The sequence below is a fragment of the Vibrio sp. T13N genome (genome assembly GCF_032970445.1).
GTDB classification, from domain to species: Bacteria; Pseudomonadota; Gammaproteobacteria; order Enterobacterales; family Vibrionaceae; genus Vibrio; species Vibrio diabolicus.
Genome location: NZ_JAWJYE010000008.1, coordinates 1 through 230,686, shown reverse-complemented (window position 1 = coordinate 230,686; position 230,686 = coordinate 1). Strand labels below are relative to the sequence as shown.

The 230,686-nt window shown below is 45.3% G+C and carries 202 protein-coding genes, 18 tRNA genes, 1 other RNA gene and 3 pseudogenes (1 of these 224 cut by a window edge); 94 read left to right on the top strand and 130 right to left on the bottom strand.

The features are described from left to right. The 11 genes from flgJ to R2S67_RS15305 form a co-directional block, all read right to left on the bottom strand. Nucleotides 1-641, bottom strand: partial view of a flagellar assembly peptidoglycan hydrolase FlgJ gene (flgJ, locus tag R2S67_RS15355; RefSeq protein WP_046874278.1) — the 5' portion only. It extends 286 nt beyond the left edge of the window; the window shows 641 of its 927 coding nt (coding positions 1-641); it begins with the start codon at nucleotides 639-641; its stop codon lies off the left edge, out of view. Between the two features lie 16 nt (nucleotides 642-657). Then, nucleotides 658-1,749: a flagellar basal body P-ring protein FlgI gene (locus R2S67_RS15350; RefSeq protein ID WP_145532375.1), complete on the bottom strand. Its 1,092-nt coding sequence runs from the start codon at nucleotides 1,747-1,749 to the stop codon at nucleotides 658-660. Between the two features lie 43 nt (nucleotides 1,750-1,792). Next, nucleotides 1,793-2,572 carry a flagellar basal body L-ring protein FlgH gene (flgH, locus tag R2S67_RS15345; RefSeq protein WP_006743029.1) on the bottom strand — a complete coding sequence of 260 codons (780 nt, stop codon included), beginning with the start codon at nucleotides 2,570-2,572 and terminating at the stop codon, nucleotides 1,793-1,795. Nucleotides 2,573-2,602: 30 nt separating this feature from the next. Beyond that, a complete protein-coding gene (flgG, locus tag R2S67_RS15340; RefSeq protein ID WP_005382032.1) occupies nucleotides 2,603-3,391 on the bottom strand; it encodes a flagellar basal-body rod protein FlgG in 789 nt (262 codons plus the stop codon). 18 nt (nucleotides 3,392-3,409) lie between these two features. Then, on the bottom strand, nucleotides 3,410-4,159 hold the full coding sequence (gene flgF, locus R2S67_RS15335; RefSeq protein ID WP_005382031.1) for a flagellar basal-body rod protein FlgF: 750 nt from the start codon (nucleotides 4,157-4,159) through the stop codon (nucleotides 3,410-3,412). 289 nt (nucleotides 4,160-4,448) lie between these two features. Next, complete coding sequence (gene flgE, locus R2S67_RS15330; RefSeq protein WP_005393123.1) at nucleotides 4,449-5,762, bottom strand: flagellar hook protein FlgE; 1,314 nt, start codon at nucleotides 5,760-5,762, stop codon at nucleotides 4,449-4,451. A 30-nt stretch (nucleotides 5,763-5,792) separates the two neighbouring features. After that, the gene (flgD, locus tag R2S67_RS15325; protein WP_005393125.1) at nucleotides 5,793-6,503 is read right to left on the bottom strand and encodes a flagellar hook assembly protein FlgD; all 711 of its coding nucleotides are present in this window, start codon (nucleotides 6,501-6,503) and stop codon (nucleotides 5,793-5,795) included. Between the two features lie 17 nt (nucleotides 6,504-6,520). Beyond that, the gene (gene flgC / locus R2S67_RS15320) at nucleotides 6,521-6,934 is read right to left on the bottom strand and encodes a flagellar basal body rod protein FlgC (RefSeq protein WP_005393132.1); all 414 of its coding nucleotides are present in this window, start codon (nucleotides 6,932-6,934) and stop codon (nucleotides 6,521-6,523) included. A gap of 5 nt (nucleotides 6,935-6,939) precedes the next feature. After that, a complete protein-coding gene (flgB, locus tag R2S67_RS15315) occupies nucleotides 6,940-7,335 on the bottom strand; it encodes a flagellar basal body rod protein FlgB (RefSeq protein ID WP_005382026.1) in 396 nt (131 codons plus the stop codon). 307 nt (nucleotides 7,336-7,642) lie between these two features. After that, nucleotides 7,643-8,470 (bottom strand): protein-glutamate O-methyltransferase, encoded by an 828-nt coding sequence (locus tag R2S67_RS15310; protein ID WP_005393137.1) that lies wholly within the window; start codon nucleotides 8,468-8,470, stop codon nucleotides 7,643-7,645. Nucleotides 8,471-8,481: 11 nt separating this feature from the next. Next, entirely contained in the window at nucleotides 8,482-9,408 is a 927-nt protein-coding gene (locus R2S67_RS15305) for a chemotaxis protein CheV (RefSeq protein WP_005382022.1), read from the bottom strand. A gap of 76 nt (nucleotides 9,409-9,484) precedes the next feature. Between R2S67_RS15305 and flgA the strand changes: the two genes are divergently transcribed. The 3 genes from flgA to R2S67_RS15290 all read left to right on the top strand — a co-directional run bounded on the left by flgA (nucleotide 9,485) and on the right by R2S67_RS15290 (nucleotide 11,115). Beyond that, complete coding sequence (flgA, locus tag R2S67_RS15300) at nucleotides 9,485-10,231, top strand: flagellar basal body P-ring formation chaperone FlgA (protein WP_005393139.1); 747 nt, start codon at nucleotides 9,485-9,487, stop codon at nucleotides 10,229-10,231. A gap of 116 nt (nucleotides 10,232-10,347) precedes the next feature. Then, nucleotides 10,348-10,662: a flagellar biosynthesis anti-sigma factor FlgM gene (gene flgM, locus R2S67_RS15295; protein WP_005382018.1), complete on the top strand. Its 315-nt coding sequence runs from the start codon at nucleotides 10,348-10,350 to the stop codon at nucleotides 10,660-10,662. Nucleotides 10,663-10,689: 27 nt separating this feature from the next. After that, entirely contained in the window at nucleotides 10,690-11,115 is a 426-nt protein-coding gene (locus tag R2S67_RS15290; protein ID WP_046874280.1) for a flagella synthesis protein FlgN, read from the top strand. A gap of 114 nt (nucleotides 11,116-11,229) precedes the next feature. Here the strand turns inward: R2S67_RS15290 and flgP are convergent, their stop codons facing one another. Further along, a complete protein-coding gene (gene flgP / locus R2S67_RS15285) occupies nucleotides 11,230-11,661 on the bottom strand; it encodes a flagellar assembly lipoprotein FlgP (RefSeq protein ID WP_047009552.1) in 432 nt (143 codons plus the stop codon). Nucleotides 11,662-11,670: 9 nt separating this feature from the next. Continuing rightward, the gene (locus tag R2S67_RS15280; protein WP_005382013.1) at nucleotides 11,671-12,309 is read right to left on the bottom strand and encodes a FlgO family outer membrane protein; all 639 of its coding nucleotides are present in this window, start codon (nucleotides 12,307-12,309) and stop codon (nucleotides 11,671-11,673) included. A 169-nt stretch (nucleotides 12,310-12,478) separates the two neighbouring features. Between R2S67_RS15280 and R2S67_RS15275 the strand changes: the two genes are divergently transcribed. From R2S67_RS15275 to R2S67_RS15265, 3 genes are all read left to right on the top strand, one after another. Continuing rightward, nucleotides 12,479-13,612, top strand: coding sequence for a flagellar assembly protein FlgT (locus tag R2S67_RS15275; RefSeq protein ID WP_124008603.1), 1,134 nt, complete (start codon nucleotides 12,479-12,481; stop codon nucleotides 13,610-13,612). 177 nt (nucleotides 13,613-13,789) lie between these two features. Further along, a tRNA-Arg gene (locus R2S67_RS15270) sits at nucleotides 13,790-13,866 on the top strand. 277 nt (nucleotides 13,867-14,143) lie between these two features. Continuing rightward, a complete protein-coding gene (locus tag R2S67_RS15265; RefSeq protein WP_031780328.1) occupies nucleotides 14,144-14,650 on the top strand; it encodes a hypothetical protein in 507 nt (168 codons plus the stop codon). A gap of 113 nt (nucleotides 14,651-14,763) precedes the next feature. Here R2S67_RS15265 and R2S67_RS15260 read toward each other — a convergent pair whose 3' ends face one another. From R2S67_RS15260 to chiP, 4 genes are all read right to left on the bottom strand, one after another. Next, on the bottom strand, nucleotides 14,764-15,726 hold the full coding sequence (locus tag R2S67_RS15260; RefSeq protein ID WP_006743033.1) for an OmpA family protein: 963 nt from the start codon (nucleotides 15,724-15,726) through the stop codon (nucleotides 14,764-14,766). Between the two features lie 640 nt (nucleotides 15,727-16,366). Next, nucleotides 16,367-17,794 (bottom strand): glutamate--tRNA ligase, encoded by a 1,428-nt coding sequence (gltX, locus tag R2S67_RS15255; RefSeq protein ID WP_317345450.1) that lies wholly within the window; start codon nucleotides 17,792-17,794, stop codon nucleotides 16,367-16,369. A 178-nt stretch (nucleotides 17,795-17,972) separates the two neighbouring features. Further along, nucleotides 17,973-18,566, bottom strand: coding sequence for a DUF2057 domain-containing protein (locus R2S67_RS15250; protein WP_317345448.1), 594 nt, complete (start codon nucleotides 18,564-18,566; stop codon nucleotides 17,973-17,975). Nucleotides 18,567-18,691: 125 nt separating this feature from the next. Then, nucleotides 18,692-19,813 carry a chitoporin gene (gene chiP, locus R2S67_RS15245; protein ID WP_006743034.1) on the bottom strand — a complete coding sequence of 374 codons (1,122 nt, stop codon included), beginning with the start codon at nucleotides 19,811-19,813 and terminating at the stop codon, nucleotides 18,692-18,694. Between the two features lie 479 nt (nucleotides 19,814-20,292). Here chiP and R2S67_RS15240 point away from each other — a divergent pair, with 479 nt between their 5' ends. Then, a complete protein-coding gene (locus tag R2S67_RS15240) occupies nucleotides 20,293-23,022 on the top strand; it encodes a heavy metal translocating P-type ATPase (RefSeq protein ID WP_258651638.1) in 2,730 nt (909 codons plus the stop codon). Between the two features lie 21 nt (nucleotides 23,023-23,043). Further along, nucleotides 23,044-23,493, top strand: coding sequence for a DUF411 domain-containing protein (locus R2S67_RS15235; RefSeq protein ID WP_012842060.1), 450 nt, complete (start codon nucleotides 23,044-23,046; stop codon nucleotides 23,491-23,493). 55 nt (nucleotides 23,494-23,548) lie between these two features. Here R2S67_RS15235 and R2S67_RS15230 read toward each other — a convergent pair whose 3' ends face one another. After that, entirely contained in the window at nucleotides 23,549-24,241 is a 693-nt protein-coding gene (locus R2S67_RS15230) for an oligogalacturonate-specific porin KdgM family protein (RefSeq protein WP_005382004.1), read from the bottom strand. A gap of 438 nt (nucleotides 24,242-24,679) precedes the next feature. Beyond that, the gene (locus R2S67_RS15225; RefSeq protein WP_317345444.1) at nucleotides 24,680-27,331 is read right to left on the bottom strand and encodes a beta-N-acetylhexosaminidase; all 2,652 of its coding nucleotides are present in this window, start codon (nucleotides 27,329-27,331) and stop codon (nucleotides 24,680-24,682) included. Between the two features lie 495 nt (nucleotides 27,332-27,826). On the opposite strand from R2S67_RS15225, the gene R2S67_RS15220 reads away from it, so the two are divergent. Both R2S67_RS15220 and R2S67_RS15215 read left to right on the top strand, forming a co-directional pair. Continuing rightward, the gene (locus tag R2S67_RS15220) at nucleotides 27,827-28,699 is read left to right on the top strand and encodes a TraB/GumN family protein (RefSeq protein ID WP_301640442.1); all 873 of its coding nucleotides are present in this window, start codon (nucleotides 27,827-27,829) and stop codon (nucleotides 28,697-28,699) included. A gap of 128 nt (nucleotides 28,700-28,827) precedes the next feature. After that, nucleotides 28,828-29,250 (top strand): hypothetical protein, encoded by a 423-nt coding sequence (locus R2S67_RS15215; protein WP_046874287.1) that lies wholly within the window; start codon nucleotides 28,828-28,830, stop codon nucleotides 29,248-29,250. Nucleotides 29,251-29,552: 302 nt separating this feature from the next. On the opposite strand, the gene R2S67_RS15210 is transcribed toward R2S67_RS15215, so the two are convergent. Further along, a tRNA-Pro gene (locus R2S67_RS15210) sits at nucleotides 29,553-29,629 on the bottom strand. A gap of 260 nt (nucleotides 29,630-29,889) precedes the next feature. On the opposite strand from R2S67_RS15210, the gene R2S67_RS15205 reads away from it, so the two are divergent. The 3 genes from R2S67_RS15205 to rluF all read left to right on the top strand — a co-directional run bounded on the left by R2S67_RS15205 (nucleotide 29,890) and on the right by rluF (nucleotide 31,997). After that, nucleotides 29,890-30,030: a DUF3149 domain-containing protein gene (locus tag R2S67_RS15205; protein WP_005382236.1), complete on the top strand. Its 141-nt coding sequence runs from the start codon at nucleotides 29,890-29,892 to the stop codon at nucleotides 30,028-30,030. Between the two features lie 132 nt (nucleotides 30,031-30,162). Next, entirely contained in the window at nucleotides 30,163-30,744 is a 582-nt protein-coding gene (gene smrA, locus R2S67_RS15200) for a DNA endonuclease SmrA (protein WP_005393162.1), read from the top strand. 95 nt (nucleotides 30,745-30,839) lie between these two features. Then, nucleotides 30,840-31,997: a 23S rRNA pseudouridine(2604) synthase RluF gene (rluF, locus tag R2S67_RS15195; protein WP_317345440.1), complete on the top strand. Its 1,158-nt coding sequence runs from the start codon at nucleotides 30,840-30,842 to the stop codon at nucleotides 31,995-31,997. Nucleotides 31,998-32,060: 63 nt separating this feature from the next. Here the strand turns inward: rluF and ybaK are convergent, their stop codons facing one another. The 8 genes from ybaK to hemA form a co-directional block, all read right to left on the bottom strand. Then, on the bottom strand, nucleotides 32,061-32,534 hold the full coding sequence (gene ybaK, locus R2S67_RS15190; protein WP_154204786.1) for a Cys-tRNA(Pro) deacylase: 474 nt from the start codon (nucleotides 32,532-32,534) through the stop codon (nucleotides 32,061-32,063). Between the two features lie 102 nt (nucleotides 32,535-32,636). Beyond that, entirely contained in the window at nucleotides 32,637-34,319 is a 1,683-nt protein-coding gene (gene ushA, locus R2S67_RS15185; protein WP_317345439.1) for a bifunctional UDP-sugar hydrolase/5'-nucleotidase UshA, read from the bottom strand. A 150-nt stretch (nucleotides 34,320-34,469) separates the two neighbouring features. Further along, on the bottom strand, nucleotides 34,470-35,321 hold the full coding sequence (gene kdsA / locus R2S67_RS15180) for a 3-deoxy-8-phosphooctulonate synthase (RefSeq protein ID WP_005384095.1): 852 nt from the start codon (nucleotides 35,319-35,321) through the stop codon (nucleotides 34,470-34,472). 53 nt (nucleotides 35,322-35,374) lie between these two features. Beyond that, complete coding sequence (locus R2S67_RS15175) at nucleotides 35,375-36,184, bottom strand: SirB1 family protein (protein WP_005384098.1); 810 nt, start codon at nucleotides 36,182-36,184, stop codon at nucleotides 35,375-35,377. Between the two features lie 6 nt (nucleotides 36,185-36,190). Beyond that, entirely contained in the window at nucleotides 36,191-36,574 is a 384-nt protein-coding gene (locus R2S67_RS15170) for a SirB2 family protein (protein ID WP_005382225.1), read from the bottom strand. Nucleotides 36,575-36,614: 40 nt separating this feature from the next. Then, on the bottom strand, nucleotides 36,615-37,469 hold the full coding sequence (gene prmC, locus R2S67_RS15165) for a peptide chain release factor N(5)-glutamine methyltransferase (RefSeq protein ID WP_104971368.1): 855 nt from the start codon (nucleotides 37,467-37,469) through the stop codon (nucleotides 36,615-36,617). 3 nt (nucleotides 37,470-37,472) lie between these two features. Then, nucleotides 37,473-38,561, bottom strand: coding sequence for a peptide chain release factor 1 (gene prfA / locus R2S67_RS15160; RefSeq protein WP_006743330.1), 1,089 nt, complete (start codon nucleotides 38,559-38,561; stop codon nucleotides 37,473-37,475). Nucleotides 38,562-38,590: 29 nt separating this feature from the next. Beyond that, complete coding sequence (gene hemA, locus R2S67_RS15155) at nucleotides 38,591-39,847, bottom strand: glutamyl-tRNA reductase (RefSeq protein WP_005384104.1); 1,257 nt, start codon at nucleotides 39,845-39,847, stop codon at nucleotides 38,591-38,593. A 161-nt stretch (nucleotides 39,848-40,008) separates the two neighbouring features. Here hemA and lolB point away from each other — a divergent pair, with 161 nt between their 5' ends. From lolB to R2S67_RS15060, 19 genes are all read left to right on the top strand, one after another. Beyond that, entirely contained in the window at nucleotides 40,009-40,620 is a 612-nt protein-coding gene (lolB, locus tag R2S67_RS15150; protein WP_005393172.1) for a lipoprotein insertase outer membrane protein LolB, read from the top strand. Then, nucleotides 40,617-41,489 carry a 4-(cytidine 5'-diphospho)-2-C-methyl-D-erythritol kinase gene (gene ispE, locus R2S67_RS15145; protein ID WP_046874292.1) on the top strand — a complete coding sequence of 291 codons (873 nt, stop codon included), beginning with the start codon at nucleotides 40,617-40,619 and terminating at the stop codon, nucleotides 41,487-41,489. The genes lolB and ispE overlap by 4 nt, the downstream gene beginning before the upstream one ends. 27 nt (nucleotides 41,490-41,516) lie before the next feature. Continuing rightward, nucleotides 41,517-42,461, top strand: coding sequence for a ribose-phosphate pyrophosphokinase (locus R2S67_RS15140; protein WP_005393176.1), 945 nt, complete (start codon nucleotides 41,517-41,519; stop codon nucleotides 42,459-42,461). Between the two features lie 150 nt (nucleotides 42,462-42,611). Continuing rightward, entirely contained in the window at nucleotides 42,612-43,202 is a 591-nt protein-coding gene (gene pth, locus R2S67_RS15135; protein ID WP_005384112.1) for an aminoacyl-tRNA hydrolase, read from the top strand. A gap of 10 nt (nucleotides 43,203-43,212) precedes the next feature. Beyond that, nucleotides 43,213-44,304, top strand: coding sequence for a redox-regulated ATPase YchF (gene ychF / locus R2S67_RS15130; RefSeq protein WP_005393178.1), 1,092 nt, complete (start codon nucleotides 43,213-43,215; stop codon nucleotides 44,302-44,304). A gap of 283 nt (nucleotides 44,305-44,587) precedes the next feature. Further along, nucleotides 44,588-44,664 (top strand) — tRNA-Met (locus R2S67_RS15125). A gap of 40 nt (nucleotides 44,665-44,704) precedes the next feature. Further along, nucleotides 44,705-44,789, top strand: a tRNA-Leu gene (locus R2S67_RS15120). 32 nt (nucleotides 44,790-44,821) lie between these two features. Continuing rightward, nucleotides 44,822-44,896: transfer RNA gene (locus R2S67_RS15115), tRNA-Gln, on the top strand. Nucleotides 44,897-44,973: 77 nt separating this feature from the next. Beyond that, nucleotides 44,974-45,050 (top strand) — tRNA-Met (locus R2S67_RS15110). A 54-nt stretch (nucleotides 45,051-45,104) separates the two neighbouring features. Continuing rightward, a tRNA-Leu gene (locus tag R2S67_RS15105) sits at nucleotides 45,105-45,189 on the top strand. A gap of 30 nt (nucleotides 45,190-45,219) precedes the next feature. Further along, nucleotides 45,220-45,294: transfer RNA gene (locus tag R2S67_RS15100), tRNA-Gln, on the top strand. Nucleotides 45,295-45,347: 53 nt separating this feature from the next. Continuing rightward, nucleotides 45,348-45,432: transfer RNA gene (locus tag R2S67_RS15095), tRNA-Leu, on the top strand. A 30-nt stretch (nucleotides 45,433-45,462) separates the two neighbouring features. Continuing rightward, a tRNA-Gln gene (locus R2S67_RS15090) sits at nucleotides 45,463-45,537 on the top strand. A 53-nt stretch (nucleotides 45,538-45,590) separates the two neighbouring features. Continuing rightward, a tRNA-Leu gene (locus R2S67_RS15085) sits at nucleotides 45,591-45,675 on the top strand. Nucleotides 45,676-45,697: 22 nt separating this feature from the next. Continuing rightward, nucleotides 45,698-45,774: transfer RNA gene (locus R2S67_RS15080), tRNA-Met, on the top strand. Between the two features lie 46 nt (nucleotides 45,775-45,820). Continuing rightward, nucleotides 45,821-45,905, top strand: a tRNA-Leu gene (locus R2S67_RS15075). A 29-nt stretch (nucleotides 45,906-45,934) separates the two neighbouring features. Then, nucleotides 45,935-46,019, top strand: a tRNA-Leu gene (locus tag R2S67_RS15070). A 30-nt stretch (nucleotides 46,020-46,049) separates the two neighbouring features. After that, nucleotides 46,050-46,124, top strand: a tRNA-Gln gene (locus tag R2S67_RS15065). Between the two features lie 53 nt (nucleotides 46,125-46,177). Next, nucleotides 46,178-46,262, top strand: a tRNA-Leu gene (locus tag R2S67_RS15060). Between the two features lie 135 nt (nucleotides 46,263-46,397). On the opposite strand, the gene R2S67_RS15055 is transcribed toward R2S67_RS15060, so the two are convergent. Continuing rightward, nucleotides 46,398-47,576, bottom strand: coding sequence for a 2-octaprenyl-3-methyl-6-methoxy-1,4-benzoquinol hydroxylase (locus R2S67_RS15055; protein ID WP_258508421.1), 1,179 nt, complete (start codon nucleotides 47,574-47,576; stop codon nucleotides 46,398-46,400). Between the two features lie 257 nt (nucleotides 47,577-47,833). Here R2S67_RS15055 and miaB point away from each other — a divergent pair, with 257 nt between their 5' ends. The 5 genes from miaB to lnt all read left to right on the top strand — a co-directional run bounded on the left by miaB (nucleotide 47,834) and on the right by lnt (nucleotide 53,452). Next, the gene (miaB, locus tag R2S67_RS15050; RefSeq protein WP_005391310.1) at nucleotides 47,834-49,258 is read left to right on the top strand and encodes a tRNA (N6-isopentenyl adenosine(37)-C2)-methylthiotransferase MiaB; all 1,425 of its coding nucleotides are present in this window, start codon (nucleotides 47,834-47,836) and stop codon (nucleotides 49,256-49,258) included. Between the two features lie 73 nt (nucleotides 49,259-49,331). Beyond that, nucleotides 49,332-50,429: a PhoH family protein gene (locus tag R2S67_RS15045; RefSeq protein ID WP_317345429.1), complete on the top strand. Its 1,098-nt coding sequence runs from the start codon at nucleotides 49,332-49,334 to the stop codon at nucleotides 50,427-50,429. A gap of 2 nt (nucleotides 50,430-50,431) precedes the next feature. Further along, on the top strand, nucleotides 50,432-50,896 hold the full coding sequence (ybeY, locus tag R2S67_RS15040) for an rRNA maturation RNase YbeY (RefSeq protein ID WP_182036856.1): 465 nt from the start codon (nucleotides 50,432-50,434) through the stop codon (nucleotides 50,894-50,896). Between the two features lie 105 nt (nucleotides 50,897-51,001). Next, nucleotides 51,002-51,901 carry a CNNM family magnesium/cobalt transport protein CorC gene (corC, locus tag R2S67_RS15035; RefSeq protein ID WP_005384118.1) on the top strand — a complete coding sequence of 300 codons (900 nt, stop codon included), beginning with the start codon at nucleotides 51,002-51,004 and terminating at the stop codon, nucleotides 51,899-51,901. 33 nt (nucleotides 51,902-51,934) lie between these two features. Then, nucleotides 51,935-53,452, top strand: a complete 1,518-nt coding sequence (lnt, locus tag R2S67_RS15030) for an apolipoprotein N-acyltransferase (RefSeq protein ID WP_317345428.1) — start codon at nucleotides 51,935-51,937, stop codon at nucleotides 53,450-53,452. Nucleotides 53,453-53,536: 84 nt separating this feature from the next. On the opposite strand, the gene R2S67_RS15025 is transcribed toward lnt, so the two are convergent. Beyond that, nucleotides 53,537-54,007, bottom strand: a complete 471-nt coding sequence (locus R2S67_RS15025) for a zinc ribbon-containing protein (RefSeq protein WP_005373024.1) — start codon at nucleotides 54,005-54,007, stop codon at nucleotides 53,537-53,539. Nucleotides 54,008-54,160: 153 nt separating this feature from the next. On the opposite strand from R2S67_RS15025, the gene leuS reads away from it, so the two are divergent. The 12 genes from leuS (at nucleotide 54,161) to lipA (ending at nucleotide 66,693) form a co-directional block, all read left to right on the top strand. Then, entirely contained in the window at nucleotides 54,161-56,734 is a 2,574-nt protein-coding gene (leuS, locus tag R2S67_RS15020) for a leucine--tRNA ligase (protein ID WP_317345426.1), read from the top strand. Nucleotides 56,735-56,886: 152 nt separating this feature from the next. Continuing rightward, nucleotides 56,887-57,426, top strand: a complete 540-nt coding sequence (lptE, locus tag R2S67_RS15015) for an LPS assembly lipoprotein LptE (protein WP_005373019.1) — start codon at nucleotides 56,887-56,889, stop codon at nucleotides 57,424-57,426. A 5-nt stretch (nucleotides 57,427-57,431) separates the two neighbouring features. Further along, nucleotides 57,432-58,451, top strand: a complete 1,020-nt coding sequence (holA, locus tag R2S67_RS15010; RefSeq protein WP_124008591.1) for a DNA polymerase III subunit delta — start codon at nucleotides 57,432-57,434, stop codon at nucleotides 58,449-58,451. 88 nt (nucleotides 58,452-58,539) lie between these two features. Further along, on the top strand, nucleotides 58,540-58,857 hold the full coding sequence (gene rsfS / locus R2S67_RS15005; RefSeq protein WP_005373015.1) for a ribosome silencing factor: 318 nt from the start codon (nucleotides 58,540-58,542) through the stop codon (nucleotides 58,855-58,857). 4 nt (nucleotides 58,858-58,861) lie between these two features. Then, nucleotides 58,862-59,332 (top strand): 23S rRNA (pseudouridine(1915)-N(3))-methyltransferase RlmH, encoded by a 471-nt coding sequence (gene rlmH, locus R2S67_RS15000; protein ID WP_017821762.1) that lies wholly within the window; start codon nucleotides 58,862-58,864, stop codon nucleotides 59,330-59,332. Between the two features lie 29 nt (nucleotides 59,333-59,361). Beyond that, entirely contained in the window at nucleotides 59,362-61,278 is a 1,917-nt protein-coding gene (gene mrdA / locus R2S67_RS14995; RefSeq protein WP_012842067.1) for a penicillin-binding protein 2, read from the top strand. Then, nucleotides 61,278-62,399, top strand: coding sequence for a rod shape-determining protein RodA (gene rodA / locus R2S67_RS14990; RefSeq protein WP_005391317.1), 1,122 nt, complete (start codon nucleotides 61,278-61,280; stop codon nucleotides 62,397-62,399). Before mrdA ends, rodA begins: the two co-directional genes overlap by 1 nt. A gap of 2 nt (nucleotides 62,400-62,401) precedes the next feature. After that, a complete protein-coding gene (locus R2S67_RS14985; RefSeq protein WP_046874297.1) occupies nucleotides 62,402-63,205 on the top strand; it encodes a septal ring lytic transglycosylase RlpA family protein in 804 nt (267 codons plus the stop codon). A gap of 90 nt (nucleotides 63,206-63,295) precedes the next feature. After that, on the top strand, nucleotides 63,296-64,474 hold the full coding sequence (locus R2S67_RS14980; RefSeq protein WP_012842069.1) for a serine hydrolase: 1,179 nt from the start codon (nucleotides 63,296-63,298) through the stop codon (nucleotides 64,472-64,474). Nucleotides 64,475-64,613: 139 nt separating this feature from the next. Next, nucleotides 64,614-64,892 (top strand): DUF493 family protein YbeD, encoded by a 279-nt coding sequence (gene ybeD / locus R2S67_RS14975; protein WP_005384135.1) that lies wholly within the window; start codon nucleotides 64,614-64,616, stop codon nucleotides 64,890-64,892. A gap of 176 nt (nucleotides 64,893-65,068) precedes the next feature. Beyond that, nucleotides 65,069-65,731, top strand: coding sequence for a lipoyl(octanoyl) transferase LipB (gene lipB / locus R2S67_RS14970; protein WP_005391320.1), 663 nt, complete (start codon nucleotides 65,069-65,071; stop codon nucleotides 65,729-65,731). Beyond that, nucleotides 65,728-66,693 (top strand): lipoyl synthase, encoded by a 966-nt coding sequence (gene lipA / locus R2S67_RS14965; protein WP_005391329.1) that lies wholly within the window; start codon nucleotides 65,728-65,730, stop codon nucleotides 66,691-66,693. The genes lipB and lipA overlap by 4 nt, the downstream gene beginning before the upstream one ends. Before the next feature lie 447 nt (nucleotides 66,694-67,140). On the opposite strand, the gene glyA is transcribed toward lipA, so the two are convergent. Continuing rightward, the gene (gene glyA, locus R2S67_RS14960; RefSeq protein WP_317345412.1) at nucleotides 67,141-68,391 is read right to left on the bottom strand and encodes a serine hydroxymethyltransferase; all 1,251 of its coding nucleotides are present in this window, start codon (nucleotides 68,389-68,391) and stop codon (nucleotides 67,141-67,143) included. A gap of 347 nt (nucleotides 68,392-68,738) precedes the next feature. Between glyA and R2S67_RS14955 the strand changes: the two genes are divergently transcribed. The 3 genes from R2S67_RS14955 (at nucleotide 68,739) to R2S67_RS14945 (ending at nucleotide 71,983) form a co-directional block, all read left to right on the top strand. Further along, complete coding sequence (locus tag R2S67_RS14955; RefSeq protein ID WP_029803292.1) at nucleotides 68,739-69,341, top strand: YitT family protein; 603 nt, start codon at nucleotides 68,739-68,741, stop codon at nucleotides 69,339-69,341. Between the two features lie 90 nt (nucleotides 69,342-69,431). Further along, nucleotides 69,432-70,952, top strand: coding sequence for a transcriptional regulator (locus tag R2S67_RS14950; protein WP_256965266.1), 1,521 nt, complete (start codon nucleotides 69,432-69,434; stop codon nucleotides 70,950-70,952). Nucleotides 70,953-71,083: 131 nt separating this feature from the next. After that, a complete protein-coding gene (locus R2S67_RS14945; RefSeq protein ID WP_317345406.1) occupies nucleotides 71,084-71,983 on the top strand; it encodes a hypothetical protein in 900 nt (299 codons plus the stop codon). A gap of 102 nt (nucleotides 71,984-72,085) precedes the next feature. On the opposite strand, the gene treC is transcribed toward R2S67_RS14945, so the two are convergent. The 4 genes from treC to gmhB form a co-directional block, all read right to left on the bottom strand. Further along, nucleotides 72,086-73,771 (bottom strand): alpha,alpha-phosphotrehalase, encoded by a 1,686-nt coding sequence (gene treC, locus R2S67_RS14940; protein ID WP_317345404.1) that lies wholly within the window; start codon nucleotides 73,769-73,771, stop codon nucleotides 72,086-72,088. A gap of 87 nt (nucleotides 73,772-73,858) precedes the next feature. Further along, nucleotides 73,859-75,283: a PTS trehalose transporter subunit IIBC gene (gene treB, locus R2S67_RS14935; RefSeq protein WP_114323811.1), complete on the bottom strand. Its 1,425-nt coding sequence runs from the start codon at nucleotides 75,281-75,283 to the stop codon at nucleotides 73,859-73,861. 177 nt (nucleotides 75,284-75,460) lie between these two features. After that, entirely contained in the window at nucleotides 75,461-76,408 is a 948-nt protein-coding gene (treR, locus tag R2S67_RS14930) for a trehalose operon repressor TreR (RefSeq protein ID WP_237312587.1), read from the bottom strand. A gap of 103 nt (nucleotides 76,409-76,511) precedes the next feature. After that, the gene (gmhB, locus tag R2S67_RS14925) at nucleotides 76,512-77,063 is read right to left on the bottom strand and encodes a D-glycero-beta-D-manno-heptose 1,7-bisphosphate 7-phosphatase (protein ID WP_048626100.1); all 552 of its coding nucleotides are present in this window, start codon (nucleotides 77,061-77,063) and stop codon (nucleotides 76,512-76,514) included. Between the two features lie 341 nt (nucleotides 77,064-77,404). Between gmhB and metN the strand changes: the two genes are divergently transcribed. Genes metN through R2S67_RS14910 form a run of 3 tightly spaced genes read left to right on the top strand, consistent with a single transcriptional unit; the run spans nucleotide 77,405 to nucleotide 79,948 of the window. Then, nucleotides 77,405-78,439 (top strand): methionine ABC transporter ATP-binding protein MetN, encoded by a 1,035-nt coding sequence (gene metN, locus R2S67_RS14920; RefSeq protein ID WP_047010146.1) that lies wholly within the window; start codon nucleotides 77,405-77,407, stop codon nucleotides 78,437-78,439. Beyond that, a complete protein-coding gene (locus R2S67_RS14915; RefSeq protein WP_005391355.1) occupies nucleotides 78,429-79,106 on the top strand; it encodes a methionine ABC transporter permease in 678 nt (225 codons plus the stop codon). The genes metN and R2S67_RS14915 overlap by 11 nt, the downstream gene beginning before the upstream one ends. Nucleotides 79,107-79,138: 32 nt before the next feature. Continuing rightward, nucleotides 79,139-79,948 (top strand): MetQ/NlpA family lipoprotein, encoded by an 810-nt coding sequence (locus R2S67_RS14910; RefSeq protein ID WP_005391357.1) that lies wholly within the window; start codon nucleotides 79,139-79,141, stop codon nucleotides 79,946-79,948. Nucleotides 79,949-80,060: 112 nt separating this feature from the next. Here R2S67_RS14910 and R2S67_RS14905 read toward each other — a convergent pair whose 3' ends face one another. Continuing rightward, nucleotides 80,061-80,837 carry a Zn-ribbon-containing protein gene (locus tag R2S67_RS14905; RefSeq protein WP_006743209.1) on the bottom strand — a complete coding sequence of 259 codons (777 nt, stop codon included), beginning with the start codon at nucleotides 80,835-80,837 and terminating at the stop codon, nucleotides 80,061-80,063. A gap of 2 nt (nucleotides 80,838-80,839) precedes the next feature. Beyond that, nucleotides 80,840-81,385, bottom strand: coding sequence for a SecY-interacting protein (gene syd, locus R2S67_RS14900; RefSeq protein WP_152812637.1), 546 nt, complete (start codon nucleotides 81,383-81,385; stop codon nucleotides 80,840-80,842). Nucleotides 81,386-81,493: 108 nt separating this feature from the next. On the opposite strand from syd, the gene queF reads away from it, so the two are divergent. From queF to xni, 5 genes are all read left to right on the top strand, one after another. Next, the gene (gene queF, locus R2S67_RS14895; RefSeq protein ID WP_317345401.1) at nucleotides 81,494-82,339 is read left to right on the top strand and encodes an NADPH-dependent 7-cyano-7-deazaguanine reductase QueF; all 846 of its coding nucleotides are present in this window, start codon (nucleotides 81,494-81,496) and stop codon (nucleotides 82,337-82,339) included. A gap of 165 nt (nucleotides 82,340-82,504) precedes the next feature. Continuing rightward, on the top strand, nucleotides 82,505-84,787 hold the full coding sequence (locus R2S67_RS14890; protein WP_317345399.1) for a tetratricopeptide repeat protein: 2,283 nt from the start codon (nucleotides 82,505-82,507) through the stop codon (nucleotides 84,785-84,787). Between the two features lie 98 nt (nucleotides 84,788-84,885). Next, complete coding sequence (locus R2S67_RS14885) at nucleotides 84,886-86,451, top strand: sensor domain-containing diguanylate cyclase (protein WP_006743207.1); 1,566 nt, start codon at nucleotides 84,886-84,888, stop codon at nucleotides 86,449-86,451. 290 nt (nucleotides 86,452-86,741) lie between these two features. Continuing rightward, nucleotides 86,742-88,118: a nucleotide 5'-monophosphate nucleosidase PpnN gene (gene ppnN, locus R2S67_RS14880; protein WP_005391372.1), complete on the top strand. Its 1,377-nt coding sequence runs from the start codon at nucleotides 86,742-86,744 to the stop codon at nucleotides 88,116-88,118. Between the two features lie 57 nt (nucleotides 88,119-88,175). After that, nucleotides 88,176-88,958 (top strand): flap endonuclease Xni, encoded by a 783-nt coding sequence (gene xni / locus R2S67_RS14875; protein WP_317345398.1) that lies wholly within the window; start codon nucleotides 88,176-88,178, stop codon nucleotides 88,956-88,958. A 107-nt stretch (nucleotides 88,959-89,065) separates the two neighbouring features. Here the strand turns inward: xni and rlmM are convergent, their stop codons facing one another. The 7 genes from rlmM to pomA all read right to left on the bottom strand — a co-directional run bounded on the left by rlmM (nucleotide 89,066) and on the right by pomA (nucleotide 95,961). Beyond that, nucleotides 89,066-90,157 (bottom strand): 23S rRNA (cytidine(2498)-2'-O)-methyltransferase RlmM, encoded by a 1,092-nt coding sequence (gene rlmM / locus R2S67_RS14870; RefSeq protein WP_005391375.1) that lies wholly within the window; start codon nucleotides 90,155-90,157, stop codon nucleotides 89,066-89,068. After that, on the bottom strand, nucleotides 90,154-90,552 hold the full coding sequence (locus R2S67_RS14865) for a DUF423 domain-containing protein (RefSeq protein ID WP_005391376.1): 399 nt from the start codon (nucleotides 90,550-90,552) through the stop codon (nucleotides 90,154-90,156). Before R2S67_RS14865 ends, rlmM begins: the two co-directional genes overlap by 4 nt. Then, nucleotides 90,542-91,165 (bottom strand): alpha/beta fold hydrolase, encoded by a 624-nt coding sequence (locus tag R2S67_RS14860; protein ID WP_317345396.1) that lies wholly within the window; start codon nucleotides 91,163-91,165, stop codon nucleotides 90,542-90,544. The genes R2S67_RS14865 and R2S67_RS14860 overlap by 11 nt, the downstream gene beginning before the upstream one ends. Next, the gene (locus tag R2S67_RS14855) at nucleotides 91,146-92,066 is read right to left on the bottom strand and encodes a transcriptional regulator GcvA (protein WP_005391378.1); all 921 of its coding nucleotides are present in this window, start codon (nucleotides 92,064-92,066) and stop codon (nucleotides 91,146-91,148) included. Before R2S67_RS14855 ends, R2S67_RS14860 begins: the two co-directional genes overlap by 20 nt. 511 nt (nucleotides 92,067-92,577) lie before the next feature. After that, nucleotides 92,578-94,026, bottom strand: a complete 1,449-nt coding sequence (gene thiI, locus R2S67_RS14850) for a tRNA uracil 4-sulfurtransferase ThiI (protein ID WP_031780206.1) — start codon at nucleotides 94,024-94,026, stop codon at nucleotides 92,578-92,580. Nucleotides 94,027-94,237: 211 nt separating this feature from the next. Further along, nucleotides 94,238-95,185, bottom strand: a complete 948-nt coding sequence (locus R2S67_RS14845; RefSeq protein WP_006741833.1) for a flagellar motor protein MotB — start codon at nucleotides 95,183-95,185, stop codon at nucleotides 94,238-94,240. 14 nt (nucleotides 95,186-95,199) lie between these two features. Then, nucleotides 95,200-95,961, bottom strand: coding sequence for a flagellar motor protein PomA (pomA, locus tag R2S67_RS14840; protein ID WP_005381564.1), 762 nt, complete (start codon nucleotides 95,959-95,961; stop codon nucleotides 95,200-95,202). A 263-nt stretch (nucleotides 95,962-96,224) separates the two neighbouring features. Here pomA and xseB point away from each other — a divergent pair, with 263 nt between their 5' ends. The 3 genes from xseB to dxs are packed head-to-tail and all read left to right on the top strand — an operon-like array spanning nucleotide 96,225 to nucleotide 99,259. Further along, on the top strand, nucleotides 96,225-96,467 hold the full coding sequence (gene xseB, locus R2S67_RS14835) for an exodeoxyribonuclease VII small subunit (protein WP_005381566.1): 243 nt from the start codon (nucleotides 96,225-96,227) through the stop codon (nucleotides 96,465-96,467). A 21-nt stretch (nucleotides 96,468-96,488) separates the two neighbouring features. Further along, complete coding sequence (gene ispA / locus R2S67_RS14830; RefSeq protein WP_005391389.1) at nucleotides 96,489-97,373, top strand: (2E,6E)-farnesyl diphosphate synthase; 885 nt, start codon at nucleotides 96,489-96,491, stop codon at nucleotides 97,371-97,373. 20 nt (nucleotides 97,374-97,393) lie between these two features. Next, the gene (gene dxs / locus R2S67_RS14825; protein WP_046874309.1) at nucleotides 97,394-99,259 is read left to right on the top strand and encodes a 1-deoxy-D-xylulose-5-phosphate synthase; all 1,866 of its coding nucleotides are present in this window, start codon (nucleotides 97,394-97,396) and stop codon (nucleotides 99,257-99,259) included. A 46-nt stretch (nucleotides 99,260-99,305) separates the two neighbouring features. Here dxs and pgpA read toward each other — a convergent pair whose 3' ends face one another. From pgpA to R2S67_RS14755, 14 genes are all read right to left on the bottom strand, one after another. Next, nucleotides 99,306-99,812 carry a phosphatidylglycerophosphatase A gene (pgpA, locus tag R2S67_RS14820; protein ID WP_317345363.1) on the bottom strand — a complete coding sequence of 169 codons (507 nt, stop codon included), beginning with the start codon at nucleotides 99,810-99,812 and terminating at the stop codon, nucleotides 99,306-99,308. A 91-nt stretch (nucleotides 99,813-99,903) separates the two neighbouring features. Continuing rightward, nucleotides 99,904-100,869: a thiamine-phosphate kinase gene (gene thiL, locus R2S67_RS14815; protein WP_317345361.1), complete on the bottom strand. Its 966-nt coding sequence runs from the start codon at nucleotides 100,867-100,869 to the stop codon at nucleotides 99,904-99,906. Nucleotides 100,870-100,947: 78 nt separating this feature from the next. Next, on the bottom strand, nucleotides 100,948-101,415 hold the full coding sequence (nusB, locus tag R2S67_RS14810; RefSeq protein WP_005381571.1) for a transcription antitermination factor NusB: 468 nt from the start codon (nucleotides 101,413-101,415) through the stop codon (nucleotides 100,948-100,950). Next, nucleotides 101,415-101,885: a 6,7-dimethyl-8-ribityllumazine synthase gene (gene ribE / locus R2S67_RS14805; protein ID WP_005381572.1), complete on the bottom strand. Its 471-nt coding sequence runs from the start codon at nucleotides 101,883-101,885 to the stop codon at nucleotides 101,415-101,417. Before ribE ends, nusB begins: the two co-directional genes overlap by 1 nt. Before the next feature lie 169 nt (nucleotides 101,886-102,054). After that, a complete protein-coding gene (gene ribBA, locus R2S67_RS14800; protein WP_317345358.1) occupies nucleotides 102,055-103,164 on the bottom strand; it encodes a bifunctional 3,4-dihydroxy-2-butanone-4-phosphate synthase/GTP cyclohydrolase II in 1,110 nt (369 codons plus the stop codon). A gap of 173 nt (nucleotides 103,165-103,337) precedes the next feature. Further along, nucleotides 103,338-103,991 carry a riboflavin synthase gene (locus R2S67_RS14795; protein WP_053811835.1) on the bottom strand — a complete coding sequence of 218 codons (654 nt, stop codon included), beginning with the start codon at nucleotides 103,989-103,991 and terminating at the stop codon, nucleotides 103,338-103,340. An 8-nt stretch (nucleotides 103,992-103,999) separates the two neighbouring features. Next, complete coding sequence (gene ribD, locus R2S67_RS14790; RefSeq protein WP_074190969.1) at nucleotides 104,000-105,127, bottom strand: bifunctional diaminohydroxyphosphoribosylaminopyrimidine deaminase/5-amino-6-(5-phosphoribosylamino)uracil reductase RibD; 1,128 nt, start codon at nucleotides 105,125-105,127, stop codon at nucleotides 104,000-104,002. A 7-nt stretch (nucleotides 105,128-105,134) separates the two neighbouring features. Beyond that, on the bottom strand, nucleotides 105,135-105,584 hold the full coding sequence (nrdR, locus tag R2S67_RS14785) for a transcriptional regulator NrdR (protein WP_005381578.1): 450 nt from the start codon (nucleotides 105,582-105,584) through the stop codon (nucleotides 105,135-105,137). Nucleotides 105,585-105,790: 206 nt separating this feature from the next. Next, on the bottom strand, nucleotides 105,791-107,041 hold the full coding sequence (locus R2S67_RS14780; protein WP_317345356.1) for a glutamate-5-semialdehyde dehydrogenase: 1,251 nt from the start codon (nucleotides 107,039-107,041) through the stop codon (nucleotides 105,791-105,793). 17 nt (nucleotides 107,042-107,058) lie between these two features. Next, nucleotides 107,059-108,198 (bottom strand): glutamate 5-kinase, encoded by a 1,140-nt coding sequence (gene proB, locus R2S67_RS14775; RefSeq protein ID WP_005391413.1) that lies wholly within the window; start codon nucleotides 108,196-108,198, stop codon nucleotides 107,059-107,061. A 121-nt stretch (nucleotides 108,199-108,319) separates the two neighbouring features. Further along, a complete protein-coding gene (gene crl, locus R2S67_RS14770) occupies nucleotides 108,320-108,709 on the bottom strand; it encodes a sigma factor-binding protein Crl (RefSeq protein ID WP_005391414.1) in 390 nt (129 codons plus the stop codon). A gap of 115 nt (nucleotides 108,710-108,824) precedes the next feature. Then, entirely contained in the window at nucleotides 108,825-110,072 is a 1,248-nt protein-coding gene (gene frsA, locus R2S67_RS14765; protein WP_005391416.1) for an esterase FrsA, read from the bottom strand. Between the two features lie 91 nt (nucleotides 110,073-110,163). Then, nucleotides 110,164-110,628 carry an oxytetracycline resistance phosphoribosyltransferase domain-containing protein Tet(34) gene (gene tet(34), locus R2S67_RS14760; RefSeq protein ID WP_005391418.1) on the bottom strand — a complete coding sequence of 155 codons (465 nt, stop codon included), beginning with the start codon at nucleotides 110,626-110,628 and terminating at the stop codon, nucleotides 110,164-110,166. A 265-nt stretch (nucleotides 110,629-110,893) separates the two neighbouring features. Continuing rightward, a complete protein-coding gene (locus R2S67_RS14755; RefSeq protein WP_150916378.1) occupies nucleotides 110,894-112,183 on the bottom strand; it encodes an NCS2 family permease in 1,290 nt (429 codons plus the stop codon). A 1,025-nt stretch (nucleotides 112,184-113,208) separates the two neighbouring features. On the opposite strand from R2S67_RS14755, the gene R2S67_RS14750 reads away from it, so the two are divergent. Further along, complete coding sequence (locus R2S67_RS14750) at nucleotides 113,209-114,681, top strand: aminoacyl-histidine dipeptidase (RefSeq protein ID WP_317345352.1); 1,473 nt, start codon at nucleotides 113,209-113,211, stop codon at nucleotides 114,679-114,681. A gap of 62 nt (nucleotides 114,682-114,743) precedes the next feature. Here R2S67_RS14750 and R2S67_RS14745 read toward each other — a convergent pair whose 3' ends face one another. Beyond that, nucleotides 114,744-115,283 carry a DUF3332 domain-containing protein gene (locus R2S67_RS14745; RefSeq protein WP_047010162.1) on the bottom strand — a complete coding sequence of 180 codons (540 nt, stop codon included), beginning with the start codon at nucleotides 115,281-115,283 and terminating at the stop codon, nucleotides 114,744-114,746. 329 nt (nucleotides 115,284-115,612) lie between these two features. Here R2S67_RS14745 and R2S67_RS14740 point away from each other — a divergent pair, with 329 nt between their 5' ends. The 3 genes from R2S67_RS14740 (at nucleotide 115,613) to R2S67_RS14730 (ending at nucleotide 119,693) form a co-directional block, all read left to right on the top strand. Further along, the gene (locus R2S67_RS14740) at nucleotides 115,613-116,680 is read left to right on the top strand and encodes a succinylglutamate desuccinylase/aspartoacylase family protein (RefSeq protein ID WP_005391426.1); all 1,068 of its coding nucleotides are present in this window, start codon (nucleotides 115,613-115,615) and stop codon (nucleotides 116,678-116,680) included. Between the two features lie 264 nt (nucleotides 116,681-116,944). Beyond that, on the top strand, nucleotides 116,945-119,131 hold the full coding sequence (locus R2S67_RS14735) for a TonB-dependent receptor domain-containing protein (RefSeq protein WP_257897211.1): 2,187 nt from the start codon (nucleotides 116,945-116,947) through the stop codon (nucleotides 119,129-119,131). Nucleotides 119,132-119,249: 118 nt separating this feature from the next. After that, on the top strand, nucleotides 119,250-119,693 hold the full coding sequence (locus tag R2S67_RS14730; RefSeq protein ID WP_317345349.1) for a DNA-directed RNA polymerase subunit beta: 444 nt from the start codon (nucleotides 119,250-119,252) through the stop codon (nucleotides 119,691-119,693). 90 nt (nucleotides 119,694-119,783) lie between these two features. Here R2S67_RS14730 and R2S67_RS14725 read toward each other — a convergent pair whose 3' ends face one another. After that, complete coding sequence (locus R2S67_RS14725; protein ID WP_317345347.1) at nucleotides 119,784-120,092, bottom strand: DUF3622 domain-containing protein; 309 nt, start codon at nucleotides 120,090-120,092, stop codon at nucleotides 119,784-119,786. 295 nt (nucleotides 120,093-120,387) lie between these two features. Beyond that, the gene (gene purL / locus R2S67_RS14720; RefSeq protein WP_317345345.1) at nucleotides 120,388-124,281 is read right to left on the bottom strand and encodes a phosphoribosylformylglycinamidine synthase; all 3,894 of its coding nucleotides are present in this window, start codon (nucleotides 124,279-124,281) and stop codon (nucleotides 120,388-120,390) included. 299 nt (nucleotides 124,282-124,580) lie between these two features. Between purL and mltF the strand changes: the two genes are divergently transcribed. Beyond that, complete coding sequence (gene mltF / locus R2S67_RS14715; RefSeq protein WP_182033352.1) at nucleotides 124,581-126,158, top strand: membrane-bound lytic murein transglycosylase MltF; 1,578 nt, start codon at nucleotides 124,581-124,583, stop codon at nucleotides 126,156-126,158. A gap of 586 nt (nucleotides 126,159-126,744) precedes the next feature. Here mltF and tadA read toward each other — a convergent pair. From tadA to R2S67_RS14685, 6 genes are all read right to left on the bottom strand, one after another. Further along, complete coding sequence (tadA, locus tag R2S67_RS14710; protein ID WP_411057606.1) at nucleotides 126,745-127,254, bottom strand: tRNA adenosine(34) deaminase TadA; 510 nt, start codon at nucleotides 127,252-127,254, stop codon at nucleotides 126,745-126,747. Between the two features lie 252 nt (nucleotides 127,255-127,506). Continuing rightward, nucleotides 127,507-129,066: an AbgT family transporter gene (locus tag R2S67_RS14705; protein WP_017635695.1), complete on the bottom strand. Its 1,560-nt coding sequence runs from the start codon at nucleotides 129,064-129,066 to the stop codon at nucleotides 127,507-127,509. Between the two features lie 288 nt (nucleotides 129,067-129,354). Further along, nucleotides 129,355-129,765 carry a prepilin-type N-terminal cleavage/methylation domain-containing protein gene (locus R2S67_RS14700; protein ID WP_005381606.1) on the bottom strand — a complete coding sequence of 137 codons (411 nt, stop codon included), beginning with the start codon at nucleotides 129,763-129,765 and terminating at the stop codon, nucleotides 129,355-129,357. After that, nucleotides 129,755-131,008: a hypothetical protein gene (locus R2S67_RS14695; protein WP_047010167.1), complete on the bottom strand. Its 1,254-nt coding sequence runs from the start codon at nucleotides 131,006-131,008 to the stop codon at nucleotides 129,755-129,757. The genes R2S67_RS14700 and R2S67_RS14695 overlap by 11 nt, the downstream gene beginning before the upstream one ends. Further along, nucleotides 131,005-131,622 carry a PilW family protein gene (locus R2S67_RS14690; RefSeq protein WP_104974426.1) on the bottom strand — a complete coding sequence of 206 codons (618 nt, stop codon included), beginning with the start codon at nucleotides 131,620-131,622 and terminating at the stop codon, nucleotides 131,005-131,007. The genes R2S67_RS14695 and R2S67_RS14690 overlap by 4 nt, the downstream gene beginning before the upstream one ends. Continuing rightward, nucleotides 131,603-132,112 carry a GspH/FimT family pseudopilin gene (locus R2S67_RS14685; protein ID WP_047010169.1) on the bottom strand — a complete coding sequence of 170 codons (510 nt, stop codon included), beginning with the start codon at nucleotides 132,110-132,112 and terminating at the stop codon, nucleotides 131,603-131,605. The genes R2S67_RS14690 and R2S67_RS14685 overlap by 20 nt, the downstream gene beginning before the upstream one ends. A gap of 103 nt (nucleotides 132,113-132,215) precedes the next feature. Between R2S67_RS14685 and R2S67_RS14680 the strand changes: the two genes are divergently transcribed. After that, nucleotides 132,216-132,647: a type IV pilin protein gene (locus R2S67_RS14680; RefSeq protein WP_054867884.1), complete on the top strand. Its 432-nt coding sequence runs from the start codon at nucleotides 132,216-132,218 to the stop codon at nucleotides 132,645-132,647. Nucleotides 132,648-132,716: 69 nt separating this feature from the next. On the opposite strand, the gene dnaJ is transcribed toward R2S67_RS14680, so the two are convergent. The 4 genes from dnaJ to grpE form a co-directional block, all read right to left on the bottom strand. Then, nucleotides 132,717-133,865, bottom strand: a complete 1,149-nt coding sequence (gene dnaJ / locus R2S67_RS14675; RefSeq protein WP_005391453.1) for a molecular chaperone DnaJ — start codon at nucleotides 133,863-133,865, stop codon at nucleotides 132,717-132,719. Between the two features lie 204 nt (nucleotides 133,866-134,069). Further along, nucleotides 134,070-135,983, bottom strand: a complete 1,914-nt coding sequence (gene dnaK, locus R2S67_RS14670; RefSeq protein WP_005391455.1) for a molecular chaperone DnaK — start codon at nucleotides 135,981-135,983, stop codon at nucleotides 134,070-134,072. Between the two features lie 347 nt (nucleotides 135,984-136,330). Next, nucleotides 136,331-137,605 carry a dicarboxylate/amino acid:cation symporter gene (locus tag R2S67_RS14665; protein ID WP_012842090.1) on the bottom strand — a complete coding sequence of 425 codons (1,275 nt, stop codon included), beginning with the start codon at nucleotides 137,603-137,605 and terminating at the stop codon, nucleotides 136,331-136,333. 417 nt (nucleotides 137,606-138,022) lie between these two features. Next, nucleotides 138,023-138,619 carry a nucleotide exchange factor GrpE gene (gene grpE, locus R2S67_RS14660; protein ID WP_012842091.1) on the bottom strand — a complete coding sequence of 199 codons (597 nt, stop codon included), beginning with the start codon at nucleotides 138,617-138,619 and terminating at the stop codon, nucleotides 138,023-138,025. 146 nt (nucleotides 138,620-138,765) lie between these two features. Here grpE and nadK point away from each other — a divergent pair, with 146 nt between their 5' ends. The 4 genes from nadK to bamE all read left to right on the top strand — a co-directional run bounded on the left by nadK (nucleotide 138,766) and on the right by bamE (nucleotide 143,627). Next, nucleotides 138,766-139,650 (top strand): NAD(+) kinase, encoded by an 885-nt coding sequence (gene nadK / locus R2S67_RS14655; RefSeq protein WP_005391462.1) that lies wholly within the window; start codon nucleotides 138,766-138,768, stop codon nucleotides 139,648-139,650. 265 nt (nucleotides 139,651-139,915) lie between these two features. After that, complete coding sequence (locus R2S67_RS14650) at nucleotides 139,916-141,106, top strand: DUF3103 domain-containing protein (RefSeq protein ID WP_317345338.1); 1,191 nt, start codon at nucleotides 139,916-139,918, stop codon at nucleotides 141,104-141,106. 167 nt (nucleotides 141,107-141,273) lie between these two features. Next, on the top strand, nucleotides 141,274-142,938 hold the full coding sequence (gene recN, locus R2S67_RS14645) for a DNA repair protein RecN (RefSeq protein WP_048626075.1): 1,665 nt from the start codon (nucleotides 141,274-141,276) through the stop codon (nucleotides 142,936-142,938). Between the two features lie 329 nt (nucleotides 142,939-143,267). After that, nucleotides 143,268-143,627, top strand: coding sequence for an outer membrane protein assembly factor BamE (bamE, locus tag R2S67_RS14640; RefSeq protein WP_005391468.1), 360 nt, complete (start codon nucleotides 143,268-143,270; stop codon nucleotides 143,625-143,627). A 104-nt stretch (nucleotides 143,628-143,731) separates the two neighbouring features. Here the strand turns inward: bamE and R2S67_RS14635 are convergent, their stop codons facing one another. Both R2S67_RS14635 and R2S67_RS14630 read right to left on the bottom strand, forming a co-directional pair. Next, entirely contained in the window at nucleotides 143,732-144,085 is a 354-nt protein-coding gene (locus R2S67_RS14635; protein ID WP_005391471.1) for an RnfH family protein, read from the bottom strand. Beyond that, nucleotides 144,075-144,518, bottom strand: a complete 444-nt coding sequence (locus R2S67_RS14630) for an SRPBCC family protein (protein ID WP_005391473.1) — start codon at nucleotides 144,516-144,518, stop codon at nucleotides 144,075-144,077. Before R2S67_RS14630 ends, R2S67_RS14635 begins: the two co-directional genes overlap by 11 nt. A 118-nt stretch (nucleotides 144,519-144,636) precedes the next feature. Here R2S67_RS14630 and smpB point away from each other — a divergent pair, with 118 nt between their 5' ends. From smpB to R2S67_RS14615, 3 genes are all read left to right on the top strand, one after another. Continuing rightward, nucleotides 144,637-145,122 (top strand): SsrA-binding protein SmpB, encoded by a 486-nt coding sequence (smpB, locus tag R2S67_RS14625; protein WP_005391476.1) that lies wholly within the window; start codon nucleotides 144,637-144,639, stop codon nucleotides 145,120-145,122. 66 nt (nucleotides 145,123-145,188) lie between these two features. Then, nucleotides 145,189-145,556: a transfer-messenger RNA gene (gene ssrA, locus R2S67_RS14620) on the top strand. A 111-nt stretch (nucleotides 145,557-145,667) separates the two neighbouring features. Further along, nucleotides 145,668-147,401, top strand: coding sequence for a site-specific integrase (locus R2S67_RS14615; RefSeq protein WP_228841877.1), 1,734 nt, complete (start codon nucleotides 145,668-145,670; stop codon nucleotides 147,399-147,401). Nucleotides 147,402-147,451: 50 nt separating this feature from the next. On the opposite strand, the pseudogene R2S67_RS14610 reads toward R2S67_RS14615, so the two are convergent. The 6 genes and pseudogenes from R2S67_RS14610 to R2S67_RS14585 all read right to left on the bottom strand — a co-directional run bounded on the left by R2S67_RS14610 (nucleotide 147,452) and on the right by R2S67_RS14585 (nucleotide 153,228). Continuing rightward, nucleotides 147,452-147,950, bottom strand: a pseudogene (locus R2S67_RS14610) (RNase H family protein). A 168-nt stretch (nucleotides 147,951-148,118) separates the two neighbouring features. Next, nucleotides 148,119-148,733, bottom strand: a complete 615-nt coding sequence (locus tag R2S67_RS14605; protein ID WP_213964408.1) for a hypothetical protein — start codon at nucleotides 148,731-148,733, stop codon at nucleotides 148,119-148,121. Between the two features lie 674 nt (nucleotides 148,734-149,407). Next, on the bottom strand, nucleotides 149,408-149,608 hold the full coding sequence (locus R2S67_RS14600; protein WP_005479249.1) for a hypothetical protein: 201 nt from the start codon (nucleotides 149,606-149,608) through the stop codon (nucleotides 149,408-149,410). 147 nt (nucleotides 149,609-149,755) lie between these two features. Continuing rightward, entirely contained in the window at nucleotides 149,756-150,400 is a 645-nt protein-coding gene (locus R2S67_RS14595) for a recombinase family protein (protein WP_005482959.1), read from the bottom strand. Between the two features lie 326 nt (nucleotides 150,401-150,726). After that, complete coding sequence (locus tag R2S67_RS14590) at nucleotides 150,727-151,653, bottom strand: STM4504/CBY_0614 family protein (protein ID WP_025562107.1); 927 nt, start codon at nucleotides 151,651-151,653, stop codon at nucleotides 150,727-150,729. Nucleotides 151,654-152,664: 1,011 nt separating this feature from the next. Beyond that, entirely contained in the window at nucleotides 152,665-153,228 is a 564-nt protein-coding gene (locus R2S67_RS14585) for a porin family protein (RefSeq protein ID WP_005391484.1), read from the bottom strand. 424 nt (nucleotides 153,229-153,652) lie between these two features. Between R2S67_RS14585 and R2S67_RS14580 the strand changes: the two genes are divergently transcribed. The 4 genes from R2S67_RS14580 (at nucleotide 153,653) to R2S67_RS14565 (ending at nucleotide 158,530) form a co-directional block, all read left to right on the top strand. After that, a complete protein-coding gene (locus tag R2S67_RS14580; protein WP_317345325.1) occupies nucleotides 153,653-154,534 on the top strand; it encodes a LysR family transcriptional regulator in 882 nt (293 codons plus the stop codon). Nucleotides 154,535-154,654: 120 nt separating this feature from the next. Beyond that, complete coding sequence (locus R2S67_RS14575) at nucleotides 154,655-156,190, top strand: bifunctional GNAT family N-acetyltransferase/carbon-nitrogen hydrolase family protein (protein ID WP_046874325.1); 1,536 nt, start codon at nucleotides 154,655-154,657, stop codon at nucleotides 156,188-156,190. A gap of 204 nt (nucleotides 156,191-156,394) precedes the next feature. Next, on the top strand, nucleotides 156,395-156,982 hold the full coding sequence (locus R2S67_RS14570; protein ID WP_005391489.1) for a DedA family protein: 588 nt from the start codon (nucleotides 156,395-156,397) through the stop codon (nucleotides 156,980-156,982). A 180-nt stretch (nucleotides 156,983-157,162) separates the two neighbouring features. Beyond that, nucleotides 157,163-158,530 (top strand): Na+/H+ antiporter NhaC family protein, encoded by a 1,368-nt coding sequence (locus R2S67_RS14565; protein WP_317345322.1) that lies wholly within the window; start codon nucleotides 157,163-157,165, stop codon nucleotides 158,528-158,530. 70 nt (nucleotides 158,531-158,600) lie between these two features. Here R2S67_RS14565 and R2S67_RS14560 read toward each other — a convergent pair whose 3' ends face one another. The 3 genes from R2S67_RS14560 to R2S67_RS14550 all read right to left on the bottom strand — a co-directional run bounded on the left by R2S67_RS14560 (nucleotide 158,601) and on the right by R2S67_RS14550 (nucleotide 162,238). Beyond that, nucleotides 158,601-159,440, bottom strand: coding sequence for a 3-keto-5-aminohexanoate cleavage protein (locus R2S67_RS14560; protein ID WP_317345320.1), 840 nt, complete (start codon nucleotides 159,438-159,440; stop codon nucleotides 158,601-158,603). Further along, nucleotides 159,431-160,762, bottom strand: a complete 1,332-nt coding sequence (locus R2S67_RS14555) for an aspartate aminotransferase family protein (protein WP_317345319.1) — start codon at nucleotides 160,760-160,762, stop codon at nucleotides 159,431-159,433. Before R2S67_RS14555 ends, R2S67_RS14560 begins: the two co-directional genes overlap by 10 nt. A gap of 207 nt (nucleotides 160,763-160,969) precedes the next feature. Further along, the gene (locus R2S67_RS14550; protein WP_025635612.1) at nucleotides 160,970-162,238 is read right to left on the bottom strand and encodes an O-acetylhomoserine aminocarboxypropyltransferase/cysteine synthase family protein; all 1,269 of its coding nucleotides are present in this window, start codon (nucleotides 162,236-162,238) and stop codon (nucleotides 160,970-160,972) included. Between the two features lie 289 nt (nucleotides 162,239-162,527). Here R2S67_RS14550 and R2S67_RS14545 point away from each other — a divergent pair, with 289 nt between their 5' ends. Continuing rightward, the gene (locus R2S67_RS14545; protein ID WP_317345317.1) at nucleotides 162,528-164,273 is read left to right on the top strand and encodes an amidohydrolase; all 1,746 of its coding nucleotides are present in this window, start codon (nucleotides 162,528-162,530) and stop codon (nucleotides 164,271-164,273) included. 63 nt (nucleotides 164,274-164,336) lie between these two features. Here the strand turns inward: R2S67_RS14545 and R2S67_RS14540 are convergent, their stop codons facing one another. After that, a complete protein-coding gene (locus R2S67_RS14540; protein WP_317345316.1) occupies nucleotides 164,337-165,254 on the bottom strand; it encodes a LysR substrate-binding domain-containing protein in 918 nt (305 codons plus the stop codon). Between the two features lie 106 nt (nucleotides 165,255-165,360). On the opposite strand from R2S67_RS14540, the gene R2S67_RS14535 reads away from it, so the two are divergent. Both R2S67_RS14535 and R2S67_RS14530 read left to right on the top strand, forming a co-directional pair. After that, nucleotides 165,361-166,617 (top strand): D-amino acid dehydrogenase, encoded by a 1,257-nt coding sequence (locus R2S67_RS14535; protein WP_134647850.1) that lies wholly within the window; start codon nucleotides 165,361-165,363, stop codon nucleotides 166,615-166,617. A gap of 307 nt (nucleotides 166,618-166,924) precedes the next feature. Next, complete coding sequence (locus R2S67_RS14530) at nucleotides 166,925-168,472, top strand: alanine/glycine:cation symporter family protein (RefSeq protein WP_012842106.1); 1,548 nt, start codon at nucleotides 166,925-166,927, stop codon at nucleotides 168,470-168,472. 99 nt (nucleotides 168,473-168,571) lie between these two features. Here R2S67_RS14530 and R2S67_RS14525 read toward each other — a convergent pair whose 3' ends face one another. The 5 genes from R2S67_RS14525 to guaB all read right to left on the bottom strand — a co-directional run bounded on the left by R2S67_RS14525 (nucleotide 168,572) and on the right by guaB (nucleotide 176,069). Beyond that, entirely contained in the window at nucleotides 168,572-169,162 is a 591-nt protein-coding gene (locus R2S67_RS14525) for an acetate uptake transporter (protein ID WP_005391518.1), read from the bottom strand. A gap of 182 nt (nucleotides 169,163-169,344) precedes the next feature. Then, nucleotides 169,345-171,048: a chitinase gene (locus tag R2S67_RS14520; RefSeq protein ID WP_164666626.1), complete on the bottom strand. Its 1,704-nt coding sequence runs from the start codon at nucleotides 171,046-171,048 to the stop codon at nucleotides 169,345-169,347. A gap of 212 nt (nucleotides 171,049-171,260) precedes the next feature. Next, nucleotides 171,261-172,784 (bottom strand): Na+/H+ antiporter NhaC family protein, encoded by a 1,524-nt coding sequence (locus R2S67_RS14515; RefSeq protein WP_317345312.1) that lies wholly within the window; start codon nucleotides 172,782-172,784, stop codon nucleotides 171,261-171,263. 165 nt (nucleotides 172,785-172,949) lie between these two features. Continuing rightward, a complete protein-coding gene (gene guaA / locus R2S67_RS14510) occupies nucleotides 172,950-174,503 on the bottom strand; it encodes a glutamine-hydrolyzing GMP synthase (RefSeq protein ID WP_005391523.1) in 1,554 nt (517 codons plus the stop codon). Between the two features lie 99 nt (nucleotides 174,504-174,602). Continuing rightward, nucleotides 174,603-176,069 (bottom strand): IMP dehydrogenase, encoded by a 1,467-nt coding sequence (gene guaB / locus R2S67_RS14505; protein ID WP_005391524.1) that lies wholly within the window; start codon nucleotides 176,067-176,069, stop codon nucleotides 174,603-174,605. Between the two features lie 231 nt (nucleotides 176,070-176,300). On the opposite strand from guaB, the gene xseA reads away from it, so the two are divergent. Beyond that, nucleotides 176,301-177,632, top strand: coding sequence for an exodeoxyribonuclease VII large subunit (gene xseA, locus R2S67_RS14500; RefSeq protein ID WP_203346623.1), 1,332 nt, complete (start codon nucleotides 176,301-176,303; stop codon nucleotides 177,630-177,632). 13 nt (nucleotides 177,633-177,645) lie between these two features. Here xseA and R2S67_RS14495 read toward each other — a convergent pair whose 3' ends face one another. The 20 genes from R2S67_RS14495 to trmJ form a co-directional block, all read right to left on the bottom strand. Continuing rightward, nucleotides 177,646-177,870: a zinc ribbon domain-containing protein gene (locus tag R2S67_RS14495; RefSeq protein WP_012842112.1), complete on the bottom strand. Its 225-nt coding sequence runs from the start codon at nucleotides 177,868-177,870 to the stop codon at nucleotides 177,646-177,648. A 291-nt stretch (nucleotides 177,871-178,161) separates the two neighbouring features. Further along, nucleotides 178,162-179,055 (bottom strand): alanyl-tRNA editing protein, encoded by an 894-nt coding sequence (locus tag R2S67_RS14490; protein ID WP_317345308.1) that lies wholly within the window; start codon nucleotides 179,053-179,055, stop codon nucleotides 178,162-178,164. Nucleotides 179,056-179,114: 59 nt separating this feature from the next. Beyond that, nucleotides 179,115-180,611 (bottom strand): ribosome biogenesis GTPase Der, encoded by a 1,497-nt coding sequence (gene der / locus R2S67_RS14485; protein WP_046874335.1) that lies wholly within the window; start codon nucleotides 180,609-180,611, stop codon nucleotides 179,115-179,117. Nucleotides 180,612-180,778: 167 nt separating this feature from the next. Then, nucleotides 180,779-181,939: an outer membrane protein assembly factor BamB gene (gene bamB / locus R2S67_RS14480; protein WP_301644592.1), complete on the bottom strand. Its 1,161-nt coding sequence runs from the start codon at nucleotides 181,937-181,939 to the stop codon at nucleotides 180,779-180,781. A gap of 12 nt (nucleotides 181,940-181,951) precedes the next feature. After that, nucleotides 181,952-182,566 carry a YfgM family protein gene (locus R2S67_RS14475; protein WP_317345306.1) on the bottom strand — a complete coding sequence of 205 codons (615 nt, stop codon included), beginning with the start codon at nucleotides 182,564-182,566 and terminating at the stop codon, nucleotides 181,952-181,954. A 126-nt stretch (nucleotides 182,567-182,692) separates the two neighbouring features. Then, a complete protein-coding gene (gene hisS, locus R2S67_RS14470) occupies nucleotides 182,693-183,961 on the bottom strand; it encodes a histidine--tRNA ligase (RefSeq protein WP_005391530.1) in 1,269 nt (422 codons plus the stop codon). A gap of 26 nt (nucleotides 183,962-183,987) precedes the next feature. Next, complete coding sequence (ispG, locus tag R2S67_RS14465; protein WP_005391537.1) at nucleotides 183,988-185,106, bottom strand: flavodoxin-dependent (E)-4-hydroxy-3-methylbut-2-enyl-diphosphate synthase; 1,119 nt, start codon at nucleotides 185,104-185,106, stop codon at nucleotides 183,988-183,990. A gap of 6 nt (nucleotides 185,107-185,112) precedes the next feature. Next, the gene (rodZ, locus tag R2S67_RS14460) at nucleotides 185,113-186,063 is read right to left on the bottom strand and encodes a cytoskeleton protein RodZ (protein WP_145474397.1); all 951 of its coding nucleotides are present in this window, start codon (nucleotides 186,061-186,063) and stop codon (nucleotides 185,113-185,115) included. 435 nt (nucleotides 186,064-186,498) lie between these two features. Beyond that, nucleotides 186,499-187,626, bottom strand: a complete 1,128-nt coding sequence (locus R2S67_RS14455; protein ID WP_005391540.1) for a bifunctional tRNA (adenosine(37)-C2)-methyltransferase TrmG/ribosomal RNA large subunit methyltransferase RlmN — start codon at nucleotides 187,624-187,626, stop codon at nucleotides 186,499-186,501. A gap of 376 nt (nucleotides 187,627-188,002) precedes the next feature. Next, nucleotides 188,003-188,428, bottom strand: a complete 426-nt coding sequence (gene ndk, locus R2S67_RS14450; RefSeq protein ID WP_005391542.1) for a nucleoside-diphosphate kinase — start codon at nucleotides 188,426-188,428, stop codon at nucleotides 188,003-188,005. A 94-nt stretch (nucleotides 188,429-188,522) separates the two neighbouring features. After that, nucleotides 188,523-189,821, bottom strand: a complete 1,299-nt coding sequence (pepB, locus tag R2S67_RS14445) for an aminopeptidase PepB (protein WP_317345301.1) — start codon at nucleotides 189,819-189,821, stop codon at nucleotides 188,523-188,525. Between the two features lie 161 nt (nucleotides 189,822-189,982). Further along, nucleotides 189,983-190,177 carry a Fe-S cluster assembly protein IscX gene (gene iscX / locus R2S67_RS14440; protein WP_005391546.1) on the bottom strand — a complete coding sequence of 65 codons (195 nt, stop codon included), beginning with the start codon at nucleotides 190,175-190,177 and terminating at the stop codon, nucleotides 189,983-189,985. Between the two features lie 43 nt (nucleotides 190,178-190,220). Further along, a complete protein-coding gene (gene fdx / locus R2S67_RS14435; RefSeq protein ID WP_005391548.1) occupies nucleotides 190,221-190,559 on the bottom strand; it encodes an ISC system 2Fe-2S type ferredoxin in 339 nt (112 codons plus the stop codon). A 13-nt stretch (nucleotides 190,560-190,572) separates the two neighbouring features. After that, nucleotides 190,573-192,426, bottom strand: coding sequence for a Fe-S protein assembly chaperone HscA (gene hscA, locus R2S67_RS14430; RefSeq protein ID WP_104971307.1), 1,854 nt, complete (start codon nucleotides 192,424-192,426; stop codon nucleotides 190,573-190,575). A 21-nt stretch (nucleotides 192,427-192,447) separates the two neighbouring features. Next, a complete protein-coding gene (gene hscB / locus R2S67_RS14425) occupies nucleotides 192,448-192,963 on the bottom strand; it encodes a co-chaperone HscB (protein ID WP_012842113.1) in 516 nt (171 codons plus the stop codon). 55 nt (nucleotides 192,964-193,018) lie between these two features. Continuing rightward, entirely contained in the window at nucleotides 193,019-193,342 is a 324-nt protein-coding gene (gene iscA, locus R2S67_RS14420) for an iron-sulfur cluster assembly protein IscA (protein ID WP_005391554.1), read from the bottom strand. A gap of 70 nt (nucleotides 193,343-193,412) precedes the next feature. Next, nucleotides 193,413-193,796, bottom strand: coding sequence for a Fe-S cluster assembly scaffold IscU (gene iscU, locus R2S67_RS14415; RefSeq protein WP_005381718.1), 384 nt, complete (start codon nucleotides 193,794-193,796; stop codon nucleotides 193,413-193,415). Between the two features lie 38 nt (nucleotides 193,797-193,834). Beyond that, the gene (locus R2S67_RS14410; protein WP_005391556.1) at nucleotides 193,835-195,049 is read right to left on the bottom strand and encodes an IscS subfamily cysteine desulfurase; all 1,215 of its coding nucleotides are present in this window, start codon (nucleotides 195,047-195,049) and stop codon (nucleotides 193,835-193,837) included. Between the two features lie 28 nt (nucleotides 195,050-195,077). Further along, complete coding sequence (gene iscR / locus R2S67_RS14405) at nucleotides 195,078-195,584, bottom strand: Fe-S cluster assembly transcriptional regulator IscR (protein WP_005381720.1); 507 nt, start codon at nucleotides 195,582-195,584, stop codon at nucleotides 195,078-195,080. Between the two features lie 125 nt (nucleotides 195,585-195,709). Continuing rightward, a complete protein-coding gene (trmJ, locus tag R2S67_RS14400) occupies nucleotides 195,710-196,429 on the bottom strand; it encodes a tRNA (cytosine(32)/uridine(32)-2'-O)-methyltransferase TrmJ (RefSeq protein WP_006741887.1) in 720 nt (239 codons plus the stop codon). Between the two features lie 231 nt (nucleotides 196,430-196,660). Between trmJ and suhB the strand changes: the two genes are divergently transcribed. Next, a complete protein-coding gene (gene suhB / locus R2S67_RS14395; protein WP_012842115.1) occupies nucleotides 196,661-197,464 on the top strand; it encodes an inositol-1-monophosphatase in 804 nt (267 codons plus the stop codon). 197 nt (nucleotides 197,465-197,661) lie between these two features. Here the strand turns inward: suhB and secF are convergent, their stop codons facing one another. From secF to R2S67_RS14365, 6 genes are all read right to left on the bottom strand, one after another. Beyond that, nucleotides 197,662-198,609, bottom strand: coding sequence for a protein translocase subunit SecF (gene secF / locus R2S67_RS14390; protein ID WP_005391572.1), 948 nt, complete (start codon nucleotides 198,607-198,609; stop codon nucleotides 197,662-197,664). A gap of 14 nt (nucleotides 198,610-198,623) precedes the next feature. Continuing rightward, the gene (gene secD / locus R2S67_RS14385; RefSeq protein WP_006741889.1) at nucleotides 198,624-200,480 is read right to left on the bottom strand and encodes a protein translocase subunit SecD; all 1,857 of its coding nucleotides are present in this window, start codon (nucleotides 200,478-200,480) and stop codon (nucleotides 198,624-198,626) included. A 21-nt stretch (nucleotides 200,481-200,501) separates the two neighbouring features. After that, the gene (yajC, locus tag R2S67_RS14380) at nucleotides 200,502-200,831 is read right to left on the bottom strand and encodes a preprotein translocase subunit YajC (protein ID WP_005381725.1); all 330 of its coding nucleotides are present in this window, start codon (nucleotides 200,829-200,831) and stop codon (nucleotides 200,502-200,504) included. Between the two features lie 178 nt (nucleotides 200,832-201,009). Continuing rightward, nucleotides 201,010-202,146 (bottom strand): tRNA guanosine(34) transglycosylase Tgt, encoded by a 1,137-nt coding sequence (gene tgt / locus R2S67_RS14375; protein ID WP_005381727.1) that lies wholly within the window; start codon nucleotides 202,144-202,146, stop codon nucleotides 201,010-201,012. Between the two features lie 150 nt (nucleotides 202,147-202,296). Beyond that, complete coding sequence (gene queA / locus R2S67_RS14370) at nucleotides 202,297-203,349, bottom strand: tRNA preQ1(34) S-adenosylmethionine ribosyltransferase-isomerase QueA (protein ID WP_046874341.1); 1,053 nt, start codon at nucleotides 203,347-203,349, stop codon at nucleotides 202,297-202,299. A 270-nt stretch (nucleotides 203,350-203,619) separates the two neighbouring features. Further along, entirely contained in the window at nucleotides 203,620-204,786 is a 1,167-nt protein-coding gene (locus tag R2S67_RS14365; RefSeq protein WP_046874342.1) for a S1 family peptidase, read from the bottom strand. Nucleotides 204,787-205,109: 323 nt separating this feature from the next. Between R2S67_RS14365 and R2S67_RS14360 the strand changes: the two genes are divergently transcribed. Next, entirely contained in the window at nucleotides 205,110-205,559 is a 450-nt protein-coding gene (locus R2S67_RS14360) for a CBS domain-containing protein (protein WP_005391583.1), read from the top strand. Nucleotides 205,560-205,683: 124 nt separating this feature from the next. Here the strand turns inward: R2S67_RS14360 and aceA are convergent, their stop codons facing one another. The 3 genes from aceA to R2S67_RS14345 form a co-directional block, all read right to left on the bottom strand. After that, nucleotides 205,684-206,997, bottom strand: coding sequence for an isocitrate lyase (gene aceA / locus R2S67_RS14355; protein ID WP_005391585.1), 1,314 nt, complete (start codon nucleotides 206,995-206,997; stop codon nucleotides 205,684-205,686). A 120-nt stretch (nucleotides 206,998-207,117) separates the two neighbouring features. Further along, nucleotides 207,118-208,746: a malate synthase A gene (gene aceB, locus R2S67_RS14350; RefSeq protein WP_054868178.1), complete on the bottom strand. Its 1,629-nt coding sequence runs from the start codon at nucleotides 208,744-208,746 to the stop codon at nucleotides 207,118-207,120. Nucleotides 208,747-209,352: 606 nt separating this feature from the next. Continuing rightward, complete coding sequence (locus tag R2S67_RS14345) at nucleotides 209,353-210,258, bottom strand: hydrogen peroxide-inducible genes activator (protein WP_005383681.1); 906 nt, start codon at nucleotides 210,256-210,258, stop codon at nucleotides 209,353-209,355. 199 nt (nucleotides 210,259-210,457) lie between these two features. Here R2S67_RS14345 and R2S67_RS14340 point away from each other — a divergent pair, with 199 nt between their 5' ends. The 3 genes from R2S67_RS14340 (at nucleotide 210,458) to ppk2 (ending at nucleotide 212,943) form a co-directional block, all read left to right on the top strand. Continuing rightward, nucleotides 210,458-211,069, top strand: a complete 612-nt coding sequence (locus R2S67_RS14340; protein ID WP_005381738.1) for a peroxiredoxin C — start codon at nucleotides 210,458-210,460, stop codon at nucleotides 211,067-211,069. Nucleotides 211,070-211,352: 283 nt separating this feature from the next. Continuing rightward, nucleotides 211,353-212,096 carry a copper homeostasis protein CutC gene (locus R2S67_RS14335; protein ID WP_411057604.1) on the top strand — a complete coding sequence of 248 codons (744 nt, stop codon included), beginning with the start codon at nucleotides 211,353-211,355 and terminating at the stop codon, nucleotides 212,094-212,096. A 70-nt stretch (nucleotides 212,097-212,166) separates the two neighbouring features. Then, the gene (gene ppk2 / locus R2S67_RS14330; RefSeq protein ID WP_005381743.1) at nucleotides 212,167-212,943 is read left to right on the top strand and encodes a polyphosphate kinase 2; all 777 of its coding nucleotides are present in this window, start codon (nucleotides 212,167-212,169) and stop codon (nucleotides 212,941-212,943) included. Between the two features lie 66 nt (nucleotides 212,944-213,009). Here ppk2 and phoU read toward each other — a convergent pair whose 3' ends face one another. The 5 genes and pseudogenes from phoU to R2S67_RS14310 all read right to left on the bottom strand — a co-directional run bounded on the left by phoU (nucleotide 213,010) and on the right by R2S67_RS14310 (nucleotide 218,468). After that, nucleotides 213,010-213,708, bottom strand: a complete 699-nt coding sequence (gene phoU / locus R2S67_RS14325) for a phosphate signaling complex protein PhoU (protein WP_005381744.1) — start codon at nucleotides 213,706-213,708, stop codon at nucleotides 213,010-213,012. A 30-nt stretch (nucleotides 213,709-213,738) separates the two neighbouring features. Continuing rightward, nucleotides 213,739-214,557, bottom strand: coding sequence for a phosphate ABC transporter ATP-binding protein PstB (gene pstB, locus R2S67_RS14320; RefSeq protein WP_005381745.1), 819 nt, complete (start codon nucleotides 214,555-214,557; stop codon nucleotides 213,739-213,741). Between the two features lie 2 nt (nucleotides 214,558-214,559). Beyond that, a pseudogene (gene pstA, locus R2S67_RS14315) lies at nucleotides 214,560-215,936 on the bottom strand (phosphate ABC transporter permease PstA); the annotation flags it as partial. 65 nt (nucleotides 215,937-216,001) lie between these two features. Continuing rightward, nucleotides 216,002-216,233 (bottom strand): annotated as a pseudogene (locus R2S67_RS22890) (phosphate ABC transporter, permease protein PstA); the annotation flags it as partial. Between the two features lie 30 nt (nucleotides 216,234-216,263). Continuing rightward, a complete protein-coding gene (locus R2S67_RS14310; protein WP_317345225.1) occupies nucleotides 216,264-218,468 on the bottom strand; it encodes an ABC transporter permease subunit in 2,205 nt (734 codons plus the stop codon). Between the two features lie 207 nt (nucleotides 218,469-218,675). Between R2S67_RS14310 and ppk1 the strand changes: the two genes are divergently transcribed. Both ppk1 and ppx read left to right on the top strand, forming a co-directional pair. Then, nucleotides 218,676-220,766: a polyphosphate kinase 1 gene (gene ppk1 / locus R2S67_RS14305; RefSeq protein ID WP_005391598.1), complete on the top strand. Its 2,091-nt coding sequence runs from the start codon at nucleotides 218,676-218,678 to the stop codon at nucleotides 220,764-220,766. Next, the gene (ppx, locus tag R2S67_RS14300; RefSeq protein WP_047010200.1) at nucleotides 220,750-222,255 is read left to right on the top strand and encodes an exopolyphosphatase; all 1,506 of its coding nucleotides are present in this window, start codon (nucleotides 220,750-220,752) and stop codon (nucleotides 222,253-222,255) included. The genes ppk1 and ppx overlap by 17 nt, the downstream gene beginning before the upstream one ends. 34 nt (nucleotides 222,256-222,289) lie before the next feature. On the opposite strand, the gene R2S67_RS14295 is transcribed toward ppx, so the two are convergent. Genes R2S67_RS14295 through phoB form a run of 3 tightly spaced genes read right to left on the bottom strand, consistent with a single transcriptional unit; the run spans nucleotide 222,290 to nucleotide 225,277 of the window. Further along, nucleotides 222,290-223,249 (bottom strand): PstS family phosphate ABC transporter substrate-binding protein, encoded by a 960-nt coding sequence (locus R2S67_RS14295; RefSeq protein ID WP_258634365.1) that lies wholly within the window; start codon nucleotides 223,247-223,249, stop codon nucleotides 222,290-222,292. Then, nucleotides 223,249-224,547, bottom strand: coding sequence for a phosphate regulon sensor histidine kinase PhoR (gene phoR / locus R2S67_RS14290; protein WP_005383667.1), 1,299 nt, complete (start codon nucleotides 224,545-224,547; stop codon nucleotides 223,249-223,251). The genes R2S67_RS14295 and phoR overlap by 1 nt, the downstream gene beginning before the upstream one ends. Before the next feature lie 40 nt (nucleotides 224,548-224,587). Further along, a complete protein-coding gene (gene phoB, locus R2S67_RS14285) occupies nucleotides 224,588-225,277 on the bottom strand; it encodes a phosphate regulon transcriptional regulator PhoB (protein ID WP_005381752.1) in 690 nt (229 codons plus the stop codon). A gap of 224 nt (nucleotides 225,278-225,501) precedes the next feature. On the opposite strand from phoB, the gene rdgC reads away from it, so the two are divergent. From rdgC to R2S67_RS14270, 3 genes are all read left to right on the top strand, one after another. Continuing rightward, nucleotides 225,502-226,416, top strand: coding sequence for a recombination-associated protein RdgC (gene rdgC, locus R2S67_RS14280; protein WP_005391604.1), 915 nt, complete (start codon nucleotides 225,502-225,504; stop codon nucleotides 226,414-226,416). Nucleotides 226,417-226,581: 165 nt separating this feature from the next. Continuing rightward, nucleotides 226,582-227,982 (top strand): tRNA 5-hydroxyuridine modification protein YegQ, encoded by a 1,401-nt coding sequence (gene yegQ, locus R2S67_RS14275; RefSeq protein WP_006741904.1) that lies wholly within the window; start codon nucleotides 226,582-226,584, stop codon nucleotides 227,980-227,982. A 2-nt stretch (nucleotides 227,983-227,984) separates the two neighbouring features. Beyond that, nucleotides 227,985-228,239 (top strand): YfhL family 4Fe-4S dicluster ferredoxin, encoded by a 255-nt coding sequence (locus R2S67_RS14270; protein ID WP_065646335.1) that lies wholly within the window; start codon nucleotides 227,985-227,987, stop codon nucleotides 228,237-228,239. A gap of 42 nt (nucleotides 228,240-228,281) precedes the next feature. On the opposite strand, the gene R2S67_RS14265 is transcribed toward R2S67_RS14270, so the two are convergent. The 5 genes from R2S67_RS14265 to R2S67_RS14245 form a co-directional block, all read right to left on the bottom strand. Further along, nucleotides 228,282-228,590, bottom strand: coding sequence for a hypothetical protein (locus R2S67_RS14265; protein WP_005391608.1), 309 nt, complete (start codon nucleotides 228,588-228,590; stop codon nucleotides 228,282-228,284). 322 nt (nucleotides 228,591-228,912) lie between these two features. Further along, nucleotides 228,913-229,749 (bottom strand): penicillin-insensitive murein endopeptidase, encoded by an 837-nt coding sequence (mepA, locus tag R2S67_RS14260; protein ID WP_145532438.1) that lies wholly within the window; start codon nucleotides 229,747-229,749, stop codon nucleotides 228,913-228,915. A 12-nt stretch (nucleotides 229,750-229,761) separates the two neighbouring features. Continuing rightward, nucleotides 229,762-230,094, bottom strand: a complete 333-nt coding sequence (locus tag R2S67_RS14255; protein WP_005391613.1) for a DUF1904 domain-containing protein — start codon at nucleotides 230,092-230,094, stop codon at nucleotides 229,762-229,764. Between the two features lie 335 nt (nucleotides 230,095-230,429). Then, a tRNA-Trp gene (locus tag R2S67_RS14250) sits at nucleotides 230,430-230,506 on the bottom strand. Nucleotides 230,507-230,541: 35 nt separating this feature from the next. After that, nucleotides 230,542-230,618: transfer RNA gene (locus R2S67_RS14245), tRNA-Asp, on the bottom strand. Nucleotides 230,619-230,686: the final 68 nt, after the last annotated feature.

Sequence of the window (230,686 nt, the reverse complement as noted above, 5' to 3'; positions counted from 1 at the left end):
TTGATGTTAAATAAGTTGTTGCTGCTGCCACGCGCGTTCTTCACGACCTTTTGTCCCCACCCCGTTTCCAAAGCGGCTTGAGCAAGTAGCAGAGATGGCTCGACACCTAGGGCTTTAGCGGCTTTCTCCGCGTATGGCTTCATCGAGTTAACAAAAGATTCTGGCGAATCGAATCGAGTTGGTTCATTGCTTGGTCGAGATAGCTGACCAGATTCAATCAAGCGCTGTTCAATCTCACGCGCTTTTTTCGGGTCAACACGACGATATTCCACGGCATTATTTGCCGCATCACGCATTGCCGTTTCACTCTTGTCGTTACCTTGCCCAGCCGTTAATTGCTTAACAATCATATCGGCCAAGCCCATTGAACCAGACGAACTGAGCTCGCTCGCCATCTGCTCATCCAGCATTTGTCGGTAGAACTTCTCGTTCTGGCTGTTCATCATGTTGGACTCAAAGCCCTCATTGGCTTCTCGCATTGATTTCAACATCATGGAGGTGAAAATAGATTCGAACTGACGAGCCGCTGCACGCAGTGCTTCTTGCTCGCCATCTTTACCTTCCTTCACTGCTTTTTGACGCAGGGTATCCAGCGAACTGATGTCATGAATAAAACCAATGTCGTTAGGATTGTTCATTATACCTACCTCCTAACCATTAAATGATGATCAACTGGCCTTCAATGGCACCAGCTTGTTTCAATGCTTGCAAGATAGCCATCAAATCCGACGGCGCTGCGCCGACTTGGTTAACGGCACGGACCAAATCATCCAACGTTAAGCCTGGCTCGAACTTAAACATCTTGCCCTGCTCTTCGCTGACTTCGATATCTGAGTCTGGCACGACAACGGTTTGCCCACCAGAAAAGCCGTTCGGTTGGCTAACATTCAGGTTTTCTTTGATCGCAACCGTCATGCCACCATGCGTTACCGCAGCAGGTTTGAGACGAACATGTTTACCAACTACGATGGTACCCGTGCGAGAGTTAACGATGATTTTGGCTGCGCCATCTGCTGGGTCGAACTCTAGGTTTTCAATTGCCGATAAGAACGCCACACGCTGGCTGACATCACGAGGGGCACGTACACGTACCGACGTCGCGTCTACTGCACTCGCCATTTGTGGGCCAAGGAAGTTGTTTACCGCATCCGCCATACGTTGAGCCGTTGTGAAGTCTGACTCAAGCAAGTTGAACGTGATGTAATCACCACGACCAAATGGGTTTGGAATTTCTCGCTCTACTGTCGCACCACTAGAGATAAGACCAACGGTTGGATTGTTACCTACGATTTTTGAACCGTCAGCGCCTTCAGCACTGAAGCCGCTCACTACTAAGTTACCTTGAGCAACCGCGTAAACTTGACCATCGAGACCTTTGAGGAACGTTTGCAGTAGCGTACCACCACGCAAACTTTTGGCACTTCCGATGGAAGAGACTGTCACGTCTACTTGCTGACCCGGTTTAGAGAAAGGCGGCAACTCTGCCGTTACCATGACTGCAGCAACGTTTTTAATTTTTGGCTTTGTGCCCGGCGGCATCTGAATGCCGAAGTTTTGCAGCATAGCGGCGAAACTTTGCTCCGTAAAAGGGTTCGCTTCGCCTGTGCCAGGTAAGCCTGAAACCAAACCATAACCCACGAGTTGGTTGCTTCGTACACCTGCCACTTGCGCGACGTCTTTGATACGTGCAGCTTGGGCAGCGGTAGCAAACAGAGCAACGCTCATCAGTATTAAAAGGAGTTTTTTCATGCTTACTTATCTCTTGCAGTCAAATTGCCGTCAGCACGGCGTGTTATAGCGCTACATTAAAGAATCGTGCCAAGAAACCCGGCTCTTGCATATCTTGTTGTACACCGGTGCCAGAGTACTGAATTCTTGCGTTAGAAACGCGGTTTGATGCAATAGTATTATCGAAACTAATGTCATCCGGACGAATAGTGCCGCTTAAACGTATGTACTCATCACCCGTATTAAGCGTCATCCATTTTTCTCCACGGATAACGAGGTTGCCATTTGCCAGAACTTCAATCACCTCAACAGTAATGTAACCACTGATGCTGTTGCTCTGCTTTGCAGAAGAGTCACCTGCAAATGAGTTGGAGTTGTTTAAGTCATAAGAGAAATTATATTTTCCGCCAATTTGCAGCTCTTCTCCGCCCACTTGAAGCGGGTCCATTTGTGCTTCATTGGTTTTCGATAAATCGGCATTGGCGCTTTTCGTCGCACTGGTTGTCTCATCCAGAGTTACGGTAATAATGTCGCCAATACCACGTGGCTTGGAATCGTCGTAAAGATCGGTAATGTGCTCGGCGCTAAACAGTGAACCTGTTGCAGCAGCATAATGCTCAGGTTTCTTTTTCGGATGAATAGGAGCCCATGCAGGATCACCCGCAACCGGATCGCTTCTGCCACGCAGTGTATCCACGATACCGCTGCTCTCTTCTTTCGATTTATCGCCTTCTACCGCGTCAACCACCGTCGTTGCTTGTGTCACTTCATCCGTTTCAATCGGCTCTAACATGGCACAACCCGACATTGTGGCAATCAAAGCAAGTAGACAAATACGTTTCATCGTGAGCTCCTCAATTCTTGCTCTTAACCGTTATAACTGCTGGTTAACGAAGCTCATCATCTTATCGACTGACGAGATCACTTTTGAGTTCATTTCGTAAACGCGCTGGGCTTCGATCATGTTGACCAACTCTTCCGTTACATTCACGTTAGACGCTTCCAGCATGGATTGACGGATTTCACCCAAACCGTCCAAACCAGGAACACCTTCTTGTGGATCGCCACTGGCACCCGTTGGTAAGTAAAGGTTCTGACCAATTGGCTCTAGGCCTCCCGGGTTAACAAAGTCTGTAATGGTTAACTGACCAACGACTTGGTTGTCTTGCTGACCTCGGACGCGAACCGACACTTCACCATCCGTACCGACAGTAATAGAAATCGCATCTTCTGGAATCACAATTTCAGGTTCTACAGGGTAGCCAGAACCCGACGTGACTAACGTGCCTTCACCATTTAACGTGAACTGACCGTTACGGGTGTAACCGATGTTGCCATCCGGCAACGTCACTTGGAAGAAGCCGTCGCCTTCAACCATCATGTCCAGTGCGTTGGTCGTTGTCTGCGCATTACCATGCGTGTGCACTTTTTGCGTCGCAACCACTTTAGAACCCGCACCTAGCATCAAGCCACTCGGAAGCTCTGTGTTCTGAGATGATTGGCCGCCAGGCTGGTTGATGTTCTGATAGAACAAATCTTCGAATACCGCACGGCTCTTTTTGTAGCCGACAGTAGAGGCATTCGCCAAGTTGTTCGAAATCGTGGCAATGTTGGTTTGTTGGGCGTCTAGACCTGTTTTACTTACCCATAGTGCTGGATGCATAGTGAACCTCTAACTCTGTTAACTCATACGAAGCAGTGAATCTGAAGATTTATCCATTTCTTCAGCTGTGCTCATCATCTTGACTTGCATTTCAAACTGACGTTGTAAGTCAATCAATGCGGTCATTTCACCTACGGCATTCACGTTACTGCCTTCAATCGCTCCTGTCTGGAGGCTAACAGTCGCGTCTGCTTCGTAAGGTTGGTTTGGAGTTTTATGGCGAAATAAGCCATTGGTGTCTTTAAATAAGCTTTGATCATTAGGCTTAACAAGCTTGATGCGATCAACCGCTTGGAATTCTTCCGCCGGGGCACCTTGAGGAAGCACAGAGATGGTGCCATCCCGACCGATTTCAATTTTAGAGAGAGGGATAGGCAAAGTAATCGGCGCATCGTTTTCACCCAGCACCAAATGGCCACTTGCGTTAGTAAGCATGCCATTTTGATCGACTTTTAGGTTACCGTTACGGGTCAACCCTTCTTTACCCGTGTGATCGAGTACCGATATCCAGCCGCTGCCTTCAATCGTCACATCCAGATCACGCCCTGTTGTAATCACGCTACCTTGAGCAAAGTTATGCCCTGGACGCTCTGTCATGCTGAAAACACGTGAAGGATGGCCTTCACCATAAGCCTGCATTGAGCGAGCCTGCGCTAAATCCGCACGAAACCCTGTCGTGCTTACGTTAGCCAAGTTATTAGCACGCAATTGTAGTGCCTGCATATTTTGCTTGGCCCCACTCATTGCGAGAAACAGTGCGCGATCCATAAATTACTCCAAAAACTTCTCTGTACACGGAGTAAAAGCAATAGTTATGCCAACATAAAATGAGCTTATTTATCAAATATTTAAATAAGAAACAAAAGATTAAGAGGGGTTTCAGTGGCAGAAAACTGCAACAAGGGGCAAGGTTTTGATCCACATGGCGGCAACGGCGGCAAATCAGAGATCAAAGCATGCTTAACCTGAACTGAGGTATTTTCAGGCTAAGCAACAGATGAATGTCATGATGTTATCAAGCCAAGCGGCGAAAGCTCGCCTAACTTGATGATGCAGATTATCGGATCTGCAGGATATTTTGTTGTAGCTGGTTGTGCACTTCTAGCGAACGTGAGTTTGCTTGGAAGTTACGCTGAGCAGAAATCAGGTCCACCAGCTCCTGCGTCATATCAATGTTTGACTGTTCCAGCATACCGTTGTTGATGGTGCCAAAAGAGCCTTTGTTAGATTCACCCCAAATCTTGTCACCAGAGAACTGAGTTGAATCCCATTGCGTACCGCCCTTCTTATCCAGACCTTGCTCGTTTGGAACACGTACTAGCGCGACACGACCCAATGTAACGTTTTCACCGTTTGAGTAAGTCCCCATTACGCTGCCGTTTTCATCGAAGTCAACTTTGGTTAGGAAACCCGTTGTTGCACCGTCTTCATCGAACTTGGTCAATTCGAACGGAGCGGCAAACTGTGTTGCCGAGCCTAAACCAAAGTTAAGCGTCTGCGCAGGATCGGCACCATTCATATCGACTGGTGTCGTGTTCGTCGCCGGATCGCCTAATGCCACAGACGTAATTGGCTGACCATTGTTCAAGCTCGCCAACGTACCATCGTTGTTGAACTTCATGGTATGACCCACATGGCCTGTTGGCGTTTGTGCATCACCTGCCGCAACATTTAAAGGCTTTTCACCTTCTTTGTCTGTCACGGTGTAGTAAGTGTTCCACGTGTTTGGCTGAGTCTGATCTTTCAAGTAGTACGTCGTTAGCTTGTAAGACTGACCCATCGAGTCATAAATAGTCGAAGAGGTTGAACGGTTGTATGTATCTGGGTCTGAAAAATCAAACTGAGTCGGATCTTTCAAATCGCCGTTAGCTGGCAAGTTCACGCCCACTTCAATGTTTGCTGTTTGCTTTGGCTTACCAAATTCAGCAGGAATATTGATAGGTTGTGGCTCGTATGAAGAAACCTCACCAGAGCTTGGATCCACTTGGTAACCTAATAAGAACTCATCGTTCGCGGTCACCATGTAGTTTTCTTTATTTAAATGGAATGCACCATTACGTGTCAGTTCATTCTGTTGTGGAGTCAGACGCTCCTTCGCCACGGCGAAGAAACCTGTACCCGAAACACGCAGATCCATTGGGTTGTTGGTGTAAATGCTTGAGCCTTCATGGAACTGCTGCGCCACTTGGCTTGCTTGCGCACCACCACCCGGCGTGGTTTTTGCGTTAGTAAATAAAGAGTTAGAGTAAACATCAGCAAACTCAGCACGGGACTCTTTAAAGCCGTACGTGTTGGCGTTCGCAATGTTGTTACTGGTGGTGTTCAAATCCAGTTGGGCGGCGGACAAACCGCTTAAAGATACATATGACATTCCAAAATCTCCTAATCTAGCGAGCTATGACTACGCTTTGCCGACTTCCAAAACTTCTGCAAGTCGAACTGGCGATTCAAAACCAGCCAGATTGAGTAATACGTTTCCGTCACCTTTGCCGAGCAATACGCTGTTTACGTTGGCGTATGTCGATACTGGGAACTCTTGCGACTCCCCTTCAACTAAGCCAGACGCTTTCACTTTGTATTTGCCAGCAGGCAGTGGATTTCCGCTTTCATCTTTACCGTCCCAAAGCACACGCGTGTCGCCGGCTGGTTTCGCTCCTACCTCAAAAGTACGAACCAGTTGGCCAGCTTCATCCTCTACACGAACAAACAGATTATCGATAGATTGTGAAAGCTTAACCATTGCCGCCATTGGCGCGTCGTCCTGCTTCACACCTGCCGCTCCTGGGACCAATACGTCACGTCCTACCAAAGAGGAAGCTTGTAACGCTTGGTTTGATGTCATTGACGAGTTCAAACTCTCAAACTGAGTGTTCATCTTGCCAATGCCATCAACGGTCGCAAATGAAGCCATTTGCGCAATCATCTGGTCATTACTTACCGGCTTAAAAGGGTCCTGTTGAGACAATTGCTTCGTGAGCAATGATAAGAAGTCTTCCTGTTTTAGGTCCTGCTTACCCGTGCTCTCTTCCGTCTTCTTGTTACTCTCTTGTAGACTTTTAAGCTGGTCGATATAGGACAAGCCGCTTTGACCAACGTTGTTAATTCCGGCCATACGCTACCTCCTTATCCTTATTGACCCATCTGCAGCGTACGCAGCAGCATTTGTTTACTAGAATCTGCTACTTGCACATTGGTTTGGTATGCGCGAGAAGCTGAAATCATGTTCGCCATTTCTTCCATTACATTGACGTTCGGCTTGTAGATGTAGCCTTCTTCGTTTGCAAGGGGATGGTCTGGGTTGTACTCCGCACTCAGCGGTTTATCGCTTTCTACAATGCCCATCACTTTCACTGGCACCGTATCACCGCCACGCATGGCGTTACTTAACTCAGCACCAAACACAGCATGGCGCGCTTTATAAGTGTCTTTCGCAGAGCTGCTGACACTGTCGGCGTTCGCCAAGTTGCTTGAGGTAGTGTTCAGACGAACGGATTCAGCGCTCATTGCGGAACCTGTCACATTGAAAACGTTAAATAAGCTCATCTAAATTATTCCCCTTTGATTGCTTTGGTTAAGTTCTTGAATTTGCTGCCTAGAAAGTCGAGTGATGCTTGGTGTCTGATTTGGTTTTGCATAAACAAGTTACGCTCTAAATCCAAATCAACCGTATTGCCATCACCCGTATCAGGTTGCGTAGGAAGACGATATAGCTTGTCCCCAACCAACGTTGTAGTGGCAGGAATATGCCGACCATCCGTACGACTAAGACCAATGCTTGCCCCAGATGTTGCCGCTTGCAATTCCTTCGCAAAGTCTAAACCTCTTGCTTTGTAACCAGGCGTGTTGGCTTGTGCAATGTTGGTGGAAATCACCTCAGCATTGCGCTCACGTACGCCCACCGTGTGCTGGTGGATGCCTAGTGCATTGTCAAAAGATATAGCCATGTTTGCCTCTACAATTAAGAACTGACCGTGATTGATAACCAAAAAGCAATTAGCATGCCAAAAACATAAAGCGCTCTATCTACTTAATAGCTATCACCCATTGGAATAGCAATAAGTGAGCCAAAGTGACTGGAATGTCATGTCGTTTCACCTTGTTCACTTAATAAAGATACACCGTGATGAGGGAACAAAGCAAAATCGCGCTTCAATTTAGCAAGTGAAAACGTGGAAACACTCGAAGGCAGGAAACCAGCAAACAAAAAAAGCCTGACACTAGGTCAGGCTTTTTATCAATGAAGAGATACCGCTATTTAAGCTTGTAAATGATACCCGGATTACAGCGCACCATTTCAAATTTATCAGTCAGACCAGTTAGCGACTCTGATGCCCCTAACAGCAGATAACCACCTGGGTTTAAGCTGCTCGCCATTTGGTTAAGCACTTTTGATTTCATTTCCGGTGAGAAGTAAATCAGCACGTTGCGACAAAAAATAATGTCGAACTTACCCATCAGTGCATAACTGTCCATCAAGTTTTGTGGACGAAAGTTCACCAAACGTTTGACGTTGTCTTTGACTTTCATACGGCCACCGTCCGCATCCTCAAAGAAAGTGCGGCGACGTTCTGGTGAAAGTCCGCGCCCTAAAGCCAAATTGTCATACACACCTGCACGACACATCTCGAGCATACTTGCTGAAATGTCTGTTGCTGTAATAGACACGTTTGGTAACAAACCCGGCTTACGCTGTTGCGTTTCCAGAATCGTCATTGCAATAGAATACGGCTCTTGGCCCGATGAACTGGCTGCAGACCAGATCTTGATTGGGCGCTTGCTTGCCGCTACTTCTGGCAATAATTTGTCAGCTAAAACTGTGAACGGATAAGTATCTCGAAACCACAAGGTTTCGTTAGTCGTCATCGCGTCCACAGCGGCCACTCGTAATTCACGATTGCGCCCTGTAACAACATCACGTAGCAAATCTGATAACGATGCGAGCTTAAACTTCGTCACTAAAGGACTCAGTCGGCTACGCACAAGGTATTGCTTGCTATCACCTAACACGATGCCACATTGCGATTCTAGAAAACGGCTAAAGTCACGATACTCTTGATCACTGATTGTAATAGCAGTCATTAATGTCTCTTTTATTGTGTTAATGCAGATTTAACCGCGTTACCCAATTCATCTGGGTTAAATTTCGCAATGAAGGTATTGGCACCTACACGCTCAACCATAGCCTGGTTGAATACACCACTTAATGAAGAATGGAGGATAACATAAAGGTCTTTCAAATCGGCATGTCTGCGAATTTCAGCCGTTAAGGTATAGCCGTCCATTTCTGGCATTTCAATATCGGAAATAACCAACGAAATTTGATCGTAGATATTGCCTTCTTGAGCCATTTCAATCAACTTATTGTACGCTTCTTTGCCATCTTTGACAGATACGACCTCGAAACCGATTGATGTAATCGCACGCTCTACCTGTTTACGCGCGACAGTCGAGTCATCGGCAATCAATATACGGCGTACAATAGGCTTTTCTTGTTCTGCTTGCGCGATTTCTTCACCGATAGCGGAATCCATCGTTTCATCAACCGGCGCAATCTCCGCCAGGATTTTTTCAACGTCAAGGATTTCAACCAGCTCGTTGTCGATGTTCGTCACTGCGGTCAAGTAGTGCGCTTTACCCGCGCCGTCTGGCGGTGGCAAAATCGCTTCCCAATGCATATTGATAATACGCTCAACCGATGATACCAAAAATGCTTGTATCGTACGGTTAAATTCTGCGATAACAACAAAACACTTATCCAGATCAGTGGTTGGGCGGCCACCAATTGCCAGGCTCAAATCAATAACGGACACGGTATGGCCGCGGATATGAGCGATACCTTTTACCAGCGGGTGTAGATTTGGCATTGAAGTCAGCTTAGGGCACTGCAGTACTTCTTTCACTTTGAATACGTTAATGCCGTAGCGCTGTCGGCCCATCAGTCGAAAGGTCAATAATTCCAATCGGTTCTGACCGACGAGTTGCGTACGCTGATTCACCGAGTCAAGAATCCCCGTCATATGCTCATCTCCATCTCAAACTTTTTGTTTTTAAATGATACTCTACCACTGGCAAGCACGATACCAGGGAGACAGTATGGCGTATTTCACTTTCACTTCGACACCATTGACTATGACAATATGTAGAGCGCTAATTACAAAGTACGCTAAGTCTATCGGCATTTTGCTCAGTATGTTTAGCTTTTTTGTTCATTCAGCTTCAGATAATCAGATCGAGCAAATAAAAACGGCAGCAGAACAACATATTCTTGCTACAGTTGATCAGCCTGATGGTGGCGAGCTATCTGTTAATGCGGCAGATATCGACTCGAGAATAAAAGCAACGGATTGCCCAGTGCCCCTAGATACGTCAGCTTCTTCCACCAGCAGTACTCGAAGCAACATCAATGTTCTAGTGGAATGCCCACCGGATGACTGGAAAGTCTATGTCCCTGTGAGGATCTCAGTATCGGTGCCAATGATCGTCGCAACACGAACACTAGGGAGAGGAGAAATCGTCAGCGCGTCGGATGTCACCACTTCCATGATCGAGCTTCAGCGCTTTCGCAAAGATGGCTTTTCTAACTACGATCAAGTGGTTGGCGCAAAGCTAAAACGCAACGTTCGCCTAGGTGATGTTGTTGAACGTAATGATGTCTGTGTCGTTTGCCGGAATGAAAAGGTCACAATTAAAGCGGTGAATTCTGGCATGACGATCACCACGCAAGGCACAGCATTGCAAGATGGTGCGGCTGGCGATCAAGTAAGAGTGAAAAATGATAAGTCACAGCGTATAATAGAAGGCATAGTGACTGGCATTGCGGAAATCACTGTTAATTTTTAATACCCACTGGTAGCGTGTTTAAACTGATCAATAAAAATGCAAAAAATGACTAAAGTTATTTTTGCACTGGTCGATAGTCTGGATACCAGTATTACGATACAAGGCAAAGGTTAAACATGGCAGGTATAGATAATATACGTTCAGGGCAAATGATGACGACGACAAGTCGTGCACCTGCGCGTAACGATTCCAATGCTACCAGCACGACTGAATCGAAAAAAGCACCCGCACAACAAGACGCTGTATCACTCAGCCAACAAAGCAAAGCCGTTAGCAAACTCCAAAAAGATATGGCAGCTTCTCCGGCCTATGACAGCGCCAAAGTCGCGGCAATCAAAGAAGCAATCACAAACGGTTCATACAAAGTCGATCCTGAAAAATTGGCTGACAACATGATTAAGTTTGAAAACGAATTGCAAGGCAAAAGCTAACTGACTTAGGCCGAAGGTAAGTATTTTATGGCAGCATTAGTCGATCTCGTCAATTTCCAACTAGAAAATGCTAAGGCACTTTCTGCTGTTTTGCGTCAAGAAACACAAGCGATAACTGCGCGTGTCTCTACCGAGATTGAGAGTATTGCCAAACAGAAGATGACACTCATTGATCAGCTTAGAACAACTGATCAGCGAATCGCCTCTCACCCGCACGTCAATCAACTTACTGAAGATGAGCACCTAAGTCAGGTTGTTGCTCAAATCCAATCGATCGTCCTCGACTGTCAACAAGTCAACAAAGTAAATGGTGAATCGCTTAGTCGCGCACAGCTGAGTTTCAATAAACTCAATAACATGCTTCAGCGAACTCATGGCAAAGTGGGCATGACATACAATGCTGGTGGCAAAACCCACACAATTTCGACACTTGGCACCAATATAAAAGCCTAAACGTCACTCCTACCCCACACCATCTCTAGAATGTAGATATAAAAAAGCGACTCATTGTTGCCAATCAGCCGCTGGAAAGATTATCTGGTCTTCTGAAGTAATGCGCTTAGTGCATTAGAACAAGGTTTGTTGACGCTTCTCAGGCACCTGTTGAACTTCTCCGTAATCACGTAGCTTATCCATTTTACGAATATCAAGACGCAACTCTGTCACGTAACTGTCCTCAACAAGATAACTACGCACAACTTCTGCACCGCGAATCACACCATCAACCGCACCTGTAGTGCTCTCAATACCTAAACGCTGGTCTTGCAGTTCTGCACGTCCACTAACACGCATACCATACACTTGTTCTGCCAGTTCACGGTATGCATCAATTTTTGATGCGCGCATTGCTCGTACGCGCTTTTCTTCTACTGTGCGGCCTGTTTGCTCACTGACACTCGCATAACCCACTGCCACTAAGATTTCATCTTGACGCATCTGTTGTAGTGGCTGACACCCCACCAATACCAGTGTGGCAATAATAAATAATAACTTCTTCATGCTTCTATCCTATGGACGCAGAATCACAGTGTACGGCTGACGAATGGTTGGGTCTGAGCGAATCAACACGCCATCTTGCGTACGGATACTGTTTAACGTATCTAAGTCACGACCAATACGGTCAGCCGGAAGGAAACCCTGCGCCGTTGCTACAACCACACGGCTCTGCATACCGACCACACGTGCATTGACCAGCACCCCGCCCTCTTGGCGCAGCATCGTGCCGGTCAGTACATACTGAATTTGTTGCTCTTGCGCCAGATCTTGCCAATCACGGCTTAAAGCAAAATCGCCCTGCTGCGTCACTTGGATAGAGCCCGTAGTTTTGAAATCAACCACTTTGAACCCTCGGCGCTGGAACTGATGGATAAAACCTTCCGAGACCGAGTTACCTAACCAGTTTGTTGCATCCATATTTTGTAGATCAACAAACGAGGTAATCGCAATCGGTGTCCGCGCAGATACCGCCACATTAGAAACCATCAGGTCTTCGGTCATGCTTTCAATGAAAAAGTCCATCGTATGACGTGGACTATCCATAAGCATGAACTGGCTTCCCGAGTACGGTTCTTTACCATTGTAAATCGGTGAGTACGCGCACGATGTCAGAAGCGTCATCATCGATGCGGCGACAAGCCACTTTTTCATGGTTTGATTCTCCAGATAATCTGAGGTGATACCGTTCTTGATTAATTCCTTTCTAAGAAAGTGAATATTGGAACAGTCTTTGCTTTTCTTTGTTTGCCTAACGAAGAAAAATCCACCAAACTTCACTGAAATTGTTAAAGCAATATTTATACCCGAACGGTTGTAATCAATGAAAAAAATATTAAACAGTCTGTTTTCAATCACTTTAGTGATGCTTGTTCCTTTTAAAGTAATGGCATCTTGGTATGAAGTAACAGGCGTTGCCACTATCGTTTCTTCAGAAGAGACGGCAAGGCTCCATGCGTTGGAAGACGCGCTGTTCAAAGCCGTCAATTTTTCGGGCGCAGATATTGGCAGTATCAGCAATTTGATGCCGCTACTAGAAGAAAGCCGTAACGAGTACCAGTTTACCAACCATGAAGTCCGTTACATTTTGGTCGAGTCTGAGCGTAAACGTCGAGGTAAAGTCGAGGTAAAAATTCGCGTCGATATTTATCCATCGGCAACGGGTTGCCACACCGACCAATACAAAAAGACGATCCTTGTCGGCAATATTGAGGTTGCCTCACCACAACAAGCGGTGATGGGACAGATTTACCAAGTGGGTGACGATTTTAGCCGCGTGGTGAATCGCCAGCTGGATCAAACCTCTCGCAGCTTTGTGTCTGTGGGTACAACGGACTATTCAATTAGCAGTAACTATCCCGCTCGTACTCAAATGATCGCGCAAGATAACGGCGCACAATACATCATTGGGGGAGTCATTACCGATCTCACTGCGACGGTCGAATCTCAACTACTGCAAGATGACATCATCAATCGTCAGTTTGCGTTAGAGATGAAAGTATTTGATGGTAAAACTGGTCATGAAGTCTTCAACAAAGCCTACCGTGAAGTGGCGCGTTGGCCATTTGCCAAAACGAGCCAAGTAGATACTCGCAGTGCGCGCTTTTGGGCGTCGACCTATGGCGAGATGATGCTACGCGTTAGTCGCAATATAATGCTGGATCTAGAGTCAGAGCTGTCTTGCAAAATTACGCTGCCAGAGGTCGTTGCTGTCTTCGGCAATACCGTAACGATAGATCTCGGCCGTATGCATGGCGTAAAAGAGGGAGACAAATTGCAGCTTTGGCACACCGCATCATTTATCGACCAAAACGGATTACCAAGAAATAAAGTATCGCAAAGTGAAATTACATTGACGGTATCTCGTATATACGAACACGAAGCCGAGCTGACGATTGATCAGCCAAATTTAGCGTCTAGTGTTCAAATTGGCGACGTAATGAACAAGATCCTATAAAAGCAAACATTAAGTCTTGAGATATGCTCACTTTTGAATATCATAGGCAGCGCATCTTATTTGATTATACCAATGACCGTAGTGAGTCGTTCAAAGTGATACTGATAAAGACCTAAACAAAGTTGCTAGGTTTGCATTCAGTAAAACGGTTCAATGAACTGCAACTATTGGTATTACGCCCCCATGGCACAGCTGGATAGCGCAGTCCCCTCCTAAGGGACAGGTCGTAGGTTCGAATCCTACTGGGGGCGCCATATCATAGCCTTAGCTCCCACTTGAGCTAAGGCTTTTTTGTATCCACTATTTCGAGCTTCACAGAGCGTTTCCAAGTAACGTGTGAAACAATTTCTTCAGTAATCAATATGATCGTCTCACTCCTTTACTCGACGAGATAAAACCTTTTACTGTTCCGACCTCTTCCCCTTGAAATCATTTCAACAAGCCCTATTTACAGTTTTGTATTTTATTACTTTAATTATCTATGAGTTTTGCTTACCCTTTTAGCTATTAATAAAATTATTAGTTAGCACTATGTCTAAGAGCAATTTAATAACTAACACTGGACACCGCTTTATTTCTAAAGGCAAGACTGCCTTTAAGATTCATATCCATACCCCCGAGGACACGGTACTGCACCGCTCGGTTGGGTTTGTTCGTATTGGAGAAAAGAAAGGCTTACAAAAAGCCATTAAGCTGAGAAACGAATTAGGCCGGCAAATGTGGGGCAAATTTTGGCGACGTCTTTTGAAGGATCCTTATCTCATGACCAGACTCCCACACAGCGTTGAGCCAAAAATTGTTCACAAGCCTAACCCCACTCTTGAAAACCCAGATAACCGAGATACGTGTTACATCGCTAAGTGGCGAGAGTTCAATGATGACGGTGACTACAAATACAAAACGGTGGTTCGCTCTATTAGTAAATACGGCAAGCTTGCCGCCTACATGCAAACCAAAAAAGCGTTGTTAGAAGCACATAAAGACAACTTGGAAATCCTAACATTCATGGGGCGCTTAAACAGCATTGACCTCAAATGATGTTTACCGTTTTTAGCTTTTCAGTCCGTTTCAAATAGAAATGAAAAAGCCCCAAAGAGCGAACTCTTTGGGGCTTTCAGCTTCAGTCTTCTATACTACGGTCGGATAGGAGCTTATTGCTGAACTTGGTATTCAAACTCTGGAACAACGATTTCTACGCGACGGTTTTGCTGACGACCTTCACGAGTGTCGTTTGAAGCGATTGGGTTGTTTTCACCTTCGCCACGCGCTTGAATACGTGATGAATCAATGCCTTTTTCAACGAGTGCGTTAGCTACAGATTCCGCGCGTTTCTCAGAAACTTTTAGGTTGTAAGCTGCTGGGCCAGAAGTATCTGTGTAACCTACAACTTCAACGTTCGCTTGTGGGTGCTCGTTTAGGAAAGCAACTAGGTTATCAAGTTTTGCAGCGCTCTCTGGTTTTAGAGTTGTGCTGTTTAGATCGAAGCTACCAGTGCCGATTGTTTGAGTTTCGAATGTTTTCGTTACAACTACTGGCTCTTCTACGACTTCTTCTACAACCACTTCTTCAACAACAACTGGCTCTTCTACGATTACTGGCTCATCGTTGCCACCGAATTTGAAAGAAACACCCAGTGTTGCTGTGTTACCTGTCGCACGAGTTACATCGTTGCTGATATCAGTCAGAGTTTGGTATTCCGCACGAGCAGTTACGTTTTGGCTTAGGTTGAACTCAAGGCCAGCTGCGCCTAGGTAAGAGTAATCATCTTTGCCATCAAACATTACGTAAGCGCCACCCACTTTACCGTAAAGTGCGATGTCTTCAGTGATTGGTAGGCTGAATTTAGGTGCAAGAGTGATTGCTTCTACATGGCCACCGAAAGAAGTTTGGTTAAAATCACCGATGTTGTCGAAACCTGCTTCTACTGCGAAGTATTTATTCATTTCGTAACCAACAAAAGCGCCAAGAGTAGAGTCGTCTTTGTCACAAGCCTGGCCCGCTACACACGCGTCTTCCATCCATGACTTACCCATCTTACCACCAACGTATACTTCTGCTTGTGCTGCTGAAGCCATAAGTAGAGACGCTGAAATTACCGCTGCTAATTTTTTCATTATTGATTCCTCTAAAGAAGTTCTTTTGTTAGATGCCGAAATGCGCCGTCTGACTGACGTTGTATTTCAATTCTTTTTATTCATTCCTTGAGTGAGATACTTAGTCAGCTTCTTTTTATGCACATGCATTTTTTTTATGGAAGCTACTTACGTACATTTCCTGTTCAGTGATACATATCGCCATCTCGGTATCACTGACGGGGTGAACTATAACGCTAAGAAATCGCGAGAAAAATCCCAATTCTGTCAATTTATTGTCATCAAAAATCTCAACAACATGTGATCTTAAGCAAAAAAATCCCCACACAACCACGACGCAAACGTTTGCCTCGTTTTCTGGAACACTACAACTTAAGCAAAGTTTTTTCTTAAAAATGAGACAACAAAAATGGAACTTTAAGGAGCATGGATAAAAATCAGACATATATTTGATATATAACCGTTCGTTTTTTATTCATGCCAACGATATTTGGATTAAAAAATCTTATCCATACCTAGGTGAATTACGGTCCTAAATCCCACATCCTTCACCGACATATGAGAAGGTTTCTCATTATCTAAGGTTCAGATACAAAAAAGCCGCGGGTGTTTACCGCGGCTTTATGACTATTTATTCAAAAGAACGTTTAGTTCAAAGCAATTATGCGTTTGCTTCACGCTCAGCAATGAACTCAAGCGCCATCTTAATACGAGCAACACAACGCTCTTTGCCAACCAGTTCCATTACTGCATCTACAGAAGGAGACTGACCGCCGCCTGTTACAGCAACACGTAATGGCATACCGATTTTGCCCATGCCGATTTCTAGCTCTTCACAGACTGCAGCGATAACGCCATCTTTGATGTTTGCTGTCGTCCATTCAGTTAGTGCTTCCACTTTCGCTAATGCAAGTTCTAGAGGCTCTTTAGCCACGCCACGCAAGTGTTTCTTCGCTGCGCCCGCTTCAAACTCAGAGAAATCTTCGTAGAAGTAACGGATTTGCTCAGCTAGCTCAACCAGCGTGTTGCAACGCTCACCCACTAGCTTGATCACGTCAGTGATAGCAGGACCATTCGCTACGTCTAGTTTTTGTTGATCTAGGTGCCATTGTAGGTGCTCTGCAACGTACGCAGGATCTGAATTTTTGATGTAATGGTTGTTCAACCATTGCAGTTTGTCCGTGTTGAAGGCAGACGCTGACTTAGATACTGCGTTTAGGCTGAATAGGTTGATCATCTCTTCTTGAGAGAAGATTTCTTGGTCGCCATGAGACCAACCTAGACGCACTAGGTAGTTGTTTAGTGCTGCAGGCAAGTAACCCATATCGCGGTATTGCATGACCGATACAGCGCCGTGACGTTTCGACAGTTTCGCACCGTCATCACCTAAGATCATTGCACAGTGCGCAAACGTTGGTACTGGTGCACCTAGTGCTTCGTAGATGTTGATTTGACGAGGCGTATTGTTGATGTGGTCTTCACCACGAACAACGTGAGTGATACCCATGTCCCAGTCATCCACTACTACACAGAAGTTGTAAGTAGGTGAACCGTCAGTACGACGAATGATTAGGTCATCCATTTGATCGTTGCGGATTTCGATACGGCCACGGATTTGATCATCAAATACTACGCTGCCTTCTTTCGGGTTACGGAAACGGATAACACATGGATCGCCATCTTTTGCCGCTTCGTTTGCTGCTTTGATTTTTGGATGGTTAGCATCGTAGCGAGGCATTTCTTTATTTGCTTCTTGCTCTGCACGGATTTCATCTAGCAGCTCTTTAGACGCGTAACATTTGTAAGCTTTGTCTTCAGCAAGAAGCTTATCAACCATTTCGTTGTAACGGTCAAAACGTTGAGTTTGGTAGTAAGGACCTTCATCCCACTCCAAGCCTAGCCATTCCATGCCTTCAAGAATTGCATCAACCGCTTCCTGAGAGTTACGCTCAAGGTCTGTATCTTCGATACGTAGAACGAATTCACCACCTTGGTTTTTAGCGTATAGCCAAGAGTAAAGTGCAGTACGCGCACCACCAACGTGTAGATAGCCAGTTGGGCTAGGAGCAAAACGAGTTTTAACCGTCATTTGAGTTCCTTAGGGGTAATGAGCAACGAGAGATCTCTCGTTGTAATGTCAAGGATAAAAGTGGCGACATTTTACCACCGTAAGTCAATTCTACAATCGGTTTGACACCAGAAATACAAACAGGGCAGCACCAATAAAGGTACTGCCCTCCTATTTACTGTTAAAGTGCAGAACGAAATTACTTCAGGTTACGCATCGCCCATTGCATAAATTCTTGCTGCTCTTCACGGCTTAACTCATTAAACGATGCTTTGAGTGTTTTGGTTTCCGCCGGAGAAGACGCAATGCTTGCCTTGGTCGATTCTTTGTTCATTGCATTGTTATAGTCAGCCACTTCTCGCTCGTAATCACGAAAACCTTGCAAGCCACCTTTACGAAGTTGAACCATAGAGAATGCCACTTCTTTTCCGTGTTTGTCTTTCAATACCACTTTGGGATCGAGTTCGAAAGCTTTCGCTTCTTCGATGGTACGGAACGCTTTGTAAGTCAGCGATAGTTCGGCGTCTTTTTCTGCTTCAAACTCTAATACCAGTGGCTGCGAATCGAACTTACGGCGCTTGCCATCTTCAAAGACAATTTGTCCAACCGTCACCGCCAACTGATTTTCCCCGTCCTTCAGCTCGATGCTGTTATTTTTGGAAATCCACTCAGGGTACACGAACTCACCGTTGAGAACGCGAGGAACCAGTTCAGCTTGCAGAGTCAGTTGAGCAGCAAAAGCAGGCGCAGAAAGCATTGCGCAAAGTCCGAGAAGTGTCGTTGTTTTTTTCATCGTGGTTTCTCACTTTATACCAATTTAGATAAGCCTCTGAAACTTACAGGCCAGTCATTCCAAAGGCTTATTTGAATCAGTATCAAGACAAAAAGGGCGTTTCCGCCCTTTTAGCTGCTTCTTTATTAGAAGTAGTATTCAACACCCACAGAGAACTCATCGTAGTCCGCAGATTTCCAACGCGCTTCTGTTGGTTTATCCAGTTGATATGCACCGTCGCCAAAGTCTAGAGTACGAGCACGTACGTAAAGCACTGCCGATGGGTCTACGAAGTACATAACTTGTGCAGATAGTACATCGTCTGCTGTATCGTTAATTGTCTTACCATCACGCTCTAGATCGAAGTTCGCTGCGTAAGCCAGTTTGTATTGCCAATCACCTGTGGTGTACATGATAGCGGCAGACATTGCGTCTTGCTTCTCACTCACGCCGTTGCTTGCGTCAGCTTCCATGTATTTGTATTGCGCGAAGAAAGAAATACCGTTATCAAACCAGCCTTGAGCACCCACCAAGTATGTGTTGTTTTCCCACGTTTGGCCTTCCATCTTAATGTTACGGTTACCCTCATATGCGGCATCTAACTGAATTGGACCAATTTTGTAGTGCGCTGCGATACCACCCCAGTAGTCATCACCTTCACCCAAACCCGCTTTGTCACCTGCACCAGCCGCAATATCTAGAGAGAATTTGTCCGCATACATTGGCGAGTCCCAACGAATGGTGTTTGATTGACGGTCTTGATACTTAGCACCACCGATTGCACCACCCCAGTCGTAAACATCACCGAGACCTGGGTTAGATGCAGGCCAGTCAACCAATTCGTACATCGGTGTTAATACTCGACCTAAACGAACTTGACCCCAAGATGCACTTTCAAAACCGACGAATGTGTCACGTTCACCAAGACCTGCTCCCTCGCCGCCAAAGCTAGGGTCAACGTAACCACCTTCGATTTGCCAAATAAAAGTAGGACCGAAGTTAGCAAATTGTTTTTTACCGCGGAAACCGATGCGAGATTCGTTGTTTAGCTGCATGCCACCTAGATCATCGTCCGTTGCTTTGTTTCCAGAATCGTAATCGCGGTACGCGGCCTGCATCGCGATGATCCCGTAAACTTCATAAGAGAATGAATCTTTGGTTAGGAACTCTTTTGCTGCGTCACTGTTTGCACCATCAGCAAATGCAGCACCACTGAACATCATGCCTGTGATTGCCGTAGCAAGTAGGCTTTTCTTTAGGTAAGACATTTTTAACCCCTATATTTTTTAGTTTTTTCCATTTTCAAATTCGCTAACTAGGACATGGCAGGAACTTGAAACAATGTTTGGACGGGGCAAATATGACAAACTTTTTTCGCACTAAAAAACTTTCCCTACAGCAATCTGAGCGACTTCAAAATGAGAAGATCAAAAATAATATAATCAATTAAAAATCAAAAACTTAAATTTAAATATAAAAAATCAAAAACGTTAAAAGCACTTTTTGACACTGAACTGACATTGAGAGCATCTCAAAAGCGTGAGCGACTTCATTCATCTTTTAGGTGTTTTAACGGAACTTTATATTCAGAGAGAAAAAACCTTGAGATCACTCGCAAGTAAAATGGCAGTGAACTTTTGTGATTCAAGCGATTTTGACGAAATTGTTGAGAGCAAAAAATGGGTATTGACCTTACCCTTGCAGGAAGGTTTAAGCTCAATGTATCACTATTATTGAGGTGCAGATTATGTATCAGTTTGTTATACCTTTATCAGGGCTCAACTGCATGGGCTGTGCGAGAAAAGTTGAGAAGGCTTTACATGCGAATCACGATGTAGAGATCCTCACTTTGTCCCCAACGCAAGTCGAGGTCAAAACCGAGTCCTCTCTCAAAGAGCTTGTCTCATCAATTGAATCTCTTGGTTACCAAGCAGGAAATCAGTACGAGTTAAACCTTTCAGGCTTAAGCTGTGGCGGCTGCGTGAAAAAACTCTCGTCTTTATTAGACTCTCATCAAGACGTTATTTCTTTCGAGGCTTCAACAACGCACTTAGAGATTCGTACCCTACTCTCCGAGCAACAAGTCATTGAGCTAGTTGCCAGCTTGGGCTATACGGCCAACAATAGCGCTGTTACTGATAACTCAGTTGCTGAAGAGCACAAGGCAATCACTCCCGATCAACGCCAAAGCCAGACATATCAAAGCGAAAAAGGCGACCAAGCAGCGCCTGACGAGCAACCAGCAGGCACGGCTCAACTACAGATGTTGATTCAAGGTATGACCTGTGCAAGCTGTGTCGCATCAGTAGAAAAAGCCCTGACTAATGTACAAGGGGTTGAAAAAGCTCAGGTAAACCTCGCAGAACAAAGCGCACTGGTGTTTGTGACTGAAGACTCAGATTCGTTACATCAATCTATTTTGCAATCTGTCAAACAAGCGGGTTACCAAGGCGAGGTTTTACAAGACGCCGCGACACAGCAAGAAAAGCAAGCGCAGCAACAACGTCAACAGCAAAAACGCTTTAAGTTGGATGCAATTGCCGGCCTTGTTGTGGGTGCCCCTTTGATGATTTGGGGTGTTGCTGGTGGCAACATGATGATTCGCAACACCAATGACCAATTGGTTTGGGGCGCGATCGGTATTGTGTGTTTGCTGCTGCTTGCCACTGCCGGAAAACTGTTCTTTAGTAACGCTTGGTTAGCGGCCACTCACAAGCGCGCCACGATGGATACCTTAGTTGCGCTCGGTACTGGCGCAGCGTGGTTCTATTCTATGCTTGTGGTAATTTTCCCAGATTGGTTCCCAATGGCATCTCGTCATGTTTACTTCGAAGCCAGCGCGATGATCATTGGTTTGATTTCACTTGGCCACTATATAGAAGCCAAAGCGAAAGCAAACACAACGCGCTCGCTTCAGGCTTTGGTGAACTTACAGCCTCAACAAGCGACCGTCATCACTGAGCAAGGTGATAAACAAATCGCGGTAGAAGAAATCACTTTAGGAATGAAGTTACGTATCAAGCCGGGAGAGAAAGTGCCCGTCGACGGTACGGTAATCAATGGTGAATCGTATATCGATGAGTCCATGCTAACAGGTGAGCCCGTTCCTGTATTAAAAGCACAAGAGGCACATGTATCCGCAGGGACATTGAATACCGACGGCTCTCTCACTATAGAGGCTACCGGAATCGGCGCAAATACGATGCTCGCACGTATTATTCGTATGGTGCGCAGCGCTCAGAGCAGCAAGCCCGCCATCGCTAAATTGGCAGATCAGATTTCATCGGTGTTTGTCCCTGTCGTTGTAGGCATAGCAATACTGGCCGCGCTTGTTTGGTTTGCCGTTGGCCCAGAGCCAAAAGCGAGCTATATGCTGGTGGTCACCACAACCGTACTTATCATCGCCTGCCCTTGTGCTCTAGGCTTAGCAACCCCACTTTCTGTTACGGTGGGAGTGGGTAAAGCCGCAGAACTCGGCATTTTGATCAAAGATGCTGATGCCCTGCAGCTAGCGAGTAAAATAGATACGGTTGTGTTCGATAAAACAGGCACGCTTACCCAAGGTAAACCAAGTGTGCAGCAAGTGTTTACTCACACCACCAGCCAAGAAGAGCTGTTGGGGTTAGCGTACGCCGCCGAGCGTCAGTCAGAGCACCCACTAGCAAAAGCGGTATGCGACTTTGCTAATCAGCACGACACACAAGAAGTGACTCTCGATAAATTTGAAAACGTTCGCGGACGCGGCATTTTGGCAACGTATCAAGGTAAACCGCTGCTTATTGGCTCGCTTCAATTTATGCAAGCGGAAAACGTTGCAACAGAGGCTCTTCAGGATGCAATTGACGAATGCGCTCAGAATGCATGGACTCCGGTTGCCGTTGCGCTCGATGGTGAGTTAGTCGGCCTGATCGCCATTGCTGACCCAATCAAATCGGATGCAAAACACGCTCTCTCTGCATTAAAATCGCAAGGCATCAAAACGGTAATGCTGACGGGTGACAACCAACACGTAGCCAACGCTATCGGTCAAGAACTTGGTATTGATGAAGTAATCGCTCAAGTAATGCCAGATGAGAAAGCTCAGCACATTGAGCAGCTTCAATCCCAAGGCCATGTTGTGGCAATGGTGGGGGATGGCATTAACGACGCCCCTGCTCTCGCGTTAGCCAACCTTGGTATTGCAATGGGTAGCGGCAGTGATGTCGCCATTGAAAGTTCGCAAATGACCATCCTTAACACGTCACCAATGGCGGTGGTACATGCGATTGAACTGTCGCGCGCTACACTTAAAAACATGAAGCAAAACCTATTTGGAGCCTTCGTTTATAACTCACTGGGGATCCCTGTTGCCGCAGGCGTACTTTATCCTGCATTTGGATTTTTGCTCAGCCCAGTTGTCGCAGGTGCGGCAATGGCGCTGTCATCTATTACTGTCGTTAGTAATGCAAATCGACTACGACTTTTTTCAGTAAAATAACCACTTATATTTGAGGCTATTATGAAGTTGAAATTATTGACCTTTGCAATGCTTGCGACCGCATCCGCCAACGTATTGGCAGCTGATGTCATTAACCACAAATCGCCATACTGCGGCTGCTGTGGTGAATGGACAAAACACATGGAAGAGAACGGATTTACGGTCGAAGAGAAATTGCACGATGACATGAACGCCATAAAACGCGATCTAGGCATCAAGAACGAACAGCTTTACTCTTGCCACACAGCAGAAATCAACGGTTATGTGTTCGAAGGTCACATTCCAGCCGAAGACATTAAAGCATTCTTAGAAAATCCACCACGTAACGCAAAAGGGCTCTCGGTACCGGGCATGCCAATGGGTTCCCCTGGTATGGAGTATGGCGATAAAAAAGACAGCTACACTGTTTACGCCTTTAACGAAAAAGGCCAAGTGTTCGAATATAGCCACCACGAAGGCAACGACAAATAACAAGAAAGCCCAGCAAATCAATTGCTGGGCTTTTTCTTAATGGACAAATATAAGATTAGAAGCCGTAAGAGGCACCAAATACAAACGCATTGTTAACTAGGCTATCACCACTTGCGTTTTCTGCACCGTGTGCTTGGCTACGGAACTCAAAGTAAGGCTGAACACCTTTACGTGTCCACGTTGCGCGAAGCTCGTGGTCCATCGTTTCCGCTTCAATCATGTAGACGTTGTTGTAGCTTAGCGTCACATCTTCATTCATCACGTAACCAATACGGTTATCCATACGGTAATCTGTATCCGCATCTGCGTCTGTCGCATCAATATGCGCACGAGTACGGTTACTTAGCGAGATACCGTTATCGAAGTTGTAACCGATCTTAACCAATGGACGGTACTGTACGTTCTCGCCAGCAGAGAACAAGTGTTGGTAACCCGCTGCAACCCATAAATGATCGGTAATGTTAAATGACTGCTCACCACCCACAGTGATTGCTGGTGTTGTGTTACCCGCGCCACCGTTTTCTGTTTCCAGTTTACCCAGCTGAATACCATCAAACTCGGTGTAAACCGTAAAGCCGCCGAATTGGTTATCAAAAGTATGACCAGCTTCCAGTGTAGACGTAACGTCCGAACCATGGATTCGACCATCATCGTGGAATTGAACGTTACCTGTTACGTAAGAAGAACCAGCAAAAGCGCTAGAAGCGAAAGCGAGAGAAAGAGCACTCAGTGCAAAAATGTTTTTCATAATTACTGCCTTTATTTATTCACGTTATGCGACGGTTTTAAAGGGCTTCTCTTCCCTTTTATCGCAAACTTTGGAATGTGCCTCCTTGGCGATCGCAATATTGTTCCAATTAATTCGCGATGGAAAATAAAACATTTTAAAAAGTGATCTTGTTCAAACCGACGCTCAACAACCCTGATAAAAGCATGGCAAATACAGGCACTTACCGTATTTTTCTATAATGATTCAAAAAATAGAAGTGTGATCATAAACAGGTAATTTATTGACATTTAGCAAATTAAGTCGATCCAGTTCACAATAACCCTGACCATTACAAGCTAAAACTTATTTATCAATGAAAAATAATCAGACATTGGTCACACTTAATTTCCCATAAAAATAAAGAAACCCTCAACATGACATTGAGGGTTTGCTTAAATTTAGCTGAGAAGATTAAGGTTATTTCACGCTAGTTACGCGGCTTGCTCTTTCCCCTGTCGCCGATACAGAGCGGATAAACACTTCTCCTTTCACACTTGGACGAGCATTGTCTGAGTAAGTCAGCCAGTTTTGACCGTCTAATGAGTATTGCAGTTCAACGCCAGGGAACTGAACGTTCATAGCTAGCTTGCCGTTTTCTACTTTCGCACCAGGAATTGGAAGGCGGTAGTCGATACCAGATTTTTCTAGCTTAGCCAGTTCACGTTGGCCAAGCACGTTCGCAAAGCGGTTGTAGTCTTGGTTTAGCGATGCTTTATCAACTAGGTTAGAGTTTTGCGAGTACTCAACACCGACTTTGTAGTCATTCTCCCAATCTGCACGGTGCCATGCACGCTCAGCCGCCGCGAGTACGCGAGGGAATACCATGTACTCGTATTGCTCATCGTTACGTACTGTCTCAGACCAAAGCTGCGCTGATAGACCGTAGAAAGGTTTCGCTTCGATTTCACCTTTACCAGTAAAACCGTTGCCATCGCGATCTACAGAAGTTTCTGCGTTCTGCGGCATGTTCTCTGGAGCAAAACCAAACATCTTACGAGTGTCTGTTGCACGCGTTGCCCAGTAGTAACCACGCTCTTTCGGGTCCACTTCGTAAGGCATGTCCATGTACACGTAGTCTGGGTTAGAAACGATCACGTCGTAACCTTTCTTAGACCACTCGTACACAGATGATGTGCCACCCCAGTAAAGAACGTCCCAGAAGTTAACTCGTGTGTTTTCTGTTGCGAACGCTTTTTCGCCGTCGCTGTATTTCAAGCCATCTTGCCAAGCTTGGAAGTTTGGAATGCCTTTCTCAGCAACTAATTTTGATACTTCTTGTGCAAAATGACTCGGTAGGTGAGCAAAATCGCTCACTGTGCCTTCTGCGATTAACGCTTGACACTGTGGAGATTGCGCGAATGGCTTGTCTTGTTTCGACAGATCAATCGTGCCCTTCCAGCTAACTTTGTCTTGCGCGTTCACGTCTTGGAAACCAGCGCCAAGCTTGATGTTCTTCGCTTCATCGCCACCAAAGTGCCATGTCGTTAGCGGTGCCCCAGCTTCAGCGTGCATTGCTGCCACTTCTGAAATCACTTTATCTACGAAGCGAGTGGAAGATTCCATACATGGGTTGATAAAGCTTTGCTTATCGTAGAACTGAACCGTAGTGACATTAGAAGTATCTTGAGGATCCATCAGGCGGTATTCGTTCGCTTCAGCTTCCTTACCTTCTTCCATCAGGCGGTCGTAACGTGCTTCCATTGATACTACCGCTGCACGCGCGTGTGCTGGCATATCGATTTCGGGAATGACTTCAATGTTACGCGCTTTCGCGTATTTCAAGATTTCCACGTAGTCTGTTTTACTGAAGTAGCCAGAGCCAAAGTTGTCTGTCGTTGGACCGGAACCAAGCTGAGGTAGTACGCAGCTTTTCTCTTGTGTATCGAAACAACGATTAGCGCCAACCTCTGTCAACTCAGGTAAGCCTGGGATTTCTAAACGCCAGCCTTCATCATCGGTTAGGTGAAGGTGAAGTTTATTCATCTTGTACGCTGCCATTTGGTCTAGCGTTGCAAGAATTGCGTCTTTAGAGTGGAAGTTACGAGCTACATCCACCATCACACCACGGTAATCAAAGCGAGGTGCATCTTGAATAGACAGTTGTGGTAGAGAATCAGCATTTTGGCTATCTACCAGGCCAAAGATAGATTGTACTGCGTAGAAAGCACCTGCTTGGTCAAACGCTTTAATCGCAATACCATCGCCTTTGATGCTCATCTCGTAAGCACCAGATTTTGCCAATTCACCGGTGAAGTCTGCAGGAACAACAGTGATGCTTACAGGAAGATCACCACGAACGTCCACACCTACCACTTCTGCACGATCTTGAATTGCTGCGAATTGAGTCGCATCGAATGCGTCTTTAGGCAGCGCAATACCTGCCGCGATATCTACTGTACCTTTGCCTGCTTCAACAGACATTGGCGTTGGTAGTAACGTGGTTGATACATCTTGTTTTACTAGGTCTTCGTTCTTCTCGAAGCGAGACACAGCGTTTGCAAATACGTTGTTGTCATCTGGCGTACGTTTTAGGTTGTTACCCTCAAGGCCAGTCACGAAAGACGCAACGTCTTCTGTGTTAAGAGAAGCGATCATCTTAGGTTCTGCGTTTGGTGCAGCCACGAAAGCGCCTGGCATAAAGTCAGTTTCAAATAACTGCCAGTATTCGCCAATTAGTGGAAGTACCACTTCTTCGCCCGCCGCAAAGCCATCAAACTTATCTGTTGGTTCCAGTTTGTGTAGGTCGCCCGTTACACGAGATATTTTGAACTGATCATTATCTACATCCAAAATCAGACGAATGCTGTGGAAGTAGATAGCCCAATCTTTTGAGTTAACCGCTTCACCTTGGTTAACTAGCGTCATGTTCACCTTGTTACAAGAAGCCCACTCAGCCCCTAAATCCTGACAAGCAAGACCTTCGTTTGCACCGTGGTTAGTCAACACTTGGTATTGAATATCAAGGTTATTAGCCAGTGAATTTACAGCTTGTTGCTCAGAGCTTTGCAGAGCAGAGCAACCTGCTAATGTGGTGATAACAGAAACAGCAATCAGACTAGGTTTAAACATCTTACTTCCCCAAAAAAGTCAGTGGTTCAAAACGACAATGATAAAAATCGCGGCTCCTCAAATGCGAGGGGCCTAACAGTTGCATTCAACATACAACCAGTTATTTCTAAGCGTAAAATAAATAGAAATAGGAAGTGATCTAGTTCAAAAAATGATACTCAGCAAAAACCATAAAAACTTAACTTTCATGAAGTTACAAGCTACGTCAAAATCGAACAACTTGTTTTGACGAGTTTGCTGCGATCTAGGTCACTCATATTCATGAGTTACGACTGATTTTGTAAGATTTGGATCACGCCTAATTATTTTGTGAACCATTAGTAAGCGAATGACCTATTTATCTTTCGTGAAGTGACTCTCATTTATTCGTCGTCAAAACTCGTCAATATTTTTAGAAATGACGATTTTGTCGAATATCCCCACTAGAGAAATTGCACTTAACCTCAAGCATTTTTGCGTATAAAGTTTAAAGGTATCTTACCTGAGGACCATTCTATGTTTCGTCTCTTGACACTCATATCATCCCTACTTGTTGCCTTTGCTCCCTTTTCCTCTTATGCAGAACCGCAACATTGGTTAGCAAAAAAAGGGGAAACCGAGCTGATGATCATTGGCTCTGTGCATGTGGGCGATAAAACAATGTACCCACTCCCTAAAACTATTACTCAGCACTTAAGCCAAAGCGCTGGGTTGATTATCGAAGCAGATGTCAGAAACTCTGAAGGCTTGGTTTACCCACAAACAACCATCCTTTCTAAAGATGTTTTAGATAAGGCTCAACGTCGCCACTTAGTCGAGATAGCACAAGATTTAGGGTTGCCTGAAACTCAACTTTTAAATTCTCCACCATGGACGGCTGCATTAACCATCCAACTCGCTTTAGTCAACAAACTGGGGTATGTCTCTGATAAAGGGGTCGACATGCACTTAATAGGACTCGCTGATAAAAAACAAATCCCGGTCATTCCACTGGAGTCCGTGCAATTCCAAATTGATTTAATAGCAGGTCAATCAGAAGGTGGTAAAGAGATGCTCCTCTCGTCAATTGAAGAATATGACGGTGGGGAAGAATTGGTTCAGTGTTTGATAGAAAGTTGGAAGAGCGGTGATGGTAGCATGTTGGTTGAGGCATCATTAACCGATCAAGCAACAGAAGATTTTAATCAGGCTTTCTTATATGAGCGCAATCGAGATTGGGCAAAAAAGCTTGATACTGGCAGTGTCCTACCTCAACGTTCGGGTCGCTATACTGTTGTTGTCGGCAGTTTGCATTTAGTTGGTAAAGATAATCTGATTGAGCTGCTTAAAAAAAGGGGCTTTGACATAAAACCACTCGGTAAAACCCGCCAAGCTAGGTGCAATATTTAGAAACTTATCTGAAGACAGCCGGCCTCATCAATGATGAATAGCCAGGCATCACGCTAACACGATCACTGACAATGATTTACTCTCTCTGCTAAAACGACTTTAACCTATGTGGATACATAATAACTCATATGAAATTTAAAGCTTTATTCCTATGCGTGAGCAGTATGATGCTCACGTCATCGCTTGCTTATGCTAAACCGTCATGTAACGTAGAAAATTTTCAAGCTATTGATATAACCCCGGAAGCAAAAGGCGGGCTATTAGATAAAGAGAGTGGCCAGTTTCTTATTACCGAAAAACCAATGATGCGTTGTGCGAACATCACTTTTTCCACTAACCATACCCGAAATCGCGTCGCACATATGATGAATCAAGGCTTTGAAGCTGTTTACTTTGATGGAAGCTCGAGCAAATCTCACTCTGTCACGTTTGATGAAGACGAACTAAAAGCAGGTTACATCAAAGTTGGTCCAAACCATCCAAAGACCGCTTATGTTTGCTTCACAACTTCTGAAACTCCTATCAGCACTATCTCGTGTGACATCAAGTAATAAATTTACTCGCTCTAAAAAATGAAAAGGCCCTACATTTGCTGTAGAGCCTTTTCTTAAAGATGCCGATGAAGCGCCATATTCCAACTTCAAACGAACCCTATTTGGTTCAATACTATTGAAGTCTAAAATTACTAGCGCTAAAAACGACGAAAGCCTGCTCAWTGAGCAGGCTTTCTAAAAGTGGTCGTGAAGTAGGGATTCGATTGGACTGGCATTCCAGACCCCGACCCTCTGGCTCCAAATAAATATCACCAAATACGAAAAAGGCTCTACATTTCTGTAGAGCCTTTTTCTCAATATGGTCGGTGAAGAGGGATTCGAACCCCCGACCCTCTGGTCCCAAACCAGATGCGCTACCAAACTGCGCTATTCACCGAGATGTTTAACTGAGGACTTGTCCCCGTCAACGAATGCGTATATTACGGATTCTGAACTGTGACGCAAGTGCTTTTTACAAAAAAACCTTAGGTCTTAATTCGTTTGATGAATAACTGAACACTAGCACGTAAAATGTGACTGATAACTCACAACAAAATACAGTTTATTAACCTTAGCAACATAATTGATCCAGATCAGTGTGCAACAAGGCACTGCCATTTAGTTTTATGCCTGTCGGGAACATCTTGGAGGAAACGTATGGACTTTTGGCTTGATCTCCTATTTGGTAATGCAGTGGGTCTATCGTCAATGATAGTAATCTTTGGGGCAATTGGTCTGATGTTATTTTACGGCGGTTTCTTCATATACAAGATCATGAACGACAAATCTCCTCACTAGATCTCGCTTAGCTCTAGAAACGCTTTGCACCGGAGTCGGTTACTTGCCTACTCCGGTTTTTTATTTGATCTCAATGCACCACTCATTGATATAATCCTATTATTCCTCCCTGTTCTTAATGAGATTACTACTATGTCTCACGATGACGATTTTGATCTGTTCCAACAGATGATGGGCGATGTAAAGCCGATCACTCAAGACACCGCCGAACACAAAAAAGTACACCAAGTAACCGAAGCGCAGCTCGCCAAGAGAGAAGCGGCAATCTGGCTAACAGAAGATGACCCAGAATACCTGTCACTTGATCACGCAGAAATGCTGAAACCAGAGGACTTTGTTGAGTTTAAACGTGATGGCGTACAAGACGGGGTTTACCGCAAGCTTCGTCTTGGCAAATATCCAATCCAAGCACGCCTAGATCTGCATCGTAAAACATTGAAAGAAGCTCGTGATGAAGTCGTAAAGTTTTTAAAACAGTGCCTATCAATGGACATACGAACGGTCGTTATTGTCCACGGCCGAGGAGAACGCTCAAATCCACCAGCACTAATGAAAAGCTTTGTTAGCAGCTGGCTACAACAAATCAGGGAAGTTCAGTGCGTGCATAGTGCGCAACGCTTTCACGGTGGAACCGGAGCCGTTTACGTTCTACTGAGAAAAAGTGCGGAAAAGAAATTAGAAACTCGCGAACGTCACCAAAAACGGTTGGGCTAAATTTCACCCTAATGCTAGAATGCCCGCCCTTATTCTTCCTTCTCTTTCACGGGAAGGAAACTTCATTCGCCGTTGTGAAACGTTAGGAGACAAAAATGTCACAAGACAACGCTAAACGATTAAATAAATTCATCAGTGAAACTGGCTTTTGTTCACGCCGTGAGGCAGACAGACTAATTGAACAAGGTCGTGTCACCATTAATGGAAACAAGCCTGAAATGGGTACAAAAGTGCTACCTGGTGATGATGTTTGTGTGGATGGTAAGCCAGTTGCAGCAAAAGAGAAGCCGATTTATATCGCTCTCAATAAACCAACAGGCATCACCTGTACAACAGAACGAGATGTACCTGGAAACATCGTTGATTTTATCGGTCACAAAAAACGTATCTTTCCGATCGGCCGCTTGGATAAACCCTCTGATGGTCTGATTTTTTTGACCAACGATGGCGACATCGTTAACAAAATCCTCCGTGCTGGCAACAGCCACGAAAAAGAGTACGTTGTGCGCGTGGACAAACCGATTACAGGTGAGTTTCTCAAACAGATGTCGAGCGGCGTTAAGATTCTCGATACCGTCACTCTACCTTGTAAGATAACGAAAGAGACTAAGTTCTCTTTCCGTATTGTGCTCACTCAAGGACTTAACCGCCAAATCCGTCGTATGTGTGAAGCACTAGGTTACGAAGTCTTTAAGCTTCGTCGTGTTCGAATCATGAATATCTCTCTTGACGGTATTCCGAACGGAAAATGGCGTTACTTAACTGACGATGAAGTCGCTGAGATTCTTGCTATGTGCGATGGTTCGGTGGGTACAGAAGAGGCATCAAAAACAGACTCTAGAGGTCGTAATATTCGTAAAGCGACCGACGCAAAGCTGTTTGATAGCCGTGAAGAAAACCAAGATTCTACTGCTCGTCGTAACCAGAAGACACGAACTTTCCGTGGTAACAATGCTGATGAATTCCGTCACGCACCAAACTCGAAAAAAGGCCAACAAAAGCGTCGTCAGCGTGATGATGAAGGCGGACGTCCAGCTAAAGAACATTACAAAGCGAAACCACAAGGTGAACGTAGCAGACCGCAAGGCGAGCATGGAAAATCGCACCGTAAACCAGATGCATCGAGCAATACGCACTCAGCAAACAAGCCTCAATCACCGAGTAAGCCTAAGCAGCATTACATGAACCCAAATGCCGCGAAGCCAAGCAAACCAGCTAAACGCACCGGAGGTACATTGACTCTGAAGAAGTAACGCTTCACTGACAGGCAAGATCAAAAAAGGACGCTCATGAGCGTCCTTTTTATTTGTCTGAGTTTACAAACAAAGAGGTGCAAACTGACCACGAGTTAAGCTCAGCAAATCTCTCGGGGCTAACTCGATTTCTAAACCACGTTTACCAGCACTCACACAGATTGTGTCTTGCTCTACTGCGCTTTCGTGCAAAAAAGTAGGTAAGGCTTTCTTCTGCCCCAATGGGCTAATCCCACCAACAACGTAACCAGTGGTCTTTTGCGCGATTTCCGGATCAGCCATATCGGCCTTTTTGCCCTTCGCTGCTTTCGCTGCCAGTTTTAGGTTCAGCTTTTGATCAACAGGGATAATCGCAACCGCAAGGTTCTTTGGCTCGCCGTTCAAGCAGAACAGCAAGGTTTTAAATACTGTTTTCGGATCCTGCCCCAGTACTTCAGCAGCCTCCAAGCCATAACTATCGGCTCTAGGGTCGTGCTCATACTGATGAATCGTGTGTGGAATTTTTTTCTTTTTCGCAAGATTAATGGCCGGAGTCATCAAGATTCTCCTCATAAAAACAAAAAGCGCAGATTGAATCGGATCTGCGCTTTTAGTTAATGATATCAGCGAGTTTGAGTCAATCGCTTTTTCTCTGTTGGGTTACTGATCAATCGCCGTATCAACTAAATACGTGATTTCACCTGAAGGGGCATACTCATTAACATCAATAGGGCTGTGTGTTTCTAAATAATCCTTCAAAACCTCAGCATCGGTAAAACCTGTATTTACATACCCTAGATGATCGTCGATTTTAGGGTAACCATCACCACCAGCAGCATTATAGCTTGGTACGGTAAAGCGGTAATTACCATCTAAGCGAAGTTGCTTATTACCAATGAACACATTGGTTACCTCACCATTATTGATACTCATCGCAATACCCGCAAACTGCGCGTAAGCTCCAGAGTCAACAGGCTTAGTTGCAACGACATTTAGGTAATCCAATACTTCTTTACCCGTCATATCAACGTAAGAGACCATATTGCCAAATGGCTGAACAGTCAGCACATCTTTGTAGGTAATGTCACCTGCTGCAATCGAATCGCGAACGCCGCCAGAATTCATTACGGCGAAATCTGCTTTTGCACGTTCCATGTGAGCCGTTGCAATTAATCGACCTAAGTTTGTTTGCTGGTAACGAACCACACTGCGGTCACCCTCAAGCTTACCGTTAGATTCTGCAATCTTCACGTTTAGCTTGCCCTGACCTTTTTCTTGATAAGGACGAAGAAACTCAAGCATCGCTTCGTCTTGTTCAATCTCTTCTTGGATCAAAACTCGTTGCGACTGACCATCAACTTTAATTTTCTTTTTCAAGTTTACTGGGATCAGATCGTAGCTCACCATCGAGAGTTCACCATTACGAAACTCGTAATCGGCGCGTCCCACATATTTCCCCCACTCATGTGCCTGAACAATATAAGCACCATTTTGTTGATCAGGCTGACATTCATCACCCGGTTTAAAACTCTTTTTGATGACGTTTGGACCTTCCATGCAAACCGGCTCTTGTGAGTGACCACCGACAATCATATCCAGATCACCTTCATTCAAATAACGAGCTAACGCTACATCACCAGGTGCATTGATGCCTCTATTGCCATTCTCATAGTGTCCCATATGTGTGACAGCAAAAATAAGGTCTGGGTACTCCGTGTCTTTCAGCTCAGCAATTAGGTTCTTGGCTTCTTCTTTTGGGTCACGGAAGTCAATTTGTTCAATGAATTCAGGGTTGCCAAGTTTCGCTGTATCTTCGGTTGTAAGACCAATTACTGCAATCTTAATACCCTGTTTTTTAAACATCGCGTACGGTTGGAATAGGCGCTTGCCAGTATTTTTATCGTAAATATTGGCAGACAACATCGGAAAACTTGCCCACTCTTGCTGCTTGAAAAGCACATCCAATGGATTATCAAACTCGTGATTACCTAGCGCCATCGCATCGTAACCAATTTTGCTCATGCCTTTAAAATCTGGCTCCGCATCTTGTAAATCAGACTCAGGTACTCCAGTGTTGATGTCACCACCAGAAAGCAGTAACACACTGCCCCCCTCTGCTTGTATTTCTTCACGCAAATCATCTATTAACGTTTTACGTGCTGCCATACCGTACTCGCCGTATCGATTTTGCCAAAAACGACCGTGATGATCGTTAGTGTGTAGCACGGTCAATTTATAGGTTGTATCGGCATTCCATTCTGGTGCAGGTTGCGTAGCACACCCAGCTAACGAGGCCAAAATAGCGGCACTCAACGCAGTTTTAATAATCAGACGCTGCTTCATTTATTTACCTTTTTCTTATTGGGAGTCACTGATGCACATTCCCAGCGGCCTAGAGCCTTTACAGCAAGAAACTGAGAATGATGCGCCATCTGATAAAAAAATAGCCAACACGAGGTTGGCTATTGCATTTGATCACCAGTCATCTGGCGTTTACTTGATATCGATATCTGCAAAGCTCTTGATCAGATCATCAAGAGATTTCATTTGCGCTAGGAACGGTTCTAACTTGTCTAGCGGCAGTGCAGATGGGCCATCACAGCGTGCTTGGTCTGGGTTTGGATGCGCCTCGATAAATAGACCTGCAATGCCTGTTGCTAGACCCGCTTTCGCAAGTTCAACTGTCTGCTCACGACGACCGCCAGATGCCGCACCTGACGGGTCACGCATCTGTAGTGAGTGCGTCACGTCAAAGATGATTGGGCTGCCTTTCGACGCATTTTTCATCACACCAAAGCCAAGCATGTCTACGACTAGGTTATCGTAACCGTGGCAAGAGCCGCGCTCACATAGGATGATCTTGTCGTTACCGCATTCCGCGAACTTCTCAACGATGTTACCCACTTGACCTGGGCTCATAAATTGAGGTTTCTTCACGTTGATAACCGCACCTGTTTTGGCCATTGCTTCAACAAGGTCAGTTTGACGAGCTAGGAATGCAGGAAGCTGAATAACGTCTACCACGTCAGCGACAGGTTGAGCTTGCGCTTCAGTGTGAACGTCAGTGATGATCTTCACACCAAATGTGTCTTTTAGCTCTTGGAAGATTTTCATACCTTCTTCAAGGCCTGGACCACGGTATGAATGAACAGAACTGCGGTTTGCTTTGTCAAACGACGCCTTAAATACGTAAGGAATGCCAAGTTTTTCCGTTACTTTTACGTAGTGCTCACAGATCTGCATCGCAAGATCACGAGACTCAAGAACGTTCATACCTGCAAATAGGGTGAATGGCTTGTCGTTAGCAACCTGAATGTCGCCGATATTAACGATTTTCTGTTCCATTTTGATTCTCTTTTTCTGTCCACGATACGCCACAGTTCGGCACATCGATAAAATTAGTGAAGTGTGACGTGCGTTTCACTCATCACATTAACTTGTGATTTTAGTAGCTCAGAAGCCGGATCGTCAGGGCATTGGTCAATAAAGTACTGAAAATCTGACACCGCCACTTGAGGGCACTCTAGCTGTTGGAAAATAAAACCACGGTCACGAATCTCGTATGGGTCATCTGGCACAAAGGTTAACGCAAGGTTCGTACAACGCAACGCCAGCGTGTAGTGCTCTTCACGTAACATCGCGCTTTTGATCAACGCTAACCAGCGACCAATAATGGTTGGATTGTCAGCTTCTTCAAAGTGTTCTGGCTTTAACTGAGCCAACGGTCCTTCTTGCCCAATAAGCCAAGCTTGGAGAATTCTTTCCCCCACATACTCACCATTAAATGGGTTAATGTAGTCTGGCTTTTTATGCATCCAATCGACTTTTAGCAGGAACTGAGTAGGAAAAGTGACTCCCTTCAACGGGAAACCCAGCTTTTTACCTAGATATAATAAAATCGAACCTAAACTAACCGGGATACCTTTTCGGCGCTCCAACACTTTATCGATAAAGCTGTTGTCCGAAATAAAGTATTCCTGCTCGTCGCCTTTGAATCCCCACTCATGGAAAAACAGTCGTAGGAATGCATCAAATCGTTGCTCTTCATCGGTTTCATGAACAAGCGTGGCTTCTGCATCTTTGTAAAGACGCTCTAACTCTTGTTTCGCCCAATGTACTTTGGTTTCTGGGTTAATCGCTTTGTTTAGCTCAAGCGCACCTTCCACCAATGGTATATTGTCAAAATCTTCGTCAAAAAACTCTAACATGACGTCTTATCCAAATAACGTAGGGCTCTTAGACACAGCAATATTCGCAGCCATGACCAACCAACCTAATGCGCCGAAAAAGCCAAATATCTTCAGTAGGTTGTTTTTCGCAAGCTTCAACGAGAAGAAACCGAGTGCAATGTACGCTAGTACGCAGGTGATTTTGTTTGTTAGCCACGGTGCGGCATCAGTAAACGGGATGAAACCAGTAATGAAAATAAGCGCGATACCTGACACTAGCAATGCAGTATCAACGATGTGGGGAAACACTTTCAAAAAGCGATTATTTCGCTTCGGTGAGTTCATCATCATTAACACGAATCGGATCGATAATAGTGTCGCGCTGAGCGCAATCGTCACTAAGTGTATGTGTTTTAGAGCTACGTACATTTTTCTTCTCTTTTTAGTTAGTGTTTGCTGACTTCCGTGATTAACAGGCAAAACAACCGAGCGTTACTCGATCGTTACCGCCGTAATCTTTTTCCGTGGCAACTTGTTGGTAACCAAAACCACGCATTATCTCACGTACGGCATCACCCTGATCATAACCATGTTCGAATGCCAGCCAACCGCCCACTTCAAGATACTGACGAGCAAGATCCGAGATATGGCGGATATCGGCTAAACCATTCTCCTTAGCAACTAATGCAGATTTTGGCTCAAAGCGCACATCACCTTGGGATAAATGTGGATCTTTTTCATCAATATACGGCGGATTGGAGACAATTAAAGCAAACTTCGTACCCTCTGCAATAGGCTCGAACCAACTGCCTTGAGCAAAGGTCACATTTTTGATGTTTAGCTGCTCAGCATTGTACTCTGCAAGTGCTTTCGCTTCTTGCTTGAGATCTACGCCCATCACTTGACGTTTTGGCATTTCAGATGCGAGTGCGATAGCAATTGCCCCCGTCCCCGTTCCAAGATCTAAAATAGGTCCTGTTTGCTCATAGGTCTTATCGAGTGCAACTTCGACCAAACGTTCTGTATCCGGTCTTGGGATCAAGGTGGAGGGAGAAACTTTGAACGGTAGAGACCAAAACTCTCGTTCACCAATAATATAAGCGACGGGTTCACCAGTTAAACGTCGTTCAAGTAGAGCGTCGAATTTTGCTTGTTGCTCTGCTTCTAATGCTTTTTCTGGCCAGGTCAGTAGATAAGTTCGTGGTTTGCCAAGGACATGGCAGAGGAGTACAGCTGCATCGAGAGAAGGCGACTCTTTGCCGCCTTCTGCCAGTTTCGCCGTCGCACTTTTCAGTGCTTGCTCAATTGATTGAACTTGGCTCATCGATTAGCCGTTCTCTGCGAGCGCCGCAAGTTGGTCTGCTTGGTGCTCTTGAATCACAGGATCAATCAAGCTCTGCAGGTCACCTTCCATCACTTCGTTCAAACGATAGATGGTTAGGTTGATACGATGATCAGACACACGACCTTGTGGGTAGTTGTAGGTACGAATACGGTCACTGCGGTCACCAGAACCTAGAAGGTTACGACGTGTATCAGACACTTCTGCGGCACGACGTTCTTCTTCCGCTTGAACGATACGAGCAGCAAGAACTGCCATCGCTTTCGCTTTGTTCTTGTGCTGTGAACGCTCGTCCTGACACTCTACTACCGTACCCGTTGGTAAGTGGGTAATACGGATTGCAGAATCCGTGGTGTTAACGTGCTGACCACCCGCGCCAGACGCACGGAACGTATCGATTTTCAGGTCTGCTGCTTTGATTTCTGGCAGATCCGCCTCTGGGATTTCCGCCATCACCGCTACGGTACATGCAGAAGTATGCACACGGCCTTGGGATTCAGTTGCAGGAACACGTTGCACACGGTGACCACCAGACTCAAACTTCAGTACGCCGTACGCACCGTCGCCGCTCACTTTTGCGATCATCTCTTTGTAGCCACCGTGTTCAGCTTCGTTTGAAGACATCACCTCGATGCGCCAGCCACGCTTTTCTGCGTACTTGCTGTACATACGGAATAAGTCACCCGCGAAAATACCCGCTTCGTCGCCACCCGCACCAGCGCGAATTTCTAGGAAACAGTTACGATCATCGTTCGGATCTTTTGGCAGAAGAAGAATCTGTAGCTCATCAGTAAGACGCTCAATAGTCGCTTTCGCTTCTTTGATTTCTTCTTGCGCCATTTCACGCATTTCTTCGTCGTCTTCGTTTGCCATCTCTTCAGCGGCGACAAGATCTTCTTGCGCTTGTTGATAAGCTTGGAAGCACTTGGTTACTTCTTCTAGCTGAGAGTACTCTCTTGATAGAGCACGGAATTTGTCCTGATCTCCAATAACATCAGGATCACCAAGAAGATGTTGAACTTCTTCGTAACGTTCTACTAGCGTTTCTAGCTTAGTCAGAATAGAGGCTTTCATAGTGTCGTTTTCTTAATAAAAAGCGTGAGTTATAGATCATCCAAGCCGAGTGTCTGGCGGATAATCGTTAATTTTGCTGGTTCGCCTTGCTCTGCCGCACTTTGCAGTGCGCGAGTTGGGGCGTGAATCAGTTTGTTGGTGAGTTTATTACTCAGCTCGCGCAGCACTTTCTCCGGATCTGCGCCCGCCGCTAAAGATTGCAAACTTTTGCTCAGTAACTCTTCACGAATTTCGTTGGCTGATTTGCGATAGTCGCGAATACTATCGACGGCTTGCAGTGAACGCAACCATGTCATAAACGCAGCGCTTTCTTCACTAACAATCGCTTCAGCTTGAATCGCTTCGACTTTACGCTGCTCAATGTTGCTGTCGATGATAGATTGCAAGTCATCAACAGAATACAGATATGCGTCGTTCAGTTCACCGACTTCCGACTCTACATCTCGCGGCACCGCAATATCGACTAACAAGATAGGTTGATGTCGGCGCTGCTTCAGAGCCGTTTCGACCATACCTTTGCCAATAATAGGCAATGGGCTCGCCGTTGAGCTAATCACGATATCCGCTTTCGCCAAATGTTCAGGAATTTCGTTCAAACTGATCACTTCTGCGCCAAATTGATCCGCTAAGCCTTGCGCACGCTCTTTAGTGCGGTTCGCGACAATCATTTTTGTGCAGCCGTTGGATGCTAAATGCTTTGCGACCAGTTCAATCGTCTCTCCCGCACCAACCAAAAGCACGGTTGAATCAGATAACGACTCAAAAATATGTTTTGCCAATGTACATGCGGCATAAGCCACGGACACAGCATTACCGCCGATATCTGTTTCTGTTCTCACACGCTTGGCGACTGAGAACGTCTTTTGAAACAGTTTATCAATTGAAGCATCGACGGCTTGATGATCTCGCGAGTCAGAAAATGCTTGCTTTACCTGCCCCAAAATTTGAGGCTCACCCAACACCAGAGAATCTAGCCCGCATGATACGCGCATCAAATGCTTAATTGCGGCTTGTTCTTCATGCACATACAAACTCGGCATTAAATCTTCGCGGCTCACTTGATGAAACTGAGCAAGCCAATCGATCAACTTGTTTCGCGCTCCTTGCTTAACATCGCAGTACAACTCAGTTCGGTTACAGGTTGAAACAATCACACTGCCGTTAACCGCTTCGTGCTCTCTAAGTTGCTCGAGTGCAGGGCCGAGTTTATCCGGACCAAACGCCACCTTCTCTCGCAAGTCGACAGACGCTGTATTGTGATTGATTCCAATAGCAAGCAAGGACATCTAACGTGGTATCTCTGGGATAGGTTATAAAATAGGTCCAGAATTTTACTGTAAGCACGCATTTATTGAAAGGGTAAGCCGGATTTGTTTTCCTAACTGCGACTTTTCAATGCTATAGTTGTGAGCGATTCCCGACGAAACTGATTAATAAGCCATCAAACATGACGTTACGCTCCTTTATTCTTTTTTTCTTGTCGAGCTTACTGCTCGCTGGTTGTTCCTCCGTTCCTGAAAGTGTTACCAGCGTTGAATGGCAAGCTCATGAGCAACGACTCGAGACCATCCAAGATTTTCAAGCAACGGGAAAACTTGGTTATATTGGCCCAGACCAAAGACAAAATTTAAATTTCTACTGGAAACATTCTTCAGCACTAAGCCAGTTGCGTTTAACTACGATTCTCGGACAAACGGCATTAAAGCTCACCATCACCCCACAAGGTGCCACAGTAGAAACTTACGACGATCAGGTCCTTTCCTCTCGCAGTGCAAACCAGCTAATTTACCGTCTTACGGGGTTAATGATGCCCGTTGAACACATGCCTGACTGGCTATTAGGCCTACCGACCGATGCCGACAAATTCCAATTGTCCCCAACCAATACACTGCAAGCGTTAAACAAACAAATTGGTTTAAATGATTGGCGTATTGCTTATCAACGGTATGGCGATGTTCAATGGCATGAGCAGTCTCTACCACTGCCAAATAAGCTGAAACTCACCACTGCTGACGTCAAAATAAATCTAGTGATCACAAAATGGAACATCACCCAATGATCGAACTTTCAACCCGCTGGCCATCACCAGCGAAATTGAATCTCTTTCTATACATCAACGGTCGCACAGAAAATGGCTACCACGAGTTACAAACCTTATTCCAATTCGTCGATCACGGCGATGAGCTCACCATTCAAGCAAACCATTCTGGTGATATTACGATTTCTCCAGATATAGAAGGTGTGCCTCTTCAAGACAATTTAATTTGGAAAGCAGCAACCGCACTTCAAGCATACTCAGAGTGCCCTTTTGGCGCACATATTGAGCTACAGAAAGTGCTACCTATGGGTGGGGGCATTGGTGGGGGCTCATCGAACGCGGCTACAGCATTAGTGGCACTGAACTACTTATGGCAACTGAATCTAACTGACGATGAACTGGCTGAAATTGGTTTAAAACTGGGCGCAGACGTGCCCGTGTTTGTGCGCGGATTTGCAGCTTTTGCTGAAGGTGTTGGCGAGAAACTCTCCCCCGCTTATCCCGAAGAAAAGTGGTATTTAGTCGTCAGACCGAATGTTTCTATCGCAACCGTCGACGTTTTTTGTCATCCAGATCTAACGCGAAACACCCCAAAACGAGATCTAGAAACACTTTTAAATACACCAAGCGTAAACGATTGCGAAAAAATTGTACGAATGCTCTACCCAGAGGTTGATAAGCAACTTTCTTGGCTGCTACAATACGCGCCGTCAAGATTGACGGGGACAGGATCTTGCGTTTTTGCTGAATTTTCGAGCAAATCTGAAGCAGAAACTATCCTTGCACAACTCTCTGATAAAGTCTCGGCATTTGTCGCTCAAGGGCGCAATATTTCGCCATTAAAAGAGACTTTGGCTGAATACCAATCAGCCTCACACCGACCTATTTAAACTGGACGCAAACCCGAGGTTTCCACCGTGCCTGATATGAAGCTATTTGCTGGTAACGCAACACCTGAACTAGCCCAACGTATTGCTGATCGTCTTTACATCTCTCTTGGTGATGCATCTGTTTCTCGCTTTTCTGATGGCGAAGTTGCAGTTCAAATCAATGAGAATGTTCGTGGTAGCGATGTTTTCATCATTCAATCCACTTGTGCACCGACTAACGACAACCTAATGGAATTGGTTGTTATGATTGATGCAATGCGCCGTGCTTCAGCAGGCCGTATCACTGCAGTTATCCCTTACTTCGGCTACGCTCGCCAAGACCGTCGTGTACGTTCTGCGCGTGTGCCAATTACTGCAAAAGTTGTTGCTGATTTTCTATCTAACGTTGGTGTTGACCGCGTTCTAACTATCGACCTACACGCAGAGCAAATTCAAGGCTTCTTCGATGTACCTGTAGACAACATCTTCGGCACGCCAGTGCTACTTGAAGATATGCAGGCTCGCGGTCTAGATAACCCTGTTGTGGTATCTCCTGACCTAGGTGGCGTTGTTCGTGCTCGCGCAACAGCAAAAGCACTAGGCGACATCGACATCGCAATCGTAGATAAGCGTCGTCCACGTGCAAACGTTTCTGAAGTAATGAACCTAATCGGTGATGTTGAAGGTCGTGACTGTGTGATCGTTGATGACATGATCGACACAGGTGGCACACTATGTAAAGCAGCTGAAGCACTAAAAGAGCGCGGCGCTAAGCGTGTATTCGCTTACGCTACTCACGCTGTATTCTCAGGCAACGCTGCGGACAACATCAAGAACTCAGTTCTTGACCAAGTTATCGTAACTGACTCTATCTCTCTATCTAAAGAGATGGCTGCAACAGGCAAAGTGACAACACTAAGCCTATCTCGCATGCTGGCTGAAGCGATTCGTCGTATCAGCAACGAAGAGTCAATCTCTGCAATGTTCAACTAATCCGAACATTTCAGTTACACTGATTTCAAAAGCACCCCTCTTTGGGGTGTTTTTTATTTGTACTGATAACCAGAAAATCCCTTGGTCGCCCACTGTGAGAATTCTGTGCTATCATACTGCGCTTTTTGAGATTCCAGAGAGATCCTAACCTTGAGTCAACAAATCAAACTTCTTGTTGGTCTTGCTAATCCAGGACCAGAATACGCCAGAACTCGTCACAATGCGGGCGCTTGGGTTGTAGAAGAATTAGCACGCGTTCACAACGTTACACTGAAGAACGAACCAAAGTTTTTTGGTCTAACAGGACGCATTATGGTCAATGGCCAGGATCTCCGTTTGCTTATCCCAACCACCTTCATGAATCTATCAGGTAAATCGATCGCAGCGCTTGCGAAATTTTATCAAATTAAACCTGAAGAGATCATGGTTGCTCATGACGAGCTAGACTTACCGCCAGGTGTCGCTAAGTTTAAAAAAGGTGGGGGTCACGGTGGACACAACGGTCTGCGTGACACCATTAGCAAACTGGGCAATAACAAAGATTTTTATCGTCTTCGCATTGGCATTGGTCATCCGGGACACAAAGATAAAGTGGCGGGTTTTGTATTAGGTAAAGCGCCAGCTAAAGAGCAAGAGCTTTTAGATGCAGCAGCTGATGAGGCTGTTCGTTGTCTAGATATCCTGATTAAGGATGGCCTATCTAAAGCACAAAATCGCCTCCACACGTTCAAAGCTGAATAAGGTTACTATCATGGGTTTTAAATGTGGCATCGTTGGTCTACCTAACGTAGGTAAATCAACTCTGTTCAACGCACTAACTAAAGCGGGTATCGAAGCAGCAAACTTCCCGTTCTGTACCATTGAACCAAACACTGGTGTGGTTCCTGTGCCAGATCTACGTCTAGACGCACTAGCTAAGATCGTTAACCCACAGAGAGTTCTTCCAACGACGATGGAGTTCGTGGACATCGCTGGTCTTGTTGCTGGTGCATCACGTGGTGAAGGTTTAGGTAACAAATTCCTAGCTAACATCCGTGAAACAGACGCGATTGGCCACGTTGTACGTTGTTTTGAAAACGAAAACATTGTTCATGTTTCAGGTAAAGTTTCACCTATCGAAGATATCGAAGTGATCAACCTTGAACTTGCAATGGCTGACCTTGATTCTTGTGAGCGAGCGATTCAACGTAACGCGAAGAAGGCAAAAGGCGGCGATAAAGACGCAAAATTTGAACTAACCGTACTAGAAAAACTATTACCAGTACTAACTGAAGGCGGCATGGCACGCACAGTTGAGCTATCTAAAGAAGAGTTAGCAGCAATCGGCTACCTAAACTTCCTTACACTGAAGCCAACTATGTACATTGCAAACGTAAACGAAGATGGTTTCGAAAATAACCCATATCTAGATGCGGTTCGCGAGTTCGCAGAAAAAGAAAACAACGTCGTTGTACCTGTATGTGCAGCTATCGAATCTGAACTATCTGAACTAGAAGATGAAGATCGCGAAGAATTCCTAGCAGATATGGGGATCGAAGAACCGGGACTGAACCGTGTAATTCGCTCTGGTTACGAGCTACTAACTCTACACACTTACTTCACGGCAGGTGTTAAAGAAGTACGTGCGTGGACAATCCCTGTTGGTGCAACTGCGCCTCAGGCGGCAGGTAAGATCCACACTGACTTCGAGAAAGGCTTTATTCGTGCAGAAGTAGTCGGTTACGATGATTTCATCCAATTCAATGGTGAAAATGGCGCAAAAGACGCAGGTAAATGGCGTCTAGAAGGTAAAGACTACATCGTAAAAGATGGTGATGTTGTACACTTCCGCTTCAATGTTTAATTAAATGAATGAATTTTAAACACTTCATTCACACTAAAAGCCAGCTGCTAAGCTGGCTTTTTTAATACCTTAAGTAAATGAGCAAAAATAAATTACCTAACTGCAAGCTAATTTATTTCCAGTTTTAGATCATAAACACGCCTCTTTGTTTAAAAAGGAAGCGAACGAGGTTTTTTCCGAAATTTATTAAAAAAAACTGTTGACGGATCTCACTCAACTTCGCATAATGCGCGCCGTTCCCAACGACAAGGCAACAAAGCGTTGAGAGCAAAAATATGGTTTTGGCTACGTAGCTCAGCTGGTTAGAGCACATCACTCATAATGATGGGGTCACAGGTTCGAATCCCGTCGTAGCCACCATTCCTAAGTGTTCTTTTTATCAGAGCAATTAGGAATAGATGCGGAAGTGGCGGAATTGGTAGACGCACCAGATTTAGGTTCTGGCGCCGCAAGGTGTGAGAGTTCAAGTCTCTCCTTCCGCACCATATTTCAAATAGTCATTGTGACTATTGCCTGCAGGTCTATCGCCAAGCGGTAAGGCAGCGGCTTTTGATGCCGCCATTCCCTGGTTCGAATCCAGGTAGACCTGCCATTATTCAAGTGAGATTCCTTTATAAAAGGGGTTGTCACTGAGAGCGTGAAGGTTTATATTGTCTCGCTCCAAAAGATGGCTACGTAGCTCAGCTGGTTAGAGCACATCACTCATAATGATGGGGTCACAGGTTCGAATCCCGTCGTAGCCACCATAAACAACGTTATTTAGGTTTTTACCAATTACCTTGATAACTACAGAATAAGTTGCGGAAGTGGCGGAATTGGTAGACGCACCAGATTTAGGTTCTGGCGCCGCAAGGTGTGAGAGTTCAAGTCTCTCCTTCCGCACCATTATTAAAGTCTCTTGTATTAGAGCAATGTAGGGCTATCGCCAAGCGGTAAGGCAGCGGCTTTTGATGCCGCCATTCCCTGGTTCGAATCCAGGTAGCCCTGCCACATACAATGATATTAAGATTTTACCAATTATCTTGATATCTACAGAWYAAGTTGCGGAAGTGGCGGAATTGGTAGACGCACCAGATTTAGGTTCTGGCGCCGCAAGGTGTGAGAGTTCAAGTCTCTCCTTCCGCACCATTATTTAAGTCTCTTTTATTAGAGCAAAGTAGGGCTATCGCCAAGCGGTAAGGCAGCGGCTTTTGATGCCGCCATTCCCTGGTTCGAATCCAGGTAGCCCTGCCAYATACAATGATATTGAGATTTTACCAATTATCTTGATATCTGCAGATCAAGTTGCGGAAGTGGCGGAATTGGTAGACGCACCAGATTTAGGTTCTGGCGCCGCAAGGTGTGAGAGTTCAAGTCTCTCCTTCCGCACCATTCTTGATCAAARKTTTAAAATGGCTACGTAGCTCAGCTGGTTAGAGCACATCACTCATAATGATGGGGTCACAGGTTCGAATCCCGTCGTAGCCACCATTGATTGGATTGCTAGCATAAGCTATCAGTCACGTAGATTTAAGATGCGGAAGTGGCGGAATTGGTAGACGCACCAGATTTAGGTTCTGGCGCCGCAAGGTGTGAGAGTTCAAGTCTCTCCTTCCGCACCATCTTAAATTAATCTACACTATCAGAATACGCGGAAGTGGCGGAATTGGTAGACGCACCAGATTTAGGTTCTGGCGCCGCAAGGTGTGAGAGTTCAAGTCTCTCCTTCCGCACCATTCTTGAAGTCTCTTTTATTAGAGCAAAGTAGGGCTATCGCCAAGCGGTAAGGCAGCGGCTTTTGATGCCGCCATTCCCTGGTTCGAATCCAGGTAGCCCTGCCATATACAACGATATTGAGATTTTACCAATTATCTTGATATCTATAGATTAAGTTGCGGAAGTGGCGGAATTGGTAGACGCACCAGATTTAGGTTCTGGCGCCGCAAGGTGTGAGAGTTCAAGTCTCTCCTTCCGCACCATTATCGGAAAACCCAGCATTACTTTGCTGGGTTTTTTCTTTTTTTGGTTCTGGACTCGGGAAATCATTAGATTTGCCGAATTAAAAAAGCGAGCTCATGGCTCGCTTTTTTTCTATCTGTGGATTGAGTAACTTACTACATACCTAAAGCGTATTTCAGTACTTGAGCCTTGATCGGTCCTGAGTTTTCAGCAAACTTCAATGCAGCATTACGTACAAACTTCAATGGCCCAAGGTCGTTGCTAAAACCTTTATAGAAAAAGTCCATGCCAGTCTGCATGAGTAAGTTGTCAGGTCGACGTGCACGTTCGTATTTCGCGAGTAAGGCATCTTCCAGCTGTTCTTTGTGTTCTGTTACCGAAAGGAGAACGTCTACATCTTTGAAGCCTAAGTTTACCCCTTGCCCTGCAAGCGGGTTAATCGTATGGGCAGAGTCACCCACTAACACGCAATTTTTGCTTGAGTAGCTTTGCGCATGACGACGAGTGAGTGGGAATGAGCCAAACTGTAAAACTTCAATATCGCCCAATTCAGCAGGGAAATGACGTAAGATTTCTTCCCTTAGTTGAGGTTTACCCATCGCACACAGTTGTTTAATGCGTTTTGGCGAGTCATACCAAACCAACGAACCTTGGCCTACTTCTTGACCGTCTTCATTAGTCAAAGAGCACAAAGGTAAAAATGAACGCGGGCCTGAAGGAGTAAATTGTTGCCAAGTGATATCTTGCTGTGGCAATTCTGTTTTCACGTTAATCAACATGCAGTGTTGTCGGTAATCCCACGCAGTCACACCAATTCCAGCCAATTGACGAACTTTAGAGTTTGCACCATCAGCACCAATTACCCAGTTAGCTTCAAACTGCACCCCACTTTCTAGTGTCACAAGGTTTACATCTGCAAACTCAATGTCTTTTAATCGCTCGGGACACATCACGGTTAGATTGTCATACTGAGAGAAGACTTGCCAAAGACCTAATTGGATTAGGCGGTTTTCAACGATATAACCTAGCTGCTCCAATGACAGTTCATCAGAGTGAAAACGAGTACGGCACTCCGGGTGCTCCCAAGTTTCTAAACGCCGATAAGGGCAAACTCGCATACTTTTAATTTCTGACCATGCGCCGAGTGAATCAAGTAACTCCACCGACTGGTGCGAAATCGCAGATACGCGAATATCCATCGCCTGAGCGGCATCAAAAGCTTTGGGTTTTGCACCTTCAACCAAGACAACGCTTCTGCCCTGCTTGGCAAATCCAACAGCGACGGCTGCCCCAACCATACCGCCACCGATCACGGCGATGTCATACTTGTTCATTTTTTACTCTTCATCGTGCTGATTAATTGGCGTTTTTTATTGTACTTTCCATGGCTATTTTTACAAAATTGTTTAACAAAAAACCTTGTTCTGCATAGGGCGAAAAACTAGATTTCATCAGGCTTTGCAGAGAATTAGCCAGATCACTAGTCAGGTGCTTTTTAAAGCAGTACAATACGCCGCTTACCGCCGTGATGGCGGCTATAATTTGAGCAATAGCTCTCCAATTTAAGTACAACTGAACGAGCGAAAGTGAGATGAGTAAGAAACTGCTAATTAAAACCTGGGGCTGCCAGATGAACGAATACGATTCATCAAAAATGGCCGACCTGCTTAATGCTGCAAACGGCTACGAGCTGACGGAAGAGCCAGAGGAAGCAGACGTACTTCTACTTAACACCTGTTCGATCCGTGAAAAAGCGCAAGAGAAAGTTTTCCACCAGCTTGGCCGCTGGAAAACACTAAAAGATAAAAAACCTGGCGTAGTTATCGGTGTAGGTGGTTGTGTAGCAACGCAAGAAGGTGACCATATTCGTGAACGTGCACCATACGTCGACGTTATTTTTGGCCCACAAACTCTGCACCGCCTACCTGAGATGATCAAACAATCTCAGTCGGATGACGCACCAGTTATGGACATTTCGTTCCCAGAGATCGAAAAGTTCGACCGCCTACCAGAGCCTCGCGCTGAAGGTGCGACAGCATTCGTTTCTATTATGGAAGGCTGCTCGAAGTACTGTACTTACTGTGTCGTACCGTACACTCGTGGTGAAGAAGTAAGCCGTCCAATGGATGACGTGCTGTTCGAAATCGCACAGCTTGCTGAACAAGGCGTACGTGAAGTAAACCTACTGGGTCAAAACGTAAACGCGTACCGCGGTCCAACACACGACGGTGAAATCTGTTCATTTGCAGAACTGCTTCGTTTGGTTGCGTCTATCGATGGTATCGACCGTATTCGTTTCACAACGAGCCACCCGCTAGAATTCACTGACGACATCATCGCGGTTTACGAAGATACGCCAGAGCTTGTGAGCTTCCTGCACTTACCTGTGCAAAGTGGTAGTGACCGTATCCTAACTATGATGAAACGCCCTCACACCGCTATCGAGTACAAGTCGATCATCCGTAAACTGCGTAAAGCTCGTCCTGATATTCAAATCAGTTCAGACTTTATTGTTGGTTTCCCTGGTGAGACAGACAAAGACTTCCAAGACACCATGAAGCTAATCAAAGATGTAGACTTTGACATGAGCTTCAGCTTCATCTTCTCTCCACGTCCAGGTACGCCAGCAGCGGATTACCCTTGTGATGTATCAGAACAAGTGAAGAAAGAGCGCCTTTACGAACTACAGCAAACTATCAATGCTCAAGCGATGCGTTACTCTCGCTTAATGCTTGGCACAGAACAACGTGTTCTAGTTGAAGGTCCTTCGAAGAAAAACCTAATGGAACTGCGCGCTCGTACAGAAAACAACCGTGTAGTAAACTTTGAAGGTAGTGCAGACCTAATTGGTCAGTTCGTTGATGTGAAGATCGTAGACGTATTTGCGAACTCACTGCGTGGTGAGCTAGTACGTACTGAAAAAGACATGGATCTTCGTAGTGTGATTTCCCCAACGCAGATGATGGCGAAAACACGTCGCGAAGATGAGCTGGGTGTAGCTACTTTTACGCCATAAGCTCGTATAAATAGCCATGGAGAGCCTGGTCGTTATCAGGCTCTCATTAAGTGGCAAAAAATGAGAGGCAACATTGAGTAATAAAATCGTAACTCTAGAAATTAACCTAGAACCTTCCGACAACCGCCGACTTGCTAGCCTGTGCGGTCCATTCGATGACAACATCAAGCATTTAGAACGTCGTCTAGGCGTTGAAATTAACCACCGTAGTGACCATTTTACAATTGTCGGTAAACCTCATACCGCATCAGCTGCGCTGGATATCCTGAAAACTCTGTATGTTGATACCGCGCCTGTACGAGGTGAGATCCCAGACATTGAGCCTGAACAGATCCATCTAGCAATTAAAGAGTCTGGTGTTCTTGAGCAGAATACTGAGTCTAATATCGAGCATGGTAAAGAAGTCTTCGTCAAAACCAAGAAAGGTGTGCTCAAACCACGTACGCCAAACCAAGCACAGTACTTGGTTAATATGGTCACGCATGATATTTCTTTTGGTATTGGCCCAGCTGGTACAGGTAAAACTTATCTTGCTGTTGCAGCAGCAGTTGATGCACTAGAGCGCCAAGAGATCCGTCGTATTCTATTGACGCGCCCTGCGGTTGAAGCCGGTGAGAAACTGGGCTTCCTACCTGGTGACTTAAGCCAGAAAGTCGACCCATACCTACGTCCACTATACGATGCCCTATTTGAAATGTTGGGCTTTGAGCGCGTAGAGAAGCTGATTGAACGTAACGTGATTGAGGTAGCCCCTCTTGCTTACATGCGTGGTCGTACTCTAAACGACGCTTTCATCATTCTTGATGAGAGTCAGAACACCACGGTTGAGCAGATGAAGATGTTCCTAACGCGTATTGGTTTTAACTCTCGCGCAGTTATCACTGGTGACGTCACGCAAATCGACTTACCTCGTGGTGCAAAATCAGGTCTTCGTCATGCTATTGAAGTATTAAGCGAAGTCGACGACATCAGCTTTAACTTCTTCTTAGCAGACGATGTTGTACGTCACCCAGTGGTTGCTCGTATCGTTAACGCGTATGAGAAGTGGGAAGCACAAGACCAGAAAGAGCGTAAAGAGTTCGAGAAGCGTCGTCGTGAAGAACGCGATGCGAAGTTACTAGAAGCAGCAAAAGCTGAACTGAATGCACAAGTTGCTTCCACTAAGGAATAATCATGGCGATTGAACTTGATCTGCAACTGGCAGTCGAAAATGAAGAAGGGCTGCCTTCGCAGCAAGATTTCCAATTGTGGCTAGATAAGACGATTCCTCTCTTCCAGCCACAAGCCGAAGTGACCATTCGCATTGTTGATGAACAAGAAAGTCACACGCTTAACCATGAGTATCGTGGTAAAGATAAACCGACTAATGTGCTGTCTTTTCCATTTGAAGCTCCTCCGGGTATGGAAATAGATTTACTTGGCGACTTAATTATTTGCCGCCAAGTCGTTGAAAAAGAGGCAATTGAACAGAACAAGCCTCTGTTAGCACATTGGGCGCATATGGTTGTACATGGCAGCTTGCATCTGCTAGGTTATGATCATATCGAGGATGACGAAGCCGAAGAGATGGAGTCCCTCGAAACCGAAATCATGCAAGGTATGGGCTATGAAGACCCTTACCTTGCTGAAAAAGAGTAGCCATTGGCTATTCAGCAGGGAAAGGCGAACCACCTAAATGATTCTCGTGTTCGCCTCTCTATGTGTGCTATCACACTTCTGATAGCGTTACTTAATTGAGAAACAATGAACGAAGATAATTCTCCCTCTTCTAACGAAGATAAGAAAGAAAAGGCAGAAGGTCCGAGTAGAAAGTCCTTCTTTGAGCGTCTAGGTCAATTATTTCAGGGCGAACCAAAAGATCGCCAAGAGCTTGTGGATGTTATCCGTGACTCTGAAGTCAATGACCTGATTGACCATGACACCCGCGATATGCTTGAAGGTGTTATGGAAATCTCCGAAATGCGCGTGCGTGACATTATGATCCCGCGTTCGCAAATGGTTACGGTTGAGCGTACTCACGACCTTGATACCTTGGTTGCCTTGATTACCGATGCTCAACACTCTCGCTACCCTGTGATCAGCGAAGATAAAGACCATGTGGAAGGCATTCTTCTTGCGAAGGACTTACTTAAATACTTAGGCTCAGGCAGTAATCCATTTGATATCGAAGAAGTTATTCGACCAGCCGTTGTGGTACCGGAAAGTAAACGCGTTGATCGACTGCTGAAAGAGTTCCGTGAAGAACGTTATCATATGGCCATTGTTGTCGATGAATTCGGTGGTGTTTCTGGTCTTGTGACCATTGAAGATATCCTTGAAGAAATCGTCGGGGATATCGAAGATGAATTCGATGAAAGCGAAGAGACAGACATTCGTAAGCTTAGCAAGCATACGTTTGCTGTCAGAGCGCTGACAACCATCGAAGAGTTTAATGAGACATTTGGAACTAACTTCAGCGATGAGGAAGTAGATACCGTTGGTGGCATGGTCATGACTGCCTTTGGTCACTTACCTTCTCGTGGTGAACTGGTTGAAATTGAAGGTTACAACTTCAAAGTCACCGCTGCCGATAACCGTCGTGTCATTCAACTCCAAGTGACGATCCCAGACGAAGAAACCCTGGTTGAAGCCACTCAAGAGTAACGCGATACCCATTGGGAATCTCAGAAAATTATAATGATGAATGAACTCTTTCATCGCCTCAAGCGGCCCTTAGTGGCCGCTTTTGTTGGCGCCTCTACTACGCTCGCTTTTGCACCTTACCAGTTGTGGCCTATTGCCATTCTTAGCCCAGCTATTCTACTGATTCTTCTTGCTAACCAAACACCGAAACGCGCACTGTGGATTGGCTATGCTTGGGGGTTAGGTCAATTTGCAACTGGCGTTAGCTGGGTGTACGTCAGTATCTCCGGCTTTGGTGGCATGCCACTGATTGCTAATTTATTTTTAATGGGCTTGCTTGTCGCCTACTTGGCTGTTTATTCAGGCTTATTTGCCTGGCTAAACAACAAACTCTTTCCTCAATTTACGCTCACAAAAGCGCTTCTCGCTGCGCCCGCTTTATGGCTAATCAGTGATTGGTTGCGTGGTTGGGTGATGACCGGCTTCCCGTGGCTATGGCTAGGCTACAGCCAGATTGATGCTCCACTAGCAAGCTTTGCGCCTATCGGTGGCGTGGAACTGCTCACTCTGTTTATCCTTATTAGTGCGGGGGCATTAGCCTATGCTTGGGTTCATAAACAGTGGCTGATGGTGATTATTCCTGCGGTATTACTCAGCACAGGCTTTGGGATTCGAAACTACGATTGGGTAACACCTCGACCAGAAGACACGACTAAGCTCGCGCTGATTCAAGGTAACGTTGACCAAAACCTTAAGTGGCTGCCAAGCCAACGTTGGCCAACCATCATGAAATACGCCGATCTCACTCGTGAAAACTGGGACGCTGATATTATCGTCTGGCCAGAAGCTGCAATTCCTGCTTTTGAAATTGAAGTGCCTTCATTTTTGAGCAATATCGACAGCGCAGCAAAAATGAATAACAGCGCAATCATCACTGGTGTCGTCAACCAAGCTGAAGATCGACAGTTCTACAACAGTATCCTATCCCTTGGCATCACACCATACGGTGACTACAGTTTCGACTTGAGCGAACGCTACCATAAGCATCACTTGTTACCGTTTGGTGAGTTTGTTCCATTTGAAGATATTTTGCGCCCATTAGCGCCATTCTTTAACTTGCCGATGTCGTCGTTTAGCCGGGGAGCTTTTGTGCAGCCCAACATCGTTGCGAATGGCATGCACATGGCACCAGCGCTTTGCTATGAGATCATCTTTAATGAACAAGTGCGTCAAAATGTGACTGACGAAACGGACTTCATTCTAACGTTATCAAACGACGCATGGTTTGGTCACTCTATCGGCCCTCTTCAGCATATGGAGATCGCCCGTATGCGTGCCTTAGAATTAGGTAAACCGCTCATCCGCTCGACTAACAACGGATTAACAGCGGTAACCGATCACAAGGGAAAAATCGTTGAGCAAGTACCGCAGTTTGAAACTGCAGTGCTACGCGCAGAGCTCACCCCAACCAATGGGAAAACGCCATATCGAATCGTAGGTACTTGGCCATTGTATATTTGGGTGGGATTAAGTTTAGCGCTGGCTTTCGGTTTAAGAAGAAAACAGAGCTGATAACAGCTTAAAAGTAGAAAAGACAAAAAAGAGGCGACCAAGCCTCTTTTTTATTCATTGCATTATACAGTCGTTACGCGCCATTTATGGCTTTAATGACTGGCGAGTAAAGCCTTTGTGACCACATTTAATACACGGAATGATTACAGTTGGGTGGTTATACGTTGTCTTGTGACCACACTCATCACAGACCAAGGTACCTAAGCCTATCACCTCTCCTGCTTCATATAGCCCTTGATGCTCTAAGTCATCGAACAACTCAACCCACTCAACTTTAGTTCGGTCTGTAATCTCTAACAGCCCTTGCCATATCGAATCCGCAATCGTTAAGTAAAACGGACCACTTTTACTGTCCTCGTAACTCTCTGAAAACTCTTTTAAGTCTGCTTTAAGGTACGCTTTGATTAAAGCCAATTCATCTTTGGTCAAGTCATTAGCAGCATCCACCACTTTGCCCGACGTCTCAATCGCTTTGTTAACTTCTTCCGGACTGTGCTTCAAGGTTTCAATCACATCCTCGAGCATTTCCTCATAACCTGTTTTACGTTTAGGCATAACTGACCTCCATCTTTCTCCTACCTGCGTCACTTAAGGGCGCATGGGTACAGATTGGCTATTGTTGTGATCCCTAGCTTTAGGTATTCTATGACGATCTATTTAAGTCTGTTCTAACCGAACTCACAAATTCCAAGATAACGGATACCATCGATGCAAGAACAATACAACCCACAAGATATTGAACAAAAAGTTCAAAAGCACTGGGATGACAACAAAACCTTTGTTGTAAGCGAAGACCCAAATAAAGAAAAATTCTACTGTCTATCCATGTTCCCATACCCAAGTGGTCGACTGCACATGGGTCACGTGCGCAACTACACTATCGGTGATGTAGTATCTCGTTTCCAACGCCTACAAGGTAAAAACGTGATGCAACCAATCGGTTGGGACGCATTCGGTCTACCTGCAGAAAACGCAGCAGTAAAAAACAAAACTGCACCAGCACCTTGGACTTACGAAAACATCGAATACATGAAGAACCAACTTAAGCTTCTAGGCTTTGGTTACGATTGGAACCGTGAATTCGCAACATGTACGCCTGAGTACTACCGCTGGGAACAAGAGTTCTTCACTAAACTTTACGAGAAAGGTTTAGTTTACAAAAAGACGTCTTCTGTTAACTGGTGTCCTAACGACCAAACTGTTCTTGCAAACGAGCAGGTTGAAGACGGTTGTTGCTGGCGTTGTGATACGCCTGTAGAGCAAAAAGAAATCCCTCAATGGTTCATCAAAATCACTGAATATGCTCAAGAGCTACTAGACGACCTAGACAAGCTTGAAGGTTGGCCTGAAATGGTGAAAACCATGCAGCGCAACTGGATTGGCCGCTCTGAAGGCGTTGAGCTGAAGTTTGAAGTTAAGGGTCAACAAGACCTAGAAGTTTACACAACACGTCCAGATACGCTAATGGGTGTGACTTACGTGGGCATCGCAGCCGGCCACCCTCTTGCAGCCCTTGCCGCAGAGAACAACCCAGAGCTTGCAGCGTTTATCGACGAGTGCAAGAACAACAAGGTTGCAGAAGCTGAGCTAGCGACAATGGAGAAGAAAGGTATGGCAACTGGCCTTACTGCTATTCATCCATTGAACGGCCGCGAAGTACCAGTTTACGTAGCAAACTTCGTACTGATGGACTACGGTACAGGCGCGGTAATGGCAGTACCTGCACACGACCAACGTGACTACGAGTTCGCAACGAAGTACGGTCTAGACATCGTGCCAGTTATCAAGCCTGCTGATGGCAGCGAGCTAGACATCTCTGAAGCGGCATACACAGAGAAAGGTGTACTGTTCGATTCAGGTGAATTCGACGGCCTAGAATTCCAAGCGGCGTTCGATGCAATTGCAGCGAAGCTAGAAGCAGAAGGCAAAGGCACTAAGACTGTAAACTTCCGTCTGCGCGACTGGGGTGTATCTCGTCAACGTTACTGGGGCGCACCAATCCCAATGGTAACGACTGAAGACGGTGAAGTTCACCCAGTACCTGCTGACCAACTACCAGTGATTCTTCCAGAAGACGTGGTAATGGACGGCGTAACCAGCCCAATCAAAGCAGATAAAGAATGGGCGAAGACCACATTCAACGGCGAACCTGCTCTACGTGAGACAGATACGTTCGATACGTTCATGGAATCTTCTTGGTACTACGCGCGTTACTGTTCACCGCAAGCAGACGACATCCTAGATCCAGAAAAAGCAAACTACTGGCTACCAGTAGACCAGTACATCGGCGGTATCGAGCACGCTTGTATGCACCTACTGTACTCACGCTTCTTCCACAAGTTGCTACGTGACGCGGGCTACGTAACGTCTGACGAACCGTTCAAGCAACTACTGTGTCAAGGCATGGTACTGGCAGACGCGTTCTACTTCGAGAACGAGAAAGGCGGTAAAGAGTGGGTCGCTCCAACAGACGTAGCCGTTGAACGTGATGGTAAAGGCCGCATTACTTCTGCTAAAGACACTGAAGGTCGCGATGTAAAGCACTCAGGCATGATCAAGATGTCTAAGTCTAAGAACAACGGTATCGACCCTCAAGAAATGGTAGACAAGTACGGCGCTGACACAGTACGTCTATTCATGATGTTCGCGTCTCCAGCAGACATGACGCTTGAATGGCAAGAGTCTGGCGTAGAAGGTGCGAATCGCTTCCTGAAACGTGTTTGGAAACTAGTGAAAGAGCACACAGCGAAAGGCGCAGCAGAAGCAGTAGATACCGCAGCGCTTTCTGGTGATCAAAAAGCACTTCGCCGTGACGTTCACAAAACTATCGCGAAAGTGACGGATGATATCGCTCGTCGTCAAACATTCAACACCGCGATCGCAGCGATCATGGAGCTGATGAACAAACTAGCGAAAGCGCCTCAAGAATCTGCGCAAGATCGTGCAATCCTTGACGAAGCACTGAAAGCTATCGTTGTCATGCTTTACCCTATCACTCCGCATATCTCATACGAGCTATGGGCAGCACTAGGTGAAACAGACATTGATAACGCGGCATGGCCGACGTTTGACGAAAAAGCGCTAGTTGAAGACGAAAAAACTATCGTTGTTCAAGTTAACGGTAAGCTACGTGCGAAGCTAACAGTTCCAGCAGATATCTCTAAAGACGATATCGAACAGCTTGGTCTAAACGACGAAAACGTGGTTAAGTTCACTGATGGCCTGACTATTCGTAAAGTCATTTACGTTCCAGGTAAACTGCTGAACATCGTTGCAAACTAATCACAGCTTGCAATTTGTCTCTGTTTAGCGAACTTATTTGTTAACCAAGAGTCATTAAACAGGGTAGTTCGCTACCCTGTTTATTTACCTCAAACCATTCACATGAGTGGTTTAAGGTAAATAACCCCTTCAATTTAGGATGAATACAATCAATGCGCTTTTTCTCTTTGATTAAACTACCAGTGGTATTGGTATTAGCGGGGCTTCTTTCTGCCTGTGGTTTTCACCTTCGCGGCGAGTATTCCGTACCGGAAGAGCTGCACACTATGTCTTTCTCCAGCTACGATGAATACAGTGAATTAACTCGCTATGTTCGCTCTCAACTCGAACTGAACAAAGTTGAACTTGTTCAACCATCATCGACTGTACCCAACCTTCATTTGACGGAAGCGACTATCGATGAGCGTACACTGTCTCTGTATCAAAATAGCCGTGCAGCAGAAAAAGAGCTGACATACGTAGTAAAATACCGTGTGACGATTCCTGGCTATGGCTCTAAAAACTTTACGACAACAGTAAACCGCAACTACCTAGACAACCCGTTGACGGCACTTGCAAAATCTGTTGAACGTGACGTAATTGAAGACGAGATGCGCTTGCAAGCTGCAAAACAGATGATGCGCCAGTTGGGTCGTATTCGCGCCGAATATGAAGCAGGACAAATCTCTGAGCCAGCGAATACAAACTCTTAATCACTATGCGAATTTATGCCGATAAATTAACGGATCATTTAACTAAACACGTTAAACAAGTTTACCTAATCTTTGGGAATGAGCCGTTACTGATTCAAGAGAGCCGCCAAGCAATTCAAAAGGCAGCGTTTCAACAAGGTTTTGAGGAAAAACACCGTTTTGCGGTAGACGCAAGCATCGACTGGAATCAAGTTTACGATTGCTTCCAAGCGATGAGCCTGTTCTCAAACCGTCAATTGATCGAGCTTGAAATCCCAGAAAGTGGCGTGACAACAGCCGTCAGCAAAGAGCTGCAAACACTGTGTGATATGCTGCATGATGACATCATGCTCGTCATTGTTGGTAGCAAACTGACCAAAGCCCAAGAAAATGCGAAATGGTTCAAAGCATTAAGCTCAAAAGGCGACTGGGTAAGCTGTTTGTCGCCAGATCTACAACGCTTACCTATGTTCATTCAGGCACGTTGCCGCGCGTTGGGCCTAAAACCCGATCAACAATCACTGCAAATGTTGGCCCAATGGCATGAAGGTAACCTGTTTGCATTGTCACAAAGCTTAGAGAAATTGGCCCTACTCTACCCGGATGGTGAGCTGACCATCATACGTTTAGAGGAAGCCCTAAGTCGCCATAATCACTTCACTACGTTTAACTGGATCGACGCCTTACTGGCAGGTAAAGCAAACCGTGCACAACGTATTCTTCGCCAACTTGAGGCGGAAGGGGTCGAGACCGTGATCTTGATTCGAAGTGTACAAAAAGAGTTGAGCCAACTTTTAAATATGCATCAAGACTTAACTCAAATGGGAATGAACCAGGTATTTGAGAAATATCGAGTTTGGCAAAACAAGCGTCCACTCTATAACGCAGCACTGACCCGCTTATCGGCGAGTCGTATTTGTGCATTGCTCTCCTTGTTGGCTCAAGCAGAGATAAAAGCCAAAACTCAATATGACGAGTCTGTATGGCCAACTATTCATCAGTTGAGCTTAGAAACCTGCTCTCCTGATATTAAGCTGGCAATTTAAAAATCAAAGCGTGATATAGTGCGCGACCTGTTTTGCAAGCAAGAATGTAAAACACTGTAGAGATAAGAGACAAACCGAGGAAAACCGAGTGCTTCGCGAAGAACTGAAAGACTTTTTAGCTGATAAAGCCGACGACATGAAAGCGGAAGACATTATCGTCCTAAACGTGGAAGATAAATCAAGCGTTACAGATTACATGATCATCTGTACTGGCACATCCAAACGCCACGTTTCATCCATCGCTGACCACGTTGCAACAGAAGTGAAAAAAGCCGGTCTTGAGCCACTAGGAATGGAAGGTGAAAACGAAGGTGAATGGGTAGTCCTAGATATGGGCGACGCCATGCTTCACGTGATGCAAGAAGAGCACCGCGAACTCTACCAGCTAGAAAAACTCTGGGGTTAATCTTTTGAAAATTCAACTAATTGCTGTTGGCACAAAAATGCCAAAATGGGTTGAGGAAGGCTTTCAAGAATATCGTCGCCGTTTCCCACATGATATGCCATTGGAGTTGATTGAAATCTCTGCTGGCAAACGTGGAAAAAATGCCGATATCGCTCGCATCCTGCAAAAAGAAGGTGAAGCGATGCTCGCTGCGGTACCAAAAGGCAACCGTATCGTCACGTTAGATATCCCAGGTAAAAAATGGGACACTCCTCAACTCGCTGAGCAGTTAGAAGCTTGGAAATTAGATGGCCGTGATGTATCAATCTTAATCGGCGGTCCTGAAGGACTCGCTCCTGCATGCAAAGCTGCAGCAGACCAAAGCTGGTCATTGTCTGCCTTAACGCTACCCCACCCTTTAGTGCGTATCGTAATGGCAGAAAGCTTGTACCGAGCGTGGAGCATCACCGCGAACCATCCTTACCACCGCGAATAATCGTTGTTTAACTTTAGAGCCAAGCGTTAATGATTCGTAAGCGCCGCAGTCAAATCCGAGATTATCAAGCCGAAGCGCGTCTGTTTGCCAGCCGCGCTATTGTCGCTTTTATCGGCATTGTTCTCTTGATGGGAGCTCTGGTCGCCAATATGTACAACATTCAGGTGAACCAGTTTCAAGATTATCAAACCCGCTCGAACGATAACCGTATCAAAGTGGTTCCTATCGCGCCTAACCGAGGTCTGATTTATGACCGAAATGGTGTTTTACTGGCAGAGAACCGTCCCGTCTTTAACTTAGAACTGACTCCAGAAAAAATTAAAGACATTGATGCAACCATCCAAGAACTACAAACCATTCTGGAAATTACCCCAGATCAGATTGAACGTTTCCACCAAGAGCGTAAACGGACTCGTCGATTTAAGTCGGTCCCACTGCTTACCCAACTGAACGAAAAACAAGTAGCGGTATTCTCCGTCAATCAGTACCGCTTTCCTGGTGTAGAAATAAGTGCGACCTTAAAGCGCTATTACCCTTTCAGCGAAGTCTTAACCCACGTGATTGGTTACGTTTCTCGAATCAATGATCGCGACATGCAGCGCCTGATCCGTGAAGAAAAAGACGCAAACTATCAAGCCACTCGCGACATTGGTAAGCTGGGTATCGAAAAATACTACGAAGACCTCTTACACGGTACGGCCGGATATCAAGAAGTCGAGGTAAACAGCCGCGGCCGAGTAATTCGTACGTTAAAGTACGTTCCACCTGTACCCGGAAAAGACATCGTTTTAAACCTTGATATCAACTTGCAGCTGTACGTACACCAATTATTGGATGGCCGCCGAGGCAGTGCTGTAGTGATCGATCCTAGAGACAACGGCGTACTGGCTATGGTTTCAAGCCCTAGCTACGACCCTAACTCGTTCGTGCACGGAATCTCGGGTAAAGACTACCGCGCCCTTTTGAACGATAAAAACCGTCCTTTGGTCAACCGTACTACACTTGGCATTTATCCACCCGCGTCTACCATCAAACCATTTATGGCGGTAGCCGCGCTACAAGAAGGTGTCGTCACACCGAACACTACGCGAAATGATCCAGGTTATTGGCGCATACCAAATTCCAACACACGCCCATTCCGTGACTGGTTGCGTTGGGGACACGGACGCGTCGATATCATTAAGTCGATCGAAGAGTCTGTTGATACCTTCTACTATCAAATCGCTTATGACATGGGCATTGACCGTATTTCAAATTGGATGATGATGTTCGGTTTTGGTGATTACACTGGCATCGATATCTACGAAGAAAGTAAGGCGAATATGCCGACTCGTGACTGGAAAATGTCTCGCCATAAAACCCCGTGGTACAAAGGCGATACGATCCCTGTGGGTATCGGCCAAGGTTATTGGACAGCAACACCAATGCAAATCGCCAAAGCGACCTCCGTATTAGTAAATGAGGGAGAAGTTATCGCACCTCACTTGCTCAAAGCGACGATAGAGAACGGCAACGACTTCGAAGAACAACAAACAACAGAATACGTGACTTACCCGCCAATCAAGAATGTACCGAAAAAGTACTGGGATATGGCGAAAGAAGGCATGCGTCGGGTAAACCATGGCACGCGCGGAACAGCTCGCCGCTCATTCTACAAAATGAGTTATCAAACAGCGGGTAAATCAGGTACTGCACAGGTCTTCGGTCTGGGTGAAAACGAAGAGTACAACGCCGATGAGATCGCCGAGCACTTACGTGACCATGCGTTATTTACTGGCTTTGCACCATTTGATGATCCTAAAGTGGTCGTCACTGTAGTGCTAGAAAACGCCGGCGGTGGTTCTAGCAACGGAGCCCCAGTAGTGAGAAAGATCTTTGATAGAGTCGTACTTGGCCCAGAAGAAATTGAGCCTGATAACAATGCGAAGAAAGAGGTAAAACAGTAATGAAGATGGATCCCTCTACAGGTAAAAATCGCGCCCTGTTTGAACGCTTCCATATCGACTTACCACTCCTACTTGGCATACTGGCCCTGATGGGGTTTGGCCTGGTGATCATGTACAGCGCTAGTGGCCAAAGTTTACTAATGATGGATCGCCAAGCTATGCGAATGGTGCTTTCACTCGTTGTGATGATCGTTCTTGCGCAGCTTTCTCCACGAACCTACGAGAGCTTGGCACCTTTGATGTTCGTCGGCGGCGTCATACTGCTCTTTGGCGTGCTGTTTTTCGGTGAAGCATCTAAAGGCGCACAGCGTTGGCTTAACCTCGGTTTTGTGCGCTTTCAACCTTCCGAGTTATTGAAGCTCGCGGTGCCATTAATGGTGGCACGCTATGTAGGTCGACAACCCCTTCCGCCAACGCTAAAAACACTCATCGTTGCACTGATTATGGTCTGCTTGCCAACCATCCTCATTGCAAAACAGCCTGACTTAGGGACCTCTATCCTAATCGCAGCTTCCGGTATTTTTGTTATCTTCCTCGCGGGCATTAGTTGGAAAATCATCGCTGGTGCTGCGATTGCACTGGGTGGTTTCATTCCGATTTTGTGGTTCTTCTTGATGCGCGAATACCAAAAAGTTCGCGTACGTACTCTGTTTAACCCAGAGTCTGACCCGCTTGGTGCGGGCTACCACATTATTCAGAGTAAAATCGCGATTGGCTCTGGTGGTATTTCAGGCAAAGGTTGGTTGCAAGGCACTCAATCACAACTGGAATTTCTTCCTGAACGACACACTGACTTTATCTTTGCAGTAATTGCTGAAGAATGGGGTATGATTGGCTTCCTTTGCCTTTTAGCCATCTATCTATTTATTATTGGACGAGGTTTATACCTCGCCAGCCAAGCGCAAACTGCATTTGGACGAATGATGGCAGGCAGTATTGTACTCAGCTTCTTCGTGTATATTTTTGTAAATATTGGCATGGTAAGTGGCATCCTACCTGTAGTAGGTGTACCGTTGCCACTCATTAGTTATGGCGGCACATCAATGGTAACCTTGATGGCTGGCTTTGGTATTCTGATGTCAATTCATACGCACCGAAAAGCATTCTCTAAGGCGACCTAGACATGCAAAAACGCGCTTTATATTCCTTGGTTTTCTCTGCTCTTATTTTGGCAGGCTGTTCATCAACTAGCCAAAAAGAACAAGAAGGCCGTTACGAACTCGAATCCGATGTTGCACCTGATACACCGCTTTCAGTCGAACACATCGAGGATGCGCACCCTAAATATGAACCGTACAGCCTAGGTGGGAACAAAGATTACCACTTGCGCGGAAAAGACTACAAGATAGTTCGCGATGCCAAAGGCTTTAAAGAAAAAGGCCGCGCATCTTGGTATGGGAAGAAGTTCCAAGGTCATTTGACTTCTAATGGCGAAATCTATGACATGTACTCAATGACGGCTGCGCATAAAACGCTACCGTTACCAAGTTACGTAAAAGTTACCAATACTGACAACGGCAAAACCACCGTAGTACGAGTTAATGACCGAGGTCCTTTTCACGATGGCCGTATTATCGATTTAAGCTATGCCGCCGCACATAAGTTAGATGTCATAAAAACAGGCACCGCGAACGTGGAAATTGAAGTGATCAGTATCAATCAGCCCACGGACAAAAAGTCATTAGAAGCGCACCCTAAGTACGTTATTCAGGTGGCATCATCAAAAAATGAAGAGCGCGCGCGAACTTTAGGCACCGAGCTTGGTCAAAAATTGGATACAGAAACTTTCCTAGAAAATGCGAAAGAGTCTTATCGCTTGTTGTTAGGGCCATTTACTGACTATTCCCTGACGCAAGCCACTCTAGATAAAGTAAAGTTGCTCGGCTATTCGTCTGCATTTATTAAAAAACACAACACTGCCAAATGACCTAGTGTCATGAATTTCTCCTCGATCCCCTCTTACATAGCTGGGGATTCTGATAAGATGTCCGCAGTTAACCCAAAAATTTGAATTACCATGAATAAAAATAAGTTTGTGAAATCTATTCTCGTTTCTTCGGTTGCCCTTTCTGCAACTTTCGCTCAATCTGCTCTTGCATCACCTATCGTTGTTCCAGATGCCCCTCAAATCGCTGCGAAGGGCTACGTTCTGATGGATTACCATTCAGGTAAAGTACTGGCAGAGAAAGAGATGAACACAAAGTTGTCTCCAGCCAGTCTGACTAAGATGATGACCAGCTACGTAATCGGCCAAGAACTAGCGCGTGGTAATATCTCAGAAGATGATGATGTCACCATCAGTAAAAATGCATGGGCGAAAAACTTCCCTGAATCATCAAAAATGTTCATTGAAGTGGGCACAACTGTAAAAGTACGTGACCTAAACCGCGGTATCATCGTCCAGTCTGGTAACGATGCCTGTGTAGCAATGGCTGAACACATTGCAGGCTCAGAAGATGCGTTTGTTGACCTAATGAACGCTTGGGCCAACACACTAGGTATGACGAACTCGCACTTTGCCAACGTTCATGGTCTAGATAACGCCGAGCTGTACTCGACACCATACGACATGGCATTGCTAGGTAAAGCCCTGATCCGTGACGTACCAAATGAGTACCGCGTGTACTCAGAGAAGAAATTTACTTACAACGGCATCACCCAATACAACCGTAACGGTCTACTTTGGGATAAGAGCATGAACGTTGATGGCATCAAAACGGGTCACACAAGCAATGCGGGTTACAGCCTAGTAAGTTCAGCAACTGAAGGCCAAATGCGTTTGGTTGCGGTCGTTATGGGCACGAAAGATGCCAATGCTCGTAAGTCAGAAAGCAAAAAGCTACTAAGCTACGGCTTCCGTTTCTTCGAAACAGTAGCACCGCACAAAGCAGGTGAAACGTTCGTTGAAGAAAAAGTGTGGATGGGCAACAAAGACACTGTAGCGTTGGGCCTTGACCAAGACACTTACGTAACACTACCACGTGGTGAAGCGAAAAACCTAAAAGCCAGCTTCGTCCTTGAAAAAGAGCTAGAAGCCCCAATTAATAAAGGTGATGTAGTTGGTAAGCTATACTATCAGATCGATGGTGAAGATATTGCCGAATACCCACTAATGGCACTAGAAACCGTAGAGCAAGGTAGTCTATTTAGCCGCATGTGGGATTACATCGTATTGTTATTCAAGAGCTTCTTCTAAGAAGAACGTTAGAGTAGCAAACTTATTCGCAAAGCCGCCTGAAAGGGCGGCTTTTTAAGTTTGAGATCCTCGTCTTGAGTTCCCCCTAATTTGACTGTACTATTTCGCACCGCAACGAATATCTACTGGAGTTATCGATATGCTAACCATCAACTCTGATGCAAAATTAAAAGACCTGCTTGAGTTCCCTTGTTCATTTACTTACAAGGTAATGGGTCATGCAAAGCCTGAACTTCCAGAGCTTGTTCTTGAAGTTATTCAGCGCCATGCTCCAGGTGACTACAGCCCGACCGTTAAACCAAGTGCTAAGGGCAACTACCACTCTGTATCAATCAACATCACTGCAACGTCTATCGAGCAAGTTGAGACGCTATACAAAGAGTTAGGTGAAATTGACATCGTGCGCATGGTTCTATAATTTTTTGATAGATTAAATTTTTTTTGAAAGCAGCTTCGGCTGCTTTCTTTTTATTTATCAACCAGATAACAAAACTTTACATCGCTTTCAGTTAAAAATCTGTTACTCAGCGGTAGAGCATCAGGGTTATCCGGTTTATAATCCAAAAACTTTATATATTAGCAACAGGAATTCCCATGCAACACCAACTTGTTGTAAAACGACTTGGCCGCCAAGACTATGAGCCTGTATGGAAGGCGATGCATGAGTTCACCGACCAGCGCACAGAAGAAACCCCTGATGAAGTCTGGTTGGTAGAACATAACCCAGTATTTACGCAAGGTCAGGCAGGTAAAGCTGAGCACCTTATTAACACTGGTGACATTCCTGTTGTACAAAGTGATCGCGGAGGCCAGGTTACGTATCATGGCCCTGGTCAGTTGGTCGCCTATTTCTTGATCAACTTACGCCGCAAAAAATTAGGTGTACGAGATCTCGTTACCACTATCGAGAACCTCGTGATCAACACGCTAAAAGCATACAATATCGATTCGGCCGCGCGACCTGACGCACCAGGCGTTTACGTTGACGGTAAAAAAATATGCTCTCTCGGTTTACGCATTCGTAAAGGATGCTCGTTTCATGGCTTAGCCTTGAACGTAAATATGGATTTAACACCGTTTCTGCGTATTAACCCTTGTGGTTATGAAGGTATGGAAATGGTTCAGGTCAGCCAATTTGGCGGCCCAGACAATGTAGAAGCCGTAGAAAAACAATTAATAGAAGAACTCGTTACTTTGCTCGACTATGAGCAAGTAGAATTCAGCACAGAAGCACCTTCTCAAGGTAATAAAGCATGAGCAAACCAATCCAGATGGAAAAAGGCGTTAAATATCGTGACGCCGATAAAATGGCATTGATTCCCGTAAAGAACATGCCTACAGAGCAGAAAGAAGTGCTACGTAAGCCTGATTGGATGAAGATCAAGCTACCAGCCGACAGCCAACGAATTCAAGACATCAAGGCGGCGATGCGCAAGAATAAACTTCACTCCGTATGTGAAGAAGCATCTTGCCCTAACCTAGCGGAATGTTTTAACCACGGTACAGCTACCTTCATGATCTTAGGTGCTATTTGTACTCGTCGTTGTCCTTTCTGTGACGTTGCTCATGGCCGCCCATTACCACCGGAAGCAGAAGAGCCTCAAAAACTGGCGAAAACCATCGCCGATATGAAGCTGAAATACGTAGTAATCACTTCTGTTGACCGTGACGATCTGCGTGATGGTGGTGCACAGCACTTTGCCGACTGTAACCGCGAGATCCGTGCATTAAACCCGCATATTAAGATTGAAACTCTGGTTCCTGACTTCCGTGGTCGTATGGACGTAGCGCTTGATCTAATGAAAGATAACCCGCCAGATGTCTTCAACCACAACCTAGAAACAGCGCCACGTCTTTACCGTAAAGCTCGCCCAGGTGCAAACTACAAGTGGTCGCTGGAGCTTCTTAAGAAGTTCAAAGAGCAGCATCCAGATGTACCGACCAAATCTGGTTTGATGATGGGTCTTGGTGAAACCAAAGAAGAAATCATCGAAGTACTGAAAGATCTACGCGCACACGGCGTAACGATGCTGACTCTAGGTCAGTACTTAGCGCCAAGCCGTCACCACTTGCCAGTAGAGCGTTACGTTCCGCCATCAGAGTTTGACGAGCTAAAAGAAGTTGCACTAGAGCTTGGCTTCACGCACGCAGCGTGTGGTCCATTTGTTCGCTCTTCTTACCATGCCGATATGCAGGCTCAAGGCATCGAGATTAAATAAGCTCTCGCTTGTTTTGAAAAGAAAGGTTGGCTCAGTGCCAACCTTTTTTGTATCAGTCAAATAGTGATAAAAAGCCATTCTACCTCCGTCATTCTGAACAGCGAGGAACGAGCGTGATTCAGAATCAGTTTCCAACGTACTGATGATTTTTTGGGAAACGCTGAGTAAAAGAGTGTGCCTCAACAAGATTCCTGATCTCGCCTAGGCTCGTCGGAATGACGCGGTTTGGATATATTGAAAGGGACAAGTGTTGGTAGCCATCTCCTTATCACACACTCTTCGCTATATCTCATTCCAAACGCCAGACAAACAAAAAGGCCCTCAATTGAGGACCTTTAGTATATCAATGTTCAAAATAGATGAGTCTAGTTCTAGGAGAAGACACGGAGTTTGCGCGAGCAAGTGAGTATGTTCGACACCGAAATTGACTCATTCTATGAAGAATAGTTAGGCGTAAACCGGTAGACGCTTACAAATTTCGAGCACTTTCTGTTTAGTCGCTTCGATAACTTCTTCGTTGCCGATGTTATCTAGAACGTCACACATCCAGTTTGCTAGCTCTTTTGCGTCTTCTTCAGTGAAGGCACGACGAGTGATCGCTGGCGTACCTACACGAATACCAGACGTTACGAATGGGCTGCGTGGGTCATTTGGTACTGAGTTTTTATTCACTGTGATGTTTGCTGCACCTAGTGCCGCGTCTGCGTCTTTACCAGTGATGTCTTTGTCGATCAGGTCCACAAGGAACAAGTGGTTTTCTGTGCCGTTAGATACGATTTTGTAGCCACGCTCTTGGAATTGACCAACCATTGCTTTTGCGTTTTTCACTACGCGAGCTTGGTAAGCTTTGAACTCTGGCTCCATCGCTTCTTTGAACGCTACTGCTTTACCAGCGATAACGTGCATTAGAGGGCCACCTTGACCACCAGGGAACACTGCTGAGTTCAATTTCTTGTACATATCTTCGCCAGCATTTGACAAGATAAGACCACCGCGAGGACCTGCTAGTGTTTTGTGCGTCGTTGTTGTTACCACGTGAGCGTGTGGAACAGGTGTTGGGTATTCTCCTGCTGCGATAAGACCCGCTACGTGCGCCATATCAACGAAAAGGTAAGCATCTACTTTGTCAGCGATTTCACGCATGCGCTTCCAATCAACGATTTGCGAGTAAGCAGAGAAACCACCGATGATCATCTTAGGCTTGTGCTCAAGCGCTAGCTGTTCCATCTCGTCGTAGTTAATTTGACCCGCTTCATCGATACCGTAAGGGATAACGTTGTAGTGCTTACCAGAGAAGTTAACTGGAGAACCGTGAGTCAGGTGACCACCGTGCGCTAGGCTCATGCCTAGAACTGTATCGCCTGGGTTAAGAAGCGCCATGTAAACTGCGCTGTTTGCTTGAGAACCTGAGTGAGGCTGTACGTTCGCGTATTCACAACCGAACAGTTTGCATGCACGGTCGATAGCAAGTTGTTCCGCTTTATCTACGTACTCACAACCGCCGTAGTAACGCTTGCCTGGGTAGCCTTCAGCGTATTTGTTCGTTAGCTGAGAACCTTGCGCTTCCATTACACGTGGGCTTGTGTAGTTTTCAGAAGCGATAAGTTCAATGTGTTCTTCCTGGCGAAGAGTTTCTTCCTGGATAGCTGCGAACAGTTCCGCATCGTAATCTGCGATGTTCATATCACGCTTAAGCATCTGTATCTCCTGACTCAGATTAGTACTGAAAGTTGCAAAAAAACTGTTGAATGACCCTACGCAAACGTTTTCGTCACCCTAATGGCGCGCATTCTACATAATTTGATCTGGGTCATAAAGAGAAATTTACAATTTTTCTCATGCAGTTTTTTCATGATGGCAAGCAATCTGTATCACGCCCGCATTGCAATTGCATAACGACGATCTATTGCCTGTCAATTTTGTGCTTTACACCCTGTAAAACAGCAATTACATAGGTTTACCGTAAATTTTACCCTCTAGCTACCGAAAAGATCATCTTTTTACTACTATGCACGCCTTATTTATCACTAATGACTGCAACATTGATGGAAAAACACTCATTAAAAGAAGACTGGATAGCGATTTTCACGGGTACCTTTTTGGTAGCTCAAGGCGTTTTCTTTCTCCAATCCGCAAACCTCCTAACAGGGGGGACGACAGGATTGGCTCTGCTTATTAGCCAATTTACACCTTTTACGTTTGGTGTGCTGTACTTTTTAGCAAACAGTCCCTTTTACTTGCTAGCATGGAAACGCTTCGGCCGTCATTTCGCCATTAATAGTGCCATTTCTGGCGCTTTGGTTTCTATCTTTGCCGATCATCTTTATTTGCTAATCTCGCTCGAATCGGTAAATGAAGTTTATTGTGCCGTCGCAGGTGGGCTTTTAATGGGACTCGGTATGCTGATCTTGTTCCGACATCGCTCCAGCTTAGGTGGCTTTAACGTGCTGTGTTTATTTATTCAGGACAAATTTGGCATTTCAGTTGGCAAAAGCCAAATGGCAATCGATGCGTGCATCCTGTTTGCGTCATTCTTCTTTGTCACTCCAGAAGTAATTGGTCTTTCGATTTTGGGCGCGTTTGCACTGAATGTCGTGTTAGCGATGAACCACAAGCCTCATCGCTACTCCGTGACCTACGGCTCATAAACTTTTGATGATAATTGGAGCGCAATTTATAAGATTTCGCGCTCCAATCGCTATATAATATTTCGCCATTTCCAAATAACGCGGTGCGGTATGCGCGATTTTTTGCAACAAGCCAAACAAACTCACAGTTGTATTACGATTGGCGAGTTGGTCTATAATCCGAAGACACAAACTCTTCATCAAGACACTGTCGCGATTGATCTCGAACCTCGTACCATTGAGTTATTAGAGCTGCTGCTAACCAGCGTGGGACATCCGCTTTCTGCCGATACCATTATCGAAACTATTTGGCAGAGCAAATTCATCTCTAAGAATGTACTCACTAACCGCATTAGCACCTTACGTGCGCTGCTACAACAGCATCTCCCCGAGTACGATGCGACTAAGCTCTTGGTCACTTATCCTCGCAAAGGTTACTTTCTAAACCCAGCGAATATCCGTTTAGTGCCACCAGCGAAAAACCATCGACGCGTTATCACAGCTCAAGTTACGAACCGTAAGAACATCAAGCTGATTTTTGCTTATAGCTTATGTGCCGTACTTACGGTTTGTAGCGTGACGCTCGCAAGCTTGTTATGGCAACGCCAAGAGATTTCAACGCAACAAACACGTCATCAGTTACTTATCCCCAAAGTCGAACTGCTGCTCAACCGTGTCGATGCGATTGGCTCCCAAGCAAGAAAGTATCGCATACTGGTCAAAGCCATCTTGCTGCAACAACAGGTCGAATATCCATACACCGACATCGCCAACCAAGACGCTCCCAGTTACTTTCTTGATCCTATCGGTCATACGCCGTATTTCCCTGGCGCGCGAAACATGCAGACCAGTGATTACGAACTCAACATAGAGTTAAAAGACGGCGCAGAGCAAGGCACCTTGAAAGCTCAGATGAACCTTATTTATCCTGCGACAGGGAAACTGGCGTTTCGCAACGAATACACACTGCACTTATCCGACCTACAATCGGATATCTTCCAAATTCACTCAGATGTCGCGCAATACTTCAACTTGCCTGCACCTTCGGCAAGCACATGGCAGCTGTCAGACGTTCACCAAAAAATGCTGTTTGAGAATGTCTTTTCTAACCAACCTCTCCAACAAGCTGATGAGTTTGCAGCGATCACAACCGCAAGGCATCTCGCTTTGTACGAGCAAGAACCTCAAAAGCTGGAAGCGTATTTGACGCAAGTGCAGTCGTCGTTCGATGTTTTGCCAGATGAGCTAAGCCTCTGGTTGGGCGTATTGCATTTCAAACTAGGTAACCTAGACCGAGCAAAAGTTCTGCTGACCACTCCAGATGGCGACTCACGTATTCAAAACGCGCTGATTTATACGTTTGTGTCTCACATCGCTTATAAACAAAACAAACTCGAACAGTTCCGTCTCAACTACATGGAATCACTGGTGGCACTGCTGCGCGTTTTACCTTCCGAGACATTGTTTGAACGTCTTTCTCAATCTGAATCGAAAGAAACTTGCCTTCAACCATGGAAAACGTTGCATGTCAGTTTGACCGATCAAGAAATTATCAGCCGATGGAAAGCGCTCATCAACGAGTATTGCACCAACGTAGCTAACGAAATAAGCCCAAATAAAACAAAGACCTAAATATAAAGTTAAGCTTTCGTTAAGCCCTATTAGCTTTTGTTTTTTGCCCTTTTTAGCTCACTAAACTTAGCATGCTCGCATTCAAGCAACGGCCCAACATGAAACGGCCTAATCAATCAGGAATGTAAACCATGCTAAACAAAATGACGCTTATCGCAGCAGCAACTCTGGCTCTTTACGGCTGTGGCGGCGGTTCATCTTCTGGCAGTGCTAATCCAAACAAAGTGCCTCAAGAAAGTTTCGACATCGCGATTCAAAACTCAATCTTCGCTCCCACGCCAAGCACACAACTAAACTACGCGTTTAGCCTGGATGGCCAACCTGAAGGCGAGATGAAACTGAGTTTCCAAGCGATGGATAACGAGCAATTGTTGGCAGCATTGGCACAAATCCCAAACAGCGAAGCAATGGTCCAGTTGGTTAATGACTTGGTGAACTACGGCGCCAAACAGTTCTACTATTCTGACGAACAGTACAACGACGATGAAGAGGGCAATACGCTTTATTTTGCAGGCTCTGATGGCGCACTTCATGAAGTCACCGACGCTTATTCCATTAACCAGCAGTTTGTTGCCATGCTGATGCACAGCAGCCCTATTTTCCGTCTCAACGGTGACGACGTAAAAGAGAAAAGCCCGAACATTGATATCGGTGAAGAGACCATATCTCTGCAAACCACTCTAACAGGCTACGCAGTTCACAACCTACTAGACAGTTTTGAAGATCATGAGTGGGTGCAAAACCTGCCAATGACAGCATCTTGCCAAGTGGTTTGGCAGCAGCAAATCCGAGAGACTGGCGTACGTAAAACGTTCTCGATTTCGGGCAAGACAATTGAAGCGGCGTACCTGACGGAAGAGAATACTTACAACCTAAACTGCGATGATATGGACTCAATGGAGTTCGCCACTTCAGCAGAACGTTGGTTTAACCCGAGCTTAGGTCTGATTGAGCAAATCGAACTACTAAAAGTACAACAAGTACAAATCAACGAAGAGAAAGTGCAGCTAACAGCGATTGAAACAAAATAAGCTCGCATCTTTTAGAAATACGGCATCTCAATAAAAGAAGGCTTTGGGGAGCACACCAAAGCCTTCATCTCGAACATCAATCTTAGGGGGTGACACCCGAGTTTATTCTTCTATCAATAAAATACGAGTTTCGTAAGGTCGTAATACTTGATGGTTTGACGCGACTGCACTCGCTGAGTTTTGATAGTTGGATAGCAAGTTTTTCGCTTTATTCATATCAAAACGCTCTGGCAGAACGCATTCCACCTCTTCAGCGTAGTAGTTGTTGATACACAGCAGCGTTTGTTTGTCGTTCTGGCGAGCGTAAGCAAAAATGCGTTTATGCTCTGGCAATAAATCTTCATAACGGCCATCGGTGATCACCGAAACCTGTTTACGTAGCTCAATCAAACGTTTGTAGAAGTAGAACACCGAGTTCAAATCAGCAACCGCTGCTTCTGCGTTGATTTCAGAGTAATTCTGCGCCACTTCAAGCCACGGTGTGCCTTCGGTAAAACCAGCGTGCTTTTGGCTATTCCATTGCATTGGCGTACGTGAGTTATCACGCGACTTCTGCGCCAAAATCGCCATCATCTCCTCGTGTGATACGCCATCGCGGTTGACCATGATGTCGTACATGTTTGTACTTTCTACGTCGCGGTACTGGCTGATCTCCGTGTAACCTGGGTTGGTCATGCCAATCTCTTCCCCTTGGTAAACATAAGGTGTGCCTTGCATCATGTGTACAGACGCCGCCAGCATCTTGGCAGATTCAACGCGGTATTGTTTATCATCGCCTAAGCGGCTTACCACACGAGGTTGATCGTGGTTACACCAGAACAGCGCGCCCCACCCTTTGCCATTTAAGCCCGTTTGCCAATGGTTGAAGATCTGCTTTAACTGAATGAAATCAAATGGCGCTTTGGTCCATTTTTCACCATTCGGATAATCGACTTTCAGATGATGAAAGTTGAACACCATGGATAGCTCTTTGCCGTCTAGCGAAGAATATTGCTGGCAGTGATCTAGCGTGGTCGAAGACATTTCTCCCACCGTCACGCTGCCGTACTTTTGAAACACGGCTTCGCTGATTTCTTGCAGATATTCGTGCACGCGAGGACCATCAGTATAGAAACGACGGCCATCGCCAATATCATCGCTTGGGAAATCTTGTTGTTTAGAAATCAGGTTGATGACATCAAGACGGAAACCATCCACGCCTTTGTCTGCCCAGAAGCTGATGACTTCTTTGACTTCTTCACGCACCACTGGGTTTTCCCAGTTTAAGTCCGCCTGCTCTTTAGCAAAAAGGTGCAAGTAGTACTGCCCTGTCGCTTCATCCAATTCCCAAGCATTGCCTCCAAACTTCGATTGCCAGTTGTTGGGCTCTGCGCCATCAACCGGATCTTTCCAGATGTAGTAATCACGGTAAGGACTGTTTTTATCACCTAACGCCGATTGGAACCACTTGTGTTCTGTCGAAGTATGGTTGACCACGATGTCCATGATGATTCGAATGCCCAACTGATGAGCCTCTGCCAACAGGGTATCGAAATCTTCCATAGTGCCGAACTCGGGGTTGATCGAGTAGTAATCGGAGATGTCATAACCGTTGTCGATCATTGGCGATTGGTAAACCGGCGTCAGCCAAATCGCATCCACACCGAGGTGTTTTAGATAATCCAGTTTAGAAATGATCCCTTTAATGTCGCCCGTGCCTTTACTGCCGCTGTCACAAAAGCTTTTTGGGTAAATTTGATAGATGGTTGCGGTTTTCCACCAGCTCTCATCATGCTTGGTCATAGCCATTTCTAACACTCACTTACCAGTAATCGGAAACTTAAAATTTGAAAAGAAAAATAGGAGGAGGCAGCCAAGTCACTGCCTCAAATTGAATTACGCGTTTGCCGCCTCAAGCTCACCTTTCGCTTGTGCACGCTTATAAAGAAGTAACGTTAATGCAGCGGGTACCACCATCGCGACCAACATCGCCAGAGCAAAGATGCCCCAGAACTGCGGCTGGATAGATAAGATGCCCGGCAAGCCGCCCACACCGATACCGTTCGCCATGACGCCCGCACTACCACAGATAGCAGCAGCACATGCACTACCGATCATCGCACTCAACATTGGGAACTTGTATTTCAAGTTGATGCCGTACATCGCCGGCTCTGTTACGCCAAGGTAGGCAGAAATCGCTGCTGGCACTGAGATTTCACGCTCATCCTGCTTTTTACTGATGATAATGATGCCAACCACTGCCGATGCTTGAGCAATGTTCGATAGTGCAATCAAAGGCCAAATCGGCGTGCCACCCAATTCTTGCATCAACTGCAAGTCAACGGCGTTGGTTGTGTGGTGGATACCTGTGATCACAAGTGGCGCGTATAAGAAGCCGAAGATGGTTGAACCAATCATCGCAAAGTCACCCGTCATGGCTGCTTTTGCTGCGAATGCTACGCCGTCACCCAACATACGACCGAATGGGCCAATGATAGAGTGCGCAAGAATCACAGACACAATGATAGAAACAAACGGTACTACTACTAGGTAAAGGTAAGACGGAATGATGCGTTTTAAGCGTGTTTCGATAAACGCCAGTGCGATACCTGCTAACATCGCGGGAATCACCTGCGCTTGGTAACCGACTTTCTCAATCGCAAACAACCCAAAGTCCCACACTTCAGGTACTTGCTTACCAATCAGGTAGGCGTTCATTAACTGCGGCGAAACCAAAGTTACACCAAGCGTGATACCCAGAATCGGTGTACCACCGAGCTTTTTCACGGTCGACCAACACACACCAACGGGTAGGAAGAAGAAAATTGCTTCACCAATTAACCATAGGAATGAATGAACAGTCGCCCAAAACTGACTGATTTCCGTTAGGGTTTGACCATCAAACATTTTGATGTCGCCAATCACATTACGGAAACCAAGAATCAAACCACCAGTAATGATCGCAGGCAACAGTGGTACAAAGATTTCTGCAAGGTGGGAAATACCACGCTCAATGATATTCATGTTTTGGCGAGCAGCATTCTTGGATTCGTCTTTGCTCGCTTCACTTTTACCGCTTAGCTCGATCAGTACTTTGTAAACCTCATCAACTTCAGTGCCGATGACGACTTGGAATTGACCTGCGTTGGTAAAGCAGCCCTTCACCATCGGTAATGCTTCTAACTGTTTTGTGTCAGCTTTGTCCGTATCGTTTAGAACAAAACGCAAGCGAGTTAAACAGTGGCTTACACTGGCAATATTGTCCGGCCCCCCGACCAGCTCAATAAGACGCTCCACGTCTTTACGCGCAATCTTACTCATAACTTTGTCCACCCTGTATTGGATACATTCGATTCATCATTTTATTTTTTATAAATGGGAACATTCCCATTTCTTGATTTTAATATTGCCACTCAAAGACAAAAAACAAAATGGGAACAGTCCCATTAATTGAGAATGATCACAGTATAATTTTAGAGCAAATCGCTGTAGTGTGGATTAGCGGCAAATAGGTTGTTGAGTGAAGTGAGCGACTTCTTCATCGCCATTTAATTGATTAATCAGCATCTTAGCGGACTTTTCACCCGCAAGGGTATAACCAGGATCGACACTAAATACTTTAGGGAAAAGGAAAGAAAGCAACTCGTTACCACCCACGCCTGTCACGACCACGTCTTCACGACCTAACTCTTGAAGACGCTTGATTACGCCCAATGCAATGGTATCGCTGGCACACACAATGGCTTGCGTGTCTGCATTGAGAACGTGGTCCACCAGCTGATAAGCACTTTCATGGCTAAGCTTACCGGTTTGGAAACAAGGCGTAAGTTGCTTGCGTTGACACCACGATTTATAAGCATTTAGACGAGCTAAGCCAGTGGTTTTGTCTTCAGGATCAACACCAATATAAGCAATGCGAGATAAAGATTGCTGCTCAAGGTGAGACAAAGCCATGTCTATCACGCCTTGGTTATCATAATTGATGGAAGAGACGTTATCGGTATCCATCGCAATCACCACAATGCGATTGCCCCACTCAGCTAAGGCTTGCTCATCGCATCCTGTAAACCCAAATACAATCACGCCATCCACATTGCGACGCTTAAGCACACTCAAGTGCTCATTGGTTTTGTCTCGGTCAAACTGACTCTCCATGATCACCGCATCATAACCAGCGGAATACAATGCATTGAGCATTGTACCAACAGCACGATTTTCGGATGGTGAGTCCAGACGGGAGATGATAACACCAATGACTTTTTGGCTACCGCCACGCATTGATTGCGCAGATTTGGACGGTACATAACCAGATTCACGAATGATTTGCTCTACTTTCTCTCGCGTTTGAGGTTTCACTTTTGGATCGTTGGTAAGCACACGGCTTACTGTTGATTTGCCAACGCCTGCCAATTTCGCGATATCAAGAATGGTGAGTTTTTTGCTCATAAGTGATCAAACTAGAATGGATGAATGCTTAGGTGACTGAACTTTAACAGTAATAAGAGAAAAGGGAAGCAAACGCTTCCCTTAAATATGCGAATTGTGCAGATTATTTCTTTAAATATGCAGGCACGTCAGCAACACTATCAAGCACAACCGTTGCTAATGCTTCACCTTGCTCAGTAACAGGCTTACCTGTGCGCACCAAAATCTTGGTGCCAACGCCCGCGGCTTCTGCTGCCATCATGTCTTCGGCTTTATCACCAATCATCACAGATTTTTCCATGTCGATTTTCAAGAAGTCGCGAGCAGAGATAAACATACCAGGTTTAGGCTTGCGGCAATCACAATCCTGCTTGTAATCGCCAATGCCATGTTCAGGGTGATGTGGACAGTAGTAGATACCATCAAACTCAACACCATGATCAACAAAGTTCCAGTCCATCCATTGAGTCAGAGACAAGAAACGGTCTTCACTGAATTTACCACGTGCGATGCCCGATTGATTCGTCACTAGCACTAAGAGGTAACCTTGATCTTTCAGCGCTTTCGTCGCTTCAAACACACCATCAATGTACTCAAAATCATGTTCGTCATGAACGTAGCCGTGGTCAACGTTTATCACGCCATCACGATCGATAAAAACAGCAGGTTTTGCCAAAACGTATTTCTCTATTAACTCGGTTTAATCAGATTATTACATACCTTATAAACTTCAACACTATCTAATTCATTCTAGGCCTCGACAAAACAGTTGATTTGTTAGGCAAGAATCGGTAATTCTGAGGGGGCTCTCCACTTATCTTCTCATCGTAACTTACTCCTCATTCTCTTCAAAACAGAACATCCATACATTTAGACGTCTAGACGTAAAAATATCTATTGACTTCATTCTGGTTAACCCATAGCATCAACTGAGAAGTGAGATAAAGCTCAACATTAAGTTCTGTCAAAGGCCGTTTTTGACAGCGAAGTTCCCCATATCTTTGGGCAGGTTGAAACATGATAGAAATAAAAAACGTCAATAAAGTGTTCTACCAAGGCAGTAAGGAAATCCTTGCCCTGAAAGACATTAACCTACACATCGCCAAGGGCACCATCTTCGGTGTTATCGGTTCATCTGGTGCTGGTAAAAGTACGCTGATCCGCTGCGTAAACATGTTAGAAGCACCAACATCTGGCTCCATCATCGTTGATGGCATTGATTTAACAAAACTCAGCAAAAAGCAGTTGGTCGAAACGCGCCGTAACATCGGCATGATCTTTCAGCATTTTAATCTGCTCTCGTCTCGTACTGTGTTTGATAACGTGGCGCTACCACTGGAACTGGCAGGCAAAGACAAATCGCAAATCACAACAAAAGTCACTGAGTTACTAAAACTTGTTGGCTTAGCCGACAAACACGAAAGCTATCCGTCCAACCTAAGTGGCGGTCAAAAACAACGTGTGGCGATTGCTCGCGCATTGGCATCCGATCCAAGCGTACTACTGTGTGACGAAGCCACTAGCGCACTGGATCCTGCAACGACTCAATCTATCCTTGAGCTATTGAAAGAGATCAACCGCAAACTCAACATCACGATTCTACTGATTACCCACGAAATGGAAGTGGTAAAAAGCATCTGTCACGAAGTGGCGATCATCGGTGGTGGTGAGTTGGTGGAGAAAGGCACCGTTGGCGATATTTTCGCGCACCCTAAAACGGAGCTGGCGCACCAATTCATTCGCTCAACGCTGGATCTATCCATTCCTGAAGATTACCAAGCACGTCTGCAAGCAGAGCGTGTTGAAGGCAGCTACCCATTAGTTCGCTTAGAGTTTACTGGCGCAACCGTCGATGCTCCGCTAATGTCGCAAATCTCTCGTAAATACAATATTGATGTGAGTATTTTAAGCTCCGATCTCGATTACGCTGGCGGCGTGAAATTCGGCATGATGGTCGCAGAGCTATTTGGTAATGAAGAAGATGACAACGCAGCACTGGAATACCTGCGTAAGCACAACGTAAAAGTAGAGGTACTTGGTTATGTCCTTTAATACGATTTCTGAATGGCTGAGTTTAAACAGCAAACTACTTTTAGGTGCAACGTGGGAAACGCTTTACATGGTTGCGGTTGCCGGATTAGTCGGCTTTGCCGTGGGTATTCCATTAGGCGTAATCCTCCACATTACTAAGAAAGGCGGCCTACTTGAAAACACCAAACTAAATAGCAGCTTAGGCGCTGTCGTTAACATTGGTCGTTCTGTGCCATTCCTCGTCCTGATGGTTGCGATTATTCCAGTGACAAAAATGCTAGTTGGAACCTTTATCGGTACAACCGCAGCAATCGTCCCACTTACTATTGGTGCCATTCCGTTTGTTGCCCGTCTTATTGAAGGTGCTTTGTTAGAGGTACCAACAGGCTTGGTGGAAGCGGCACAATCAATGGGGGCGACACCAACACAGATCATCACAAAAGTTCTACTACCTGAAGCAATGCCGACTATTGTTAACTCAGTAACGATCACCTTAGTCACTCTCGTTAGCTACTCGGCCATGGCGGGTACGGTAGGCGGCGGCGGACTCGGCGACGTAGCCATCCGTTACGGTTTCCACCGCTACGATGTAACTATCATGGCTGTGACTGTCGTGATGCTGATTGTTCTAGTACAGATTATTCAGTCTATCGGTGACGCAGTGGTGCGCCGTGTAGACCACAGATAAGCATTGAAAATACAAATTATAAGGAGATAAAGATGAAATTTAGCCTTAAAGGTCTTTTGACTGTAGCAACAGCCGCTTCTGCTCTTGTTCTAGCGGGTTGTGGCGACAAAGAAGTAGACGTAAATAAAGTAAAAGTTGGCGTTATTGCTGGTGCTGAAGCACAAGTTGCCGAAGTGGCAGCTAAAGTAGCAAAAGAAAAGTACAACCTAGACGTTGAGTTAGTAACATTTACCGATTACGTAACGCCAAATGCCGCTCTGGATGATGGTTCAGTAGACGCGAATGCGTTCCAACATAAACCATACCTAGATCAACAAGTGAAAGACCGCGGCTACAAACTGGCTATCGCGGGTAACTCATTCGTTTACCCTATTGCTGGTTACTCTAAGCAAGTGAAGTCAATCGATGAAATCCAAGATGGCGCACGCATCGCAGTACCAAACGATCCAACGAACCTAGGTCGCTCACTACTGCTTCTTGAGCAACAAGGTTTGATTACGCTACGTGATGGCGTTGGTCTACTCGCTACAGTACGTGACATCGTAGGCAACCCTAAAAATATCGAAATCATTGAGTTAGAAGCGCCACAACTTCCACGTTCATTGGATGACGTAACGCTATCTATCATCAACACCACTTACGCAAGCTCTATCGACCTATCGCCAGAGCGTGACGGCGTGTTCGTTGAAGATAAAGACTCACCATACGTAAACCTAATTGTTGCTCGCGAAGAAAATGTTAATGCGCAAAACGTACAAAACTTCGTAAAAGCTTACCAAACGGAAGAAGTTTACGAAGCGGCAAAAGAGCTGTTCAAAGGCGGCGTAGTGAAAGGTTGGTAATCCCACTTTTCTAAACCGTACTGAAAATAATAGTCTGAACATAAAAAGGGCTGATGTGAAAACATCAGCCCTTTTTATTTCTCTATCTAACCATTTACGTAACCTCAATTAGTTACTTAAGGTGGTCCCAAGAGATGTTCGACACGATTCGGCACTCATCGCATTTAAAGTAAAATATGTCATGTAATGGCTCATCGAGTAGCCACTCTCCACCGCATTTGGGACACTTGCGCGCTTTCTCGCTCTCCAGCGACTGACCGCCCACGCGATACTGGTAATAGTAAGTTGGAACCTTGGTGATGTATTCGATACGACCTCGCAAATCCCAACCGCGGCGGAACAACACACTGTCCACATCGCAAATCTCGTGCAGCGCCGCATGCTCTGCACGGCACCCGCCCGCCATTTGGATTTCATCGCACGCTTGCCATTCTGTCTGCCATTTGATGACGGCTTTATGGTCACCATTTAGCGTCGGCTCATTGCGATACAAAGGAATCGGCAACAGGGTTTCACCACTTCGCAAAGGCGAACACGTATGAACATAAGTCGTGTACAACACTTGCCAGCTAGGTGTCTCTTCTTCGGCTGCTTGTTCTGAATTCAAATCACGCCCCAGCATACGCATTTTCGGAGCAAGCAAAGACGCATCCGACAAACGGTTCATGCACACTTTGACGAAATCTGAGTGATAACGTGGATGCAAGCTGTCTTGTTCTGGGCAAACAACACGAACGAAAAATTCACCTTCTCCCATCACTATCGGGAATTCTCGGCCTAGTACTTGGCCGTTATAACGCAACGCATCCATCAAGCCATTAATGGCTTTGTCTACCGCGCTGACGGTGGTGTTATCAAAACACTCAAACTGCAACTCAACAACGTACATATTTAGACAGCGGCCTCTAACTTGCTCAAGAACTCAGCCAATGAATCCGCCAGCACATCGCGTTTAGACGTACCTAAACGCTCTAAAATCACATTACCAGTGAGGTTACAAATCGAGATCACATCCATTTCCTCATCTGTCGCTGCAATAAATACTGTTGGTTTAAGTTTCAAGCGGCGCTGCGTCACCAAATGACCAAGAATATTTTCTTGTAGGCGCACGAAATCGTCATCGCTCCACACTTGCAGCAGCGCCAACGAATTACCTTGCCAAGTTGCCTCCATATCGGCGCAGTATTGAGAACCATAAAAGGCTTTTACATCATCTTGCAGTGACAACTCAATCGCATTTTCCACATTAGTGAAATCGGCCATCTCATTACGCGCGACCGCTTTCCAAAGCACCTTTCCATCACGCTTCTCTTCGACACAAGGAGAAACAAGATCTGCAAGCTCTTCACTGCTTGGCAACTCATTATATTTAGCTTGCCAAGCTTGTTGGTAGCGCAGGCTGAACTCTTGTAGCGCCTGAGTAACGTTTTGGGTCATGAAGGTCTCCTCATTCCTTATTTATCAGATAGCCGTGTTTGCCGGATGGCAATTGACCAGCGGATTCAGTAAAATTCTCGCCATTCTAATCGAAAACGACCACAAAGTATGAGCAAATATTCTGACGCTAAAGAGCTTGCTGGCCTAACACTAGGTAAAAAGACCGAGTATGCGAACCAATACGACCCAAGCTTGCTGCAACCAGTTCCTCGTAGCCTAAACCGAGATGACCTTCAGTTAGGCGACAGCCTTCCTTTTATGGGCCACGACATTTGGACGCTGTACGAGCTCTCTTGGTTAAATAGTAAAGGCTTACCACAAGTGGCCGTTGGCGAAGTATACATTCCAGCCACCAGTGCAAACTTGATTGAGTCGAAGTCGTTCAAACTGTACTTAAACAGCTACAACCAAACCCGTTTTTCAAGCTGGGAAGAAGTTGAAGAGCGTTTAACGCAAGACCTATCTGAATGTGCCGGTGAAAAGGTGTTGGTCGAGGTGAACCCGGTTACTCACTACACCAATCAACCTATTGTGACAATGGAAGGCGAATGTATTGATGACCAAGACATTGACATCACCAGTTACGATTTTGATGCCGATTTGCTTGAAGGCGCAGCAGGTGAAGAGCAAGTGGAAGAAATCCTACATAGCCACCTATTGAAGTCAAACTGTTTGATCACCAATCAACCCGACTGGGGCAGTGTAGAAATTCGCTACCAAGGTGCGAAAATAGATCGCGAGAAACTGCTGCGTTACTTGGTATCTTTCCGCGAGCACAACGAATTTCACGAACAATGTGTTGAGCGTATTTTTACGGATCTAATGAAATACTGCCAACCAAGCAAACTGACCGTATTCGCCCGCTACACGCGCCGTGGTGGCTTGGACATCAACCCGTACCGCTCAACGGAGCAAGACAAGCCAGATCGCAACCACCGCATGGCTCGTCAGTAATCGCGTTAGTGACAGAAATAAGTTCGGTAATCTAAAGGGTTACCGGACGTTTTTATTGTCCAAGCATGTTACTATATCAAATGGCTTCAACCTGCATTTAAGGGGCTTGTTGAGGTCTTTTACCGTTATCCGCCATATCTAAAAACAGTTCGAGGGAACGAAAGGATGTTTTGGGACAGTTCGCGTCTATTCAAGTTGATTGGCTTTCTTTGCTTGCTGTTTGTACAGCCGCTTCATGCGACCATTTTATCGTCCGCGTTACTCAACGAAGCACAACAATTGGCGGAAATAGAGCCATCACAAGCAAAACAAGCGGCAACCAACTACTTGTCACAACGTGAGCTAACGGAACGCAAAGAGAGTGACAGCCCTTCGGCTATGTCTCGTGACGAGACCGATCGTAGCGTTCGTACACCAAGCAGCACCATCGAAGCACACAAGATTATCGCTCAGGCAGACTACGCCATGGGTAACGTTCGTTCGGCTATCGAACACCTAAACAAAGCCGAGCGCTTAGCGCAAGAATATCAATTACCGTACATGGATTTAGATCTCCAGCTGATGCGCAACCAAATGATTTGGATGTACGACAAAAACTACTCAAAAGCGGAAGACACGCTTAACCTAATTGAGCAGCAACTCGATGAAGCCGATGCGGTATTGCAACGTACCGACAGCGTTCGCTATCGATTAGTGATGCAAAGAGCGCTCCTCGCTTCACATAGTGGCGATCTGATTAAAGCGGAAAGTTTGTATTCTCAAGCCAAAACTATGCTTGAAGACAGCCGATCTGACTTAGCCTTGATCGACTATTACACAGCCGTCGGCGAGTTTTATCTGAATAGCAAGAAATACAATTTGGCTTTGTCGGAACTGCTTTACGGTTATTGGCAATCTATTGAGAGTGACAGTGGCGCAAGGTTAGCAAAAGTTAATCGCCTGTTGGCGAGACTCTTCCAAGAGCGTCGAGTTTACGACAAAGCGATCGAATACTTATCTCAAGCCGCAGACTTCTATGACTCCTACCCTAGCTCTCCCATCCTAGCGGATGTCCTTGAGCAAATGGGTGACATTTATTTTTACCAAGGCAAGTTTAACCTTGCCTTAGTGCACTACTTCAACGTGCTGGACCATGAAAGCACCAGTAAGAACATTAATCGGATCATTAAGATTCGCTTAAGCTTAGCGGCTACCTATCTGCAACTCTACAACTACGCGCTAGCTGAACAATACCTAGACCGTTCTAAAGAGCTTTTAGAATACACTGACATTCCTAAGCTTGAAGCAAAGGCAGCGTTGCTTCAGTCAGGCCTGGCTTATCATCAAAACGACAGTAAAAACGTCATTACCAATGCAAAGCTGGCGTTAGCACTTGCTGAAAAGTCACCTGAAAATAACAACTTCATTAAGCAGCAGTCTTACCGCTTACTCGGGCTTGGTTACGAGCAGGCAGGCGAATACCAACTTTCTCTGCAGGCTTATAAGAAATACACCAACCTTGTGCGTTTAGAGCAAAAGCAGCTCAACCAAATCAGTGAGGATGCATTCCGCCAACAAAAAGAGTTTGCTGAACAAACCATCCACTATATCGGCCAATCGGAACGCCTTGAACAAGTGGAAAGGGAACACCGCAAATTCCAGAAAATCTCATTCGCATTGTTTATTACTGTGTTGGTGATGTTTTTGTTCATTATGCGCCGCGGCGTGATCATGCAACGCCAAGCAAGTGAAATCGAAAAACTGCGTAATGATCTCTTCACTCACTCTCGTTCCCGTTTGCGTAACTTGCGTATGCTGAACGTGAAGCTGTCTCGCTCATTGAAAAAGTCGAGCGAAACTTTCGAGCAATGGCAAATGGGCGAATTGATCCACGAGCCACTTAACGACCGCCTGCGCTTTGTCATGATCGACTTGCCATTCCTACGAAGCATGTACGTCCACAACGGTTATAAAGCAGGCCTGGAGCTGGAGCGCGCATTTGGTGACTTCCTAGCGGAAAAGATAGAAAAACCGTCGCGTCTTTACCATTTCTCAGATGCAAACCTACTCTACATAGAACCGAATGCTGACCGTGATGCTTCTGCCGAAGTCATGTTCGAGAAATTCCAGACTTGGGTGGATGAGTTCGCTCAACAACACAACGTCAACCGTATTATTCGCATGGGTATCAGCGATTATCCGTTCTTACCCCGAGCCTACACTGCAATTAACGACGAGGAATTACTCGATCTGTTGCTGCTTGCGACTCACATTGCGCGAGAAGTCAGCTTGAAGGATAAGCAAAGCCACTGGGTTTTCTTGAAAGCCATCGATAACGCACCCGCCGCGAGCTTTGCAACGGGTAACATAAGAACCGCCTGTCAGCATGCCATTAGCCAAGGCCTGATTAAGATCCATTCGTCCTACAAGAATGAGGACGACATCAAGAAAATATTAAAAAATGGATAATTAAACGCCTGTTAGACATAATAACTAATGACGCTATAACGTTTTTTGTTATTATCGGATAATTGTCAGTAGTACATGGACTTAACCGTAGTCACTTCATGGGAATCTTGGAATCCGATATTCAGTCGCAGCTTCATCAGCTGAGTTGTCAACTTGACCAACTCAGACTGACACATCGTGATACTTCACTCAAATTCAAACGTGAACAACAAGTTCTTAAACGCGTTGTGGCATCATTGTCTTCAGCTTGCCAGGGTTCGAATACCCAGGTATCCAATTACCTGTTTGAAATCCAACAAGAGCTGCAACATCAAAAAGATATCAGTACTCTTATCCCACGTTTAGCGGTATTAGAGAGAATGCTCAAACAGCAGTCGAAGACGATGGACAAACAGAACGGCTACCTAGACGAACAAATCAAACACAGTGGTGAAACACTCCAACGTGTCACAGGTTTACCTGCGCAGTTAAAACGTGAACTACGGAACTTAATGAGTTTCTCAGAAGCTCATGCCAGCAATAAAGCCGATCAAGCCACTAAGCTACTGAGCATTTACGAACGCGCTCTGAAAATCATCACTTCCAACTCGCGTTTGCATCTCAGTGAGTTTGAGAATAATCCTGATAAGTCTCAACTTGAGTGCTTAGCCAGCGATCTACAACATACCATCACCGAGCTGGATTTTGAGGGAGAAACGGGAGATCGATTGCTCGATATTCGGGCTAAGCTGCTTCTTGGCGTGAGTGCAGAGTCTCTCATTGAGCTTACGCTCTCAACGCTGAAATTGGTTGTCGAAGCAACCAAGTTTGAGCGCGAAGCGTCTAGCCAATTCCTTGATCAGCTGAACACTTCTCTCGCAAGTAACCTAAAAACCGTTCATCAGAACGTCGACCAACATCATACCTACTTTGAGCACCGCCAAGAGCTCAACACAGAAATGAACAGTCTGGTTGAATTGAGTCAACTATCCCTCGACCAAGCTCAAGATCTAGCGGATGTAAAAAAAGAAGTCGCCCCGTTACTTGCGAAAATGGCGTCGCTGACAGAGCGACTTAAAATGACGGAAGAACGAGAACAAGCGCTGCAAGAGCGTTTGAATTACAGTAAGAACCAGCTCGAAGCCGTGTTTGAAACCACCCAAGATCATCGTCGACGCTTAGATGACCAAGCTCAGCGCATGTTGCTAGACCCTCTGACTAAAGTCTATAACCGCACCGCATTTAATGATCGACTAGAGCTAGAGTATCGCCGTTGGATTCGCTCTCAACAGAACCTGCGTGTAGTGTTGTTTGACGTTGATAACTTCAAAGCGGTGAATGACAGCTATGGCTATACGGCTGGTGATAAAGCGTTGAAGATCATCGCTCGCACCATTAACAAACGCGTATCAGAAACTGAAACGGTAGCTCGCTTTGGTGGCGAAGAGTTTATTTTACTCGTTCCAGAACAATCTGAAGAATACACACTGGATCTCATTAAACATATCCAGCGTGATATTAGCCAATTGCCATTTAAGTTCCGTGAGCAAAATATCATGATCACTCTAGCGGCTGTGTCGACCTCTTTTAAAGAGTCCGATACGCCAGAGTATGTACTCGATCGACTCGGCAAGATGCTTGCGGACGCTAAAAAACGTGGAACAAATCAACTTAACTGGAGCTAGATTTCGTACAAAAAGCGAACAAACAAACCAGAATTGGCGCAATTTACGCTTTATAACCACCCATTTTCAACGAGTTATCACATTTCTTCCCTTTCAGTCTGCTAAGCTGTAAAAACCCAAGTCACTTCAAGATGATGCATTTACAGAACGCGAATGTACCATCTTGAGGTTGCTTGGGAGTCAATAACCATAAAACCAAATCGGCCAACTGCCTTTCATCAAACCATACGTATAACCCAAAAAGGTGAGTTGGTACTTTCCCTCAAAATAATGCAACACAAGGAGGCGTTATGATTACCCATATAAGCCCCGCTGGTAGCATGGACTTGCTATCTCAATTAGAAGTAGAGCGCTTAAAGAACACGGCCTCGAGTGAACTTTATCAACTGTACCGCAACTGCACGTTAGCGGTGTTGAACTCCGGCAGTCATACCGATAACTCGAAAGAGCTACTCGATAAACACCAGTCGTTTGATGTCAACGTAGTGCGCCGCGAGCGTGGTATTAAGCTTGAGCTGACTAACCCACCTGAGCACGCCTTTGTCGATGGCGAGATAATTAAAGGTATCCAAGAGCATCTGTTCTCCGTGTTACGCGATATCGTTTATGTCAATATGCATTTAGCAGACGCACAACGACTCAACCTGACGAACCCAATTCACATCACTAACCTCGTGTTCGGTATTCTGCGTAATGCCAGAGCGCTCACACCAGGTATCGAGCCAAACCTCGTCGTATGTTGGGGCGGTCACTCTATCAATGGCGTGGAATATCAATACACACGTGAAGTCGGTAACGAGCTTGGCTTGCGTGAACTTAATATCTGCACGGGTTGTGGCCCTGGTGCGATGGAAGGGCCAATGAAAGGTGCCGCTATCGGACATGCGAAGCAGCGTTATACTCAGCAACGTTATCTTGGTTTAACCGAACCTTCGATTATTGCAGCCGAGCCACCAAACCCAATCGTGAATGAGCTGGTTATCATGCCAGACATCGAAAAGCGTTTGGAAGCCTTTGTACGTATGGCGCATGGCATTGTGATTTTCCCTGGTGGTCCGGGTACTGCAGAAGAGTTGCTGTATATTCTTGGCATTATGATGCATCCAGACAACGCCGATCAGCCAATGCCTATCGTGTTAACTGGACCAAAAGAGAGTGAAGAGTACTTCCGCTCTATCGACGAGTTTGTTCGCGATACACTTGGCGAAGAAGGTCAAAAGCATTACGAGATCGTCATTGACGATCCGGCAGAAGTGGCACGTATCATGAAGCGCTCCATGGACTCTGTACGCCTTCACCGAAAAGAAAAAGGCGATGCTTATAGCTTTAACTGGTCATTAAAAATCGAGCCTAACTTCCAGTTACCATTCGATCCAACTCATGAGTCGATGGAGCAATTGGATTTAAGCTTAGATCAAGAACCTCAAGTCTTAGCGGCCAACCTGCGTCAAGCCTTCTCAGGTATCGTGGCTGGTAACGTCAAAGCCGAAGGCATTCGAGAAATCGAACGTCGAGGCCCTTTCACCATTCACGGTGATCCTGTGCTAATGAAAAAGCTCGATAAGTTACTACAAGACTTTGTCGAACAACACCGAATGAAATTACCTGGCGGTTCAGACTACGAACCGTGTTATCGCATCGCTCACCCAGAAATTGGTGGTCGATAGTCAGGCTAGCATTCGTTACACTAGGGGCATTACGCCCCTTTTTATTGCTAAGTCATTATGTCTATTCATCTTGTTATTATTGATGCCCTAAACCTGATCCGCCGTGTGCACTCTGCACAACCGGATCCAACCGACATAGCAAGAACCATCACCACGACACAAAGAACCCTCACTCGCATTCTGTCAGAAGCCAACCCGACACACATCATCGCGGTTTTCGATCACCATGAACAAGACAGAGGATGGCGAGCTAAGATTCTCCCGGACTATAAGCAAAATCGAAAACCAATGCCGGAACCACTGATGCAAGGTCTAGATGCGATTCAGCAAGCATGGTGGGAACAAGGTATTGATTCATTGCTTTCTGAAGGCGATGAAGCGGACGACTTGGTTGCTACTCTCGCGACGAAAGTGGCCAGTCATGGTGAAAAGGTCACCATCGTTTCTACGGATAAAGGCTACTGTCAGCTGCTTTCTCCTACCCTACAGATCCGTGATTACTTCCAACATCGTTGGTTAGATGAACCGTTTATCGAAAAAGAGTTCGGCGTAAAACCGAGCCAACTGGCCGATTATTGGGGGTTAACGGGGATCAGCTCTAGCCAAGTGCCGGGGGTTCCGGGCATTGGACCAAAAGCGGCGAAAGAGATTCTTACTCAGTTTGAGAATATTGAAGCAGCCTACGCCAGTGAAGACCTCGCACCGAAATACCGTAAAAAATTAGACGAGCACATTGAGTCTGCACGCTTATGTAAACGCGTCGCGGCTTTAAAGTGCGACATTGAACTCGGCTTTAACTTACAGGACATTCGCTTTACAGGACCAAATAAGGCGGAATAGTGTCTGATGATGGTTTCAAACCATAGAGCTATCAGACAATAAAAAAGCGCCATTTGAAGGCGCTTTTTCTATTCTCGGGACTATCCCCAAATGACTCGGAGATAGAATTAGTACGGCGAAATGTTCGATAGACACTGGATATGAATCGTGATCTCTTCACGATCATGATACAAATGCTTAGCTTGTAGTCTGAACTTTACCTTATTATCAATCAGGAACTGCTTCAGGTTTTCAAGGTCTTGCAGCACCTCGTCATAGCGGCCTTTCATTGGCAGCTTAAGGTTAAAGATTGCCTCTTTCGCCCAACCTTTTAACAGCCACTGGCCCATAAGGTGAGCAACACGAGCTGGCTTTTCTACCATGTCACAAACAATCCATGTTACGTTCTTACGATCTGGTTCGAATTTAAAACCATCCACCATATGATGCTTGATCTGGCCGGTTTCCATCAAGCTGTCTGCCATCATGCCGTTATCGACACAGTGAACGAACATCGAGCGCTTCACCAATTGGTACGTCCAACCGCCTGGACATGCCCCTAAATCGACCCCCCACATTCCTGGAGCTAAACGCTCATCCCACTCTTCACGTGGAATAAAGACGTGAAATGCTTCTTCCAGTTTAAGCGTTGAACGACTTGGGGCGTCTGCTGGGAACTTAAGGCGAGGAATACCCATGAAGAACTGAGAGTTATTGTCTGTGTAAGAATAACCGACATAACAGTGGCCGGGCTCCACAAAACAAATGTGCAGTACTGGCTTCTTCGCGTTGTCTTTGTTCAACATTAAACCTTTACCGCGCAACGCTTGACGCATTGGGACAGTAAATTTACGGCAGAATTTCAGTAGCTCTTTCGCTTCATTCGTATCCGGAGTTTCAATTCTCAAATCCCCACAGCGAGGAAACGCTTCAATGTCTGCTAGCTCATTCAAAATTGGGCTAATGCGGTCATCACTTGGCAGCGATTGAAACTCAGCCGCTACCGCAAACATTTGGCGAGCGAAGATTAACGACTTGAAGTCCAAACCTCTCGCAAGTTTGTCCGCATCTCCATCTTGGTAACACTCGAAGACAACATAACCTGAGTTTCTCTTCACACGAGGGAAGCCATACACTTCCAACTGTGTCGCTTTGTCCTGAATTTCACCAGCACACTCTTTCTCAAAGCCAGAACGGCAATAGAGCATTAGTTGTTTCACTTGGAGACCTCTTTGATATTGAACGCAGCAAAAAAGAACAGACACCAACCAATCATGAACAGCAATCCTCCCATTGGAGTAATCGGCCCAAACCACTTAATGCCTGTCAGCGCCAGCGCGTAAAGACTGCCGCTAAAACAAAAGATGCCGATGATAAAGCAAATCGCTGCAATGAAAAAATATTTTTGTGCTTTTTGTCCCAAATTCAATAGCAATAAAACCGCACAAAACACAATCGCCAGCGTGTGAATAAATTGGTACAACACTCCAGTCTCAAATACGCCAAGTAAATACGGAGCCAACTGAGCTTTTAGCCCATGTGCAGCAAAGGCACCTAGAGCGACAGAAACCAGCCCAGACAGACCAGAAAATGAGAGTAACCACTTACTTTTCATGGTACACCTCTTTGATAAACGCCGCTAACTGCTCTACCGCGAGCTCGATGTTACCCGCCTCGGTATGGCCTGAGCTCTTGCGCGGTTTAAAGCTGTGGTCACCATCGGGTAAAAAACTCACCTTAACTTGCGATGAAAGGACAAAGTCATCGAACTCCTCACGATTACCAAAGGTGTCTCGCTCCCCTTGTAGAATCAGCGTAGGTTTCTCAATAGTTGCTAAGTGCTCGCCTTTGTATTTCTCTGGCTTTCCCGGTGGGTGAAATGGAAACCCTAAACAGGCAATGCCCGCCACCAGCTCATTTTCAGCCAGTAAACTAGATATGCGACCACCCATTGACTTGCCACCAATGACAATAGGTTGAGAGGTAAAGTGAGCAATCACTTCTTCATAGGCTTCCAGCAGTTTTGGCGCACGATCTGGTGGGCGCTTTTTCCCATCTTCCGCTCGCTTAATCATATACGGGAAGTTAAATCGCACTACGCGAATTCCTTGCTCAACTAATCCTTTGGCAACGGCGGTCATGAAATCATGTTCCATCCCCGCTCCAGCGCCATGGGCAAAGATAAATAGAGGACCGCTTTCAGGTCCCTCAACTATCCATTGGCTCATCTAGTACTTCCTCTTGCTCTTTTCTCGCGGTCGCTAACATCCAGTCTCTAAACGTTGCGATTCGGCCCATATCTGCCTGCTGTTCATGACACACCACGTAGAATGCATTCTTGGAGATCAACACCTCGTCGAATGGCGCGATGAGTCGTCCAGCTTCCATTTCTGGCTTGGCGAGTACGTTGTTACCAAGCGCAACCCCCTGACCATGCGCAGCAGCCTGTAGCACCATCGTCGAGTGACTGAAAATAGGACCGTGGTTTACATTGATACCTTCGATGTTGTAATGACGCGCAAACTGCTTCCAGTCTTTACGCGAAGTATCATGTAACAAAGTGTGTAATTTGAGGTCACTTAGAGATTCTAATGGTTTGTTGCCTAAAAGTAACGAAGGTGAACAAAGTGGGATCAGAAACTCTTGGTACAATTTATCCGCTCGCAAACCCGGCCAATTCCCACGGCCATAATAGATAGCCACATCTACATCATCAGTCAGTGAACCTTCATCCATATCCACAGCTTTAATACGTACATCGATATCTGGCTCTTGAGCATTAAAATCGGCCAAACGAGGCACCAACCATTGGATAGCAAAACTCGGCGGTAGACTGATCGTCAATGCCCCTTTTTCACTACGTTCCAATACCTTATCTGTCGCCTCGGCAATCGAGGTGAAAATATCTTTGATGTCGAGAAAGTAACTTTGTCCTTCTTCTGTCAACAATAGCGAACGATTACGGCGACGAAAGAGCTTCAACGATAAGAACTCTTCGAGTGCTTTAATCTGGTGACTGACCGCGGCTTGAGTAACAAACAACTCTTCTGCCGCTCGCGTAAAACTAAGATGGCGAGCAGCCGCTTCGAAGACTCGAAGCGAATTTAATGGAGGCAATCTGCGAGACATATGGGACCTCAAATAGGATTAGTTTTTTTAATCTGAAACATTATAAAATGTCCGTTGTCGAACAGCCAGATAAATTCTATATTTCACCCCGCAACACGAGCCTGAACGGCTTGATTTCTTTGGAAATCAATTGGCTTCGTTGTTGCGATGTTGTGTTTGCAAACTCGTATTTCGAGTTAGGTAGATTTCTACCATAATGTTTTGTCCACACTCCCTGTGACAAAACATATACTTCCTGTATTTATTTTTGACCTGTCTGTCAAATTTGTTACACCGCCTAAATTAGGCGGTGTTTTTTTATCTATCGAAAATCTCATCCGCATATCTGGCAGCAACATCACTTTATTACTCTTCTTTCGGATTAATTATCGTTATATCAACACAAAGTGTATGGCTTTGCGATAAGCCTCAACATTATGCTAAGTAATGGTTAGCTGTAACGCGATCAAAAACAAAAAAGGCGCAAATTGATGTCTCAATTTGCGCCTTTTAACGTCTTTTTATCAGTCAACTATGGGCGGTAAACTTTTACGTTATTGAAGCCTTGCTCTTGCAAGTAAAGTGCTTGCAGGCGGCTCATCACACCACGGTCACAGTACAATAGATATGTCTTAGATTGGTCTAAATCACCAAACTGTGTACCCAACTTGTAGAATGGGATATGTTTCACATCCACACCTTCGATTTCGAGCGGGTTATCGTCTTCCTCTTCAGGACTACGAATATCTAGCACAACCGCGTGCTCTTCTACCGCTTCAACCTGCTCGACTTCTGGTGCTGCTTGCTCAGACTCTTTCGCGATATCACGAATGTCCATCATGCGAGCATCACGAACTACTTGCTCAAGAATGCTAAAGTCAAACTTCTCTTCTTCCGCTTCTAGCTTCGCTTTAATCGCTTTTACTGTCGGCTTCTTAGAAATAACACCACAATACTCTGGCATAGTCTTCGCAAAATCTTCCGTGCCGATTTCGCGTGCTAGGTTAATGATGTCTTCTTTATCCCAGTTGATAAGTGGGCGCAGAATCAACGTGTCCGTTACGTTATCGATATGGCGGAGGTTAGTTAGCGTTTGGCTCGATACTTGACCGAGCGCTTCGCCTGTTACCAATGCTTCGATCTTCATCTTTTGAGCGATCATGCCTGCTGCACGCATGAACATACGCTTCAAGATAACCCCCATTTGGCCGTCATCGACTTTCTCTAGGATTTCCGCAACCACAGGTTCGAAATCAACTGAAATGAAACGTACTTTTGCAGAAGAACCGTATTTGTTCCATAAGTAGTGAGAAACCTGCTTAACGCCAATTTCGTGCGCTGGACCACCTAGGTTAAAGAAACAGTAGTGTACTTTTGAGCCACGTTTGATGTGCAGATAGCTAGAAACACCAGAGTCAAAACCACCAGAGATCAAGCTCAACACGTCTTCTTGCGTGCCCAGTGGGAAGCCGCCTAAACCTTTATGACGAGCCAGCACTTGGTTTAGCTTATCATTCGAGACTTCCACCTTGATCGTCACGTCTGGGTTTTGCAGCTTAACTCTTGCGCTCTCAATCGCTTGGTTTAAACCACCGCCGACATAACGCTCTAGTTCGATAGAGGTAAAGTCGTGCTTACCGCGACGCTTCGCACGTACAACAAAGGTTTTATTTTCGAGTGCAGAGCGATTTAGCTCCAGTACTTGTTCGAAGATATCGTGCAAGTCTTTAAATTCGGTCTGCTTCACTTCCAGTACGTGGTGAATGCCTGGTGTATGAGTCAAAACCTCAAGAACTTCAGCGTGGAATTCGTTACTCTCAGAGGTCACTTCAATGTGATCACGACGGTTGAATACCGCGACAGATTCCGTGCGGCTCTTAATGATGTTACGAATGTTGCACTCTAAAATCTTTGTGAAGCGCTTACGCACAGATTCACTTTTTACAAAAATTTCTGGATGGGGCTTTACAATAAATTTCATAGTCTAATTCGCAGGTTAGTTTCGCAATCAACAAAGAGTGACACTCAACTTCAATGCTTCATACGCAGTAAAACCGCGTTTCAGTCACAAAAAGTAGTCTGAGCTCACTTTTAAGGCGCAAGATTATACACCCAAGCGGATTGGAAAAACAAAAAAAGCGAGCAATCTGCTCGCTTTCTTATCTCTCTACTGACTTGAAACTAAAGTCTAGTTATTGAATTACAGGCACTTCTTCACTGTATAGTGGCTCGCCTTGCATGATGCTGATTTCAACCCGTCGGTTAAGCGCGCGATTTTCATCAGAATCATTCGGCAATAATGGTTCAGTATCTGCCATGCCTCGCACTCTCAAACGTTGATGAGAGAAGCCTCTCACCTTCTCCATCTCTTGTGCAACCGATACGGCGCGCTGAGAAGAGAGATCCCAGTTAGAACGATAAAGCTCTGAGTCCAACGGTCGGTTGTCCGTATGACCGGATACTCGCACAATGCCTGGCACGTCTTTTACTAACTCTGCAATTTGTCGAACTAAAGGGCGGAATTTAGGCTGCAAGAAGGCCGAACCTTCAGGGAATGCACCTTTTTCACGCATGCGTATAACAATCTGTTGGCCAAGATTTTCAACTTCAATGGCACCTTGTTCAATCTCTCGCTCTAAGGCTTTCTTGATGCTTTCCATCAAGGTTTCCATCTCTTGCGACATCTCTTCAGATTGCTGCTGTTGCATGTCCGCTTCTGCAGATTGATTGTTTTGCGTTGACGTTTCTGGCGATTGGCCCCCCGTTAACTTGCCTTCATCACGCTTTGTGCCACCAGCTCGGTCAGACTCCCCTTCATGAAATTCGAGCGTCTGCTGAGTGATGTCCATGGTTTGCTGCATGATGACATCAATCGGCGTTGGTTCCGGTCGGCCCGGTCGAAACTCTTGAGCAATGATGCTAGTACCTTTGGGAATGTCTTTCACTTCAAGTTGATTTTGTACACCGAAGGCAAATTTCATTGATCCCGCAATCTGTTTGAACTTCAGCACGTCCATCTCAGAAAACGAGAGCAGAAGAACAAAGAAACACATCAGTAGCGACATTAAGTCCGCGAATGTCCCCATCCATAACGGGAGACCAGGTGGCGGACAATCGCATTTGTTATCTTCATCATCCATCACTACTCTCCAAGTTACTCGTCAATCTCAAGGGCACGTTTACCTTCGTTGAGGTAGTTCTTCAAGTAGCTATCAATCACTCGCGGGTTTTGACCATCTTGAATCGCTAATACGCCATCCATGATCAAACGGCGGTTTAGCGTTTCTTGATCACGGCGCAGAGAAAGCTTGTCCGCAATAGGGAAAAACACCATGTTGGACAGGATCGCGCCATACAATGTGGTTAAGAGTGCAACCGCCATTGCTGGTCCAATCGCTTTTGGATCATCCATGTTCGAAAGCATTGCGACTAAGCCAACCAAGGTACCAATCATCCCCATTGCAGGGGCAACGTCACCAAAGGCGCGAAATACGCCAGTGCCTTGAGTATGTCGTTCATCCGTAAGCGCGATGTCTTTTTTTAAGGCTGCTCTTACCACGTCGGCATCATGGCCATCAACAAGCAAATCAATGCCTTTTTGCATAAAAGTGTTATTAATTTCCATCTCTTCAAGAGCAAGAAAACCACCTTTACGTGCCGCATCGGCCATTTCCACAATTTTTGCGATCAAGTCTTCCGGTTCATCCGCTTTAAACATGAAGGCTTTGCCTGCGATCTTTGTTGCACCAAAGAACTGTCCCATTGTGAACTTCATCAGTACTACAAATATTGAGCCACCAACGACAATAAGGATCGACGTGACATCGACAAACATGCCGATGCTGCCACCAAGCACCATCGCCATAATGACGAATGCAAAACCACCAATCAAACCTAATAGGGTTGCTAAATCCACAAAGCACTCCTCACGCTATACTCAAATACTGCCATTGGGCGGATTATTACCTGTATCGACAACTCGCGCAGAATTTTTAGAAAAATCTTAGCTAATGGATCACAAATTAGACTTAACAACCTTAACCAAAATATGGGGTTTCAGCGCTTAGGCTCGTTTAACGCTAATTTTGTGACAATTATATAAGGTTAAATTTGACCAAGTTACTAGGCTAAGGTAACTTTCGTGCATCTTCTCCAAGGCTTGATTAAGGCAGAAAAAAGATGGCGGTCAAGAAACCAGAAAACATGACCTTCGAAGCAACCATTGAAGAGCTTGATAGCTTGGTTGATCAATTAGAAAATGGCGATCTTGCCCTAGATGATGCTCTACGTAAGTTTGAACGAGGCATTGCCTTAGCTCGTGCTGGCCAAACTAAACTTAGCGACGCCGAACAGCGCGTAAGTATTCTTCTCAGCGAAGATGATGAAGCACCACTGAGTGACTTCAAACCAGATTCAGAATAACCATCAGTAGTGAGCAATGTGATGCAACAGACATTGACGTCTTTTCAACAAAGAAACAATCAGCAATTGAACTTGTGGCTCGATCAGCTTCCATATCAAGAGCAGCCATTGATTCAAGCAATGAAATACGGCCTTTTGCTAGGTGGAAAACGCGTTCGCCCTTTTCTTGTTTACATCACAGGTCAAATGCTCGGCTGTAAACCAGAAGACTTAGACACTCCTGCCGCTGCTATCGAATGTATACATGCCTACTCACTCATTCATGATGATCTGCCAGCCATGGACGATGATGAACTGCGTCGAGGTCAACCAACTTGTCATATTAAGTTTGATGAAGCAACCGCAATACTGACAGGTGATGCACTACAAACTCTCGCCTTCACCATTATTGCCGATGGTCAATTAAACCCGGCAGCCGAGACTCAACGCATCAACATGATCAAAGCGTTGGCGCATTCTTCTGGCGCCAACGGCATGTGTGTTGGACAAGCTTTAGATTTAGGCGCAGAAAATCGCCAAGTTTCTCTTGAAGAAATGGAAGAGATACACCGTAAAAAAACCGGAGCTCTGATAGATTGTGCGGTAAAATTAGGTGCATTAGCTGCTGGTGAGAAAGGTATCGAGGTTCTACCTCACTTGGAGCGCTACTCAAAAGCAATTGGTTTGGCGTTTCAGGTTCAAGACGATATTCTTGATATCATCAGTGACACAGAAACACTGGGTAAGCCTCAAGGTTCCGACCAAGGTCTGAATAAGAGCACTTATCCTTCCCTGCTGGGTTTAGAGGGAGCCATTGAGAAAGCTCACACTCTGTTACAGGAAGCACTTCAAGCATTGGAAGCTATCCCATACAATACTCAGTTACTCGAAGAGTTCGCCCGATATGTCATCGAGCGCAAAAATTAACACTATAAGCGCGCATTTATATGACTCTTGATATTTCAAAGTACCCAACACTGGCGTTAGCAAATACACCGGAAGAATTACGTCTCCTTCCGAAAGAAACATTACCAAATCTGTGTGATGAACTGCGAACGTATCTGCTAAATTCAGTGAGCCAATCTAGCGGACACTTAGCGTCTGGCTTAGGCACCGTGGAGCTAACTGTCGCTCTGCATTATGTTTACAACACCCCTATCGACAAATTGATCTGGGATGTTGGTCATCAGGCTTACCCGCATAAAATCCTCACCGGACGTCGCGATAAAATGCCAACAATTCGCCAAAAGGATGGTCTACACCCTTTCCCTTGGCGTGAAGAAAGTGAATATGACACCTTATCTGTCGGTCACTCTTCGACATCGATTAGTGCTGGTCTTGGCATGGCCATCAGCGCACAAAAAGAAGGTAAAGGTCGTAAAATCGTCAGTGTGATTGGTGATGGCGCAATTACAGCAGGCATGGCATTCGAAGCCATGAACCACGCTGGCGACGTTCATCCTGATATGTTGGTTATTCTGAACGACAACGAAATGTCGATTTCAGAAAACGTCGGCGCCCTGAATAACCACCTTGCTAAGGTACTTTCTGGCAGCTTGTACACTTCTATCCGTGAAGGCGGTAAGAAAGTGCTGTCTGGTGTTCCACCTATTAAAGAGTTGGTTCGCCGTACGGAAGAGCACCTAAAAGGCATGGTAGTGCCTGGCACTCTGTTTGAAGAGTTCGGCTTTAATTACATTGGCCCTATTGATGGACACGACGTCAATGAACTCGTCAAAACGCTAAAAAACATGCGTGAGCTCAAAGGCCCTCAATTCCTGCACATCATGACCAAGAAAGGCAAAGGTTATGAGCCTGCCGAGAAAGATCCTATCGGCTACCACGCAGTACCGAAGTTCGCACCGGCAAACAATAGCTTACCGAAGAGCAGTGGCGGTAAGCCAACTTACTCAAAAATCTTTGGTGACTTTTTATGTGACATGGCGGCCCAAGATCCTAAGCTAATGGCAATTACGCCAGCAATGCGCGAAGGCTCTGGTATGGTACGTTTCTCAAAAGAGTACCCAGACCAATACTTTGACGTTGCGATTGCTGAGCAACACGCTGTGACACTTGCAACAGGCATGGCAATTGCTGGCGATCATCCAATCGTAGCTATCTATTCGACTTTCTTGCAACGTGGTTATGACCAACTGATCCACGATATCGCGATCATGGATTTACCAGTAATGTTCGCTATCGATCGTGCAGGTCTCGTTGGTGCAGACGGCCAAACTCACCAAGGCGCATTCGATCTAAGCTTTATGCGCTGTATTCCGAACATGGTGATCATGGCGCCAAGTGACGAAAACGAATGTCGACAAATGCTTTACACTGGCCATAAACATACTGGCCCTAGTGCGGTTCGATACCCTCGCGGTAGCGGGATGGGCGTAGAAATCGAAACTGAGTTTACGGCTTTAGAAATCGGTAAAGGACGCATGGTTCGCCAAGGTGAAAAAGTTGCTATTCTGAACTTTGGTACTTTCTTGGGTAACGCGCTAGAAGCGGCAGAATACCTTAACGCCACTGTTGCTGATATGCGCTTTGTGAAGCCGCTCGATGAAGCATTAATTCGTCAATTAGCCGCAGATCATGATGTGCTCGTGACGTTAGAAGAAAATGTTATCGCGGGTGGTGCTGGTGCAGGTGTCGTTGAGTTCATGATGAAAGATAAAATCATTAAGCCAGTCTTAAACCTAGGCTTACCCGATGAGTTTATTCATCAAGGAACACAAGATGAACTGCATGAAGAGCTTGGTCTCGATGCAAAAGGGATTGAAAAATCCATCTTGGATTATTTAGCAAAATAGAATTTAAAAAGGGATGCTCATGGCATCCCTTTTTTATGTCCAACGTTTAATTCATCCAGCCTGCGTATTTTGCGACTAGAAACAGGGCAACACCGGCCATAATTCCCGCCACGATATCATCAACCATAATACCCAGCCCACCGTGAACTCGCTTATCTAGCCACCCAATTGGCCACGGTTTTACCATGTCGAAAAAACGGAACAAGATGAAGCCAGTGAGCAACCACTTCCACTCGGTCAACGGAATATTTAACGCAGGGACGATACCCATCGTAATCCAAAAACCCGCAAATTCATCCCATACGATTGAACCATGATCATGCACCTTCATGTCTGCAGACGTCACTTGGCATATTTGAATGCCGATCACACACGAAATCAGAACAACAATGACATACGCCGTAAATGGTAATTGTGCCAACAACAAAAAGAGAGGCACAGCCGCCAGTGTCCCCATTGTTCCTGGGATAAACGGGGATAATCCACTGCCAAACCCCGTCGCCAATAGATGCCACGGGTTCTTTAATGAAATCAGAGAAAGAGGGTTGGTCATATCCTTAAACCTATACTGCTAGTTTGGTTTCAATCGTCACGCCTGCGAGTTGCTCAATAGTAACAGGCTCTTGGCTAGAGCTTAGCTCAGATCATTTAAAGTGGTCGAAGCCACTTAAGTCCCAATCAAGTGGTTGATTGTTATCATGCAGCTCGAAGGTTCCATTTGGTCGGATTTGACCAATACATGTGACCTTACAGCCAGTATGAGATAAAGCGCTTTGTAACGAGCCTCGATTTTGCTCCGGCACGGTAAAACACAACTCGTATTCTTCGCCACTTGCTAAAGCATACTGCTGCGCGCTGATCTTATCATCTAAAAACTGGACTAATTCTGAAGAGATCGGTAGCTGAGAGACATCAATACTCACCCCAACCTGAGATCGCTGTAAAATGTGCTTAATATCAGAGATTAAACCATCTGAAATATCTATCGCCGACGAGGCTAAGCCAACAAGAGCTTGTCCAGCAAGCACACGCGGAGAACTAAGGTAATGAGCTCGCTCTAGTGCTTCCGCACCTGCCCTGCTGCGTAGAGAGCCATCTAGAATCACATCCAAGCCAGCTTTTGCATCGCCAAGGTTCCCCGTTACGTACACCCAGTCCCCTGACTTTGCTCCGGAACGTGTGAGAGCTTTACCTTCAGGAACAAAACCTTGCACCGTCAGAGTCAGACACAATGGCCCTTTTGTGGTGTCACCGCCAATTAACTGCATACCATAGTAATCAGCCAATTCGAAAAATGCATCACAGAAAGGTGCAAGCCATTCTTCATCTGGCTCGGGCATTGTTAATGCAAAGCTCACCCATGCAGGCGTTGCTCCCATCGCTGCCAAATCACTGATGTTAGAAGCCAATGCTTTGTGTGCTACCCATGCTGGGTTCGCTCCGGCTAAGAAATGCGTTCCAGCTACCAATGTATCCGTGCTAATCGCAATCTGAACATTAGCTGGCGCTTTGACCAAAGCACAATCATCACCAGCGGCTAGATGGACATCTTTACGTTGGCTCTGACGACCGACGAAGTATTTGTCTATCAGATTAAATTCACCAGACATAATTCACTTACTTTTTGATGTAAAAGCTTTTGATACAAAAAAGGTCAGCATGTGCTGACCTTTTCATTGAAGAAATCGTTATTTCTTACGAATGTGAGGTGCTGCTTTATCAAGTACACCGTTCACAAACTTGTGGCTATCTTCTGCTGCGAAGACTTTTGCAAGTTCAATCGCTTCATTGATAACAACTTTGTAAGGAACATCTTCGCGACGAGTCATCTCGTACATAGCAAGGCGAAGAAGAGCAAGTTCCATCATATCTAAATCCTGCATAGGACGAGAGATGTATGGACGAATTTTGCTATCTAGCTCAGCGTGGCTAAGTACAACACCGCTTAGTAGTTCACGGAAGTAAGCTACGTCTGTTTCTGGAGCAGCAAGCGCTGGCTCAGATGCATGAAGTTCTTCTTCATCGTATTTGTCGCCAGACAAAAACTGTTCTTCAATCTTGGCAACATTCTCTTTAGTAATTTGCCATGAGTAGATCGCCTGTAGAGCGAATTGACGTGCGTTACGACGTGCGGCTGGTTTCACACTGGCCCCCATTAGGAATCAATTTCAGATAGTACATTAATCATTTCAAGTGCGCTTAGTGCAGCCTCTGCACCTTTATTACCAGCCTTGGTTCCTGCGCGTTCAATCGCTTGATCGATCGTATCAACAGTCAAAACACCAAATGCTACTGGAATGCTGAATTCCATAGACACTTGTGCTAGACCTTTGTTCATTTCACTACAAACATAGTCAAAGTGAGGCGTTCCACCGCGAATAACAGACCCTAGAGAAACAATAGCGTCGAATTTGCCAGTTTTAGCAACACGCTGAGCTACTAGAGGTAGTTCTACGGCACCTGGACAACGCACAACCGTGATGTTGTCTTCGCTTACTTGTCCGTGACGCTTTAGTGTATCGATCGCACCAGAAAGTAGGCTTTCGTTAATAAAACTGTTGAAACGAGAAATAACGATAGCAATTTTTGCATTTGGCGCTGGGAAGCCACCCTCGATCACTTTCATAAGCTTTCCTTTAACTCTATTTATAAGTGAAATATGTTCATCAAGTGAGAATCGCCGGATTCTAGCACAAATTTGTGAGCAATATCTAATGGAAATTGGAGGCAAATCACCGGTTCCTAGCCATTGACGAGTTGAGTGCGTAAAAGACTAGGAACTTATTGTTCGGTTGTTACTCACAGACGTACTCAACCACGTTCAGACCAAAACCACCTAATGCGTGGTACTTTTTGTTGGTCGATGACAGAAGGCGCATATCATGTACACCGAGATCCGCAAGAATCTGTGAGCCCACACCGACACGGCGAGACGTTCCCTGTTTCTTAGCAAGCGTTGGTGCTTCACCTTTGTCTTGCGCTTCAAACATCTTCACACGATGAATAAGTAGATCGGTCGATTCTTCATGGCCAAGAACAACCAGCACACCGCCTTCTTCACCAATGCGTTTCATTGCCTTGTCTAATGTCCAACTGCGCTCTGCGTTGCGATCGCTACGTAATAAATCAGTAAAGACATCTTGGAGGTGAACGCGAACCAATGGCGCTTTTTCTTTCAAATCGCCCTTGCACATTGCGTAGTGCACTTGGTTATCAATGGTGTCTTTGTAGGTGAATAACGTGAACTCGCCAAACTCTGTCGGTAACTTGCACTCTGCCACACGTTCAATCGTTGTCTCAGTGTTATTGCGGTACTCAATTAGGTCGGCAATAGTGCCCAATTTAATACCGTGCTTCTCTGCAAAGATCTCTAGATCAGGGCGACGAGCCATGGTGCCGTCGTCATTTAAGATCTCAACAATCACCGATGCAGGCTCTAAACCAGCAAGGCGAGCCAAATCACAGCCAGCTTCAGTGTGACCAGCGCGAGTCAGTACGCCGCCATCTTGGGCCGCGAGCGGGAAGATATGACCAGGCTGCACCAAATCCGCAGCTTTGGCGTTTGGCGCGACTGCCGCTTGAACCGTACGTGCGCGATCCGCGGCTGAAATACCCGTCGTTACCCCTTCTGCCGCCTCAATCGAAACAGTAAAGTTGGTTGTGTATTGCGCATTATTGTCTTGCACCATTGGTGGCAGACCTAGGCTTTCGCAACGATCTTTGGTCATGGTTAAACAAATCAGGCCACGGCCATAGGTTGCCATAAAGTTGATGGCTTCCGGCGTAATATGCTCGGCAGCCATGATCAAGTCACCTTCATTCTCGCGGTCTTCATCATCCATTAGGATGACCATTTTGCCTGCGTGAATATCATCAATAATTTCTTGTGGCGTACTGATTGGCATAGTCTGTTTTCCCGTTATTCTAAATTTGTTATTGCGACAGCAATGAAAAATCATGTTGCAGTGAATGCTAGTTAGGTCAATAGTTTGAGCTTTGCACCAAGCAAGTCAATGAATCTCGCGGTGTTCTGTGAGTCTGCTCTTTATCGCATGCCTCACGCAGCCACTCCCAAGACTTATGCAAAACCGTTTTGCTGTAAAAAGTCCATCGTGATACGAGACTCGGCCTTATCTTCTTGCTGTCCTTGCAGTAAACGCTCCATATAACGAGCAAGTACATCAACTTCTAAGTTTACTTTACGTCCCACTTGAAACTGGTCAATCGTAGTTTCTTCACTCGTATGAGGAACGATCGTCAGCTTAAAAGCATTTTTACGTAAGTCGTTGACAGTTAGGCTAATACCATCAACGGTAATCGAGCCTTTCTCTGCGACGTACTTGCTAATTTCCGCAGGCATTGCAACCCAAAACTCTATCGCGCGGCCAACTAAATTGCGTTCGACAATTTCACCAACCCCATCGACATGGCCAGAAACGATATGTCCCCCCAATCGCGTTGTTGGTAACATGGCTTTTTCTAGATTCACCTTATCGCCTACTTGGTATTCAGCAAACCCAGTTTTCTTCAAGGTTTCTAATGACAGATCAGCACTGTAATAATGGCTTCCGAAGTCAACTACCGTTAAGCAAACACCATTGGTCGCGATGCTATCGCCTAACTTAACGTCTGACATATCAAGCGTCCCCGTTTCAACTGTGACGGTGATGTCTTCGCCCTTCGGCGTAATCGCAGCTAACTTGCCAACTGCTTCTACTATTCCTGTAAACATACTATTTCTTATCTAAGTTCTTTACGTTTGATGGTGGCAGTGATGCGAATGTCTACCCCAACCATACGAACGTCTGTAATGTTTAAATCTATGACGTCAGCCATAGCGCTTAACCCTAAAGCACCGATAAGCCCCCGACCATCGCTGCCCATGAGTTTTGGCGCAAGGTAAACAATGAGCTCATCTACAAGATTAGCCTTTATCATCGCACTCGCTAGCGTAGCTCCAGCTTCAACCCATAAGTGATTGATGTGGTGCTCATCCGAGATACGCTTTAATGTTGTTGATAAGTCAATTTGGTCAGCGCTGTCCAATAGAGGGATACAGTCTCCATCTGGGCTAACAATAACTCGCTCTCCATCGGTGTGGAACAGCTTGAGCGCATCCGTTAAATGGTTCTGACGGTCTAAGATTACACGTACTGGTTGACGAAGTTCTTCTCGTAAATACTGCGCTTGAACACTGGTAGGTAAGTCATCCCAACGCACATTGAGTGACGCATTATCATCAATCACCGTTTTGCTGGTAGAGAGAATGCCACCACTCATCGCTCGATAACGCTGCACATCTTGGCGGGCCGCAGGGGAGGTGATCCATTGGCTCTGCCCATTGCTGAGTGCGCTTTGCCCATCCAAACTGGCCGCCATTTTTAATTGAACAAACGGCATGCCTGTACGCATGTACTTTATAAAACCAGGGTTAAGGGCAAGGGCATCTCGCTCTAACAAGCCGATTTGTACTTCAACTCCAGCATCACGCAACATCTGGATGCCCCGCCCCGCAACTTTAGGGTTTGGGTCTACCATTGCGCAAACCACACGTGCCACTTTGGCTTTGATTAACCCTTCAGCACATGGCGGTGTACGGCCGTAATGAGAGCAAGGTTCTAGCGTCACATAAGCGGTTGCACCAACTGCTTTTTCACCCGCCATGCGCATCGCGTGCACTTCGGCATGCGGCTCACCAGCGCGATGGTGATAGCCCTCACCAACAATTTCTTCATCACGAACGATGACGCACCCCACATTTGGATTTGGTGCGGTGGTATAAATGCCACGTCTCGCTAACTTAATAGCTCGTGACATCATGGCGAAATCTAAATCAGAAAACGCTCTTTCAGGAGTGTGTTGAGTCATGAGCTACTCAGTCTTCTAGGCGGGCAATCTCTTCGCCAAACTCGCGAATGTCTTCAAAGCTGCGGTAAACTGAGGCGAAACGGATATAAGCGACCTTGTCGAGCTCTTTGAGTTGGTCCATGACTAAATTACCAATCATTTCACTCGGAACCTCTCGCTCACCCGTCGCACGCAGTTGTGATTTGATCATACTGATCGCTAACTCTATAGAATCAGCACTCACTGGGCGTTTCTCTAAAGCGCGTTGAATACCGCCAACCATTTTATCTTCATCAAATGGTTCACGGTTACCATTCGATTTGATCACTTTAGGCATCACTAACTCTGCGCTTTCAAACGTAGTGAAACGCTCGCTACATGCCAAGCACTGACGGCGACGTCGAACTTGATGGCCATCAGCCACTAAGCGGGAATCAATAACTTTGGTATCGTTCTCGGAACAAAAAGGACAATGCATATCACCTCCATATCTATACCCAAATAACCTCATGAGCAATCACGGCTAACCACGCGTTCATGGTTATACGGGCTCTATTAAAGCTATTTGGGTATAACGCTTTCAAACCGAAATAAAAGCTCATGTAGTGTAGCGGAATTGGTATGTTAGACAAAACAAAAAGGGGCCCAAAGGCCCCTTTTTCACTCAAGATCTCGTTGAATGTGTTAACTGCGTGCTAAGTAATTCGCTTTACCAACCCACTTGTAGCTAGTTAGCTCTTCTAAGCCCATTGGACCACGGGCATGTAGCTTTTGCGTGGATACTGCGACTTCTGCGCCAAGGCCAAATTGCGCACCGTCTGTAAAGCGCGTTGAAGCATTCACATAAACCGCCGCCGAACCGACAGAATTGATGAACAGTTCTGAGTTTTCCAAACTATTGGTCATGATCGCATCTGAGTGGCTCGCGTTATGAACACGCATATGATCAATGGCATCTTTCACATCAGACACGACTTTTACACCAAGGGTGTAGCTCAACCATTCCGTATCAAAGTCACCTTCAACAGCATCGCGAACTTGTTTCGCTTGCTCCATGAGTTCTTTTGCTTTTGGCTCTGCCACGAACGTCACTTTATCGTTCATGCGCTCTACGATCATTGGTAGGAATTGTGCTGCAATTTTTTCATGCACGAGCAGCGTATCTAATGAGTTACACGCAGATGGACGTTGAACTTTAGAGTTCTCAACCACATTCAGGGATTTATCTAGATCAGCGGATTCGTCGACAAAGATATGGCTGATACCAAAGCCGCCAATAATCACCGGAATCGTGCTGTTTTCTTTACACATTTTGTGTAGGCCAGCACCACCGCGTGGAATGATCATGTCGACGTAATCGTCCAGTTTAAGCAGTTGAGAGACTAGCTCACGATCTGGCTTTTCAATGTACTGAACCGAAGCGGCAGGAAGGTTCGCCTTTGCTAGCGCAGACTGAATAACCTTTACCAATTCCATATTCGAGAAAAATGTCTCTTTGCCGCCACGCAAAATGCTTGCGTTGCCGGTTTTCAAGCACAGCGCCGCAATATCAATAGTTACGTTAGGACGCGCTTCATAAATTACGCCCACAACACCCAGTGGTACGCGGCGGCGAGACAATGACATCCCATTTTCCAGTACCTTACTGTCGATTTCGCTGCCCACAGGATCGTTCAAGCTAATGACGTTGCGAACATCATTCGCAATTGCAGTCAATCGTTCTTCATTCAGCAAAAGGCGATCAAGCAGTGCGTCGGTTAAACCCGCTTCACGGCCAAGTTCGATGTCTTTAGCGTTTGCCGCCAAAATAGCAACGGAGTTTGCTTCTAGCTCATCAGCAATGATGGCTAATGCTTGGTTCTTCTGCGCAGTTGACGCTGTCGCTAATTCGAAAGCTGCATCTTTAGCAGCTTTACCCATATTCGTTAAATCCACTTTGCTTCCCTCTAATTCTATTCCTGAATGACGACCAAATCATCGCGGTGAATCACCTCAGAGCCATAATCATGCCCCAAAATAGAGATGATATCTTTACTGTGCTTGCCCGTAATTTTAGTTAGGTCATCACTTGAGTAGGCGCTTATGCCACGAGCCACCAACTTACCGTGAGAATTTGTTACACGCGCCACTTCGCCTCGTGCAAAGTCACCACTTACTTTGATTACCCCTTTAGCAAGTAGGCTACTGCCCTTACCGACCACAGCATTTACCGCACCGTCATCAATAATGATGTCGCCCGATGCCGCAGGTCCCGCCAGAATCCAGCGTTTACGGTTTTCTAAAGCTTCAGCGCAAGGTAGGAAGCGTGTGCCTTGTGGCTCTGCACTCAAAGAGTCAAAGATAACATTCGGTGCACTACCGGCAGCAATAATAACCTCGATACCAGCGCGGCGAGCGATGTCTGCGGCTTGCAGCTTCGTTGCCATACCGCCAGTACCCAATGTTGTACCACTTCCTCCTGCGATTTTACGCAGCGTATCGTCGATGGTTTTTACTTCCTTGATCAACTCTGCGTTTGGGTCTTTACGAGGGTCAGCAGTAAACAGACCTTTTTGGTCAGTTAAAAGCAAGAGCTTATCTGCGCCACACAAAATGCCCACCAAAGCGGAAAGGTTGTCGTTATCGCCCACTTTAATCTCACTGGTCGCAACGGCATCATTTTCGTTTACGATAGGAATAATATCGTTCGCAACGAGCGCATTGATGGTGTCACGTGCGTTTAAGAATCGCTCGCGATCTTCTAAATCAGCACGAGTTAGTAGCATTTGGCCGATCTTGATGCCGTAAATACCAAACAAAGACTCCCATGTTTGAATCAAGCGACTTTGACCCACCGCCGCAAGTAATTGTTTACTCGCCATCTCGTTGGGCAATGCGGGGTAACCAAGATGCTCACGGCCTGCTGCAATAGCACCAGACGAAACCATTACCACTGAATGGCCTTGTTTTTTAAGCTCAGCACACTGGCGCGCTAACTCAACCATGTGAGCACGGTCGAGTGCCAGAGTACCGCCTGTCAGCACACTTGTACCCAGTTTCACAACGACAGTTTGTGGTTGTGAAACAACTGCATTTTGTTGATTCGTTGTCATGATGTCTTCTGAAGTGAAAAACAAATAAAGAGAGGATGTTTTAACAATCAAAGAGGGAATTAACAAGAGAAAAGGTGCGTTTTCGCACCTTTTTGTTTGGTATTAAATGAAAACAACCAAATTAAGCGAAATCGAAAGACTCCGTGTGATATTCGACTTCTAATTTGAAGTGTTCTTCTAAAGTATCAACCAGCTTTTGATGGAATGTGCTCTGCGTCAGATACACTTCCTCTACCGCTTTTTTAGGCAGGGCTTCAGATACCCATTGCCCTTCTTTGTTGTACTTGCCGATATGATATTTGGCAGTAAAGCCTCCTTCGATGGATTCTAAATCCATCCACCAGCCCCAAAATTCACGCTTCTCAGGCGATTTTTTGTCGTCTACACAAACAGATAGACAATCAAAATAATAGCGCCCTTCTTGCGATTGTGGTTCGCGCAGGTAAGGCCCTATCGCCTTCAACTTTGACATCAAGCGAAAGTGAGTCGGGCCCTGAGTCGTCTCTGACATATGAATCTCCGTTTTCATAGTTAAAAGTAAACACCCAAGAATGATTATTATTTTTAATTATCATGAGCTTATTTTTTGCTCAGATATATCACTTTTAACTAATTTAGGAGAATTGTCACCCTAATAATTCATCTTCTAGCCACTTTATGGCTAAATCGAGGGATTGCTCATATCCTTTTGTAATCGTTTTGGAACTGATTTTTTTCGCTCTGCCATACTGGCTAAACAGCGCGACGAGTTGGTTATCACTGTGTGGAGACACCGGATCGCCTTCAAGGCTCAAAGCTAAAATAGGTACTTTAGTTTTTCTACTGCTCAAGAAGCCCTGAACCTTCAATGACCAGGCCATCATCTGGCCCGCCATGCTATTAATATCAACCGCGCTTTTCCCTAAGCGAGAAGCCAACAGATCCAGATACATCTTCGGCATTTTTTGCAGCTTCTCAGGGGAAGTAAAAATATCATGTACGGGTGCGCCGAGGGCTACACAAGCTTTGATCTTCTCTTGCTCAACAAAAGAGAGTCGGATCATGGCATTACCACCAAAACGAAATCCAACTAACCCCACTTTGTGATGATCCACCCAAGGCAATGAATACAGCTCATTTAGTACCGCTTGGTGCAGGCAGCTTGAGTTCTCAGTCAAAGGCCAGTGAGAACTGTGCCCCACCGAAGGCATGTCGACCGTCAACATTGCAATATCTCGTGGTGCAAGATGATTGCGGAACAAACGCCACATGTCGGTTTGTAACGTATCGAGACCAGCGCTCACCATCACCACAGGCAGTTGTTTGTCGGTTCTTGGCAAATGAAGGTTCGCGATGATTTTGCGATTTTGGTAAGGCACTTCAATTTGCTTGATGGTGTACTTGGTCTTCTCTGCGCCGTCAGAGTACGCTTTGTTTGCCAGCACTTGAGCCTGCAAGGCCAAATTATCATTCTTCAGATGTGGGTAGCCTGCGATACTAAAACATAGAGATGCAGTGAAGAGTTCATCGGCGGCCTCCTCACCTTGCATTTCATTTGAACGCTTCTGATGCTCCATGCCGAGCTTAATCCACTCAAATGTCCAGTTGCCGTTGTGGTATCCCATTACGGTGTCTAACCAATCATCATTGGTTCGAGAGTGGGAAGAAGAAGCGATTTTAGAAAGCACACCTTCCATCTCTATCGGAGACAACCCTTGCCAAGCCCATTGCAAGCGGCGCAAATGACGATACCAAGCACGATCACCCTGCGCCTCTCGCTCATCAAGTATTTTTTGACTGGTCGGCATGTACTGGGTAAGCGCAGAGGTTTCTTTTGCTTGCTTATGTTTCACGAACAAAGTTTCGGAAAGATTTTTACTGACGTCTTCAGACATAGGAAGAACCTTAGGCTATTAGCATGAGTTATTATGATAATAAAAAAAATGCCCCTATACAGGGGCATTTCTCAATATTCTTTAATAGCGTTTATTTTTGCTTGCGGTTTACAGGCTCAGCGTACTGGATTGACATATCCCAAGGTTGTTCAATCCAAGTGTCTTGCGCGATATCTACCACATAATCATCTAGCAACGCTTTGCCTGAAGGTTTTGCACACACAGCGATCATCTTCGCTTTTGGATACATCTCACGTAGTTTGCGCGCCGTATCACCACTGTCTACTAGGTCTTCAACGATTAGGTAACCTTCACCATCGCCTTCAGGTGCTTTTAGTACCGTCATATCGCGCTGATGATCATGGTCGTAGCTTGAAATACAGATTGTATCAACGTAACGAATACCCAGTTCACGAGCCAAGATAGCGCCAGGAACCAAACCACCGCGGCTTACCGCCCAAATCCCTTTCCATTGCTCAGCTGGCATTTGTTTTTCAGCCAGTTCACGGCAGTAAGTCTGCATTGCATCCCAAGTGATAATGAATTTTTTACTCATTGTAATAACCTAATAATTTGAAAATATGCATCCTCAAAATCTAGTGAACTCACTCAAAAGCGGAATGCTCACTGACCTCTCCAAAAACGTATGGAGATGAGGATTTCAAGCTGCGCAAACGATTATTCTACCGAAACACACCGCTAATACCAACGGTGATATCAAAATTCTCTGCCTATTCCGCAGAAAAACCGTCTTAAGTGAACAACGTGAAAAAAGAAAAAGCCAGCGTGAATAAATCCACACTGGCTTTTTGCTCGAGAAATTAACCGACGAGGTATTTGACGATGAAGATGGCAGACATCACCCACACACTCATCGACACTTCACGGCCCTTGCCGCTGAATAATTTGATCGCCGAGTACGCGATAAAGCCTAACGTAATACCCTCTGCAATCGAGAACGTTAATGGCATCACCAAACAAGTCACAACAACTGGTGATGCTTCCGTTAGGTCACGCCAATCAATGCTTACTAGCCCAGACAACATCAAAATCGCGACATAGAACAGAGCGCCCGATGTTGCGTAAGCTGGGATCATTCCTGCTAGTGGTGAGAACAATAGAGCAAGTAGGAAGAGCACACCAACAACCACGGCTGTTAGACCAGTACGACCACCAGCCGCCACACCAGAAACACTCTCAATGTAAGATGTGGTGTTTGAGGTACCAAGTAGTGCACCTACTGACGTTGCTGTTGAGTCTGCAAGTAACGCTTTGTTTAAACGCGGGATGTTGCCATTCTCATCCGTGAGGCCTGCTTTTTGAGAAACGCCAACTAGCGTACCTGCGGTATCAAACAAATCGACAAATAGGAAAGCGAACACAACGGAAATCATGCCAACTTCAAACAAACCAGAGAAATCCAGTTGCATGAAAGTTGGTGCAATGCTTGGTGGCGTAGACATAATGCCGCCCCACTGCACATCACCAAATAGAAGGCCAAGCGCTGTAACACCAAGAATGGCGATCATCACCGCACCTTTCACACCACGGTGAACAAGCGCGATAGTAAGGAAGAAACCAATCGCAGCCAATACAGATGGCAATGATGTGATGTCTCCCATAGAAACTAATGTCGCAGGGTTATCAACGACGATGCCTGCATTTTTTAATGCGATAAATGCTAAGAAAAGACCGATACCGGCTGAAATACCAGTTCGAAGAGAATGCGGGATCGAGTTAATAATCCACTCACGGATCTTAAATATACTCAAAAGAATAAACAGCAGGCCTGAAACAAACACCGCCGCTAACGCAACTTGCCACGTATAGCCCATTCCCAACACAACAGAGTAAGTGAAAAATGCGTTCAGTCCCATTCCTGGTGCTTGTGCAATTGGGTAGTTGGCAACAAATCCCATGATGAAACAGCCGATAGCGGCCGCAAGACAAGTTGCAACAAAAATGGCACCACGGTCCATACCGGTATCCGACAGGATCGCTGGGTTTACAAAAATAATGTAAGCCATGGTTAGGAAGGTGGTAACACCTGCAATGATCTCAGTGCGCACATTTGTGCCATTGTCACTGAGCTTAAAAAGCCTCTCGAGCATGATCGAATCCTGTAAAGGTAAAAAGTAAACGGTTGCGTAATCGATTGGCGGGAATTATAAAGTTATCAAATAGCAAATTCTAGATAGAATCTTCACTCTAATGCGATTTTTTTCTTTGGATATGAAACCCATTCGCTAATTCTTAAAAGCAAAACAGAAAATATATTCTTATAAAACAACAATTAATAATTATTGCTCAGAACCCAACAACAGAATAAAAACTGAACAATGTACTAAACTTTCAAATAGAAACTGGGCGTTTTAAGCGTCATATCTAGGTGGATTTGACGGGAAAGTCGATAAAACTGAAGAACGGAGAATAGAATCCAGCCTTGATGGCAGAAAATATGTCAGAAAGAGAAAGTGGAGATAAAAAAACGCCACCCAATTTGGGTGGCGGCGAATCATGTCAGCACTATCACTGAAAAAAAATTCCAATTTATAGGGGTGAACAAACTGTTCGAGTCACATGCGTTGACTTCACTTAGTAGCCAAAGCTTGTTGGGTATACAAAGTTGCCGGTGTAAACAGACTTGCTATTCCAGAACATTGTACTTGGTAAACCTTTCATAACTATCACCTTTTAAATCAATTAAACATTCGTTGATTTCTCGGTTCCTTGGAGGCGATAAAACGGACTCATCCTTTGAGCATTTCATTCTTCTCTCAGAAGCTGGTTACAAATATACCACCAAGAAATTTAATTACAAGCATTTTAGTGATTAAAATCACAAAAAATGTATAAATTGACCTTTATCAAAGTTTAACTGTAATTAAATTACAGTTTTGTGAATTAAAAAATAAAGCCACTTTCAGAATGTATGATAAAGAACACATAGTGCCTGTTATTGTGTTCACAAACTGTGACAGTTCTGAGAGAAATCCTTGTGCACGCGACTACTCGTACTCCTTATCTGGTGGTATGCTAAACGGCAATTTGAAGGCCAAATCGTCTAGCATTTAATGCTATCTCGACAATATTTTTACGTTATATATTTGGCAAAGCACATCAAAAGGAGTCCTCCGTGTCTGAGTTCCATTCTGAGATCAGTACCTTATCACCTGCTCCACTTTGGCAGTTTTTCGATAAGATTTGTTCTATCCCTCACCCATCTAAACATGAAGAAGCATTAGCACAGTACATTATCAACTGGGCAACAGAGCAAGGCTTTGACGTTCGCCGTGATCCAACCGGTAACGTGTTCATCAAAAAGCCCGCGACACCTGGAATGGAAAACAAGAAGGCTGTTGTACTTCAAGCACACATCGACATGGTGCCGCAGAAAAACGAAGACACCGAACACGACTTCACCAAAGATCCAATCCAACCTTACATCGATGGCGAATGGGTAACGGCGAAAGGCACGACGCTTGGTGCAGATAACGGGATTGGTATGGCTTCTTGCCTTGCTGTATTGGCATCTAAAGACATTAAGCACGGCCCAATCGAAGTTCTGCTGACGATTGATGAAGAAGCAGGCATGACTGGCGCATTTGGTCTTGAGGCTGGTTGGTTAGAAGGTGAGATCCTTCTCAACACAGACTCTGAACAAGAAGGCGAAGTCTACATGGGTTGTGCTGGTGGTGTTGATGGCACCATGACTTTCGATATTTCTCGAGAAGCAACACCTGCAGGTTTCGTGACATGTCAACTAACGCTGAAAGGCCTAAAAGGTGGTCACTCAGGTTGTGACATTCACACAGGTCGCGGTAATGCCAACAAATTACTTGGTCGTTTCCTCGCGGGTCATGCGCAAGAGCTTGATTTACGTTTGGTAGAATTCCGTGGTGGTAGCTTACGTAATGCAATCCCTCGCGAAGCGTTTGTCACTGTCGCTCTTCCTGCTGAAAACCAAGACAAACTTGCAGAGTTGTTCGATCACTACATTGATCTGCTTAAAACTGAGCTGGGTAAAATCGAAACAGGTATCGTAACCTTTAATGAAGTGCTCACGACTGACGCACAAGTATTTTCAATCGCCGATCAGCAACGCTTCATTGCGGCACTTAACGCTTGTCCAAACGGAGTAATGCGTATGAGTGATGAGGTGGAAGGCGTTGTTGAAACTTCTCTAAATGTTGGTGTGATCAGCACAGAAGAAAATAAAGTCACCGTGCTTTGCTTGATTCGTTCTCTCATTGACTCTGGCCGCAGCCAAGTTGAGAGTATGCTACGTTCAATTGCTGAATTAGCAGGCGCACAAATTCAGTTCTCAGGTGCTTACCCTGGCTGGAAGCCAGATGCAGATTCCGAGATCATGGCAATTTTCCGTGATATGTATGAAGGCATTTACGGTCATAAGCCGAACATCATGGTCATCCATGCTGGTCTTGAGTGTGGCCTGTTTAAAGAACCATACCCACACATGGATATGGTTTCTTTCGGTCCAACAATAAAATTCCCTCACTCACCAGATGAGAAAGTGAAGATTGATACCGTCCAGCTGTACTGGGACCAAATGGTAGCGCTTCTAGAGGCAATTCCCGAGAAAGCGTAATTCAACCACGAAAAACGACAAAGGGTGCTTTACGGCACCCTTTTTTGTTTGGCTGGACCAAATTACACGCGATTTTGCGTATAAGCAGCTAGCTCATCCATTGAGGTTTGTGCAACGACTTCGCCATCAATGTAGTAAGTGACAAACTCACCATCGCGCACACCCATGAGTGTCGCCTTCTCGCCGTTATTGTAAGTAATATCCATTTGAACAGTATTCTCATCGATTTGCTGCATTCGACCCTGCTCAATAACACGGTTATTCGCTAACGGTGCAATTGGCGCAGTCGTTAACGATTTATCTAACTGGTGGTTTACATCGATGTAAGTATCCATCTTTGTATCGAAGATATGTGGCTTACCATTTAAAGGGTTCTTACCCGTCCAAAACTCTAGAGAGTTAAACACGATGTAGTCCGCTGCGATTGCGACACCATAAACAGGTGCTAAAAGCATGTTTAGACCACCTCGAGCGTAACGGTTATCTACAGCTTTCAAGTTAAACCCCATGACATAACCTGTCACGGCATTACTGCCAACGCAACCTGAAAGTGAAACTGCTACAGCAGTCAATGCACCAATTTTAGCAATTGCCTTTTTCATCAAAACCTCTAGTTAGAAATGTTAGACCTCAAATTCGGCGCGGATATTATCGGATAAAAAGTAGGGTTAAAAGTCCGTTTTTTTGTCCTTCATTATCAGTATTATTTTTAATACAGTCACATTTTTTAAGCCTATGATTGCTCTTCCTTCTGTACCTCTCGTTATGTATTAAACTGATAGAAAAGATCATATTGAAAACAAAAACTTCACACATGCTGAGGTTTCGCGCATGACGATTAAAGTAATTTGTCGTGTCCTTAATGAGAATGATTAGTGCGATTTTGCAGCAATTGTTACATTGCTGATAACGCATTTGACAGAGATGGTTTATGGCCAGAAGTAAAAAAAGCAAAGTGTTTGAGCTCTTAGGGCATCAAATACAACCAGGACAACGATTAGAGATCGAATTTGAAGCAGCGAAGCTATACACACATTCGCCTTTATCTATTCCTGTGGAAATCATCCATGGGAAACAAGAAGGGCCTGTGTTGATGGTGAATGCTGCTATCCATGGTGATGAGCTTAATGGCGTAGAAATCGTTCGTCAGATCATTAACCAACTGGATCCACAAAAACTGAAAGGCACTGTCATTGCAGTACCTATCGTTAACGTTTTTGGTTTCATCCATAAATCACGTTACTTGCCCGATCGACGAGATCTCAACCGTTGTTTTCCTGGCAGTGAAAAAGGCGCGCTTGCATCTCGAATGGCACACGGGTTCTTTAACAACATTGCCAAGCGTTGTGACTACATTTTGGATCTGCACACCGGGGCCATTCACCGCACGAACTTGCCACAGATTCGCGCAAACTTAAGCAACCCAGAAACTCTGCGTATTGCTCAGGCGTTTGCGACGCCAGTGATTGTTGACTCAGCATTGCGTGATGGCTCTTTACGCAGTGAAGCAGAAAAATGTGATATCCCCGTGCTCACCTACGAGGCTGGCGAAGCATTGCGTTTTGATCCACTTTCGATCAGCGCTGGTGTACTCGGGGTTCGGCGCGTAATGCAAGCCATTGGTATGTTGCGTGCGAGCAGGAAAAAGCTGCCAGAGCCTATCATAGCGAAGTCCACCAGCTGGGTTCGTGCGTCAGGTAACGGTATTTTGCGTACTGTCGTTAATCTGGGAGACAAAGTGGAACAGGGTGAAACGCTCGCCTATATCAGCTCTCCTCTTGGACATGATGAGGTAGAGCTCAAAGCGCCTAAGCGTGGCTTGGTGATCGGTCAACAAACTTTGCCACTGGTTAATGAAGGCGATGCGATCTTCCACCTTGCTTACTTCAACCAAGGTGATGATTCGGTAGAACAAGCCGTTGAAAGTTACATTGAAGGACTGACCGAGTTCGATGTCGAGCCACTGACTACCGGACAGATCCCGTTAGAAACTCAGTAATTCCTACCAAGTACGCACTTGATTAGCTCGAAAGGAGCAACAGTGCTCGCACCATTTTGTTTAAAAGCCAATGAGCTCAGCGTCCATGATGCTGGGCTTTTTGTTTTCTGTAAGCTAACGATACTCATCGTAGTTTCCACGAATGGATAAAAAACTTTACAAGCCATCGCAAAAACACATTTGATAATTAATCTCATTATCATTTATTAATCGTAATAATGTTCTTATAATCCGAGCTTCATAAAAACACTATAAATCATCAATATGAAACGATTAAAAAGTCATCCATTCAAAGTAAATCTCATTTCACTGACTTTGCTCTTCCCTCTTTATTCATATGCCGAGACAACGCCAAATGAAGAGCTTGAAGTCATCGGTGTGCGTTATGCCAAACCTATTACCATTGCAGAGCCTGCGCAAACCACCATTAATTGGTCAGAGATTGAAGAGCAACAGTACTCCAATTTTGCCTCAATGATCGATGCTGTTCCGGGCGCATCATTAGATGGCGGCGGCCGTTCCGGCGGCGAACGTATTAATATTCGTGGTTTTGATGATCCAAGCGATATCGCCGTATTTGTCGATGGCGCTCCCATTGGCTTTCAACAATACCGCTACGGAACTTTCTTTTTTGATCCGTTCTTGATTGGTGAAGCAGAAATTATCAAGGGCGCGCACGACTATCGAGCACTCAACGGAAAGTTTGGTGGCTCAATTCGTATTAAAACCAAGAGTGTCGATGACCTACTGTACGGCAATAGAAACTTTGGTGCTCGCATCTCAAGTGCATATAACACCAACGGCGATGAGAATGCCTACACGCTAACACTCTATGGTAAAAACGATGCTGGTTTTTATTTTCTAGCGAATGGCTCTGTAAAAGATTCTGATGACATTAAAGTTGGTGGTGGTGAAACGCTGGATTACTCAGGTTATGAGCAAGAAAACATGCTCGTAAAAGTCGGTTATGAAAACAACGATCACGAGTTTGAAATTAGCCACACTCGCTACAAAGATGAAGGTCGTAAACCTTGGGCTAACCGCCGCGGAAAAATGCCTAACATCACTGAGTACAACATCAAGAAATACGGATCATTAGAAAAAGCCAAATACGCATACACCGTCGATAATAAATACACGGATAACACCACGACCATCTCTTACCACTACATGCCGACTAACCCGTATATTGATTTCAATATCAAAATGGCACGTTCTGAAAACGATCGTCACTGGGTTCGCCCTGACGTGGCATTCGAGAAAATGTTCGTTTCTGTTGGCAGTTACGGTCACGAGTCTTGGCTGAGTTACGAGCGTGACTATGCTGATGTGTTTAACCAAGCGCAGTTCGGAGACCACACTCTAGTGACAGGGCTTCAATATCAAAAAACCGATAGAGACTCATTAGTATTCAACGCATCATACGACAGTAATGAAGCCAAAAACTACGGTTGGTATACCCCTTACTACGAACCATCTGGCACTCAGTCAATTTATGCGGCTTACATTGCTGATCACTATCAAGCAACAGACCGTCTAACCATCACACCTTCTCTGCGTTACGAATACATCAAGAGTGAAGGAAAAGGGAACGCCGCGCCAGATTATAATGATCCAGCCGCCGGACATGACTACGGTGAAACGACGCATAAAGGCTTTAGCCCACGTTTGGATATCGACTTTGATGCGACCAATAATACGCGTTTAAACGCCTCCTACGCCTACGCTTTAAAAGCACCAACCGTTGATAACATCTACTCAGTGCAATATGCGCGAGCTACCGCTACGGCTACTGCTTTGAATCTGGACGTGTCTCGTATCCATGCTTATCAAGCAAGCGTTATCAACTTAACGGAAGGGCTGGTGAACTCTCGCGATAACCTCGCAACAGAGTTAACTTTGTTCTATAACGATGTTAGCGACACAGTTGATATACGAACGGGCGAAAACCTCGACAAAAATACTACTGAGTTACAAAGCTGGAATACAAACCTAGATGGCTTTAAAAACTACGGCTTTGAGCTAATTTCACAATACCGGATTGAAGATTTCTACAGTAATTTCTCAGCAAGTTACATTCGCGGCAAAAACAAAGGCAGTTTATCTGACTCTACAGGTTCAGATGATGATCACCCTGATGTGCCACCATTAAACATTAATCTGGGTTTAGGTTACGAATGGATTCCGGGTTTACGTACGGGCTGGGAAGTCCGTTGGTATGATGCGCAAACCAAAACCAAGGCAAGTGGCAACAATTTAAAAGTGAAATCGCCAAGTGAGCAATACACGCTACAAAACGCTTACGTGGTTTGGGAAATACAACAAGTCGAAGGCTTGAGTGTTGGCGCTGTTGTGAAAAACTTAACCGATCGTTACTACGAAGCATACCTATCTAATGGCGTGCCTTCGCCTGGTCGCGAAGTCAAACTGCACCTCACTTATCAATACTAACCATACCTAAAAGATGCAGGGCAGACATTAACTGCCCTGCTGTTTCTTAACGAACAACCATAATTGCACACCGTTTTATTTATCAGTACTATCATTTCTTTTTGCTTGCATACACACTATGAACAACTTAAAAACATTGTTTCTTCTTGCTTGCTTCGTTCCAGCAAGTCAAAGCCTGGCACAGACTTCTGAGAGCATTGCTGACTACTTACAAGAGCTGAGTCAGCACCAGGTTATTGAGGATCATTACGCACAACCAACAACAAATAATCTGAATCTAGACGCCAAAGCAAACGCGTTAACTTGGCATGAAGATGGAAAGCCGGATCACTGTCGTTACGCCAAGCAGCCTAAAGACGTCGCAACGCATTTCGACTACGGTGAAGCAAACGATCTATCTGACGGATTGCAACACTTTGATTTACCAGAGAGGCACTCGGCAAAGGGCAAGTCAACACATCGCACTTATGCTAATAACCCTCACCTTCTTCCTGGCAATAAACAATTTGCAGCCCCTGAAGACGGTACGTTTAGTCTGTCAGTATCTTCGGATTGTTTTTAAGTCGATACAATAAAAAATGCCCTGAGACAAAGCTCAGGGCATTTTCACTTTTTGTTTGATGGGTGACGTCACCATCTCACCGACTTGAATCTATTCTTCGTCAGCGTCTACTTCAGCGTCACGTGCTTTGCGGGCTTCTTCTTTACGAACTTTTGCCGCTAGTTGTTCTGCTTCACGCTCTTGACGTTGCGCTGCTTTACGCTCGTTACGAACCACTTGGTTTTGGATAAAACCAGCCAGTTCTTGTTCAGCCCAAGCTTGTGCTTTCTCTTCGCTGTCAAAGCCAGTTTCACGCTTTGATACTACAGTCTTACGAGATGTCACTTGGCGAGTGATTTCTGCGCTCCAGCCGCTACGTTTTTCAGTGACGCGGATAGCAAATTTTGGATTCTTAGACATTTCTTTCATTTCCTAAGGGATTTAGGGATCAATCAGGGATTCGGTCAACTTGATAACTCCATCTAAGCTGAGCTGTTTAACACCATCCCTTGGTAAGCGCGGTATTAGAGCATAAAAGTAATCTAAACGCTGCAAGTTTTTTATGCGAGATAATAGATGACAAAGAAGAGACAGAACAAAGCAACGTTTCGCCTAGTCACGAGAAAGATCGACGAAGAAAAAAGAGTGATAAGAAAAAAGAAAGCGCTGGTCTCTCAACCAACGCTTTACTTAAGCTAGATTAACCTTTGGTTAATTAACCGATATTCTTACGGGCATTTTGGAACATACGCATCCAAGCGCCATTTTCACCCCAACCTTCCGGAGCCCAAGAGTTTGCAACTGTGCGGAATACGCGCTCTGGGTGAGGCATCATGATAGTTACGCGACCGTCTGCTGTTGTTAAACCGGTAATCGCGTTTGGCGAACCGTTCGGGTTGTTCGGGTATTGTTGTGTTGGGTTACCGAGGTTATCCACGTAACGAACCGCAACCGTACCTGATGCCTCGATCGCTGCTAGGTGCTCTGCATCACGTACTTCTACACGCCCTTCTCCGTGGGAAACCGCGATTGGCATGCGCGAACCTGCCATACCGTCGAAGAATACAGAATCAGATTTCTGAACTTCAACTAGGCTAAAGCGCGCTTCAAAACGCTCAGATTCGTTACGAACAAAACGTGGCCACAAGTCTGCACCCGGGATAAGTTCTTTCAGGTTAGAAAGCATCTGACAACCGTTACATACACCTAAAGAGAACGTCTCTTTACGGTTGAAGAACGCTTGGAACTGTTCACGAGCTTGTGCGTTAAACAGGATAGACTTAGCCCAGCCTTCACCCGCACCTAGTACGTCGCCGTAAGAGAAGCCACCACAAGCTACTATGCCATGGTATTCATCCAGAACGGCTTGACCCGTTAGGATATCACTCATATGAATGTCGGTTGCTTCAAAACCTGCGCGGTCAAACGCTGCTGCCATTTCAACGTGGGAGTTAACACCCTGCTCACGTAGAATCGCCATCTTAGGCTTCGCACCTTTTGCAATGTAAGGCGCTGCAACGTCTTCATTTACGTCGAAGCTGAGCTTAACGTTTAAACCTGGGTCTGAATTGTCTTTCTTCGCTTCAAACTCTTGGTCTGCACATGCTGGGTTATCGCGTAGCGCCTGCATCTTATGCGTTGTTTCAGCCCAGATAACGCGTAGTTCGGTACGTGAACGTTCAAGCACAACTGCATCACCAGAAGTGATAATAAAGTCGTCTGAAGCTTCAACAGAACCAATCACATGTGAACATGCCTCTAAACCGTTTGCCGCCAGAGTAGATAGAACTGAATCCAGATCATCATTCTTAACTTGAACAACCGCACCTAGCTCTTCGTTAAATAGAACGGCTAGCGCATCGTCACCCAGTTCTGCGATGTTCGCTTTTACGCCACAGTGACCCGCGAACGCCATCTCAGCCAGTGTTACAAACAGACCGCCGTCGCCTTTATCGTGGTAAGCCACTAGCTTGTCATCACGTACTAACGCTTGCATTGCATCAAAGAAGCCTTTTAGCTGCTCTGCGTTATCTACGTCAGCAGGTTTATCACCAAGCTGTTTGTATACTTGTGCCAATGCTGTCGCACCTAAGCGGTTTTTGCCGTTACCCAAGTCAACAAGAACTAGAGAAGTATCGCCTTTGTCAGTGCGTAGTTGTGGAGTCACGGTCTTACGTACGTCTTCCACACGACCAAATGCCGTGATAACTAGCGACAGTGGAGAAGTGACTTCTTTACTCTCGCCGTTCTCTTCCCACTTGGTTTTCATCGACATGGAGTCTTTACCAACTGGGATCGTCAAACCTAATGCAGGACAGAGCTCTTCACCCACCGCTTTGACTGCTTCATAAAGACCAGCATCTTCACCAGGGTGACCCGCTGGCGACATCCAGTTCGCAGACAGTTTAATGTGTTTAATATCACCGATGTCTGTTGCCGCAATGTTCGTTAGTGACTCACCAACCGCTAGGCGAGCCGATGCACCAAAGTCTAGTAATGCCACTGGCGTGCGCTCACCCATCGACATTGCTTCGCCGTGGTAAGTGTCATAGCTTGCCGCTGTTACTGCACAGTTTGCTACTGGTACCTGCCAAGGGCCAACCATTTGATCACGAGCAACCAGACCCGTTACTGTTCGGTCACCGATAGTAATTAGGAATGTTTTTTCTGCAACCGCAGGAAGACGAAGTACGCGATCCACCGCTTCATTAAGCTCAATACCATCACGAACAATGGCAGGGCTTTCCACCTTTAGTGTGGTTGCGTCGCGGTGCATCTTCGGTGGCTTACCAAGCAGGATATCCATTGGCATATCGATTGGCGTATTGTCGAAGTAAGAATCTTCTAGCGTTAGATGACGCTCTTCAGTTGCCACACCCACCACTGCATATGGTGCGCGTTCACGCTTACAGATTGCATCGAATGCTTCCATGTTTTCTGGCGCTACCGCAAGAACGTAACGTTCCTGTGATTCATTACACCAAATTTCTAGCGGACTCATGCCCGGCTCATCGTTTGGTACATCGCGTAATTGGAACTTACCGCCACGCTCACCGTCGTCGACAAGTTCAGGCAATGCGTTAGAGATACCGCCCGCACCCACATCGTGGATAAATGCGATTGGGTTGTCGTCGCCTAGCTGCCAACAACGGTCGATCACTTCCTGACAGCGACGCTCCATCTCTGGGTTTTCACGCTGTACTGAAGCAAAGTCCAGATCTTCTGCTGACTGACCAGATGCCATCGAAGACGCCGCACCACCACCAAGACCGATGTTCATTGCCGGACCACCAAGTACGATTAAACTCGCACCCACTGGAATTTCTTTCTTCTGCACGTGTTCGTCACGAATGTTACCCATACCACCAGCAATCATGATTGGTTTGTGGTAACCACGGATTTCTTCACCCGCGTGAGAGGTCACTTTTTCTTCGTAAGTACGGAAGTAACCCAATAGATTTGGACGACCAAATTCGTTGTTGAATGCCGCGCCGCCTAGAGGACCTTCAAGCATGATGTCTAGCGCGTTAACAATACGACCTGGCTTGCCAAAGTCGGTTTCCCACGGCTGTTCAAAACCAGGAATACGTAAGTTAGAGGTTGTAAAACCAACCAGACCCGCTTTTGGCTTACCGCCGATACCCGTCGCACCTTCGTCACGGATCTCACCGCCTGAACCAGTCGATGCGCCCGGCCATGGAGAGATTGCCGTTGGGTGGTTGTGCGTCTCTACCTTCATCAAGATGTGTGCATCTTCATGGTGGTAAGTATATTGGCGTGATTTTGGATCTGGGAAGAAACGACCCGCTTTAGAACCCGTCATAACGGCCGCGTTGTCTTTGTATGCAGACAGTACATAGTCAGGTGTCGTTTCGAACGTGTTTTTGATCATTTTGAACAGAGACTTAGGTTGATCTACCCCGTCGATAGTCCAATCTGCGTTAAAAATTTTGTGGCGACAGTGCTCCGAGTTCGCCTGAGCAAACATCATCAATTCAATGTCGTTTGGGTTACGCCCAAGCTTAGTAAAGTTCTCTACCAAGTAATCAATTTCATCTTCTGCGAGTGCCAAGCCTAGGGAAACGTTTGCTTCTTCAAGCGCAAGACGACCGCCCGCTAAGATATCAACATGCGCCACTGGCTTAGGCTCAGCGACTGTAAACAGCGCTGACGCAGCTTCAAATTCTGTAAATACCGTTTCCATCATGCGGTCATGAATTAACGCTTTGACAGCGCCAACTTGAGCTTCTGATAGAACAACTGAAGATTCGACATAATAAGCCGTACCGCGCTCTAGACGTTTCACTTTATCCAAGCCACAGTTAACAGCGATATCGGTAGATTTAGAAGACCAAGGCGAGATAGTGCCTGGACGAGGCGTAACAAGAAGTAGAAGACCTTCTGGCTCATGCTCTTCGATGGTTGGGCCGTAAGTTAGTAACTTTTCAAGTTTTTCTAACTCTTGGTCATCAAGGTCAGACTTTAGATCGGCAAAGTGCATAAACTCGGCATAAATGCCAGTTACAGGCAGATCTTGTTCACGACAAAGTTCCAGTAGTTTATTAACACGAAACTCAGAAAGAGCTGGGGAGCCACGCAAAATTCTCATGTGCTTAGGTCTCTTATGCAATTGATTAAGGTGATATTGGAATAAATTCAGACACTTAAAATAAGCCCTGTCGAACCTATGCCGATTCCACCTCGTCATTGCGAGCGCATTATATAGCAATTGTTTTTGTGATGTAACACCAAAGGCAACCGTTTGCGTCTTTTTTTTTGTCAAATTTGAATTACGACTAAAATGTCGATAAAACACACAATGTCACGCTATAAGTGTGTGATTCACTTTGCCCCATGAGCTCGCTTTGATATAAAGGCAAATAGAAATTTCCTAAGATGTACCTATTAATGCAAATAAGCCAGCTCAACCGACTCAAGCGCAGCGCCCTAATTTTTGTTTCTGTGCTACTACTCTCTGCCTGCCAGATTGAGTCGGAACCCAAAAGTGAATTCGAAAAAATTCAGGAACGTGGCGTGCTTCGTGTTGGCACGCTAAACAATCAGCTTTCCTATTATATTGGTCCCGATGGTCCCGCTGGGTTGGATTACGAATTGGCGCGTCAGTTTGCGGAGCAGCTCGGCGTCAAGCTCGAGATTAAACCTGCCTTTCGCCAAGCTGAGCTTTTTCCTGCTCTTAAGAAAGGAGATATCGATCTCATCGCTACGGGCTTAAATCAAACGTCACAAGCGGTAAAACGCTTTAGACCGGGCCCTGCTTATTATTATGTAAGCCAACAAGTTGTGTATAAAAAGGGGCAACTTCGACCACGTGATATCGAACAGCTGATTGAATACCAAGCATCGAAAGACAGCGAATCTGACGAAGATACAAATGCTGGCGCGCAAACATTAAAGATCGTCGAACAATCGCAATATGTTCCGACCCTAACCGCATTAAAGAAGCAATACCCAGAGCTACAGTTTGAAATTGTTGGCGATGCTGACACGAGAGACTTACTTAAATATGTATCCACTGGTGAGTTGCGTTTTACTGTGACTGACTCTGTAGAACTTTCCCTAGCTCAGCGCCTTTACCCCGATCTTGCGCTCGCGTTTGAACTTACAGAAGATCAACCAGTATCGTGGTTTACTCGACGCTCTGAAGACGAAAGTTTGTATGCGATGCTGATAGAGTTTTTCGGTAACATTAAACAATCAGGTGAACTGTCCACTCTCGAAGAGAAGTACATTGGTCATATTGAAGCATTTGACTACGTTGATACTCGCGCATTCATTCGAGCTCTGGATGACAAATTACCTAAGTGGGCACCTTTATTCCAAAAGTACAGCGAAGAGTTCGACTGGCGCTTAATTGCAGCATTGGCGTATCAAGAATCACACTGGAAGCCAGCGGCAAAATCGCCAACGGGTGTTAGAGGGATGATGATGCTTACTCTGCCAACAGCGAAAAGCGTCGGGGTAACAAACCGTTTAGACCCTGAGCAATCTGTTCGTGGTGGTGTCGAGTACTTACGTCGCATTGTAGGTCGCGTGCCTGATAGCATCAACGAGCATGAAAAAATATGGTTTGCCCTGGCTTCATACAACATTGGCTATGGCCACATGATGGACGCACGACGACTTACTAAAGCGCAAGGTGGCGATCCAAACGCTTGGGCGGATGTAAAAGACAGATTGCCTTTACTGCGTCAGAAGCGTTACTACAGTCAAACTCGCTATGGGTACGCCAGAGGTGATGAAGCGCGTAATTACGTAGAAAATATTCGACGTTACTACCAATCCATCATTGGTCATGTCAGCCAAAGACCAGCGATTGATGAGAATAGCGATGACTTGCAAGTTATCCCGCCGCTCAACCCTGACATTTTGATATCAGGAGCAGTAGAGACCGTTGTAGAGCAAATATCTGGCGCTTCTGACGTCACGGTTGAAGAAGACACCGAACAAGAAAGCCCTGAAGAATAGACCCGCTGTAAACTAAAAAATGACGAGCYCATGRGCTCGTCATTTTTGTTGAGTCCTAGCGAAAACTTATCTAGAATCCAATATTCTGAGTGACACCAACCACACTCAATCATTCCTATGGTTGGTCGCCTTTTCTTCACCATTAGTTAAACTGATTGCTTTGTAACAGATTGCTTCGTAACCACATGGTTTAGCTCACTTGATGAAGCGGCGCTTTCGGCTACGCTCTGCCGAAATAACGTCACTCATATTATTAAGCACCGTATTGAAATTGTTTGCTGGCTCTGTGCAATGCAGAAGTCAAATGAAGAACGTTAAACCATCAAATGTTTAGTGCGATTATCGAGCCTATTGTAAAGCATCGATGAACCGCTATTTACTGGTATAAGTCTTGTCTGCAGGAGGTTTTGAATATGAGAAGACGTAGAGTGCAGTCAAAGCGTTTAAATAACACAGTAGCTGCTATCCGACGTAAACGTAAACTGACATGTATGAAAAAGAAAGTAAGTTCACGTAATCGTGTTTTTGTACATTTAGTCAATCACTAGTGCGTCCAAGCAAACATCTACCACGTTGTAGGTGTTTGCTAGCCCTCACTACTCCCACTACCTTGTTCGCTCTCTCCATTTTCTAATGCTTTTTGTGCTTGTTTCTTTGCTTTAATTTCCTTTCGGCGACGCTTAAAAAACGCTTGTAGCTGAGTGCGGCACTCATCTTCTAGCAGCCCCTTTTCAACTAAGGCGTAATGGTAAGCAGCTTGGCTTTCAAACAAATTAAGCACTGTTCCTGCTGCTCCCGCTTTTAAATCTGGCGCTCCAAAAACGACCCGCTTAACGCGGCTATGCAGTAAGGCTCCGGCACACATTGGACATGGCTCAAGTGTTACATACAAAGTCGTATCCAGAAGGCGGTAATTTTCTATCTTTTGGCCTGCTTTACGCAGTGTTTGAACCTCAGCATGTGCGGTAGCGTCATTAGTACCAATAGAGCGATTCCAACCCTCAGCGATAATTTCACCATCTTTGACAAGCACTGCGCCGACAGGTACTTCCCCCTCAGCTTCTGCTTGCTCAGCAAGCACCATCGCTCTGCGCATAAACAATTCATCTTGAGGGGTAAACGGATGGTTAGACAAAGGAGGCTCCAAAGAAACAAAAAACGATTGAATTCAGGAATTTTAGCACCAACTTCGGTTTCACTACAGCAACACATCACGGGACAAAGTTTGCAACTCCAAAAAACCTAGTTACAAGACCTATCGATGTTCGTTTTGCGAGAACAAAAAAGCGCAGATCGAAGACCTGCGCTTTTTGGCTGCCAATTAGCGGCTTTCACACCCTACACGTTTTTACATTGTGTAAGTGTAAGGAGCTTGAATGCCTAGCGGGATACCTACCATCCAATAAGCAACTAGGAAGATAGACCAACCGATCAGCATTGCGATCGAGAATGGCATCATTAGTGACGCAAGCGTACCGATACCAGCCGACTTCACATAACGCTGACAGTAAACCACTACAAGAGGGAAAAATACCATTAGAGGCGAAATGATGTTCGATACAGAGTCACCCACACGGTAAGCCGCTTGAGATAGCTCAGGCGAGATACCAACCGCCATTAGCATTGGCACTAAGATTGGACCAATTAAAGCCCATTTTGCCGATGCCGAACCAATAAGTAGGTTTACAGACGCGGTTAGAAGGATCATACCGATGATGGTCACTTCACCTGGTAGGTTCATAGCTTTTAAGCCTTCTGCGCCATACAACGCTAGCATCGTACCGATGTTTGACTGAGCAAATGCAGATAGGAACTGAGCACAGAAGAACGACATAACAATGTATGCGCCCATGGTCGACATGGTATCAGCCATCGCTTTGATAATGTCGTTGCTGGTCTTGAACGTACCTGACACTTTACCGTAAACGTAACCAGGAATGATAAACAGAATAAAGATCAGCGGCACGATAGATTTCATGATCGGTGCTGAGAAGGCCGTAATTTCACCTTCAGGCGAGCGTAGCGCTGATGTTTCTGGAATTAATGCTGCAACAAGTAAGGCAATACCCGCCATCATTGCCCAACCTGCATAACGGAATGCTTTTGATTCCAGTTCAGTAAATGAACCTAGGTTTGGCGCGGTTTCCGCATCGTCATCAATTGGCATTTTTGATAAACGAGGCTCGATGATTTTCTCTGTCACGTACCAACCAATCCCCACAATAATGATGGAAGATAGGCCAGTGAAGAAGATGTTCGCTAATGGGTTAACCACATATTCAGGGTCAAGAACCTGCGCCGCGGTTTGTGTAAAGCCAGCTAGTAGTGGATCGATACCAGAAGGGATAAAGTTTGCAGAGAAACCACCAGATACACCTGCAAATGCTGCCGCAATACCCGCTAAAGGGTGACGACCTGCCGCATGGAAGATAATACCGCCAAGAGGAATAACCAGAACATAGCCTGCATCTGCCGCAGTATGCGATACAATGGCAACCAAAATAAGCATTGGAGTAAGAAGCTTAGCTGGCGTGAAGTTCAGCATCTTCTTAAGACCCGTCGTAATAAAACCCGAAGAATCTGCAACACCCACACCTAGCATTGCGACAAGTACGATACCCAGTGGCGCAAAGCCAGTAAACGTCGTCACCATGTTCGCAAGGAAACTTGCTAGCGCTTCGCCCGTAAGTAAGTTGGTGATAGTAAGAGCTTCGCCCGTTCGAGGGTTTGGAAGATCGAATGATACATTCGACAAAAGTGCTGACGCCGCCCAAGTAATGATCAATGCCCAGAAGAACAAAATCGCAGGATCAGGGATTTTGTTACCTGTCCTCTCGATAAAGTTTAAAAAGCGCTCCATCCCGCTCGGCTTCGATGATGGTGCCTTATTTACAGCTTGGTTACTCATGGTAACTCCATAGTGAATGATGTTGGTGCCAAGGCCTATTTGAGTAATTATGACGGCCTACTATCCAACGAGTATTCTAGTAAACACTAATGGAGAAAGCACAAGGTTCTATATTTTTTTTCATAATTGGAGACATATTTTGCAAAAACACCACTTCAATTAAACATAATAAAAACAGTAGCACATCAACTCGATTAACAGTTCAAAAACCATTTATTAACCGTGACAAATCCGGTATCAAACAGGAATTACACCCGCATTTGTCTCAGCGCATGCATGCAATTGAACTTAGTTTTCGAATTCACTGTATTGTGAGATCATCGTTTTAAGCTGAACTGATCGCGTCTCGCCGATTCTATCCTTCCAGCTAGAGGTAATAGTGATAGTTTTCAGTGTTCCTGAAACCGTGGCAGCTGGAACTTCCCACTCGACGACATAAGATCCAGTAACAGAAGAGCCTGTTGCAATAGAAGCAAAATTTGCAGGTGTGATGGTAGACATCGCCGCAGAAGCACCACGCGTCCGGAACCATTCGAGCTGGTTTTCTGCTAGACGCAGTGCTTCAATACTTTTTATGGCATATTCGGATTCGCGTTCTAGATACACGTTTAGCTTCGTTAAACCTAGAGCCCCAACACCGATAAGCAGAAAAGAAATTAGAACTTCAAGAAGGTTAAAACCTTTTTGTTTAGAGATCATTCCAAGAGCCCTTCTTCCATCTAGGAATTGCATGCGCATTCCTTGAATTGTCTATCACATCTTTATTGTATCTAAAGTCCAAAGAATCGAAGAAAACCGCTGCCTGATCTTCACTATCAAAATATTGACCACCAGATACCGTAAAAGAACCATGCTGATAATAAGAAGCTATTGTCCTGTATGAGTCTTCTACAACACTTGGCACATGATTTAGGTGAGCATTGGCTTCGAACCCAACCCAATCCGCTGTTGCCGGAGCATAATCATGATTGAAATGAAACAAGACCCCTTTAAACTTATTTGATGTAGCGCCGGAGCTCGGTGGTCCCATCACGGAGAAAAGACCATCATGAATGAGCACTGTTACGCCATTGGTCGATGATGTAGCATTCACCAAATCATTGTATTCCGATTGCTTGATTTCACAGCTCCCTTCAACCCATAAATGATGCTTCCCTGACTGAATTTCTGCTGTTAAAGCAGCACCACAATTAGGTATGCCACCAGCCACTGAGCCCGTCATAACATGAAATACACCATTATCTCGGACATCGTTATGCTCTTCAGCCTTTACTCCAAAGAAGGATTCAAATGGCTTTAAATCTGTATCTTGAGTAAAATCATCACCAGCACCAACCCCGCCAACACTAGATGAGAGATGACGGTTTGCCGTCGTGTTTGCACAATCTTTATTTGTAGGGTTGTTAAAATCGGCATAGGGAGACTCTCCATGAATTACGCCTTTATTATCAACTGAAGAGGAGTAAAAGCGCTTTTTATACCTTAACGCAATACACTCCCACCCATCGCTGCTCAATTCCCCTGGATCTGGAGTAGAAAACGTTGCACTAGAATGAAAGTAAATGTCGGCACTAGACTGCATTGCACCATAGCTCAAGTTACCTCCCAAAATAATCTCCTTACTAATGCTTGTAAATCCAACATTAGAAGTAACCAAATACCCATTGGAAGTACTCGTAAAATTCGGAACCGTCCAAAGCCCTGAGCCACAATCTGTTATTACTGCAGGTACAATATTACTAACTCTAAATTGCGCCCATGCACATTCAACACCTCCTTCAGCTAACCAATGTGCTTGTCGAGATTTTATTTCGTTTTGCGCAACTTTTATTTGAAAAAATACACCTTTGGATGATGCTAATGATGCAATTAAAGCAAGTAATAAAAGTATAGAAGTCACAAGCAAAGTGGTATAACCGGAATAGCTATATTTAGATGTCATTGCCAATTCCTTTGTTTGATAGAAAACTCCGCGACTTCACTAAAGACTCCATCAATCGTTTGCAAACCTAACTTAACGTTCGTGACCGAACTTACATTTCCTCCATTAGTCACTGTTTCTGAACTAACGGTGAATTGGGTGACTTGGAAAATATCATCATCAAATAGAGAACGACAAAAATCTATACCATCAAAAGATAATATTTGTGTTTGAGACACAACGCCTTTTTCACATATAAAAAACCGAGTATCTCTCTTCTCATACTTAATATTTCGATAGTCTTCATTGGCAGCTGAGTCTTCTTTAAAATACACAAAACCAACAGAAGAGGCGCCGCTCAGCATTATGGTTCCTGTAGCTCCGGATAATTTGAGTGAACTACCGTTCCCACCATCATAACCTGCTCTTTGAATATCTTCTTTCATAACAGATAAAGTGATATTAAGACCTTGCAATAAATTTAGCTCTAAGCTTTTTTCTTTTGCTGTTTTTTGTAAACTCAAGAATATAGAGCCCACTACACTAAGAACAATTAACCCAATTAAAGAACTAATCATTAATTCAATTAAAGAGCTACCTCTTTGATAGCGTTTGTTAGCACTGATGGTAATCATATAACTTCGCTCCAGAATTACTACAAATCTTAATCCTCCCAGGAGGGTTTGAGAGCTTTGCTTGTAGTTTTATGTTTTGAGCATTGGTTGGGAAAAACTCTATATTTCCTCCTTGGGGCCGTCCACGGACCTCATCGAAGCTTATTTTTTGATTATCGTAACTGTGCTTCAAAGATAATTCAGAGTATGCGGAGCCGGAAAGGTTTAAGATTACTCCCCCTGAGCCGCTAGATGAGTCAGTTAACTGTAGAGACCATGCACCTTGACTGACAACAACGTTTTTAGCCATTGAGAAATGTATATATAACTTTTGATTTCTCATTACCGCCTCGGACTTACTTTGGCTTAGAAAACCAGCTAATTCAGTTGCCAATCGCTGCATTTGCACAGTTTGTGAAACACGGCTAAAGCTTGGAGCTGCAAACGCCAATATAATACTCAGTACAGCAACAGTAATAAGAAGCTCCAACAACGTAAACCCGCGAGGCATTTCCCAAATTCCTATGTAAACGGCAGAAGGGCCGTAATTCATCTTGCACAGATGCTATCACCTGCCAAAAATAGGCGGAAAAGTGAAAAGGAAACTACTCGTGATGATTCGAATTTCTCGCTGTAACAGCTACAAAAAAAGATTGGGAGGGATGACATTGATCGAATTACTGATAGCCGTAGTGATTGTTGGGATCATTGCGGCTGTCGCCTACCCTTCTTACACCAATCATGTGCTCAAGTCTCATAGGACGGTTGCCTTGAGCGATCTTAGTCGAATTCAGCTAGAGCTAGAGACATCTTATGATGGTGGGTACGACTGGAGTCATATTATCTCTGGAGGCACATGCACTCTATGTGATTCAGACACAGATAGATTTTCTTTCAATATTGCGAGCTCTGCAAGTACGGCCTATACCATTACAGCAACAGCAAAATCGGCTCTGGGACAAGACGACGACGAGTGCTTGACTGGCGCTAAAACGATTACTTTAACGTCAACAAATGTCGAAGAACCAAGTGATTGCTGGAATTAAAAAGAACACCGAGATGCAAAAAGGCCTGCATTTTAGCAGGCCTTTGTATTTGTGCTTTTCACTAACGTCTTAGCTGGTTAAATCATCAAAGAACTTTTTCACACCGTTGAAAAAGCCTTCTGATTTAGGCTTATGCTTTGTCGCCGCCTCACCACCACAAGACTCTTCAAACTCTTTGAGCAGTTCTTTTTGGCGTGAGCTTAGGTTTACTGGTGTTTCAACAACCAACTTAACAATCAAGTCACCGATACCGCCACCGCGAACGCCTTTCACTCCTTTACCACGCATGCGGAACATACGACCTGTTTGCGTTTCTGAAGGCACTTTTAGGCTTACGCGACCATCTAGAGTTGGCACTTCAACTTCACCACCTAGAGCCGCCATCGCAAAGCTTACAGGCACTTCACAGTATAGGTTGTTACCATCACGTTCGAAGATATGGTGCTCTTTCACGTGCACTTGTACATACAAGTCACCCGCTGGAGCTCCCATCTCTCCCGCTTCACCTTCGCCAGATAGACGAATACGGTCGCCAGTATCAACACCTGCAGGGATCTTAACGTTAAGTGTTTTGGTTTTCTGTTTACGGCCTTGACCATGACACTCATTACAAGGGTCTTTAATGATCTTGCCTTTACCGTGACAGGTTGGACAGGTTTGTTGCACTGCGAAGAAGCCTTGGCGCATTTGTACTTGACCATGACCATGACAGGTACCACATGTTTCAGCAGATGAGCCTTTCTTCGCGCCACTACCATCACAGGTATCACAGTGTACGAGTGTTGGTACTTCGATCTCTTTCGTTACACCACGAACCGCCTCTTCTAGCGTTAGTTCCATGTTGTAACGTAAGTCCGCACCACGTTGAGCACGGTGACCACCACCGCCACGACGACCACCACCAAAAATGTCGCCAAATACATCGCCAAAGATGTCGCCGAAATCAGCACCGCCGCCACCAAAGCCGCCGCCACCGAAACCACCGCCGCCTTGTTCAAAAGCAGCATGACCGTACTGGTCGTACGCCGCTTTCTTTTGAGGGTCGGTCAGAACTTCGTACGCTTCTTTTACTTCTTTAAACTTGTCCGCCGCAGACTCATCACCCTGGTTTCGGTCTGGGTGGAATTTCATCGCTAGACGCTTATACGCCTTTTTGATATCGCGCTCTGAGGCATCACGGCTTACGCCTAATACTTCGTAAAAATCACGTTTTGACATGTTCTTCGTCACCAGTTAATTACTACAAACGGCATCGATTCACCGCTTGGTGTTTGTATCGTTCTAGGTAAGTGCACTTATCCGCAACATACTTAACTAGAAAGACAGCGTTTACAAACAGACGGGCGTAAGAGTTGCCCCAAACGCCCGCACACGAAGTCTTATCGACCCCAGATGGCTTTGCAGCCATCTGGTTAAGAAATATTATTTCTTGTCGTCTTTAACTTCTTCGAACTCAGCATCTACAACGTCGTCTTCTTTAGACTGTGCATCGGCGTCAGCACCTTGTGCTTGCTGCGCTTGAGCTTGTTGTTGAGCGATTTCCATCAGTTTTTGAGAAGCTGTCATTAGTGCTTGAACTTTAGCATCGATAGCTTCTTTGTCTTCGCCTTTGCGCGCTGTTTCTAGCTCAGAAATTGCTGCTTCAATCTTCTCTTTCTCTTCTGCAGGTAGTGCTTCACCAGCTTCTTCTACTTGCTTACGAGTACCGTGAATCATTTGGTCAGCTTGGTTACGTGCAGTCGCTAGCTCTTCGAACTTTTTGTCCGCTTCTTTGTTAGCTTCTGCTTCTTGAACCATTTTCTCGATGTCTTCATCGCTCAGGCCGCCAGAAGCTTGGATAGTGATCTTCTGTTCTTTACCAGTCTGCTTGTCTTTCGCTGACACGTGTAGGATACCGTCCGCATCAAGGTCAAAAGTAACCTCGATTTGTGGCATACCACGTGGTGCAGGCTGGATGCCTTCTAGGTTGAATTGACCTAGAGACTTGTTGTACATCGCTTGCTTACGCTCACCTTGTAGAACGTGGATAGTAACCGCGCTCTGGTTGTCTTCCGCTGTAGAGAAAACTTGGTTCGCTTTAGTTGGGATAGTTGTGTTCTTCTCAACTAACTTAGTCATTACGCCACCCATTGTCTCGATACCTAGAGACAGTGGAGTTACGTCTAGTAGTAGTACGTCTTTAACGTCACCAGCAAGTACACCACCTTGAACTGCAGCACCCATTGCTACTGCTTCGTCAGGGTTTACGTCACGGCGCGCTTCTTTACCAAAGAACTCAGCAACTTTCGCTTGAACCATTGGCATACGAGTCTGACCACCAACTAGGATTACGTCAGTGATGTCGTTTACTGATAGATCAGCGTCAGCTAGAGCTACTTTTAGTGGCTCAAGAGAGCGTTGTACTAGGTCTTCAACTAGAGATTCTAGTTTTGCACGAGTCACTTTAATGTTCATGTGCTTAGGACCAGTTGCATCTGCAGTAACGTAAGGTAGGTTTACGTCAGTTTGAGAAGTAGAAGAAAGCTCGATTTTCGCTTTTTCTGCTGCTTCTTTAACACGCTGCATTGCTAGTGGATCGTTCTTAAGATCGATACCTTGCTCTTTCTTAAACTCGTCTACTAAGTAGTTGATTAGGCGGTTATCAAAGTCTTCACCACCAAGGTGAGTATCACCGTTAGTCGCTAGAACTTCGAATGTTTTCTCGCCTTCAACTTCATCGATTTCGATGATAGAGATATCGAATGTACCACCACCAAGGTCGTATACCGCGATAGTGCGATCGCCGCCTTTCTTATCAAGACCGTAAGCTAGCGCTGCTGCTGTTGGTTCGTTGATGATACGTTTAACTTCTAGACCTGCGATACGACCAGCATCTTTTGTAGCTTGACGCTGAGCATCGTTAAAGTAAGCAGGTACTGTGATAACTGCGCCAGTTACTTCCTCACCAAGGAAATCTTCAGCAGTTTTCTTCATTTTCTTAAGAACTTCAGCAGAAACCTGAGGAGCCGCCATTTTTTGGCCTTTTGCTTCTACCCAAGCGTCACCGTTGTCAGCCTTAACAATTTTGTAAGGCATGATTTGGATGTCACGCTGAACTTCTTCGTCTTCAAAACGACGACCGATTAGACGCTTAATTGCAAATAGCGTGTTTTCTGGGTTAGTTACTGCTTGACGTTTCGCAGGTTGACCTACTAGCGTCTCACCGTCAGTGTAAGCAATAACCGATGCAGTAGTACGTTCGCCCTCTGCGTTTTCAATTACACGTGGTTTGTCGCCGTCTAATACAGCAACACATGAGTTAGTAGTACCTAAGTCAATACCAATGATTTTACCCATCTGGCTATCTCCGAATAAATTCTATTTTCGTTTGGTTATAACCCCAATGTGGGGGGAGGAGAATCGGGTTTCAACCCTTGCTCACAAACAAAAATAATCAATGTTTGCTTCTCTATGCCACATAGATAAGGGCGGCAAAATGCTTTTCAAGGGCAGAATTAAAAAAAAGCGTCTTTTTTCGAAATTTATGTGTTTCTTTCTGATTAGTTGGGAACTCGTCACACTGCTGTAGCGCAACAAAACGCCATTTCCCAGATGAATTTATTTATGCCCGACTCTTCCTAAACAAAAAACGAGCTCATAAGAGCTCGCTTCAATATTAGGGTTAAAATAAATGATTCAAGACATTATGCGTTCGCTTGAGCAGGCTCAGCGTCAACGCCTTCTTCTTTACCAATCTCACCTTCTGTTTTTGCAACAATGGTGTTTACCGCCGTGTCGCCCACAACATTTGAAGACGTACAGAACATGTCATTAATACGGTCAACCGCAGCAATAATTGCCAAGCCTTCAGGTGGTAAGCCTAGTTGGTGAAGCAAAACGCCTACCATTACCACGCCGCCTCCAGGAACGCCACCAGCACCAATAGATAATAGAAGAATAGTTAAACCAAGCGTGAAGATGTCTGCGGTGTTAATTGGCTGGCCAAAAGCGTTCGCAACAAACATCGTTGCTAGAGCAATATAGATAGACACACCAGACATGTTCATCGTTGCGCCCAGTGGTACACCGAAGCCAGCAACCGATTTAGAGACCTGAAGCTTTTCTGTCAGTGTACGCATCGTTACCGGGATAGTCGCGTTTGAGCTCGCGGTAGATAGAGAGAACAGAATCTGCTCACGAGTTGCACGTAGGAAAGTCTTTGGAGAGGTCCCTGTCGCAAGACTTACTGCCATTGGATAGAAGAAGAAGATCCAGAACACCAACATCGCAACCACCAAGGCCACATAACCAGCCACGGACATCAATGTATTGGCGTTTAGTGTTGCACCCAATTGAATCATTAGCGCGAACACACCATATGGCGCAAGACTCATCACTAACCCAACCAGTTTCATCATGATTTCATTTGCCATTTTGAACGTGCGGATGGCAGGACCACCACGAGAATCCAAAGCTTGAATTGCAAGACCTGTCAGAATTGCCATGAAGATGATTTGCAGCATGTCGCCGTTAGCAAACGCTTGTACTGGGTTGCTAGGAACAATGTTAACAACTAGAGAGAAAATGTCCGGCGTTTCTGTCGTCGTCAGCTGTACGGCCTCAGATACCGTTCCTGCCAGATTAGCACCAGCTCCTGGCTGGAAAATCAAACCAACAGTCAAAGCCGCCGTAATCGCAATGATGGTGTTAAGAATGTAGAGGGTAAAAGTTTTTCCACCAAGACGACCAAATGCACTGATGTCTTTCAAGTCAACAATGCCGCATACGATTGAAACGTAAACTAAAGGAACAACAAGCAATTTGATCAGCGAGACAAACATGCCGCCAACGCCTTCTGCTGCTCCAAGTAGGTATGTATCAAAAATCGCAATACCGCTAAATAAGTACTGAATTGCTGTTCCGAGCACAAGGCCGGCAAACAAGCCTATAAAAATCTTACTAGAAAGCGATTTATCCATTATAAATCTCCGATATGTTGTGTTTGCTATTTACATCTTTGTAGTTATATATGCTTACTTTTAAAGCATTAGTCGCAAATCATACACACGAAGGTTACAAAATAAAGTGATAATTTACATTTTTGTTAACGAAACTATTGTAGAAAAAATGACTATCTTTACATTCCTATGCAGGACAAACATTCACACAACGAATAATTACAATTACTTATAGCCCTCTTCGTTCATAAACACGCAGTGAGATGAGAAGAAATCTCCTATAGGAAAATAATTAACCAATAAGAAAAAATATGAAGGGGATCAAACTTCCATTTTATCGATATACAATGAAGCTCATTACAACAACTTACGTTTAAAACAAAAAAGCGCCCATCAAAAAATGATGGGCGCTTTATATTTAAAAACAGGCAGTTAAGGTTATTTAGCAACCATTACCATTGCCGGACGAATCACACGGCCGTTTAGTTCGTAACCTTTTTGCATAACAAACATAACTGTGTTTGATTCATGATCAGGGCTTTCCTGAATCGACATCGCTTGATGGAACTCTGGGTTGAATGCTTCACCTTCAGGGTTGATTGCTTTCAAGCCAAATTTCGCCACAACGTCGACAAACGTTTTGTGTGTTAACTCAACACCTTCTAGGAACGGCTTAACCGTTTCATTCTCTGTATCTGCCGCTTGAATTGCACGCTCTAGGTTATCAATAACAGGAAGCAACTCTTCGGCAAACTTGTTCAACGCAAACTTACGTGCTTTATCGATTTCTTGCTCGGTACGACGACGCATGTTTTCTACTTCAGCTTTAGAACGCAACACCGCATCTTGCTGCTCTTTTACTTTTGCCTCGCTAGACAATAGTGCCGCTTCTAGTTGAGCAATCTTAGCGTCTGTCTCATCACCAATTTCTTCAAGCTCAGCTTCAACTTCTTGTGCTTCAGCTTCTACTTTTTCAGCCTCTTCGATGATTTGATCAAGCTCTTCTTCTGTAACTTTGTTTTCTTCGTTGCTCATGATATCTCCAGAATTCAACATAATGCCCTTAAAGCCATGCGCGTTTTTGCGGGCTTTAACCACATAAAAATTCGCATATTTAGGTGACTTGCCATTATTATGGGGATGAAGATTCCTGATTCAAGCCTCTTTAATGCGGAAATGCTATGAAAAATCCATGTAACGTGATCGCGATTATCGGAAAACCAAGAGATCAACAAGCAATTCAAACTCATAAAGAGTTGTACCAATGGCTGACCTCTGAAGGCTATAAAGTATTTATTGACGATCGCCTTGCCGCAATACTGGATGATATCCCGCAGAGTCAATTTGCCAGTTTAGTTGAACTAGGAAAAAATGCCGATCTAGCCATTGTGGTTGGTGGGGATGGCAACATGCTAGGCGCGGCAAGAATTTTATCCCGATTTGATGTTCCAGTCATAGGGGTGAACCGTGGCAACCTGGGCTTCTTAACTGACTTAAACCCAGACGAGTTCCAAGCGTCTCTGCAAGCGGTACTCGACGGTGAGTATATTGAAGAAGAGCGCTTTCTCTTAGAAGCGGAAGTACACCGTCACGGGCAAATTAAAAGCCACAACGCTGCGCTAAATGAAGCTGTACTTCACCCAGGGCAAATTGCCCATATGATTGAATTTGAAGTGTACATTGATGAAAGCTTCGCCTTCTCTTTACGAGCCGATGGTTTGATTGTTTCCACACCAACGGGCTCGACCGCATATTCGCTTTCTGGCGGTGGTCCAATTCTTTCGCCGAGCTTGAATGCCATTTCACTCGTGCCAATGTTCCCTCATACCTTGTCGAGTCGACCTTTGGTGGTTGATGGAAAGCGTCGAATTAAATTGGTGGTGTCACCAGAGAACCGAGGAACACAAGAAGTTAGCTGTGATGGACAAGTGTCTCTACCTGTTTCTCCAGGAGACGAAATCCACATCTATCAAAGTCCAAATGTGCTCAAACTCATCCATCCCAAAGACTACAGCTACTATCACGTTTTACGTAACAAGCTTGGTTGGTCTAGTAAATTATTCTAACACTTGTTACTCAGGGAAATGACTTCAATAAAAAAGCCAGCAGCTTAATTGCCACTGGCTTTTGGCTTTCTTAGACAAGAAATAGACACAAAGTAGTGAGGCGACACGATATTTACTGTCATTAAAGAGAAGTTTATAAATTTTGATCCTGTGGGCAAAGTTTACACAAAAGATAGAAAAGCAAATTCAATGATCTATGTCCGGTGATATTCTCACCATGAATAGAGTATTAACTCTATTTCATAAAATCAATAAAGGACATATTATGAAGAAAACCATCATTCTGTCTGTTCTCAGTACATTAGCACTTATTGGCTGCCAATCAGAGGAAACGCAAGTCAACAGTGTATCCAACGCAAAAGCGGAAGATATCACTAAGACGAAGCGTGCCCTCGCTCAACAATTGAGTGAGCACTATGCTGCCATTGAACCCATGTTGAGAAGAGATATTACTCCACAACAGACTAGCGTCTCTGTATCAGCATTTGTTCAACAAAACCCCAACTCCGAGTTTAGCCATCAGCTTGTACAAGCTGACACTCAAATTCGTAGCTGGAAAGGTATTTCTGAATACTCAGATCAGTTGCTGGAAGTTCGTTTAGCGAATGAGAGCATGATAACAGCATGGCAAAGTGGCGAGGTCGAGCCATTATTTGCATTTGAACCAAGTGGTGATGATGAGAATTGGCAATATATCGAAGCATTTGATGTGTATGGCAACATCCATCAACTCGATGTTTACCAACTCCCTGAGGTACCTGTACTCGTTGTTGATAACAACAGCTCTGCAGAGCTAAAAGCAGGCTTGCAAGCTATGCAAGCTGAGATGAAAAAACTCGGTCAGCCAGCTTTAGTTCAACCATATATTGCTGATGAACAACGCCAAAATGCACCGCTATTGTCAAGTAGCACAGTGGGCGAAGCGGCTCCAATTCAAACAACGCAGTTGAAAAAGATCCGTCTCGCCGATGACAAAGAACCTTGGATCTCTGGCAAGGCAGAAATCTACGCTATCGTAACGGGCGTCAATCCAAGTCGTGATGAACCGACTCTCGATTTAGTGGAGCTTCCATACTTAGACTACGATAACCAAGATTACTACCCAAATCAGATCATTATTCACTGGTCTCGTTACCGCTGGGGCGCTGCGGACATCGTGCTCATGGAACAAGATGATGGTACAGACTATAAACAGTTGGCAAAACTCCTTGTTCAAGTTGCCGAAGAAGTATTGAAAGCGATTCCAGATCCAGAAGTTCAGGCTTACGCGATTATTCCGCAAATCACGAATAAGATCATCGACACTATCCCTGACGGCGTCCTAACGAATGATGATGACTTCGTCGACGTTTACTACACACTAATGCAAGACACATCATACGTGGATCATCCAGGTGCTGGTGTGAATGCAGTAGTCACATTAGAGCCGCTCACGATTAACCCAACTCGTCCGTAACCTGTTCAATTTTAATGAGTCGTTGTAATCACTTCGGCTCATTTTTCCCACTTCATCACAAAAAAGCACCCCACACAGAAATTTTTTCTCACCTGCCTTTACTGTATAAAGAAACAGTATATACTGTTCTCTTATACAGTATTGTTCAGTTATACAGGTAAATAAAAATGCTGGCTCATCTAAGTGTTAATAATTTTGCGATTGTTAAGTCTTTACAACTCGAGCTGTCTAAGGGCATGACCACCATCACAGGTGAAACAGGCGCGGGTAAATCCATTGCTATCGATGCACTTGGGCTCTGCTTAGGCGGACGAGCCGAAGCTGGCATGGTTCGACAAGGTGAAGAAAAAACCGAAGTTAGTGCCGCTTTTTTACTGGACAACAACCTACATGCAACGCGTTGGCTAGAAGATAACGATCTGCTTGATGGCAGTGAATGTATTTTGCGTCGCATCATCACAAAAGAAGGTCGCTCAAGAGCCTTCATTAATGGCAGTCCTGTCCCACTATCACAACTCAAATCTCTAGGGCAACTGCTGATCAATATCCATGGGCAACACGCTCATCATCAATTGATGAAAAACGAACACCAAATGGCCATGCTCGACCAATATGCAGGTCATCTAAACCTACTAAAAAGCACACGAAGTGCTTACCAGCATTGGCGTCAGGCAGACAATAACCTCAAGCAACTAAAAGAAAATAGCCAGCAAAACCAGGCGCAAAAACAGTTGCTTGAATACCAAATCAAAGAACTAAATGAGTTATCGCTAGGTGAAGAAGAATTTGCAGAGCTCGAGCAAGAGCACAAACGACTATCCAATAGTGGTGAACTCGCCACTACCTGTCAGCAAGCCATCGAACTTATTTACGAAGGTGAAGAAGTCAATGCGCTTGGTATTTTGCAATCGGCCAATCACTCCCTAATTCAACTAGCTGAGTTAGATGAAAAGCTATCTGAGCTACCCAACATGTTGTCAGAAGCGATGATTCAACTAGAAGAAACGAAGAACGAATTACGCAGTTATCTAGATGGCATCGATGTGGATCCTGCTCGTATGGCTTATGTAGAAGAACGTTTTTCTAAAGTGATGTCTGTTGCTCGCAAACACCACGTGATGCCAGAAGAGCTATACCAACATCACCAAGATCTTCTGGCCCAAGTAGAAGCGTTAGATTGCTCTGATGAACGTTTAGATGAACTCGCGCAAGAAGTGGAACAAAAGTACCAAAGCTTCCTAAACCAAGCAGAAAAACTACACAAATCACGCAGCCGTTACGCTAAAGAGCTGAATAAGCTGATCACGCAAAGCATGCACGAATTGAGCATGGAAAAAGCGGTATTCAATATCGAAGTCAGCAATGAAAACACGCACCCATCACCACTTGGCATGGACAGTGTGTGCTTCTTAGTATCGACCAACCCAGGACAGCCATTGCAACCTATAGCAAAAGTTGCGTCAGGCGGTGAGCTATCACGCATCTCATTAGCTATCCAAGTGATTACCGCTCAGAAAGTGGATACACCAAGCTTGATCTTCGATGAGGTGGATGTCGGTATTAGTGGTCCAACAGCAGCTGTAGTCGGCAAAATGCTACGCAAGCTTGGCGAGTCTACTCAGGTATTATGTGTCACTCACCTCCCTCAAGTTGCGGGGTGTGGCCATCAACAAATGTTCGTGGCTAAACAAACCAAAGCTGGCCAAACCGAAACACAAATGCACGCATTAGATGAACAACAGCGTGTGGCAGAATTAGCTCGCCTACTTGGAGGTAGCCAAATTACAGATTCTACCCTTGCAAACGCCAAAGAGCTCCTCATCGCCGCTTAGCCATGCTCTTCCAAAGATAGAGTCACGAACACTGCTCCGTGACTCTACCTCCCCCATCACCATATCAAAGTGCTTGGGTGCTGATTCCCTTTCGAAATAATGGTCAGTGCCACCCATAGCTCAATAACTTGGCTATTTGTCATTAGTTACCGCTTAAACTGGATAGAAAACCGCTCATCGACATAAACATACATGTGAGAGAATCAATAAATGCAACTCAACTCAAAATTCGTTGTCAGATTTCCTATCATACGACGCATAGCTTTTTACATCTGCGTCGAGCTTGTTTATTATCAGCGCAGTATTTTAAAGGTTACTAAGAAATTATTATGCAATTAAAGAAGTGGTTAGTTGCCGTACCATTAGCAATGACATTGCTGACAGGATGTTCGGTATTGGAAAAACTGGTTTATCGCATTGATATCAACCAAGGCAACTATGTAGAACAAAGTGCGGTAGATAAATTAAAGTTTGGGATGACTAAAGCACAGGTTCGCTTCGTACTAGGGTCGCCAATGCTTATTGAAAACGGCTACCCAAACACTTGGTACTACATTTATCACCATACTCCTGGTCACGGTGATCCAGTGCAAAAAGACCTGATCGTTAACTTTAACGATCAAGGCACACTCGCAGATATCAGTGGTGACTTCCCAAAAAGTGACGCTTTTTACGAGCAGATTCAGTAAACGACTTTTGCAAAAAACCTCTCACATGAGAGGTTTTTATTATCTAGATATCGCGCAATCACACTTTGAATCAATGACGCCATCCATTGGGATTGATATCAAGTCTACTTATTCTTACGTACAGAGCTAGGCTTACCACCGGTGACTGGGTCTGCATTCCCCTCGGCTTTAGCCTGCTCCGCCCGCTTACGACGAATCTCTTTCGGGTCTGCGAGTAACGGACGATATATCTCTATTCGATCTCGATCTCGAACGGTCGCATCTAACTTCACATTACGACTAAACACACCCACTTTATTCTTAGATAAATCAATTTCAGGGTATAACTCTAACACGCCAGATTGTCGAATGATCTCTTCTACCGTTGCGTGATTATTCACCACTAAATTAAATACACGCTGTTCATGAGGAAGAGCATAGACAACCTCTACGTGAATCATATCTGACTCAATACTCATAACACTCGTAGACCTGTTTTGCGCGTTTAGTGAATGCATTTACCATGTTACTGGTAAGCTCGTTAAAAACCTTACCGAAGGCCATCTCAATCATTTTACTTGAGAATTCAAACTCAAGCTTTAGCTCAACCTTGCAAGCTTGCTCATCTAGCGCGGTAAAAATCCAACCACCACGCAATGTCTTAAACGGACCATCCACCAAGTTCATCATAATTGCTTGGCCTGGGATCAGCTCATTTGAAGTAGTAAACGTTTTGCTGATACCAGCCTTCGCCACATCGACAGAAGCCACCATACCATTACCCGAAGACTCAATGATTCTAGAGCCCGAGCAACCAGGCAGAAACTCAGGGTATTTAGCAACATCGTTAACCAGATTGAACATCTGTTCAGCACTAAAAGACACAAGCGCAGAACGGCTGACTTGCTTCATACATACTCCTATCGATACATGTACAGATTTAAAGCTCCTGCCAATTTTACTTTTATTCCACGATTGCGCAAATAAAAGGATTTCCTATCCGATATCCAACCCGTATAATGTCGCTATTATGGCAAAGAAAAAAACGAAACAAAAAGCGGGTAGCAATACTATCGCGCTGAATAAAAAAGCTCGCCACGAGTATTTCATCGATGATGAAATCGAAGCTGGCTTGGAGCTCCAAGGTTGGGAAGTGAAAGCCCTTCGCCAAGGTAAAGCCAATATTTCTGAAAGTTACGTATTTATGCGTGACGGTGAAGCCTTTGTGAGTGGCATGACAATCACTCCTTTAAATCAGGCATCGACACACGTTGTGGCGAACCCCACACGTGTGCGTAAACTACTAATGAGTCGTCGTGAACTAGACAACCTATTCGGACGTGTGAACCGTGAAGGTATGACATTAACGGCGCTCTCTCTGTACTGGTCTCGCTCTTGGGTGAAACTAAAAATTGGCGTAGCAAAAGGTAAAAAGCTGCACGATAAACGTACGGATTTAAAAGAAAAAGACTGGGCAAGAGAGAAAGCACGCGTAATGAAGAGTACACTGCGTTAATCTTGACCACTTAAACGCATAGTACTGGACAGCCAATGCTTTTCTGTTACTATGCGAATATTACCTGGGGCTGATTTAGGATTCGACGGGAATTCAGAAGTCTGAGGTGCATGCCGAGGTGCGGTAGGCCTCGTTAACAAACCGCAAAAAAATAGTCGCAAACGACGAAAACTACGCACTAGCAGCTTAATAACCTGCTCAGAGCTCTCTCGCCCTAGCTTCCGCACGTAAGACGGGGAATAACGAGGGATCAAACCCAAACGCGCTAGCCCGGATTCTCCCGCCTGAGAGATGAACGGCGAATTTTAATTCAGGCTAGTCATTCATTAGCGTGTCGGTTCGCAGGTGGGTGGCGAAATTAAAGATCGACTAAGCATGTAGTACCAATGATGAACGGTTTTCGGACGCGGGTTCAACTCCCGCCAGCTCCACCAAACATCATGTAAGCCTCTGATTTTTCAGGGGCTTTCTTTTTATATATGCCTATGAAAAGAGAAATTGAGGTACATCCTGTTCTACATATGGACGGAGATGACACTTTGCACATGACACAACGGGCAAACGGTAACTGGTACTATCAACGCCGTATCCCAACCCACTCTCAGCCATTCTTTGGCAACAAAAAGTCCATCAAAATCTCACTGCGCACCAAGTCTGTCGCAGAAGCTCGTGTTAGAGCGCGTCAGCTATCTGTAGAGCATGACGTCCTATTTGCGCAGCATGAGACTCTCGCAACAACGACAAGCAAACCTAAAGGCTACGCAAGTAACCCACTTGAGGTGCTCGTTGACGTCAAAGCTAGCCAAGCTCAACACAAAGAAATCACTCAAGCGACGTCTGGCAACCTAGTAGGAACTCAGAGCTTACTACACGCACAAGTCTTTACTGCGCCACTAAAGGAGCGTGAGAGCGTCTTTACGGGTATTGAGGCAATGAGAGATGATTTATGCGAACTCATGTGCGACCTTGCCGAAAATAGATTGAGTGAGTATGACGCCAAGCTTTCGCGCTCGTGGCGTATCATTGAGGGTGCGATGGAGTCAGAGCACTACGAGTATTTTGTAGAGCAACCATTTGAAAATCAAAGACAACTTGTCATCGAGAGCTGTAGAAAGTCGATACAAGGACTATCCTCATTAACTACTCAGCTCACGGATGTGATGGCAGAGCGTCTTGAGTTACCTAATGCGTCTGATACCTACCTTCATGAGCTAAGGGGAACGCAAGCTCCGACGGAGAGCGAACATCAAAGCTTGCTGTTATCTGAATGCGTAGAGCTTTACCTCAAGGATAGAGAAAAAGACAACATGCAACCCAAGACCTTTGAAAGCTACAAGGCTCGTATGCGACTCATGCTATACATCTTGGGCGACCGTCCTATTGACTCTCTCAAGCGTGCTGATGCTTTGATGTTCAAGGATAAACTCTTGCAGTTACCAGCGAACCTCAACAAAGTGTCGAGCTTTAAGGGCTTACCTGTTGATGATGTCATTGCTCTCAAACCGACACCGATGGCAGTAAGCACAGCAAATGACACAATGACTGGTGTTAGCTCATTCTTCGACTGGTGCGTGTTGAATGAGTACGCGTCCAAGAATGCCTTTAAAGGACTCAAAGTAAAGACCAAGAAAAAGGCATCTGATGAGCGTAGCGCGTTCACTGAGTCTGACTTAAAGACCCTATTTCAGCATCCATACTTCCAAGGAGGTAAGAGTAAACACCCACACTATTACTGGCTACCTGTACTAGGGCTTTATACAGGTGCTCGTCTCAACGAGTTGTGTCAGTTGCATGTATGTGACGTTCGTAGAGATGATGAGAGCGGACTTTGGACTATGACCATCACCAATACTCAAGAAGACCAGAAAACCAAGAATATGAGTTCAATTCGCACTATTCCACTGCACCCTAAATTAATTGAACTAGGATTCGTTGACTACGTACAGAACCTCACTCATGAGCGCGTCTTTCCTGAGCTTAAGAGAGGAAGAGATGGGTATGGACAAGCACCATCCAAATGGTTTGCTCGCTTCCGCGACAAAGTGCTGCCTAACGCCAAGAACGAACATAAGGCTTACCATTCTTTCAGGCACACTTTCATCAACGCCCTGAAGCAATCAGGCGTATCCCGCAGTCATGCAGCAGCCTATGTGGGTCATGGGGACGGAAGTGAAACGTTTGGACGGTATGGTAAAGCTTATGTCGCATCAGCATTAGCTCCTATATTGGACAACATTACGTTCGACTTCGACATAAAGCCCTATGTACTATCTAACTAGTACGAATTAAAAGGTAACACCTGACGTCTACCCAAGTGTTACCTTTCATTTTACATTTTACCTTCGGCTGCTTGTCTCGCTAAGCAGTCTGAATGCTCATTACCTTTGACGCCAGAGTGACCAGCTACGTGCTCAACGCTAACACGTGGACGAATAGCTTTAAGCTCATCTATCAGCATCCATAAGTCCTGATTAGCGACAGGCTTCTTGCTTGAGTTGCGCCAAGCGTTACGCTTCCAGCTATCAAGCCATTCATTGAAGCCCCGCACACAGTACTGACTGTCACTAAAGACATTGTCCCCCCTCACCAGCTACAAGTAAGGCAATGATGAGAGCCAGAAGCTCAGCCCTTTGACTGGTGACACCACCAGCCCTGCGAACGGAGGATGAGTACTCCTGAATGCAATGTCCAAGAGCGTCGTAAACAGCGACACCAACACCCCCTTGAAGACACCCGTGCTGATTGTCTGGTGCTGAACCATCGCAATAGATACTTAGTGGGTGCTGAGCGTTGTGTAATAGATGTGTCGTTTGAAGCTGTGTATTCATATTGAGTCCTTAATCGTAAAGCCACACCGAAAGCCCCACATAGCCAACTACACCAACGAAAGACTCGTAGTGACTAGCTGACAGCATGGCTTTGCGGTTAAGCGTTGGGTTTGAAGTGAAGTAGACCTTGTGGTGGCCTATTATGGGTTGTGGAGATCTGAGGGTTAATCAGGCTGCTTGGAGTGATAGCGCTGATGTGGCATGTATCGAGCGTTTAAAGGTAATGCTGTAGTTCGCACCTTCATCACCACCTAAACACACGATATAGCCGTGGTGGTCAAGCCGCTTTAGCGACTCTCGAATAGTACGAGGCTTGAGCCTTAGAGCTTCTTCAAGCGTCGACATCGACACGATAAGATACTTTGCCTCTTTCGGTAGCATTCGTTCAGCAACAGTAAAGACTCGCTTATCGCTAACACTAGGCCTGTACTGAGGCTCACTTTCTTCGGGGATTGTTATCTCATGACGTTGTATCCCATACATTTGTGCTAACTGAGACGCAACCTTACGGCAAACAGATAAGTACAACGCAATGGTGCGCTTTGAGTACGATTCACGGTTTAGTGCTTTGAGACTGACATTAAGACGCCTTTCAAGACTGTCATAGGTCAGTGTATCGAGCGTCTGAAGTAACCGAAGGATTCGGCTTCTCGATAGCCCTCGGCCTCCACCAGCCAAACGACAAGCATTATCAAAGACATCCCTCTGAGGACGGCTGAGGTCTGAGTAATGAAAGATGTAAGCAAGCTTGGCTTTCAGTTTAGAGTTGTTTATATACGCCATTGCATATCCTTTAAAAACAATCACTTACAGAAAAATTCTGCAAGATTGCAACATATATAAGAAAGGCATTGAGTAGATAATTAGAGCTAGGCTGAAGGAAGGATGATTGAGAGTTAAGACACAGAACTTTAAGTCTGTCTTAGAGCTACTTTAAGCTCTACTTTAAGTAAGTGATTGTTATTGTTAATAACTACAATCACGTCTTTAAGATAGTCTTTAAGACAGACTTTAAGTATCCACGCCCTACACCAGCACGTCTTACAAGCTTAAAGCTTCCCTTAAAGAGAACTCTTAAGCTTTGCGTCTGGTGCATGTGTTGCTCTTTGTCTCTCTGCTTGCCCAAGGCATTAAGACTCACTCTCTATGAAGCCGAGAGGTTACGAGGTGATGGCCTTGAAGCCCACTCAGTGCGTGACTCTGATGTGTGACTTCTTGCTGTGGTTTGGCGGCTACAGTCCGCATTGGGTTTGTTCTTATAGGCAGTCGTAATTACAGGTTATTAACATCCTGTCAGACTCACCGTATCGGGCTGCGCCCTATAGGCAGTCGTAATTCGATTGGCATTGCGTTGAGACTCAAAGAGAGCGTAAAGGCAGGGGATGAGAGCGTTGATACCTCGATGGCTTGACCCAACTAAAACAGACAAGGGCAGGCGTTGCACCCGCCCAAGTGACCTAGATAAGCTCGGCGTTAACCTCCGCCATGTAAGGCGCTAAGACATTCTCAATGCCATTTGTAGCGTCCTCAAAGACACCAAGCTCTACTAACGCTTTAACATGCCCCCACACCTCTTGGTGAAGCTGCGAGTCTTGCGTTGTAAGCAGCGTTTGAGTATCAAGATGATTAGAGGCTTTAATAGTTAAGACGTCGTTCATATCAATGCTCCTTTGTGCTTAAGGTGAGCTAAAGATACCGAAACTCAACTTGGTTGTGTTATGTGTAGTCACTAGTGAGTGCAACAACTTGAATATGGTCACGCAAAAGCTTGCTAAGTGAGCACTTATTGTTCAATCAGCCGACACTTAGAACACGGTGCCAGCTTCAACCGCCTTCTTCTTCACTCTCTGTACGGTACTTGCATTACAGCCAAGCTCCTGAGCGACACCACGGATAGACTTGCCCTCAAGTAACAACTCAATGATACGCTGATGCTGCTTGGTATTAGCTTTGCGTCCTTGGAACTTCTCAGCCCACTTCGCAGGGTTAGCTTTAAGCGCTTGTCTTCCAGCCTCAGCCGACGCTAAGCGATTCTTACGCTCTGCCGCAGCCATAGCCGTGAGCATGGTAATCTGGATGTCAGTGACCATGTTCTGCATGTCATCATCTTTGCTTGAGTATGAGAACGTCAGACCTTGATTGATAGTCTTAATGCACACACCCCTGTCGAGAAGCTCACGTATAGTCGATTCAGCGTCTCGATAGTCACGCCCTAAACGGTCAACCCACCATACGACTAGAGTATCTCCTTTACGTAGCTTACCAAGAAGAACCGATAGCCCTGCCCTCTCTCTAGCTGGCACAGTACCCGACACTTTCTCTGTCGTAATCTCCGCATCAGGGTAAAGCTTTGAGATGTCACTCAATTGGCTGTCCACGTTCTGCTCTTTAGTCGACACACGGACATAAGCAAAGACCATTGAGTTACTGTCATTGGATTGAGTTGTCATTGTCATACCTCGAACGAGTGCTTTAGGTTACTGTATGCTTAACTTATTGTATGCATATCGACAAGTCAACACCTAAAGCACACAAAAATAACACCCTTAGAGTGTATGCTTTTGGGCATAATCTATTGCATCCAATTGTAAAGTTAAGGTAAGAACTTTTCGGCAGTTAGTAGCCAAACATCTCTGGGGGGATGGGGGGATTGTCCAGTACAAGTTTAAAAGAAAAGGGCTTTGATTTTTTTAAACTAATTTTCCCCTAATATCTAGGATTTGTCAGTATTGTATGAGTGCCATACTAAGTTGTCATAGCATAGCACTCACTAGGGTCATTTAGTTTCGTGGTAACACTTACCCAGAAACACAATGTTAGTTGCCGTCAAATGTAGCGTGTAACTGACTAGTCCTTGCGGTATATTTCTAACCTCTTTACCAGCACCATGACCACCTGACTTATTACGTATAGTCGGCACACCTGACTCAAGTAGCTGCCTAAATGAGGCGAACTGGTTCTGCATGTACAGTGGCACAAGCTCATTCTCAATACACTTCTGAATCAACTTAGCCGCTGGTAGTTGGTCGTGCTCCCTGTCATCAATCCACCCCCTTTCGTGGCAGATCGACTTCATTAAGCTCTCAAATGATTTACAGCAATCCGTAATACACTCTTCAAAGTTACCATGTCGATAATGCTCATGTGCAGAAAGGAACTCTTCTTGAGCGCCTTTAAAATCTTGTAGTATAAGCAGTGCTGGTTTTACAACTTCCGCATGAATGTACTGCTCATCAATTCTAACGATGACGCCATCAGTGTACTCATAGCCAAACCCTGCGCGCTTCATACGCTCATTTAATTCTTCTAGAGCATCATCAGGCTTTTGAGAGACATTATCATTGCAAGTAAAATTTGCCCAGTTTTGTCGAACGTGCTTATCAATCAAGCGACAAGATAACTCTAAAACATCGATAAATTCCTCTGTCGGCGTATGGTCTACTAAGTATTTCTCCAACCAAGAAGCACTCCCCATGTAGCATCCTCCTAAGCTAGACTCACCATACTCCCTCTTTAAAACGTTGAAAATTACAGCATATGCCTCATCCGATGGAGTTTGGTATCCACAATTACTTCGAGTACCTATCGCCGCAACCAGAATCTGTGCCACTTGAGTTCTTAGCTTATCGCTCACCTCGGTATACTGGTAGACTTCCGGGTACTTCGCTTTGTTTCTGGTAGAGTAGAGTTCGTAGATTGCCATTAATAACCATTCCTTTCGCTTACCTCATCAATTCATCATATCATCATTATGCATCAATAGACTCATGATAATTCTCCCCACCTTACTCCTTAACGTTCTAGCTTTTTCCTCATCATTACCGACAGCTCTCGCCAACCTCCTTAGCGACCCGAGCTGTGGTTCTACAGGTATGCTTACTTGTTCTTCCTTGCTGCGCACGATACACCATCATGCCTTACTCCTTCTCTATGGAACCATCATGACATTCATCCTATAACCTGAATCAATACGACAACTTCGGCCTCATAAGGCTTACTAACTAACCGATACCATTAAGAGTCATAGTGCTCTGCTAAGTGAAATATGAGAGAAGGCGTAAAAAACATACTGTGAGAGTTAGTGAGTTGTGGCATTAACGGCTGCGACAATTCCATTAATGAGAACCAAGAGAGCGAGTCTTGCTTGTGGGCTTACTGTTGTTTTTTTTGAGGGGGGGGATAACTAATATATATTTGACAAGAAGACACCCCGACGTTAAACAGCAAACTGTCTCGTCGCTAGTAGCAAGGTAAACGCTGAGCCACTCCCACAGCTTCAATTCAACTCCCAAAGTGGGAACTGAACCGAACTAGCAGTGTTCTACAAGGTGTGCTACATTTCGAGTAAACCACTGGTGTACCTTCCTTGTATATCAGAGACTTACAGAGAAAAAGGCGACGAACTCTCGAATCCCGCCAGCTCCACCAAACGTTTGGAAAAGGCCACCTTCGGGTGGCCTTTTTTGTATCTGCTATCCGTACTTATGTTGCAACAGTACACGATCTACTTTTACGATGTTACTTGCTATTAGTGCACGGCTTCTTTTATAGCCTATAGAAAAATAAGCAGACGATCTCTAATAATCAACACTTCCAACTTTATAAATATTTTATTCATTAGTAATTTTATGCAGATAATTAAATCTCTTTAAAAAATAAAAATGCGAAGCCATTTAGCTTCGCATTTTTATTGGGTTAAACATGGTTAACAATATTAGAAACGATATTCCACACCTAGCGATGCTTGGTTAAAATCAGTTTTTGTGTTTGCACCATTCGCTACGTTCTCTGCATTCAGTTCTACGTCGTACCACATATATTCTGCGTTAACTAAGAAGTTATCAGTAACTTTAAAACCAACACCGGCACCAGCGAATACACCTTCGTCATCTTTGTTGCCTTGGAAGCCCGCAACGTTGTAATCCGTCGAGTACCACATTTGACCGCCTTTTGCGTAAAGATCGACACGATCAGCAATAGGGGCTGTAACTTTTAGTGCTGCGGTGTAACCGTCCGTTTCGGCATTTGCTAGGTTATTACCATAGCTACCAAAATCAATGTAACCGCCCTCTAACGCTAAGTAAGGGTTAAAACGGTAACCAACCAAACCTTGAATAGCATCGCTGTCATCATCAAAGTCATCTTGTCCATCAACTTTTAAGTAACCATAGTTGGCGCCGACATAAACACCATGATCTTTGGAGTCCGCTGCGTGAGATAAAGTACTAAACGTTGCTAAAGAAAAAAGGCCAATCAAAGTAACAACATTGCTTTTCATTTCGTTCTCCTAATATAAGTGCCATTGAAAGTTCGAATTATACAAAGCAAATGCAATGCCAATTTTAATTTAATGAAAAACATTTTCTACTTTATAAAAAATTGACATTATTTTGAGATTAAAACAACAAAAATAAAAGTTATACCGTTTTATTTACCTTGAGAAAACAATATTAGATTTGTGTAAATACTAATGATGTAAAACATTCTATTTTATTTGTAGTTTTTTCAAAAGATAGGGAAAATCAATAAACAAACCCCAATCATCAATTATTTACATACCCATTATATTTAGGATTCTTAATTTTTGGTCTGGGTTCTTTATGAACGAGTAAGGAAGGTAATCACACATCGGCTTTTTCTCTCTTTGCTTCAATAGGTAAATCTCCTACTCTGTGAAGAGGCTATCTCCATGGGACTGAAGTATGTTAAAAGGCAGTGAGTACCCTTCTATCCGAGCATTAAGGACGTTTGTCGCGGTTGCAAATTACCTCAGCTTCTCTAAAGCGGCGGATGCCCTATGCATTACACAAAGCGCAGTAAGCAAACAAATCGCCGCGCTTGAACAACTAGTGGGCTTACCTTTAATACAAAGAGGCTCGAATGGTATTGAGTTAACTGAGGAAGGAAAACGCTACCTACCGCAAGTCACAGAAGCACTAGAACTTATTCAGAATGCAACCGCTAACTTAATCCAATCAGATTCAAAGCAAGAATTGCTCACCGTGGATGTTACTCCTTCTTTCGCTAGCCTTTGGTTGGTGCCTCATATTGATGACTTCCACCAGCGACATCCCAATATCCGTGTAAGAATCTGTACCGGAGATGGGAACGTCAAAGGTTCAAGCGGTGAAAGCAACTTGCATATTCGTTGTCTTCCATTGTCCACGCATTATGAATACAGCCACTTACTATGCGAAGAAATACTACTATTGGTCGGTTGTACTAACACTCCTGCACTCAAGAATGTGCACGCTGTTAGCGACTATCCGCTGATACCTCAAATCACTCGTCCTCAGTTGTGGGAGCAATTTAAGGCGGCACATGCAGTAGAACCAACCGTTACCTATCACTCTGTAGGCTTTGAACATTTTTACCTAGCTTACGAAGCCGTCAAAATGGGAAAAGGACTCGCCTTACTTCCTGATTTTATGGCGCAGAATTCTATTTTAAGAGGGGATATCCAACATATTCTCAACCTATCTTTACAGAGTGGTTATGGTTATTACGTGATGATCCCAAATTATCGCCTATCGGCTAAGAAAGTGGCGGCGTTTTACGAATGGTTGAAGAGCAAACTAAGCTAATATTGTTTTCTTGAAATGCTTTTGGTAACCCAAAACAACTCAAAGACTTCAGTATCTGTCTGCTCCAAATTGTGGCATTCTCATTAACACTGTTTCAAAAGGATAAATGGATTGAAAGATATGGACAGCAATTCGCCCAAACTCTCATTACGTACCATTGAGCCAACGGATTACCCTGAGCTTGCAGAACTAATGGACTTAGTGTTTCCTGATGTTGGCGGCTCATGGCCACGGCTGACGATTATGGATCTCATTCATCAGTTTCCTGATGGCCAAATCTGTATTGAGGATAACGGCAAAATAGTCGGTGCAGCATTAACCATTAAAGTGGACTACAACCGCTTTTCTCTTCCTCACCTGTATACCGACATCATTACCGAAAACAACGTCATACAGAATCAAGTAACCGGTGATGCAATGTATGGTCTCGATGTATTTGTCCACCCAGACTATCGAGGGCTACGTTTAGGTCGCCGTTTATATGATGCGCGTAAAGAGCTTTGCCGTAGTAAGAACTTCAAAGCCATTTTAGCCGGTGGTCGCATTCCTAATTACCACCAATACGCAGATGAACTGAGCGTTGCAGAGTACATCGACAAAGTAAAACGCCGTGAGCTTCATGACCCTATTTTGTCTTTTCAGCTTGCTAACGACTTCGATGTAAAACGAATCATGCGCGGCTACTTACCAGAGGATAGCGCTTCTAAAGGTTACGCGACACTGCTGGAGTGGGATAACTTTTTCTACGAAGAGGATATTCAATCCGTACACGATGTAGAAAAAACGCTGATTCGGATTGGTGTCGTCCAGTGGCAAATGCGCGCGATGAATGACCTGGAGGATTTGCTCGATCAAGCTGAGTTCTTCATCTCTTCTCTTGCGAACTATAAAGCCGATTTCGCCCTATTCCCTGAGTTCTTTAACGCACCGCTGATGGGCTTGCAAAACGACAAAAATTCCGTTGAAGCAATCCGCTTTTTGGCTAGCTTTACAGAAGAGATCAAAAACCGTTTCTCGCAGATGGCGGTCACCTACAACATCAACATTATTGCGGGCAGTATGCCCGTTATCGAAGATGGCAAACTGTATAATGTGGCCTACTTGCTGCAACGAGATGGTGAAATTAACGCTCAATATAAAATCCACATCACACCTCATGAACAAAGAGACTGGGTGATCGACGGTGGTGACAATGTTCAAGTGTTCGAAACCGATGCGGGCAAAGTCGGCATACTTATTTGTTATGACAGCGAATTCCCTGAATTGGGAAGAATGTTAGCAGAACAAGGCGCACAAATTGTATTCGTTCCTTTCTGGACGGACACAAAAAATGGCTACCAACGAGTACGAATTTGTTCCCAATCGCGAGCCATTGAAAACGAATGCTATGTTGCAATTGGTGGCAGTGTCGGTAACTTACCTCGTGTTGATAATGTCGATATCCAGTATGCACAATCTGCCGTATTTTCACCATCGGATATCTATTTCCCACACGATGCTACCTTGACAGAAGCAAGCGCCAACACCGAAATGATGATCTTCGCTGATGTTGATTTAACTAAGTTGAAACAGCTTAATACCGAAGGCTCTGTCACCAACTTACGTCATCGCCGCCTTGATTTGTATGGCGCATTTACTCAAGCTAAAGAGTCATAATGGTGTGCCTTATTCGCCGCCACACGGGAGCGTGGCGGCGAATAAAACAAGCAGCAGATTTATTCCGCACAATAATCAGAGGCATGTCAGTTTTTCTCAGCGGTGAGAAACAAGAATTGACCCAGTAGGACATTCGGAGTATCACTCCAACTTCGTTCCGCTTTTATTAGGGGAAAGCTTTTGGAACACATTAACGAACTTCTCATGTCAATGAAGCCTTTGCTCGAGCAATACGGCTACTTGGCGCTGATTGTCAGTATATTTCTAGAAGGGATAGGTGTACCGATGCCTGGTCAATCGCTGATGATCGCGGCATCTTTGCTCTCTTCAGAACAAGTCATGAATCTAAGTATGGTTATGATGGTATCGTGGCTAAGCTGCTTTTTTGGGAATACCTGTGGTTACCTAATCGGTTATTACTTTGAAGGCTGGTTGGATAAAAAAGGCTATATCTCTGGCCCGAAGATGCAAACACTGCAACTGACTATCCAGAAATACGGCCCTACGTGCTTGGTCGTCAGTCGCTTTATTGAAGGAATGAAGCAATTTATGCCTCTTGCATGCGGTATCGCGAAAATGCCACGTAGAGAGTTTTTGCTCGGTAACGCCCTCGCGGCGACGGTTTGGGTATTGGTATTCAGCTTGTTAACTCACTTTGCATTTGAACATTTAAGCGTGTTGAGCAACCTCTACACCGAATACAAATACCTGGTATGGGCATTTGCTGCTGTCTTATTTACGTGGATGGTTTTAGGTATTGTTAAACGCAAAAAAGCCAAATCAATGCAATAACGACAGTCCCTTCATTAGTGCATAACTAAAGCTCGTGGTATCAGTGAGATACGTAATACGAGCTTTTATCTTTTTCTTTACGTGCAAAATTTAAACAGCCATTTAGACGTCTAGACGTTGACAATGCGTAAATGTGATATTAGTCTGCTCTTCTCTCTTATTATTAACATTGTCGTTTACATGTCCGGTTCCCAACAAACAACTAAAACAGTTGCACCTTCTGCGGTCGCACTGATCCCATTGATTGTATTCCTTGCGCTGTTTATTGGCGTAGGCACTTACTTATCTTTGCAAGGCGTTGAATTTGCCTTCTACCAGCTGCCTGCACCCATCGCGGCATTACCAGCCATCATCATTGCGTTTCTTTTAAGTAAAGAGAAACTTAACCGCTCAATCGAACACTTCATGCGTGGTGTTGGCCACCCAGACATCATCGCAATGTGTATGATCTATCTGCTTGCTGGTGCCTTTGCTGCGGTAGCAAAAGCCTCTGGCGGTGTTGATGCAACGGTGAACCTTGGTTTATCCGCAATTCCAACCAGCATGATTTTACCGGGCATTTTTCTGATTTCTGCTTTTATCGCAACAGCAATGGGCACTTCGATGGGTACCATCGCAGCCGTTGCACCCGTAGCGTTAGGCATTGCTGAATCAGCCGGGATGAGCTTACCGTTAACCGCAGGCGTTGTGCTGAGCGGCGCTATGTTTGGTGACAACCTTTCTATCATCTCTGACACCACGATCGCGGCGACACGCTCTCAAGGTTGTGAGATGAAAGATAAGTTTAAAGAGAACATTCGTATTGCTTTACCTGCGGCGTTGATCGCGATTGCAGTGTTCGCTTTCAACAGTACAGCGACTCAAGTGCCTGCAATTGGCGATATTGAGTGGCTAAAAGTCCTGCCGTACATCACTATTTTGATCCTAGCGGTATCTGGTGTGAATGTGTTTGTGGTTCTGTCGATTGGTATCCTTTTGGCTGGCGGCGTGAGCTTGGCATCGATTGACAATTACGGACTGACTAATCTAGCCCAAGACGTATACAAAGGCTTTGGCAACATGCAAGAGATCTTCTTGTTGTCCATGCTAATTGGTGGTTTGAGTGAACTGATGCGTCGTCAAGGCGGCCTTGCTTTTCTAACCAATTTCGTTAGCAGCCTTATCCACGCGTTTGGCTCTAACCACTCTAAGCATGCCAACAGCCGCGCGAGCGAGCTAGGTATCGCAGGCTTGGTGTCGATGGTCAATGGCTGTACGGCAAACAACACCGTAGCCATCATTGTCTCGGGCAGCGTTGCTCGCCAACTGGCGGAAGAGAATAATGTCTCTCCTCGCCGCTCAGCAAGCTTGTTAGACATTTTCTCATGCGTGGTGCAAGGCGTGTTGCCTTACGGCGCGCAAGTATTGCTGCTAGGCTCAGTATTTAACCTTTCTCCATTAGAAGTGGTTGCCAACTCTTACTACTGTTTCGCGCTGGCAATTGCAGCCGTTGTGGCGGTGTTTATCAAACACCCAGCACGCCAACCCGCAGTGCAAACCGAAAACTAACGACAAATACCGAAAAGGCTCCGATGGAGCCTTTTTACTTTCTTCTTTATTTCCCTTGCCGCGAACAGATTTACTTCAAAACTGAACGCAAACTTTGCGCACTGTGTAAAGGAATCGCAAAGTGTCTAGCCACATCGCGTAGAGCTTCCACCTGAGCCGCGTTACTGATTGCTAATTCGCCTGCCACATCGAAGTGGTTATTCTCAAACCCCACTCTCACATCGAATCCAAGTAACATCGCACTCGCTAAACAGTCTTGCTCTCGCGCGCCAAAAGCACAAATGGCACATCGAATTTCTTCCTCGTCAAAACGCGCCAAATTCAAACCTGGTAAATCCCATGGCGAAGACTGTTGAGCTTGGTGATAACGCCCTAACACCACCAATGCATGCTGATGCGTTTTAGGTAACACGCCCGCATCGCGTAGTTGGAAATAACGTTCAATGTCGGTTGTATCGTAGAGAATAATTTGGCTCACGATGCTGTTCTCTGCCAACCAATGGAAAAAGGCATGCCCTTCTTTCTCACTTGCGCGATCGGGGATTAACTCCCTCAATGCGAAAGAAGCCGCTTCTGGTTTCACAGCTTTAACTAACGCCCTCTGTTGTGACGGAGAATATAAACCCACCGCCTCTGTGGTGAGCTGAACCATCATGTTTTCTCCCACCGCTTCTTTCACGGCATGGTAAATTGCCATGTTGTCGTCGATGTCTAGTGAATGACGTCCGTTAGCGTCCCTAGAATGCAAATGGATCATGGCAGCCCCTGCTGTTTGACAAGCGATAGCCTCTGCAACCAGTTCGTCTGTTGTCATAGGTAAGTTGGCGTGATCATGCTTGGTTTTTCTTGCACCGTTTGGAGCCACGATTATAGCGATAGGTTCTCGCAAATATTGGTTTGCTACTTCCATGTCTCCGCCACCTCTTTTAACGTCAGTGAGAGTTTGCCGACTAGTTCATCAATATGGTGAGGCTGAACAATGAAAGGCGGTGCGAGCAAAATATGGTGCCCATTAACGCCATCAATCGTTCCGCCCATTGGGTAGCACATTAAGCCATTTTCCATTGCTCGCTGTTTGATACGTTTGTCTGCCAATGTGGCTTTACTCAGAGGCGACTTGCTTTCTTTATCCGCCACCAGCTCAATGCCAAAAAACAAGCCTTTACCACGAATGTCGCCAATGTATGGTAAATGGGCCAATGCAGAAGTAAGCTCATTACGCAGCAAAGCACTTTGCTGATTCACCGCCGTTAATAAATCATCTTGGAAGATGGTTTCAATGGTTGCCACGGCGGCAGCGCACGCCACAGGGTGCGCCATAAAAGTATGACCATGTTGGAAAAAACCGCTTCCATCAGCAATAGCTTGATAGACTCGATCATTCGCAACCACCGCGCCAATAGGTTGATAACCCGCACCAAGCCCTTTAGCCATACAAACCAGATCGGGCTCTGCCTCTTCTTGCTCAAACGCAAAAAAACTGCCACTTCGCCCAACGCCACACATGACTTCATCCAAGATCAATAACACATCGTATTGGTCGCATATTTCGCGAATACGTTTGAAGTAACCTTGAGTCGCTGGCACAGCTCCAGCTGTGGCTCCCACAATAGGCTCGGCGACAAAAGCCATTACATTCTCAGCCCCCAACTCAAGAATTTTTGCCTCAAGTTCATTCGCCGTTCGCAATGAGTAATCCAATTCCGACTCATGAGTCTGCTGATACCGATAAGCATAGCAAGGGGCAATGTGATGGCTCGGATGCAAGATAGGCTTGAACGGTTCACGTCGCCATTCATTACCACCGACCGCCAGAGCTCCCAAGGTATTGCCGTGATAACTTTGCTGACGCGCGATGAATTGCTTCTTCTCTGGCTTACCTGATTCCACAAAATACTGCCGCGCCATTTTTAGTGCCGACTCCACCGCTTCTGACCCGCCACTGACTAAATACACATGGTTGAACTGCTCAGGCATGTACTGACAAATCAATTCCGCTAGTCGCTCACCGCTGTCACTAGTAAAAAATCCAGTATGAGCAAACGGCACTCGCTCGATCTGTGCCAACATCGCTTTTTTAACGGCTTGATGACTGTGGCCAAGGTTTGATACCGCAGCACCACCACAAGCATCGAGATATTGCTTTCCATGCTTATCGAATAGATAGACACCTTCACCTCTATCGATGATTGGCAGCGTGGCATGACAATGACGGTGAAATACGTAAGACATTTGAGTCCCTTCCAATGTATAAGATTTGCACACATCATCAGGAACAACCCCAAACGTGACAAGGGAATAAATTTCACCCTCTATGAGCTTTTGGAATACCACAAACCAAAAGCACCAAAGCATTTGATATTTAAATAATAAAATAAAAATAGGCCAGCTTTTTTAAAGGCTGGCCTATGGGTAACCAAAAGCTAAAAACAGAATCGTTTACGCGTTTAGCGCCTGTTCTAAATCGGCTAGAATATCGTCAATGTGTTCAATACCCACCGATAAACGAATCATCTCTGGTGATACGCCAGCTTGTTTTTGTTCTGCTTCGCTCAACTGACGATGGGTCGTCGAGGCGGGATGGCAAGCCAATGATTTTGCATCGCCAATGTTCACCAAACGCTTAAAGATTTTCAGAGCGTCATAAAAGCGCACACCTGCTTCATAACCGTCTTTTAAACCAAACGACAAAATCGCAGAAGGCTTACCTTTCATGTATTTTTCGGCGAGATGGAAGTGATCAGAACTTGGCAATCCGGCATAACTTACCCAGCTGACTTTGTCATTCTGTTCCAAGAACTCAGCCACTTTGAGAGTGTTCTCGGTATGGCGCTCCATACGCAGCGGTAACGTTTCTAGCCCTTGCATAAGCATAAATGCATTCATCGGTGATAATGCCGATCCGGTATTACGCAATGGTACGGTACGCGCGCGCCCGATAAATGCCGCCTCACCAAACGCTTCGGTATACACCACGCCGTGGTAAGAAGGTTCTGGTTGGTTGAAAACGGGAAAGCGGTCTTTGTGCTGCGCCCAAGGGAATTTACCGGAATCCACAATCACGCCACCTAATGTGGTGCCGTGTCCACCAACGTACTTAGTGAGGGAGTGAACGACGATATCCGCACCGAATTCGATGGGTTTGCACAGTACTGGTGTCGCGACGGTGTTATCCACAATCACAGGTACGCCTTGTGCGTGAGCAAGCTCCGCTACGCGTTCTAAGTCAATGATATTACCGGCTGGGTTACCAATGCTCTCGCAGTACACCGCTTTGGTATTTTCATCAATTAACTCGGCCAAGCTTTCTGGCTTGTCATCTTTAGCAAACTTCACCTGAATACCTTGATTTGGCAGCATGTGCGCAAACAAGGTGTAAGTACCACCATAAAGTTGCGGCGTAGAAACGATGTTATCGCCCGCTTGCGCTAAGGTCAGAATCGCATAGTTAATCGCTGCACTCCCCGCACTCACGACCAACCCGGCAATGCCGCCTTCTAACGCCGCCATGCGTTTTTCCAGAACATCGTTAGTCGGATTCATGATGCGAGTGTAGATATTACCCGGCACTTCCAAGTTAAACAGATCAGCGCCGTGCTGCGCGTTATCAAACTCGTACGCGACCGTTTGATAAATCGGTGTCGCGACAGATTTAGTGGTAGGGTCAGTTTCGTAACCAAAATGGATGGATAGCGTTTCGTCTTTCATGTTCTTCCTTGAGCGTCATCGAGATAAATCGTGGACTTATCATGCCGACTTTTTAACCACAGAACCTCGTTATGGGTCACATTGCCCAAGTCCAGAAACGTTTATGAAATGGGAAAAGGTAACATTTTTGATATTCATCGATAGGTATAACTTGCGCTTGATTGAAAGTCTTTAATCTTGTTGATAATCCTCCTTCAATATGAACTAAAGTGAATTTGACCTATTGAGTTCTCAAACTCATTGAGATGGGAGCAATAGGCAAAAAACTTACTCTGTATGGAGATGACCGATGAACAAAAACTGGATCCCCATTGCCCTATCTGGGCTTGCTTTAACGGGGTGTTTTTCTGAAGAAGCGAAAGAAGTAGAAGCCGTCGCCGAGCCACTCAAAGTAACCGCCGCAGACAAAATTTATTATGGTGGCGAAATCCTAACCATGGCTAGCGATAAGCCAGAGTACGCCGAAGCCGTCGCGACATTAGGCGAGAAAATCATTTATGTCGGCAGCAAAGATGGAGCGATGGAACACAAGTTCGGTAAAACACAGTTGGTCGACTTAAAAGGCAAAACTATGTTGCCTGGCTTTGTTGATCCGCACAGTCATGTGTATGGTGTTGGTCTGCAAGCCATGGTCGCAAACGTGCTGCCCTCTCCTGATGGAGAAGCCGATACCGTTGCGAAAATCATCGAAACTCTGAAAAATGCCGAGAACAATAATACGCAACGCCTATTCATTGAGAAAACCGGATGGATTTTAGGTTTTGGTTACGACGACGCCCAACTGGATTACTACCCTACCAAAGCGGATCTCGATAAAGTCAGCACAGATAAGCCTGTATTAATCATCCACACTTCGGGGCATTTGAGTGTCGCGAACAGTAAAGCGTTAGAGCTAGCAGGCATCACGGCAGAATCGGAAGATCCAAAAGGTGGCATTATCCGCCGAATGGAAAACAGCCAAGAGCCAAATGGTGTCCTAGAAGAAAACGCGCACTTTGCAATGCTGTTCAACCTCAATAAGTTGATTGATTCTGAACTTCAAGATCGCATGTTAGAAGCCTCGCAAGGTATGTACGCGAAATATGGCTATACCACGGCTCAAGAAGGACGAGCTACATCAGAAGGTTATGAAGCGATGAAACGCGCGTCGAAAAACGACAAGCTGATGATCGACTTGGTTGCTTACGCCGATATGGTATCGAGCAGTGATTTTATGGACTCGGAATACAACACGCCAGAGTACACCAACCATTTCCGCATCGGTGGCGTAAAGCTGAACTTTGATGGCTCTCCACAAGGTAAAACGGCATGGCTAAGTCAGCCTTACTTACACCCACCACATGGACAAAATAAAGACTACGCTGGCTACCCAACTTTCGAAGATCAACAAGCTTACGATTACGTAGAAACAGCCTTTAAAAATGAATGGCAAGTGCTGACGCATGCCAATGGTGACGCTGCGATCGAGCAATTTATCAACGCAGTGACCAAAGCAAATGAAAAGCTAGGAAAGCAAGACCGCCGACCTGTACTCATTCACGGCCAAACCATGCGCCAAGACCAAGTGGATCGCTTAGCTGCGCAAGGCATCTTCCCTTCTCTATTCCCAATGCATACTTTCTATTGGGGTGACTGGCATGTGGACTCGGTACTCGGCCATCCTCGTGCCGATTTCATTTCACCAACTCAAGCGGTGAGAAAGGCGGGGTTAAAATTCAGTACACACCATGACGCACCTGTGGCGCTGCCAAGTTCATTCCGAGTATTGGATGCGACCGTCAATCGCACCACCAGAACCGATAAAGTACTGGGGCCAGATCAGCGTGTTGACACGTATACCGCACTGCAAGCCATGACGATTTGGCCGGCTTACCAACACTTTGAGGAGTCGTATAAAGGTTCTATCGAAGTGGGCAAAAATGCGGATTTAATCATCCTCGATAACAACCCGATGAAGATTGAACCTAATGCGCTAAAAGATCTCAACGTGGAAGAAACCATCAGCAGAGGTGAATCGGTTTATCAACGACAGTAATCCAAAATAAAACACCGCCGTTATCAAGGCGGTGTTTTCTATCTGACTCACCAGGCACTTTATCTATTTGCTCGCCACTTGCTGTAATAACCAAGTACGAAACTTGTTTGTGGACTGGCTTCGTGTGTTCATGATCAAGTAGTACCCTGCATTGGCTGGAACTGGCTGAAAGGGAGAAACTAAACGCTCTGTCGTCAATTCATCCTCAATCAGTGCCATTCGTGCCATCGCAATCCCAACTCCTGCTTCCGCCGCAGACATCGCCATATCCGTTCGATTAAAAAAGTGTCCAACATCGGTTTTAAAGTCTAATCCCATTGCTGACGCCCAATATAGCCACTCATAGTCACGCGTCGCTTTTTCCCATGGCATCGCATCGTGTAGTAGCGTCGCCTCCTGCCATTGCTTCACTGACATTAAGGATTCTTGTTCATCAAAAGGCGCTTTTAGCCAACCATGATCCTCAAGGTACTTCGGACTCATTACGGGCAGCAGTTGCTCATCCAAAATCAACTCCGCATTAGCATTTCGGTAAGGATGAAGACCATAGTCTATCGCGACGTCATAGTCTTTTATCTCACTATTCACTAACGCCCCTTCCGCGAAGATTTGCACTTGGATATCCGGGTTCTCGTGATGAAAACTTTCCAGCTTTGGGACTAACCATTTAAAAGCAAAAGAAGGCGTTAATTTTAAGCGGATCTCATTGGTGTGCTTTTCTACTTTGAGCTCATCAAGCAGTTTGCTCAGCTCAGAAAAGTGAAACTGCGTTGCTTGGTGTAACTGAGTGCCTTTAGCGGTTAAACGAATACCGCGGGAATGGCGTTCAAATAAAGTAAAACCTAATAACTCTTCCAAATGAATAATTTGTTGGCTCACGGCTCCCGTAGTGAGGTGCAAAAACTTAGCCGCGCCAGTAAAGCTGCTGTGTTCCGCGACTTGGCTAAACAGACACAAGCCACTTATTAAATTACTTCTCATCCTTGAGCCTATAGTTTTTCTAAACGCTGTATGTAATTTATATCGATTGTTAACAAAAGGTAAAGAAAAGAAACTAACCACTCAGATAAATGTGTGGAGTACATCAATGGAAGTCATCGTATTAGGCAGCGGCGTCATCGGCTTAACCTCTGCTTGGTATTTATCTCAAGCAGGCTATCAAGTTACTGTTATTGACCGTCAACCAAGCAGTGCAATGGAAACAAGTTTCGCCAATGCTGGGCAGATCTCGTACGGCTATTCTTCGCCTTGGGCTGCGCCTGGTGTTCCTGTTAAAGCCATAAAGTGGTTAATGGAAGAGCATGCTCCACTCAAAATCAAACCAACCCTCAATGCCGATATGATCAGTTGGGCAAGTAAGATGGTGGCCAACTGCACCCTGTCTCGCTACCAAGTCAACAAAGCTCGCATGCTTTCGATAGCTAACCACAGCCGCATGTGTCTGGAACAATTACGTCAAGAACATGCCATTGAATATCAAGGTCGCCAGTTCGGCACCTTGCAAGTATTTCGAACACCTCAACAGCTGCAAGCCATTGAAAAGGATATGCAGCTTCTAGAGCAAAGCGGGACTCGGTTTGAGTTGATGGACGTAGAACGCTGCATTGAGCAAGAACCTGGACTGGATCTTGTGAAAGATAAGCTAGTTGGTGGCTTGCACCTGCCAGATGACGAAACAGGCGATTGCTATCAGTTTTGCCAACAACTAACAGAGCTCGCTAAGGCCCATGGCGTGAGGTTCGAGTTCGACACCGAAGTAAGCAATTGGGTTACAGTAGGCAAAAAGATCATAGGTGTCCAAACGAATCGAGGACAGTTTAAAGCGGACCAATATGTGGTTGCCTCTGGCAGCTATTCTACAGCACTACTCAAGCAACTCGACATTGAGATTCCTGTCTATCCAGTAAAAGGCTATTCGCTCACCATCCCAATGGAAGATGAGCACTTCTCTCCTCGATCTACTGTGATGGATGAAACCTATAAAGTCGCCATGACTCGGTTTGATGACAGAATTCGCGTAGCGGGCACCGCAGAATTAGCAGGGTTTGATGCCTCCCTTCCGCAAAAACGAAAAAATACCATCGAAATGGTCATCCGTGATCTTTTCCCTCGCTGCGGCGACTTTAACCAAGCCGAGTTTTGGAGTGGCTTTAGACCAATGACGCCTGATGGCACACCGATTATCGGCGCGACCAAATACGATAACCTTTTTACTAACACTGGACACGGTACTCTGGGTTGGACTATGGCTTGTGGTTCTGGTCAATTACTAGCGAGCATTATGGCTGGTGAAAAAGCGAAAGTGATGGATGACACAGAGCTTAACCTTTGCCGTTATGCATAAGGACATATCTGCATAAAAAACAAACAGGCCTTTACTCCACAAAATGCATAGTATTTGGCATTTTTAACTCATCAAATGTGCAGCACATTTTAATGACAATGTGCTGCATATTTAATCATCAGACAAATCTTCTACCTCAAAGGAGCAAATAAGCAACAAGAACTAAATTTTAACAATCACTCTCCATTCTGTGTTCACCATCACGCTACAAAGGATTTATAGCCAAAAAAGTTAACAATTGCATTACATAAAGGGTAATGTATTGTGTGAAAAACAACCACAAACACAACTAACAGGGAAAATACTCATGCAGTCATTAGTTGATTTTCTGAATGGAATTATTTGGAGCCCGGTACTGATCTATCTGTGCCTTGGCGCAGGTTTGTTCTATTCAATCATGACGCGTTTTGTACAAATTCGTCACTTCTTTGAGATGTGGCGCTTATTACTTTCAGGGAAGAGTTCAACAAAAGGGATATCGTCATTTCAGGCACTTGCCGTTTCACTATCTGGCCGTGTAGGTACAGGTAACATTGCTGGTGTTGCTGCCGCTATCGGTTTCGGTGGCCCAGGCGCCGTATTCTGGATGTGGGTCGTTGCCTTCTTTGGCGCGGCAACTGCATACGCAGAGTCGACACTTGCGCAAATCTATAAAGAAGAAGACGAAGGTGAATTCCGTGGTGGTCCTGCTTACTACATTGAAAAAGCAATGGGACAAAAATGGTACGCTTGGATCTTCGCTATCGCAACCATCTTTGCATGTGGTGTTCTACTTCCTGGCGTTCAATCGAACAGCATCGGTAACGCAGTAGAAGCAGCATTTGGCTCAGGTGACATGATTGAAACCGCTATTGGTACCTTCAGTTTTGCTAAAATTTTCACTGGTACGGTTGTCTGTGTCATTCTGGCCTTCATCATCTTCGGTGGCGTAAAACGTATTGCGAACTTTACCCAAATCGTTGTGCCATTTATGGCGCTGGCTTACATCATCACTGCATTTGTCATCATCCTTCTAAACATTGGTGAGGTTCCACGCATTTTCGGCATGATCATTGGTGACGCGTTCACACCAATGGCAGGTGTTGGTGCGGCAATAGGTTGGGGTGTAAAACGTGGCGTTTACTCCAACGAAGCAGGTCAAGGTACTGGTCCTCACGCTGCAGCTGCAGCGAGTGTTGATCACCCAGCTCAGCAAGGTCTTGTTCAATCTTTCTCTATTTACATCGATACACTACTTGTGTGTTCAGCAACCGCGTTTATGATTCTTATCACTGGCGCGTACAACGTAAATGGTGCAGTTGAAGGTACGTTCCTAATTCAAAACCTACCGGCTGATATTGGTGCGAATGGTCCTGTATTTACGCAAATGGCGATCGAAAGTGCGCTACCTGGTGTGGGTAAGCCATTCATCGCAATCGCACTCTTCTTCTTTGCGTTTACGACCATTCTGGCTTACTACTACATTGCAGAAACGAACATTGCTTACATTCGTCGTACATTCAAAGTAAATGGGCTGATGTTTATTCTGAAAGTCATCATTATTTCATCCGTGTTCTACGGAACCGTGAAAACCGCCAACTTAGCCTGGGCGATGGGTGATGTAGGTGTAGGTCTAATGGCATGGCTAAACATCGTCGGTATTTTGATCATCTTCTTTATGTCGAAACCAGCTCTCAAAGCATTGAACGATTACGAAGAACAACAAAAACGTGGTGTGACCGACTTTACATTCAACCCTGTAGCGCTAGGCATTAAAGGCGCAGATTACTGGGAAGATAAGTACAAGCGTAAAACGGGTAAGGCACCAACGGCAGACAACAGTACTACAGAAACTGTTGAACAACCATCAACATAGCCTTAACGCATAAACAAGAAAAAGCAGTGGTCCGTTTAAGGGCATAAAAAAGGGGATTAACCAWTGGTTAATCCCCTTTTCTGCATTATGTGTAAAGGATTAAGCAGCGACAGCTTCAACTTTACGAGCGATTTTTGCTTTACCTACAGGTAGAACTTCACGACCAAATTCGTTGTTTAGTACTTGTGCCATTGCGAAGTAAATCGCGCTTGCACCACAGAAGATACCTTCGAAACCAGCGATAGCACCGATCACTTCACTACCAGTAAAGTCACGAGCTGCGAGTAGGAAGAACAAGATAGTTAGAGAACCAAATACCACTTGCTTCGCTGTTGGGTAGCATAGAGAACCAATGAACATGAAACCAGTGAAGATGCCCCAAAGCGCTAGGTACCACCCCATAAAGCTTGCTGGGCTTGCAGGAAGACCCATGTGAGGCATTACGATCAAGCCTACTAGTGTTAGCCAAAATAGACCGTAAGAAGTAAACGCAGTTGTGCCGAACGTGTCGCCGCGTTTAAAGCACATGATGCCAACGATTACTTGGCTAAGGCCACCGTAAAAGATGCCCATCGCTAGAATCATAGAGTCAATTGGGAAAAATCCTGCGTTATGAATATTGAGCAGAATAGTGGTCATACCGAAACCCATTAGACCTAGCGGTGCTGGGTTAGCCAGTTTTGTCGACATGTACAAATACCTTTTTTCAAAAATGTTGATAAAAAATGCGCGCGAATTTTAATGGGCCCCAGAACAAAAGAGAAAAACTGTTATTGAAAACTTAGATTCCATAAATAAGCAACCGCTCAAATAAAAAAAGACCCCGCTAAAAAGCAGAGTCTTTATAGATGGTTAGACTACTTTTCAATCAACTACAGGCAAGAGATCTCGTCCCAGAACCAGTTACTTTGCGTTGGGCTTTCCCACACTCCAGGGCCGTTTTTTGCGACAAAGCATTTGTTTTGGTACGTCACTTTATCGCCGTTAGCGACTTGCGTTACGCCCGGCTCCCACTGAATAAAATTACCTGTCACTGGTGGTTCTGGCTCGGTTACTGGCGGCTCAGGTTCTGTGACGGGCGGCTCTGGCTCAGTCACCGGTGGTTCAGGTTCTGTTGTAGGCGGCTCAGTAGGTGTGCCTGAAACCAGCTTCCACGGGTCTCCTTTCGTTGGCTCATTACCTTGTGACCACCATTTCGCTTCATAAACAGCACCTTGGTAAGAGACTTGATCACCAGTGTTGTACACTTTGCCTGCATCCCAAGCTGCCACGCCTCCTACAGGCGGATCGACCGGATCAACAGGGTCTAGTTTTTCAACCACACGAACTTCAGGCCAACCCGCATGAGATTGGTAGAAGTTAGTTACGCACTTCTCGTAATCACCCGCAACTAGCGCAGAGTAAGCCGTTTGGAAACCAACCAACTCACATTCAAACGAATGGCCTCCAGGGCGATCTGAGTAGTATTTCCAGTTACCATCCCAGTTGGTGTAAAGCACGTCTGTCGCACCATTTAGGTTCAGACTGCCGTAAGGCGTCTGCTGCCAACAAGTGTTTGTTTCATCAGCTTCAATTGGAATTTGATAATGGGCGGCAAGACCTTCCCAATAACGAATACGGTTAACAGGTTGACCTTTATCCTTGTTTTGCTCACCACACTCAATACCACCATTGATCACGTTGATGGTGGTACCAAAGCCGTAACCAATACCAGCATCAAGCTCACGCTGTGAAGGCACCCAAGTACGGTCAATCACATGCAGCATTGCAGGTTTCGGTGCTTGTGGCGTTAGGAAGAACCAGATAGCCGATGCTAAGTTCAACCATGAATCCGCAACCAAGCCTGGATTTTTTAGCAATACTGATGCATCACCATCAAACATCACTTCAGAGAACGCGCCATAGTTAAAATGGTAAGAAAGCTGTTTAGCACCACGTCCAAAGTAACCTTGTCCTGGTTCACATGGCCAACGCTTATTTTGCCAGTCATTCTGACCACAACCTGTCGTGTAACCTTCTTGACCTTCTGACCAGCCCATTTCTCGCACATGAACCAAAGCTTGCTGCCACTCTTCCAATCCAAGAGGGTTATCCGATACGTTATCAATCGAAATATGACCACCAGTTTCCTGCGCAAAGTGAGCAAAGGCAGTCACGATCGATTTTTTACAAATCGCATCCGAATCTCGACCATCCGTGTACTCACCACAGAATGCTGGGAACTTACCAATTGCACGTAGGAAACGCGTGTAAGTGTATTCAGGTGCCGCCATTTGAGTCAGGAAGTCCCACTCACTTTCAGGGAACACGCGCTCTACACGCTTCACGTTTTCTGGATTGGTTGCCGCTCCTGGAACAATCGCCTCCACCACTGAGTTCGGGCGCGTCTCTAATGCTTGTGACCAAATGGCATACATAGGGTCAGAGGTTTTGCTTTGCTCTACGGCTTGAACATCACCACGAGCAATGACATAACCGTTTGGATTCTGCGGATCGGGCTGGATATTCATACTCGCATTCGCTTGTGCAGCTAGGACACAACTCAATGCAAGAGGAAGATGTTTGAGTGCAAACATGTCTAGTCTCCGGATTTTAACAATACAATATACAAGGAATAACTAGACATATAGTGGATCATATATACAAAACGCCGAGCTAAGTGCGTTGATTCTGCGAGACAAAATGAATAAATAAGTCCTCGCACACATTTTGTCACAAGAAAAATGTTACCTTGACTCAAAAGAAAAGCGGAGACCCAATGAGCCTCCGCTTTATGATATTTCTATCTTTATTGTTCTCCCGAAACCACGTCTAGCTTCGCGGTTGATTTTTGTTTAGACAACACAAAATAAACCACACACTGAGCAACAATAGCGGCAAGCACAATCACTGGCGAGGCGTTGATTCCAGCTAAAAGGAAACACCCTAATGCAATCATTCCATTGAGTAATGCGTAAGGCAACTGTGTACGGAAGTGCTCATACTGCTCACACCCTGCCCCTGTCGACGACAAAATCGTCGTTTCAGAGATTGGAGAACAGTGGTCGCCAAACAGACCACCAGATAACACCGCACCAATACAAACCAACAAAGGAGCGTCAATCGCAACAGCGGTTGGGATCACTAATGGCATCATGATGGCGAACGTTCCCCACGACGATCCCGTCGCGAACGAGATAATACCAGCAAGCAAAAAGGCAACCGCTGGCAATAGCCAATAAGGGAAACCCGCTTGAGCTTGTTCAGCAATGTATGCTGCCGCGCCCAGCTCTTTCCCAACAGAGCTAAGCGCCCAAGCCAATACCAAAATCACGGCTACAGACATCATGTTCGACATCCCTTTTAGGTAAACCTGAATGCCATCAGAGAGTTTTCTTACGCCATAAAACGCCATCAGCGCAATCAAAGTAAAGGCTGCGAAGAAATATGCCGAAGAAAGTGCAGCCCTGAACGTTGAGCCTGCTACTTTTTGAAATGGAAAACCGTGTGGTACGAGGATGGTACATAAAACCACCAGCATAACGAGCAAAGGTGCCCATACAAAACTAGATTTTGCATTTTTATGCGTAAACACATTCATGGACTCCTGCACTTTCCCAAAGTCGGAACCCTGCTCTGCTAGTTGTTCAGCCTTCGCCATCGGTCCGAAATCTAATTTGAAGAAAGAGACAATCGGCACAATCGCGATCGCAAGAAAGGCGTAAAACTGATATGGGATCGCGCCAATGAAAGCATCCCAGTCACTCATACTGACATTCAGGGCAGTGAACTCTTTTTGAATCAACCCCATGATGTAAACGCCCCATCCTATAAAAGGAATCAAGATTGCGACGGGAGAGGAAGTAGAATCGATAATAAAAGCTAATTTTTGGCGTGATACTTTTAACTTATCAAATAAAGGGCGAAAAACAGGACCAACAATCAACGGTGTACCAAGGTCAGAGAAGAAAATAACCACACCACCGAACCATGCGGACAGTTGAGCTTGGCATTTACTCGCCACCCATTGAGTAACCTTTTTAGCAAAAGCAACACCACCACCAGACTTTTCCATCAGCGCAACGAAACCACCAATGAACACTAATAACAAAATCACACCAGCGTTGTAGCTATCGGTAAGTTGCGGCAGTAGATAGCTTTTCATCAACGCACTAAACGAGTCTAGTGGTCCTTGTTCGACAAATGTCCCTTCAAGCATAGCGACGCCACTGACCACACCGGCGAATAAACCAACGACGACATTTCTCGTCGTCAGAGCGAGGAAAAGAGTAATAAGGATGGGAATGAGAGAGGTAACATCAGCCTGTTCCATAGCAATACCATTTATAATATTTAAACAATTAAAATGAATATATATTTAATTTTACCGCATGTATATATCTCCTATAAAAAAGTTGAGTCCCCTCTTAACAAATTTGAAGCACAAAAAAACCAGCCCGGAGGCTGGTTCTTATAAACTCAACAGTCTAGAGGAAAATTATTCCCACTCGATTGTCGCTGGTGGCTTACCTGAAATATCGTAAACAACACGTGAGATGCCATCAACTTCGTTGATAATACGGTTAGATACCTTACCTAGGAAGTCATATGGTAGATGCGCCCAGTGTGCCGTCATAAAGTCGATGGTTTCTACTGCACGCAGTGATACAACCCAGTCGTATTTACGGCCATCGCCCATTACACCTACAGAGCGAACTGGTAGGAATACCGTGAACGCTTGAGATACTTTGTCATATAGGTCTGCAGCGTGAAGCTCTTCAATGAAGATAGCATCAGCACGACGTAGCAAGTCACAGTATTCTTTCTTGATTTCACCAAGAACACGAACACCTAGACCAGGACCTGGGAATGGGTGGCGGTAAAGCATGTTATAAGGCAGGCCTAGCTCTAGACCAATCTTACGTACTTCATCTTTGAACAGCTCACGTAGTGGCTCAACAAGACCCATTTCCATTTCATCTGGTAGACCGCCCACGTTGTGGTGCGATTTGATCACGTGCGCTTTACCAGTCTTAGATGCCGCAGACTCGATTACATCAGGGTAAATCGTACCTTGAGCTAGCCATTTCGCGTTTTTCAGCTTCTTAGACTCTTCATCGAATACATCTACGAATACGTGACCGATAGTCTTACGCTTCTCTTCTGGGTCAGACTTGCCTTTCAGAGCTTCAAGGAAACGATCTTCTGCATCAACTTTAATAATGTTTAGGCCGAACTTATCGCCAAACATATCCATCACTTGTTGGCCTTCGTTTAAACGAAGTAGACCGTTATCGACAAATACACACGTTAGCTTGTCGCCAATTGCGCGGTGCACTAGCATCGCAACAACAGATGAATCCACACCACCAGATAAGCCTAGGATAACTTCATCGTCACCCACTTGCTCTTTAATGCGAGCAACCGCGTCTTCGATGATAGATTCCGATGTCCATAGACGCTCACAGCCACATACGCCAAGAACAAAGTTCTCAAGCATTTGTAGGCCTCCTTTTGTGTGTGTCACTTCTGGGTGGAACTGAACGCCGTAGTATTTCTTCTCTTCGTTCGCCATCGCAGCATAAGGACAAGTGTCTGTCTCACCAACTTTTACGAAATCGGCTGGGATCTCTACTACTTTGTCGCCGTGGCTCATCCAAACGTCTTGAGTTGCTTCAAGATCTTTAAATAGGGCACATTCACCAGAAACTTTAACCTGAGCGTAGCCAAACTCACGTTCGTTAGAGCCTGCTACTTTGCCACCTAGTTGTTCCGCCATAGTTTGCATGCCGTAACATACGCCAAGTAAAGGAACACCAGAATCAAACACATATTGAGGCGCGCGTGGAGAGTTCTCTTCCGTTACGCTTTCTGGACCACCAGATAGGATAATGCCATCTGGGTTGAATTCGCGAATATCCGCTTCTTCTACATCCCAGCTCCATAGTTCACAGTAAACGCCGATTTCACGTACGCGGCGTGCTACTAATTGAGTGTACTGAGAACCGAAGTCCAAGATCAGAATACGTTGGTCATGGATATTTTTAGTCATTTTGAGCAGTCTTTTTAAGGCTAAGTGATTAAAACCGAGGCGAGTGTACTCGCCTCTTCTTAATGCTTCAAGGAAAAAGCAAACGTTTCCGTTAGGTAATTAGTTCCCTAGACGGTAGTTCGGTGCTTCCTTAGTAATTTGAACATCGTGTACATGAGACTCTTGCATACCAGCACCAGAGATACGTACAAATTCAGCTTTCGTACGCATATCTTCGATAGTTGCAGAACCAGTTAGACCCATGCTTGAACGTAGACCACCCATTTGTTGGTGTACGATCTCTTTTAGACGGCCTTTGTATGCGATACGACCTTCGATACCTTCTGGTACTAGCTTGTCCGCTGCGTTGTCAGACTGGAAGTAACGGTCAGAAGAACCTTGAGACATTGCACCAAGAGAACCCATGCCACGGTAAGACTTGTAAGAACGGCCGTTATATAGAATCACTTCACCTGGCGCTTCTTCAGTACCAGCAAACATAGAACCAACCATCACACATGATGCGCCCGCTACGATTGCTTTACAGATATCACCTGAGAAACGGATACCACCGTCAGCGATAACTGGAATACCATAATCATTAGCCACTTCTGCAGCATCTGCGATTGCAGTGATTTGTGGAACCCCCACACCCGTTACAATACGAGTTGTACAGATAGAACCAGGGCCGATACCAACTTTCACTGCGCTTACGCCAGCTTCGATTAGTGCTTTAGCACCAGCACCTGTTGCTACGTTACCACCGATGATGTCTAGATCTGGGTAAGCTGCACGTGTTTCACGAATGCGGCTTAGAACACCTTCAGAATGACCGTGTGAAGAGTCGATAAGTAGAACGTCAACGCCAGCTTCAACTAGTGCAGCAACTCGCTCTTCGTTACCAGCACCAGCACCAACTGCTGCGCCAACACGTAGGCGACCACGCTCATCTTTACATGCGTTTGGTTTACGTTCTGCTTTGTGGAAGTCTTTCGCAGTAATCATACCGGTTAGTTGGAACTCATCATTCACAACCAATACTTTCTCTACGCGAGCTTCGTGCATTTTCTCTTGCACTTCTTCTCGTGTTGCACCTTCTTTAACTGCTGCCAACTTCTCTTTTGGCGTCATTACTGAAGATACTTTCTTAGAAAGGTCCGTCACAAAACGAACGTCACGACCAGTGATAATACCAACAAGCTCATTGCTCTCAGTGACAACAGGGAAACCTGCAAAACCATGCTTTTCAGTGAGTGCAACAACATCAGCGATGGTCGCGTCAGGGTTTACAGTAACCGCGTCAGTTACCATACCAGCTTCGAATTTCTTAACTTTACGAACTTCGGCTGCCTGCTGCTCAATAGACATGTTCTTGTGGATAAAGCCAATGCCACCCTCTTGCGCTAGCGCGATCGCTAGACGAGCTTCAGTAACAGTGTCCATAGACGCTGAAATCATTGGGATGTTTAGGGTGATGTTCTTAGTTAGCTGAGTGCGAAGATCAGCTGTGTTTGGGAGAACGGTGGAGTGTGCTGGCACAAGTAGTACGTCATCGAATGTCAGCGCTTCTTTGGCAATTCTTAGCATTTGCAATATCTCACAATTAGAGGAGTAAAAAGAACAATCCAATCTCATCGTTTCGCATAATGAGGGTAACCTGTGTTAGCAACAAGCTACATTTGGATTAGATATTGCGGAGGGATTATACGGTTAACGCAATCGCTTGACCACAAATTTTTTAATTTTTTTCTTGCAATTACCCCCTTGCTATGTATTATATTGCCGCTAATTTCCATACTCACGTCTAAGAGATTAGCTGTGCTCTCCAAGACCAATCAAAACATCTTTACTGTTTCTCGTCTCAACGCAGAAGTTCGTTTACTCCTTGAAAACGAAATGGGGATCGTTTGGCTCGTCGGAGAGATATCCAACTTTTCAGCTCCTGTCTCTGGTCACTGGTACCTCACTCTTAAAGACTCTCGCGCTCAAGTTAAATGTGCCATGTTTCGTGGTAACAATCGCCGCGTTACTTTCAAGCCCGCTAACGGTAATCAAGTCCTAGTAAAAGCTCGTCTTTCTCTTTATGAGCCTCGCGGTGACTACCAATTGATCATCGAAAGCATGCAACCGGAAGGTGACGGCCGTCTTCAGCAAGAGTTTGAAGAGCTGAAAATGAAGCTTGCCGCAGAAGGGTTGTTCGCTCAAACCAATAAGCAACCTTTGCCTGAACACCCAAAACGTGTTGGCGTCATCACATCGAAAACTGGTGCCGCGCTTTACGATATCTTAGACGTATTGAAACGTCGTGATCCTTCCCTACCCGTTGTGATTTATCCGACAGTGGTACAAGGTGAAGATGCAGCCATTCAAATCGCACAAGCCATTGGTCGCGCTAACAGCCGTGATGAATGTGATGTGCTAATTGTGGGCCGAGGTGGTGGTTCATTGGAAGACTTATGGTGCTTTAACAACGAGATATTAGCTCGCACGATTGCAGCAAGCCAAATTCCTATTATTAGCGCCGTTGGACATGAAGTCGACGTGACAATAGCTGATTTTGTCGCCGACGTACGCGCGCCTACTCCATCAGCAGCCGCTGAGCTAGTAAGCCGTGATAACAGCCACAAAGATCAAGCTTTAGTTACCCGCCAGCATAAGTTAGCGAGCGCGATGCGTTACTACCTAGCACAACAAAAGCAGCAATCTGCGCAATTAATGCACCGTCTAGAGAGACAGCACCCAAGCTATCGCTTGCAACGTCAGACGCAACAGTTAGATGAGTTGGACATGCGCTTACAGCGAGCGATGAGTCGTTTTATTGCCTTGCGTCAACAGCGAATCGAGCGTCAACATTATCGGCTGCAATTGAACTCTCCTGTAACACGCCTTAGCGAGCAGAAGTCGAAGCTAGAACGTGTTGAGCAAAAGCTCATGGATGCAATGGATCGCAAGTTACTGACTATGCGCCATCAACTCGCGATTGCTGCAGAGAAGTTAGACACTGTCAGCCCGCTAGCGACATTGAAACGAGGTTACTCAATTACTCAAACTGAGCAAGGTAAAGTGATTACTCAATCTTCAGATGTAAAATCGGGAGATGTATTGATTACTCGATTAGCCGAAGGCGACGTTCGCTCTACCGTTAATTGAATACAAACTCTGGTTAACTGATTTTCTGGAACTCAAATCGGACACGTGATTTTGATTTGAGTTCATTACACACATTACAAAAGTAACTCGCAGCACCGCATGCTTGCAGCTTCTCCAGCTCCGCCTCACAATCAGGGCAAAAACCTACTTTTTTAAAATCCGATTCACACTGTGCGCAATGATATTGTCCTGTCCATTCCAGTTCGACATTGCAAGTCGGGCAAATGTTCTGCTGCATATCCCGTTCCTCTCTCTAAACTAAGCAATTTCGAGTAACGCATGCTACTCAAAATAACGAACAAGTATGTTGATCTTCATCACCACCCCAACAAGTTTCACGAGGCGCTAACCATACTTGATACGTAGGATCTTATACTGATCGTCTGATATTTACTCCTTGATCAGCGATCACCCCTTAAAAGAATATTTATATAACCACACACCGAAAGCATAAGTTACATATTCTGCATTCCAATTTAATACAGAACAAAAATCCTTAAATCAATTTAATTAAACAGAAAATTAGAATTTAATAAAAAGATCTTATTCGGAAAGCAGTGTTTACATTGGTGTGCATTTCGATAGTTTGAGCGTCGAGCTCAACGAGTTTAACTTGGATAAAAGCAAACTCATTTAAATGGCTCGCATGCGTTCCACCACAAGGGATTACCGCTAATTGACCTTCCCCTAAATCGCACTTCCAATAGCGAGAATCAGTTAATCTATCGCCGTGGCATTCCATGGTGATCATCGCATCTCTTTGAAGCCATTCAACCAGTTGGCCATTCACTTTTTCTGCAATCGCCTGGAGGTCATTCAGCATATCTGCACTGTTTAATCCTCTTTTACGGAGTGTTTTGCCTAAACGGTACGTATCGAGGCACTTGTCTGGAGTAACATAACTCGTAACTTGTGCATAGCTATTAAAGTCATAATAACCATGTGGGTCTTTGCGGTCTGCGTCTTTTCGCCAATAGTCTTCCGCTAGTACTTTATTCAACGCCAAATACGCTAAGTGTCCCGCAGTGTGGCCTCGGCTCAAAGCATTTTGATAGTCTTTATCTACCGCTAATGTCACCAAGTCATTAATTGCAAGTGATTCCGTACGTGATAAAACATGCACGACGACAAACACCCAACCTTCAGCATCACGCTTTACAGGAATGTCACTACCCACATACAGAGCACCACTTTCCTGCTCCACTGCTCCAACTTGGCAATCTACCACGTCATGCTCAGCCCCATTCACCTTCAACGTTCCTTTGTCTGCAGGGTGATCCGGCCATATGTGACTAACGGGATGGAACGGCGTGACATCTGTAATAACGTAAGTCACTTCTTCCGTAGATTGAACGAGCTGTATTTGTGCTTCTAATTGCCATATTTGATGACAAAAACGAGTCTTTGTTGCTGTGATAGTCATTTTTACGATTACTTTTGATAAAAAAATACCCAAGTAGAAACTTGGGTATTCGAATTTCATTATTTATTGCGGTTTTTCACCATCGACATCATACGCTTACGTTTACGCTCTTGTGATAGCGTAAGCTTATTCGTACGATTCTCGTATGGGTTATCACTGTTGTGGAAGTTAATGCGAATCGGTGTTCCCATAATTTCCAGAGACTTACGGAAGTAGTTCATCAGATAACGTTTATACGAATCTGGCAATTCACGAACCATGTTACCGTGGATAACAACGATCGGTGGGTTGTAACCACCTGCGTGTGCGTATTTGAGTTTGATACGACGACCACGAACCATTGGCGGCTGGTGATCATCCACTGCCATCTTCATGATACGCGTCAGTACTGACGTACCCACACGCGTTGTCGCCGAGTTATATGCTTCTTGGATAGATTCAAACAAGTGACCAACGCCAGTACCGTGCAGCGCAGAGATAAAGTGGATACGCGCGAAATCGACGAATCCTAGACGGCGGTCCAGTTCTTTCTTCACGCTTTCTTTCACGTCACTGTCTAGGCCATCCCACTTGTTAACGGCGATGACAATTGAGCGGCCAGCATTCAGTGCAAAACCAAGCAAGCTTAGGTCTTGGTCTGAAATATTTTCACGTGCATCAATCACCAGTAGAACGACGTTTGCATCTTCTACCGCTTTCAGCGTCTTAACAACAGAGAACTTTTCAACCGTTTCATTGATACGACCACGACGACGAACACCTGCGGTATCAATTAGTACGTATTCGCGTCCATCACGCTCCATCGGGATGTAGATAGAATCACGCGTCGTACCAGGCATATCGTATACAACCACACGTTCTTCACCCAGAATACGGTTAGTCAGTGTCGATTTACCTACGTTAGGACGACCGATGATCGCCAACTTAATCGGCTGCTCTTGAAGGCGCTTGAATTCAGCTTCTGCGTCTTCTTCAGTGTAATCTTCAACAAGAGGCTCTTCGTCTTCGAATCCAGTCAGGTCTTCAATCTCACCGTCTTCAGACTCACTTGTTAGTAGATCATCAAAGAATGGAGATAAAGCACGCTCAAGCAGAGCGGTCACACCACGGCCATGAGCGGCCGCAATCTGGTACATATCATCCACGCCGAGCTGCCAAAAATCAGCACACGCCGCATCGGCATCAATACCATCTATTTTGTTTACCACCAGCATCGCTGGCTTTTCAATTTTACGCAGATGCGCAGCAATTGCTGCATCTGAAGGTGTCAGACCAGCACGACCGTCAACAAGGAACAATACAACATCAGCCTCATCAATCGCGGCTAATGACTGTTCTGCCATCTTTGTTTCCACGCCTTCTTCTGTGCCATCAATACCGCCGGTATCAATCACAATGAATTCGTGCTCTTCACCAAGTCTCGCCTGGCCATACTTACGGTCTCGCGTTAGGCCTGGAAAGTCCGCAACCAACGCGTCACGAGTGCGAGTCAATCGGTTAAATAGTGTAGATTTACCTACGTTCGGACGCCCTACTAGAGCTACAACAGGTACCATAACAACCTCTACAATAATCTTTCTTCTGTAGTTATAGGTAACGACTTGCTCGATGCCAAATCAAACCAGCTTTTTACCTATAACCACGTCAGGGTTAATAAATTCAAACAACAAAACGGCTCCTAGCTGTCACCAGCCAGGAGCCGAATGTGAATTATATCACGATATTATTCGTTAATGGTTAGTTTCTTTACATCTCCGTTGCGAGTTGTAATCACATAACCATCCGACAATAAAGTCGGGCCAACGGCCAAGCCGCTATCATCGATAAACTGCTGCGCAACAAATTCGCCTGTTGAACGATCCATCCAGTGAAGGTAACCAAGCGTGTCACCGACAACGAGATAATTGCCGACAATAACTGGCGCTGTAAGTTGTCGGTGCTCAAGCAAGCTGTTTTCCCACAACTCAGTCCCACTTCGTGAATCAACGGCAACAACATGATCTTTTTCCGTTATCACAAAGATGCGGCTACCATCTGTAGAAATATCTGTTGCAGATGAGTAATTACGCTTCCAAATCGGGTTCGCTGAACGCAAGTCAATGGCTATAAGTTGGCCATTGTATCCAATGGTGAAAAGAGTACCGCCTAGCACAATTGGCGATGAATCAACGTCAACCAAACGATCAATTTCTGTCGCGCCTTTTGGCGTACCAACAGGCTGTTGCCAAATCAGCTGACCACGCTCAACGATAGCAGCTGCGAGTCGGCCATTTGCCGTTCCCCAAAATACACCGCCGCCAATTGCAGTCGGAGTACTGTCGCCACGTAAAGTTAGGTTCGGCACTTCTGTACTCAATGCCCAGCGTTGCTCACCTGTACTCTCATTAAGGGCAATCAACATGCCTCGGCTAGTATTGATGATAATAAGGCCTGAATCTGCAACTGGCTTCGCCAGTACCTCACCACCAACTTTCACACGCCAAACAAGTTCACCTGTTTCTTGGTCAAGAGAGATGACTTCACCATTCTCAGAGCCAATATAAAGGTTTCCGTATGCTGCTGTGATACCACCAGAGAGACGAGCAATGACATCTTCTTCTAGGTCCGTTTGCCAACGTTGTTTACCGTTTTCAGGATCCAGCGCTTTTACTAAGCCATCGCGACTTGCCACGAACAATGTATCATTCGCAAATACAGGGGATAGCTTTGAAAAGTAATGACCAACACCATCGCCAACCGATGTGCTCCACTCACTACTGGTTGTAAATTCACTGTCTACCTGAGGTAGTGGCGCCATTACAATGGTATCCTTCTCACCAGCACAACCGGCAAGCACTCCCATTGTTAACACCCCTAACAAGGCTTTGTTAAAGACTCTTTTCATCCAATGCGGTCCTTATTTCGCCAGATCGTCCAATTTCATTTGTAGCGTCGGGCTTGCGTCTGCCGCTTGCTGAGCTTCAGTATACGCAGCGTATGCGGCATCTTTGTCACCTTGGCGAATCGCAATATCGCCACGAAGTTCAGCAATACGCCCTGTCCATGCTGCATCAGTGACGTTACTTAGCTCAGCCGTTGCAGCGTCAAAGTTACCCATTTCCGTTTCAATGCGTGCAATACGGTAACTAATCAATGGTAATAGCGCAGCATCTTGAGTGTTGCTTTGCGCCCACTTCAATTGCTCCAATGCAGCAGAAAGATCTTGAGCTACAACTTGTGCTTTAGCAAGTTGTAGCGCAGCCAATACTGAATATTCTTTTACTTCATTTGACTCAATGAAAGCTTTCACGTCAGCTTGAGCATCAGTACCTTTATCTTGCAAAGCATTCATTGCTGTCGTGTAGCTTTGAGAAGCTGCTTCACTCGCCTGAATCACAGAATCCTGGTAGTAACGCCAGCCAAATAGACCACCTAAGCCAACAACCGCACCGATGATGACGGCTTTGCCGTTTTCCTTCCACCAGTCTTTAATGGCTTCAACTTGTTGTTCTTCAGTATCGTAAAGTTCCACTTCCTGTCCTCTTAAAACATGTAAATGGCAGCTTAGCTGCCATTGTTCCTATTTCGTTTAAAGGCTCCACATTTGGGAGCCTTAGCTTACGAACTAGGATGTAATTTTGTTAGATTACTAAAAGACTTAAATCAGTGCTGCGATCTTTTCTGCAACTTCTGCTTGGTTGTAAGTCTCTTGCTCACCACCGGCCAAGTCTTTCAGTACTACGGTATTATCCGCAACTTCGTTTTCACCCAGAACTAATGCTATAACAGCACCAACTTTGTCTGCACGTTTAAACTGTTTCTTGAAGTTACCGCCACCGAAGTGATTCATCACACGAACGCCAGGGATAGACTCACGAAGCTGCTCTGCTAGCTTCATTCCTGCCATCATGGTGCCTTCGCCTGCTGTTACTACGTAAACATCCACACTGCGACGAACGTCTGTTAGTTCTAGTGTTTCTAGCATCAGAACAAGACGCTCTAGGCCCATTGCAAAGCCAACTGCTGGTGTTGGTTTACCTCCTAATTGCTCTACAAGACCATCGTAGCGACCACCGCCACAAACGGTGCCTTGAGCACCTAGGCTTTCAGTGATCCATTCAAATACCGTGCGGTTGTAGTAATCCAGACCACGAACTAGACGTTCGTTAACTGTGTATTCGATACCTGCGGCGTCTAAAAGTTCACATAGACCTGCGAAGTGTGCTTTAGATTCTTCACCTAAGTAATCTGAAAGGCGAGGTGCATCACCTAAAATAGCTTGAACGTCTGGGTTCTTCGTATCCAGAACACGCAGTGGGTTCGTGTGCATGCGACGCTTACAATCTTCGTCTAGCACATCAATATGTTGCTCAAGGAACGCAACCAGTGCAGTACGGTAGTCTGCGCGGTCTTCTTGAGAACCGATAGAGTTCAGCTCAAGACGAACATGTTCATTGATACCTAGCTCACGCCATAGTCGAGCCGTCATCATGATAAGCTCTGCATCAACATCTGGACCATTTAGACCAAACACCTCAACACCACACTGGTGGAATTGACGGTAACGACCTTTCTGCGGACGCTCATGACGGAACATAGGCCCCATGTACCACAGACGCTGTTCATCACGGTTGATAAGGCTGTTTTGAATACATGAACGTACACAACCCGCCGTACCTTCAGGGCGAAGTGTTAGGCTGTCTCCGTTACGATCATCAAAGGTGTACATTTCTTTTGAAACGACGTCTGTCTCTTCACCAACAGCGCGGCTGAATAGGTTTGTTTCTTCAACGATTGGCATGCGCACTTCGTTATAACCGTATGCGCTAATTACATTTTTCACTGTGTTTTCTAGTTTTTGCCACAGTGGCGACTGAGTTGGGAGGCAATCGTTCATGCCTCGAATTGCTTGAATTGTTTTTGCCACAATACTTACCGTAATTCTCGTTGAGATTAATCTTGTACTTTAACTTCGATGCGGTTTTCGCCATTCATCATGGCTGCTTTCGCACGGATCTTAGCTTCTAGCTGATTCACAAGGTCATCGTTATCAAAGCGTTCTTTCTGGCGTTTACCATCTTCGTAGAATGCGCTCTTCTTGTTACTACCTGCTAGACCTAAGTGAGAAACTTCTGCTTCACCAGGGCCGTTTACCACACAACCGATGATAGACACATCCATTGGCGTGATGATGTCTTCCAAACGCTGCTCAAGTGCGTTCACTGTACCAATCACATCAAATTCTTGGCGAGAGCAACTTGGGCAAGCAATAAAGTTGATGCCTCGAGAGCGAATGCGCAGAGATTTAAGAATGTCGAAACCGACTTTGATTTCTTCAACTGGATCGGCAGCCAAAGAGATACGCAGCGTATCGCCGATCCCTTCAGACAACAGCATACCTAAGCCAACAGATGACTTAACAGCGCCAGCGCGAGCACCGCCCGCTTCTGTAATACCCAAGTGAAGAGGCTGATCGATTTTCTTTGCTAGTAGACGATATGAATCCACTGCAAGGAAGACGTCTGAAGCTTTCACGCTAACTTTAAATTGGTCAAAGTTAAGACGATCGAGATGATCTACGTGACGCATCGCCGATTCAACCAAAGCTTCTGGCGTTGGTTCACCGTATTTCATCTGTAAATCTTTTTCCAAAGATCCACCGTTGACACCAATACGGATTGGGATGTTTTTATCGCGAGCACAGTCAACAACAGCGCGAATGCGCTCTTCATTGCCAATGTTACCTGGGTTGATACGTAAACAGTCAACACCGTACTCCGCCACTTTCAGCGCGATACGATAGTCGAAATGAATATCAGCCACTAATGGTACAGAAACTTGTTGTTTAATCAGTTTGAAAGCTTCTGCTGCGTCCATAGTAGGTACAGAAACTCGAACGATATCTGCACCTACTTTTTCTAGTGCTCGGATTTGAGCGACTGTCGCTTCTACGTCAGTCGTGCGAGTGTTAGTCATTGACTGTACGGCAATTGGCGCACCATCACCAATTGGCACATCACCCACATAAATACGCGTCGATTTACGACGAATAATTGGAGATTCGTGTTGCATAATTTTTTATAACGGTAGAGTGAATCTAGCTACTTTGCCTGAAGTATACCCAGAAAGGTCGACAGGTTCACTTGCAAATGTCATTGTAACCCCTTCCGGTGCGCCTAATATCACTTTAAATGGCGCTTTTCCGGTAAGTTCTACATCTTGTCCTGGTTTATGAGTACCACTTACCAGCGTTTTACCATTGGTGTCTTTTACTTGAATCCAACAGTCCGCTTTAAACTTCATAGTAAGAAGTGTCATGCCTTCAGGTACGACTGGCGCAGGCTGTTCCTCTTCCGCAGTTTCAATCACGGCAACAGGTTCTTCAGAATCTACGCTTGTTGTATTTTCAGTTTCAGCAAGCAGAGGGGCGCTACCCTGCTCGACTGATACTTCACTCGTTTCAACAACATCATTACTTGTTGAAACAACGTCTTCAGGAGTACTTGCGATTAACTCCTCAGCCGTCATTAAATCGATATCAGCTAATTCTTGCGCTGTGGGCTTCGGCGCTTCAACACTTGAATCCGTAACTTCCTTCGTTAGGCTATTCTCTTGCTGGTTTTGCCACCACCAAGCTGCAGAAATACCAATAATGACCAACCCGATAACCCAAGTCAGGAGCATGATACGGCTATTGTGCTTCTCATCTTTTGTTTTGCGAGAGAAACTCTGCATTTCAATTTCTTGCTCTTGCGGCTGTACATCTGCTGTCTGCTCTAACGCAGTCAAAACCATCTTCTCATCAAGGCCCACGAACTTCGCGTAAGAACGCAAGTAACCACGCGTAAATGTCGCAACTTGTTGAGACTCAAATCGGTTATTTTCAATATCTTCAATAACAGAAACGCGAAGCCTCAGGCGATCAGCAACTTGCTTTTGACTCATCCCAAGAGATTCGCGTTTGTTTTTCAGTAATGTGCCAGCTTCAATAGAAAGTGGCACTTCATTCGTATTTTCGTGTTCTGTCATAATGGTGGTATTTAATCTGTTTTAGTGGCTAACGTGGTTATGTATTTTCGTTATTGTTCTTAAGCCTCTTTAAAAGATAGCTAGCCTAAACGCGTTAACCAAAATAATAATTTTAAGAAACTCTCAGCGATTTGAGTGTGAATACCCGTTTTGCAAAAATCAGCAAAGCGTATGTGAGAAAATGCTGAGAATTATCGGTGTAATCGTTAATGTCACATATCATGATAAGCGAATGTGTAACGAAGACAAAAACTCTTTACACTCAAACTAACAGATAGCTCAAGCTTTTGTCCAAACTTTGACAAAGGAATTCGAAATTATACCCAAATAACCTCGAGTTGGAGAGTTGTCGTCATAAATCTTGGCAGAAATGCTCTTATCGATAAACAAAATAGCCAGAGCAAATGGCTCTGGCTATTTTTGAATTCCGGTCGTTTATACCGCTTTTACTTCAATGGTATCAGCACCGCGCGACGCTTTTAACATTGCAGTACGTTTAGTTCGGTCAATCACATCACCGACTAACTGACCACACGCTGCATCAATGTCATCGCCACGAGTCTTACGAACCGTTACTGTATGCTCATATTGCATCAATGTTTTTTGGAAGCGATCAATACGTGAGTTACTTGGTTTCTTGTAAGGTGAACCTGGATACGGGTTAAACGGAATCAAGTTAATCTTACATGGTGTGTCTTTCATCAGCTCAGCCAGTTCACGAGCATGGTCCATGTCATCATTCACATGATCAAGAAGTACGTACTCAACCGTTACCTTACCGCGGTTTGCATTCGATGAAGCGATGTAACGACGAACTGATGCTAGGAAATCTTGAATATCCCAACGATCGTTAATTGGCATGATTTCACTACGCAACTTATCGTTTGGCGCATGAAGGGAAATTGCCAACGCGACATCGATTTTGCCTGTCATCTGATCAAGGCCAGAAACCACCCCTGATGTAGATACAGTCACACGACGTTTTGACAAACCAAAGCCAAGATCGTCCAGCATTAGTTCTAATGCCGGGATCAAGTTCTTCATGTTTAGAAGCGGTTCACCCATCCCCATCATCACGACGTTAGTAATTGGGCGGCGACCTGTTTCTTTCTCAAGACCAATTTCACGTGCAGCGCGCCACACCTGACCGATGATCTCTGAAACTTTCAAGTTACGGTTAAAGCCTTGCTGTGCGGTTGAGCAGAACTTACATTCCAACGCACAACCTACTTGAGAAGACACACAAAGCGTTGCACGGTCATCTTCTGGAATGTAAACCGTCTCCACATCCTGATCACCAACGTTCATCGCCCACTTGATTGTACCATCAGAAGAGTGCTGAGCTTCTGCGACTGTTGGTGCCTTGATTTCGCACTTGTGTAAAAGCTTTTCGCGCAGCTTCTTGTTAATGTTTGTCATTTTTTCGAAGTCATCTACACCGAAATGGTAGATCCACTTCATAACCTGATCGGCACGAAACGCTTTCTCGCCGAGTTCTTCTGCGAAAAACTGACGCATGCCTTTGCGATCAAAGTCGAGTAGATTGATTTTTTCAGTGGTCATGTTGCCTCTCAATGACTGAAACAAGAATAAGGGCGCGAATTGTACAGCCTTTATGCAGCTACAACAAGGGGTGTAAAACCCTGAGTTTGCTAAGGCATTAAAATCAAAATGATTAAATTTTAAGCACCCCTTGTGCTATAAGTGGCTATTACACTATCAAAAGTAAAAGCGTAGAAATCGTAAAGGGAAAAGACTAAAAATAACTCACGTTACTGGGCTTTAAAGCCCATTATATAGTCAGACTAGTTAGCGTGTAAGAGATCACTTATGCAGTCAACATTGCCCTCAACTTAGGTATATGAAATGAAAAAGCCTCGGAAAGTTCCGAGGCTTTTCTGTATCAGAGCATCACTAACAAGTGAAGTATCACGCCTAATTAGCGAGAGAAAACCTCTGACTCAGGGAAGAAAAACTCAATTTCACGAGCTGCAGATTCAGGGCTATCGGAACCATGAACTGAATTGTGACGCATGCTAAGTGCGTAATCAGCACGCAAAGTGCCGCATGCCGCTTCCTCTGGGTTAGTTTTACCCATCAGCTCACGGTAACGTGCAATCGCATTTTCACCTTCCAGTACCTGAACCATAATAGGACCAGATGTCATGAACTCTTTTAGTGGAGGGAAAAACTCTTTGCCTTCATGCTCTGCATAAAAACCGCTTGCCTGATCTTCAGTCAGGTGAACCATTTTAGCAGCGACAATACGTAGGCCAGCCTTTTCAATACGGTTATAGATTTCACCAATCAGGTTTCGCTCTACCGCATCCGGCTTAATGATTGAAAATGTTCTTTCTAGAGCCATAAAATTTCCTTTCTGTACTTGTAATAATAGTTGTGTTTTTAAAGTGACTTACTGGGTAAGAGCAGCACTCAAACAAGGAGTGCTGAAATCAATCTTATTTACCAGCTTGCTCATTGAGGAAACGAGCAAGTGTACGAACGCCCATACCCGTAGCTCCCGCAGCCCATTTATCAGACGCGGCTTTACGGTATGTACCCGCACAGTCGAAGTGCAACCAGCCTTTTTTGTAGTCTTCTACGAAGTAAGACAAGAATGCTGCTGCTGTGCTTGCACCCGGAGAGTAGTCGCCAGAACTGATATTCGATAGGTCAGCAAAGTTTGACGGCAGCATTCCACGGTGGAAGTCAGCAAGTGGTAGCGGCCATAAACCTTCTTTTTCTTGGTTTGCCGCAGTGAGTGCTTGATGCGATAACTCGTCATCGAAACTCATTAGTGCGTGGTAATCATTACCCAACGCATTCTTCGCCGCACCTGTTAGTGTTGCACAATCAATGATTAACTCAGGCTTTTGCTCACTGGCGTAGATAAGACCATCAGCAAGCACTAAACGACCTTCTGCATCGGTGTTCATGATTTCAACGGTTTTACCGTTTTTGTAGGTGATGATGTCGCCAAGCTTGAGTGCGCGACCAGAAACCATGTTCTCTGCACAACAAAGGATCAGTTTTACACGCTTGTTCAAACCACGAAGAATCGCAAGTGCAAGACCACCGGTGATGGTGCCTGAGCCACCCATGTCTGCTTTCATTGCGCTCATGAAGTTAGAAGGCTTCAAACTGTAACCACCCGAATCAAAGGTGATACCTTTACCGACAAGACACGCGAATATTGGTGCGTTCTCGTCACCTGTCGGGTTGTAGTCTAGCTGGAGCATCGCAGAAGTACGCTCAGAACCACGGCCTACGGCGTAAATGCCTTCCCAACCTTCTGCCAACAAGTCTTTGTCTTTGACGATACGAGCTGTCACTGTGCCTTTAGGCGCAACAGATTTGATGAATTCAGCGGCCATTGTCGCTAGCTGACGAGGGGCAACTTCTTCTGCGGTTTTATTGATGATATCTCGGGTAAAATCAGTCGCAGTAATACGCGCTTCAAGCTCTGCTTGATCTTCTTCAGACAATGCAGACCACTCAACCGAGCCATGTTTTTTTGGGTTACGGTAACCTTGGTGGAAAGCCCAAACGCTCTCTAAATCCCAGTTATCACCGGAAAGAAAAATAGAACGAATTCCTTGGCCATCTAGCTGACGAGCTGCACGTTGAATTGCACCAAGATCGTGACCTTCACCTAAATGAATGGTTGCGCCGTTTTCAGCGAATGAAAGCAGTGCTTTTTCACCCCAATGTGGTGCTGCCGACTCTTGACTTAAAAATACAGACATCTGTGTAGACATGGTTTCTCCTTGTCTTATAGCAGCGTTGCCTACGCTGCTTCTTTTTAATAACTCACGGATGTTAGCATTATGTAGGGCAAAAATGTCAATTGGATAAAAAAACGGACCTAAAGGTCCGCTTTTTTTAGTAAGAATTGTTAACTAGGCTGTGTTTTACAGACTTAGTCTGCTTCGTCCATCCAGCACATGATAACGGCTTCCAGAATCTTTTCGTTACAATGGTTTGGGTCATCTTCAAACTCATCTAACTCCATGATCCATTGATGAAGATCGGTAAAACGCACCGTTTGCGGATCAACATCTGGAAACTTGTCACAAAGTTCAATCGCGATATCGCGAGAATCTGTCCATTTCATTGCTCATCTTCCTTTTGCTTCTTCCCTATATTGGGAAGATAGTTTAGTGATCTTCTGAAGCGTGGTTTAGCGTGTACTTAGGAATTTCTACCACTAAGTCTTCATCAGCAATTTTCGCCTGACACCCTAGACGTGATTCAGGCTCTAGACCCCACGCTTTATCCAGCATGTCGTCTTCCAGCTCTTCACTTTCTTCTAGCGAATCAAAACCTTCACGGATGATCACGTGGCAGGTGGTACAAGCACATGATTTTTCACACGCATGTTCAATACCGATACCATTTTTTAGCGCTACGTCCAGAACGGTTTCACCAGTGTTTGCTTCCAACACTGCGCCTTCTGGGCACAAATCGTCGTGTGGTAATACAATAATCTTAGGCATAACTACTTATCTCTTATATATCGTCTACTGATTGACCTGACAGCGCAGCTCGAATCGATTTATCCATACGGCGCGATGCGAAATCTTGGCTCGCTTTATCGGTATCTTTAATGCCTTGCTCAATCGCATCTGCATCATCACCATTACGCAGCTCAATCAAGGCTTCGATGGCTTTTATCAGGTCTTGTTTCTCTTGTTCTGATAGTAGTTCGTCACCATCAGCTTGCATGGCTGCAATCAAGCCTTCTATCACACGGTCGGCCTCAACACGCTGCTCAGCTAGCGCACGAGCTTGCATGTCTTCTTTAGCGTGAGTCATTGAATCACGCAGCATATCCGCCACTTCATTATCGCTTAACCCGTAAGAAGGTTTTACTTGAATCTCTGACTGAACACCGGTGCTCTTTTCCATTGCCGTAACAGAAAGAAGACCGTCAGCGTCAACTTGGTAAGTCACACGAATATGTGCCGCACCCGCCGCCATCGGTGGAATGCCTTTCAATGAGAAACGAGCCAGTGAACGACAATCATCAACCATTTCACGCTCACCTTGTACCACATGGACACTCATGGCCGTTTGGCCATCTTTGAATGTGGTAAATTCTTGCGCACGCGCAACAGGAATTGTGGTATTGCGAGGAATGATCTTCTCAACCAAACCACCCATGGTTTCAATACCAAGCGACAGTGGGATCACGTCAAGAAGTAACATTTCTGAATCAGGCTTGTTACCCGCTAGAATGTCGGCTTGGATACCCGCGCCGATTGCGACAACTTCATCAGGATTAATGCTTGTTAGCGGTGTGCGGCCAAAAAACTCGCCTACCATTTCACGAACCAGCAATGTGCGTGTTGAACCACCAACCATGACAACTTCGAGTACTTCGTCTGCGTTAACATCAGCATCTTTTAATGCACGACGACAAGACATTAGTGTTTTCTTCACTAATGGGCGAATCAGATCTTCGAACTGCTCACGAGTAACGGTGCCCTTCCAGCCAAACACGTCAACATCAACGCTGTCTTGCTCAGAGAAAGCAATCTTAGTCGCAGTAGCAATGTTCAGTAGCGTACGGTTTTTTTCAGCAGAAAGTGGGGCTTCGAGACCCGCTTGCTCCATTAGGTAATCCGCTAACAGATGGTCAAAGTCATCACCGCCTAACGCAGAGTCACCACCTGTTGCTAATACTTCAAATACGCCTTTCGACAAACGTAGAATAGAGATATCAAATGTACCGCCACCTAGATCGTAAACCGCAATCACACCTTCTTGGCCTGAGTCTAGGCCATAAGCAATTGCCGCGGCGGTTGGTTCGTTCAGAAGACGGAGAACATGAAGACCTGCTAATTTCGCGGCGTCTTTCGTACCTGCACGCTGAGCATCATCAAAGTAAGCAGGAACAGTGATCACAACACCCGCTAACTCACCACCTAACGTTTCTTCTGCTCGCTTACCTAGCGCTTTTAGAATGTCCGCAGATACTTCAATCGGGTTTTTGTCACCTTGAGGCGTTTGCAGGATTGGAAGACCATTTTCACTCTCTTTAAAACGATAAGGAAGTGAAGAATAACGGGACTGAATGTCCTTTAATGAACGACCGATCAAACGTTTTACAGAGATAATCGTGTTCTCTGGTTCAAACTCTGCTTTAGCTTTGGCTTCGTGGCCGACCGTTAACGTTTCCTCAGCATAATTAACGACTGAAGGTAAAATAGTACGGCCCTGCTCGTCCGCAAGTGGAGTTGCATCGCCGCTACGTACAGAAGCAACCAAAGAGTTGGTAGTACCTAAGTCGATACCCGCTGCTAACTTATGCTCATGAGGTGCCGAGCTTTGGCCCGGTTCTGCGATTTGAAGTAGTGCCATGATAGGTCCTTGTCACGCTAACTAGCCGAGGAGTTTGTCTTCGACTAGTTCAATTTCGTTCTTTAGTTTGGCAATGAATTTTAGCTTACGAACTCGGTCTGCGGCTTCAGCCCAAAGACCATCATCAAGCTCTTGCTCGACGCTTGCCAGATGCTGTTTGTACATTTTGCTGACCTTAGAATCGAAGTCAAAAAGCGCCGATTCAGGATCGGTGCTGTCAGCAATTTCTTCCAGTTCTTCGCGCAGCTCCATTTGCTCCATTAAGAACATTGGATCTTGCATTGTCTGCTGTTCACCTCGGATCTCAACTCCCTGCTCTGCGAGGATGTACTCGGCACGGGAGATAGGATTTTTCAGAACTTGATAGGCATCGTTGATTTGCGCTGCCTTTTGCACCGCCATCAAACGGTCACGTTCAGATCCCGTTGCAAAGTTATCCGGGTGGAAGCGTTTTTGTAGTTCTCGGAACTGAGAAGAAAGAAGGCTACCATCCAGCTTAAACTGACTTGGTAGCCCAAATAATTCAAAGTGATTCATTAAGTTCGGGTCCTAGTAAAGCCTTCCGGACTCGCTTGCCCAGAAGGACAATCAATTAGACGTTGAAGCTTTCACCACAACCACATTCACTTTTCGCGTTAGGGTTGTTGAATTCAAAACCTTCATTCAACCCTTCTTTCACGTAATCCAATTCGGTACCGTCTAGGTACACTAAGCTTTTTTTGTCGATGATGATTTTCACTCCAGAGAGTTCAAAAACTTCATCTTCTTCGTTAAGCTCATCAACAAACTCAAGTACATATGCCATGCCTGAACAACCAGTCGTCTTCACTCCAAGACGTAAACCGATACCTTTGCCTCGGTTATCTAGGAATGCTCTTACGCGACTTGCCGCTGATTCTGTCATTGTGATGGCCATACTGCACCTTAGTCTGTCTAAATTTCGATTGGAATGGGAGCGTCAAAGCTCCCATTATATTACGGAATAATTATTCTTGGTGTTTTTTCTTGTAGTCTGCAACCGCTGCTTTGATTGCATCTTCAGCAAGAATTGAACAGTGAACTTTCACTGGTGGAAGCTCTAGCTCTTCAGCAATTTCAGAGTTTTTAATTGCTGCTGCTTCATCAACTGACTTGCCTTTTACCCACTCAGTTACTAGTGAGCTTGATGCGATTGCACTACCACAACCGTATGTTTTGAACTTCGCATCTTCGATGATACCTTCCGGTGTCACTTTGATTTGAAGCTTCATTACGTCACCACAAGCTGGAGCGCCAACCATGCCGCTACCTACTGATGGGTCTTCTTTATCGAATGAACCAACGTTACGTGGGTTCTCGTAGTGATCAATTACTTTTTCGCTGTATGCCATGATAAATTACCTCGAATCCTCTATTTCAATCCCTGAGATTAATGGTGAGCCCATTCAACAGTGCTCAAATCAATCCCTTCTTTGTACATATCCCATAGAGGAGACATGTCGCGTAGCTTAGTCACTGCAACGCGGATTTGTTCAATTGCGTAATCAATTTCTTCTTCAGTCGTGAAACGACCAAACGAGAAACGAACCGAGCTGTGAGCCAATTCATCATCCATGCCTAGGGCACGAAGAACGTAAGAAGGCTCAAGGCTTGCAGACGTACAAGCACTACCAGAAGATACCGCTAGATCTTTAAGCGACATTAGTAGTGATTCACCTTCTACGAATGCGAAGCTGATGTTTAGGTTGTGTGGTACACGTTGCTCAAGGTCACCGTTTACCGTCACTGCTTCTAAGTCTTTCACGCCATCAAAAAGACGGTTACGAAGCGCTAAAGCGTGATCGTAATCTTTTTGCATGTCTTCTTTTGCAATGCGGAATGCTTCACCCATACCAACGATTTGGTGAGTAGGAAGTGTACCAGAACGGAAACCACGCTCATGGCCGCCACCGTGCATTTGCGCTTCAAGACGAATACGAGGCTTACGACGAACGTAAAGTGCACCGATGCCTTTAGGGCCATAAACTTTGTGAGCAGAAAGCGAAATTAGGTCAACTTTCATCTCTTGAACGTCGATTGGTAATTTACCTGCAGATTGCGCTGCATCCACGTGGAAAACAATTTTACGCTCACGACACAATTCGCCGATCGCAGTAATGTCTTGAACCACACCAATCTCGTTGTTTACGTGCATAATAGACACAAGCACTGTGTCATCACGCATTGCCGCTTTAAGCTTCTCTAGATCGATCAAGCCATTTGATTCTGGCTCAAGGTAAGTAACTTCAAAGCCTTCACGCTCAAGTTGACGACATGGGTCAAGAACGGCTTTGTGCTCTGTTTTACAAGTGATTACGTGCTTGCCTTTCTTCGAGTAAAAGTGCGCTGCACCTTTAATAGCAAGGTTGTCTGATTCTGTCGCACCAGATGTAAATACGATTTCGCGAGGATCTGCATTTAGAAGGTCAGCAATTTGCTCACGAGCAGTATCGACCGCTTCTTCTGCCTGCCAGCCGTAACGGTGCGAACGCGACGCTGGGTTGCCAAATGTGCCATCCATTGTCATGTACTGAACCATTTTTTCAGCAACACGTGGATCAACTGGACATGTAGCGGAATAATCAAGATAAATCGGCAGTTTCATTCTCTACTCCAATGTAAAAAGCTGACCGCTAAGAGCGGACGTTTACACCGATGGGCGCGGCGGTTGTATTTTTGTTTGATAGCCCATGGGTTACCGCCAGATCAATGTCCTGACGATCAGAAATTTCGAGGACTTCATTGTCTGTCATCAACTCACCAAGAGTGATGTTATTCAAGAAGTCACTAATGCGAGAGCTTAAGTCGCGCCATAGCGTGTGAGTAAGGCAACGTGTTCCACCTTGGCAATCTCCTTTGCCCTGGCATTTGGTTGCATCGACTGACTCATCAACGGCTGCAATCACGGTACCAATAGCGATACTGTGTGCGTCGGCACCAAGTCGGTAACCACCACCAGGACCACGAACGCTGGCAACGAGACCTGCTTTACGCAATTTTGAAAATAGCTGCTCTAAGTAAGAGAGCGAGATCCCCTGACGCTCTGAGATGTCAGCAAGAGGTACAGGGTTTTGTTGCGAATGCAGTGCCACATCCAGCATGGCTGTCACCGCATATCTTCCTTTAGATGTAAGTTTCATACCACACCGTATCCACATGGTTTGTAATGGTTAAGATTTTTCCATACCTGAGTAATTTGGTCAAGTATTTATTTGACCATTTTACTCAGGTATTCATCCTTACACCTAAAGTGGTTATCCTTTATTCAGAACTTCTTTTCTATCGAGGTTAAAATGCCGCGTAGAATATTGAGTTCCTGGGTTTCTGGCCGAGCACGAGAGAACAAGCGACGCAATTTATTCATCACCTGTCCTGGTTGCTCTTTATTGATAAACTGGGTCTCAACCATCACCTTTTCAAGATGCTCGAAGAACATTTCGAGCTCTCTATGACGTGGGTACTCTTCCGGCTCATTTGGGGCAAACTGGCTTTGCTCTAAGTTCAAATGCGCAACTCGTACTTCGTAACTCAGAGTTTGTACGGCCATCGCTAGGTTAAGCGAACTATATTCAGGGTTAGCAGGAATGCAAACATGGTAGTGACACCTTTGCAGCTCTTCGTTTGTTAGACCAGTTCTTTCACGACCAAACACGAGCGCGACAGGGTGTTTTCTACCCTCAACCGCAAATTTCTCACCACATTCACGTGGCTCAAGCATTGGCCATTCTAATGTACGAGAGCGAGCACTGGAGCCCACCACAAGGCTGCAATCTTCAACCGCTTCCTCTAATGTGCCGACAATCTTTGCATTTTGAGCAATATCACCAGCACCCGCAGCCAAAGCAAGAGTTTGTTCGTCCACTTCACATTGTGGATCGACTAATACTAGTTGGCTTAACCCCATCACTTTCATAGCTCGAGCTGCTGAGCCAATATTGCCTGAATGAGAGGTACCTACGAGTACAATTTTCACTTGATCCAACATCTGTGTTTGCTACCTAAATTAAAACCGCAGAATGTTAACATAGTTTTTTAACACACCCTAGGGCGAAGAAGGCCTCTCTTCTCATTCTTGGTCATTGTTCTCGTTCGCCTCAAGCTAAATACAATAAAACCACTGACTTTAGAACAAAAAATAACCACTTCCTTTTTTACTGATCTCTGGTATACTCGCCGCCGCTTTCATTTGTTCTTTAACATCCGTTGGGAAATTCGTATGCATCCAATGCTAAACATTGCTATTCGCGCTGCGCGAAAGGCAGGCAATCATATTGCTAAATCATTAGAAAACACTGATAAAGTAGAATCTACTCTTAAAGGCACTAATGACTTTGTCACTAATGTAGATAAAGAAGCAGAATACATCATCATCGATACTATCAAGCAGTCTTACCCTGAGCACTGTATCGTTGCTGAAGAACAAGGTCTTATCGAAGGTAAAGATAAAGACGTACAATGGATCATCGACCCACTGGATGGCACCACTAACTTTGTAAAAGGTTACCCACACTTCGCGGTTTCTATCGCAGTTCGTATCAAAGGCAAAACTGAAGTTGCTTGTGTTTACGATCCAATGCAAAACGAGCTATTCACTGCACAACGTGGTGCAGGCGCTCAACTAAACAGTGCGCGTATCCGTGTTGCTCAACTAAAAGACCTTCAAGGTACTGTTCTAGCTACTGGTTTCCCATTCAAACAGAAACAACACGCTGAGTCTTACATCAAGATCGTTGGTGCGCTATTCACTGAATGTGCTGATTTCCGTCGTAGCGGCTCTGCTGCTCTTGACCTATGTTACGTGGCTGCTGGCCGTGTTGATGGTTACTTCGAGCTAGGTCTAAAACCTTGGGATATGGCAGCAGGTGAGCTTATTGCTCGTGAAGCTGGCGCAATCCTAACTGACTTTGCTGGCGGTACTGAGTACATGAAGTCTGGTAACATTGTTGCTTCAAGCGCTCGTGGCGTAAAATCTATCCTTAAGCACATCCGCGAAAACGGTAACAGCGCGATCCTTAAGTAAGATTTGAAAGTCATATTTAGCCCGTCACGCTGATGACTTTAGAAAGCCCCGCTCAATGAGCGGGGCTTTTTTGTATCTACTGAACCGTATCTACTGAGCTGCACCATACAGTGAGGTTCTGCAAGCATACGGCTCGATTCAGATACAAAAAAACCGCTGATTGCTCAGCGGTTTTTGTTTTCGATTCTCAACCTGCCTTATGGCATTTCGTCGAACTCTGCGCCTTCTTTTTCTACTTGAGGTGGCATCAAGTGCTCTTTCTGGATGCCCAGTTTTAGCGCTAGTGCTGATGCTACGTAGATAGAAGAGTAAGTACCTACAGTGATACCAAGTAGAAGTGCGGTTGCGAAGCCGTGAATCATCGCACCACCCTGCATGAACAGTGCAATTACCACGAACAACGTCGTACCAGATGTAATCAGTGTACGGCTCAACGTTTGGGTGATTGAAGCATCCATGATATCGGCTGGCTCACCTTTACGCATCTTGCGGAAGTTTTCACGGATACGGTCAAACACAACGATGGTATCGTTGAGCGAGTAACCGACTACCGTTAATAGTGCCGCGACGATGGTTAGGTCAACTTCTATTTGTAGGAATGAGAAAACACCTAACGTGATAATGATATCGTGAGCCAATGCCATAACCGCACCAGCCGCTAGACGCCATTCAAATCGCATCGAGACATAAAGCAGGATACAGATCAGCGACACGAGGATCGCTAGACCGCCAGCTTCTGTTAGCTCATCACCAACGTTAGGACCTACGAATTCAATACGACGCATTTCTACGCTTTCGCCAGTACCATCTTTGATAGCACCAATGATTTGGTTGCCCAGCGTTTCACCAGAAACGTCATCACGTGGACGAAGACGAACCATTACTTCACGAGCACTACCGAAGTTTTGTACTGTCGCATCACCAAAACCTTTCGCATCTAAAGCGGTTCGGATTTTTTCAAGGTTCGCAGGTTTTTCAAAGCCAACTTCAATTAGCGTACCGCCAGTGAAGTCTAGGCCCCAATTTAGCCACTTAGTTGACAAAGTGAAGATAGAAGCAGCAATCATAAAGATTGAAAAAACGAATGCTACTTTCGACCAACGCATAAAGCCGATCGTCTTCTCTGCTTTTAGAATTTGAAACATATTAATTCCCAGCCTTAGATCGACAATTTATCAACGCGTTTGCCACCGTAAATCAGGTTCACGATACAACGTGTACCAATAATGGCGGTGAACATTGAAGTTAAGATACCGATAGATAGAGTAACCGCGAAACCTTTCACTGCACCAGTACCGACTGCAAATAGGATAATTGCAGTAATCAGTGTCGTGATGTTCGCATCGGCAATCGTACTGAATGCATTCGCGTAACCTTGGTGAATAGCTTGTTGTGGACTACGCCCATCACGAAGCTCTTCACGGATACGCTCGAAGATCAGTACGTTCGCATCAACCGCCATACCGACCGTTAACACGATACCGGCAATCCCCGGAAGCGTCATGGTAGCGCCTGGAATCATCGACATAACACCAATGATCAACACTAAGTTAGCCATTAGAGCGATGTTGGCAATCAAGCCAAAGCCACGGTAGTAAAGCAGCGTAAACAGCATTACGGCAACCATACCCCAGATACACGCTTGGATACCCATATCGATGTTTTGCTGGCCCATTGATGGACCAATAGTACGCTCTTCAACGATAGAGATAGGTGCGATCAGTGCACCAGCACGTAATAGAAGTGCAAGGTTGTGCGCTTCAGCTGCGGAGTCTATACCCGTGATACGGAAGTTACGTCCAAGAGCCGATTGAATCGTCGCTTGGTTGATGACTTCTTCATGCTTATCTAGGATGACTTTGCCTTCTGGCGTACGACGACCACTGTCTTTGTACTCAGCAAACACGGTAGCCATTAGCTTACCGATGTTCTTCTTAGAGAACGCTGACATCTTGTTACCACCTTCGCTGTCTAGCGAGATGTTAACTTGTGGACGACCGTATTCATCGACACTTGAGCTTGCATCCGTAATGCTTTGACCACCAAGAATAACACGCTTCTTAAGCACAACCGGACGACCGTCTCGGTCCATTTTGATTTCACTGCCTGCTGGCGCACGACCATTTGCCGCCGCTGATAGGTCAGCTTTATCGTCAACTTCACGGAATTCTAGCGTTGCAGTCGCACCTAGAATCTCTTTTGCACGAGCAGTATCTTGAACACCAGGAAGCTCAACAACAATTCGACTTGCACCTTGACGTTGAACGAGAGGCTCTGCAACTCCTAGCTCGTTTACACGGTTACGTAAAATCGTAATGTTTTGCTCAACAGCGTAGTTACGGATCTCTTGTAAACGTTGCTCGGTAAAGGTCGCAGTAAGAGCGTAACGGCCATTTGAATCAGATTCGACAAAGAGCATGTCCGGGTGATTCTTTTCTAGCATTGCTTTCGCTTCTGCTAGTTGCTCTTCGTTACGTAGCAGAACCTCTACCGCTTCTTTGCCAGAAGGGCGGATAGCACGATAACGAATTTTTGCCTCACGAAGTTCGCTACGGAAAGCTTCTTCTTGCTGACCAACGAGCTTTTCCATCGCAGCGTCCATGTCTACTTCCATTAAGAAGTGGACACCACCACGAAGGTCAAGACCCAGCTTTAATGGTGACGCGCCAATCGCTTCTAGCCAATCGGGTGTAGAAGGAGCAAGGTTAAGTGCAACAATTGTGTCTTTGCCAAGCGCTTCGCTGATGACATCACGAGCACTGATTTGCGTGTCAGTGTCGTTAAAACGAACAAGAATTGATCCATTCTCGAGAGCAATGGATTTATGAGAGAGTTGCTCTTTATCAAGAGCAGTAGTGACAGCATCCAGCGTTGACATATCTACAGAGGCGCCACGCGCCCCTGTAACTTGAATAGCCGGATCTTCACCGTAGATATTTGGAAGTGCGTATAACGCAGCGGTGATGATGGCAAAAAATACCATCAAGTACTTCCATAATGGATAACGGTTTAGCACAGCGAGGATCCTTTAGCTGTTTTATAGAGACTTAAGCGTACCTTTTGGCAACACTGCAGTGATGAAGTCTTTCTTGATTACCACTTCATTGTTCGCGTTAAGCTCGATTGAAATGTAGTCATTGTCTTCAGCAATCTTAGTGATTTTACCCACTAGGCCACCGCTAGTTAGAACTTCGTCGCCTTTGCCCATAGAAGCCATTAGGTTCTTGTGCTCTTTTACACGTTTCGCTTGTGGGCGGTAAATCATGAAGTAAAAGATCACTGCGAACATGCCAAGCATGATTAGCATTTCAAAACCACCGCCTGCTGGCGCGCCTTCTGCTGCTGCGTGAGCCTGAGAAATAAACATTAAAACATCCTCATTATATTTTATTGATAATCCAACAAGTTGGGCTTTCGCATTTTAGATTCAAGTCTGAGAGTAACTAATAGCGATCACTCTCTCAAAAATAACGTGCGTTAGCCTACTTTATTAGCAAAAGCCTCTGGCGACATGCCAAAGGCTTTAATTCTTTTTAGTCCGTCAATTACTGTTCTTTTGCTAGTGGTGGCACTTCACGGCCACGACGCTCATAGAACTCGGTAACAAACTCATCAAAACGATCTTCATCAATCGCTTTACGAATACTTTCCATCAGACGCTGGTAGTAGCGTAGGTTGTGGATCGTATTCAGACGAGCACCCAGAATTTCATTACAACGCTCTAAGTGATGAAGGTACGATTTACTGTAGTTTTGACAAGTGTAACAGTCACAGTGCGGATCCAGCGGGGTTGTATCCGTTTTATGTTTCGCATTACGGATCTTGATCACACCACCAGTCACAAACAGGTGACCATTACGCGCGTTACGCGTTGGCATTACACAGTCAAACATGTCGATACCGCGGCGAACACCTTCAACCAAGTCTTCTGGTTTACCCACGCCCATTAGGTAGCGAGGTTTGTCTTCTGGAAGCTGCGGACAAGTGTGCTCAAGAATACGGTGCATGTCTTCTTTAGGCTCGCCTACTGCCAAGCCACCAACCGCGTAACCGTCAAAACCGATTTCCGTTAGACCTTTTACCGACACATCACGTAGATCTTCGTAAACACCACCTTGAACAATACCAAACAGGTTGTTCGGGTTTTCTAGCTTCTCGAAGTGATCACGTGAGCGCTGTGCCCAACGTAGTGACATTTCCATCGATTTCTTCGCTTCATCGTGTGTCGCTGGGTATGGCGTACACTCGTCAAAAATCATTACGATGTCAGAACCTAGGTCTTTTTGAATTTCCATCGACTTTTCTGCGTCCATGAAAATCTTGTCACCATTAACTGGGTTACGGAAGTGCACACCCTCTTCGGTAATAGTACGCATCTTGCCAAGGCTGAATACTTGGAAACCGCCTGAATCAGTAAGAATAGGACCGTGCCAGTTCATAAAATCATGCAAGTCGCCGTGCATTTTCATGACTTCTTGACCTGGACGCAGCCAAAGGTGGAACGTGTTACCTAGTAGGATTTCTGCGCCCGTACCTTTCACTTCTTCTGGCGTCATGCCTTTAACCGTACCGTAAGTACCAACTGGCATAAACGCTGGGGTTTGAACAGTGCCACGTTCGAAAGTCAGTTGACCACGACGCGCATTGCCGTTTTTCTTCTTAAGATCGAATTTTAATTTCACGATGCCTCCGGGTGTCAGAGAAACAGTCTGACTGAGTGTTTAGGGCTCTACCCTACTTTAAGGAGCGGTCGCTTTTCCTTGCGAGAGATAAAGCAGAGGTTCTGCTCTATTTCCTAGCTTACTGCTAGCACTCGTAAATCTTATTTTTTACTAAATCGTTTTCTTCTTGATGAACATTGAATCACCATATGAGAAAAAGCGATATTTGTTTTCTACCGCATGCTTGTAAGCATTCATGGTGTTCTCATAACCTGCAAATGCACTCACCAACATGATCAGTGTGGATTCTGGCAGGTGGAAATTGGTAATCAAGCAATCCACAAGCTGATATTCGTAGCCAGGAAAAATAAAGATTTCTGTATCACCAAAGAATGGGACCAACTCAGTCCCTTTTTTCAATGCGTCTTGCGCTGCGCTTTCAAGTGAGCGTACCGATGTAGTACCAACAGCAATAATTCGTCCACCGCGCGCTTTCGTCGCTTTAATTGCTTCGACGACTTCTTGCGGTACTTCTACGTACTCAGCGTGCATATGGTGATCGTTGATGTTTTCTACTTTTACTGGCTGGAATGTACCAGCACCAACGTGCAAAGTGACGTAAGCAAACTCTGCGCCTTTCGCTTTGATTTTCTCTAGTAGAACATCATCAAAATGAAGACCCGCTGTCGGCGCCGCTACTGCGCCTGGCTTCTGGTTATATACGGTTTGGTAACGCTCTTTATCTGCATCTTCATCTGGGCGGTCAATGTAAGGAGGAAGTGGCATGTGGCCGATTTCTTCCAAAATTTCTAATACCGTCTTATCAGCGTTAAATTTCAGTTCAAATAGAGCGTCATGACGCGCCACCATTTCTGCTGAGTATTCATCATTCTCGCCAACAATGATGGTTGTACCTGGTTTTGGAGATTTAGAGCAGCGAACGTGCGCGAGGATGCTTTTCTCGTCAAGCATGCGCTCCACCAGCACCTCTAGCTTACCACCCGACTCTTTACGACCAAAAAGACGAGCAGGTATAACACGAGTATTATTAAACACCACGAGATCACCGGGTTGAACTTGGCCCAATACATCAGTAAATGTGCCATCAATTAGCTCTCCGGTATTGCCGTCCATTTGTAATAGTCGGCTAGCGGTACGCTCTGGCTGAGGGTAACGAGCGATAAGTTCATCTGGAAGGTCGAAATGGAAATCTGATACTTGCATGTTACTTGTCTTATATATTGGTCAAATCACGTCTAGGACGACGATAAAATTGCGACGAGTTTTTCGCAGCAGACTAGTATATGTTTACATGCTGCAATAGCAAGCAAATCCCCAGAATATCACTGTAAAAGCCATGATGAAGAGTGTAATAAAACGTGAAAAACCGCGATCACTTGGCATTATTTTTCAGTTTAAGCCGACAGAAATGGAACATTAAAAAGCAAAGCAGCGCATAACGCTGCTTACTCGTTTGGTATTCAAATCGCCCTATCAAACCTCACGCCTTCGCCACCACGCCAAGGGTACGAATAGACCCAATAGCCACAGACCCAGACTGCCACCATCATCATCTGACCCTTTGAAATCACAGTTATTGGTTGCAATACCGTCGTGACACTCTTTATCTCCGCCGACTTCGTTATTAGCCTCTTTAATAAAGTTCGGTGCAATGATGTAGCTACTTGGTGGCGCATCGGCAGTAATGTAAGACTGTACCCAGTCGTAATATTGGCTCACCTTGGTGTAGAAACTTGGAATCGTCAAAGAGCCACAAGTCGGAAGAATGAGAGGTCCACCGCTAACAATACCAATCTGTTTTCCCGTAGCCACATCGACCAGCGGCCCCCCACTGTCACCTTTACATGCAGAGTTACCATATTGGGTGTGGCTATCCGGCTCTAATACTCGGTTTTTCGTTGGTAGCGTACAAATTTTGGTTTGGTTTTCTCTTGAGTCGATGATCCCCGGAAAACTGCTGCCAATTTCTAAACGTTCATAACATTTGTCGATGGGTAAAAATGTACTAATGGTGGTTTTGAGCGTATTGGAAGGTTCAGAAGCATCCGGCTGAGTGGTCCCCCACCCAAACACTTGCACATTTTCGACACGTTGATTGGTCAGGTAATTATCGTTCCAATCCGCTGCCAAACGCGCTTCGATACTCTCCATGTCGGCTTTGTTTGCTAAATCAGCAAAGCTCGCATTTGCCACTGGGCGCGTGAGATACAGCAACGCGATGTCTGAGTCTAAACCGGTTTGTATAGGTTTTACGTTACCATTACTGTCGGTCTCAGCTTTTGAAATCCGCGTGTAATCAGGGTGAACCACAACGTGAGACACCGGATAGAAGTTATCAAGCCCTGCTGAATTAAGTTCATGCACATTCGCATTCACCGACAACTCGCCCGGCGGGGTCACATAGTAGCTTGCTTCGTTCGTTCCCTGCCCCATTACCACGCAGTGTGCCGCAGTCAACACCCACTGCTCCGTCAGCATGGTGCCGCCACACAGTGGGAACTCTGCCATATTACTTGCTCGTAAAGTAACACGATCAACAGAGTCGGTTAGTTCATCTCCTAACACAATCGCCTGTGCAGATTGCACACTGAATGCCGCCACTGCCAGCGCAATGAGTTTGTTACACGTTGTTCTTTTCATTTAGGTTGCTGTCTTCAATTTGGTAAGCCTGAACGTATCTTCTTCGAGAGACGAATCTTGGAAAATCCAGCGAATAAAAATGTGCGATTCAATTCATTGGATTACCTTGGCGATCCATTCAATATCAATCAAAAATGCCAACTGACTCGCACACAAACCGACTTATTCAAATTAATAAAAACGTCGATAAGACACAGATTACGCAGACAAAAAGAAGCGCAAGTGTATTGTGCTATTTAATTGATGAAAAACGAGTTAGCTCCCAGATATACAGAAAAATATTCTCTATATTTAAGAGAAGGACAATGCCGCTGGAGGTCTCTATGATCAAGGTTGAAGACATGATGACTCGTAATCCTCATACCTTACTGCGCACGCACACCTTGCGTGATGCAAAAAGCATGATGGATGCGCTTGATATTCGCCATATTCCGGTTGTTGATGCCAATAACCACTTACAAGGCTTGGTGACTCAACGCGACATTCTTGCTGCTCAAGAATCGAGCTTGCACCCAGATGAGGCTGAACAATCTTTTACTCTAGATACACCGCTCTACGAAATGATGCACACTAACATCATGACTGCCGAACCCATCGCGGGGCTTAAAGAGAGCGCTATCTACATGCAAAAGCACAAAGTTGGCTGTTTACCTGTTGTCACTAAGGGTCGATTGGTAGGCATCATTACTGACAGTGACTTTGTGACCATTGCGATTAACTTATTGGAACTGCAAGAAGAAGTGGAACCCGAAGAAATCGAGCCAGAAGAATAATACGCAAACGCGTTATCTTGGGTGTAAATTTCGTTTCTTAAACGTTTTAAACGAAAAAAGAGCGGCAGGGTTGCCGCTCAAAATGCCATTACTGACGCTGATTAAGGAAGTGTTTCTCTGCCAATTAGAATTGGTCTTCTTCGGTCGAACCTGTCAATGCGGTCACTGAAGAGTTACCACCTTGGATAGTATTGGTCATTCTATCGAAGTAACCTGTACCTACTTCTTGTTGGTGTGCAACAAATGTATAGCCTTTTTCTGCCGCCTGGAATTCAGGACGCTGAACTTTCTCAACATAATGACGCATACCTTCACCTTGAGCATAAGCGTGTGCCAGTTCGAACATGTTGAACCACATGTTGTGAATACCTGCTAGCGTGATGAATTGGTACTTGTAGCCCATGTCTGCCAGCTCTTGTTGGAACTTAGCAATAGTTTCTGCATCTAGGTTCTTCTCCCAGTTGAAGGACGGCGAACAGTTGTATGCCAACAATTGATCTGGGTATTCAGCGTGAATCGCTTCTGCAAACTTACGTGCTTCTTCCAAACATGGCGTCGCTGTTTCACACCAGATCAAATCTGCATACGGTGCGTAAGCTAGGCCGCGAGAGATGGCTTGGTCGATACCAGCGCGAACGCGGTAGAAACCTTCTTGAGTACGCTCACCTTCAATAAAGTCTTTATCGTATGGGTCGCAATCTGAAGTAATGAGATCTGCCGCATTCGCATCAGTACGAGCAATAACCAAGGTTGTTGTACCCGCCACATCAGCAGCCAAACGAGCAGCAACCAGTTTTTGCACCGCTTCTTGCGTTGGAACTAATACCTTGCCGCCCATGTGGCCACACTTCTTCACCGATGCTAGCTGGTCTTCAAAGTGAACGCCCGCTGCGCCTGCCTCGATCATCGATTTCATGAGCTCGTAAGCGTTAAGCACACCACCAAAGCCTGCTTCAGCATCCGCTACGATAGGTAGGAAGTAATCAATACCACCTTCATCTTCAGGCGATTTACCTGCTGACCATTGGATTTGGTCTGCACGACGGAACGAGTTATTGATGCGTTTTACTACTGACGGTACAGAATCGACTGGATATAGAGACTGGTCAGGGTACATCGTTGAAGCGGTGTTGTTGTCCGCCGCTACCTGCCAACCAGATAGGTAAATCGCTTCAATACCAGCTTTAGCTTGTTGAACAGCTTGGCCGCCAGTTAACGCACCAAGACAGTTTACGTAACCTTTTTTCGCGCTACCGTTGACCAGTGACCAAAGTTTGTCTGCACCACGTTGTGCAATTGTGTTGGCTGGTACCATAGAGCCACGCAGTTCCACCACTTCCTCAGCAGTGTATGTACGCTTTACATTTTTCCAGCGCGGGTTAGTTGCCCAGTCTTTTTCCAGAGCTTCAATTTGTTGGCGGCGAGTTAAGTTAGTCATTGGTCTATCCCTCTTTATAATTTGCACTTTATGCGTGTGCGTTGAGTTTCCGTTCTCAGGCAGTACTTCCCTATCTGCCTTGAAAATCCTTCACGTTATTGGTGTTACAGTTATTCTTTATTAATCCAGGTAGTCATAACCAGGAACTGTTAAAAAGTTGGTCAGCTCATCGCTCGTAGTGAGCCTTGCCATCAAGTCTGCCGCTTCTTCAAATCGACCCGCTTGGTAGCGCTGCTCGCCAATTTCTTGTTTCACTACTTCAATCTCTTCTTTTAGATAGAGCTCGAACAGATCCTTAGTGACCTTCAATCCGTTATCTAGCGACTTGCCGTGTTGAATCCATTGCCAGATAGAAGCGCGAGAGATTTCAGCTGTCGCCGCATCTTCCATCAAGCCATAAATCGGTACACAACCATTACCAGAAATCCAAGCTTCGATGTATTGCAGCGCAACACGAATATTGTGGCGCATTCCGGCTTCTGTACGCTCGCCTTCACAAGGCTCGAGTAGTTCAGCCGCTGTAATAGGTGCATCCTCTGAACGACTCACATCCAATTGGTTGGTGCGCTCGCCCAGTACAGCACTAAAAACTTCCATCGCGGTGTCAGCCAAACCTGGATGAGCTACCCAAGTACCGTCGTGACCATTGTTTGCTTCTAGCGATTTGTCAGTCTGGATCTTGTCTAATACTTTTTGATTCTCTTGCGGGTCTTTCGCTGGGATAAAGGCAGCCATTCCTCCCATCGCGAAAGCACCTCGTTTATGACAAGTACGCACCAATAATCGCGAGTAAGCGTTCAAGAATGGCTTGTCCATAGTGACCACTTGGCGATCTGGCAGTACGCGTTCAGGGTGCTTCTTCAAGGTTTTGATGTAACTAAAGATGTAATCCCAGCGACCACAGTTCAAACCAACGATGTGTTCTTTAAGTGAGAACAGAATCTCATCCATTTCGAATACGGCTGGTAAAGTTTCAATCAGCACAGTCGCTTTGATGGTGCCTGTATCAAGACCGAAATAGTCTTCCGTGAAATGGAACACTTCGCTCCACCACTTCGCTTCGTGATGCGATTGCAGTTTTGGAATGTAGAAATAAGGGCCGCTGCCTTTTTGAAGTAACGCTTTGTAGTTGTTATAGAAGTACAGAGCGAAATCGAATAGCGCACCTGGAATGATCTGACCGTGCCACGTAACGTGTTTTTCTTTTAAATGAAGGCCGCGAACACGGCAGATCAACACCGCTGGGTCATCTTCCAGCTGATAATGCTTGCCATTGCCAGGGTTGGTGTAACTGATGGTGCCATTCACGGCATCGCGTAAATTCACTTGCCCATCCAGCACTTTACTCCATGCTGGAGACATTGAATCTTCGAAGTCTGCCATGAACACTTTTACATTCGCATTCAGTGCGTTAATCACCATCTTGCGATCAGTTGGTCCGGTAATCTCCACACGGCGATCTTGCAGATCTTGTGGGATTCCCAGGATCTTCCAGCTTCCTTCACGGATGTCTTGTGTCTCTGGTAAAAAGTCTGGCAGCTCACCTGCATCGATACGCGCTTGCTTCTCTTCTCGTGCTTCCAGCAACTGCTCAACACGTCCGGCAAATTTTTCACACAGTAGAGATAAAAAGGTTTGGGCTTCAACAGGGAAAATTGCTTGATGTTCTGGAGCAACGACTCCATTCACCTCAAGCATGCCTTGGGTTTGCTTTAGTTGTTGTGTTTTTTGTTCTGTCTGAGCAAGCATAATCATTCATCCTTAACGTGCTTTATCCATCTTGGGCAGTCAGCGTAAAGCTACATTTGTAAGTTATGAACAACAAATTACATCCTTTAACTTTGTGTTCAACTCGTCTAGCCATGTCGATAGATTGCGTAATGTTATGTGTATTTTCAATCTAGACATAAGTCTTATCGGCCTTTAAATAAGCTATCTCAACAAAGGGTTTAACGAAACCCCCAAGATAAACAAAACAGAAAATTCGAAGTTTTATTCGGCAGGGTAAAAACCGCCTATCGAACACCTATTTTTGTAATTTATTACGTAATTAAATTACATTAATTTTAAGGTCGATTTATCATTTCAAACGAGTGTATGAATATAGACTGGTAAACAAACGCCTTGTATTCACAAGGGCTGGCAAGGTGGATTCAAACAAGGGTCAAACAAGACATACAAGGTTTTGTGTAAAATTAACATTGTGAAATTTCACTATTTTATGAAAGCTTCATCAAAGAAGAGCTGTAAAATTTTACAAGTCAAAGTTCACCAACAGAATAAAATACTAGAAAGCACACTGTTTTCAGTGCGCTTTTAGATAAATAATGGAGATGTAGAGGCTAATACTAATAGCTAAAGCAGTTCGGAAACGACTTCTGCAAGCTGATTAAATGTTTTCGTTCTTGATGAACTCGGACGCCAAACTAAGCCAATTTCGCGATAGGCTTGCTTTCCTGGGGGATCGATCACGACTAAATTCTGGTTATGCAGCAGGCCGTGGTCGATAGCCATTTGAGGAATGAACGTCGTTCCCAAACCATTCGCAACCATTTGCACCAAAGTATGAAGGCTGGTTGCTGTAAACGGATTAATTTTTTCTTTATCTGTTAATTTACACGCAGATACCGCGTGTTCCGTTAAGCAATGCTCTTTCTCTAATAAAAAGACGGATTCGTCAGGTAAATCTGCGTAACGAATCGGCACAGGCACCGATTGGGCTTGATTCGCACTAATAACCATTCGAAACGGATCCTTACCCACCACTCGGCTTTCCATACCGTCAATTTCCACTGGCAACGCTAAAATGAGCACATCCAACTCACCGTGTCTAAGCGCTTGAAGTAAGTTTGTTGTCGTGTCTTCTCTTAATAAAAGATTCAGTTGTGGGAAACGGTAGTTAACCTCTTGCACCAAATCACACAGTAAAAACGGAGCAATTGTTGGTATGCATCCCACTTTTAGCTGGCCTTGCATATCGTCGCCTTGGCACATACGTCCAAGCTCGACCAAATCTTGCCCTTTTGCTAACAGCTCTCGCCCCTGCTTTACTACCATTTCTCCTGTTTGGGTAAAAACCAGTGGGCTTTTCTTGTCTTTCTTTTCATATAATGGACAACCAATCAATTCCTCTAAGTTTTGAATACCTTTACTTAAAGTAGACTGACTGACAAAACAACGCTCTGCAGCATCACTAAAATGTCTTGTTTCATGCAGTGTGACTAAGTAGTGCAACTGCTTCAAACTGGGCCATTTATTCATAATTGTATTTGTATCTACCGCCGTTCCAGTGATCGAGTTATGAGTTTTGCTATTATCGTTTTTTTCGATTAACTCAATCTATTTATTTCGCTTTTTTCAATACTACAATCTGTACTATAGTTTGTCTCGTACAAACACGGACCAAACCGACACAACTGAATTCGGTTTGGAACTAACCATACTTTTTAGGAGCAAAAAAATGGTACTAGTAGGTCGTCAAGCCCCTGATTTTACTGCAGCAGCTGTTCTAGGTAACGGTGAAATCGTTGAAAACTTCAACTTTGCAGAGTTCACTAAAGGTAAGAAAGCAGTAGTATTCTTCTACCCACTAGATTTCACTTTCGTTTGCCCGTCTGAGCTAATCGCATTCGACAACCGTCTAGCTGATTTCCAAGCTAAAGGTGTTGAAGTAATCGGTGTTTCTATCGATTCTCAGTTCTCTCACAACGCATGGCGTAACACTGCTATCGAAGATGGCGGTATCGGTCAAGTTAAGTACCCACTAGTTGCTGACGTTAAGCACGAAATCTGTAAAGCTTACGACGTTGAGCACCCAGAAGCAGGCGTTGCTTTCCGTGGTTCTTTCCTAATCGACGAAGAAGGCGTTGTACGTCACCAAGTAGTTAACGACCTACCACTAGGCCGTAACATCGACGAAATGCTACGCATGGTTGACGCTCTTAACTTCCACCAGAAGCACGGCGAAGTATGTCCTGCACAATGGGAAGAAGGTAAAGCAGGTATGGACGCATCTCCAAAAGGTGTTGCAGCGTTCCTATCTGAGCACGCAGCTGACCTAGGCAAAAAATAATAGACCTTCACCCTAGCTCAACGGGTGTGATGGTTGGATGTATATAAAGCAAAAAGCTAATGCGGAAAACCGCGAACGCCAATCAGTCTAAGTAAAGTCCTATCAAAGCCCAGAGCAAATGCTCTGGGCTTTCTTTTACCTTCAGATAAACCGCCAAAATGAGGTAACGCTGCAGCGTAAACTTTACCTCTATTTCTCATGCCCTCCATACAGATTCTGCTTACTGGCCCTGTTAATATCTTAACCACAACACTTACTTGTAACGTTAGCAGGATAAATGAACGTGGTTACTCACCTAGAAGTCTGTATCGATAATATTGAATCTCTGCACTACGCCATTGCTGGCGGCGCCACTCGGATTGAGCTTTGCTCCTCTTTGGCTTTAGGCGGGCTAACACCCAGTTATGGCTTTATGCAGCAAGCCGCTAAGCTTTCGACTATTCCGGTTTATGCCATGATTCGCCCACGCCAAGGTGACTTCTTCTACAGTGAAGAAGAGATCGAAATGATGCGTTGGGATATTGAAGCGGCTCACCAATCGGGCTTGGATGGTGTGGTTCTCGGTGTACTCACCCAAGAGGGGGATATCCACATGACCTTTGCAACAGCACTGTGCGAATTCGCACAGGAATTAGGGCTGGGCGTAACGTTCCATCGTGCTTTTGATCAATGTAGAAACGCTCAATCAGCATTGGAAGAGGTCATCAGTTTGGGCTGCGAACGCATTCTCACTTCAGGGCTCGCACCTTCTGCGCCAGCAGGCCAGAAAGTACTTAAATCTCTTGTTGAACAAGCCCAAGGACGCATTGCAATCATGGCGGGTGCTGGCGTTAATGCAAGTAACGTACGTGCATTAGTAGAAGACACTCAAGTTCCTGAAATCCATCTGTCAGGCAAAACGACTCGACCTAGTAAAATGAACTTTGTTGCTGAACAAAGCAAAATGGGCGCATCCGATGTCGATGATTTCTTAATCCCCATCACAAGTACACAAGCCATTACCGATGTCGTAGCAGCTCTCAAATAGACCACCGTAACCTCACACGCATAGCTTTTGAGTGCTAACATATTGTTTATCAAGGAGTGAGGAAAGGTGTATGTCTAAATTGAAGAAAAAGGAATACGAAAAGGAGCTCAAAAACCTGCAAGTTGAGCTCGTTAAACTTCAAGAGTGGGTCAAACACAAAGGGCTAAAAGTGGTGGTTCTGTTTGAAGGCCGTGATGCTGCGGGCAAAGGCGGGGTGATCAAACGCATCACAGAAAAGCTAAACCCGCGTGTTTGTCGCGTGGTCGCTCTGCCTGCACCGACAGAAAAAGAAAAAACGCAATGGTACTTCCAACGTTACGTCGCTCATTTGCCATCTGCTGGTGAAATCGTTTTATTTGACCGAAGTTGGTATAACCGAGCAGGTGTCGAAAAAGTCATGGGGTTCTGTACTCCAGACGAATACGAAGAGTTTTTACGCTCTTGTCCTGAATTCGAAAGAATGTTGCAACGCTCTGGGATTATTCTGATTAAGTATTGGTTTTCGGTTTCAGACGAAGAGCAGGAAAAACGTTTTCTAGGCCGAATTAATACGCCGATCAAACGTTGGAAATTCAGCCCAATGGATTTGGAGTCACGTCATCGCTGGGCGGAGTATTCGGAAGCAAAAGATAAGATGTTTGCCTATACAGACACGAAAAACTGCCCTTGGTGGGTCGTCCCTTCTGATGATAAAAAGAAAGCGCGCTTGAACTGTATCAGTCATTTACTAAGCCAGATTGATTACAAAGCACTTGAGTACTCACCCATCGAATTACCTGAACTCAATAAAGAAGGTTACGTCAGAGCGCCCATTGATGATCAGACCTTCGTTCCTGATAAATATTGATGTACTTTCCCTTTCCCTAATAAATAAATAGACCAGCCTAAAAGCTGGTCTATTTATTGAAATCAGTTACTTCAGTACGTCATCAATGCTTTGATCACCTAGATGGCGTACATCTTTCCCTTTCACGAAGTAAATAATGTATTCACAAATGTTCTGGCAACGGTCCCCCACGCGTTCAATGGCACGTGCAGACCACATCACTTGCAGAATGTTGGGAATATTTTTTGGGTCTTCCATCATGTAGGTCATCAACTGACGAATTACCGCTTCATATTCAGCGTCTAGCTTGTCATCTTGTTTGTGCACCTCTGCTGCCGCTTCTACATCCATGCGGGCAAACGCATCCAAAACCTGATGCAGCATATTAATTGCCTGACGGCAGAGAGGCTCTAACGACACTTGGAATTGTCGTTCTTTTGATGATGGGCTTTCAATGGCAACGTAAGCAATGCGTGTCGCCACGTCACCGATACGTTCTAAATCAGTGATCGTTTTGATGATAGCCATGATTAAGCGCAAGTCTTTTGCCGTTGGCTGACGCTTAGCAATAATGCGTGTGCAGGCGTCATCGATCGAGACTTCCATCGCATTCACTTTATGATCGTCACGCACAACCTTACGCGCCAGTTCGATGTCTTCTTTATGCAAGGCTTGAATAGCATACGAAAGCTGCTGTTCTACCAAGCCACCCATGGTTAATACATGAGTACGAATCGATTCTAGCTCTACGTTAAATTGTCCTGAAATATGACGTCCAAAGTGCATGATGTTCCTTATTCCGTATAGAGTCGCGACTTAACCGTATCGACCCGTAATGTAATCTTCGGTCTGTTTCTTCATTGGCGAGGTGAAGATCGAGTCCGCGTCAGAGTATTCAATTAACTTACCCATATGAATGAATGCGGTGTGATCACTCACTCGCGCCGCTTGCTGCATGTTATGGGTAACGATAACGACAGTATATTGAGTCTTAAGCTCATTGATAAGCTCTTCAATAGTTAAAGTTGAGATTGGATCCAACGCTGATGTCGGCTCATCCAATAACAGGACTTCCGGCTCAATCGCCACCGCGCGCGCAATGACCAAGCGCTGTTGCTGACCACCAGATAAACCAAATGCGTTCTCATGCAAGCGGTCTTTTACCTCATCCCACAACGCCGCCGAGCGCAAGGATCGCTCCACTGCGTCATCTAAACTGCGGCTGTTTTTTACACCTTGTAAGCGTAAGCCATAAACTACATTTTCATAAATAGACTTAGGAAATGGATTGGGCCTTTGAAACACCATCCCCACTCGGCGTCGAAGTGTCGCAACATCGACATTGGGATGATAAACATTCTTGCCATGTAGACGCACTTTACCTGTGACTCGACACCCTTCCACTAAGTCGTTCATGCGATTGATGCAACGTAATAACGTCGACTTTCCACACCCTGAAGGACCGATAAAAGCGGTGACTCGCCCTTTGGGAATTCGCATCGAAATATCATGCAGCGCCTGAGTTTGACCATAGAACAGATTAAGGTTCTCGATTGAGATTGCTGTTTGTTCATCCGTTAAATTATGAACGTCCAATGGTGGCTCATAACCTAATGTACTATCAAAATTAAACATACTTAATCTTGTCCTAACGTTCTGTATTTTTCTCGTAAATTATTGCGAATACTGATTGCTGTTAAGTTTAGCCCGACAATCACTGTCACGAGTAAGAAAGAGGTGGCATAAACTAATGGTCGCGCCGCTTCGATGTTGGAGGTTTGAAAGCCAACATCGTAAATGTGAAAACCTAAATGCATGAACTTTCTATCCAAATGCACATAAGGGAATTGCCCGTCAACCGGTAAACTGGATGCCAATTTCACGACCCCCACCAGCATCAGTGGCGCTACTTCGCCAGCTGCACGCGCAATCGCAAGGATCAGCCCTGTGATAATAGCTGGCGTCGCCATAGGCAAAACCACACGCCATAGTGTTTCGAACTGAGTTGCACCAAGCGCCAGAGAACCATGTCGTACTGAACTAGGAATACGAGTTAAACCTTCTTCTGTTGTCACAATCACAACTGGAAGCGTCAGCACGGCAAGAGTTAGTGCAGACCACAACAAACCCGGAGTACCAAAGGTTGGTGCCGGTAGCTTCTCCGCATAGAATACGTTGTCGATAGAGGCACCAATCGTATAAACGAAGAAACCTAAACCAAACACGCCATAAACAATCGATGGAACACCCGCTAGGTTTATAACCGCAATACGAATAACTCTGGTTAGAGCGTTATTCTTAGCGTATTCATGTAGATAGATAGCGGCGATCACCCCGAGTGGCATCACAATGATCGACATGATGAGTACTAAGAAAACCGTACCAAATATCGCAGGGAACACGCCTCCTTCGGAGTTTGACTCTCTTGGATCTTCAGATAAAAACTTCCAAACCTGTTTTCCCCAATGCATGACTTTATCAGGCAATGACATTTGGTTTGGATACCAGTAGTCCAAAATATCTTCGAGCGGAATCGATACTTGTGACCCCGTCATATCCTCGACAATCAAGGCATAGTCAGAGAGCTGAAGTCGTAAACCATCAAGTTGCAAATCTAACGTCGCAAGCGCTTTCTCTATCCGCTCTTTTTTCGTCTGGTTTTCCTTTAAGAAGCTTTCTGTCAGCGTGTCATTCAACTCATGCTTGCGCTTTTCTAATCGCAACTGCTCTAGCTTCCAACCAAGCTCTTTAAGCTGATCGACAACCAAAGAGTCAATCTCATGGCGCAGAGTTTCTGCATCATCCAGTTTTTTGTTCAAGACGGATTGAATATCGTTGGTGTATAAGTTGTCTCCATCCTGAAACGCCACCAGCTTACCAAAAAAGTAACCGCCACTACTGCGCTCGATCACTGCCCACTCTTTTGGCGTCGTGGGCTCATCCAACTGCATTTGCAATACGGAGATAAAATCGGCGGGATACAACTCTCGGTTGGCGATTTTGATACTGAGTCGCGTAGCAAAGTCTTCATCGTCTTCTAATTGCTGCGCCGCGCTTTCAGGCAGATAACTCTTCGGTACAAAGCTGCGTTCATACACTTGACCAATCAGAATAGTATTTTCATGTAGCACTTCGCCTTGTACAGGGGTCAGCGCTGCAACATTCCACTGATACAAGGGCGCTGGCCAAAAGTAAGTCAGGCCTTTCCAGCCGATAAGGAGTAACAACCCTAATACCGACAACAAACTGATGCTGACTGCACCGCCTGTTAGCCATATCCACGGTGCGCCAGAACGAATCCAATTTAACACGTCATTACTCGCTCTTTATTCAAACCATTATTACAACGCACGGTACTTGTCTCTCAGTCTCTGACGAACCCACTCCGCAAGCGCGTTTACTGCAAACGTAAACACAAACAAAATCAATGCAGCTAGGAACAGCAGGCGATAATGCGAACTTCCAACTTCCGACTCTGGCAACTCAACGGCGATGGTCGCCGACAGGCTGCGCAATCCTTCCAAAATATTCCAATCCATTAATGGCGTATTGCCCGTTGCCATTAACACAATCATGGTTTCACCAACAGCGCGTCCCAGGCCCATCATAATGGCAGAAAAAATACCTGGGCTTGCGGTAAGCAAGACAACATAGATTAAAGTTTGCCAAGGCGTGGCCCCTAATGCCAAAGAGCCATCCGATAAATGCTTCGGCACAGAAAAAATGGCATCTTCGGCGATGGTAAAAATCGTCGGGATAACAGCAAACCCCATCGCTAACCCCACCACCAATGCATTGCGTTGATCGTAACCAATACCATGCTCGGTTAAGAATAAGCGCATATCGCCACCAAAGAACGTCTGCTCAATCGTAGGCGAAATCCACACGCCAAGCCCAATCAGTACTAATATGACAGGCATGAGCACTAAAGCATGCCAACCATTAGGCAGACGATTCCGCACAGGTTGCGGTATTAATGCCCATAGTCCGCCCATAATCATGGTACTCAAGGGCAAAACAAACAGCATGACGACGATCGTAATCAGGTGATCTTCGACAATAGGCGCGAACCACAGCCCCGCGAGGAAACCAATGATCACCGTCGGCAGTGCTTCCATTAGCTCAATCGACGGTTTTACGACACGACGCATGCGTGGCGACATAAAGTACGCCGTATAAATAGCACCTAGCACTGCGAGCGGTACTGAAAACAGCATCGCAAACATCGCCGCTTTTATCGTCCCAAACGCAATAGGTACTAGGCTGAACTTAGCCTCAAAGTTATCGCTCGCCGAAGTCGATTGCCACACAAATTCAGGCTCAGGATACCCTTCGTACCACACTTCTTGCCATAATGAGGACAATGAAATTTCCGGATAGGCATTGTCCACTTCCGCAACATTTAACTCATTACTTTGCCAAGTGATTAAGTAGCGTTCATTGTTAGACATTGCTGCGATTGCGGGCGCTTGATTGTAAGCACGCTTAAACAACACCAGTTTTTCACTGGTTGTATAATGGCTTTGCAACGTGCCGTTGGTGTAAAAGCTATAAAATCCTTTTCGATGAGAATCCGGCAACAAATACTTAAGCTCTGATGCCAATTTAAAATCACGAATATGCGTTAACGTGCGTCTCTCTTCTTGCAGCGTATCAAACCATTGCGACACCCGACCATCGTTGTGTGTCACCAAAAGCGAGTAAGCACCAGCCAGTAGGTCCATTGTACGAACGGAGTGCTTCTTATCACCTTGAGTGAGGTCGACCACCTCTCGCACAGCAAATTTACGTGCGGTTTTCTTTAACACGATCAACTCAGAGCCATCGCGTAAATAAAGCGTTTCACCATCCGGTGTCAATAACATTTGCTGAGGTGCATCAAAGCCTGAAGAGAACGTAAAATCGATCGTTGTCGGAGGCGTACCCAAAGACGAAGCCACTTGCCAACGAGCCTTCACTTCACCGCTTTGTGTCTGCCAAACAATTGTTGGTAAGGGCGTTGAAGCTGCAAACACAAACTGAGTCACAGGATCTTGAGGCGTACTCAGCGTCAGATCCATGCTGGTGTCTAGCTCAATCACTTCCGGAGGACGTGTATTTTCTCTCAACGTGGCATTAAATTCAGGCTTAAAAAGGTGCGCTTTACCCTGCCCATCAACAACCCCATACCAACCTAGTCCAGGAGCAGATTGAGAGAAAGCGACGGGTTCCTGGACGATTTGCTGTTTATACACAGCAGGCTTCGTAGGATCGTCCATCGACAAATATTGAATCTCACCACTTTGGGTTAGAACGAACGCGAGCTGAGCGTAATCATCCACCGAAATCGCCAGTGGTGTTTCAATATGGGTGGCTCGAATGGCTTGGTTGGTTTTGATCTCCGCATCAGAAAAAAGCGGAATGATCACCATGGCGAGGTAGACAAAGATCAAAATAAGCGCCGCGAGAACGCCGACACCACCGGATGTCACTGCAAGTCGAACTAAACGATCTTTTATCAGTCGTTTCTTATCTTTTTCCTGCAATGAAAACTCGGCTTGTGCCATTTAAATCTCTACCTTTTTTGACTTAGTACTAGAATATGTCGTTAAGATGACAATTATATTACAGATCACATTAAACACCTGAAAAGAATACAACTCTTATGCAATGCGTGGTATGAAATAAATCTGTAATGAAAATCTCATAATGTTCTCACTCATCCATTTTTCCAAGATGAGTACGTATTACTTCACTTTTGGCTAGGTAAGGTTATGAGCGCAGAAAAACTATATATAGAAAAAGAACTTAGTTGGTTGTCTTTCAACGAACGAGTATTACAAGAAGCTGCCGATAAAACCGTCCCTTTGATCGAACGTATTCGCTTTCTTGGGATTTTTTCCAACAATTTAGATGAATTTTACAAAGTACGCTTTGCGGACGTGAAGCGCAGAATCCTAATCAGCCAAGAGCGCGGTGGCAGCGATAGCCCTAAACGACTGTTAACCAAAATGCAGTCGAAAGCACTCAAGCTTAACGAACAATTTGATGAGCTTTACAGCGAATTGATTCGAGAAATGGCGCGACGTCGCATTTTCTTGGTCAACGAGCAACAACTGGATGAATCGCAGCAAAAGTGGATCGCGAAATACTTCCGTAGAGAGGTCATGCCGCATATCACCCCTCTGCTAATGAAAGATGAGATCGATGTTCTGCAATTTCTCAAAGACGAGTACGCTTACATCGCCGTAGAGCTACGTAAAGAAGAACATTACCAATACGCTTTGATCGAAATTCCGACCGATCACCTTCCCCGCTTTGTGATGGTACCAGAACAGAAAGGAAAGCGTCGAAAAACCATCATCTTACTTGATAATATTATCCGCCACTGTTTGGATGAGCTGTTCAAAGGCTTTTTTGATTATGATGAGCTTAGCGGCTATGCGATGAAAATGACGCGTGACGCCGAATACGATTTACGCAACGAAATCGAATACAGCTTGCTCGAACAAATGTCTGAAGGTGTCAATCAGCGACTGACAGCAAAGCCCGTTCGCTTCGTCTACGAACGTGATATGCCGCCCCAAATGCTAGAGTTTCTTTGTAACAAGCTCAATATCTCTAATTACGATAACCTTATCCCCGGCGGCCGCTATCACAATTTTAAAGACTTCATTGCGTTTCCAAATGTTGGGCGAGAGTACCTTGAAAATAAACCGCTTCCACCAATGAAATGCGCCGATTTCGAAGGTTACGCTAACAGCTTTGATGCGATTAAAGCGAAAGATATTCTACTCTATTACCCCTACCACACTTTTGACCACATTAGTGAGTTGGTACGCCAGGCCTCCTTCGATCCAAAAGTACTTAGTATCAAGATTAACATTTATCGCGTCGCGAAAGATTCTCGCTTGATGAACTCATTAATTGATGCGGTGCACAACGGAAAAAATGTCACAGTGGTCGTGGAGCTGCAGGCTCGCTTTGATGAAGAAGCCAATATCGAATGGTCAAAAGTGTTGACCGAAGCTGGTGTGCACGTCATCTTCGGAGCGCCTGGCCTTAAGATTCACTCAAAGCTATTGATGATCAGTCGCCGTGAAGGTGAAGAAATTATTCGCTACGCGCACATCGGCACAGGCAACTTCCATGAGAAGACGGCACGAATTTATACCGACTTCTCTCTCCTTACCGCAGATCAAGAAATCACTAACGAAGTTCGTAATGTCTTCGGTTATATTGAGAATCCATACCGCCCAGTGAAGTTCAACCACCTCATGGTATCTCCACGTAATTCTCGAACCCAAATCTACCGCTTAATTGATAATGAAATTGCGAATGCCAAGCTAGGAAAGAAAGCCGCTCTTACGATCAAGGTCAATAACCTAGTCGATAAGGGCATCGTCAATAAGCTATATGGAGCAAGTACGGCGGGAGTGAAAATAAATATGATCATTCGCGGCATGTGCTCATTAGTACCGGGCATTGAGGGGATCAGCGACAATATTCGCATCATCAGTATTGTTGACCGCTTTTTGGAACACCCACGCGTGGTGATTACCCATAACGATGGCGATCCGCAAGTCTATATCTCTTCTGCTGACTGGATGACAAGAAATATCGATCACCGCATTGAGGTGGCGGCGCCAGTCCGTGATCCACGTTTGAAACAGAGAATTATTGATATAACGAATATCCATTTTACCGATACAGTAAAGGCTCGTTTTATAGATAAGGAAATGAGCAACGCTTACGTACCACGAGGTAATCGCAAAAAAGTTCGTTCTCAAATCGCTATCTATGACTATCTTAAAAATATAGAAAAGCAAACTAGAAAACAAAATTCAGATGCCTCAAATACTTGAACAAGATACTCGCTACATTGCCGCGATAGACCTCGGCTCAAACAGTTTCCACATGGTGGTGGCCAAGGTTGTAGGCAGTGACTTACAACTGGTTAGCCGTCATAAACAGCGTGTTCGCTTAGCATCAGGACTCGACAGTGAATTGAACTTAAGTCATTCCGCGATGGAACGTGCGTTAGAGTGTTTAGCCATGTTCGCAGAGAGACTGCAAGGGCTTGATGAGTCGAATGTGCGTATCGCCGCGACACACACACTAAGACGCGCTAAAAATGCTCATCTATTCATTGAGCGTGCGAAAGAAGTGATGCCCTTCCCAATAGAAATCATCCCAGGGGAAGAAGAAGCCCGCTTGATTTACTTAGGTGTCGCTCACACTCAAGTAGAGTCAAACTCCAAGTTGGTCGTTGATATTGGCGGCGGCAGTACCGAAATGATCATTGGACAAGAGTTTGAACCTGAGCTTCTCAACAGTAAACAGATGGGATGCGTCAGCTTTACAGAGCAATATTTTAAAAACGGCAAACTGTCTGGGAAAAACTTCAATAAAGCGATGTTAGCCGCCGAGCAAAAACTCGAGTCCATCGCTTCAGCATACCGTAAAAAAGGCTGGGATATCGCTCTCGGCTCATCAGGAACCATCAAAGCGATTCAAGAAGTGCTAGTAGGATTAGGTTTTGAAGATGGCCTGATCACCGCGAAGAGACTGGACACGCTTATTGAAACTCTGTGTAATTTTGATTCAATTGAAGAGATTGAACTGACAGGTTTAACAGAAGAACGTAAGCCCGTATTCGCGGCAGGCGTGGCAATTTTGTCCGCAATTTTCAAAGCACTTCGCATTGAGCAGATGTTTTTCTCCGATGGTGCTCTGCGCGAAGGTCTGTTGTACGAAATGGAAGAGCGTTTTGCGCGCTCCGATATACGTATGCGCACAACTGAAAATTTAGCCAACAAACACCGAGTTGACTTAGAGCATGCTGCTCGTGTTAAAGGCCATGCACGTGAGATGTTATGTCAGGTGCGCTCTGAACTAGGCATTAAGAAAAAGAGTGAGTTATTTGACTTACTAGAATGGGCAGCATTGCTTCATGAAGTCGGATTAAGTATCAACTTACGTAGCTTCCATCGCCACTCTTTCTATATTCTGTTGCATTCCACTCTACAAGGCTTCAACCGTGAACAGCAATTAGTGCTCGCAACATTAGCCCGCTTCCAACGCAAAGCACTTAAACTGCAAGAACTGCCAGATTTCAACCTCTACAAACAAAGTGACGTGATAAGCCTCATCAAAATATTACGACTTTCTATCGTATTAAATGGACAGCGTAACGAAGATCCATTGCCTGATATCACTTTATCCATCAAAAATGATGAATGGATTCTTACGTGCACAGATAAAGCATGGCTAGAAAACAACAAATTGCTTCATGCTGATTTACAGGAAGAACAAGAACGTTGGGACAGCGCGAAGTGGACACTCACTTTCTGATCTCGTGCTGTTCATACCTAAACAAAAAGTCGGCTTACAGGCCGACTTTTTTTAATTCTTCTTCTGCAAAATCTGCTGTAATGGGCACATAGCCATCTTTCTCAACCAACGCTTGCCCCTGAGCGGAGAAAATAAAGCGAATAAACTCGGCTTCTATTGGTGTTAATGGGTAATCCGGGTGCTTATTCACATATACATATAAGTAACGTGATAGTGGGTACTTACCACTAACAATATGTTCTCGCGTTGGCGTCACATAGTCATTTCCCATTTTTGCCACAGGAACTAAGCGTACACCTGCCACTCGATAACCGACACCGGAATAACCGATTCCACTGATGGTTGACGCTACAGCTTGCACAACTGACGCGGAGCCTGGCTGCTCGTTAACTCGGGTCTTGAAATCTCCGCCACACAAGGCATTGCTTTTGAAGTAACCATAAGTTCCAGAAACGGAGTTACGACCAAACAACTGCACGTTTCGCTTTGCCCACTGTGATTCAAGACCTAGTTGCTGCCAGTTTGTGACGAATTGACTTTCACCACAGCGCAGAGTTGCAGAAAACAAAGCATCTAACTGACTAAAGTTGAGCCCTTGAATTGGATTGTCTTGATGGACAAAAATACCGATAGCATCGATGGCTACCCTAAGCGCCGTTGGCTTGTAACCATGTTCACGTTCAAACGCTTCAACCTCTCTTAAACGCATAGGACGGCTCATGGGACCAAACTGAGCAGTTTGTTCGGTCAATGCAGGGGGAGCAGTAGAAGAGCCAGACGCTTGGACTTGCGCATTAATATTCGGGTAAATGGATTTAAACTCTTCAACCCAAAGTGTCGTCATGCCCGCAAGCGTATCGGAGCCGACAGAGAGCAAGTTCCCAACAATCCCAGTCGTTTTATGATAATTCGGCAATGGTTTATCTTGAGCGGCAGCCATACCGGAACAAACAAGCGCGAATAAACTGAATGTTTTTGCCAATCGTAACGCCATTATTTCACCACCAAACGCTCAGGCAATACGAAAGAAAACTTACTGCCCACACCTACTTCACTGTGAATTTCTAAATGAGAGTCATGGTGGCTCAGCGCGTGTTTTACAATGGCCAACCCTAACCCACTCCCTCCGGTATCGCGTGATCTTGCTTTATCGACGCGATAAAAACGCTCAGTAAGTCGATGGAGGTGCTGAGGTTCTATACCATCACCACTATCCTCCACCTCTAAGCATGCGCCTTGAGATGTCTGGAACCAACGAACATTAATGTTTGCACCAGGTGGTGTGTATTTGACAGCATTATAAACAAGGTTGGAGATAGCACTGCGTAACTGGTCATCATCGCCCAGTACGCGTAGGCTAGCATCAACATCAAATTTCAATTTATGTTGGTTGTCCCCGCTAAGGCTGACCGCCTCTTTTTCTAGTACTTCGAGCATCGCAGGTACATTCACGACTTCTTCAAGCTCATGCATAGGTGCCGCTTCAATTTTAGATAGCGTCAGTAATTGGTTCACCAAACTGTTCATGCGGTTGAGCTGCTCCGTCATGACGCCATGCGCTTTGCTCCACATTGGGCCCACAACCATGTCAGGGTCTTCTGTCATCTCCAAATAACCTTGTAGCACCGTCATTGGTGTACGCAGTTCATGAGAAACGTTAGCAAAGAAATTACGGCGCATTCCCTCAAGTTGTTTTAACTGGCTAACATCACGCACCACCATCAAATGTTCACCTTCGGTATACGGTACGATACGTAGTTCTAGCATGCGTTCGACATTGAGTGGTGAACGCATTTCCAATGGCTCAGAGAAGTCTTTCTTGTTGAGGTACTTGATAAAGTCAGGCGTACGAATGAGGTTGGAGATAGGTTGACCAGAGTCTTCCGGCCAATGGAAACCCAATAAGTGTTGAGCCAGTTTGTTACACCAAACGATATTGCCTTCAGCACGGAACACCACGACGGCATCGGGTAAGGATTCCGCACCATTTCTGAATCGGCGAATGAGATTAGTAAGCTCTTTGCGTTTACGGCGTTGGCGCTGCTGTAAGCGATACAAGCCATTGAACAAAGATTCCCAGTTACCGCTACCAGACGGTGGCGTAAGGCGCTTTTCATCCCATAACCAAGAAGATAAACGTACTTGGTTATGCAAATGCCACACAAGCTGCAATGCCGTAGCTGCCAAAAGCAACCACGGCATATAACCGAATATCCAACCTACTATCACCCATGGGGTGTAAAAAAAAGCCAGCTCCCAGGCCAGCTTTTTCCACGTTAATCTTTCAACCACTCATAACTCCAGAAATGGTACCGATAAGCTGCGTGTTAATTTATGCCTTTGTCGAGAAGCGGTATCCAGCACCACGAACAGTTTGGATCAGCTTATCATGACCTGCGGCTTCCAATGCTTTACGCAGGCGGCGAATATGAACATCGACCGTACGATCTTCAACATACACGTTAGTACCCCAAACATTGTTTAATAGCTGCTCACGGCTGTACACACGCTCTTGATGCGTCATGAAAAAATGCAGCATTTTAAACTCTGTTGGGCCCATATCTAATGGTGCATCATTAGCCGTGACACGGTGTGATACAGGATCAAGCTTCAATCCCTGCACATCAATTACGTCTTCCAGTGCGGTCGGGGTTACGCGACGAATCACCGCTTTTAAGCGGGCAACCAACTCTTTAGGAGAGAATGGCTTAGTAATGTAGTCATCCGCACCGACTTCTAAACCGCGCACTTTATCTTCTTCTTCACCACGAGCGGTAAGCATCACAACTGGAATGTTGCGCGTTAATTCCTCTCGCTTCATATGCTTGATGAAGTTAATGCCGCTGCCGCCTGGTAACATCCAATCCAGTAAAACTAAATCAGGGAAGGGTTCAGCCAGTTTGGTTACTGCAGTATCGTAATCTTCCGCTTCTACCGCTTGGTAACCTTTCTGCTCAAGTACGAAGCACAGCATTTCGCGAATAGGAGCTTCGTCTTCAACAACCAGAATCCTTCTAGACATAATTGAGTAACCTTATGTTCGTTGAGCTAATGAATTTAAGAGACAAAGCGCCCCTCTATGCATAAGCATTATCACTACCAATTATGACACTTTTGTGACCTTTGAAAACAAATTTTCATATAACTTTCTTTTGAGGTTCATTCGGATATTTTTCATTTCTATTAAGACATCAGCACAAAAATTCCCTATGATTAGTCCCTTGTCATCAAGCCTAGAGAAGATTTATGTGGTTTAAAAACTGTCTGGTATACCGCGTTAACCGCGAGGTTACTTTCAACGCCGAACAACTAGAAACTCAACTGTCTGAATTCCGATTCACCCCATGTGGCAGTCAAGATAAACAGAAATTTGGCTGGGTCAGTGCAATGGGTAGACATGGCGACATGATGACTCACGTGTCAGAAAACCGCATTCTGATTTGCGCCAAGAAAGAAGAGAAAATGCTACCTGCCTCAGTGATCAAAGAGTCATTGAATGCAAAAGTAGAAGCAATGGAAGCGCAAGAAGGTCGTCCTCTGAAGAAGAAAGAGAAAGACAACCTGAAAGATGACATCGTAATGGATTTACTGCCTCGCGCATTTAGCCGCAGCAGCCACACTCACGTGCTCATCATGCCAAAAGAAGGGTTCATCCTTGTTGACGCAAGCAGCTACAAAAAAGCGGAAGACGTATTAGCACTACTTCGTAAAACCATGGGTAGTTTACCTGTTGTTCCTGCCATTCCAGAAGTAGCGATTGAAACAACGCTAACCGAGTGGGTGAAAACGGGCGACACACCTCAAGGTATCACCATGATGGACGAAGCTGAGCTAAAATCCGTGCTTGAAGAAGGTGGCGTGATTCGTTGTAAGAAGCAAGAGCTGACCACAGATGAAATCCGCAACCACATCGCAGCAGATAAAGTCGTAACGAAGCTTGCACTTAATTGGCAAGATCGTATTGAATTCATCATGACAGAAGATGCGGGTATTAAGCGTCTAAAATTCTCTGATGAATTGAAAGATCAAAATGACGATATTCCACGTGAAGATCAAGCAGCTCGATTTGATGCAGACTTCTCTCTGATGTGTGGGGAGTTCAGTGCTTTCCTACCCAACCTATACGATGCGCTAGGCGGCTTACCAAATCCCAACGCTTAATACTGTATAAAGGTCAACCATAACGCCCTCACTTTTTTTGAGGGCGTTTTTCTATCTGAAGCACAATTACCCTAGTCACAGTTCACATTTTGACGTAAAATTTGCGCCCCATTTCCATTAGGTGGAATTGGCCTGACTTGTGATCAGATAAAAGAGAATTGAGCAATGACAACTGAGAAAGCATTCGTACCTGAGCTACTGTCTCCAGCGGGAAGCCTGAAAAACATGCGTTACGCATTCGCCTACGGCGCAGATGCAGTTTACGCTGGCCAACCTCGCTACAGCCTCCGCGTACGTAACAATGAGTTTAACCACGAAAACCTAAAAATCGGTATCGATGAAGCACATGCTCTAGGCAAAAAGCTTTATGTGGTATGTAACATTCAACCACACAACTCGAAGCTAAAAACCTTCATCCGTGATCTTAAACCAATCGTAGAAATGGGTCCTGACGCATTGATCATGTCAGATCCAGGCCTAATCATGATGGTTCGTGAAGCTTTCCCAGAAATGCCAATTCACCTTTCTGTACAAGCAAACGCTGTAAACTGGGCGACTGTTAAGTTCTGGGCAGCGAATGGCGTGGAACGTGTGATCGTTTCTCGTGAACTATCTTTAGAAGAAATCGAAGAAATTCGTGAGCATTGTCCTGAAACTGAACTTGAAGTATTCGTTCACGGTGCATTATGCATGGCTTATTCTGGTCGTTGCCTACTTTCTGGTTACATCAACAAACGTGATCCTAACCAAGGCACTTGCACCAACGCGTGCCGTTGGGAATACAAAGTGGAAGAAGGCAAAGAAAACGACGCTGGTGATATCGTAGAGAAATTTGACCCATCTGAAGCACAGCCTGTCGAAGTACAAGACGAACGCCCTGAAACCACAATTGGTCGTGGTAAACCAACGGATGAAGTCGTTCTACTTTCTGAAGCGCACCGTCCAGAAGAAAAAATGGCAGCGTACGAAGATGAGCACGGCACTTACATCATGAACTCAAAAGACCTACGTGCGGTACAGCATGTTGAGCGCTTAACTAAGATGGGTGTGCACTCGCTGAAAATCGAAGGTCGTACTAAATCATTCTATTACTGTGCTCGTACTGCACAGGTTTACCGTAAAGCGATTGATGACGCTGTAGCAGGCCGACCATTTGATGAAAGCCTAATGGGCACACTAGAGAGCCTAGCTCACCGTGGCTATACCGAAGGCTTCCTACGTCGTCATACTCACGACACCTACCAAAATTACGATTACGGCTACTCAGTCTCTGATGCTCAACAGTTTGTCGGTGAGTTCACTGGTAAACGTCGTGGTGATATGGCTGAAGTAGAAGTGAAAAACAAATTCCTTGTCGGTGATAGTCTTGAGCTAATGACGCCAAAAGGTAATGTTGTTTTCACGCTAGAAGCGATGGAAAACCGTAAGTCAGAGTCTATTGAGGATGCCAAAGGGAATGGTCACTTCGTCTTCATTCCAGTACCAGCAGATCTAGATTTAGAGTACGGTCTATTGATGCGTAACTTAAACTCAGGGCAGGACACCCGTAACCCGACTGGTAAGTAATCATGGCCTTGCTCATTACTGACAAATGCATCAACTGCGACATGTGCGATCCCGAATGCCCCAACGGGGCAATCAGCATGGGAGAAAGCATTTTCGAGATTGACCCAGCTCTATGTACAGAGTGTAAGGGACATTACGAAAAGCCGACCTGTCAGTCAGTGTGTCCGATTACAAAATGCATCATCACAGACCCGGAGCATATAGAAACAGAAGAGCAGTTACTGGAGAAGTTCGTGATTATTCAAGGGTTAGCATAAGAACAAGTAGGTTCAACTTTGGAGACAAAGTTGAACCTTTTTTTAACCCGACTTTTCAATAGGATAGATATTACAAAACAACTCTTTTTCAAAATGAGACTCTAACCGATCTCGCCAATTTTCAGCTTGGGAAACCGGCACAAGATAAAAGTTTTCTCGGCTCGTGTCCGTAACGAAAGCCATTCCATATTGCATCAGCTCGTAATGCACATCATTAACAAATCCGGGATCAAGACGCTGACGTCCTGTCAGGTGGTTTACATCAACCCGAGTCAATAAGACCCCTTTCGTTTCACTGCTAAATCTGTGTCTTAACCACTCTGCAAATTCTTTTGCACAAATCATAGTCATGGTTTTATCCTTGATTTACTCTTCTAGCAGGAAAAGTATCCATTCCCGCCTCACACACTTGTCTGCCTTGTTATTGCTTCGCTAGCCAACTGACAGACATATTGCTAAGAAACCAAAGTATCGTGACGAAAGATCTTTCTAAACAGAGAAGTTACGACTTATCTATACTACAACTCTTTGTTTAATTTAGATTTCTATATTATGTCACCAAAACTAATTAGGTTAGTTTTTGTATTGGTATTATTCACTGTAGACAAAAGTATGATGTTTCTCCAGTTTCATAAAAGAGATACGTAAGGGAATATAAACCTGTAGAGTCACTCTAGTTAGTAGAGATAAGTGATTGGCATTGCGGTGGAATCGCTTTTTTTCGCTTGGGCTTAGCAATAACTTTCGCAGACGGCGGCTTATCGATAGGCTTAACTTTCGGTCCCCAACTAGCGAGCTCTACCCCACAACCATCACCAGCGGGAGGCAGAGCTTGTTCAACACAGTAGCCACTCGACTCAGGACAAGATAACCTGACGTGGAAGTGATAATGATGCCCCCACCAAGGGCGAACTTTACGTAACCAAGAACGTTCTTTGCCTTCTTCTTGCGAGCAAAGCTGCTCCTTAATGACAGGATGTACAAAAATTCGTGCAACATCCTCACTCTGTGCAGCATATCTAATCAGCCTAAAGTGCCTATCTTCCCAGCGATGGTTAAGTATGGAATACCCTTTTAAGTCCACCACACTCATTGGCTTAGGGAGTTGTAATTCGTTATAAGAAAGCGGTTGGTCAGCGAGTCTTAACCAGATATCAATATCTAACCCAGTTTGGTGACTAGAATGGCCAGAAGAAAACCTTCCTCCTCTTGGTAAAGACAGGTCACCTATAAGCAGCGTTGTGTTGAGATTTTGATTAGCTTTAAGCGCTAGGTTTTCAATAAACTCTATCGTTTTAGGGTGCCCATAGTAGCGTTTCGTTTTACTACGTAAAACTTGATAACCAACGCCATCAAGAGGCAAAGGTAATGCACCATCCAAACAACCGTTAGCATAGCTACCAATAGAGGAAGAAGAATTTTGGGTAGGATTAGCAACAGACTCCCAAGGAGTAGAGTATACAGAAGCTGAGAAACATAAACCCAAAGATACAATGAAACTCAGCTTCATAGATTTTAGCCTTTAGTAGTGTTCGCCATTATCGTAATAAGCTTTAGGGGATAAAGCTGAAAAGATAACTGCAACATCAATATCCGCACCAGCAATACCACGAACTTGCTGTGTAATAAGCTTAGCAACTTTATCTTGTACTTCCTGACCACGATCAAACCAAAGCACTTCGACAAAAGGATATGCAGCACTCACCTCGCCCTCATTGAAAAACGTAGTGTAGATATACTCAAAAGTAAAATCCTCACGCGGACAGTCCATCAGAGGCTGAAGTTCATCCGTCAGAGGCTTTGATAGTGCCTGAACAGCTTGCGGCTCTACAGCACGGAATCGAAAATGTGGCATAAACTTACTTCCTAATTATTAGCATTAACTCATGATAATAACAGGAACCAAGTCAGTAATCATCCAAGCCAATGTAACCACTAACCTTTTCTATACACGTCATATAGATCAAGTAGTAAATCAACTAGCTCACTAACGAAGAATAATGGGAGTATGAACAGAGGTAAGAAGGGGTAAAATGATACACCGAAGCTTAGTGACGCAATCTATTGCAAGGGAAATAGAATGGCTTAAGTCACCGATGTAATATGTTCTTAAGATCAATATGTATCAGATATCGACAACTATTCGTTAGAAACGAAAAAGGCTCCGACCTAAGTCAGAGCCTTGATATATGGCAGGGGTGGAGAGATTCGAACTCCCAACACGCGGATTTGGAATCCGCTGCTCTGCCAATTGGAGCTACACCCCTGCAGTTCGTGTTTAATGAGACGACTCTCAAATAAGTGGCGGAGTGGACGGGACTCGAACCCGCGACCCCCGGCGTGACAGGCCGGTATTCTAACCAACTGAACTACCACTCCGCAGTGGTATCACTCGCTTGTAATCAGCAAGTGTCCAAAATTTAAAGCCTGGCGATGTCCTACTCCTC

What these genes read in the sequence shown, in the direction of transcription:
- R2S67_RS15350 (WP_145532375.1), bottom strand. Translation starts at nt 1,749, where the DNA reads ATGAAAAAACTCCTTTTAATACTGATGAGCGTTGCTCTGTTTGCTACC.
- flgH (WP_006743029.1), bottom strand. Translation starts at nt 2,572, where the DNA reads ATGAAACGTATTTGTCTACTTGCTTTGATTGCCACAATGTCGGGTTGT.
- flgG (WP_005382032.1), bottom strand. Translation starts at nt 3,391, where the DNA reads ATGCATCCAGCACTATGGGTAAGTAAAACAGGTCTAGACGCCCAACAA.
- flgF (WP_005382031.1), bottom strand. Translation starts at nt 4,159, where the DNA reads ATGGATCGCGCACTGTTTCTCGCAATGAGTGGGGCCAAGCAAAATATG.
- flgE (WP_005393123.1), bottom strand. Translation starts at nt 5,762, where the DNA reads ATGTCATATGTATCTTTAAGCGGTTTGTCCGCCGCCCAACTGGATTTG.
- flgD (WP_005393125.1), bottom strand. Translation starts at nt 6,503, where the DNA reads ATGGCCGGAATTAACAACGTTGGTCAAAGCGGCTTGTCCTATATCGAC.
- flgC (WP_005393132.1), bottom strand. Translation starts at nt 6,934, where the DNA reads ATGAGCTTATTTAACGTTTTCAATGTGACAGGTTCCGCAATGAGCGCT.
- flgB (WP_005382026.1), bottom strand. Translation starts at nt 7,335, where the DNA reads ATGGCTATATCTTTTGACAATGCACTAGGCATCCACCAGCACACGGTG.
- R2S67_RS15310 (WP_005393137.1), bottom strand. Translation starts at nt 8,470, where the DNA reads ATGACTGCTATTACAATCAGTGATCAAGAGTATCGTGACTTTAGCCGT.
- R2S67_RS15305 (WP_005382022.1), bottom strand. Translation starts at nt 9,408, where the DNA reads ATGACGGGGATTCTTGACTCGGTGAATCAGCGTACGCAACTCGTCGGT.
- flgA (WP_005393139.1), top strand. Translation starts at nt 9,485, where the DNA reads ATGGCGTATTTCACTTTCACTTCGACACCATTGACTATGACAATATGT.
- flgM (WP_005382018.1), top strand. Translation starts at nt 10,348, where the DNA reads ATGGCAGGTATAGATAATATACGTTCAGGGCAAATGATGACGACGACA.
- R2S67_RS15290 (WP_046874280.1), top strand. Translation starts at nt 10,690, where the DNA reads ATGGCAGCATTAGTCGATCTCGTCAATTTCCAACTAGAAAATGCTAAG.
- flgP (WP_047009552.1), bottom strand. Translation starts at nt 11,661, where the DNA reads ATGAAGAAGTTATTATTTATTATTGCCACACTGGTATTGGTGGGGTGT.
- R2S67_RS15280 (WP_005382013.1), bottom strand. Translation starts at nt 12,309, where the DNA reads ATGAAAAAGTGGCTTGTCGCCGCATCGATGATGACGCTTCTGACATCG.
- R2S67_RS15275 (WP_124008603.1), top strand. Translation starts at nt 12,479, where the DNA reads ATGAAAAAAATATTAAACAGTCTGTTTTCAATCACTTTAGTGATGCTT.
- R2S67_RS15265 (WP_031780328.1), top strand. Translation starts at nt 14,144, where the DNA reads ATGTCTAAGAGCAATTTAATAACTAACACTGGACACCGCTTTATTTCT.
- R2S67_RS15260 (WP_006743033.1), bottom strand. Translation starts at nt 15,726, where the DNA reads ATGAAAAAATTAGCAGCGGTAATTTCAGCGTCTCTACTTATGGCTTCA.
- gltX (WP_317345450.1), bottom strand. Translation starts at nt 17,794, where the DNA reads ATGACGGTTAAAACTCGTTTTGCTCCTAGCCCAACTGGCTATCTACAC.
- R2S67_RS15250 (WP_317345448.1), bottom strand. Translation starts at nt 18,566, where the DNA reads ATGAAAAAAACAACGACACTTCTCGGACTTTGCGCAATGCTTTCTGCG.
- chiP (WP_006743034.1), bottom strand. Translation starts at nt 19,813, where the DNA reads ATGTCTTACCTAAAGAAAAGCCTACTTGCTACGGCAATCACAGGCATG.
- R2S67_RS15240 (WP_258651638.1), top strand. Translation starts at nt 20,293, where the DNA reads ATGTATCAGTTTGTTATACCTTTATCAGGGCTCAACTGCATGGGCTGT.
- R2S67_RS15235 (WP_012842060.1), top strand. Translation starts at nt 23,044, where the DNA reads ATGAAGTTGAAATTATTGACCTTTGCAATGCTTGCGACCGCATCCGCC.
- R2S67_RS15230 (WP_005382004.1), bottom strand. Translation starts at nt 24,241, where the DNA reads ATGAAAAACATTTTTGCACTGAGTGCTCTTTCTCTCGCTTTCGCTTCT.
- R2S67_RS15225 (WP_317345444.1), bottom strand. Translation starts at nt 27,331, where the DNA reads ATGTTTAAACCTAGTCTGATTGCTGTTTCTGTTATCACCACATTAGCA.
- R2S67_RS15220 (WP_301640442.1), top strand. Translation starts at nt 27,827, where the DNA reads ATGTTTCGTCTCTTGACACTCATATCATCCCTACTTGTTGCCTTTGCT.
- R2S67_RS15215 (WP_046874287.1), top strand. Translation starts at nt 28,828, where the DNA reads ATGAAATTTAAAGCTTTATTCCTATGCGTGAGCAGTATGATGCTCACG.
- R2S67_RS15205 (WP_005382236.1), top strand. Translation starts at nt 29,890, where the DNA reads ATGGACTTTTGGCTTGATCTCCTATTTGGTAATGCAGTGGGTCTATCG.
- smrA (WP_005393162.1), top strand. Translation starts at nt 30,163, where the DNA reads ATGTCTCACGATGACGATTTTGATCTGTTCCAACAGATGATGGGCGAT.
- rluF (WP_317345440.1), top strand. Translation starts at nt 30,840, where the DNA reads ATGTCACAAGACAACGCTAAACGATTAAATAAATTCATCAGTGAAACT.
- ybaK (WP_154204786.1), bottom strand. Translation starts at nt 32,534, where the DNA reads ATGACTCCGGCCATTAATCTTGCGAAAAAGAAAAAAATTCCACACACG.
- ushA (WP_317345439.1), bottom strand. Translation starts at nt 34,319, where the DNA reads ATGAAGCAGCGTCTGATTATTAAAACTGCGTTGAGTGCCGCTATTTTG.
- kdsA (WP_005384095.1), bottom strand. Translation starts at nt 35,321, where the DNA reads ATGGAACAGAAAATCGTTAATATCGGCGACATTCAGGTTGCTAACGAC.
- R2S67_RS15175 (WP_005384098.1), bottom strand. Translation starts at nt 36,184, where the DNA reads ATGTTAGAGTTTTTTGACGAAGATTTTGACAATATACCATTGGTGGAA.
- R2S67_RS15170 (WP_005382225.1), bottom strand. Translation starts at nt 36,574, where the DNA reads ATGTACGTAGCTCTAAAACACATACACTTAGTGACGATTGCGCTCAGC.
- prmC (WP_104971368.1), bottom strand. Translation starts at nt 37,469, where the DNA reads ATGAGCCAAGTTCAATCAATTGAGCAAGCACTGAAAAGTGCGACGGCG.
- prfA (WP_006743330.1), bottom strand. Translation starts at nt 38,561, where the DNA reads ATGAAAGCCTCTATTCTGACTAAGCTAGAAACGCTAGTAGAACGTTAC.
- hemA (WP_005384104.1), bottom strand. Translation starts at nt 39,847, where the DNA reads ATGTCCTTGCTTGCTATTGGAATCAATCACAATACAGCGTCTGTCGAC.
- lolB (WP_005393172.1), top strand. Translation starts at nt 40,009, where the DNA reads ATGACGTTACGCTCCTTTATTCTTTTTTTCTTGTCGAGCTTACTGCTC.
- ispE (WP_046874292.1), top strand. Translation starts at nt 40,617, where the DNA reads ATGATCGAACTTTCAACCCGCTGGCCATCACCAGCGAAATTGAATCTC.
- ychF (WP_005393178.1), top strand. Translation starts at nt 43,213, where the DNA reads ATGGGTTTTAAATGTGGCATCGTTGGTCTACCTAACGTAGGTAAATCA.
- R2S67_RS15055 (WP_258508421.1), bottom strand. Translation starts at nt 47,576, where the DNA reads ATGAACAAGTATGACATCGCCGTGATCGGTGGCGGTATGGTTGGGGCA.
- miaB (WP_005391310.1), top strand. Translation starts at nt 47,834, where the DNA reads ATGAGTAAGAAACTGCTAATTAAAACCTGGGGCTGCCAGATGAACGAA.
- ybeY (WP_182036856.1), top strand. Translation starts at nt 50,432, where the DNA reads ATGGCGATTGAACTTGATCTGCAACTGGCAGTCGAAAATGAAGAAGGG.
- corC (WP_005384118.1), top strand. Translation starts at nt 51,002, where the DNA reads ATGAACGAAGATAATTCTCCCTCTTCTAACGAAGATAAGAAAGAAAAG.
- lnt (WP_317345428.1), top strand. Translation starts at nt 51,935, where the DNA reads ATGATGAATGAACTCTTTCATCGCCTCAAGCGGCCCTTAGTGGCCGCT.
- R2S67_RS15025 (WP_005373024.1), bottom strand. Translation starts at nt 54,007, where the DNA reads ATGCCTAAACGTAAAACAGGTTATGAGGAAATGCTCGAGGATGTGATT.
- leuS (WP_317345426.1), top strand. Translation starts at nt 54,161, where the DNA reads ATGCAAGAACAATACAACCCACAAGATATTGAACAAAAAGTTCAAAAG.
- lptE (WP_005373019.1), top strand. Translation starts at nt 56,887, where the DNA reads ATGCGCTTTTTCTCTTTGATTAAACTACCAGTGGTATTGGTATTAGCG.
- holA (WP_124008591.1), top strand. Translation starts at nt 57,432, where the DNA reads ATGCGAATTTATGCCGATAAATTAACGGATCATTTAACTAAACACGTT.
- mrdA (WP_012842067.1), top strand. Translation starts at nt 59,362, where the DNA reads ATGATTCGTAAGCGCCGCAGTCAAATCCGAGATTATCAAGCCGAAGCG.
- rodA (WP_005391317.1), top strand. Translation starts at nt 61,278, where the DNA reads ATGAAGATGGATCCCTCTACAGGTAAAAATCGCGCCCTGTTTGAACGC.
- R2S67_RS14985 (WP_046874297.1), top strand. Translation starts at nt 62,402, where the DNA reads ATGCAAAAACGCGCTTTATATTCCTTGGTTTTCTCTGCTCTTATTTTG.
- R2S67_RS14980 (WP_012842069.1), top strand. Translation starts at nt 63,296, where the DNA reads ATGAATAAAAATAAGTTTGTGAAATCTATTCTCGTTTCTTCGGTTGCC.
- ybeD (WP_005384135.1), top strand. Translation starts at nt 64,614, where the DNA reads ATGCTAACCATCAACTCTGATGCAAAATTAAAAGACCTGCTTGAGTTC.
- lipB (WP_005391320.1), top strand. Translation starts at nt 65,069, where the DNA reads ATGCAACACCAACTTGTTGTAAAACGACTTGGCCGCCAAGACTATGAG.
- lipA (WP_005391329.1), top strand. Translation starts at nt 65,728, where the DNA reads ATGAGCAAACCAATCCAGATGGAAAAAGGCGTTAAATATCGTGACGCC.
- glyA (WP_317345412.1), bottom strand. Translation starts at nt 68,391, where the DNA reads ATGCTTAAGCGTGATATGAACATCGCAGATTACGATGCGGAACTGTTC.
- R2S67_RS14955 (WP_029803292.1), top strand. Translation starts at nt 68,739, where the DNA reads ATGGAAAAACACTCATTAAAAGAAGACTGGATAGCGATTTTCACGGGT.
- R2S67_RS14950 (WP_256965266.1), top strand. Translation starts at nt 69,432, where the DNA reads ATGCGCGATTTTTTGCAACAAGCCAAACAAACTCACAGTTGTATTACG.
- R2S67_RS14945 (WP_317345406.1), top strand. Translation starts at nt 71,084, where the DNA reads ATGCTAAACAAAATGACGCTTATCGCAGCAGCAACTCTGGCTCTTTAC.
- treC (WP_317345404.1), bottom strand. Translation starts at nt 73,771, where the DNA reads ATGGCTATGACCAAGCATGATGAGAGCTGGTGGAAAACCGCAACCATC.
- treB (WP_114323811.1), bottom strand. Translation starts at nt 75,283, where the DNA reads ATGAGTAAGATTGCGCGTAAAGACGTGGAGCGTCTTATTGAGCTGGTC.
- treR (WP_237312587.1), bottom strand. Translation starts at nt 76,408, where the DNA reads ATGAGCAAAAAACTCACCATTCTTGATATCGCGAAATTGGCAGGCGTT.
- metN (WP_047010146.1), top strand. Translation starts at nt 77,405, where the DNA reads ATGATAGAAATAAAAAACGTCAATAAAGTGTTCTACCAAGGCAGTAAG.
- R2S67_RS14915 (WP_005391355.1), top strand. Translation starts at nt 78,429, where the DNA reads ATGTCCTTTAATACGATTTCTGAATGGCTGAGTTTAAACAGCAAACTA.
- R2S67_RS14910 (WP_005391357.1), top strand. Translation starts at nt 79,139, where the DNA reads ATGAAATTTAGCCTTAAAGGTCTTTTGACTGTAGCAACAGCCGCTTCT.
- R2S67_RS14905 (WP_006743209.1), bottom strand. Translation starts at nt 80,837, where the DNA reads ATGTACGTTGTTGAGTTGCAGTTTGAGTGTTTTGATAACACCACCGTC.
- syd (WP_152812637.1), bottom strand. Translation starts at nt 81,385, where the DNA reads ATGACCCAAAACGTTACTCAGGCGCTACAAGAGTTCAGCCTGCGCTAC.
- queF (WP_317345401.1), top strand. Translation starts at nt 81,494, where the DNA reads ATGAGCAAATATTCTGACGCTAAAGAGCTTGCTGGCCTAACACTAGGT.
- R2S67_RS14890 (WP_317345399.1), top strand. Translation starts at nt 82,505, where the DNA reads ATGTTTTGGGACAGTTCGCGTCTATTCAAGTTGATTGGCTTTCTTTGC.
- R2S67_RS14885 (WP_006743207.1), top strand. Translation starts at nt 84,886, where the DNA reads ATGGGAATCTTGGAATCCGATATTCAGTCGCAGCTTCATCAGCTGAGT.
- ppnN (WP_005391372.1), top strand. Translation starts at nt 86,742, where the DNA reads ATGATTACCCATATAAGCCCCGCTGGTAGCATGGACTTGCTATCTCAA.
- xni (WP_317345398.1), top strand. Translation starts at nt 88,176, where the DNA reads ATGTCTATTCATCTTGTTATTATTGATGCCCTAAACCTGATCCGCCGT.
- R2S67_RS14865 (WP_005391376.1), bottom strand. Translation starts at nt 90,552, where the DNA reads ATGAAAAGTAAGTGGTTACTCTCATTTTCTGGTCTGTCTGGGCTGGTT.
- R2S67_RS14860 (WP_317345396.1), bottom strand. Translation starts at nt 91,165, where the DNA reads ATGAGCCAATGGATAGTTGAGGGACCTGAAAGCGGTCCTCTATTTATC.
- R2S67_RS14855 (WP_005391378.1), bottom strand. Translation starts at nt 92,066, where the DNA reads ATGTCTCGCAGATTGCCTCCATTAAATTCGCTTCGAGTCTTCGAAGCG.
- thiI (WP_031780206.1), bottom strand. Translation starts at nt 94,026, where the DNA reads ATGAAATTTATTGTAAAGCCCCATCCAGAAATTTTTGTAAAAAGTGAA.
- R2S67_RS14845 (WP_006741833.1), bottom strand. Translation starts at nt 95,185, where the DNA reads ATGGATGATGAAGATAACAAATGCGATTGTCCGCCACCTGGTCTCCCG.
- xseB (WP_005381566.1), top strand. Translation starts at nt 96,225, where the DNA reads ATGGCGGTCAAGAAACCAGAAAACATGACCTTCGAAGCAACCATTGAA.
- ispA (WP_005391389.1), top strand. Translation starts at nt 96,489, where the DNA reads ATGCAACAGACATTGACGTCTTTTCAACAAAGAAACAATCAGCAATTG.
- dxs (WP_046874309.1), top strand. Translation starts at nt 97,394, where the DNA reads ATGACTCTTGATATTTCAAAGTACCCAACACTGGCGTTAGCAAATACA.
- pgpA (WP_317345363.1), bottom strand. Translation starts at nt 99,812, where the DNA reads ATGACCAACCCTCTTTCTCTGATTTCATTAAAGAACCCGTGGCATCTA.
- thiL (WP_317345361.1), bottom strand. Translation starts at nt 100,869, where the DNA reads ATGTCTGGTGAATTTAATCTGATAGACAAATACTTCGTCGGTCGTCAG.
- nusB (WP_005381571.1), bottom strand. Translation starts at nt 101,415, where the DNA reads ATGGGGGCCAGTGTGAAACCAGCCGCACGTCGTAACGCACGTCAATTC.
- ribE (WP_005381572.1), bottom strand. Translation starts at nt 101,885, where the DNA reads ATGAAAGTGATCGAGGGTGGCTTCCCAGCGCCAAATGCAAAAATTGCT.
- ribBA (WP_317345358.1), bottom strand. Translation starts at nt 103,164, where the DNA reads ATGCCAATCAGTACGCCACAAGAAATTATTGATGATATTCACGCAGGC.
- R2S67_RS14795 (WP_053811835.1), bottom strand. Translation starts at nt 103,991, where the DNA reads ATGTTTACAGGAATAGTAGAAGCAGTTGGCAAGTTAGCTGCGATTACG.
- ribD (WP_074190969.1), bottom strand. Translation starts at nt 105,127, where the DNA reads ATGACTCAACACACTCCTGAAAGAGCGTTTTCTGATTTAGATTTCGCC.
- nrdR (WP_005381578.1), bottom strand. Translation starts at nt 105,584, where the DNA reads ATGCATTGTCCTTTTTGTTCCGAGAACGATACCAAAGTTATTGATTCC.
- proB (WP_005391413.1), bottom strand. Translation starts at nt 108,198, where the DNA reads ATGACAACGAATCAACAAAATGCAGTTGTTTCACAACCACAAACTGTC.
- crl (WP_005391414.1), bottom strand. Translation starts at nt 108,709, where the DNA reads ATGTCAGAGACGACTCAGGGCCCGACTCACTTTCGCTTGATGTCAAAG.
- frsA (WP_005391416.1), bottom strand. Translation starts at nt 110,072, where the DNA reads ATGTCTGAAGACGTCAGTAAAAATCTTTCCGAAACTTTGTTCGTGAAA.
- R2S67_RS14755 (WP_150916378.1), bottom strand. Translation starts at nt 112,183, where the DNA reads ATGCTCGAGAGGCTTTTTAAGCTCAGTGACAATGGCACAAATGTGCGC.
- R2S67_RS14745 (WP_047010162.1), bottom strand. Translation starts at nt 115,283, where the DNA reads ATGAAAAAGGCAATTGCTAAAATTGGTGCATTGACTGCTGTAGCAGTT.
- R2S67_RS14740 (WP_005391426.1), top strand. Translation starts at nt 115,613, where the DNA reads ATGGCCAGAAGTAAAAAAAGCAAAGTGTTTGAGCTCTTAGGGCATCAA.
- R2S67_RS14735 (WP_257897211.1), top strand. Translation starts at nt 116,945, where the DNA reads ATGAAACGATTAAAAAGTCATCCATTCAAAGTAAATCTCATTTCACTG.
- R2S67_RS14730 (WP_317345349.1), top strand. Translation starts at nt 119,250, where the DNA reads ATGAACAACTTAAAAACATTGTTTCTTCTTGCTTGCTTCGTTCCAGCA.
- R2S67_RS14725 (WP_317345347.1), bottom strand. Translation starts at nt 120,092, where the DNA reads ATGTCTAAGAATCCAAAATTTGCTATCCGCGTCACTGAAAAACGTAGC.
- purL (WP_317345345.1), bottom strand. Translation starts at nt 124,281, where the DNA reads ATGAGAATTTTGCGTGGCTCCCCAGCTCTTTCTGAGTTTCGTGTTAAT.
- mltF (WP_182033352.1), top strand. Translation starts at nt 124,581, where the DNA reads ATGCAAATAAGCCAGCTCAACCGACTCAAGCGCAGCGCCCTAATTTTT.
- tadA (WP_411057606.1), bottom strand. Translation starts at nt 127,254, where the DNA reads ATGCGCAGAGCGATGGTGCTTGCTGAGCAAGCAGAAGCTGAGGGGGAA.
- R2S67_RS14705 (WP_017635695.1), bottom strand. Translation starts at nt 129,066, where the DNA reads ATGAGTAACCAAGCTGTAAATAAGGCACCATCATCGAAGCCGAGCGGG.
- R2S67_RS14700 (WP_005381606.1), bottom strand. Translation starts at nt 129,765, where the DNA reads ATGATCTCTAAACAAAAAGGTTTTAACCTTCTTGAAGTTCTAATTTCT.
- R2S67_RS14695 (WP_047010167.1), bottom strand. Translation starts at nt 131,008, where the DNA reads ATGACATCTAAATATAGCTATTCCGGTTATACCACTTTGCTTGTGACT.
- R2S67_RS14690 (WP_104974426.1), bottom strand. Translation starts at nt 131,622, where the DNA reads ATGATTACCATCAGTGCTAACAAACGCTATCAAAGAGGTAGCTCTTTA.
- R2S67_RS14685 (WP_047010169.1), bottom strand. Translation starts at nt 132,112, where the DNA reads ATGCCTCGCGGGTTTACGTTGTTGGAGCTTCTTATTACTGTTGCTGTA.
- R2S67_RS14680 (WP_054867884.1), top strand. Translation starts at nt 132,216, where the DNA reads ATGATTCGAATTTCTCGCTGTAACAGCTACAAAAAAAGATTGGGAGGG.
- dnaJ (WP_005391453.1), bottom strand. Translation starts at nt 133,865, where the DNA reads ATGTCAAAACGTGATTTTTACGAAGTATTAGGCGTAAGCCGTGATGCC.
- dnaK (WP_005391455.1), bottom strand. Translation starts at nt 135,983, where the DNA reads ATGGGTAAAATCATTGGTATTGACTTAGGTACTACTAACTCATGTGTT.
- R2S67_RS14665 (WP_012842090.1), bottom strand. Translation starts at nt 137,605, where the DNA reads ATGGATAAATCGCTTTCTAGTAAGATTTTTATAGGCTTGTTTGCCGGC.
- grpE (WP_012842091.1), bottom strand. Translation starts at nt 138,619, where the DNA reads ATGAGCAACGAAGAAAACAAAGTTACAGAAGAAGAGCTTGATCAAATC.
- nadK (WP_005391462.1), top strand. Translation starts at nt 138,766, where the DNA reads ATGAAAAATCCATGTAACGTGATCGCGATTATCGGAAAACCAAGAGAT.
- R2S67_RS14650 (WP_317345338.1), top strand. Translation starts at nt 139,916, where the DNA reads ATGAAGAAAACCATCATTCTGTCTGTTCTCAGTACATTAGCACTTATT.
- recN (WP_048626075.1), top strand. Translation starts at nt 141,274, where the DNA reads ATGCTGGCTCATCTAAGTGTTAATAATTTTGCGATTGTTAAGTCTTTA.
- bamE (WP_005391468.1), top strand. Translation starts at nt 143,268, where the DNA reads ATGCAATTAAAGAAGTGGTTAGTTGCCGTACCATTAGCAATGACATTG.
- R2S67_RS14635 (WP_005391471.1), bottom strand. Translation starts at nt 144,085, where the DNA reads ATGAGTATTGAGTCAGATATGATTCACGTAGAGGTTGTCTATGCTCTT.
- R2S67_RS14630 (WP_005391473.1), bottom strand. Translation starts at nt 144,518, where the DNA reads ATGAAGCAAGTCAGCCGTTCTGCGCTTGTGTCTTTTAGTGCTGAACAG.
- smpB (WP_005391476.1), top strand. Translation starts at nt 144,637, where the DNA reads ATGGCAAAGAAAAAAACGAAACAAAAAGCGGGTAGCAATACTATCGCG.
- R2S67_RS14615 (WP_228841877.1), top strand. Translation starts at nt 145,668, where the DNA reads ATGACACAACGGGCAAACGGTAACTGGTACTATCAACGCCGTATCCCA.
- R2S67_RS14605 (WP_213964408.1), bottom strand. Translation starts at nt 148,733, where the DNA reads ATGGCGTATATAAACAACTCTAAACTGAAAGCCAAGCTTGCTTACATC.
- R2S67_RS14600 (WP_005479249.1), bottom strand. Translation starts at nt 149,608, where the DNA reads ATGAACGACGTCTTAACTATTAAAGCCTCTAATCATCTTGATACTCAA.
- R2S67_RS14595 (WP_005482959.1), bottom strand. Translation starts at nt 150,400, where the DNA reads ATGACAACTCAATCCAATGACAGTAACTCAATGGTCTTTGCTTATGTC.
- R2S67_RS14590 (WP_025562107.1), bottom strand. Translation starts at nt 151,653, where the DNA reads ATGGCAATCTACGAACTCTACTCTACCAGAAACAAAGCGAAGTACCCG.
- R2S67_RS14585 (WP_005391484.1), bottom strand. Translation starts at nt 153,228, where the DNA reads ATGAAAAGCAATGTTGTTACTTTGATTGGCCTTTTTTCTTTAGCAACG.
- R2S67_RS14580 (WP_317345325.1), top strand. Translation starts at nt 153,653, where the DNA reads ATGTTAAAAGGCAGTGAGTACCCTTCTATCCGAGCATTAAGGACGTTT.
- R2S67_RS14575 (WP_046874325.1), top strand. Translation starts at nt 154,655, where the DNA reads ATGGACAGCAATTCGCCCAAACTCTCATTACGTACCATTGAGCCAACG.
- R2S67_RS14570 (WP_005391489.1), top strand. Translation starts at nt 156,395, where the DNA reads ATGTCAATGAAGCCTTTGCTCGAGCAATACGGCTACTTGGCGCTGATT.
- R2S67_RS14565 (WP_317345322.1), top strand. Translation starts at nt 157,163, where the DNA reads ATGTCCGGTTCCCAACAAACAACTAAAACAGTTGCACCTTCTGCGGTC.
- R2S67_RS14560 (WP_317345320.1), bottom strand. Translation starts at nt 159,440, where the DNA reads ATGGAAGTAGCAAACCAATATTTGCGAGAACCTATCGCTATAATCGTG.
- R2S67_RS14555 (WP_317345319.1), bottom strand. Translation starts at nt 160,762, where the DNA reads ATGTCTTACGTATTTCACCGTCATTGTCATGCCACGCTGCCAATCATC.
- R2S67_RS14550 (WP_025635612.1), bottom strand. Translation starts at nt 162,238, where the DNA reads ATGAAAGACGAAACGCTATCCATCCATTTTGGTTACGAAACTGACCCT.
- R2S67_RS14545 (WP_317345317.1), top strand. Translation starts at nt 162,528, where the DNA reads ATGAACAAAAACTGGATCCCCATTGCCCTATCTGGGCTTGCTTTAACG.
- R2S67_RS14540 (WP_317345316.1), bottom strand. Translation starts at nt 165,254, where the DNA reads ATGAGAAGTAATTTAATAAGTGGCTTGTGTCTGTTTAGCCAAGTCGCG.
- R2S67_RS14535 (WP_134647850.1), top strand. Translation starts at nt 165,361, where the DNA reads ATGGAAGTCATCGTATTAGGCAGCGGCGTCATCGGCTTAACCTCTGCT.
- R2S67_RS14530 (WP_012842106.1), top strand. Translation starts at nt 166,925, where the DNA reads ATGCAGTCATTAGTTGATTTTCTGAATGGAATTATTTGGAGCCCGGTA.
- R2S67_RS14525 (WP_005391518.1), bottom strand. Translation starts at nt 169,162, where the DNA reads ATGTCGACAAAACTGGCTAACCCAGCACCGCTAGGTCTAATGGGTTTC.
- R2S67_RS14520 (WP_164666626.1), bottom strand. Translation starts at nt 171,048, where the DNA reads ATGTTTGCACTCAAACATCTTCCTCTTGCATTGAGTTGTGTCCTAGCT.
- R2S67_RS14515 (WP_317345312.1), bottom strand. Translation starts at nt 172,784, where the DNA reads ATGGAACAGGCTGATGTTACCTCTCTCATTCCCATCCTTATTACTCTT.
- guaA (WP_005391523.1), bottom strand. Translation starts at nt 174,503, where the DNA reads ATGACTAAAAATATCCATGACCAACGTATTCTGATCTTGGACTTCGGT.
- guaB (WP_005391524.1), bottom strand. Translation starts at nt 176,069, where the DNA reads ATGCTAAGAATTGCCAAAGAAGCGCTGACATTCGATGACGTACTACTT.
- R2S67_RS14495 (WP_012842112.1), bottom strand. Translation starts at nt 177,870, where the DNA reads ATGCAGCAGAACATTTGCCCGACTTGCAATGTCGAACTGGAATGGACA.
- R2S67_RS14490 (WP_317345308.1), bottom strand. Translation starts at nt 179,055, where the DNA reads ATGACTATCACAGCAACAAAGACTCGTTTTTGTCATCAAATATGGCAA.
- der (WP_046874335.1), bottom strand. Translation starts at nt 180,611, where the DNA reads ATGGTACCTGTTGTAGCTCTAGTAGGGCGTCCGAACGTAGGTAAATCT.
- bamB (WP_301644592.1), bottom strand. Translation starts at nt 181,939, where the DNA reads ATGAAAAGAGTCTTTAACAAAGCCTTGTTAGGGGTGTTAACAATGGGA.
- ispG (WP_005391537.1), bottom strand. Translation starts at nt 185,106, where the DNA reads ATGCAACACGAATCTCCAATTATTCGTCGTAAATCGACGCGTATTTAT.
- rodZ (WP_145474397.1), bottom strand. Translation starts at nt 186,063, where the DNA reads ATGACAGAACACGAAAATACGAATGAAGTGCCACTTTCTATTGAAGCT.
- R2S67_RS14455 (WP_005391540.1), bottom strand. Translation starts at nt 187,626, where the DNA reads ATGACCACTGAAAAAATCAATCTACTCGACTTTGATCGCAAAGGCATG.
- ndk (WP_005391542.1), bottom strand. Translation starts at nt 188,428, where the DNA reads ATGGCTCTAGAAAGAACATTTTCAATCATTAAGCCGGATGCGGTAGAG.
- pepB (WP_317345301.1), bottom strand. Translation starts at nt 189,821, where the DNA reads ATGTCTACACAGATGTCTGTATTTTTAAGTCAAGAGTCGGCAGCACCA.
- iscX (WP_005391546.1), bottom strand. Translation starts at nt 190,177, where the DNA reads ATGAAATGGACAGATTCTCGCGATATCGCGATTGAACTTTGTGACAAG.
- fdx (WP_005391548.1), bottom strand. Translation starts at nt 190,559, where the DNA reads ATGCCTAAGATTATTGTATTACCACACGACGATTTGTGCCCAGAAGGC.
- hscA (WP_104971307.1), bottom strand. Translation starts at nt 192,426, where the DNA reads ATGGCACTACTTCAAATCGCAGAACCGGGCCAAAGCTCGGCACCTCAT.
- hscB (WP_012842113.1), bottom strand. Translation starts at nt 192,963, where the DNA reads ATGAATCACTTTGAATTATTTGGGCTACCAAGTCAGTTTAAGCTGGAT.
- iscA (WP_005391554.1), bottom strand. Translation starts at nt 193,342, where the DNA reads ATGGCCATCACAATGACAGAATCAGCGGCAAGTCGCGTAAGAGCATTC.
- iscU (WP_005381718.1), bottom strand. Translation starts at nt 193,796, where the DNA reads ATGGCATACAGCGAAAAAGTAATTGATCACTACGAGAACCCACGTAAC.
- R2S67_RS14410 (WP_005391556.1), bottom strand. Translation starts at nt 195,049, where the DNA reads ATGAAACTGCCGATTTATCTTGATTATTCCGCTACATGTCCAGTTGAT.
- iscR (WP_005381720.1), bottom strand. Translation starts at nt 195,584, where the DNA reads ATGAAACTTACATCTAAAGGAAGATATGCGGTGACAGCCATGCTGGAT.
- trmJ (WP_006741887.1), bottom strand. Translation starts at nt 196,429, where the DNA reads ATGTTGGATCAAGTGAAAATTGTACTCGTAGGTACCTCTCATTCAGGC.
- suhB (WP_012842115.1), top strand. Translation starts at nt 196,661, where the DNA reads ATGCATCCAATGCTAAACATTGCTATTCGCGCTGCGCGAAAGGCAGGC.
- secF (WP_005391572.1), bottom strand. Translation starts at nt 198,609, where the DNA reads ATGTTTCAAATTCTAAAAGCAGAGAAGACGATCGGCTTTATGCGTTGG.
- yajC (WP_005381725.1), bottom strand. Translation starts at nt 200,831, where the DNA reads ATGTTTATTTCTCAGGCTCACGCAGCAGCAGAAGGCGCGCCAGCAGGC.
- queA (WP_046874341.1), bottom strand. Translation starts at nt 203,349, where the DNA reads ATGCAAGTATCAGATTTCCATTTCGACCTTCCAGATGAACTTATCGCT.
- R2S67_RS14365 (WP_046874342.1), bottom strand. Translation starts at nt 204,786, where the DNA reads ATGAAAAGAACAACGTGTAACAAACTCATTGCGCTGGCAGTGGCGGCA.
- R2S67_RS14360 (WP_005391583.1), top strand. Translation starts at nt 205,110, where the DNA reads ATGATCAAGGTTGAAGACATGATGACTCGTAATCCTCATACCTTACTG.
- aceA (WP_005391585.1), bottom strand. Translation starts at nt 206,997, where the DNA reads ATGACTAACTTAACTCGCCGCCAACAAATTGAAGCTCTGGAAAAAGAC.
- aceB (WP_054868178.1), bottom strand. Translation starts at nt 208,746, where the DNA reads ATGCTTGCTCAGACAGAACAAAAAACACAACAACTAAAGCAAACCCAA.
- R2S67_RS14345 (WP_005383681.1), bottom strand. Translation starts at nt 210,258, where the DNA reads ATGAATAAATGGCCCAGTTTGAAGCAGTTGCACTACTTAGTCACACTG.
- R2S67_RS14340 (WP_005381738.1), top strand. Translation starts at nt 210,458, where the DNA reads ATGGTACTAGTAGGTCGTCAAGCCCCTGATTTTACTGCAGCAGCTGTT.
- ppk2 (WP_005381743.1), top strand. Translation starts at nt 212,167, where the DNA reads ATGTCTAAATTGAAGAAAAAGGAATACGAAAAGGAGCTCAAAAACCTG.
- phoU (WP_005381744.1), bottom strand. Translation starts at nt 213,708, where the DNA reads ATGCACTTTGGACGTCATATTTCAGGACAATTTAACGTAGAGCTAGAA.
- pstB (WP_005381745.1), bottom strand. Translation starts at nt 214,557, where the DNA reads ATGTTTAATTTTGATAGTACATTAGGTTATGAGCCACCATTGGACGTT.
- R2S67_RS14310 (WP_317345225.1), bottom strand. Translation starts at nt 218,468, where the DNA reads ATGGCACAAGCCGAGTTTTCATTGCAGGAAAAAGATAAGAAACGACTG.
- ppk1 (WP_005391598.1), top strand. Translation starts at nt 218,676, where the DNA reads ATGAGCGCAGAAAAACTATATATAGAAAAAGAACTTAGTTGGTTGTCT.
- ppx (WP_047010200.1), top strand. Translation starts at nt 220,750, where the DNA reads ATGCCTCAAATACTTGAACAAGATACTCGCTACATTGCCGCGATAGAC.
- R2S67_RS14295 (WP_258634365.1), bottom strand. Translation starts at nt 223,249, where the DNA reads ATGGCGTTACGATTGGCAAAAACATTCAGTTTATTCGCGCTTGTTTGT.
- phoB (WP_005381752.1), bottom strand. Translation starts at nt 225,277, where the DNA reads ATGTCTAGAAGGATTCTGGTTGTTGAAGACGAAGCTCCTATTCGCGAA.
- rdgC (WP_005391604.1), top strand. Translation starts at nt 225,502, where the DNA reads ATGTGGTTTAAAAACTGTCTGGTATACCGCGTTAACCGCGAGGTTACT.
- yegQ (WP_006741904.1), top strand. Translation starts at nt 226,582, where the DNA reads ATGACAACTGAGAAAGCATTCGTACCTGAGCTACTGTCTCCAGCGGGA.
- R2S67_RS14270 (WP_065646335.1), top strand. Translation starts at nt 227,985, where the DNA reads ATGGCCTTGCTCATTACTGACAAATGCATCAACTGCGACATGTGCGAT.
- R2S67_RS14265 (WP_005391608.1), bottom strand. Translation starts at nt 228,590, where the DNA reads ATGACTATGATTTGTGCAAAAGAATTTGCAGAGTGGTTAAGACACAGA.
- mepA (WP_145532438.1), bottom strand. Translation starts at nt 229,749, where the DNA reads ATGAAGCTGAGTTTCATTGTATCTTTGGGTTTATGTTTCTCAGCTTCT.
- R2S67_RS14255 (WP_005391613.1), bottom strand. Translation starts at nt 230,094, where the DNA reads ATGCCACATTTTCGATTCCGTGCTGTAGAGCCGCAAGCTGTTCAGGCA.